The following is a 205,458-nucleotide window of genomic DNA, read 5'->3' as shown; positions in this document are numbered from 1 at the left end:
AGAACCGGCCCCACGCCGCAAGCTGGAAACCATCCTCGTCCACCCCTTCCGGCCAGTCGGCGTTATAGTAATGCGCCGAACCGCCGAGCGTGAACACATCATCCAGATAGAACTCGCCAAACAGGCCGACCCGGAACACATCGATGTCCTTGCCGAAGATATCCTGCGAAATCCACGACGCCTGAAGGCCGCCAGCCCAGCTGGACGGATCGCGGTAGAACAGCGCGCCGCCAATATGCGAATTGGTCTGGTCGAGGTCGGCATCCTTGCTCGATATATCATCCAAATCGCCGGAATGGGCGTAATAGGCGACATCCGCCTGGGCGTTGAAGCCGCCGCAGGTCACAAGGCCCGCACCCTCGCCAAACGGCGTCGACCAGTCGATGTCGAAATCCTCATTGCCGCCAAAATCCAGCGTCTGCCAGTCATAGAGGAAGCCGGCCGCCACCGAACCCGACAACATGCAGCCCGGATCCATCACGTCGGCGGCCTGCGCCGACGACACAGCGCCCCCCACAAGCAGCATCAGCGCAGCGGCGCTGGCGGAAAGCTTCAGTCTTTTGATCATCAGTGATCCCCCACAAAGGAATTAAATCGGCCCTCTCTATATTATTAGACAGATTCCCCCCAGGATACTCAATGCCAACGAGGCAATCCTCGCCAAGTAATTTCCTGCTGTTGCCCGAAAGTCACAGGAGAACGGGCCATGGCATGCCAGAGTCACGGCACTTCATGGCGACCCGAGTGCGCAAGGTGGAGCACCGTCAAAAATGACCAATGATATCAAAGGGGGAAAAGTGATGGTCGGAGCGACAGGATTCGAACCTGCGACCCCTTCCCCCCCAGAGAAGTGCGCTACCGGGCTGCGCTACGCTCCGACGGGCGCGGGTATAACACCACCATCAAACGAGGCAAAGCCCTATTCGCCATGGAAATCCCGGCGTCAGGGGCTATTCGCCCTGTTCGTCGGCCCCCAGCAGCTTGCGGGCGGCGCCCAATTCGGCGAGCGCGAGGCGGAGGGACTGGACCTGCGAGTCGCTCATGCGGGGCGGTGCCGGCTGGGCCGCCGGCGGCTCGCCGCCGCGAGCAAAAGGCGCCAGCCCCAGAGGCGGGGCCTGGCGCTTGATTCGCGGCGCCTGCAGCGCCCGGCCCGGGGCCGGAACGCCGTCGAGCTCAAGATCGCGGGCATCGCGCTTGCGGGCGGCGGTTTCGCCGCGCCCGATCGAGGCGACCTGCTGGACCCCCTCCTCGCGCAGGATGCGCTGGACGCCGCGGATCGTATAGCCCTCGCCATAGAGCAGGGCGCGGATGCCTTTGAGGAGATCGACATCGTTGGGACGGTAGAAGCGGCGACCGCCGCCGCGCTTCATGGGCTTGATCTGACCGAAGCGGGTTTCCCAGAAACGCAGCACGTGCTGGGGAACATCGAGTTCCTCAGCCACTTCGCTGATCGTTCGAAATGCCTCTGGCGCCTTGTCCAACATCGTCGTCCTAAGAATCCCTGCCCTCGGGCCGAATCACGTCCCAAGGACAGAAACCCAATTGCCTCTAGCTGGAGCGCTTCCGCGGCCAAGTTCCGCCAACCCGGCCGGGAAACGCCCTAGTTGCGTAGTCGGGCGCCCGCCTCGCTAGTCCTCTGAACCGCCTTCTACACCGTTAATCTGATTCTTCATAACCTGACTTGGACGGAAGACAAGGACGCGCCGCGGTGTAATCGGCACCTCCTCGCCCGTTTTGGGATTGCGGCCGATGCGCCCGGTCTTGCTGCGCACCATGAAGGTCCCGAAGGAGGACAGCTTCACGGTTTCCCCGGTGATCAGCGTATCGGTGATGATATCCAGAACTGATTTGACGAGATCGGCAGACTCAGTTCTCGACAGGCCAACATTGCGATGCACGGCTTCGCTCAGGTCGGCGCGCGTGAGTGTCTTACCAGCCATCTGTTTCCCCTGCTTGCCCAATTGCAAGGGTAAGATGGATGGCGACTCCGGTCAACAGGAAAGTTCTGTGAACTCAATAGCTTAGAGATTTAACCGAAAGTATCACCAGCGGACGAGGGCAGCGCCCCAGGTAAAGCCGCCGCCCATGGCCTCCATCAGCACCAGATCGCCGCGCTTGATGCGGCCATCCTTCACCGCGGTGTCGAGGGCGAGCGGAATGGACGCCGCCGATGTGTTGCCGTGCTTTTCCAGCGTCATCACGACCCGATCTTCCGTTACACCGAGCTTTCTGACAGTTCCCTCGAGAATGCGGCGATTGGCCTGATGCGGCACGAACCAGTCGATATCCTTTGGCTCGAGTCCTGCCTCCCTGATCGTCTCCGCCATGACGCTGGCGATGTTGACGACCGCATGCTTGAACACCTCGCGGCCTTCCATGCGCAAATGGCCGACCGTCATCGTCGACGACACGCCGCCATCGACATAGAGCTTGTCGCGGTAGCGTCCATCGGATCTCAGACGCGCGGCAAGGATGCCGCGATCGGCGATCGTGCCATCGCCCTCGGCGGTGCGCATCACGACGGCCGCGGCGCCATCGCCGAACAGCACGCAGGTGGTGCGATCGGTCCAATCGAGAATACGCGAAAAAGTCTCAGCACCGATGACCAGCGCACAGCTTCCCTGGCCCGCCTTCAGCAGGCTGTCGGCGACGGTGAGCGCATAGACGAAGCCCGAGCACACCGCCTGCACGTCGAAGGCCGACCCCTTTTCGATGCCGAGCGCTGCCTGCACTTTTACGGCGGTCGCAGGAAATGTGTCATCCGGCGTCGAGGTCGCGACGATGATCAGATCGACTTCCTGGGCATCGATGCCCGACTGGGCCAGCGCGTCACGCGCGGCGTTGATGGCGAGGTCGCCGGTCGTTTCCTTCTCGGCCGCAATGCGCCGCTCGCGGATGCCGGTGCGCTCGACGATCCATTCGTCGCTGGTGTCGACCATGCGCGCCAGATCCGCATTGCTCATGATGCGGGCCGGAAGATACGAGCCCACTCCTTCGATCACCGCACGACGCTGCACACCAGATCCCATTTTTCACAACTCATTTTCTTCGCGTTCCTCACGCATTGACCGCGGCTTGCGGCGCGAACGCGTCCATATGCCTGTTCATTTCCGCGACGTCGGCCGCGATCTTGGCGACGAGACCGTTGCGTATCATCTCGATGGCGACATCCACCGCCGTCGCAAATCCCAAGGCGTCGGTCCCGCCATGGCTCTTCACCACAATACCGTTAAGTCCGAGGAACACACCGCCATTGTGCTTGCGCGGGTCCATGCGCTCGCGCAGCGTCGCAAAAGCGCCACTCGCCAGAAAGGCACCGAGCCGCGACAACAAGGTGCGGTTGAGGGCGAGCCTGAGATAGGTCGAAAGCTGCTTGGCCGTGCCTTCGGCCGTCTTGAGCGCGATATTGCCGGTGAAGCCCTCCGTCACCACGACATCGACAGTGCCCTTGCCGATGTCATCGCCCTCGATGAAGCCCTTGTATTCGAGAGGCAGCCCCAGATCGCGCAACAGCCGGCCGGCCTCCTTCACCTCTTCCAGTCCCTTGACTTCCTCGACGCCGATATTGAGGAGGCCGACAGTGGGGCGGTCCAGCCCCATCAAGGAGCGCGCCATGGCCTCGCCCATGAGCGAGAATTCGACAAGCTGACGCGCATCGGCGCCGATCGTGGCCCCGACATCGAGAACCACGCTTTCGCCCCGCAAGGTCGGCCAGATGGCAGCGATCGCCGGCCGCTCGATACCGGGGATGGTCTTGAGCACAAAACGGGCCATGGCCATGAGCGCGCCGGTATTGCCGGCCGAGACGACGCCCTGGGCCTCACCGGTCCTGACCGACTCGATGGCGAGCCACATGCTGCTCTTGCCGCGGCCCCGCCTGAGCGCCTGGCTGGGCTTGTCCTCCATCGCCACGGCGATCTCGCAATGTCGCACCTCGCTCCTGCCCTTGAGGCGGGGGTATTTTTCGAGAAGCGGCGCCAGCCGAGCGCTGTGGCCAAACAGCAGGAATCTCAGCTCCGGATGACGGATGCTGGCGAGCTGGGCCCCCGGGAGCACCATTTCAGGGCCTGCATCGCCACCCATGGCGTCAAGCGCAATCGTCATCTTGCCAGTCATGTATGCTCGGCGACCCCCGGTTCGCGAAATTTTGAACAACCTAGCACGGGCCGGCGGACAATAGCCGCTGGCAAGTGCGAAACAACCGAAAAGATAGTTTCAAGGGCCATCCCCGTTTCAGCCTTTCTTGAGGCTGCCGAGACGGGCAAAAGGATTCTCTTCCTTGGCAGGAGCGGGCTCGTCCACAATATCGGCAAAGGAAACTCCCGGCTTCTTCGGATAGGGGTCAAGAGCCAGCGCCACAGCCTCGGCCACGGCTTCGCCCATGTCGATCACGCCATTTTCGAAGGGTTCGGCGTCCCCCTCCTCGATGGCGGCATCGTTCTTCCCTGCCATCCGGCCCGCGGGCAGGAAATAGCTCTCGAACCTATCCGTTAGCGTCGCGCGAAAGACTTCGAGGCTGACGACGCAGATCTGGTCCAGATCGACGGAGAATCGGCCATCGATCTTGAGTCCCTCGCCTCGCCAGCGCGAGACCTTGAGCTCGGCCGAGAGACTGTGGATCGCCGGCAGCCCGAAGCGCACCGCCAGGCCCGCGCATTCGGCCGGCTCAGCCGAGATCCGTTCGGTCGACCCCTGGGCGGGAACGCGTGTGATATCGAGCGGGCGGGAAAATTCGATCGGGTGAGTCGGTGTCATTTCGAGGGATCCGGAAAACCTATCTGCCCCGCCAAAATGGGCGCTGTCGGGCGTTCTTGCAAATAGCGGCGCACCTCCAGCGCATAGGCGGCAATACGGCCGGCGCCGGCCTCAGGCCCCTCACCTGCATAAATGTTCCGGTAGATCGCCTGCGCCAGCGTTGGGGTGTCATCGGCCCGCAAAAGCGGCGTATAGGCCTGGGCTCGGCCATAGAAGACCTCGGCCATGCGGCGGACCTTCTTGCCCACCGACAGGTCGCCTACCCCCATTTCGCGCAGCGAGCGGTCCATATCGGCGAACACCTCATCAGTCAGCCCCTGGCTGAAGCTCCGGCCCGCCTCTCCGTCGCTGGCGAGCCGATCCAGCACCAGCACGGCATGAAGGATGATCATGTCATAGCGGCCATCCACGGTGTCGGGGACACCCCATTCGGCATAGAAGCGGGGATGCCGCGCCGCAGCCACAATTGCCCCGTAGACCGCTCGCAGGGAAATGCGGGACGCCTTGCGCTTGAAAAGAGACAAAATCATCGTTAACGGCTCCCACGTAATTCCCGGTATAGACTGGGAAATCTGTTAGTTGTTCAAACGCTGCCGGAAAGACATGCGCCGCCTCCTCAGCTTCTCAAGCCGCCTTCTGGTTCCCGCCGCAATGGCCCTTGCCGTCGCAGCCTGCTCTTCCAATATCGCCCATCGCGGCTATCTCGCCAAACCGGGCGCCTTCGCCCAAGTGCGTGAGGGCATGGCCAAGTCCGAAGTCGAAGGCATATTGGGGTCGCCCTCGACGACGGCCAGCGTCAACTACCAGGGCGACAGCTACTACTACATCTCCAGCACGACCGAGCAGAGGGCGTTCCTCAACCCCAAGGAAGTCGAGCGCCAGGTGATCGCCATCCGGTTCGACCAGAACGACCAGGTCGCCAATCTCGGCCAATACGGCCTCGAGGACGGCAAGGTCATCGATATCAATTCCCGCACCACGCCCAGCAAGGGCCGCGAGCTGACGATCATCCAGCAACTGTTCGGCAATATCGGCAAGCCCGGCCCCGGCGGCACCATCGTTCCCGGCCGCACGCCGGGCAGCACCGGCCCAGGCAAGAATCCGGGTACGCCCAATTGATCAAGGCCTAGGCTAGCGTTTCGCCGAGGTGAAGCGACGTTCGAGCTTGCGCACGAAATGCGCCGCGACGAGGCTTACCGTGAGCAGGATCACCGCAACCGCCGTATAGGGCTCGTTGTAGCGATAGGTGAGACCGGCGACATTGTTGGCGGCGCCGAAGACATCAACGACTGTGATCGCCGCGAGCAGCGGCGTCTCCTTGAACAGGCCGATGAGGAAATTGCCGAGCGGCGGAATCATCGGCGGCAAGGCCTGCGGCAGGACGACCCGTGTCCACAGCGGATAGGATTTGAGCCCGAGCGCGCGCGCCGCTTCCCACTGTCCCTCCGGCACGCCCTCGATGCCGGCCCGATAGACCTCGGCGATATAAGCTCCAATATGCAGCCCGAGGCATAATATGCCCGTCGCCAGCGCCGGAAACCGGATGCCATAGGACGGCAGCACGTAGAAGACGAAATAGAGCTGGACCAGCAGCGGCGTGCAGCGCATCAGCGCGATATAGCCGTCGCAGAACAGCCTGAGCGGCTTTACCCCGCAGCGCCGGCCCAGCGCCAGCAGCAAACCGACGACGAGCGCCAGCGCGAAGCCGCCAAAGGTCGCTTCGATCGTGACGATAAGGCCGCGCATGAGGTCGGGCAGGATGCGGATCAGGAATTCGAAACTGAACATCACGCCTCCTGCCGATAGCGCGCCGCATAGCGCTCGGCGCCGCGCACCATCCAGGTGAGCGGATAGGCCATGGCGAAATAGAGGATCATCACCCAGGTCCACACCTCGACCGTGTGCCCGGTGGTGACGACCATCTGGCGGCCGGAGAAGGTAAGCTCGGTGATGGTGATGAGCGAGACGAGCGAGGTTGCCTTGACGAGATCGATCAGCAGATTGCCGAAGGAGGGCAGCATCGCCACCATCGCCTGCGGCAGAATCACGAGCCGGTAAGTCTGCATCCGATTGAGCCCGAGGGCTGCCGCCCCTTCATGCTGGCCCTGCCCGATCGCCAGAATGCCGGCGCGGACGATTTCCGAGCCATAGGCGGAGAGGTTGAGGCCAAGACCGATGACGGCGGTGGTGGTGGGCGGCAGCGAGATGCCGAAGGCCGGCAGGATGAAGAACAGATAGAAAAGCTGCACGATGGCCGAGGTGCCGCGCAATATCTCGACATAGGCGGTGGTGAGGCGGCGCACCCAGAGATTGGGCACGAGGCGCAGGAAGCCCACGACAAAGGAAAGAACGAAGGCGACGACCGCCGTGATCAGCGTGATCTTGAGCGTGACCGCAGCTCCTTTCAGGAGCTGCGGCAGCACATCGAGCGCCAGAAGTTGATTAAGGTCCAAATCAGGCCTTGCAGATCTGCTCGGCCGTCATCACGCCATCCGGCAATTCATCCTTGCCGTAGCCATATTGCGAGATGATATCGAGCAGCTTGCCGGAGCTCAGCAGCTTGGCGAGCTCGGCATCGAGCGCTTCCTTGAGATCGGTATCGGCCTTGCGCAGGCCAAGCCCCGCATAGCCATATTCGGGCTCGCCATTGGCGCCCATGATCTGCTTGAAGCCCTCGACGCGCTCGACGCCCGGGTCATTCGCGGTCTTCAGCAGCTCGTTGAGCTCGAGGGCAGGGAAATAGATGACATCGCAGCGCCCCGCCTTGAGGCCGGCCAGCGCTTCGGTCGCATTGGCGAAGAGCACGACACGATCGGTCGGCACACCGGCCTTGGCGAGTTCTTCCACCTGGGCGGCGCCATTCTGCGTGCCGACAATGGCATCGGCATGGGCGGCGAGATCGGCGACGCTCTTCACACCCTTGGGATTGCCCTTGGCCGCTGCGAAACCGGCGCCGGTGCGGGTCACCGGGTTGGAGAACAGCACCGCCTCGCAGCGCGCCGGGCGGATATACATGCCGGCGCCGATGACATCGAAGCGATCGGCATTGATGCCGGGAATGAGGGCGTTGAACTCGACGATCTCGGCCTTGAGTTCCTTCACGCCATGAGGCGCCAGCACCGCGGCAATGACATCGGGTATGGCACCCTTCACCTTGCCGTCGGTATCGACGAAGCCATAAGGCTTCTCATTGGCGATGCCGACGCGCACGACACCATCCTTCATGATGCGCGCCATGGTGCTTTCGGCACGTGCGAGCGAGGGGAGAACGAGAGAGCCCGAGACAGCGGCGGCGCCTGCCATCAGACGGCGGCGCGTGAGAGTGTGGCGCAGAGCAGACATGACCGAAACCTCCTTGGTTTTGTATCGTTCTTGGTGTTGCATCGGACTTACCCGAAAGCCGCATTACACTTTTCGGTCCGATGCAATAACTCATGAAATTCGCTCGCGATATTCGGTTCAGCAGCCACGGGTGTCAATGTGACGGCGGTTGAATATTGCGCAACCGGGAAAGAAATACTTCTCATGGAAGCAGGCCTCCACAAGCACGATATAGGCTTCGACTATCCCGCCCTCGCCGGCTGGCGCTGGCCCGCGGTCGAGATCGTCGGCCAGAAGCCAGGTCCCAGGCTTGCCATCATCGCCGGCATCCACGTGAATGAGACTTCGAGCATCGAGGCGGTGATCCGGCTGCAGCGAATGATCGATACCGCCAAACTCAAGGGGCGGATCTCGATCATTCCGATCGTCAATCTCCCGGCCATGCCGCTCAGGTCGCAATATGTCTGCCCGCTTGACGACAAGAACATCAATTTCAGCTTTCCGGGCCGGCCGGACGGGTCCTTCTCGGAGGCGATCGCCTATGCGCTGCTCAACGACTGGGCGCGCGATGCCGATTGCTTCGTCGATCTGCATGGCGGCGATCTGTGCGAAGAGGTGGCGCATTTCATGGTGGTGCAGCGCACCGGGGATCAGGCCTTCGATGCCCGCAATCTCGCGATCGCCCAATGTTTCGATGCCGAGATCATCGCATCGATCGATCCCTCGCATATGGACCAGCCGGCGCGAAGCGTCACCGGACGAGCCAGGCGGGGGCAGCACGCCGCCTTCGCCGAAGCCGGGCGCATCGGCCTCATCGAGGAACAAAACGTCGCCTTTCATCTCGAAGGGCTGCTGCGGCTCCTCAGGCATCTCGGCATGACCGACAAGGCGCCGGCCAAGTCGCGCGAGGCCACCATCATCACGCGTTATCACTGGATCCCGGCGCCGGTCGACGGCTTATTCCGCTATCATGTCGAGCCCGGCCAGAAGGTCGCCAGGGGCACGCTGATGGCGACCGCCGAGAATAGCTATGGCGAGGAGATCGCCAGAGTTACGGCACCCGAGGATGGCCATATATTGTGGCGCATCACGCATGCGCTTTCACCCCGGGACAGCTTCATCATCGGGCTGGGGACGACGTGATTGGATTTCCCGGTGCCACCGCATTGTGAACAAAAAGTAAGCCCAGAAGTGAGCAGTTTCCTGCCACAGTCCGGCCGGACAAACGAGGTGGCCCATGCTGCTGCTCGCCAAGATCAAGCCCCTTCTGGTCGCCCTTGTCATCGGCTACGCCGCCAGTCATGGCCTTCCCGCGGCAGCGCAACAGGTCGATTTGCGCATTCGCGCTACCATTGCGAAAATTGATGGCAAATCGCTTGTCTTCCGTGGTGAAGCCGGTGGGATATCGTCGGTCTCTCTGGATTCGGAGACAGCGGTTTTCATAAGCCAGCCGTCGAGCCTCAGCGCGATCAAGGCCGGCGACTATGTGGCTTCCGCCGCGGTCAAGGAAACTGATGGAAAGCTTCACTCGAAGGAGCTGCGCATACTTCCCGAAGCCCTGCGGGGCCTCGGCGAAGGACAGCGGCCCATGGGAGCTCCCGATACCGTCATGACCAATGCGTCAGTGTCCGAGGTTGTGGCGGCGCCGGAAGGCCGGGTCGTGAAGGTCAAATACAAGAACGGAACGGCCGAGCTCGTCGTAGGCCCACAAGTCCCCATTACGGCGGTGGTGGCTTCCGATGTGAGCGCTCTGAAACCCGGCATGAGGGTGTTCGTGTTTGCCGACAAGACGGCGGACGGGACTGTCAAGGCCATGAGGATCATGGCGATCAACTGATCGCGGGCAGCGTGGATATCGGGACGATGCCCGGGCGTGCGATGGCGATGGCCATGTCTTGCGCTATTCCCCCTGGAGCACGGCGGCAATGATGGCTTCCGGCGCATCATCCTGAACCAGATGCCCGGCGCCGGGAACCCGCACCAGGCGCCCTCCCGTCAGCAGCGCGGCAAGACGTTCGCCGGTCGCGATCGGAATCCAGCGGTCTTCCTCGCCCCACAGAAGCTGGGCGGGAAAGGCGGGGGCGCCGTAAAGCGGCTCGATCTCGTCCGTATATTTACGGTCCATTTGCGCGATCTGGCGGTAGAAGGCGGCCTGGCCCTCAGCGCCGCGCCAGGGCCGCGCATAGATATCGATCGCCTCGCCCGACAGGCCGCGATGCGAGGCGCCCTGCAGATAGGCCGTGAGCAAGGCCTCATGTGCATAGTCCGGCAGCCCCGAAAACGCCGCTTCATGCCGGCGCACATGCTGAACGAAGGGTGAGCCCCAGGGCGACAGCGACACGGGATCGATCAATGTGAGACGCTTGTAGCGAAGCCCCTGCAAATAGTGGCCGCGCAACACGGTGGCGCCGCCGAAATCATGCGCAACGATCTCAGGTCTGGCGAGCGACCAATGCCGCAGCATTTCAGCGAGAACGAGATTCTGCACGCCGAGCGAGACATCCTGTCCGGCTCGCTTCTCCGACTCGCCATAACCCAGGAGATCGAAGAAATACACAGCCCGGCGGCGGGCCAGCCAGGGAGCGATGCGTCGCCAGACTTGCGAGGAGAAGGGCGTGCCGTGCACAAGGACAAGGGGCTCGCCCGCGCCGATCATTCCCCAGGCGATGCGTTGCCCCTGAAATTCGTGACGGCGATCAAGATCAAGACGCTCGGAAATCATAGCCGGATGACGTAGCCCATCAGGCGCCCGCTGAAAAGAACTCCCCGTATCCGGCAATCTATGACAAATAACGCCGCTTCAGATGCGCGACGAAATATTTGGCCTGCAGCCTCTCGCCCGTGGCCCGCTCGAGAAGTTCCGGCGTCGGCCACAGCGAAGCCTGCGACCAGACATGCTCGCGACGCCAGTCATTGAGTCCGACGAAGCGGCCGTTGCGGATGTCGTCACGCAGCGAGGGCTGCGTTCTCTCGATTGCGGCGCGCAATTGCGCCGCGATCAGGGCGCCTTGCGTGTAGCTCGGGAAATATCCGAAAGCGCCCGACGGCCAATGAACATCCTGCATCGGCCCGTTCTTCGCATCGTCGATCGTCGAGAGTCCCAGATATTCCGTCATCTTGGCGTCCCAGACTTCCGGAATGTCCTTGGGCGCGAGTTTCCCCGAGACGAGATCCTGCTCCATCTCGAAGCGCAGGACGATGTGCAAGGGATAGGTCGCCTCATCCGCATCGACGCGAATGAGACCCGGCCGGATCCGGTGGATATGGGCCAGCAGATCCTCGATGTCCCAGCCGGCGAGCGCTTCCGGACCCAGATGCTGTCCGACAATAGGCATCGCCCATTCCCAGAATTCCGGACTCCTGGCGACCTGCATCTCGACGAACAGGCTCTGGCTCTCATGCATGGCCATGCCGCGCGCCTTGCCGACCGGCATATGAGACCATTGCTTGGGCAGGCCCTGCTCGTAAAGACCGTGCCCCGTCTCATGCAGGATGCCCATGAGCGACGAAAGAAACTCCGCCGTGACATAGCGGGTCGTCATGCGCACATCGCTCGGCACGCCGCCGCAGAAGGGATGATGCGAGATGTCGAGCCGGCCATGGTCGAAATCGAAGCCGAGTGCCTCCATCATCGCATGGCCGAGCGCCTTCTGTCGCTCGACGGGGAAAGGCGCGTTGAACGGCTTCAAGGGCCGCTTCGCCAGCTTTTCCGACTGATGCGCGATGGCTTCCGGGATGAAGCCCTTGAGGAAGGCCTTGAGCTCGGCAAAGACCGGCCCCACATCCGCTGCCCGGTAGCCCGGGTCGAACTGTTCCATCAGCGCGTCATAGGGCGCGAGCCCCGAGGCGGCCGCACGCAGGCCCGCCTCCTCGCGCGTCAGGGCGACAACGCCTTCCAGGGCCGGAAGAAATGCCGGCCAGTTGCCGGAGGGTCGCAACTCCCGCCACAGCTGCTCGCAGCGCACCCGGGCATTGACCTTGCGGCGCACGAAATCGGCGGAGAGGCAGGTCAGGTTCTCATAGACCCGCTTGAATTCGCGCAGGGAGGCTTGTTGTGTCGCATCACGCGCCTCGCCTTCGGCGGCCACAATCCAGTCGGCGATCTCCGGCGCCGCGGCGAGCTCATGATAAAGACCAGCCAGCATGGCCATGGCCTCGGCGCGCTTCTCGCCGCCGCCCACCGGCATCTGCACGGCCTCATCGACTCCCAGCATCGCCTGTGCATGGTCGAGCGCTTCGAGCTTGCGGCCGAGGTCTTCAATTCGTGTGAATGACATGGGAGGTTCCAGGAAAGGACTGAGACCTCCGCTTCATGTCACAAACAAAGTGAGACCGGAAGGTTAAACATATGCAGGCGCTTTGTACTCGACCCTTCCCAAACTGGCGTATCATCCCGGGCGAGATCACCCGTGAGGCCTTGCCATGGCGATACCCTTGGAGTGGATACCAGACGTTCCCATGCAACGGGTCATTTGCCACTGGACGGCGGGCACGCATCGCGCCGGCGAGAGCGACAGGCAGGCCTATCATTTCCTGATCGAGGGAGACGGACGCCTTGTCAGGGGCGTGCCGTCGGTCGCGGCCAATTCGGGCCGGCGGCTGGCGGCGGGCTATGCCGCGCACACGCTCAACTGCAACAATGGCTCGATCGGCGTCTCGCTATGCTGCATGGAGGGTGCGCAGCAGCAGCCATTCCGTGCCGGCGGCTATCCGATGACGCGGGCGCAGTGGGAGACGATGGTCGTCGTGGTCGCCGAGCTGTGCAAGCGCTACCGCATCAAGGTGACGCCGCGGACGGTGCTTTCCCACGCGGAAGTGGAGCGCGTGCTCCATATCGAGCAGAAGGGCAAATGGGACATCTCCCGGCTGGCCTTTGATCCTTCCATTTCCGGGGCCGCCCCGTGCGGCGACAGGCTCAGGCGCGAGGTGACGGCGGCCATGGCCAGCACCCGCCTGCCCGACATCCGGCCGGTGAGCCGGGATGCCCGGATCGAGGTCGAGCAATTGCTGGAAAGGATCGGCGAGATGATCGGGCGCGCGATCGCCGACGGCATCATCATCCTCATCCGCGCGATCGGCAAGCGGTTCAAATAGACAAAAGAAAACGGCCGGGCTCATCACCCGGCCGTTCCCATCCCGGATTTGCGTTCAGATCAGTGCGCGAGCACCGCCAACAGCAGCAGCGCCACGATGTTGGTGATCTTGATCATCGGGTTGACCGCGGGGCCGGCCGTGTCCTTGTAGGGGTCGCCGACAGTGTCGCCGGTGACGGAAGCCTTGTGGGCTTCCGAGCCCTTGAAGTGCTTCTGGCCCTTCGAGTCCGTGAAGCCGTCCTCGAAGGACTTCTTGGCATTGTCCCAGGCGCCGCCGCCCGCCGTCATCGAGATGGCGACGAACAGGCCGGTGACGATGACGCCCATGAGCATGGCGCCCAGAGCCGCGAAGCCCGCCGCCTTGCCGGCGATCGCCCAGATCGCGACGAAGACGACGATGGGCGAGAGAACCGGCAGCAGCGAAGGAACGATCATTTCCTTGATCGCCGCCTTGGTCAGCATGTCGACGGCGCGGCCATAATCGGGCTTGTCCTTGCCCTGCATGATGCCCGGCTTCTCCTTGAACTGGCGGCGCACCTCGACCACCACGGCCTGCGCCGCGCGGCCGACCGCCGTCATCGAGATGCCGCCGAACAGGTAAGGCAGGAGGCCGCCGAAGATGAGCCCGACCACGACATAGGGGTTGGACAGATCGAAGGTGACATTGACGCCCTCGAAGAAGCTGCCCGGTGTCGCGCTTGCGGCGAAGAACTTCAGGTCCTGCGTATAGGCGGCGAAGAGCACCAGAGCCCCAAGGCCCGCCGAGCCGATGGCATAGCCCTTGGTGACGGCCTTGGTCGTGTTGCCGACCGCGTCGAGCGCGTCGGTGTTGTGGCGCACCTCCTTGGGCAGTCCCGCCATTTCGGCAATGCCGCCGGCATTGTCGGTGACGGGGCCGAAGGCGTCGAGCGCCACGACCACGCCGGCCAGCGCCAGCATGGTGGTCACCGCGACCGCGATGCCGAACAGCCCCGCGAGATTGAAGGTGACGATGATGCCGCCGATGATGACGAGCGCCGGGAGGGCCGTCGATTCGAGCGACACGGCAAGGCCCTGGATGACATTCGTGCCGTGGCCCGTGATCGAGGCCTCGGCGATCGAATTCACCGGCCGAAGCCCGGTGCCGGTATAGTATTCGGTGATCCAGATGATGAGGCCGGTGATGACGAGGCCGGTCAGGCCGCACCAGAACAGGCTCATCGGCGTAAAGCCGCCGAGATCGACGCTCATGTCGCCGAACACATAGCTCATGACCGGATAGAGAGCCGCGAGCGACAGGATGGCGGTGGCAATGAAGCCCTTGTAGAGCGCGCCCATGATGTTGTTGGAGCTGCCCAGCTTCACGAAGAAGGTGCCGATGATCGAGGTGACGACGCAGGCGCCGCCAATGGCGAGCGGCAGCACCATGCCGGCAAGCTTGTAGGCATCGGGCAGTACGATGGCCGAGAGCACCATGGTGGCGACCGCGGTCACCACATAGGTCTCGAACAGGTCGGCGGCCATGCCGGCGCAGTCGCCGACATTGTCGCCTACGTTGTCGGCGATGGTGGCCGGGTTGCGCGGATCATCCTCAGGGATGCCGGCTTCGACCTTGCCGACCATGTCGCCGCCGACATCGGCACCCTTGGTGAAGATGCCGCCGCCGAGACGGGCGAAGATCGAGATCAGCGAGGCGCCGAAGGACAGTGCCACCAGCGAGTCGATGACCGTGCGGCTCGTCGGCGCCAGCGCCAACGGACCGGTGAGGAAGATGAAATAGAGCGTCACACCGAGGAGACCGAGGCCGGCGACGAGAAGGCCCGTCACCGCGCCCGACTTGAAGGCGAGGTCGAGGCCGCCGGCCAGCGACTTGGTGGCGGCCTGGGCGACGCGCACATTGGCCCTGACCGACACATTCATGCCGATGAAGCCCGCGGCACCCGAAAGGATGGCGCCGATGGCGAAGCCGATGGCCGAATGCCAGCCCAGGAGGAAGAAGGCGATGATGAAGATCGCGACGCCGACGATGCCGATGGTCGTGTATTGGCGCTTGAGATAGGCCTGCGCGCCTTCACGCACGGCCGCCGAGATTTCCTGCATGCGGGCAGTGCCGGCATCCGCGGCCAGGAGGCTGCGGGTGGTGAAAATGCCGTAGACGATGGACAAAGCACCGCCAAGCACGATCAGCCAGAGGGTGGAGCTCATGGTTGTTCCTTGTGTTTTATGTTTGCCCGAGGGCGGGCGTCAGGAGTCCCCCCTTCTCCCGCATCCCGGAACGATGGCCGGATATGCCAAAATGACGGCATTATGGCAATAACGCGTTTCCGGGCGAGGTGGAACACTTCGCCCGGAGGACTTGCGCACCATTTTCTGGAGCAAATCCTGTCACCAAAGATCGTGGTCATCGTGACGCCGGGTCCGGGTACGGCGATGACGATTCGCGCCGTCCTACCGGGCGGATGCCAAGGCGGCCAGGTCGTCTGGGCGCTGGCGGCGGCCGGCCTTGTCGCGGTCCTGCTGGCTTCCGAGCCCGTGTTCCAGGCCATCAAATGGTTGGGGCCGGCTATCTCATCTATTTGGGCGTGCAGATGCTGTGGAGCGCCTTGCGAAGGCATGTTCTCAAGCCTGGCCCTGCCCGGCGTCGTCTTTGCCGGTCCAAGCTCGTGGCCGAGCAGCGAAGCCAACGGCGGAGTTCACCGATCAGCATCCTCGGGTGTTTACAAGAACTACCGCAGCGGAAATACCAGCCCAGCCCTGCCGCCAATATCGAAGCGATCATCAAAACCGGCCCTGGTCCTATCAAGAGTCGTGCCATCAATATGGTCGATCGTTGCCACGTCGGTAAGATAATCGGCGGTCGCGACAAGTGTGAAGCTTGCGCCTGAGTAGAATAGCGGCACCTTTACCCCGAGCGCCCCGCCAAAGCGACCGCCAATGGCATCGGCGCCATCTTCGACCGTGAAGCTGTCGGGCGGGTCTTGATTCACCAGCACCTCATGCCTCGACCTGATATCTGAATCCACATAGTAGATGCCGGCCGATGCGCGCCCGACCAGGCTCATCGTTTCCGACATCGGGCGTTCAAACTCCGCAGCTGCCTGAATCCCAAAATACGAGGCTTCGACGTCATCCTGGCGCGCATGTGTGGCAACCACGAGATCAGGAATGTCGATGTGAGCCTCGACGTCACTGCTGGTGTCCTGATACCTGAAGAATGGCTCCAGACTTCCGACGATGGTATGTGACGCCTCCTCAACCAGCGTGCGCTTGAAAGCCACGCGCGTCTCGACGTCGAATCCATCCTCATCGGCGGTAACGTCCACCGCCCCGGGGTCACTCACCGATGAAAACCTCCCGGAGGTGCCATCGCTCATTGCAAGTCCCACTGAATTCAATCCCGTTTCGCTTTCTCCGCGAGACAAGGTTGACAAATCAAGATTGAGCTCGACGCGATCAAACAACGCCGGGTCTCGAAGCGAGTAGCCGAGCTCAACACCGCCGCCAAACACAAAGCCATCGTCGAAATCGACCGGGTTCGGATCAGACTGGGTCACTTCCAGATATGCCTGGTGTTCCGGCCCCCAGGTCGCGGCTGCGCCAATATTGAAGCCGAGCCACCATTCGCCCGGAGCAGCGCTTGCCTTGCCGATTTCCGCTGCGGCCTGCTGGGCCTGAACAGCTGCCAGGACCAGACCCGCTACCACTCCCAGAGCTATCCGCATTTGCGCCCCCTGCAACCAAGCGAGATACGGCCACGATGCCTTGACATTTTCGCCAGGTCAACCCGGGAAGTGACCGGCTCAACTACACCTTGTCCACCAGCGCCAGCGTGAAGCCGTCATAGCCCTTGACCCCGACCGTCTGGATCGAGGTGGCGCTGACACGCTTCTCGTCCTTCAGCATCTCGTTGAACCGGCGCACACCCCTGACGCTCGGGTCCTTGCTCCTGGCATTGATGACCTCGCCGTCACGAATGACATTGTCGACGATGATCATGCTGCCCGGGCGCGCCAGCTTCAGCGACCAGGTGAAGTAGTCCGGGATATTCTCCTTGTCCGCATCGATGAAGATGAAATCGAAGGGATCGGGCTTCTCGGCGGCGAGCCTGGGCAAGGTGTCGAGCGCCTTGCCGAGCCTGACATCGATCACATCGGCGAGGCCGGCGCGCTTGAAATTGGCGCGCGCCACCTCGGCATGGCGCGCCACCGCCTCCAGCGTCACCACGCGGCCACCCTCGGGCAGCGCGCGGGCGAGCCAGATGGTGCTGTAGCCGCCGAGCGTGCCGATCTCGAGGATATTGCGGGCATTGATCGAACGCGCCAGCAGCATCAGGAACTTGCCCTGATTGGGCGCCACCGCGATCTCGGGCAGGCCCGCATCGCTGCTCGCTTCCAGCGCCGCATCCAGCGCCTTGTCGGGGGAGACGAGCATCTCGCTCACATAATTGTCGACGGTGGTCCAAATGTCCTGAGTCACGGCGCCCTCCTTGTCATATCCCGATCTGCGGACGCCATATGACCGGAAGATGTCGATCAGGCAAACTGACCCTTCGTAACCGCGCGCAGCTGCTGACGTAGCGCATCCGGGTCATAGGCCGGCACGAGGGTGAGACCGTCCATGGTGCCAAGGCCACATTCTTCCGTCGCGATGACCGGCAGGCCATGGGCCAGCGCCTTAAGCAGCGCTCGGGGTTCATGCTCCACGATCGCCGGCAGGACGACGGCCGCAATCTCGTCCGGCCAATCAGCGCCCTCGAGCCCGCGGGCTCTGATGTCGCCCCAGAAATCGCTGTCCTGCTCCTGCGCCTTGCCGGCGACGACCATCTCGAGATCGAGACCGCGCACAGCGTCGCGCAAGGCGTAAGCTCCCTTGCGCGCCAAAGCGGATGCCGGAAACAGGATGGCCTTGCCGCCGCTGGCGATGTGCCCGCGGGCCGCCGGCATGATCCAGTCGAGCCGTCTGGTGCGGGAAGGATCGGCCGCGGCAACGCCACTATGCGGCGTCAGGAGCGTGCGGGCGACGGCAAGCGCTTCCGCCTCGGCCGCAACGACCACATCGGGCGCGCGGAAATCCGCAAGCGTGGGGCTCTGCGGGTAGTGAAGCTTGGCCCGATCGAGCTTGGCCTCGAGCTCCGCCATCGGGTGGCGGACCATCAGCACATCGAAGCTGCGCCCCGCCAGTTCGCCCGTGCGCCAAAGATGCGGCAGGAGATTCTGCGAGATCACCAGGTGGGTGTGAAGATGAGAAAGCTTGCGCGCATAGCGGCCGGCCAGCATCTCGTCATAGCGCAACAGCATGTCCTGCAGCGCCCTGCCCTGCCGCGGCGCGTGGCGCAGGCCCAGAGCCCGGCGCAGCGCTACGAGCGTGGCGCAGGTCTCCTCGGCCACGACATGCTGCGGCCAGGCATGTCGCGGCGACTGGCGCAGGCGCTGGGGCACGAACAGCGTGTCCTCGGTGCGCGCGGTCGCGGCGAAGAAAATCGAAAATTCGGGCCAGCAGGCATCGACCAGCCAGGCGGTCGGGCCTTCATCGCCGAGCCGCTCGGGCTTGTCCGGATCGTTGCGGCGGCATTCCGTCTCGCCGCAGCTGTTGCAATCATTGGCGGCGAGGCGCTCCTCCTCACGCAGATCCGTCTCCTTGCGCAGACCGGACGCCGCCTCGCCGCGCAGGACGATCTCGAGCATGCCCTGTCGCATCACCGCTTCGATGCGGAATGCCCTGGCTGAGCGGAAGCGCAGATCGACATAATTCCAGAACACCGTCGCATCACGCCCAGCGACGGCACGCGATCCCGACACAATGCGGCTATGGGCGTGGCGCTCGACGATCTCGAAGCCGGCGCCGACGGCAGCCTCATAAAGGGCATTGGAAAGCTGGCAGAGACCGCCACCGACATTGGCGATGAGGCAACCCTCGCGCAATTCGCGGCCTCTGACGAAGCCCCTTGCCCGGGTCGCGCGCCCGATCTGGCGCCAGAAGCTGAACAGGCTGCCCGCCTCGACCTCGATGCCATCGAGATGACGCAGCGCACAGCGCAAATTGTGGATCTTGCCGGCGGTGAGCGCGCGCTCCTTCGCACCCTGCAAGGGCGGCCAAAGCGGCGATGAAACCCGCGCCAGCACTCCGGCGCCGGCCAGTGTTCCAGCCTTGCCATGGCGCCTCACGCCTTGCGACACGCACGCTTCGTACACGGAACGTTTCAGCCTGAAAGCTGAAGCCTTCAGTTCGAACAGGGCCATATCCCACCGGGTTGGCACCCTGCCCAGCACATGTTCGGTCATGGGAATCTCGCAAGCTCAGGCGGGATCATGCTCCGGGCAAGCTGAATGGCAGATGAACCGACCGCGGCGGACGGAACTGCGCCTATCGGCTGAATTTGTAGCTGATCCGCGCCAGCCGTCTCACATTCGGCAGGCTACACGCTTCGCCGCCGCAGCATAACCCAGAGGATCAGGCTCAGCGCCAAGGCGACGGTCGGGAAGATCGCGATGTTGACGCTCGCCCAGCCGAACCAGTCGAGCAGCTTGCCCGAGGTCAGCGATGCCAGCGCAACGGTGCCGAAGACGGCGAAGTCATTGAGGCCCTGAACCTTCTCGCGCTCGGCGGGGCGATAGCATTCGGTCAGAAGCGTGGTGCCGCCGATGAAACCGAAGTTCCAGCCGAGGCCGAGCAGGATGAGGGTAACCGCGAAGTGACCGAAGCTGATCCCATGAAGCCCGACAAGCGCCGCGCAGCCCAGAAGCAGCAGGCCGGTGGCGCAGACTTTCTCGGCGCCGAAACGGGAAATGATCTGGCCGGTGAAGAAGCTCGGCACGAACATCGCAAAGACATGCCACTGAATCACCCAGGCGGCATTCGCCGTGGTGAAACCACAATCGAGCATGGCGATGGGCGCCGCCGTCATCACCAGGTTCATCATGCCATAGCTCAAGGTGGCGGCAATCACCGCCACGATCAGGCGCGGCTGCTTGAGAATCTCCGCCAAGGGGCGCGTCACGCCCAAGGCGGCGGTTTCCTCCTTGTGTGGAATATCGACGAAACCCATGACGCCGATCGCCAGGGTGCAGATGACGATCATCGCCGCATAGCAGCCGGCGAAGGTCACGGGCGCCAGAAGATCGGTGGTGAACATCACCAGCGACGTGCCGATGAGGCCGGCCGCCACGCCTCCGGTCATCACCCAGGAAATCGCCTTGGGCCGGAAGGACGGGCTCGCCATGTCGGCGGCGGCGAAACGCGAATGCTGGGCGAAGGCCTGGTAGACGCCCTGCAGCACCGTCGCCAGGATGAAGAGCGGAAACTCACGCGCATAAATGGCGTAGAGGCCGATCAGCGCGCCGATGGTTCCGGCAAGCGCCCCCAGCATGAAGCCCGGCCTGCGGCCGATGCGCTTCATCAGCATGGCGGCGGGAATGGTCGAGAGCGCGGTGCCGATGACGAAGGCCGATATCGGCAATGTCGCCCAGGCCTTCGACGGCGCGATCTGCACGCCGATCAGGCCGGCGGTCGTGAACATGATGACAGTGGCCGAGCCATAGAGCGCCTGGCCGATCGCCAGCACAATGGCATTGCGCCTGGCGCGCAGGTCGTCAAACCCGACGGTTATCTCGGCTGTGCTCATGGGCCCTCGCCCCTGCCTGTGGCACGAACCAGAGGCCGCGACAAGGATGCGTCGTCGAAATAGACCATGCACAATATACAAGTCAGGCATGATCGATGCCCGATCGGAATTGTCACCCTGACAATCACGGATCAGAATTCATCGGGGCGGCGCTGGCGTGCCAATGTGTTGAGCACGCCGTTCAGCAGCTTCGGCTCCTGCTCGTCGAAGAAGGCATGGGCCACGTCGAGATATTCCGTGATGGCGACGCGGGACGGCACATTCTCCATGAACATGATCTCGTAGGCCGCGGCGCGCAGGATGGCGCGCAAGGTGGCATCGAGCCTCGCCAGAGGCCAGCCCGTATCAAGCAGCCGGTTGAGAACCGGATCGATGGTGCGCTGCTCGCGCACCACGCCGTCGACGACTTCCTTCAGGAACGGAAAATCGGCCGGGCCGCATTGCCCATCCTCGAAGGCATCGCCGGAAGCGCGCGAGGAGAATTGCGCCAGCACCTCGCCGACATCGGTTCCCGCCAGATCCATCTGGTAGAGGGCCTGGACGGCGCCGAGACGCGCGGCGGAACGCGCAACAGGCGGCTTGCGGCGCGGCGTGCTCAAGATCTGCCTCGCCGCTTTTTGACGATGTCGCGCTTGAAGCGGATCATGGCGAGCGCCGCATCGGCAGCTCCCGCACCCTTGTCCATCTCCGACACCCGCGCCCTGGCCCAGGCCTGCGCCTCGTTCTCGCAGGTCAGGATGCCATTGCCGATGGCGAAGCCCGTCATGGTCAGGTCCATGATGCCGCGGGCCGATTCATTGGCGACGATGTCATAGTGGGTCGTCTCGCCGCGCAGCACGCAGCCCAGCGCCACATAGCCGTCGAAGCGTTTCACCTTGCCGGCGGCAGCGATCGCACCCGGAATCTCGAGCGCGCCCGGCACCGCCTGGCGCTCCCATGTGGCCCCTGCCCGCTCGATCGCGGCAATAGCGCCCCTGGCAAGCTCATCGCACAACTCGGCATAGAAGCGCGCCTCGAGGATGAGGATATGCGCCCTGGTCTTGATCGCCGCTGACGCGGCCTTGTCGATCTTCACAATCTGGTCTCCGCAAGACGGGCGACATAGCGCGCCAGCATGTCGATTTCAACATTGACCCGGTCGCCCGACTTTGCCTTGCCCCAGGTGGTCACGGCCTGCGTATGGGGAATGATGTTGACGCCGAATTCGCGGCCTTCGACCTCGTTGACGGTGAGTGAGGTACCATCGAGCGCGACCGAGCCCTTGGGCGCGATGAGGCGCGATATTTCGGACGACACCCGGAAACGGAAACGCAGGGAATCGCCTTCCGGCTCGACGGCGACAATCTCGCCCACATCATCGACATGGCCTGACACGACATGGCCGCCGAGCTCATCGCCCATTTTGAGCGGGCGCTCGAGATTGATCCGCGTGCCAACTTTCCAGCCGCCGAGCGTGGTGCGGGCCAGCGTTTCGGCGGAAGCATCGACCGCGAAGAAGCCGCGCCCGTCCTGCAGCCGGCCGGTTTCGACGGCCGTCAGGCAGCAGCCGGAACAGGCGATCGAGGCGCCAATGGCGATGCCGTCGGGATCATAGGCGGTGGCGATGGTGAGGCGGGTGTCGCCACGCTTCTCGACGGCGATGACCTCGCCGATATCGGTGACAATTCCGGTGAACATCGGGCTTTCTCAGGCAACAGGGGTCAGGCGCGTACATAGACGCTCAGGACGTCATCCCCAAGCCCTTCCTCCCCTGCCTTCCGGAAGCCTGCCATGACGTCCGCGAGGGGCAATCCGGCGAAACCGTCAATTCCCTGGGGTCCAATGGCGCGGGGCGCCCGGAAGAGCGCCAGTTCGTCCACAAGGCCCGCCGTGATCAGGCTGCGGGCCAGATGCGCCCCCCCTTCGACCAGGACCCGGTTGATTCCCCGGCCGGCAAGCCGGCCCAGCGCATCGGCGAGGTCGACCTGACCACGGGGATTGGCTTTGCACTGCAAAACCTCGACACCGGGGCCGACTGCGCCGTCCGCCACCGACAGCAGCCACACCGGCACTTTCCCAGCCGTCCGGACGAGGTTCGAGGTCCGGGGAATGCCGAGCTTCGAATCGGCCACCACGCGGACCGGCGAGCGGCTTTCCAGGCCCGGCAGACGGCAGGTCAGATCAGGATCGTCGGCAAGCACGGTCCCGAGGCCCACCAAAATCGCATCCGCCTGGGCACGCATCAGATGGGTCCGCGCCTTGACCTGAGGTCCGGTGATCGCGGTCTCCCGGCCGGGCGCCTCGGCGATCTTGCCGTCGGCGGAAAGCGCAATCTTTAGAATGACATAGGGGCGTTTCCTGGCAATCCGAGTCAGGAAGCCGGCCAAGTCCGGCCACGCCTCATCCCGGCCGAGGCCGACCTCGACAGGAATTCCAGCCCGCTTCAGGATGGCAAAACCGCCACCCGAGACACGCGGATCCGGATCCTCCACCGCCGCGACTACCCGGGCAATACCGACAGCGACCAGCGCCTCGGCGCAAGGCGGAGTACGGCCGTGATGGGCGCAGGGCTCGAGCGTCACATAGGCGGTGGCCCCCCTGGCGGCGTCTCCCGCCATCTTCAGCGCCTCGGTTTCCGCATGGGGGCGGCCACCCGCCCGGGTCCAGCCGAGGCCGACAATGACGCCTTGCCTCACGATGACGCAGCCGACGGGAGGGTTCTCCGCCGTCGTGCCCAAAGCACGATGGCCAAGCCGTGCGGCGAGCGTCATGAAGGCAATGTCGCCGGTCATCCTAGCGATTTGCGGAAGTATACGGTCGTGCCGCCCTTGAACGGCTCCTCACGCTCGACCTCGTAGCCCTGGCTTTCATAGAATCCGAGATTGGCGGCAAAGGCCTTGTTTGTATAGAGCCGGACCATCCCATATCCGCGCTTGCGGGTCTCTTCCTCGGCATGGGCGACGAGCATCCGGCCGAGGCCACCGCCCTGCCGGTCCGGATCGACGCAGACATTCTCGATCAGAAGATCGTTATCGCGCGGGATCATCTCGATGAGACCGACAAGCTCGCCACCGACAAAGGCCAGATCGATCACATGATGGCGCACGGCGTGGTCGTAATCGGCGGTCATCGGCAGGGGCTCGCGGCCGATGACGGCGCACCATTTCATATAGGCCTTGCGGGTCAGGTCACGCACGCGCGCCGCATCAGCGGCGCCGGCACGGCGAAACTCGACTGGCCGCGACATGATCAGTCGCGCTTCGGGCTTGGCTCGCCCTCCTCGCCGGTCAGCTCGCCCAGCAGCTCCTCGAAATCCTTGGCCTCGCGGAAGTTCTTGTAGACCGAAGCGAAGCGCACATAGGCGACATCGTCGAGGACCTTGAGCGCCTCCATGATGAGCTTGCCGACGGTCTCCGACTTGATGTCGCTTTCGCCCAGGCTTTCGAGCCGGCGCACTATTCCCGACACCATGCGTTCGACACGCTCGGGGTCCACCGGCCGCTTGCGCAGCGCGATCTGCACCGAGCGCATCAGCTTGTCGCGGTCGAAAGGCACCCTGCGGCCGGAACGCTTGACGACGGTGAGCTCGCGCAACTGCACGCGCTCGAAAGTGGTGAACCGGCCGCCGCAATCGGGACAATAGCGGCGGCGTCGGATGGCGGTCCCGTCCTCGCTCGGACGGCTGTCCTTCACCTGCGTTTCTTCATTGTTGCAAAAAGGACAGCGCATGGAGCCTTGGGATCAGGAATAGATGGGGAAACTATCGGTCAGCCTGGCGACCTTCTTGCGGACCGCCGTTTCGACCTTAGCATTGCCCTCTTCGCCGTGCTTCGCAAGCCCGTCCAGGACCTCGGTGATCAGCCCCCCGATCTCCTTGAATTCCTTGCCCCCGAAGCCGCGGGTGGTGCCGGCGGGTGTGCCGAGGCGTATCCCTGAGGTCACCATCGGCTTTTCCGGATCAAAGGGGATGCCGTTCTTGTTGCAGGTGATCCAGGCACGGCCAAGGGCCGTCTCCGCCACCTTGCCGGTGAGCCGCTTCTTGCGCAGGTCGACCAGCATCAGATGGGTGTCGGTGCCGCCCGACACGATATCGCAGCCGCCGTCGATCATCGCCTGGCTCAGCGTCTTGGCATTGGCGACCACCCGGGCCGCATATTTCTTGAAGGAGGGCTGCAGCGCCTCGCCGAAGGCCACCGCCTTGGCGGCGATGACATGCATCAAGGGCCCGCCCTGCAGGCCCGGGAAGACCGAAGAATTGATCTTCTTGGCCATGTCTTCGTCATTGGTGAGCACCATGCCGCCGCGCGGGCCCCTCAGTGTCTTGTGGGTCGTCGTCGTCACGACATGGGCATGCTCCAAGGGATTGGGATGCACGCCGCCGGCAACAAGGCCCGCAATATGGGCCATGTCGACCATGAAGACGGCGCCGACGGAATCTGCGATCTGACGGAATCTGGCGAAGTCGATGAAGCGCGGATAGGCGGAGCCCCCGGCGAGGATAAGCTTCGGCCTGTTCTGCTCCGCCAGCTCGGCGACGAAATCATAGTCGATGCGCTGGTCGTCCTGACGCACGCGATAGGGCACCACGTTGAACCACTTGCCCGACTGGTTGACCGGGGCGCCGTGGGTCAGATGGCCGCCGGCCCGGAGATCCAGGCCCATATAGGTATCGCCCGGCTGCATGCAGGCGAAGAAGACCGCCTGGTTGGCCTGGGCGCCCGAATGCGGCTGCACATTGGCGAAACCGCAATTGAACAGCTTCTTGGCGCGCTCGATGGCGAGGGTCTCGACCTCATCGACATACTGGCAGCCGCCATAATAGCGCCGCCCCGGATAGCCCTCGGCATATTTGTTGGTGTTGACCGATCCTTGCGCTTCGAGGACGGCGCGCGAGACGATGTTCTCCGAGGCAATGAGCTCGATCTCGTGCTGCTGGCGGCCAAGCTCGCGCTTGATCGAGGCGGCGACGGCAGGGTCGGCCTTGGCGAGATTGGCCTTGAAGAAACCGCTACCAGCCGCCTTCGGCTTCGCGGCCTTCCTGGCGGCCTTGCGGGGTGCCTTTGCCTTCGACGCCTTCGCCTTTTTCGCAACTTTACGGGCCATGATCCCCTCCGTGCTGATCCGCGCAGACGAGCGACATAAGCGGAATCATCATCGGGGTCCAGAGTTAGACCGGCATGCGACAATAGGTTTGCGTCAGAGGGAGCAATCTTCTTCAAACGACCGGATAGGGCCCGTCAGCGAAGACCCGGTCGTGATAGCCCTTGGCCCCGACAGCCAGAGCCAGCGGGCTGCGGAAATCCGTCCCGGTCCCGAGGCAATCGAGCACATGCCGGAAGTCGTATTTCGGCTGCCAACCGAGCTCCCTCACGGCGCGGTGGTTCACATAGACACGGTCGATCACAGGGAACAGCCGCCATTGCCGCCCCGCAAAGAGCGATCTTGCCTCCGGAAACAGACGATGGACAACGGCCGGCGCGTCCTGGCGAAGGGCGATGAGATCGTCCTGCGCGAAGGGCGTGGTCGCCGAAATGACATAGCGGCCAAAGCCGAGTTCCCGCGCCCGCTCGGCCGCCAGCAGGTGGGCACTGACAACATCCTCTATGTCGACACGGCGATTGAGAAACTCATTGGCCTGGGCATTGCGGACATCATAGGCATTCCTGATCGCCCCATCGTCGTCGGCTTCCGGAAAGAACCGCGAGGTGCGCAGGATGATCACCGGCAAACAATGCCGGCGGGCGAAAAGCTCGCACAGGCTTTCGGCAGCCAGCTTGCTCGTGCCGTAGATGTTCCTGGGGACGGGCGTCACGTCTTCGGTGACCCAGGTCGCCGGCTCACCTGCCGCGGGCGTCAGGGCAGATCCAAAGGCGCTTGTCGTGCTGGTGAAGGTAAACGCCTCGACGCCGGCATTCACCGCTTCCTCGAGCAGGACCAGCGTCGCGGCCACGTTGGTGGCGAGGAAATCGCTGTAGCTATGGGTCGCCATATGCGGCTTGTGCAAGGTGGCCGCGTGGATGACGGCGCGGACCCCTTTCATGCAGCGCTTCACAAGCGCCCGGTCGGCGATGGAGCCGACGTGATCGGTGAAGGGTGACGGCTTGATGTCGAGGCCCTTCTTTGGCTCACGCGCTGCGCCCAGGCTCCGGATCAGGGCCTCGCCCAAATGCCCGGCGCTGCCCGTCACCAGGATCGTCATCGTGCTTCCTTAAGTCTAGGCTGCCCGCTTCAACGTCATCGCCGTCCACAACTGGTCGAGGGCCGAAACCAGGCGCGCGATCTCGAGCTCGCCATGCAGGGGCCCCGGCGTCAGGCGGATGCGCTCGGTGCCTTTGGGCACGGTCGGATAGTTGATCGGCTGGACATAGATCTGGAATTCGGCGAGCAGCCGGTCGGTGAGGCGCTTGCACAGCACCGGATCGCCGACAATGACCGGCACGACATGGCTCGCCGACAGCGTGACCGGCAGGCCGAGGCGGGCCAGCTCGCGCTTGAGCAGTGCGGCATGCTTCTGCTGCAGCGTGCGTTCCTCGCCGCTCTCCTTCAGATGGCGGACGCTGGCGACGGCGCCGGCGGCCAATACCGGTGCCAGCGAGGTGGTGAAGATGAAGCCCGAGGCGGTGGAGCGGATCGCATCGATGAGCGCGGCGGACGCTGCAACATAGCCGCCCATGACGCCGAAGGCCTTGGCGAGCGTGCCTTCAATGATGTCGACACGCGCGAGGACACCATCGCGCTCGGCGATGCCGCCGCCACGGGCGCCATACATGCCGACGGCATGAACCTCATCGAGATAGGTCAACGCGCCGTAGCGCTGCGCCAGGTCGCAGATCCGGGCGATCGGCGCGATGTCGCCATCCATCGAATAGATCGACTCGAAGGCGATGATCTTCGGGCGCCCCAGGTCGAGCGACTTCAGCCTGGCCTCGAGATCGGCGAGATCGTTGTGGCGCCAGATGACCTTGTCGCAGCGGCCATGCTTGATGCCTTCGATCATCGAGGCATGATTGAGCTCATCGGACAGGATGACGCAACCGGGCAGCAGGCGCCCCAATGTCGAGAGCGCCGCTTCGTTGGCCATGTAGCCCGAATTGAACAGAAGCGCTGCCTCCTTGCCGTGCAGGTCGGCGAGCTCGGCCTCCAGCAGGACATGATGGTGGTTGGTGCCTGAGATATTGCGGGTGCCCCCTGACCCTGCCCCGATCTCGTCCAGCGCCTCATGCATGGCGGCAAGCACCTTGGGATGCTGCCCCATGCCGAGATAGTCGTTGGAGCACCACACCGTGACTTCGCGCTCGCCTTCAGGCCCGCGATAAAGCGCGCGCGGGAACCGCCCCCTGATGCGACAAAGATCGGCGAATTCGCGATAGCGGCCCTCGGCGCGCACCTTGCCAAGGGCGGCTTCGAAGGCTCCAGGGTAGTCAAATGTCTTGGTCATGGTCACAAGCAAACTGTCAGTTCGATCTGGGCATTACGCCCGAAAGACGGCGCTTAAGCCATTGACGAATAGCCGCATGCGCAGATGCGCCGCAGGCCCAAGCGCCTTGACGTCCCGACGCCTCTTATTGCTTCTGCTGGCCGAATTCCGGACCGCTGGCCGAAGCGGAAGCCTCCTCGACCTTCTTTTTCTTCTTGATCACAACGGGCTCCGGCTGCGGCTTTTTGGCGGCAGCGACACCAGCCTGCTCGATCTTCTTCTTGGCGGTTACCGTCTTGAGCGGCTTCTTCTTCCCCGCCTGCGTGGACTGCGCCGCCTTCTTCTTGCCGTCGGTTTTCTTGACCGCGGCCTTCTTCTTCACCTTGGACGTGCTCGGCCGGTTGAAGTTGAACAGCACGTCGCCATCATCATCGCTGTCGGTCAGTATCTTCCTGGCCTTGGCCTTATTGGTGGTGAAGAAACTGCTGGTCGACTTGCTGCCGGTCGTCGTCTTGCGACGCGAATTGTTGAAGAAACTGAACGGCTCGTCGTTGCCACCGGATGCCGCCTTCACGGATTTGGACTTGTTGCGGCGCGAATTGAAGAACCCGAAATATTCCGGCTGATCGGGCACTTCCTCGACCTTGTAGACCTGCGCCTTCAGCACATAACGCTGGCCATCATCGCTCACATCGCCGGGCGCCAAAGGTTGGCCGACAACGAAACCAGTACCGTCCATGTCATAGACGTCAGGGCGGAAATTCACCTGCCCGGCGCCATTGATCCAAGACGTCAAATAGACGGTGCGGACCTGCGGCGGGTTGAGGACTTTCACATCGATCCGCTCCTCGCTCTGCTTGACCTGCTCGATGCGGCCCGGATTCCAACCTTCCTGGCCGCTGAGAATCCAGTTGATCAAGGTCGAGACCTGCTCCACGCGCACACAGCCCGAACTCAGATAGCGGGCTGCCGTCGTGAACAGGCTCTTGGTCGGCGTGTCGTGCAGATAGATGCCGAACGGGCTCACGAAGTTGATCTTGACCGACGCCATGGAATTCTCCTCGCCCGGATCCTGGCGGAAGAAATAGCGATCGGCCGACACATAATCCCAGTCGACCCGCCTGGGATCTACTTCCGGACCGTTCCAGCCGTCATAGATGCGCATCTTCATGTCGCGGAAGACGCTCGTGCCGCTGCGGCGGATGCGCGGCAGGAGGTCGCGCTCGACGATCGACACCGGCACGTTCCAATAGGGATTGAAATTGATGTCAGACACTTGCGACAGGGTCACCGGCGTCGGCCGCTTTGGGCTGCCGGCGATGACATTGTGGCGCGAGAAGACCGTGTTGTTGCTCACCGCCTCGAGCTGGAGAGCCGGGACATTCACGATGATGTAGCGGGCAGCGAGATCCTTGGAATATTCCTGCAGGCGCGGAAGATTCGCGCGCATGGTGGCGAGTCGGCTTGCCACCGACACATTCAGCGCATTGATGGTCGCCTTGTCGAGCCTGCCGGTGACCGCGAGACCGTTATTGGCCTGCACCTGGCCGACTGCCTTCTCGACCGCCGCAGTGAACCATATAGCGGTGTCGCCGCTCAGGGCGTCGCTCGACAGATAGCCCTCAGCGATCAAGCGGCGCTTGAGGGCCACCACCGCATCGCCGTCATCACCCTTTGCCAGGCCCTTGCTCGGAACGCTGCCCCAGCCGCCCTGCGCGGCAATGGCTTCATAGCGAGAGATCGCGTTGGCCATGGCGCCGGCGCTGGTGACGGACACCATGGGCGTCACGCTGCGTTCGGCGAAAACTTCCGTCTTGGTGACGGCCTTGCCTGCTTTGCTGCCGGCAATGTTGCTGGTGGTGGAGGGCGTCAACATGCTGTTGCTGCTGCCGGACGAAGAGCTGCCGCCGTCTTGCTTCTTGCGCGCCCACCAGGAATTGCCTTCTCCGCGCTCGGCATAGGCCGCGAGCGGCGTCACGACCGTGAAGGATGTCAGGAGGAGGAGCGTAAATGCCGTCTTGCCGAAGCCTGTCCTGGGCATAGTGTTCTTCATTTTTCCGTTCAATCCAAAGCGCACGCGCAATATCTCACACCAGCGGGCCGGAACCAAGACCAAAGCTCGCCCGGCGCGTGGCTAAACCACGGAACCGCAAGTCGAATCAAGGGGAGTGATGCCGGCCCGGAGCCTTCTCTAGCGGCCAAATGGGGCACGACTGGGAAATGGCGCAAATTCTCCGCCACTATGGCAAAAAAGCCACACCGATCGGAGATCGGCATGGCTTTGTTGGCTGATTATGAAACGGCTGTTACAGCCGGTAGAGAATCTGATCGGTCCAGAAGCGCTCGAGGCGGGTGAGCGCCTTGTTGATGCGCTCGAATTCCTCAACCGAGAGTCCGACGACTTCCTCTACCGAGTGCAGCTGGCGGTTATAGAGCTGGTCGACCCGCTCGCGGATCGCCTGGCCCCGGGGCGTCAGCCGGACCCGGACCGAGCGCTTGTCCGAATTGGAGCGCTCGTGATTGACATAGCCCGCCTCGACAAGCTTCTTCAGATTGTACGAGACGTTCGAGCCCTGATAATGGCCGCGCGTCTTGAGCTCGCCCGCCGTCAGCTCGGAATCGCCGATATTGAACAGAAGCAGGGCCTGGACCGGATTCACCTCCGGCGCGCCGGCGCGTTCAAAATCGTCCTTGATGACGTCGAGCAACCGGCGATGCAGCCGTTCGATCAGGGTCAGGGCTTCCAGATAGCGATGCTTGATCTGCTCTCGCCCAGCTTCAACCCCAGCAGGGCGCACGCCCCCCACAGTTTGAGTACGCATTTTACCACCTCAGCCTTGTTAGCGGAGACAGCTTCTTTTGGCCGTTCTCCTTATGGCGCGAGACTAGGCTTCGGCTCTTAAAAACGGATCAAAAAGGTGGGTAAATTTGTTCTTATATTTCGGCGGATTTGCCGCTTTGTCGATTAGAGTTGACGGAGTCTTGTTAAAGACTTTCGCCAGACTTAACAGGCATTTCCAACCAATCCGCTATATCAGCTATTGGGTAAGGTAAACAGTCTGGTCCTTGCGCTGGCGATTGCAGTTCCCGTAGGCCGCGCCAACAGGCTGGCTCATAGCTTCTTGCGCCTTGATTTCTGACGCTGGGTTAGACTGCGCGGCCGGCTCGATCACAACGACCGGCGGCGGTGCCGCTTCCACGGTCTTCAAGCCGGCGTGGCTCTGGTGCTGCTCGCAGGCCATGGCCGGAACCGCGAAGGAAGCGACAGCGGCAAGAGCGAGGGTGGGAAGGACATGTTTCATCGGCTGAACTCCTTTCCGTTGATCGAGATTAACCCAGAATGGCGGCGATGGCTTCAGGTGTTGGGCTCACGTGTCCGTGATCATGCGCGTCACCGGGCCCGGGTAATCGCGACGCTTTCGTCTTCTTGCGCATCGGCTTGCCCGAAAAGTCTGCAACCTTTCGGGCCGATGCGTCAGTCAACCTTCACCGCCGCCTGCATATTGGGATGGCGCTTGCAGAAATAGGTGAAGCGGCCCGCGGCATCGAAAGTGTGGCTGAAGCTGCCGCCCTTGGTGAAGAAGCCCGAATCGAAGTCCTGAGCGGCCTTGCCGGGCTTGCCTGCGGTGACCGAATGCTCGATCGCATCGTCATTGGTCCAGGTCACGGTCGTGCCTTTCTTCACTTCAAGCTCCTTTGGCTTGAACTGGAAAAGCTTGATGTCGATTTTGGCCGTCTCGCCGGCAAGAACGGGCGAAGCGGTCAGATAAGCCACGGCGAGAAGTGCGGTGGCGATCAGTCTGGCGCGCATGTTCCACTCCATTCGACCGGGGCGGCAGCCGCCCCGGTCCTCGGGCTTTTGGGATCAGTTGGAAGCGAACTTGTCGGGGAACTGCGCGGCGATCGCGTCCGCCAGCGGATCGGCGATCATCTGCATGTGATGGGACGCTGCGCGGATCTTCTCGAAAGCAAGCTTGTAGTCGCGGCTGGCCTGCGCATCGACCACTTCCTTGAGCGACACGATATGCGTCTTCACCAGTTCGGCCACAGCCTCCTTCGGCAGAGCGGGCGTCGCCGAATTCAGGAAGGCGCCGAAGTCGTCGGCATATTGCAGCAGGTCCTGCACCGCCTTGTCCTGCTTCTTCTTCGAGCCTGCAGCCTTGGCCAGCGTGTAGTCCACGAAGAAGCCGATATGCTTGCGCCACAGCGGCAGGAACGCATCGCCGGCATCCTTGCCATAGACCGAGCCGATGGCGCCGGCGAGGTCTTGCGAATTCTTGTCGAGCGCGCCGGCGGCGGCATCGAATTCGGATTTGCGTCCGCGCAATGCGGCCTGGGTCGCGGCGGCAGCCAGCGTCGCATGCTCGCCCAGAAGCTGGTTGAGCGCCACGCGCAGATTGGCAGCGGCCATGCCGTGCATCTCGGCGGCAACGGCAGAGGGCGTACCGGCCACATCCATGCCAATTACGCCGGTGACGGCGACCGCGGTGCCGAGCGCCAGCGCCGCAAGCGTTGATTTGAAGCTCTTCATGATCGTCTCCTGATGTCTCGGTGATGTGAGGTTTCGTCCCGCACATCGCCGATAACGGATCGATCGGCGGCCAGGATGCTGATAGGCCGTTCACAAAGATTTGCAGGTGATGATCGCAACCCGAATGGGATTCATCCCGTATCAGGTCCTCCGGAAGCGCGGCGCGGAGCTCGTCCCCTCAGACAAGCCCCGCATAGATAACGCTCAGGTCAGATCATATCGATCTGACCTGAGCGTTATCGAAAATCAAAGAAGTGGCGTGCGATCGGACGGAAAACCGGTATCCACTTTTCCTGATCGCGCGCCTCCCCCGCTCTCCCCTTGGAGCGTGTCAGTTCCTGGCGATATTGAAGTATTCGGCGCGCACCAGCTGGCGGCTGCTGGCGTCGCAACTCCTCGCCTCAGCCTGGTTGCGGGCACGGCGCAGCGTGTTGGCAACGGCAGGTCCGCCAAAGGCGGCAAGCGCCGCCTTGTGCCGGCGCACGATCGCCACCCAGAAAGCGCGGATATCGCGGCGCGAGAGATACTCGCAGCGCCGTTCGACATAATAGGCAAAGGCCTGGCGGCCATAGCCCGCAAGGCTGACCCGGCGAGGCGGCGGCTCGGGCTGGCGGATATTGCGGCGCTCGACCGGCTGCGGGACGTCGTCGTCGGCAACGACATTCGTTCTCGTTTGCCGAACGGCGGCCATGGCCTGGCGCGCCGCGGCCAGCGTGGCGCCGATCTCGCTTGCGGTCGCCGGCGAGCAGGTCGAGCTGCTGCCAAGCGTCCTTCCCACCGAGATCGTCGACTGGATCTCCGACACAGAATGACGGGCGGCAGCGGCCACTTCGGCGCGCGCCAGATAGGAATTCAGCTCGTCGGCATCGCTTGCCGGCAGGACCTTGCATTTGCTGTCGGCGGCACGGCTCTTGGCCAAAAGGCGCAAGGCGTCCATCTGGCCCATGACCTCGCCGGCGTGCGGCCCGGACGAAACTGTCCAGAGCGGCAGGCTGAGCAAAGGCAGCGTGATGAAGAACTTCGTAAGCCGCAGCATTCCACCGACCCCTGTCCTGCAGAGCCTTCCGGGCCCGCTTTCGCCCTTGAAAGGCCCTATTCCACTGCGACGGAGAGGGTAGAAGGCTCGTTAATTCGATTCAAAGGCCGGGGGTAAATTCCACGTTTGGTTAACGAAATACACGCGCAGCCCAACCGTGCCGCCGGGCTATTTGGCCTGGCGCTGGCGTTCCTCGCATCGTGCACCTCGCTGGCCCTGGCAAGCGCGCCCATCCCCCGCGCCAAGCCGGCTTTGCCGCTCGAGGCCTCGGCGGGCCTGGAGCCCACAACCATCCCCCTGCCGCGGGCAAAGCCAGCCAGGCCGCCCGCCGGCGATGTGGGCAATGCCCCTCCTGCGCCGCAGCGGAGCTGGCCCAAGAGCGCCGGAGCGTGGCCCAAGGCCGAGGTCCTCGCCGCCCGGACCGCCTGCGAGAGGATGCTCAAGGGCCTCGACATCATCTGGCGGCCGGACCAGCCCATCGGGGAACCGGGCGGTTGCGGCACGCCGGCCCCCATCGCCATCGCCGAAGTCGCCCAGATCCGCATCGACCCGCCGGCAACGGTCAACTGCCCCTTCGCCGCGGCGCTGCATGACTGGCTCTCCCAATCGGTGCAGCCCCTGGCGCGCAAGCAAATGGGTGCCGGGGTCATCGGCATCCGCAATGCCTCATCCTATGCGTGCCGCAGGCGCAACAATGCCTCGCGCGGCAAGCTCTCCGAACATGCGCGCGCCAATGCGCTCGACATCGCCGCTTTCGATTTCAGCAGGAAGGCGCAGATCACCGTGGCCGGCGGTGCGAGCGGCCTGCTGCAGAAAATCGGGCTGTCGGGCAAGGGCAATTTCATGAAGGCGGTGCGCAAAAGCGCCTGCACCTATTTCAACACGGTGCTGGGGCCCGGCACCGACCGCTATCATGGCGATCATTTCCACGTCGACCTGATGAAGCTGCGGCCCGGCCGCTTCAAGATGTGCCGGTGAGGCCGGGGGCAATCCCTCTTTTTTGTCGCATTGCTGCCTCGAAAAACCGGTTCCCACTTTTTCCCGCAATGCTTTAGATTGCGCGCCACCATGACCAATGCCCGCTTTCCCACCACCCGCATGCGGCGCAACCGGCGGACCCCCTGGTCGCGCCGGCTCGTCGCCGAGAACGTCCTGACACCAGCCGATTTCATCTGGCCGATCTTCATCGTCGAGGGCACCAGGCAGCGCGTGGCCGTTCCTTCGATGCCTAAGGTCGAAAGGTTGTCCGTCGATCTCGCCGTCAAGGCGGCCGAAGACGCCGCCAGGCTCGGCATTCCGGTGATCGCCCTCTTCCCCTATACCGACCCGTCGCTGCGCAGCGAAAACGGCGATGAGGCTCTCAACCCCGACAATCTCGTCTGCAAGGCGGTGCGGGCGATCAAGAAGCACGTGCCCGAGATCGGCGTGCTCTGCGATGTGGCGCTCGACCCCTATACCAGCCACGGCCATGACGGCCTGCTGCGCGGCGGCGAGATCGTCAATGACGAGACACTCGACGTGCTCGTCAGACAATCCCTGGTGCAGGCGGAAGCCGGCTGCGACATCATCGCACCTTCCGACATGATGGACGGGCGGGTCGGCGCCATCAGGCAGGCCCTCGACGCCAAGACGCTCACCCATGTGCAGATCATGGCCTACAGCGCCAAATATGCGTCCGGCTTCTATGGCCCCTTCCGCGACGCGGTCGGCTCGACCGGGGCGCTGACGGGCGACAAGCGCACCTATCAGATGGATCCCGCCAATGGCGATGAGGCCCTGCGTGAGGCCGAGCTCGACATCGCCGAGGGTGCCGACATGATCATGGTCAAGCCGGGCCTGCCCTATCTCGACATCGTCACGCGCATCAAGCAGGCATTCCGTGTGCCGACTTTCGCCTATCAGGTGTCGGGCGAGTATTCGATGATCATGGCAGCCTGCGAGAACGGCTGGCTCGATCCCGACAAGGTCATCCTGGAGAGCCTGATGGCCTTCAAGCGCGCCGGCGCGGACGGCATTCTCACCTATTTCGCCATGGATGCGGCCAGGCGGTTGAAAGACATATAGCCCGCTCGCCATTGTTGACCTCGCAGCCGCGCGAGAGGATACTTGCGCCTACGATGATGCAGCAACCCGCCGTGCAGCGCCGCTTGATGGCCATCGTTTCCGCCGACATGGTCGGCTACAGCCGCCTCATGGAACTCGACGAAGCCGGAACTTTGGCGAGACTCAAGACCCACCGGCTCGAGCTCATCGACCCCGCCATCGCCAAGAATCATGGCCGCATCGTCAAGACGACCGGCGACGGCATGCTGGTCGAGTTCGTCTCGGCGGTGGACGCGGCCGAATGCGCGGTCGAGGTCCAGCGCCGCATGGCACGGCGCAATGCCGATATCGAACCCGAGCGGCAGATCCGGTTCCGCATCGGCATCAATATCGGCGACGTCATCATCGAGGAAGACGATGTGCTCGGCGACGGCGTCAATATCGCGGCCCGGCTGCAGACCCTCGCCGAGCCGGGCGGCATCAGCGTCAGCCAATCGGTCAGGGACGAACTCGCCCACAAGCTCGATATACGTTTCGAGGATCAGGGCGAGCAGCCGATGAAGAACATCTCGCGCCCGCTCAAGGTTTTCCGCGTCGTGCTCGACGAGCTTGCCGCCTCGCCCCTCCCCCAGCCTCCGCCATCGGTGAGTGACGGAGGCCAGAATTCGATCGCCGTCCTGCCCTTCGTGAATATGAGCGGCGATCCCGACCAGGAATTCTTCGCCGACGGATTGACCGAGGACATCATCACCGCCTTGTCGCGCTTCCATGACCTCCTCGTCATCTCGCGCAACTCGACCTTCGTCTACAAGGGCAAGGCGGTCAATGTGCAGGACGTGGCCAAGGCCTTCGGTGTCCACTATGTGGTTGAAGGCAGCGTGCGCAAGGTCGGCAACCGGGTGCGCATCACAGTCCAGCTCATCGACGCCCGGACCGACAGGCACATATGGGCCGAACGCTATGACCGCGAGCTTGCCGACATTTTCGCCATGCAGGATGAGGTCACCTCATCGATCGTCGCAACCGTGTCGGGCCGGGTTGAAGCGGCCGTGGTCGAACGCGTGCAACGCAATCCCACCGACAACATGCGTGCCTATGAGTGCCTTCTGACGGCAAAGGTGCTGCATCACCGCTCCACCGCCGATGCCAATGCCGAGGCGCAGAAAATGATCGAGAGAGCGATCGAGCTCGATCCCAAATACGCGCATGCGCATGCCTGGCGCGGCTGCATCGTCGGGCAATCCTGGGTCTATAGCTGGTGCGGGGACCGCGAGAAGGCCTGGAACACCATCGTCGAGGAACTGGGCATCGCTCTCAATCTCGACGACGATGACAGTGACGTGCATCGCATCCTGGCGGCAATCAATCTCAACCGCGGCGACCATGATATGGCGCGCCATCATCAGGAGCGCGCCCTGGCGCTCAACCCCAACAACGACCTCATCGTCGTGCAGCAGGGCGAATACCTGACCTGGATCGGCAAACCTGAGGAAGGCATCGACTGGATCAGGAAAGCGATGCGGCTCAATCCGCATCATCCCGAAAGATTCTGGAACCATCTGGGCCGCGCCTACTTCGTCGCGCGGAAATATCCGGAGGCCGTCGAAGCGTTCCGCCATATCAGCACACCCGACAAATTCCATCATGCCTTTCTCGCCGCCGCATTGGCCATGGCAGGCGACCCGGCCGCAGCGGAGCAGCATCGAAAGCAGGTGCTGGCCCTAGACCAGACTTTCACCATCGAGGGTTATCTGGCGACACTTCACTACAAGCGTCCGGAAGACGCCGCGCATCACCGCGAGGCGCTGCTGCGCGCCGGGCTGCCGCAATAAATCCTCCGGCGCCCGGGCCACGGCGCTCACGCCGATGTGCTAGGCTTGTGCCATGACCGCGTCGTAAATCAGCTTGAGCGAGACGAGGAACAAGGCGCCGATCACCAGCCGGTAGAAGAGTTCCTGCGGGATGACGCGGGTGAGCCTGACGCCGGCGAAGGTCGCAGCGATGGCAAAGGGAAACAACGCCGCGACCGTCTTGAGATTGGCGAGCGAAAGCTGGCCCAGCGCCCAATAGGGAACGAGCTTCACCGCATTGACGATGGCGAAGAGGATAGTGGTGGTGCCGGCATAGATCATCTTGTCGAGGCGCTGCGGCAGCACATACATCTGATAGGGCGGCGCCCCGGCATGGCTGACGAAGCTGGTGAAGCCCGACACCGTGCCCCAGAAGACACCGCGCGGAATATCGGCCTGGTGCGGCGCCACCGCGTGCCGGCCACGCAGCCAGTAGTTGAGGCTGAAGGCGAGGCCGATAAGGCCGACGAAAAGCGTCACCAGCCATTCGGGCACGATGGACGCCGTGGCCCAGCCGATGGCAACGCCCAGTGTCGTCGCCGGCACCAGGATCATGAGGTTGCGGCGATCGAACTCCCGCCGGTAGGCCCATAGGCCAAACATGTCGGTTACGACGAAGATGGGCAGAAGCAGGCCTGCGGCATGGACCGGCGATGTCGCCAGTGCCAGCACCGGCACACCCAGCATGCCCACCATCGGAAGGCCGCCTTTCGAAGCCCCCACCAGGACAGCGGCAATGAGCGCCACCGCGTAGAAGAACAGGCCTCCGTCCATTCCGGCCCGGTCCTATTTCCGCAGCCTCGCGATCAGGCTCGACGTGTCCCAGCGCCTGCCGCCCATCTTCTGCACATCGGCATAGAACTGGTCGATGAGAGCCGTGACCGGCAGCGAGGCGCCATTGTTGTTGGCCTCGGCCAGGCAGATGCCGAGATCCTTGCGCATCCAGTCGACGGCAAAGCCGAAATCGAACTTGTCGGCGATCATCGTCTTGTGGCGGTTATCCATCTGCCAGGAGCCTGCGGCGCCTTTCGAGATCACCTCGATCACCGCCTCCATGTCGAGGCCGGCCTTCATGCCGAAATTGATCCCTTCCGAAAGGCCCTGGACGAGGCCCGCGATGCAGATCTGGTTGACCATCTTGGCGAGCTGGCCCGAGCCCGGGCCGCCCAGGAGCCGGCACATGCGGGAATAATGCGCGATGAGGGGCGCAGCCTTGGTGAAATCGCCTTCCTCGCCGCCGCACATGACCGTCAGCACGCCATTCTCGGCCCCGGCCTGACCGCCCGAGACCGGGGCATCGACGAAGCCCAGACCCTTGGCCGCGGCTACCGCATGCAGCTCACGCGCCACATCGGCGGAAGCCGTCGTATGATCGATGAACACCGCCCCCTTCTTCATCGCCTGGAAAGCACCGTCCTTGCCGATCGTGACCTGGCGCAGATCGTCGTCATTGCCGACGCAGGCGAAGACGAAATCAGCGCCTTTGGCCGCCTCGGCAGGCGTCGGCGCCGCCTTGTCCTTGAACTGGCCGGCCCATCTGGCAGCCTTCTCGGCTGTCCGGTTGAAGACCGTGACCGGAACGCCGCCCTTGCTCTTGAGGTGGCCGGCCATCGGATAGCCCATGACACCGAGACCGATCCAGGCTGCTGTGGGACTCATTCTTCACTCCATGTCGCGGGTTGACGCCGGAACGGCGGATAGAGGTGGTGGAAGGAGCCGATAGATATTAGAAACTGGCTGCAAATACAATTCGTCGGGGATGGGAATGACGGTCACTTTCAAGGACATCGAGACGGCGCGCGCTACGCTCAAGGGCAATGTCGTGCGCACCCCCCTGATCCGGGCGCCGAAGCTATCCGAGATCACCGGCGCCGACATCCATGTGAAATTCGAGAACCTGCAGGTCACCAGCTCGTTCAAGGACCGCGGCGCCTACAACAAGATGTCGAGCCTCACCGAGGCCGAGAAGGCGCGGGGCGTCATCGCCATGTCGGCCGGCAACCACGCCCAGGCGGTCGCCTATCATGCCAGGCGTCTCGGCATTCCGGCTACCATCGTGATGCCGCAGACCACGCCTTCGACCAAGGTCGAGCGGACGCGCGCGCATGGCGCCGCTGTCATCCTGTCGGGCGAGACGCTGGCCGACAGCCAGGTGACCGCCGAGGCCCTGGTCAAGGAAAAAGGCTATCTCCTGATCCATCCTTACGATGACGATAAGGTTATCGCCGGACAAGGCACGATCGCGATCGAGATGCTGGAAGACGAGCCGGACCTCGACTGCATCGTCGTGCCGATCGGCGGCGGCGGCGTCATAGGCGGCATAGCGATCGCCGCCAAGCATGTCCGGCCCGGCATCGAGATATTGGGGGTCGAGGTCAAGCTCTATCCCTCGATGTATCATGCCTTGCGCGGCCAGCCTGCCCGGTGCGGCGGCTCGACCCTTGCCGAAGGCATCGCGGTCAAGAACGTGACCGAGCGGACCATCGCCATAGCCAAGCAATATGTGGACGATGTGCGGCTCGTCGGCGAAAGCGACATCGAGCGCGCCGTCATGGCTTATCTCACGCATCAGAAGACACTGGCCGAGGGTGCCGGAGCTGCCGGGCTTGCGGCAGTGCTTGCCGATCCGGCCCATTTCCGCGGCCGCAAAGTGGGGCTCGTTCTGTGCGGCGGCAATATCGATCCCCGCATCCTCGCCTCCGTCATCCTGCGCGAGCTTGAACGCGAGCACAGAATCGTCAATCTGCGGATCCAGATCGACGATCGTCCGGGCGTGCTCGGCCGGATTGCCACTCTCCTCGGAGAGCTCGGCGCCAATATCCTCGAAGTCTCGCACCGGCGGATGTTTCTCGACGTACCAGCCAAGGGCGCCGAGCTCGAGATCATGCTCGAAACCCGCGACGGACCGCATGCCGACGAGATCGTGGCGCGGATCGAGGCGGAAGGATTCCCCACCCGTGTCCTCGATGCGCCGGGCGGGCGCGAAACAGGCCGGCGGAACTGATCCACCCGGCCCCGCGGTTGAATCTTGTGCAGTCCCCAAAGGAAGGGCAGACTACGCGGGCAGTCCGCTTTTGATTCACATTTCGACTAGAGGGGAAGTGCCATGGAAGGTTTTGGCTGGATCATGACCATCATCCTCGGCGCCATCGCCGGATGGATCGCTGAGAAGGTGATGAAGTTCGAGACGGGCCTCTTGATGAATATCGTGCTCGGCATCGTCGGCGCGATCCTCGGCAATTTCCTGCTGGGGCTGCTGGGTTTGAGCTTCGGCGGCATCGTCGGCCAGCTGATCGTTGCCGTGGTCGGCGCCTGCATCCTGATCTATGTCTACCGGCTCATAAAATCGAACCAGGCCTGACTGCCCGGGCCGGATGACGAGGGAACTGCCGGCTGCCCGGCAGTCGCGACTGAAGCTCGCCGGTAGCCATGCCGGCGAATTTTCAAGCATGCGCTCCAGGACCAGCAGTTGTAACATGTCAAGCCTTGCATCTGCCACAAGCGGCGGCAAAATAGGCCCCATGAGCAACAGCGCAGGACTGCCCCGGTGACGATCGAACGGCGAAACTTTCCGCAGTTCTTCATCACGGCGCCCGCACCCTGCCCCTATCTGCCGGGCCGTATCGAACGCAAGGTCTTCACCCATCTGATCGGCACCGAGGCCCGCCAGCTCAATACCCAGCTGTCGCAAGCCGGTTTCCGGCGCAGCCAGAACATCGCCTACCGGCCGGCCTGCGACGGCTGCTCGGCCTGCGTGTCGGTACGCGTCTGCGTCAAGGAATTCTCGCCGTCGCCCTCCTTCCGCAAGATCGTCAAGGCCAATGCCGATCTCAAAGGCACGGTCAGGCCCGCCAAGGCCACGGCCGAACAATATTCCCTGTTCCGCGGCTATATCGACGAGCGCCATGCCGATGGCGGCATGGCCGACATGACGGCGCTCGACTTCGCCGCCATGGTCGACGACAGCTTCGTCGATACCCGCATCGTCGAATACCGCTCATCCAATGATATCGGGGAGAATGCGCTGGTGGCCTGCGTCATCACCGATGTGCTCACCGACGGGTTGTCGATGATCTACAGCTTCTATGAGCCGGACCTCGCCCATCGCAGTCTTGGCACATATATGATCCTCGACCACATCGAGCGTGCCGCCAAGCTCGGCCTGCCCTTTCTCTATCTCGGATACTGGGTGCAGGGCTCGCGCAAGATGAGCTACAAGTCACGTTTCCTGCCACAGGAAAGACTGACGATCGACGGCTGGATCCGTCACCTTTAATCGCTGAATACAATTTTAAGAGAACTCGCCGCGTAACACCATTTTAACGTGCAACATATAACGCTGAGTTATCCAGACCGGGGTTTGTATGGGACTTACTTTCCAATCGGCCGGCGACGACCATCGCCGCGGGCTCCTGCTTACCGCGATCGGCGCGGTTCTGTTCACGTTCGATGTTCCGCTGATCCGCCTCGCGGCGTCCGACAAGTGGACATTGATGTTCGCCCGTGGCTTGCTGTTGTTCCTCGCGATGACGGTGCTGTGGCTCATCTTCCAGCGCGGCTGGCGTGGCGGCGTCACCTATATCAGCGGTATCGGCGGGATCATCGCTGCCATCAGCAGCACGCTCGCCAATCTCATGTTCCTCGCCGCGGTAACCGAGACCACGGCCGCCAATCTCGTTTTCATCATCGCGCTCAATCCGGTGATCTGCGCGCTGCTCGCCTGGATGGTGCTGCGGGAACGCGTCGCCTGGCAGACCTGGATCGCCATCGTCCTGGCGCTCACGGGCGTCGGCATCATCGTATGGAACGGCCTGACCGTCGGCACCTTCGAGGGAGATCTGCTCGCCTTCGGCGTGGCGACCTGCATGGCGATCACGCTCACCGCCGCGCGCTGGAGCGGCAAGAACATCATGACGAGCCTCGCCATCGGGGCGCTCGTCTCGGCCTGCATCTCGGCTTTCTGGGCGCAGCCCGCCGCTCTTCCGGCGGTGAGCTGGGGCTGGCTCGCCGTCAACGCCCTCCTCATCGTGCCTGTTGCAATGGCGCTCCTCGCCCTCGGGCCGCGCTACCTGCCCGCCCCGGAAGTCGCTATGTTTTTCCTGCTCGAGCTGATCCTGACGCCATTCTGGATGTGGCTCGCCTTCGGTGAGCTTCCGACCCGGGAGGCCCTCGTCGGCGGCATCATCGTCTTCCTCACCCTGCTCGGCCACAGTATCTGGCGGCTGTCGACGGCCGCCCGCCCCGGCACGCGGCCGGTCCAGATGACCGCCATGTGAGGAGTCTGTTCGAATTTTACCAAAATCTTCATGACTCCTTGCGGGCATTGCTTAATCGGCCCGATATAGCTGCTTCCTAAAAGGGGAATCATGACAAGCTCGTTGACCGATCCGCTAGGAGCCGCCCGCGTCGTCGTCCATATGCTGGAAAAGGCGGCCGAATTCGGTCTCACGATCACCTGCTCGTCGGATTTCGACGAGTTCATCGAGGTCAGGCATGGCCGGCGCGGCGGTGCCGTATCGCCGATGTTCGATCCTGCCATCACCCAGCTCGACAATTCGCGCGCCTTCTGGATGCAGGCCCTGCTGAACGGAACTGACGTCGTGTCGCTGCAGGCCTTCCGGCTCGATATCGTCCACACCAATCTGGCGGAGTGGGCGCTGGGCTGGATGGCCGGGCTCTATATCAAGCGCCAGGAGCTGGTGATGCCCTCTTCGATCGAGCCGCCCGAGCATTCGCGCTCGCGCCTGCTCAAGGGCGGCCTTGTCTATCATGGCGAAGCCTGGATCGACAACAAGGCGATGAAGAAGCGCGAATGGTTCGACCATTTCCTCAAGCTCGGCATGCTCATCTCGCTGATCAAGTGGCATCCCGACGCCGTGTGGGCACTGACAAGCAAGGCCTTCGTCACCCATGGTCTCGTGGCGCGCGCCGGCTATGGCCTGCAGGAGCGCGGCTTCCTGAAATGGCATGAGGAATGGCAGCCGTCGGGCGCCGAGCCGACCGAATGGCTGATGGTGGCGGAGCGCAACCACCTCGAATTCCTCATCGCCGAGGAAGCGTCTAAATTACCTTGATATCGACAGGGCCGACCTTGGAGACAACCACGACGCCCTTGCGGTTGTCCTCAAAACGATGCGGCAGGATCACGCGCTGATAGGGGCACCAGAAGACGGTGGCGTCCGGCGCCGACATGGCCGCCATGATGTGGTCGTAGTGCGGCCTGTCGGTCATGACGACCTTGCGATAGGCGGCGCTCACCACCTGATGATAAGAGTGGCCGTTGAGACAGGGGAACGACACGGGGTTCATGCCCCAGAGGCGCGCGATCTCGGACTTCTGCCCGACCCGCTCGACACTGAACATTCCCGATGCTTCATCGAGAACGACATCAACACCGAATTTCGGATTGATGACGCCTTCATCGAGCGCCGTCTTCAACAGATCCGGAATATTGGCGCGATGCGGATCGGCTTCGGTCACGAAAGTGTGGCGCGTCAGATGGATGTCGCTCTTGCCGATGATGATGTCGATGCGGTTACGCGCGGCATTCACATCGTTGTATTTCTCTTCAAACCAGCCCGACAGATAGTAGCGCAGATTGTAGGGGCCGGGAAAAGTGTGCAGCCATTCCATGGCGAAATAGAGCGACGCCCAGTTGGGCGCGAAGACCGACCACTCGATCTGGGTGCCGCGCTGCGAGCTCTTGATCTTGACGAAGCCCTGGCGGTCTAGCAGCTCAAACTCGGGCGCGCCGCCATGCGCGAGCGCTTCCTGTGGCGCCAGCGGCTGGCCCCGGTAGATCCAGGAAACTTCAGGCTCTGTCGTAGCGCCTGGGCTGCGCATAATGAGGGTACTCCAAATCCTTTCCGCGCCTTTTCCACTATGCCTTATAGCTGTAGTAAACAGCCAAGTTTTTCAAGGAACGGATTGAATATTCCATTAATGCGAAGATGTTTAGGATATCTTAACCAAACTTGTTGGACTTCGGAAAGCCCTTAGGCGGCAGCCTTCCGGCCTGCGCCCGCTCCCCGACCCACTCCTTGAGATCGGTCACGTTGAATGTACGTCCGGAAGCGTCGGTCCATTTCAGCCCTTCCTTGAGGTTGAATCCGACCGCATCGGACAGACCACCGTCCTTGAACTTCTGCAGCCTGACGCCTTTTCCGCGTGTCATTTCAGGTACTTCCGAGCGTTTGAAGAGCAAAAGCTTGCGGTTCTCGCCGATCGCGGCGATGTGATCATCCGCATCCCCCAGAACAGCACAGACCTGCGCTTCAACCGGTAGTTTTACATTCAAAACCTGCTTGCCCTTACGGGTATTGGCCAGGCATTCGTCCTCATTCACGATAAAGCCCGCGCCATCGCTCGCCGCCACCAGGAGCTTGCGCCCGGCGCGGTGGACGAACAAGGCGACGATCTGGTCGGTGGCCTCGAGATCGGCCATCAGGCGGACCGGCTCGCCGTGACCGCGCCCACCGGGCAATTTTGCCGCGTCCAGAGTGAAGAACTTGCCCGATGAGGCGAACAGCATGATGCTGTCGGTGGTCTCCGCCTTCACAACGAACTTGCCGCTGTCGCCATCCTTGTAGACGAGGCTCGACATATCCTCGAGATGACCCTTCATGGCGCGGATCCAGCCCTTCTCGGAGCAGACGACGGTGACCGGCTCCTTCTCGATCATCGCCTGCTCGAGGTCGAGATCGATCTCCGGCGCCTGCGCGAATTCGGTGCGCCTCCTGCCGATGTCGGTCTTCTTGCCGAACTTCTCCTTGGTCTCCTTGATCTCGCCCGCGATCTTCTCCCATTGGGCATCGTCGGACTTGACGAGTTTCTTGAGGCCCGCCTCCTCCTTCTTCAGCGCGTCATGCTCGCGGCGGATCTCCATTTCCTCGAGCTTGCGCAAAGCCCTGAGGCGCATATTGAGAATGGCTTCGGCCTGGGTATCGGTGAGCTTGAAGCGCTTCATCAAGACGGGCTTCGGCTCATCCTCGGTGCGGATGATGCGGATCACCTCATCGAGATTGAGATAGGCGATGAGATAGCCGCCGAGGATATCGAGCCTGCGGGCGATCTCGGCCAGGCGGAAATTCGAGCGGCGGACGAGCACGACCTTGCGGTGGTCCAGCCATTCGCGCAGCACGTCGCGCAGCGACATGACCTTGGGCACGCGGCCTTCCGAAAGCACGTTCATGTTGAGCGGAATGCGCGCCTCGAGCTCGGTATTGCGGAACAGCTGCTCCATCAGGAGCTGCGGGTCGACGGTGCGACTCTTCGGCTCGAAGACGATGCGGATGTCTTCGGCCGATTCATCGCGCAGGTCGGCAAGCAGCGGCAGCTTCTTCGCGGTGATGAGCTCGGCGATCCGCTCGATCAGCCGGCCTTTCTGCACCTGATAGGGAATCTCGGTGACGACGATCTGCCAGGTGCCGCGGCCCAGATCTTCCTGGCTCCAGCGGGCACGCACCCGGAAGGCGCCGCGTCCGGTCTTGTAGGCATCGAGGATGGTGGCCGCGTCATCGACAATGATGCCGCCGGTCGGGAAATCCGGGCCCGGCACCAGCTTCACCAGCTTGTCGACCGTGGCATTGGGGAACTTGATCAGATGCAAGGCGGCGTCGCAGAGCTCGGCCGCATTGTGCGGCGGGATCGAGGTCGCCATGCCGACGGCGATGCCGGACGAGCCATTGGCGAGGAGATTGGGAAAGGCGCCCGGCAGCACAACCGGCTCGCGGTCCTCGCCATTATAGGTGTCGCGGAAATCGACCGTGTCTTCATCGATGCCCTCGAGCAGCGCCATGGCGACATCGGTGAGGCGTGCCTCGGTGTAACGATAGGCGGCGGCATTGTCGCCGTCGATATTGCCGAAATTGCCCTGACCTTCGATCAGCGGATAGCGCACCGCGAAATCCTGGGCGAGGCGCACCAGCGCGTCATAGACGGCCTGGTCGCCATGCGGATGGTATTTGCCGATGACGTCGCCCACCACGCGGGCGCATTTCTTGAAGCCCGAGGCCGGGTCGAGCTTGAGGAGCCGCATGGCATAGAGCAGGCGCCGGTGCACCGGCTTGAGGCCATCGCGCACATCCGGCAGCGCCCGGTGCATGATGGTCGAGAGCGCATAGGCCAGATAGCGCTCTTCCAGCGCATCGCGCAGATTGATGGATTCGATGTCTTTCGGCCCTTGCGGGGGCGGTGCGTGCTTGCTCATGATTCGCTCAGTATAGCAGAGGGGGGAATGCGAGAATCAGCGTGGAATTGCGGGCAGAAATGAATATGTGCTAGGATGTGTACATACTAGCACAAGGCTTTCAATATGACAGCAAGCACTACCATGACCATTCGGGTCAGTCCTGAAGTCAAACGAAAGCTCGACCGACTGGCGAGCAATACCCGGCGGAGCAAATCCTATCTCGCAGCGGAAGCCGTTTCCGCCTATGTCGACCGGGAACTTGAAATCATCGAAGGCATCAAGCGCGGACTGGCCGATGTTGAGGCTGGGCGGGTTGTTCCACATGATGAAGCGATGACAGAAGTATATGACGTCATCAAAGCCGCAAAGGTCGGCAAGAAGTGAAGCGGCCTGTTCAGTGGTCGCGCGCGGCCCTGGATGATCTCAAGGAGCAAATTGCCTATATCGCAGCCGATAATCCGGCAGCGGCCCTCCGTGTAGCTGATCGTATCCGCGACACTGGTACGGCGCTTGGCAAAATGGCTGTCGGCCGACCGGGGCGCATGACGGGTACCTATGAAAAACTGGTCACCCGCCTGCCCTATGTCGTTGCCTATGCGATAACAATGCATGGCGGTAGTGAAGTCATTCCGATCCTGCGTGTAATTCATACATCTCGCGACTGGCCTGCTAACGAATGGCCGGATAGGAGCCGTTAACTCACAAACGGTGCAGGAGCACCCGGCAGACGGGCTTCTTGCCCCATTCGGCATCGCAGGCGCGGCGGACCGCGATGCGGATGGTCTCGATCACCGTCTCGTCATTCTGGCGGCGCGGCCGCGGCATGGAGTCGAAGGCCTCCTCCGCCACATCCTTGAGCTTTTCGCCGAGTCCGGCCGGCAGGCCATCCGTGACGAGACCGATCTCGGTGAAGAGGCCCAGCTTGCGGTCGATCACCAGGCTCGCCACCACGATGCCGACGAAAGACAGCTTGCGGCGATGCCGCGCCGGCCCCTCGACCGCCGGCACGATCAGCTTGCCATCGACATGGAGCCGGCCGGCCGGCGCCTCATCGACGATGTGAACCGGACCCGGGCAAAGGCGGATGAGATCACCATTCTCCGCCATCACGGTTTCTTCGATGCCGGCCTCCTCGGCAAGCTCCATGTGGCGCAGCAGATGGCGCGGCTCGCCATGCATGGGAACGACAGCGCGGGGCTTCAGCCATTGATAGAGAAGCTTCAGCTCGTCCTGGCGCGGATGACCCGATGTGTGGACGAGCGCATCGTCGGAGGTGACCACATCGACGCCGAGGCGGGCGAGGTTGTTATGGACGGCGCTCACCGCCTTCTCATTGCCGGGGATGGTCTTGGAGGAAAAGATCACCAGATCGCCGTCATCGAGGGCGATCGCTGGATGGTTGTCATCGGCGATGCGGGCAATGGCGGCGCGCGGTTCTCCCTGGCTGCCGGTGCAGAGCAGCATGACCTTGTCGCGCGGCAGATAGCCGAAGGCTTCCTCCTCGAGAAAGCTGCCGGCGTCGCGCAGATAACCACAGGCCCGCGCCGCCTCGATCGTCTGGCGCATGGCGCGCCCGGCAATGACGACCTCGCGGCCGGCCCGGCGGGCGGCGGCGACGGCTGCCGAGATGCGCTCGACATGGGAGGCGAAAGTGGTGATGGCGATGCGGCCCGTGGCTTCGCCGACGATGCTCTCCAGCGTCGCCGACACCTCGGCCTCCGAGACGGAGAAGCCCTCACGGAACACATTGGTCGAGTCGCAGATGAGCGCGTCGACGCCCTCCTCCCCGATCGCCCGGAAGCGCGCTTCATCGAAGGGGCCGCCCATCACCGGCGTACGGTCGATCTTCCAGTCGCCCGAATGCAGCACCCTGCCCTGCTTCGTCTCGATGAGGAGCGCGGCGGGCTCGGGTATGGAATGGGTGACGCTCACATATTCGAGGTCGAACGAACCCACCTTGAAGCGCGAGCCCACCGGCTTGATGCGCACCGTCACATCTTCATCGAGACCGCGTTCTTTCAGCTTGCCGGCCAGGATCTGGGCGGCGAAGGGCGTGCAATAGACCGGGCAGTTGAGCTGCGGCCACAGCCAGGCGACGGCGCCCAGATGGTCCTCATGGGCATGGGTGAGCACCAGGCCGGACAGCCGGCGGCGCTCGCCGATGATATGGCCGAGATCGGGCAGCACGATGTCGATGCCGGGCTCGGTCTCGTCGCCGAATTTGACGCCGAGATCAACCATCAGCCATTCGCGGTCATCGGCCGGACCGATGCCGTAGCAATAGCAGTTCATGCCGATCTCGCCGACCCCGCCCAAGGGCAAAAGGACGAAGTCGTTGCTATGGTCGAATTTCTTCTTGGCGTTCATGACCGGCGCACCTGAACCTCGCCGGAATGGATCGGCCTCAGGCTGCCATCGGGCAAAGCGAGAATCATCGCACCATCATCGCCCAGATCGGCAAAAGTGCCACGCACATCCGTCTGGTTGATGGTGGCCTGGAATTCCTGGCCAAGGCCCGCCGCATGGGCAAGCCAGGCCTTGCGGATCTCAGCGAAGCCCTTGCCCTCCCGCCAGACCGACAGCCAGTGCGTGAGAAAGCGGTCGAGCTGGTCCAGGCCTTCGCGGGGCGTGACCCTGGCGCCATGCCGCACCAGCGCGGTCACCGGATAGGGCGTCCCTTCCGGGGCATGGACGATATTGAGGCCCATGCCGAGCGCCACCGTGATGCGCCCGTCCGCCGATTGGGCCACGGTCTCGGGCAGGATGCCAGAGAATTTGGCGCCGGCCAATTGCACGTCATTCGGCCATTTGATGCCAATGGATGGCGCGCCCCGCGGCAGAACCGCAAGAGCCGTGTCGCGGATCGCGAGCGCCGCCACGAAGCCGATCTGGCTGGCGGTCAGCGCCGTGCCGGTGAGCGTGAAGATGAAAGTCGCGTAGAGATTGCCGGGTTCCGACACCCAGTGGCGGCCGAGCCGGCCGCGGCCCTGCGACTGCAGATCGGCGATGATCCACAAGGGACCGCGCTCACCCTCCTTCGCCAGGCGATGGGCTTCGGCATTGGTCGAGTCGATGGCCTCGAAATGGAGGAGTCTGCCCGCCAATCCCATCAGAACAAGGATGCTGCCGCAGCTTCGGCCAGGCTGTTCAGCGGCTGCGGGAAGAGTGCAAAGAGCAGGACGAAGAGCCCGGCCAGCACCACCACCGCCTTGACCTCGGTGACCATGGGCTCGAAGCGCTCGGCCGGCTCATCGAAATACATGAGCTTGACGATGCGGATGTAATAGACCGCGCCCACGACGCTGGCCAGCACGCCGATGACGGCAAGCGTCACCAGGTTGGCTTTGATCGCCGCCATGAAGATGAAGTACTTGGCGAAGAAGCCTGCCAGCGGCGGGATGCCGGCGAGCGAGAACATGAACACCGCCAGGAAGAAGGCGTGCAGCCCGTTGGTGCGGGCGAGCCCGGCGAGATCGCTGATCGTCTCGACCTGCCCGTCCTTGCGGCGCATCGCCAGGATGCAGGCGAAGGTGCCGAGCGTCATGATCAGATAGATCGTCATGTAGATGACGACGCTGCGCACGCCTTCGGGGCTGCCGGCGGCGAGGCCGATCAGCGCATAGCCCATATGGCCGATCGAGGAATAGGCGACGAGCCGCTTGATGTTGGTCTGGCCGATGGCGGCGAAGGCGCCGAGCACCATGGAGGCGATCGAGATGAAGACCAGGATCTGCTGCCAGTCGGGCAGCACGCCTGAGAACGGCGCCAGCATGGCGCGCACGAAAAGCGCCATGGCGGCGATCTTGGGGGCGGCGGCGAAGAAGGCGGCAACCGGCGTGGGTGCCCCCTCATAGACATCGGGCGTCCACATATGGAAGGGCACGGCCGAGACCTTGAAGGCAAGGCCGGCAATGAGGAAGACAAGACCGAAAATGAGGCCGAGGCCCGGCTCGCCTGCAGCCAGCGCCCTGGCGATCTCGGGAAATGCCACGTGGCCGGTGAAGCCATAGATGAGGGATGCGCCATAGAGCAGCATGCCCGAAGAGAGCGCGCCCAGGACGAAATATTTGAGACCGGCTTCAGAGGACTTCGCCTTGTCGCGATCGATGGCGGCGACCACGTAGAGCGCCAGCGACTGCAATTCGAGGCCCATATAGAGCGCCACGAGGTCATTGGCCGAGATCATGATCATCATGCCGGCGGTGGCGAGGAGCACGAGTATGGGATATTCGAAGCGCTCGATCTTCTCGGTCTTCATGAAATTGACCGAGAGCACGATGGCGACAGCCGAGCCGAACAGCGTCAGCACCTTCATGAAGCGGGCGAAGGTGTCGATGACGAGCGAGCCGCCAAAGGCCTCCTGCCGTCCTTCGCCGCCCCAGATCACCATCGCCACGGCGATGCCCAGCACGACGATGGCGGCGATATTGACGATATCGGCCGATTTCTCGCGGAAGACGCCGAACATGAGCAGCGCCATTGCCGCCACGACCAGGAAAATCTCCGGCAGCGCCGCGGTACCCTGGATATGATCGAGAAGTGACATCATCTTAGAGCCCTGCCGCCGTGATTGCGCCCGCCGCGGCAAGCGATTTCTGGACGCCCGCCATCAGGCTCTCGACCGACGATCCGAAGACATCGAGGATGGGCGATGGATAGACGCCGAAGAAGATGGTGAGCAGGATCAGCGGCACCAGAGCCGCGGCCTCGCGCGGCGTCATGTCCGTGATATGCCTCAGACTCGCCTTCTCCAGATTGCCGAACACGACCCGGCGATAGAGCCACAGCGCATAGCCCGCCGACAGGATGACGCCGGTCGCGGCGAAGAAGGCCACCCAGCTGTTGTTCTGGAAGGCGCCCAGGATGGTGAGGAATTCGCCGATGAAGCCCGACGTGCCGGGCAAGCCGACATTGGCCATGGTGAAGAGCATGAAGGTCAAGGCATAGAGCGGCATGCGGTTGACGAGACCGCCATAGGCAGCGATCTCGCGCGTATGCATGCGGTCATAGACGACGCCGACGCACAGGAACAAGGCGCCCGAAACGAGCCCGTGCGAGATCATCTGGAACAAGGCGCCATCGATGCCCTGGCGCGTCATGGTGAAGATGCCCATGGTCACGAAGCCCATATGGGCGACCGACGAATAGGCGATCAGCTTCTTCATGTCCTCCTGCATCATGGCGACGAGCGAGGTATAGATGATGGCGACGATCGACAGCGCGAAGACCAGCGGTGCGAACTGGTCGGAGGCTATCGGGAACATCGGCAGCGAGAAGCGCAGGAAGCCATAGCCGCCCATCTTCAGGAGGATCGCCGCCAGGATGACGGAACCGGCCGTCGGCGCCTCGACATGGGCGTCGGGAAGCCAGGTATGGACCGGCCACATCGGCATCTTCACCGCGAAGGAGGCGAAGAAGGCAAGCCACAGCCAGGTCTGCATCCCGGCCGGGAAATTCGCGTTCTTGTAGAGGACGGCGATGTCGGTGGTGCCCGAGAACCAGTACATGGCGATGATGGCGAGCAGCATCAGCACCGAGCCGAGCAGCGTGTAGAGGAAGAACTTGAAGCTCGCATAGACGCGCCGCGGCCCGCCCCACACGCCGATGATCAGGAACATCGGGATGAGGCCGCCTTCGAAGAACAGATAGAACAGCACCAGATCGAGCGCGCAGAACACGCCGATCATCAGGGTTTCCAGCACCAGGAAGGCGATCAGATATTCACGCAGGCGCGTCGAAACCTGCCAGCTCGCCAGGATGCAGATCGGCATCAGCAAAGTGGTGAGGATGACGAACAGCATCGATATGCCGTCAACACCCATATGGTAGGAGGCGGTATCACCGAGCCAGCCGACCTTCTCGACGAACTGGAAATCAGGATTGCGGACGTCGAAATAGTGCCAGATCAGCAGCGACAGGACGAAGGTGACGACCGTCGTCCACAGCGCCGCCCAGCGCATGTTGCGCAAGGCGACCTCGTCATTGCCGCGGATCGCCAGCACGAAGGCGGCGCCGATCAGCGGCAGGAAGGTGACGACCGATAGAATAGGCCAGCCGGACATCAGTGCGCGCTCCCAAACATGAACCATGTCACGAGGGCGGCGACACCAATCAGCATGGCGAAGGCATAGTGGAACAGATAGCCGCTTTGCAGCTTGACGACCCGCTGGGTCACATCGACAACCCGGGCCGAGACGCCGTCAGGCCCGAAACCGTCGATCAGCCAGCCATCGCCGCGCTTCCACAGGAAACGGCCCAGCCATTTGGCCGGATTGACGAAGATGAAGTCGTAGAGCTCATCGAAATACCACTTGTTGAGCAGGAACTGGTAGAGCGGCCAATGCTGCTCGGCGAGCTTGCCCGGTATGTCGGTGCGGCGGATGTAGAACTGGTAGGCGAGCGCGAAGCCCAGCACCATCGCGACGAAGGGCGACCATTTCACCCAGGCCGGGACATGATGCATCTCCTCGATGATCTTGTTCTCCGGGCCCCGGAATATCCCCTGGGCCCAGAAATGCACTTCATCATGGCCGATGAAATAGGGCGCGAAGACGATGCCGGCGAGGAGCGCGCCCGCCGCCAGGATATAGAGCGGCGCCATCATCACCTGGGGCGATTCATGCACATGGCTCATCACCTCGGACGTCGCCCGCGACTTGCCATGGAAGGTCAGGAACATCAGGCGCCAGGAATAGAAGGAGGTGCAGAAGGCGGCGACCACGAGGAGCACGAAAGCAAAGCCCGCCGCGGCCGCATGGGAGGTGAAGGCGCCCTCGATGATCGCGTCCTTGGAGAAGTAGCCTGCCGTGTAAGGAAAGCCGGTCAGCGACAGGGTGCCGATCAGCATCATTGCCCAGGTGACGCGGATATGCGGGGCGAGGCCGCCCATCTTGCGGATGTCCTGCTCGTTCGACATCGCATGGATGACCGAGCCTGAGCCCAGGAACAGCAGCGCCTTGAAGAAGGCATGGGTGAACAGATGGAACATGCCCACGCCATAGGCCCCTACCCCCATGGCGACGAACATGTAGCCGAGCTGCGAGCAGGTCGAATAGGCGATGACGCGCTTGATGTCGTTCTGGACCAGGCCGACAGTCGCGGCGAAGAAGGCGGTGATGGCGCCGACGACGATCACCACATCGCGCGCATGCGGCGCCAGCTCATAAAGGGGCGACATGCGGGCGACCAGGAAGACGCCCGCCGTCACCATGGTTGCGGCATGGATCAAGGCGGAGACCGGGGTCGGGCCTTCCATGGCATCGGGTAGCCAGGTGTGCAGGAGGAATTGCGCCGACTTGCCCATGGCCCCCATGAACAGGAGGAGGCATATGGCGGTCAGCACGTCGAACTGCCAGGACAGGAATGTCATGGTCTTGCCGACCTGCTCGGCGGCACTCGAAAAGATCGTATCGAACTCGATCGAGCCGAAGATGAGGAACACGGCGGCGATGCCGAGCAGGAAGCCGAAGTCGCCGACCCGGTTCACGATGAAGGCCTTGATCGCCGCGGCATTGGCGGAGGGCTTATGATACCAGAAGCCGATCAGCAGATAGGAGGCAAGACCGACGCCCTCCCAGCCGAAGAACATCTGCAGCAGGTTGTCGGAGGTCACCAGCATCAGCATCGCGAAGGTGAACAGCGACAGATAGGCGAAGAAGCGCGGCTGATGCGGATCGTGGCTCATATAGCCGATCGAATAGATATGCACAAGCGAGGAGACGGTGTTGACCACGACCAGCATCACCGCCGTCAGCGTGTCGATCCGGAAGGCCCAGTTGGCGTTGAGGGCGCCGGAATTCACCCAGCGCAGAACCTCGACCTTCATGGGCTCTGCTTCATGCATGTACTGCCAGAAGGCCACCCAGGAGAGGATGGCCGAGATGACGAGCAGGCCCGAGGTCAGATAGGCGGCCCAGGGCGTGGGATAGGCATGATGGGCGTGGTCGTCATGGCCATGATCGTCATGAGCATGAGCGTGGCCCGCATGCGCATCGTCATGGCCATGCGAATCGACAGTGCTCCCCATCATGCGGAAGGCTTGCGTGCCGAGAAGGCCCGCGATGATGGCGCCGATAAGGGGGAGGAAGACGATGAGCTGATACATGATGCGGCGTCAGCCCTTCATGAGATTGATGTCTTCAACCGCGATCGAGCCGCGGTTGCGGAAATAGACGACGAGGATGGCAAGGCCGATCGCCGCCTCGGCGGCGGCAACGGTGAGCACGAAGAGCGCGAAGACCTGGCCCATCAGGTCGCCCAGATAGGCGGAAAAGGCGACGAAGTTGATATTGACCGCGAGCAGCATGAGCTCGACCGACATCAGGATGATGATGACGTTCTTGCGGTTGAGGAAGATGCCGAACACGCCGATGGTGAAGAGGATGGCGGCGACGGTGAGGAAATGTCCGAGCGTGATGGTCATGTTCAGATCCCCTGCCCCGGCTTGACCTGGCGCACTTCGATGGCGGTGGCCGGGTTGCGGGCCACCTGGTCGGCGATGTTCTGGCGCTTGACGCCCGCCTTGTGGCGCAAGGTGAGCACGATGGCGCCGATCATGGCGACGAGCAGCACCAGCCCCGCCACCTGGAAGTAGAAGAAGTATTTCGTATAGAGGATCAGGCCCAGGGCTTCGGTATTGGTGACGCCGCCGGGCGCAATGGGCTCGGCGATCTTGCCGGCCTCGGAAGAGAAGTTCCAGGTGCCGAGCACCAGGATGAGCTCGACCAGAAGGATCAGGCCGATAGCGCCGCCGATCGGCAGATAGCTCAGCATGCCGCGGCGCAATTCGGTGAAATCGACGTCGAGCATCATGACGACGAACAGGAACAGCACCGCCACCGCGCCGACATAGACGACGACCAGGATGAGCGCCAGGAACTCGGCACCCGCCAGGATGAAGAGCCCCGCCGCGTTGAAGAAGACGAGGATCAGGAACAGCACCGAATGGACCGGGTTGCGCGATGAAATGACCATCACCGCGGCGGCGCAGGCCACCACGGAGAACAGATAGAAGAACAAGCTCGCGACCGTCATAGTCCCCTCAATCCTCGTCGGCGCTTACCGGTAAGGCGCGTCGAGCGCAATATTCCTGGCGATCTCGCGTTCCCAGCGATCGCCATTGGCGAGCAGCTTGTCCTTGTTGAACAGGAGCTCCTCGCGGGTTTCCGTGGCAAATTCGAAATTCGGCCCCTCGACGATGGCATCGACCGGGCAGGCTTCCTGGCAGAAGCCGCAATAGATGCATTTCACCATGTCGATGTCATAGCGGGTGGTGCGCCTGGTGCCGTCATTGCGGCGCGGTCCGGCCTCGATGGTGATGGCCTGGGCCGGGCAGATCGCCTCGCACAGTTTGCAGGCGATGCAGCGCTCCTCGCCATTGGGATAGCGCCGGAGCGCATGCTCGCCGCGGAAGCGCGGCGACACCGGCCCCTTCTCGAAGGGATAGTTCACCGTCGCCTTGGGCGCGAAGAAATAGCGCAGCGCCATGAAGGTGGCGGAAACGAATTCGCGCAGGAACAGCGCGCGGCCTGCCTGAGCCATTCTCATGACATCACCAATTCAACATCCCGCCGAGCAGAAAGCCCAGTACCGGAAAGACCAGCAGCCCGATCACGTAAATGACCCTTGTCACCTTCGCCGGGTCGCGCTTCTGCGTGAGCGTCACCTTCGCCCTTTCGTGACGCGCGCTCAGGACCGGATAGATGAAGCGCCGGAAGACTGCGAGGCACAATATCCCCAGCGCCAGGAAAACCAGCGCCGAGAGCACATTGGTGAACGAAAAGACCATGATCGAGGTTCCTCATGGCAGCCATCCGAAAGTCACGAGCACGCCGGCGGTGAGCGCCACCCAGAACAGCGAGATGGGCAGGAACACCTTCCAGCCGAGGCGCATCAGCTGGTCATAGCGGTAGCGCGGCACGATCGCCTTCACCATGGCGAACATGAAGAAGACGAAGCAGAGCTTGGCCAGGAACCAGATGACGCCCGGCACCAGATTGAGCGGCCAGATGTCGATCGGCGGCAGCCAGCCGCCGAGGAACAGAATGGTCGTCATCGCGCACATCAGGATGATGGCGATGTACTCACCCAGCATGAAGAGGAGGTAAGGCGTCGAGGAATACTCGACCATGAAGCCGGCGACGAGTTCCGATTCCGCTTCGCCCAGGTCGAAGGGGGGACGGTTGGTTTCCGCCAGCGCCGAGACGAAGAAGATGATGAACATCGGCAGAAGCGGCAGCCAGTACCAGTTGAGGAAAGCGAGCCATGGCAGCCCGATCAGGGTCGCGAGCCCGGTCTCCTGCGACTTCACGATGGCCGTCAAATTGAGCGAGCCGACGCAGAGCAGAACGGTGATGATGACGAAGCCGATCGAGACCTCGTAGGACACCATTTGCGCCGCGGCGCGCAGCGCCGACAGGAAGGGATATTTCGAGTTGGACGCCCAGCCGCCCATGATGACGCCATAGACGCCAAGGGAGGAGATGGCGAGCAGATAGAGAATGCCGACATTGAGGTCGGCTATCGCCCAGCCTTCGTCGAGCGGGATCACCGCCCAGGCGGCGAGCGACAGAAGCGCCGTGACCAGGGGGGCGATGATGAACACACCCTTGTTGGCGCCATCGGGAATGATGACTTCCTTGAACACGAATTTGAGCAGGTCGGCGAAGGACTGCAGCAATCCCCAGGGTCCGACGACATTGGGGCCGCGGCGCATCTGCACCGCCGCCCACACCTTGCGGTCGGCATAGAGCAGGAAAGCGGTCACGATCAGGAGCGCGACGAGCAGCGCCACGCTCTGGATGACGATGAGGCCAACGGTGAAGATAATCTCGTTCATGTCACTCCGCCGCCTCGAGCCTGGCCCCGTTCCTGAGCGCCGAACATTCACCCATGATGCGCGATGCGCGCGCGATCGGGTTGGTGAGATAGAAATCCCCGATCGGCGAAGCGAAGGCGTCGCCCGACATCTGTCCGCCCTGCCCGGCCAGCGCCGCCAGGTCGGCGGCATCGGCCCTGGCCACCTGGTCGAGGCGGGCCAGATGCGGGGCCTTCTCGTACATGGCCTTGCGCAATTCGGCGAGCGAGTTCCAGGGCTGCGTGGCGCCCAATGCTTCCGACAGAGCGCGCAAAATCGCCCAGTCCTCGCGAGCTTCGCCCGGTGGGAAGGTGGCGCGCCGCGTCATCTGCGGGCGGCCTTCGGTATTCACATAGGTCACCGACTTCTCGGTATAGGCGGCACCCGGCAGGATGACGTCGGCGCGATGCGCGCCCACATCGCCATGGCTGCCCTGATAGACGACGAAGCATGTGCCCTGCGGCGGCAGCTCCACCTCATCGGCGCCGAGCAGGAACAGGATGTCGAGGTCGCCCGCCTTGGCGGCGCTCAGAATATCGCGCGTCGACCTGCCTCCCGCGCCCGGCAGAGCGCCGGCATCGAGCGCGCCGACACGGCCCGCGGCGGTGTGGAGGATGTTGAAGCCGTTCCAGCCATCCTTGACGCCCCCCAGAGACTGGGCGGCCGCGAGCACGGCAGCACCATCGGGACGCGCCAGGGCGCCCTGCCCGATGATGACCATCGGCTTCTGCTTCTGGCTGAGATCGAAGTCCTTGAGACGGGCCAGGCTGTCCGGGCCGGCGCCCAGATACTTGTAAGAATAAGTGAGATCGGCTTTCTCGCCGACGAGGCCCACGGGGAGATTGCCCTTGAGCCAGCGTTTGCGGATGCGGGCATTGAGCACCGGCGCCTCGAGGCGCGGATTGGTGCCGATGAGCAGGATCGCGTCGGCCTCTTCGATGCCGGTGATGGTCGAGTTGAACAGATAGCCGGCGCGGCCGCCGGCATTGCCAAGCGGCGTCCCATCCTGGCGGCAGTCGATGCTGGCGATGCCGAGCGCATCGGCGAGCTGCTTGATCGAGAAAGCCTCCTCGGCGCCGACGAGATCCCCCAGGATGATCCCGACGCGCTCAGGTGCTGTGCCCTTCAGCTTCTGGGCGACGCGCAGGAACGCCTCTTTCCAGTTGGCGGCGCGCAGTTTGCCGATCTCGCGGATATAGGGCCGGTCGAGGCGCTGGGTGCGAAGCCCATCCCACACGAAGCGGGTCTTGTCGGAAATCCACTCCTCGTTCACGTCCTCATGGGTGCGCGGCAGGATGCGCATCACTTCGCGGCCGCGCGAATCGACGCGGATATTGGAGCCCACCGCATCCATGGCATCGATGGTCTCGGTCTTGGTCAGCTCCCAGGGCCGCGCCTTGAACTCATAAGGTTGCGAGGTGAGCGCGCCGACGGGACAGAGATCGATGATATTGGCCTGGAGCTCGGAGGTCATGGCGCGTTCGAGATAGCTCGTGATCTCCATGTCCTCGCCGCGGCCGATGGCGCCCAGTTCCTCGACACCGCCTACTTCCGTCGTGAAGCGCACGCAGCGCGTGCACTGGATGCAGCGGTTCATCGAGGTCTTGACCAGGGGGCCGATATATTTGTCCTCGACGGCCCGCTTGTTCTCGGCAAAGCGGTTCTTGTCGATGCCATAGGCCATCGCCTGGTCCTGCAGGTCGCATTCGCCGCCCTGGTCGCAGATCGGGCAATCGAGCGGGTGGTTGATGAGCAGGAATTCCATCACCCCTTCGCGCGCCTTCTTGACCAGCGGCGTGCGGGTGTTCACTTCCGGCGCCTCGCCATTGGGCCCGGGGCGCAGATCATTGACCGACATGGCGCAGGAGGCCTGCGGCTTCGGCATGCCCTTCACCTCGACCAGGCACATGCGGCAATTGCCGGCGATCGACAGGCGCTCGTGATAGCAGAAGCGCGGCACTTCGGCGCCCGCCGCCTCGCAGGCCTGCAGCAGCGTCGTGCCGTTCTCGACTTCAATCTCGGTGCCGTCGACTTTCAGTTTCGGCATCTTGTCCTCACTCAGCGGCCTGCAGGCGCACCGCGCCCGCATGATCCGGATTGGCCGCATATTGATCGATGCGCTCTTCGATCACATGGCGGAAATGGCGGATGAGGCCCTGGACCGGCCAGGCCGCCGCATCGCCGAGCGCGCAGATCGTGTGGCCCTCGATCTGGTAGGTGACGTCGAGCAGCATGTCGATCTCGCGCTTCTCGGCACGGCCTTCGGCCATGCGCATGAGCACGCGCCACATCCAGCCCGTCCCTTCGCGGCAGGGCGTGCACTGGCCGCAGCTCTCATGCTTGTAGAAATAGGCCAGCCGGGCGATGGCGCGGATCATGTCGGTCGACTTGTCCATGACGATGACCGCCGCGGTGCCGAGGCCCGATTTCAGGTTGCGCAATGAATCGAAGTCCATCGGGCAATCCATGATCTGTTCCGCCGGCACGCAGGGCACCGAGGCGCCGCCCGGAATGACGGCAAGCAGGTTGTCCCAGCCGCCGCGCATGCCGCCGCAATGCTTCTCGATCAGCTCGCGGAAGGGAATGCCCATGGCCTCTTCGACATTGCACGGCTTGTTCACATGGCCCGAGATGCAGAAGAGCTTGGTGCCGACATTGTTGGGCCGGCCGATGCCGGAGAACCAGGCGGCGCCGCGGCGCATGATGGTGCCGGCGACGGCGATCGATTCGACGTTGTTGATGGTGGTGGGCGCGCCATAGAGACCGACATTGGCCGGGAATGGCGGCTTCATGCGGGGCTGGCCCTTCTTGCCCTCGAGGCTTTCGAGGAGTGCGGTTTCCTCGCCGCAGATATAGGCGCCGGCGCCATGGTGGACATAGAGGTCGAAGTCCCAGCCATGGACGTTGTTCCGGCCTATGAGGCGCGCCTCATAGGCCTGGTCGATGGCGGCCTGGAGACGCTCGCGCTCGCGGATGAACTCGCCGCGCACATAGATATAGCCGACATGGGCGGCCATCGCGGCGCCGGCGATCAGGCAGCCCTCGATGAGGAGATGCGGATCATGGCGCATGATCTCGCGGTCCTTGCAGGTGCCGGGCTCGGATTCATCCGCATTGACGACGAGATAGTGCGGCCGCTCGCCGACCTGCTTGGGCATGAAGGACCATTTGAGGCCGGTCGGGAAGCCGGCGCCGCCGCGACCCCTGAGGCCCGACGCCTTCATCTCGTTGATCATCCAGTCGCGGCCCTTGTCGATGAACGACTTCACATCCACCCAGCAGCCGCGCCGGCGCGCCCCGTCGAGGCCCCAGTCATGGAGGCCATAGAGATTGGTGAAGATGCGGTCCTTATCTGCGAGCATTAGATGCAATCCTCATGCTGAGGTGCGAGCGAAGCGAGCCTCGAAGCATCCACCAGGATAGAGCGAGCCTGCCGATGCAGACCCTTCGAGGCACCGCCTGCGGCGGTGCACCTCAGGGTGAGGGTTGAGAGTGTTGTGATCATTTCCTCCCTCCTCACTTCGGTTTCTCGCCGACGGCATTGTCGGGCCGCCAGCCCTTGGCAAGCTTCTTGGCCTGCTTCACCCATTCATCGCGCTCAGCCCGGCCCTTGAAGCCTTCGAGGCGCTCGTCGACCCATTTGATCTCGGCTTTGCCCCATGAGGCGATCTGGTCGAAATGCCAGACGCCCATGGTGTTGAGCATGCTTTCGAGCTTGGGGCCAACACCCCAGATGAGCTTGAGATCATCGCCCCTGCCGCTGCGCGGCTTCTTGAGAAGCTCGGGCTTGCCATCCGGGCTCTTCGCGACCGGTGCCTTGGCAGCGACCGGCTTTTCTTCCGGCTTGGAAGCGGCGACGCGCGACGGCGCTTTCTCCGGCGTCGCCGTTGCTTCGGCCTTCTGCTCGGCCTTGGCCAGCGCCATCTGCGCCTCGGCGGTCTTGACGGGCGACGGCGACTTCACCGCGGGCGCCGTTTCGGGCGCGGCCGTCACCGGCTTTGCCGCATTGGATGGCGGCGCTGCCGCAGCCGGCGCCTTGGGCGGCGCCACAGGCGGCGGGGCCGCGGCTGCCGGCGGCGCGGCGGCGGCCGGAGGAGCCGGCGGCGGCATCTCGATGCGCTGGAAGGTGCGGTCCTTGCTGTAGAGCGACTTGTCGGTGAGGCTGGTCAGCTCGCCTTCGGGGGCCGAGAACTGGCGGCCATTCTGCGGCCCGGGCTTCACCGGCCGGTCGTTAGCAAAGCCATCGAGCACCTTCTCGAAGCTCTCAGGGGTGAGATCCTCATAGGTGTCGCTCCAGATCAGCACCATCGGCGCATTCACGCAGGCGCCGAGGCACTCGACCTCTTCCCAGGAGAAATTGCCGTCGGCCGAAACGTGATGCGGCTCAGGATGGATGCGGCGCTGGCAGACCTTCTTCAGATCCTCAGCGCCCCGCAGCATGCAGGGCGTCGTGCCGCAGAGCTGCACATGCGCTTTCTTGCCGACCGGCGAAAGCTGGAACATCGTGTAGAAGGTCGCGACCTCATAGACGCGGATGAAGCTCATGCCGAGCATGTCGGCGACATATTCCATCGCCGGCTTCGACACCCAGCCGTCATTCTGCTCCTGCACGCGCCACAGGATCGGGATCACGGCGGAGGCCTGCTTGCCTTCGGGATATTTCTGGATCGTCTCCTTGGCCCAGGCGAGATTGGCCTTGGTGAAGGCGAAGCTCTCCGGCTGGACGGGATCGAGACGGCGTACGCTCATCTATCAACCTCACCAAACACGATATCGAGGGAGCCCAGCACCGCGCTCACATCGGCCAGCATGTGCCCGCGGCACATGAAGTCCATCGCCTGGAGATGGGCGAAGCCCGGCGCCCTGATCTTGCAGCGATAGGGCTTGTTGGTCCCGTCGGATACGAGATAGACGCCGAATTCGCCCTTGGGCGCCTCGACGGCGGCATAGACCTCGCCCGCCGGCACCTTGTAGCCTTCGGTGTAAAGCTTGAAATGATGAATGAGCGCTTCCATCGAGCGCTTCATCTCAGGCCGCTTCGGCGGCACGACCTTCCCGTCCATCGACGAGATCAGTGTCTTGCCTTCCGCCGAGTTCAGCTTCTCGATGCACTGCTTCATGATGCGCACCGATTGGCGCATCTCTTCCATGCGGATCAGGTAACGGTCGTAGCAATCGCCGTTCTTGCCGATCGGGATGTCGAAATCGAGCTCGTCATAGCATTCATAGGGCTGCGCCTTGCGCAGGTCCCAGGCAGCGCCTGAGCCCCTGACCATCACGCCGGAGAAGCCCCAGGCGAAGCAGTCCTCGAGCTTGACCACGCCGATATCGACATTGCGCTGCTTGAAGATGCGATTGTCGGTGAGAAGCCCCTCGATGTCGTCGAGCACCTTGTTGTGATGCTCGCAGAAGGTCCAGATGTCGTCGATGAGCGCCTGCGGCAGGTCCTGATGGACACCGCCCGGGCGCACATAGGCCGCATGCATGCGCGAGCCCGAGGCCCGCTCATAGAAGACCATGAGCTTCTCGCGCTCCTCGAAGCCCCAGAGCGGTGGCGTGAGAGCGCCCACATCCATGGCCTGGGTCGTGACATTGAGGAGATGCGACAGGAGCCGGCCGATCTCGGAATAGAGCACGCGGATGAGCTGGCCGCGCTTCGGCACCGTGATGCCGAGCAGGCGCTCGGTGGCGAGCGCGAAAGCGTGCTCCTGATTCATCGGCGCCACGTAGTCGAGCCGGTCGAAATAGGGCACCGCCTGCAGATAGGTCTTGTGCTCGATGAGCTTCTCGGTGCCACGGTGCAGCAGCCCGATATGCGGATCGACGCGGGTCACCACCTCGCCGTCGAGCTCGAGCACGAGGCGCAACACGCCATGGGCTGCCGGATGCTGCGGCCCGAAATTGATGGTGAAGTTGCGGATGTCGGCTTCGGCGGTCATCGTCATTGCCGCACCGCCTTTTCCGCCACGCGCGCCTTGAATTTCTGCCACACGACGACAGCGCGTTCATGGCTGCCTTCGCCGATCTTGTCGATGCCGTCACTGGCGCTGATCTTGAACCACACGCGCCGGCCATCGACCTTGGTGACCTCGGTGTCGACCGTCACCTCGAAACCGGGGGGCGTCGCCGCCAGATGGCTCACATCTATATGCGTGCCGAGGCTGCCCTCGCCCTCATCCAGATGAGGCTTGAGCAATTCGATCGAGGCCCATTCCATCAGGCCCACCATGTAACCGGTGGCGAAGACCTCGGGCATGGCCTGGAAGGATGGCGCTTCGGGATAGAGGAAAGGCACCGTCTTCTCGCGCGGCACGCGATAGACGAAGCGGTGGGTGACGCCCGGCTTGAGGCTGTCCTTCATGATTTGGTGGCCTTCTCGTCGCCGGGAAGGATGTAGTCGGTGCCCTCCCAGGGCGACAGATAGTCGAATTTGCGGAACTCCTGGACGAGCTTCACCGGCTCGTAGACGACGCGCTTCTGCTCGTCGTCATAGCGCACCTCGACATGGCCGGTGAGCGGGAAGTCCTTGCGCAAGGGATGGCCGGCAAAGCCATAGTCGGTGAGGATGCGGCGCAGATCCGGGTGGCCCGAGAACAACACGCCATAGAGATCGAAAGCCTCGCGCTCGAACCAGTCGGCGGCGGGGAAGACGTCGATGACGCTCGGCACCGGCGTCTCGTCGTCGGCCTTGACCTTCACGCGGATGCGGGCGTTCTTGTAGGGGCTGAGCAGATGATAGACGACATCGAAGCGTTTCTCGCGCTCGGGATAGTCGGCGCCGCAGATATCGATGAAGCAGACGAAGCGGCATTCCGCGTCATCGCGCAGGAAGCGCAGCACCTCGATGATCCGCGCCGGATCGGCCTCCAGGGTAAGTTCGCCATAGGCGATGGTGCTTGCGAGAACAGCCGGCCCCAGCCGGTCCGAAATATGAGCGCTCAGCGACTTCAGCAATTCCGACATCAGGACTAGCGCTCCAATGTGCCGACGCGGCGGATTTTCTTCTGCAGCTGCAGGATGCCATAGAGCAGCGCCTCGGCGGTCGGCGGGCAGCCCGGCACGTAGATGTCGATCGGCACGATGCGATCGCAGCCCCTCACCACCGAATAGGAATAGTGGTAATAGCCGCCGCCATTGGCGCAGGAGCCCATGGAGATCACGTAGCGCGGCTCCGGCATCTGGTCATAGACCTTGCGCAGCGCCGGAGCCATCTTGTTGGTGAGCGTGCCGGCGACGATCATCACGTCCGACTGGCGGGGTGACGCGCGTGGCGCGAAGCCGAAGCGCTCCACGTCGTAGCGCGGCATGGAGACCTGCATCATCTCGACCGCGCAGCAGGCGAGACCGAAGGTCATCCACATCAGCGAGCCGGTGCGGGCCCAGTTGATCAGGTCATCGGTCGAGGTGACGAGAAAGCCCTTGTCGGCGAGCTCGGCGTTGATGGTGGTGAAATATTCCTGCTGGGACGGGGTGATGAGGCCCTGCCCCGTTTTGGGGGTCTCGATCAATCCCATTCGAGCGCTCCTTTGCGCCACTCATAGATGAAGCCGATGGTCAGCACGACGAGGAAGATCATCATCGACCAGAAGCCATAGATCCCGATCTCGCCGAGCGACACCGCCCAGGGGAACAGGAAGGCCACTTCGAGGTCGAAGATGATGAAGAGGATGGAGACGAGGTAGAATCGCACGTCGAATTTCATGCGGGCGTCGTCGAAGGCCTTGAAGCCGCATTCATAGGCCGAAAGCTTCTCCGGATCGGGCTTCCTGACCGCAATGATGATCGCCGAAGCCATGAGCGCCAGAGCGATCGCGCCGGCAACGGCCATGAAGATGACGACGGGCAAGTAGTCTCTGAACAGTTCGGGCATGTCCCTGTGCCTCTTTTGCCCACTGCGAAGCGGGCTTATTTTCGTTGCCGTGGTAGCGCACCATATGCTGCACTGCAAGCCAATTAGACCAATTCCAAAAGTGGCGTCGGGAAAGGCCCCTTGTGACACTTTGTCATCGCCAGACAACGGTTTGGTGAAAGGGGATTCTGCCGCCGCTCCCTAACCGGAACTGGCGAAGGGGATCACAGGAAGTTAGAGCATCGGGCCTGGAGTTCGACCAATACAGGACTTCGCTCTAACGCCCCCTAGAGGAGCGAGAGAACGACCATAAACGACCGGGAAAGCCGCTGCCGGTCGTCAAAATTCCCGCCCAGTCGGATAAGGCGGCGCACGTCAGAAATGGAAGATCACGCTACCGCGGATGAGATGGATTTCGGGATCAAGCTCCCCGACACTACCGAAGCTGTTCGTGGAGGTCTTGGTCTCGAAATTCCCATAGAGGTAATCGGCGCGCACCGAGATGTTTTCGGTTGCCCCCCATTCGAGACCGCCCCCCAGAACGTAGCCGAAATGATCGTTCTCAGTATCTGTCGGGTTTGCCTCATTGTTGAGTTGTAGGTCGGTTCCCAGCAGACCCACACCACCGGTTGCAAAGATCAGGATATTGTCCATCGCCCAGCCGATCCTAGCGCGCAATGTTGCCAGGTAGTCGATATCGTCATCTGATGCGAGCGGTTCAAATCCAACAAGGTCGGTCTTATCATTTGCATCGGTCCAGCCGATGTCGGCCTCAAGGCCCAGCACCAGATTGTCCATCTGATAGTTGAAGCCGACAAGACCGCCCAGATAGATTCCATCCGGTTCATCTTCCCAAGTCGGCCCGCCAAAGGGTGTGGCGTCCACATCAAAATTGCCCTGGATGTAGCCGATGGAACCACCAATATAGGGGCCGGACCAGTCATACACAGCCACCGGTTCCTCAACCACGTCCGCAGCATGTGCGCCGCCGAGCGCCAGCACCATTGAAGCACTCGCCAGTAGCAGTCGTCTCAGCATGCCCCGATTCCCCGAAATAGATTTAAAAAAAGTCTCGCATGCGGGGAATCGAGACGCAACAACGTCAAATTGTTTTCTTTCAAGTGTGCTCTTTGGGCAACATCAGCCAGCCGAAGACGGAGAAGCCACTCGCCCAGCGCGTATGGGAGAGCTATGAGAAAGCGCCTATCCTATTGAAAAGACTGGCGCGAGTGACGGGGCTCGAACCCGCGACCTTCGGCGTGACAGGCCGACGCTCTAACCAACTGAGCTACACCCGCTTTTGGCGTGGGCGGGGTGATAGGGCAGCGCCCCGCAGGTGTCAAGCAAGGTAAGTTCTTATTTTGCCGGCACGAGAAACAGCCGTCCGAGCCGGAAAGATGCAGCCCCTAGACCCACCTTCATCAGGTCAGAAGCGAGAGCCTGACATTGCCAGCCTCGAGCGAGATCGAATTGAGATACTGGGTGACGCACCAGCCAGAAAGCCTGCCGTCCCTTCCACCGCCTGCACGGCGATGACCAGAATCAGGACGGCAAGGATCGGAAACAGCAGATCACGGCAGCTACCGCGCCTGGTCGATTGTCCTATTCTTAGAACGGTTCCAAATGTCTGATCAAACAAGGTTTTTTTCTTGACGACCCGGGACTTTTCCCCCAGAAAAATTCCGACCATGGCAGTCGGATTTACTGGACTGCATGACGCCAAGTCAGCCACTAAACCCAGGGGAAGCAACCATATGAAATCCTTCAAAAAACTCCTGAAACTCTCGATCGCGGCACCGTTCGCCGCCACCCTTCTCGCCACGAGCGCCATGGCGGATGGCGTCGTCAATATCTATTCCTATCGGCAGCCTGAGCTCATCAAGCCGCTGCTCGATGCCTTCACGGCGGATTCGGGGATCAAGACCAATGTGCTGTTCCTCGACAAGGGCCTCGAGGAGAAGATCGCCGAGGAAGGCGCCAATTCCCCGGCCGATGTCATCCTCACCGTCGATATCGGCCGCATCCAGGCGGCGGAGGACAAGGGCGTCACCCAGGCGCTCGCCAACGAGGCCATCAACAAGGACATCCCTTCGCAATATCGCGACCCGGAGGGCAACTGGTTCGGCGTCACGACGCGCGCCCGCGTCATCTATGCCTCCAAGGAGCGCGTGACGCAGGACGCGATCACTTATGAAGAGCTCGCCGATCCCAAGTGGAAGGGCAAGATCTGCACCCGCTCGGGCCAGCATGTCTACACGATCGGCCTCATCGCCTCGATGATCGCCCATCACGGCCCGGAGAAGACCGAGGAATGGCTCAAGGGGGTGAAGAACAACCTCGCCCGCAAGCCCGATGGTGGCGACCGCGAGCAGGCCAAGGCGATCTTCGCGGGTGAATGCGATATTGCGCTCGGCAACACCTATTATGTCGGCCAGATGCAGACCAATGAGAAGAATCCCGAGCAGAAGGACTGGGCGGCGGCCATCAAGGTGCTGTTCCCCAATGCCGATGACCGCGGCACGCATGTGAACATCTCCGGCATGGCGCTGGCGAAGAACTCTCCCAACAAGGAGAATGCGGTGAAGCTCATGGAATTCCTGGCCAGCGACAAGGGCCAGATGCTCTATGGCGAGCAGGTCTTCGAATATCCGGTCGAGCCCGGCATCAAGCCGTCAGACATCGTTCAGGCCTGGGGCACGCTGAAGCCCGATCCGCTGCCGCTCGCCGACATCGCCAAGAACCGCAAGACGGCGTCTGAGCTCGTCGACAAGGTCGCTTTCGACGAAGGTCCGGCCACCTGATTTCCCACGCCATATGAAACTGGCAACACTCGAAGAGGGGCGTCCGCGCCCCTTTTTTCCGTTGGACGACCACCCGCTGTTGCGCTTCGGCGCCCTTGCCGCCGGGCTTGCGGTACTCCTTCCCCTCCTCGCCCTCATCGCGTTGTCGCTGTCGGGCGGCGGAGCGGACTGGGCGCATCTCGCCCGCAATGTGCTGCCCATCGCGGTCCGCACCACCGCGCTCGTCATGGCAGGCGTTGCCCTTCTCACCGCCAGCATGGGCATCATCCCGGCCTGGCTCACCGCCTACTATGAGTTTCCCGGCCGGCGCACCCTGGCCTGGGCGCTGGTGCTGCCGCTCGCGGTCCCGACCTATCTCGCGGCCTATGCCTATGGCGAGTTCTTCACCTTCACCGGCCCGGCGCAGACGCTGCTGCGCGCCCTCTTCGGCTTCCACAGCGCCCGCGACTACTGGTTCCCGGATGTGCGCTCGCTGTGGGGCGCGGTGATGGTCCTCTCCTTCGTCCTTTACCCTTATGTCTATCTCACCACCCGTTCGGCCTTCCTGATGCAGGGACGCAACGCCACCGATGTGGCGCGCACGCTCGGTGCCTCGCCGTTGAGGGCGTTCCTCCAGGTGCTGCTGCCGATGGCGCGGCCGGCCATCATCATCGGCGTGACGCTGGCGCTCATGGAGACGCTCAACGATATCGGCGCCGTCGAATTCTTAGGGGTAAGGACGCTCACCTCGACCGTCTACACGACCTGGCTGAACCAGGGCAGCCTGTCGGGCGCCGCCCAGATCGCCTGCATGATGCTCATCGTGGTGCTGTGCGTGATCCTCGCCGAGCGCTGGGCCAGGCGCAAGCAGAGCTTCCATCTCGGCCGCAGCTCCAGCATGGCGCAGCGCTCGAGCCCGATCCGCCTGCGCGGTGCCAGGGCCGCTCTGGCCTTCACCGCCTGCCTGCTGCCGATCATCGCGGGCTTCGCGCTCCCCTTCTATGTGCTCGGCTCCTCTGCGCTGAAGCGGTTCGACCAGCTTCTCGATCCCGTCCTGCAGGAAGCGATCCTGACCAGCGTCGGTGTCGCCGGCGCAGCCGCGGTCGTCACCGTCGGCCTCGCTTTTCTCCTCACCTATACGGTGCGGGTGACGCGGAGTCGCAACATGCTGCTCGTCAACCGCTTCGCGGCATTGGGCTATGCGATTCCGGGGACCGTGCTGGCGCTCGGCATCCTCATCCCGCTGGCGCGCTTCGACAATCTTCTCGATCAGTGGATGCAAAGCGCCTTCGGCATCAAGACGGGCCTCCTGCTCACCGGCTCGGCGCTCTGCATCGTCTATGCGATGAGCGTGCGCTTTCTTGCCATGGCGGAAGGCGCCGTCGAGGCGGGCTTCCACAAGGTGCCGACCCATATCGACATGGCGGCGCGCACCCTCGGGCGCAATGCGCGCGAGACTTTGTTCCAGGTGCTGCTGCCCATCCTCAAGCCCGCCTTCCTCACCGCCGGGCTGCTCGTCTTCATCGACGGCATCAAGGAATTGTCGGCGACAATCCTGCTCAGGCCCTTCAACTACAATTCGCTGTCGACTTATGTCTATGAGCGTGCTTCGCGCGCCGCGGTCGAGGATGCCTCGGTGGCCGCCCTTCTCATCATGCTGGCCGGGATCGTGCCGGTGATCGTGCTGACGCGCACCATCAATGCGGGCGTGGCGCGGACGGAGGGATAGAGCCCGCGATTGCTTGCGTTTTCGCGGAATTTTCCTGATATCCTCTTCTGATCCCGCCATGGAGGAAGTTCGGTGATCCTTGACGCGACTGAAATGAATAGGCGCCTGCTCAAACTCGCAGAGAATCCACACTCCCGTCTTTGGCGCCTCGACTATGATCACTTGTCGCCACCGGAGCGTGTTTTCCGGGCCGTCTGGGAACTCGAAGCCGAAGTGAATAATGGTGGATTCCATCAGTATTTCTTCAACAGTGCGGGAAACCTTGCCCATCATGTCGTCGAGGCTTTGCGCGCCATCGGAGCGACCGCCATGGCCGGCATTGCGCAACGCGCCATCAAAGCCGCTGGCTATGACGCCTCAGAATCTCACCAGGTACGCCGGGAAAGGGTGGCTGCGTTGGCGCCAGAGCCCCTCGAAATGCTGGATGCGCTTGATCAGGAATTCTATGCCTACCCGGACAATCTCACCGCGCTGCTCTACGAATACGTTACAGAGCATTCGCAGGAGATGGGTCTCACTGATGCGTTTTTCGAGCGCCGGCAGCCTTCGCGCAGGCCCGATGCAAAATGGCGACTGGCCGACCTCTTTTGGAATCCGTATTTTCTGCTTGCCATCATCATAGCGATTGCTCTGCTGAGCAAGCTATGGTCGTCGCTATCCTAGACGCGACTTCAATGTCGCGTGAGATGAAGGATCACGCTGAGCAGCGACAGGCCGAAGGCCACGGCGGCGACCGGCAGCAGAATCTCGATCGCCGCATTGCGGCCGCTCACATGATCCTGCCAGATGCGGAACTCGCTCTGTGCCCAGGCGCGGAAAGACCTGTCCGGCAGGTCCTCATGCGGATGGCTGCGCCAGATGCGCCACAGGGCGGCGGGTATTGCAACGGTAATGGCGATCAGGCCGCTGGCAACGACGAGCAAGTAATCCGTATAGGCGTCGCCGCCGAAGCTCCAGGCTGCAAAAACATACCAGAGGGCGAGCAAGGCAAGAGCCAGATAAACACCGGAATGGAGCTGATCGCTGCGGCGGCGTTCCGGCCGATAGTTCTTCGGGCGCATGGCGTCCTCCTGGAACAAGGAGAGTCGACCAGTTCCAGAGCAACGTGGGAATTCCACCGAGGTTTCTGCGCTGCGGCGGGATGCCGCGAGTTCCCCACCGTTACAGAAGCCTGCTGCGCTCCAATGTCTGGCGCCGTGCTTCCTCGGCCGCCTTGAGCTGCGCCTTCGTGTACATCAAGGCATGGGCGGCCAGATCATGGCCGTCGTCCCACAGATTGCGCCAGATGCCCAATATGCCTTCGAGCGGCTGGCCGACGACGCGCGATGAGAAGGATTCGAAGGTGATCGGCCCCTTGTAGCCCGCATTGACCACCGCCCGGAACACGCCGGCAAGATCGATCGTGCCTGAGCCCATATAGCCGCGATGCGAATCGCCCGTATGCAGATAGCCCAGATGCTCGCCCGTCTGGATGATCGCCGAGGCGATGTCCGACTCCTCGATATTCATGTGATAGACATCGAGATGCACTTTCACATTGGGTGCCGCGATGCGCTTCACCATCTCGACGCCCTGTGCCGCGGTATTGAGGACATTCGACTCGTAGCGGTTCACCACTTCGAGGACGAGCGTGATGTCGCTCCTGGCCGCGGTCGCCGCGACCTCGCGCAATATGTCGACCGATTGGGCGATGCCGGCCTTGGTCGGCGGCACGGTATATTTGCCGAAGGCCGAATAGAGGATGCCGCCGATATATTTGCCGCCGCAGTCGCGGCACACCGCGATCGCCTCCTCGAGCTTCGTCTTGCCGCGCCGGCCCTTCTCCCTGTCGCCGCTGGAAATGTCGCTGTCGAAGTCGAGGCCGAGCGAGAAATTGATGCCGATGCCGTTCTTCTCGAGCTGCTTCACGGTGAAAGCGGGATCGATCAGGCTCGGATCGAGGGCCGGCGCCTCGATGAAATCATAGCCGACCTCGGCGGTCTTCGCGATCGCGCGCGCGCATTCGTCATGGCTCCAGCCCGCTTCCCAGACCAGTGCGTGCAAACCCAGCTTGTTCATCGATCATCCTCCCCTTTGCGCAGCGGGCCTTTTGGCCCGACGAGGCGCGCCGGCCTGGACGCCGGAACCTTGTTGACACTTGCCAGGACAATCGATACCGTACAATAAAACGTTTTATCAAGGCCTTTTACGCGCATTTCGTCAGGGAGGGCGAGCGTGTCGCGAAATCATGCCCCGTCTATCCGAATGGTTGCGGCCCGCGCCGGCGTCTCGGTCGCAACCGTTTCCAATGCGCTCAACGGCAAGCCCACCGTGTCGCCCGCCATCGTCGAGCGGGTGAATGCGGCGGTGCGCGAGCTTGGCTATGTCGTCGATATCGCCGCCTCGCGGCTCCGCTCGCGCAAGGCACTGCTCGCCGGCGTCGTCGTTCCCGATCTCACCAACCCGATGTTCGCCACTTTCGTCTCGACCCTCGAGCACGCGGCGCGTGGCGATGGCTACGACCTCGTCGTCGTCTCGGCCCGCAATAGTGCCGCCGAGGAAGCCGACCGGCTGGCCAATATCCGCGCCTGGCGGCCGGCGGGCCTGATCGTCATCCCTTGCGACGGCGCATTCGCCGAGCGCCTGCCGACCGGCTTCGCCATACCGACCGTGCTTGCCGACCGTATCCCCGACCAGGCCGGTTTTGATCTGATCGCGGTCGATAACGGTCCCTCAGCCGGCGCCGTCGCCCGGCATCTCGACGAACAGGGCTATCGCGATTGCCTGGTGATCGTAAGCAAGCTTTCGATCACCAATGTGCGCGAGCGTTGGGAAGGCGTCCAGGCAGCCGCACGCCATATGAAGCTCGACGTCGTGGAAGTGGGCATCGATGACCCTGACGGGCTGGTTTCCGTGCACAAGCGGCTCAGTTCCAAGCCACGCCCCCAGTCGATCTTCTGTCTTGATCACGGCACCGCTCTTCTCGTCTATCGGCTGCTCGCCGAGATGAACATCTCGGTGCCTAACGACCTGGCCTTCGCCAGTTTCGACGAAATGGAATGGATGCGCCTGACGTCGCCCGGCGTCACCGCGGTGCGCCAACCCGTCGAAGTCATGGCCGAACAGGCCTGGTCGCTCTTGTCGCGTCGCCTGAAGGGCGACGCCGGCGACGCCGTCACCCGGCGCCTCAAATGCGCCGTCGAGATCCGCGGTTCGACGCCGCGGTGCCCGGAACCGCAACAGCGCGGAACGGGCCAAACCGAAATGGGAGGAGTCACATGAACATTACCAGACGCACTGCGCTCGCCGGCATCGGCGGCACGCTCGCCGCCGCGACTTTCGGGGCGCCCGCCATGGCGGCTGACCCGCAATGCGGCATCGTCGTCAAGATCGGCGGCATTCCGTGGTTCAACGCCATGGAGGTGGGCATCAAGAAGGCCGCCCCCGAATTCAAGATGGAAGCCTGGATGGTCGGACCGACGCAGGCCGACGCCGCCCAGCAGGTGCGCGCCATCGAAGACCTGATCGCCCGCAAGGTGGCCGTCATCGGCATCGTGCCGAATGATTCAGCCGCCCTCGACCCGGTGCTGGGGCGGGCGCGTGCCGCCGGCATCAAGGTGCTGGCGCATGAAGGCCCCGACCAGAAGGAGATGGACTGGGACTTCGAGCTCACCACGACCGAGGGCTATGGCCACGCCCATATGGATCTGCTCGCCAAGAACATGGGCGAGGAAGGCAAATACATCGTCTATGTCGGCTCGCTCACCGTGCCGCTGCACAATGCCTGGGCGGATGCGGCGATCGCCTATCAGAAAGAGAAGTATCCGAAGATGCAGATGCTCGGCGACCGCTTCGGTGTCGCCGAAAGCGTCGATGAGAGCCTCAAGACCACGCAGGATCAGATGCGGGCCAATCCGGACCTGAAAGGCATCCTCACCTTCGGATCGCAAGGCCCGATCGGGGCGGCGCGCGCGCTCGAAGACCGCGGCAAGGCCGAGTCCATCGTGCTGGTCGGCGGCTTCTCGCCGGGCCAGGGCCAGAAATATGTCAAGTCGGGCACCATCCGCGGCGGCTTCATCTGGAATCCGATGACGGCGGGCGAGATCTTCGTGCAGGTCGCTTCCATGCTGGCGGCCGGCAAGGAACCGACCGACAACATGGAACTGGCCGGCGTCGGGCCGGTGCGCGTCTATCCGGACAAGAAGCTGATCCAGGCGCAGAAGCTCGAGTCGCTCGACAAGGAGAATATCGATCGCCTGGTGGAGCTGGGACTCTAGACATCTGAAGAGCCCCTCCTCGATTTTCCCCTTCTCCCGTGCGCAGCATGGGAGAAGGTGGCCGAAGGCCGGATGAGGGCTCTTTTGCGAGAGTGGTAATGATCTCTGCGGAGTATCCCTCGCTGAAACAAAGAGCCCTCACCCGCCCTTCGGGCACCCTCTCCCATTGCTGCGCAACGGGAGAGGGGAAATGGGGGATAGGACAATGTATTTGAGGTTTCCATCATGGCGGATGAAACGCCATTCCTGCGGCTGACCGGCATTTCCAAGCGTTTCGGCGGCGTCAAGGCGCTGGACGGCATCGACTGGGACGTCAAACGCGGCGAGATCCACTGCCTGGTGGGCGAGAATGGCTGCGGCAAGTCGACCCTGATCAAGGCGGTTGTCGGCGTCCATGCGCCGAGCTCGGGCACCATCGAGATCGACGGGGCGGACGTGCCGGTGCTCGATCCGGCGCGCGCCAAGGCACTCGGCATCCAGGTCATCTTCCAGGATCTCTCTTTGTTTCCCAACCTGTCGGTCGCCGAGAATATCGCGATCGAGAATCACCTCGAGCACGCGCTGAAGCCGGTGCGCAAGGAGCGCCTGCGCGGCGTCGCGCGCGATGTGCTCAGGCGGCTCAATTTCGATCTCGACCTTTCCACCATCGTTTCGGACCTCTCCGTCGCCGAACGCCAGATCGTCGCCATTGCGCGCGGGCTCGCGGCGCAGGCGCGCCTCATCTTCATGGACGAGCCGACGGCCTCCCTCACCCGCGCCGAGGTCAACCGCCTGCTGGCGATCGTGTCCAGGCTCAAGGCGGACGGCATCGCGGTCGTCTTCGTGTCGCACCGCCTCGATGAGGTGGTCGAGATCGCCGAGCGCGTGACCGTCATGCGCGACGGCAGGAAGGTCGGCACCTGGCCCGTGGCCGAGGTCGACCAGAAACGCATCGCCCATCTGATGACCGGGCTCGACATCGATCATTCCATCGTGGCGCGCGACATGGGCGATGCCCCCGAGCTGCTGCACGTCGAGAAGCTCTCGCGGCGGGGCGAGTTCGCCGATATCGACTTCACTTTGCACCAGGGCGAGGTGCTGGGCATCATCGGGCTTCTGGGCTCGGGGCGCACCGAGCTCGCGCTCACTCTGTTCGGCATGCACCGCGCCGATGCCGGCGCCATCACCCTCGACGGCAAGCCCTTGCGCCTCAGCTCCAATCGCGACGCGGTCGAGGCGGGCATCGCCTATGTCTCCGAGGACCGGCTCGGCCTCGGCGTGATCCTGCCGCAATCGATCGGCGACAACATCATCCTCGCCGTGATGAAGCAGCTTGCCGGCCGCTTCGGCCTGATCGCGACGAAGAGCCGGCAGAAGCTGGCCGATGACTGGGTCAAGCGGCTTTCGATCAAGGTCGCCGGCACCGACCGGCCGGTGCAGACGCTGTCCGGCGGCAACCAGCAGCGCGTGGTGCTGGCCAAGTGGCTGGCGACGCGGCCCAAGGTGCTGATCCTCGATTCGCCCACCGTCGGCGTCGACATCAAGAACAAGCAGGGCATCTATGAAGTGGTGGCGGAGCTCGCGCGCCAGGGCGTCGGCGTCATCCTGATCTCCGACGAGGTCTCGGAAGTCTTTGCCACCTGCGACCGGGTCCTGCACATGCGCAGCGGGCGCATCATCGGCGCCGAGGTGCCGGGCCAGGTGAGCGAGCATGAGATGGAGGAGCGCATCTATGCCTGACGACAGATCGGCCTTCAGCCTGAAAGCGCTGCGCCGGCGCCCGGAAATGTGGCTGCTGGCCGTGATCCTCGTGGTCGGCACGGTCTTCGCCTTGGCCGCGCGCGATTTCCTGTCGCTGCCCAACATCATCGACCTGCTCGAGACCTATTCGGTCCAGTCGATCATGGCCATGGGCCTGTTCGTCGTGCTGGTGTCGGGCGGCATCGACATCTCCTTCGCCGCCACCGCCTCGGTCGCGCAATATTGCGCCGCTCTCATCGCCACGCAATTGGGCCTTCCCGCCCCGCTCGTCATTGTGGCGGGGCTGCTGATCGGCACCGCGCTCGGCTGCGTCAATGCCGCCCTCATTCACAAGATGCGCATCACCTCGATCATCGCGACCATCGCCATGATGAGCATCTCCTTCTCGCTGCTCATGTATTTCTCGAGTGGCAAGTCGATCTACACCTTGCCGGACTGGTGGACCGACCGGATCGTCTTCTACCAGACCGAGACCGCGGTGGGCGATCTGGTGCGCATCACCTTGCCGATCGTGACGATGATGGTGGTGGCGCTGTTCACCTGGGCGTGGATGACCCGCTCCTCGATCGGCCGGCAGCTCTATGCGATGGGCGGCAATCCGGAAGCCGCGCGGCGCATCGGCATCGGCATCGGCAAGCTCCACTTCGTCGCCTATGGCTATCTGGGCTTCATGGCAGCGCTCGCCGGCCTCGTTCAGGCGCATCGGGTGGGCGAGAGCGTTCCCAATGCCATGTACAATACCGAGCTTGCCGTGCTCTCGGCCGCCGTCCTTGGCGGCGCCAGCCTCACCGGCGGCATCGGCACCGTGCCCGGCGTGCTGCTCGGCATCGTGCTCCTCGCCATGCTGCAGAACGGCCTCAACCTGCTCGGCGTCTCCTCCTATTTCTTCCAGATCGTCATCGGCATCACCATCCTGATCTCGACCTCGATCACCGTGCTCAGCTCCAGGCGCGGCCGGCGCCATCGCATCATCGCGGAAGCCCCCGGCAATGGCTGAACCGTCAACGACCGGTCTCGACGGCGCCAATCGCGGGCTTGCCGATCTCATGACGAGGCTCAGGACCGGCCTGCCCGGCGGCCATGCCGGCCTCGCCGTCCTGCTCCTTGCCCTGATCCTCGGCTTCTCCGCCTTCGTGCCCAATTTCCTCAGCGCCGGCACGCTGCAATCCTTCATGTACCAGCTGCCGCTACTGGGCCTCCTGTCGCTCGCCATGATCGTGCCCCTGATGACCGGCGGGCTCAATCTCGCCATCATCGCCACCACCAACCAGTGCGCGCTGCTCATGGTATGGATCATGCGGACCATGATCGCCCCCGATGCCGGCGCCGGCACCGTCTTCGCCATCATCCTCCTGGCGCTGCTGGCCGGCCTCGCCCTATGCCTGGTGATCGGTCTCATCACCGGCTTCCTCGTCGCCTATACGGGCGTCCACCCCATTCTGGTGACGCTCGGCACCAAGTCGCTGATCGACGGCATCAGCATCTATCTGACGCGCGGCATGGCGCTGTCAGGGATACCCGATGCCTTCGCCAAAGCCGGCAATGCCACCCTCCTGGGCGTGCCTTTGATCTTCGTCATCCTCATCGTCACCGCCGTCATCGTCGGCGTCATCCTCAAGCGCACCGCCTTCGGTATTTCCTGCGCCATGATCGGATCGAACATCCAGGCGACGCGCTATTCGACCATCGACACGCGCCGCGTGCTGGTCGGCGTCTATGTGATGTCGAGCGTCACCTGCTTCGTCGCGGCGCTGGTGATGCTCGTCACCTTCAATTCGGCCAGCGCCGACTATGCCCAGTCCTATCTCCTGGTGACTATCCTGGCCGCCGTCCTGGGCGGCGTCGATCCGTTCGGCGGCTTCGGCACCGTGGGCGGCCTGATGCTCGCTTTGGCGATCCTGCAGATCATCTCTTCCGGCTTCAACCAGTTCGGCCTCAGCAACTATCTCACCGTCGCCATCTGGGGCGCCATCCTCATCCTCGTCGTCATGGTGCAGACCTTGCGGCCCCATTTCCGGCAGCTGCTCTCCAAATGACTCCGATCGCCGTCTTCGATATCGGCAAGACCAATGTGAAACTCTCGTCGGTGACGGCCGACGGCGAATTGCTGGAAACCCTGTCGGCGCCGAATCTCGTCCAAGACGGCCCACCCTACCGGCATCATGATCTGGCGCGGCTCGAGGCCTGGCTGATCGGAGGCTTGAGCGAGCTTGCCGCCCGCCATGAGATCGGGGCGATCGTGACCTGCGCCCATGGGTCGGGCGGCGTGCTCGTCGGACCGGACGGCCCCGTCCTGCCGATGATGGACTATGAGCAATCGCTGCCGAGCGACATCGTCGACGCCTATCGCGCCGCCGCCGGCCCCTATCGCGAGCGCGGCAGCCCGATCATGCTGGGCGCCTCGCATCTGGCGCGCCAGATGCTGTGGCAGGAAACGCGCTGGCCCCGGGATTTCGCCCGCGCCACCCATTTCCTGACGACGCCGCAATATTGGGCCTGGCGGCTCAGCGGCGTCGCGGCTTGCGAAGTTACGAGCCTTGCGGCGCAATCGCATCTGTGGGCCGCGGTCGATAACCGGCCCGCCAGGATCGTCGCCGAGCGCCGGTGGCAGAAGCTCCTGCCGCCGCTCAGGCCGGCCTGGACGGCGCTTGGTTCCCTGAAGCCGTCGCTCGCCCAGGTCACGAAGCTTTCACCCGCGACCCGCGTGCTCAACGGCATCCATGATTCCTCGGCCAATTTCTACCGCTATCAGGCTGCCGGCCTGTCCGACTTCACCGTCGTCTCGACCGGAACCTGGATCGTGCTGCTCACCGACCGCACCGGCGTCGATTTCGATGACGAAAGACCGGGGCATACGGTGAATGCCGATATCCGCGGCCGGCCGCTGCCCGGCATGCTGTCCATGGGCGGGCGTGAATTCTCCGCCGTCGCCAAGGACAGCGCCGGGCCCGCATCCGCGCATGAGCTCGAGCGCCTCCTCGCCTCGCGGACCCTGGCATTGCCCTCCTTCGGTTCCGATGACGGCCTCTTTCCCGGCAGCGCCCGGCAGGGCCGGATCGAAGGTCCGCTCGCCAATGACATGTCGGCGCGCTTCACCCTCGCGGTGCTCTATGCGGCACTCCTCACGGCGGAATGCATCGAGCGCCTGCCCGCTTCAGCAAGCATCGTGCTCGACGGCAATTTCGTCAGCGACCCGCTCTATGGCGCCCTGGTGGCGCGCCTCCTGCCGCGCAAACATGTCCTCGTCAGCCGCAGCACCAGCGGCACCGCCAGCGGGGCCGCCCTTCTCGCCGGCCACGAGACGCGGCAGGCGCCAGCCCCCCTTTCCGCCGAGGTTCCGGATATCTCGGCGCTTCCCGATCTCTCACCCTACCGGGCGCGGTGGCGCGCCCTGACCACAAGAATGGAGCATGTGCCTTGACGACCTATGACGAGACCACCCTGCGCAACGAGATGGTGGCGACCTGCCGCCGCATGAACGAGACCGGCATCAACCAGGGCACCGCCGGCAACCTGTCGGTGCGCAACCCGAAGGGTTTCCTCATCACGCCGACCTCGCTGCCCTATGACCGCATGCAGCCCGACAATCTCGTGCAGATGTATTTCGACGGCAGCTTCGAGGGCGAGCTGCGCCCGTCCTCGGAATGGCGCTTCCATCGCGATATCCTGCAGAAGCGCACCGATATCGATTGCGTGCTGCACTGCCATTCGGTCTATGCGACGACGCTCGCCGTCCATCACAAGACCATTCCGAGCTTCCACTACATGACGGGCGTCGCCGGCGGCACCACCATCCGCTGCGCCCGCTATGCCACTTTCGGGACGCAGGCTCTGTCCGACGCCGCCCTCGAAGCGCTGGAAGGCCGGCTCGCCTGCCTGCTCGGCCAGCACGGCCAGATCTCGCTCGGCAAGACTCCCGCCAAGGCGCTGGCGCTGGCGGTCGAAGTCGAGACGCTGTCGCGCCTTTACGTGCAGGCGCTCACTTTGGGCGAGCCGCCCATTTTGTCGGACGAGGAGATGGCCCGCGTCATCACGCAGATGAAGAATATGAGCTACGGCCAGGCGCCCGATCTCGAAGGCGTCAACGACACGGCCCGCAAGCGCGCCTGAGAGCAAATCCCGCCAAAGTTGAAGACTTTGGCGAGAAGGATTTGCTCCAACATATTGATCTGGCGCGAATCCTTTTCGGCGAGGTGATCCCACCTCGCCGGGATGCGCGCTAGGCCAATATTGCGGTATCCGTGCCGGCCTGTATGGTGGATGATCCCTGACGAGGAGCCCTGTCATGACAGCGAGACCGGCATGGATTTTGTCCTTGATCCTGATCGCGGGCTTTCCGTGCTCATCCCTCGCTTTGGCTGAGGATGGGGCTTTCGTCGATCATGCGGCGCGCCAGATCGCCTGCGCCTATCCTCCCGATCCGACCGCGACGCTGCTCTTCCTCAACAAGACGCGGCGCATCGACCTCAAGAAGGGCGCGCGCCAGGACAGCGAGACCTGCTGGAATATCCACCCGCCCCTCACGCTCGAGGGGCTCGGTTTCACGCATGTCTGCGCTTCGGCCGAGGATCCGCTGCTGATCAGCCTGTTCCCGCTCCTCTACTACCGAGGCCCCGGAACATCGCCCGGCACCGGCATCAGGCTCGTCACCGATGCCGATCGCTCCGCCGTCGATGACTGGGGCAAACGCATCAAGGAACGGGTCGCGGTCGCAGGCGACACGAAACTCGCGATCGGCGCGCCAACCTTCGCCGACGGCAAGACCGAAGTCTCATGCAACAGCTCGGGTTTCCTCGGCGAGTGAAGGACGCTGCGGCCGGCGCAGGATCGTCAGCCAGTTGATGCGCCGCCGCTGCAGCACCGCCATCAGGCTCCCGATGCAGCTGCCGATCCGGTAATTGCGGCGAATGGCCGAGGGTGCGGCATGTGACGGAACGGGCTCAAAGCCCCAACGCGCATAATGATCGGCATGACGTTTGCGGGTGATCGCGTGAATGACACTGGGCTCATCGGCAAGAAGCCGGTCGATAAGCTTGACGGACAGCCCACGGCCCCGCCAGGGGCGTGCGACGACCACCGAGCCCAGCTCGCGCGAACCATCGCGATGCCGGCGGATCTGGCAGGCGCCGATCAGGTCATTGCCCGCCACCGCCACCACGAAATTGCGGAAATAGAGATGGTGCGGGTTGAGCCTTTCGCTGCGCACCAAGGCTTGAATGGCGGGCTCGTCCGCGGCAACGGCGCGACGGATCACATAGGTCGGATTGGTGACGGTCATGAGCACTGCGCCCTCAAAAAATTCAAGGCGCACGCATACGTCTGACCAGGCCGAACTATGCCAATGCCAGCCAGATGAACAGGTAATTATAAAATAATGGCCTGCCGAGCCGTAGCTCGCGGATCAGAGGCCCGCCTTCGCCCTGCGGGCTACGGCGTGGCAGCCTTCTCTCGCTTCGCGAGCGAAGGCTCTGTACGCTCTGCACGGCAGCTCTTGGTGGATCAACAGTGGATGGCTTGCCGAGCCGTAGCTCGCGGATCAGAGGCCCGCCTTCGCCCTGCGGGCTACGGCGTGGCAGCCTTCTCTCGCTTCGCGAGCGAAGGCTGGTGGGCGATGAGAGACTCGAACTCCCGACATCTTCGGTGTAAACGAAGCGCTCTACCAACTGAGCTAATCGCCCGCCTTGAGCCCGGCTCCTTAGCCGCCGGAGCCCGGTAAAGCAAGCTGTCAGGTCTCGCGGCGCCTGGCCGTGATCAGCCGGAACATATTGCGCAGGCGCACCGTGCCATCCTTGCCCTTGAAGGGAGTGAGTGCTTTCTCCGCCTTCTCGCGCACGAGGCGTTCGCCGACCTGCCGTATCGAGCTTTCGGAGGCGGACAGGATGGCCTTTACCGCGGTTGCGTGATCGGGATAGGTCAAGGTCGCCGTGATATCACCGCTGATTTCAGGCTCGAGGCCCACTTCACGCATCAGTTCGTCGGCCCTGGCAGCCAAAGGCAGCGACGGGATGGGCGGTCGGGGCGGCAGCAAGGCCACAATATGCGACATGACCTCGCCCAGGAGGTCGCATTTGTCGCGCGGGCCCCAGACCAGCAGCGTCACCGAGCCGCCGGGGCGCGTCACCCGCGCCGCTTCGGCGAGCGCCTGGCGCTGGTCGCCGGCGAACTGGAAGGAATTGATGCCCGTAACGGCATCGAAACTCTGGTCGATGAAGGGCAGATCCTCCATGTCGCCGACCAGGATCTTGGCACCCGGCAGGCGTTCGCGGGCAAGGATCGCCAGAGCTTCGGCCGCATCGAAACCGGTGACATGAGCGCCACGCTCGCGCGCCAACACCAGAGTGCCGCCGGCACCGCAGCCGATATCGAGATGACGGATGCCCTTGCCGATCTTCGCCTGGTCGAGAACGGCGGTGAATACGTCATGCCAGGCGGGCTCGCTGCTGCGGGCCCATTCCTGCGCCCGCGCGCCCCACAGATCCCCTTCTTCCTTGGCCGTGACCATGACCACCTTACAGGCTCCCCAACTGGCGCAGCTAAACAGACAGACCCCTCATCGCACAAGGAGAAATCCCTGTCCCCGAGGGCTCCGGAATATGTCCCGGTTTCGGGCTTTTTTGCGGTCCCCGCTCTTTGAGACCGAGGTTAAGGTGGTGAAATCGTTAATGCCCCGGGGCGGAAACAAAAACCCCGCGTGTGACTGAAGGGCACGCGGGGCTGATGTGATTTGAGCAGCCTGACTGGTCTTGGCTAGCCGTTCACCACCTTCTTCAGCATCTTGCCGGCACGGAACCGCGGCCGCTTGGAGGCCGGCAGCTTGATCATCTCGCCGGTCTGCGGGTTGCGCGCCTGGCCCGCCTTGCGGCGCGTCACCGAGAATGTGCCGAAGCCGACGAGCCTGACGTCGTCGCCGCCGCGCAATGCCTTCATGATATTGCCGAGCGTGGCAACGACGGCCTCGCCCGCTTCGCCCTTGGTCAGCTTGGTATCCTTGGCCACTTTGGCGATGAGTTCGTTCTTGTTCATGACCCCATTTCCTCATTGGAGATTTGAGTGAGCTCACGCAATCACGCCACACGTGTCATGACCATGGTCGCCCAAAAGCCCTGATTTGCAAGGGCTTTTCTGACACCCCGGAATTCGCGATTCAATTCAAGCAGTTATTGGGTGTTATCAACAGAAAGCGGCGCCTCCCGAAGGAGACGCCGCGCATTTTCCTGTCCAGACTGATTCGCCGAAACCCTTGATTCCGCTTAGGTTTGGCGCGTGACCTTGCCGGAAAACCGGCTTCCACTTTTCCGGGTCACGCGCGTTCGTTTCAGTGGGCGGTCATGGCCTCGCCGGCATCGTCGGGCTTGCGCCCGGCGGCCCGCGCGGCGGCTTCTTCCGCCTCCTCGTCCCAGGTGATCGCCTCGGGATGGCGCGCCAGAGCGTGACGCAGCACCTCGTCCATGCGGGCGACCGGAATGATCTCCATCTCGGACTTCACATTGTCCGGGATGTCGGCCAGATCCTTGGCGTTTTCTTCCGGGATCATCACCTTCTTGATGCCCGCGCGCAGCGCCGCAAGCAGCTTCTCCTTCAAGCCGCCGATCGGCAGCACGCGGCCGCGCAAGGTGATCTCGCCCGTCATCGCCACGTCCTTGCGGACCGGGATGCCGGTCATCACCGAGACGATCGCCGTCACCATCGCGATGCCGGCCGAGGGACCATCCTTGGGCGTCGCACCTTCCGGCACATGCACATGGATGTCCTTCTTGTCGAAGAGCGGCGGCTTGATGCCGAAATCGGTAGCCCTTGAGCGCACATAGGACGATGCGGCCGAGATCGATTCCTTCATCACGTCGCGCAAGTTGCCGGTGACGGTCATCTTGCCCTTGCCCGCCATCATCAAGGCTTCGATGGTGAGTATCTCACCACCGACCTCAGTCCAGGCAAGGCCGGTCACGACGCCGACCTGATCCTCACGCTCGATCTCGCCATGGCGGAACTTCGGCACGCCGAGATATTTCTCGACGACGTCGGGGGTCGCCTTGATCTTCTTCTTGGCGGTCTTGGACAGCATGATGTCCTTGATCGCCTTGCGGGCGAGCGAGTTGATCTCGCGCTCGAGATTGCGCACGCCGGCCTCACGCGTATAGCGGCGGATCACTTCCATGATGCCGGCATCGGTCAGCTCGAACTCCTTCTTCTCGAGACCGTGGTTCTCCATGGCCTTGGGCAGAAGATGGCGCTTGGCGATCTCGAGCTTCTCCTGCTCGGTATAGCCGGCGATGCGGATGATCTCCATGCGGTCCATGAGGGCCGGCGGGATGTTGAGCGTATTCGCGGTGGTCACGAACATCACATTCGAGAGGTCGTATTCGACCTCGAGATAGTGGTCCATGAAGGACGAATTCTGCTCGGGATCCAGCACCTCCAGCAGCGCCGACGACGGATCGCCGCGGAAATCCATGCCCATCTTGTCGATCTCGTCGAGCAGGAAGAGCGGATTGGCCTTCTTGGCCTTGCGCATCGACTGGATGACCTTGCCGGGCATCGAGCCGATATAGGTGCGCCGGTGGCCCCTGATCTCGGCCTCGTCGCGAACGCCGCCCAGCGACATGCGGATGAATTCGCGCCCCGTCGCCTTGGCGATCGACTTGCCGAGCGAGGTCTTGCCGACGCCCGGAGGACCGACGAGGCACAGGATGGGTCCGCGCAGCTTGTTGGTGCGGCTCTGCACGGCCAGGTACTCGACGATGCGCTCCTTCACCTTCTCCAGGCCGAAATGATCGGCATTGAGCGTGTCGTCGGCGAATTTCAGGTCGCGCTTGATCTTGCTCTTCTGGCCCCACGGTATGTTGAGGAGCCAGTCGAGGTAGTTGCGCACCACCGTCGCTTCGGCCGACATCGGGCTCATCTGGCGGAGCTTCTTCAGTTCCGCCTCGGCGCGCTCACGCGCTTCCTTTGAGAGCTTGGTGTTCTTGATCTTCTGGTCGAGCTCGTTCAGCTCGTCGCGCTCGTCGCCATCGCCCAGCTCCTTCTGGATGGCCTTCATCTGCTCGTTCAGATAGTACTCGCGCTGGGTCTTCTCCATCTGGCGCTTGACGCGCGAGCGGATGCGCTTCTCGACCTGAAGGACCGAGATCTCGCTTTCCATGAGCGCATAGACCTTCTCGAGCCGCTTCGAAACGGAAGTGAGCTCGAGCAGCTCCTGCTTTTCCGGGATCTTGATGGCGAGGTGGGCGGCAATCGTGTCGGCGAGCTTGGCGTAGTCGCTGATCTGCGACAGCGTCGCCATCACTTCCTGCGGCACCTTCTTGTTGAGCTTCACATAGCTCTCGAACTGCGACATGGCGGTGCGCGACAGGGCCTCGGTCTCGGCCTGCTCGTCGGTGTCATTGGGCAGTATATTGACCTTGGCCTCGAAGAACTCGGCGCGGTCGGTGAAGGTCTCGATCTTGGCACGCTCCAGGCCCTCGACCAGGACCTTGACGGTGCCGTCGGGCAGCTTCAGGAGCTGCAGCACCTGGGCCAGCGTGCCGACCTCGTAGATGGCGTTGGCCTGCGGATCATCATCCGCCGGGTTCTTCTGCGCCACCAGCAGGATGCGCTTCTCCTCGCGCATCACGTCCTCGAGCGCGCGGATGGATTTCTCGCGGCCGACGAAGAGCGGCACGATCATATGCGGGAAAACGACGATATCGCGAAGCGGCAGAACAGGGAGAGTTTCTGGTCCGGCGGAAGAAGCTGGCCGGGAGGGAGTCGAGGTCATTTTGTTTTCCTTTCGCGGGTTAGGCCACGCGTGAAGTCCGTACTCTGGATACACCTCCCGAAGGGGCCGGCGCATCAACTTTCAAGCTACGGACTTTCGGTGCCGGGATTTCGGCCAAACCATCCGCAAGTACCCTATTTTACGCGGAACTCACGGGCAGGACAGCTGAAATCCGCTCCTCAGATGGAGGCAGCGTTAACGATTTTCAATCCCTTGACAAGCGCTCCAACCGGGCTTCCGGGGCCTACTTTAGGCCGACACAGGGGCTGCCTTGGCCGCCGGCTTCTCGCGGTCGGCATAGATCAGCAAGGGCCGGGCATCGCCTTCGACGACATCCCTCGAGATCACCACTTCCTGGACCCCGTCCATGGCCGGCAGATCGAACATCGTATCGAGGAGGATGGCTTCCATGATCGAGCGCAGGCCGCGGGCGCCGGTCTTGCGTTCGATGGCCCGGCGGGCGATCGAGCGCAACGCTTCCTCGGCCACCGTCAGCTTGACGCCTTCGAGCTCGAACAGGCGCTGATACTGCTTGATGAGCGCGTTCTTGGGCTCGCTCAGGATCTGGATGAGCGCCGGCTCGTCGAGATCCTCGAGCGTGGCGACGACCGGCAGACGGCCGACGAATTCCGGGATGAGGCCGAATTTGAGCAGGTCCTCAGGCTCGAGCGAGCGCAGCACCTCGCCGGTGCGGCGATCCTCGGGCGACTTGACCTCGGCGCCGAAGCCGATGCCGGAGCCCTTGCCGCGCTGCGCGATGATGCGCTCGAGGCCAGCGAAGGCGCCGCCGCAGACGAAGAGGATGTTGGTGGTGTCGACCTGCAGGAACTCCTGCTGGGGATGCTTGCGGCCGCCCTGCGGAGGAACCGAGGCGACGGTTCCCTCCATGATCTTGAGGAGCGCCTGCTGCACGCCCTCGCCCGACACGTCGCGGGTGATCGAGGGGTTGTCGGACTTGCGCGAAATCTTGTCGACCTCGTCGATATAGACGATGCCGCGCTGGGCGCGCTCGACATTGTAGTCGGCCGACTGCAGCAGCTTCAGGATGATGTTCTCGACGTCCTCGCCGACATAGCCCGCTTCGGTGAGCGTCGTCGCATCAGCCATGGTGAAGGGCACATCGAGGATGCGCGCCAGCGTCTGGGCGAGCAGCGTCTTGCCGCAGCCGGTCGGACCGACGAGCAGGATGTTCGACTTCGCCAGCTCGACATCGTTGTTCTTCTGCGCGTGATTGAGGCGCTTGTAATGATTGTGGACCGCGACCGAGAGGACCTTCTTGGCGTGATCCTGGCCGATGACATAGTCGTCCAGCACTTTGCGGATCTCATGCGGGGTCGGCACCCCGTCCTTGGTCTTCACCAGCGAGGATTTGTTCTCCTCGCGGATGATGTCCATGCACAATTCGACGCATTCATCGCAGATGAAAACAGTCGGCCCGGCAATGAGCTTGCGGACCTCGTGCTGGCTCTTTCCGCAGAAGGAGCAGTACAGAGTGTTCTTGCTGTCGCCGCCGGATTTGGTCATCGTAAGTGTTCCTTGCACTCTGACTTGGCCGTGCCGGAATGGCTGTCATCATCCTGACACGACCGACTCAATTTGAGCATGCGCCCCGTTGGTTAATCAAGGATTGATTCAACCGGCATGCCAGTTGCCGACAGGGCAGTTCCCAACAACACAAATAATAGGCGGTAAAAGCAGAATCCGCCAATTATTTGGCTTCCGCCGGAACAGGGCGCTTGTCGATCACCTTGTCGATCAGCCCGAATTCCTTGGCGGCCTCGGCGGTGAGGAAATTGTCGCGCTCCAGCGCCTGCTCCACCGCCTTCAGCGACTGGCCGGTATGCTTCTCGTAGATCTCGTTCAGCCGGCGCTTCAGGCTCTCCACTTCCCTGGCGTGGATGAGGATGTCGGTCACCTGACCCTGGTAGCCGCCCGAGGGCTGGTGGACCATGATACGGGCATTGGGAAGCGCGAAGCGCATGCCCTTGTCGCCGGCGCACAGCAGCAGCGAGCCCATGGACGCCGCCTGGCCCATGACGGTCGTCGAGATCGGCGGGCGGATGAACTGCATCGTGTCGTAAATCGACAGGCCCGACGTCACCACGCCGCCCGGCGAGTTGATATACATCGAAATCTCTTTTTTCGGATTTTCCGCCTCGAGGAACAGCAGCTGCATCGAGACCGACGCCGCGACTGCATCGTCGATCGGGCCGGTGATGAAGATGATGCGTTCGCGCAGAAGCCTGGACGGCAGGTCGTAGACGCGCTCGCCGCGCGATTCCTGAACGATGACCTGAGGCCAGAAAGAATTATAGGTTTCAATAGGATCGCGCATATAGGTCCTGGAAATTGCGATTCGGGATGAGCTCAGCCCCGCTTAGATAGGTGATCGCCGGGCGGATCGGAAGAGGTGCAGCATTTCCGCAGGGCTCCGTCAAGGGATTTGCAAGGCGGCCCCCCGTGCCCCATTATCGTTGAATCATGCCTCTCCTAGACATTATCGTCGTCCTTGTCCTCATTCTCATCAATGGCCTTTTTGCGATGTCGGAGCTGGCGGTCGTCTCGGCCCGCCGGCCCCGCCTCAAGACGCTGGCTGACCGTGGCGTCAAGGGCGCCAGGCGGGCGCTGGTGCTGGCCGCCAATCCGGGCCGCTTCCTGTCGGCGGTGCAGATCGGCATCACCCTGGTCGGTATCCTGGCCGGCGCCTATTCGGGGGCCTCGCTCGGCGACCACGTCTCGGCCTGGTTCCAGAGCTTCGGCATGAGCATGGGCTGGGCCGAGCCCCTGGGCCTCGGTCTGGTGGTCGCGCTCATCACCTATCTGTCCCTCATCATCGGCGAGCTGGTGCCCAAGCAGCTGGCGCTGCGCAATGCCGAGCGGGTCGCCTGTGTCGTCGCTCCCTTCATGACGGTGCTGTCCAGGGTGATGAGCCCCATCGTCTCCCTGCTCGATGCCTCCGGCCGCCTCGTCCTCTTCATCCTGAGGCGCAAGGCTTCGCCCGAATCGCAGGTAACTGAAGAGGAAATCCGTACCCTCGTGGCCGAGGCCGAGACCGCGGGCGTGCTCGGGCGCGACGAAAGGCAGATGATCTCGGGCGTCATGCAGCTCGGCGACCGTCCGGTACGCGCCGTAATGACGCCGCGCCATGATGTCGACGTCATCGACCTGAAGGATACGCCGGCCAGGATCCGCAAGATCATCACCGACAGCGTCCATTCCCGCCTGCCGGTCTCGGACGGCGATCCGGACGTCATCATCGGCATCATCCAGGCCAAGGACATGCTCAACGCCTATCTCAGGGGCCGCAAGCCCGACCCCCGCAAGTTCGTACGCCAGGCGCCGGTCATCCCCGATACAATGGATGCCCTCGATGTGGTGGCCAAGCTCAAGGACAGCCCCGTCCATGTCGGTCTCGTCCATGACGAATTCGGCCATTTCGAGGGCGTCGTGACCTCGGCCGACATCCTCGAGGCGATCGTCGGCAGCTTCCACACCGAGGAAGGCCCGCCCGAACCCCATGCGACCGAGCGCGACGACGGCTCGTGGCTCCTCGCCGGCAGCATGCCGATCGACGAGCTGATGGAGCTGCTCAGCATCCCGCTGCCGGAGAGGCGCGTCTATCACACGGTGGCGGGGCTCATGCTCGAACGCTTCGGGCGCCTGCCGAAGGCCGGCGAGCATATCGAATTCGCCGGCTGGCGCTTCGAGATCGTCGATCTCGACGGACGGCGCATCGACAAGGTGGTGGCCTCACGCCCGACCGTCATCAGGCGGAAGGTTCCGGCGTGAGAGAACCGCATTCAGAACGCCTGTCCGACATCCTCAAGCGGCTGGGCAAGAACCATAATCCCGATCTGACGCTCGGCGATATCGTGCGGGAGCTGGGCGAACGCGGCTTCGGCGCGCTCATCCTGCTGCTGGCTGCTCCCAACCTCATTCCGCTGCCGCCCGGCTCCTCCTTCGTCTTCGGCGTGCCGCTCGTCTTCATCACCGCCCAGTTGATGATCAAGCAGGACAAGGTGTGGCTGCCGCGACGGCTGGTCGAGATGAAGGTCGGCGGCGGGCGACTGCCTTATCTGCTCGAGCGCCTGGTGCCCTATGTGGTCAAAGTCGAGAAACTGCTCAAGCCGCGCGGCACGCTGCTCACCTCGTCCTATGGCGAGCGCCTCGCCGGACTGGCGGGCCTCTTCTGCGCGATCGTTCTCTTGCTGCCGATCCCCGGCGCCAATATGGCGCCGGCTTTCGCGCTGTGCTGCTTCGCGCTCGGCCTCATCGAGCAGGATGAGGTCGCGATGGCCGGCGGCTGGCTCGGCACCGCCGCCACAGTCGCCATCCTGATCCTGCTCTATGTGTTCGGCACCGCCATCTTCTTCTTCCTGAGAAGCTGGATCAGCCCCTGACCTGCGCCAGACCGTGCGATAAAAAAGGCGGCCGGACGGCCGCCTTTTCCGATTCCGATCAGGCCGGGATCACTCCGCCTTCTTGGCTTTCTTGGCCGGAGCCTTCTTCTTGGCCGGGGCCTTTTCAGCCTCATGGGCGTGGTCATGATCATGCGCGTGGTCATGATCATGATGCGCGTGGTCATGGTCGTGATCATGATGGTGATGATCATGATCGTGGTCATGGTCATGGTGGTGATGGTCATGATCGTGGTCATGATCGTGATGAACATGATCCTCCTCATCCTGCACCAAAGCCTGCAATTCCTCGCGGCTCACCTTCTTTTCCGAGACATTCGCCTTGGCGACGATGTGATCAACGACCTTCTGCTCGAAGATCGGGCCGCGCAGCTCGAGCAGCGCATTGGCGTTCTTGCGATAGTAATCGAACACCTTGCGCTCCTGGCCGGGGAACTGGCGGGCGCGGTCGATCAGAGCGCGCTGCAACTCGTCGTCGGTGACGGTGACGCCCTCCTTCTCGCCCAGCGTGCCGAGCACCAGCCCCAGGCGCACGCGGCGCTCGGCGATGGCGCGGTATTCCTTGCGCGCGTCTTCCTCGGTGGTGTTCTCATCAGCGAAGCTCTTGCCCGAGCGCTTCATCTCTTGATCGAGCGCATTCCAGATGCCGTTGAACTCGGCATCGACGAGCTTTTCCGGCAGCTCGAAGCTGTAGGCCGCATCGAGCGCATCGAGCACGTCGCGCTTGAGCTTGAGCGTGGTCATCTGGCCGAATTCCTGGCCCATGCGGTCGCGCACCGTCTCCTTGAGCTTGTCGAGGCTTTCGAGCCCGAGTTTCTTGGCGAACTCGTCGTCGATCACGGTTTCCTTCGGCGCCTCAACGCCCGAAACCTTCACGTCGAATTCCGCCGGCTTGCCGGCGAGCGTCGCCACGCCATAGGTTTCCGGGAAGGTGACCTTGACGGTGAGCTCGTCGCCGGCTTTCACGCCGACGAGCTGATCCTCGAAGCCTGGAATGAACTGGCCCGAGCCGATCTCGAGCGGCACATTCTCGGCCGAGCCGCCGTCGAAGGCGACACCGTCGATCTTGCCGACAAAGGACATGGTGACCCGGTCGCCCTTCGCCGCCTTGCCATCCTTGCTCTGCCAGTCCTTGTACTGGCCGGCGAGACGGCCGAGCGCCTCATCGAGATGGGAATCGGTGACGTCGATCACATGACGCTCGAGGGTGAGCCCCGTCGTGTCCTTGAGCTCGAAGGTCGGCACCACTTCGAGCGACATGGTGTAAGCGAGATCACCCTGGCCGTCGAAGATGCGCGCCACTTCCGCCTCATCCTCGGGAAGCTTCACTTCCGGCTGATAAGCGGGCTTCAGGTTGCGTTCGGCCAGGACCTGCTTGCTCGCATCGTCGAGCTGCTTCTGCACCACCTCGGCCATGACCGACTTGCCATAGACGCGCTTCAGATGCGGCACCGGCACCTTGCCAGGACGGAAACCCTTGATATTGGCCTTGCCGGCCAGCTCGACCAGCCGCCGGTTGAGTTCCTTGTCGAGTTCCTGGGCGGCGACGACGACCTTGAATTCGCGCTTCAGACCGGAGCTCAGCGTTTCGGTGACCTGCATGTTCCCTGCTCAATCCTATTGGTGTTCTAATCTCTATCGCATGTTGTGCGAAAACCGGCTTGCTTCGGGCGCTGAGCCTTGGTGCGGGCGGAGGGACTTGAACCCCCACGGGTTGCCCCACAGGAACCTAAATCCTGCGTGTCTGCCAATTTCACCACGCCCGCGCGCCGAGGCTCGGGCCCGTTGCAATGGGCGGGGTCTATAGCAGAGGGTTTTCGGGGATGCCACTAGAAATGACGCGGGCGACAAGACCGGGCAGGTCCTCCGCGATCAGGCCGGAATCGCCGAATTTCCGGGCCGCCTCGCCATGGAGCCACATGGCCGCCGCAGCCGCATCGAGCGGCTCCATGCCCTGGGCCAGAAGCCCGGTCACCAGCCCTGCCAGGACATCGCCCGACCCCGCCGTGGCGAGGCTCGGCGGCGCGTTGGTGTTGACCACCGCTTTGCCCGCGGGGCTCGTGGCCACGCTGTCCGGCCCTTTCACCAGGAGAAAGGCGCCCGAGCGCTGCGCCGCCTTCAGCGCCTTCTCACATTTGGAGTCTGTCGACGCCGACAAATCGCTGAAAAGACGTGAGAATTCTCCTTCGTGAGGGGTCATCACGCAGGCCCGCCCGGGATATTCGGCTATGGCCGAAAAGAGCTCGTCCGGGGCCTCGGCGAAGGATGTCAGGGCATCGGCGTCGAGCACCACGGCGGCACCGCTCGCCAGCGCCGCCCGCACCTTCGCCCGGGTCGGCGAGCCCGGGCCGGCCGCCGGCCCGATGCAGATGGCATTCTTGCGCCGGTCCGCCAGGAGACGGCCCAAGGCCAGGGCATCATCAGCCTCGGCCAGCATGATAGCGGTCAGATGAGCCGCATTGGCGGCCATGGCTTCTTTTGGAGATGCGATCGTGACGAGCCCTGCTCCGACGCGCAGGGCGGCCATCGCGGCAAGGCGGGCAGCTCCCGTCTGGTGCGCAGCGCCGGAGACGACCACGGCGTGGCCCCGCTGGTATTTGTGCTGGCGCGGCGCCGCCGCCGGCAAGACCGGAGCTGAATTCTCGGCAAGCAAGGGGGCGATCTCGTCCAGGACCCGGTCGGGAATGCCGATATCGGCGACGACCACCTTGCCGCAACAGTGCCGTCCCGGCATCAGCACATGGCCCGGCTTCTTGCGGAAGAAAGTGACGGTCAGGTCAGCATCGAAGGCAACAGGCCGCGCTGCGCCGGTTGCTCCATCGATGCCGGAGGGTATGTCGATCGCCACCACCGGGACCTTCACCGCCCCGATCAGCTTCACGAGCTGGTCGGGCAATGGCTTCGACAGGCCGGCGCCGAACAGCGCGTCGATGATGAGGTCGCAGCCCTCAGAGGTCGTCACCGCCTCGAAAGGCCCTCCCCAGCGCTTGGCCATGACCGCCGCATCGCCCTTGAGCCTCGCGCCATCGCCGAACAAGGCCACCCGCACGGGCCAGCCCCAGTCCCGCAAATATCGTGCGACGACGAAACCATCGCCGCCATTGTTGCCCGGCCCGCACAGAACGAGAGTGCGGCGCGCGCCGAAGCGGCGCAGGATTTCCTCCGCCACCGCACGGCCGGCATTCTCCATGAGCGTCAATGACGAAATGCCCGCCGCCACGGCGAGCGCGTCGGCGCGGTACATCTGCTCGGGCGTCAGAAGTGCCGGGGCATGCATGCGCCCATGTTTGCCGGGCACCGGCGGTTATCGCAAGCCGTTACTTCCTCGATGGCGCGGGATTCAATCCGGCGTCTGCCCGATATCGCGCAACAGGCCCGCGAACCATGGGGTTTTGGCGTCGAACGGCTTGCCGCCCCGGATGCGCGGGAACTCGATGGCGCGCAAGGCGCCGCCCTGCTCCTCATCATGACCGACGACACCGCTCTCGCCCTTGAGGCCGGAAACGGCCGCGAGTTCGACCATATTGCGGATCAAGGCCAGGTCCTCGGCATTGGCGGCGGCCGAGCGGGCGAAATAGCCCGATTTCTGCACCAGCGTGCGCTCTGCGCCGATGAGCTTGGCGAAGCGCCTGGAGAACCAGTCGCCGACATTGATCTTGTCGATCTTCACATGGCCGAAGGCGTCGCGTTCGATGGCCTCACCCCGCGCTTCCATCTCGCGCACCAGATCGGCAACGCCCGCCCCCTCGCTGAGGAAGATCGCGACCGAGCCCTTGCGCTCCATCACGGCCTTGAGCCTTCCGGCTTCCGCCTCGATGTCGACCGGCAGTTCCGGCACATAAAGCGCGTCGATGTCGTTCTGGACCACGGCGAAGGCCGGCAGCGGCGTCGCCTTTCGCAGGCGCTCGCGGTAGCTGCGCGCCGTGGCCGCGGCAAGCCAGCCCGAATGACGGCCCATGATCTCATGGATCACCAGCGTGCGCGGCGCCGTGGTGCGCTCATTGGTGGCGTTCTCGAAGAAGATGGCGCCCTGCTCCGCCGCGGTCAGCGCGCCCAGCGACTGGCGGATCGGGAAAATATCGTTGTCGATCGTCTTGGGCAGGCCCACCACCGTCAGCCCGTGGCCGTTCCCGGCCAGAAACGCCGCCAGGTCGGCGGCCGTGGTGTTGGTGTCGTCGCCGCCGATCGTGTGGAGGATGGTGACCTTGTCCTTCACGAGTTGCGCTGCCGCAACCGCGAGCGGATCCTCGCCGTCCTTGATCAGGCCACGCTTGGCGAGGTCCTTCGCGTTGGTGAGCTTGACCCGGCTGTTGCCGATCGGGCTGCCGCCATGCGCATGCAGAAGATGCGCGCTCTTGCGGGCTTCAGGCATGATGGCAAGGCTGTCACCGGTCAGGACGCCCTGATAGCCATAGCGATAGCCGATGATCTCGGCCTCGGGCGCCAAAGCGCTGTAGCGCTCGATCAATCCGCCGATCGCGGAGGACAGGCACGGCGCCAGACCGCCGGCAGTGAGCATCGCAATCTTGACCATGGCACCACGTCCCCAGATTTAAGGTGTTTAGTGGTGACAGTTCAGCGCGTCAGGATCAAGCCCGTCCTTGCGACTCAGGACACTCCTTTCACATAGCCCTGCGCCTCGACGATCCGGCCGTCGCGGACTCGCATCAGATTGACGCCGCGTACCGAGCTGGCGGCGTCGGGCCCCCAGACCAGCCGCCAGCGGATCTCGCCCCGATCGCCCCGCGCGATGATGCTCTCCGTCTCGAAATGGGTGCCCGTCATGGTGGCGATCCTTGTCCACAAGGCGATGCAGGCCTGCCGGCCTTCATGGCGGGCGCCGTCTGGTGCCGGATGGGTGTTCTCGATCACGCAATCCTCGGCCACAAGCTCTGCGAGAGCTGCCGGATCATGGTCGAGGAAAACCTGGTTGAAGCGCCGGAGAACGGCATCGGTCGCGACGCTGTCAGGATCGGTGAAGCTACCCATGGTCATATGCTCCCCTCACGCTGCAAGTGCGGGGGCGAAGAAGACGCCCTCGGCCCTGGGGGCCAGGCCTTCCGCCTCGAGAGCCAACCGGACTGCCGGGCGCCGGCTGACGCGCTGCATGAAGGCTTCGAGCTTCGGCCAGCGCGACAGATCGATGCCATTCCACTGCGACCAGTTCAGGCAGACGAAAAGATAAGCGTCGGCCACGCTGAATTTTCCATCCAGCACATAGTCGCCTGTGAGCCGGCCCGCGATCCAGGCCAGCCTGGGCGCCACATGCTTGTAGAGCGCCTGCTTCACCGGCGCATAATCGGGAATCATCATCTGCGCCATCGGCTTGTGGAGTTCCGTCGCGATGAAATTGAGCAGCGACTGGACATGCCGCATGCCCTCGCCGTCTTCGGGCACCAGGCCGGCTTGCGGATTGAGACGGGCCAGATACTGGAGGATGGCGGTCCCTTCCAGGAGGATCTCGCCATCGTCGAGGACCAGGGCCGGCACATAGCCGTTGGGATTGATGGCGAGAAAATCCTCACCGTCGCTGGTGCGATGGGTGGCGCGGTCGACCCGCACGATCTCCACATCGAGCCCGAGCTCATAGACGATGATGTGGGAGGCGAGAGAACAGGCTGCGCGCTGGGTATAGAGCTTCATTTTTACCTCCTGCATTGATTTTGTACTGCTTCGCATATATATTTGGATCGGTCAATGATTTTATGCGGAGAGGTACATAATTATGCGGAAACGTGGCCGCCCCATAGAATATGACGCGCAAACAGCGCTCGCCGCGGCGCGCGATGTCTTCTGGGCGACGGGATTTTCAGCAAGCTCGCTCGATGCGCTGAGCGAGGCCACGGGCATGAACCGGCCCAGCCTCGCCGGCGCCTTCGGCGACAAGGAAGCGCTCTATATCGCGACCCTCGAGCAGTACCGCGACCAGGGTGCGGCCGCCATGAAGGAGACGCTGAGTGGTGCCAGACCGCTTGCCCGCGAGCTTGCCCTTCTCTATGCGTCGGCCATCGATCTCTATCTCGCGTCGAAGGATGCGGCCCGTGGCTGCCTCATGATCGGCACGGCCTCGGTGGAGGCGGTCAGCCGCCCTGCCGTCCGGAACGTCCTCTCTCAGGGGCTTGCGGAATTCAACGCCATCATCGAAGAGCGCCTGCGCAAGGCGGTTCGTGACGGCGAGATCGGCAAGGACACCGACCCCGCGGCCCTGGCGCAGATCGCCTCCGCCGTCCTGCATTCGCTGGCGGTAAGGGCGCGCGCCGGTGACCCGCGCAAGAGTCTCGAAAGACTGGCGCGGACCGCTGTCGGCCTCATTTGTCCGTGAAGGAAAGCCGCATCAACGGACGCCTCGGCGAGCGCCGGGCGATCTCCTTGAAGCCCAGGGCGCGAAACACCGACTCGATGCCGACAAAGCCCTCGCCCCACATCAAGGGCTTCTCGGTGTCGATGGGGCAGACATCGAGCGCCGTCGCCTTCTTCTTTTTCGCATAGTCGATGGCGGCCTTGGCGAGATCAGTCATGAGCCCACGCTTCCGGTGACCGGTACGAACATAGAAGCAGGTGATCGCATAATGCTTCGCCGGATCGAGCTCGGGCTCGCGCTGCGAGGTCTTGGCCATTTCGAAGCGGATGACATCGCGGCGCGGCGACACCGCGACCCAGCCGATCGGCACACCCTTCTCATAAAGAAGAAGGCCCGGCACCGGCCCCTTGGCCACACAGGACCGGAAAGCGCGCTTGCGCCCTTCCTTGCTCATGGTCCGGAAGTCGGTCGAAGTGAGCCTCGGCCACATGCACCAGCAGCCTGAATTAGCTCCTTTCTCCGGCCCGAACAGATCCGCGACATCGGCCCAGCGCGACGGCGTCAAGGGATGGACGGTGAATTTCGAGGCCTGCGATGGGGTTGCCCTGCTCATCGCCCGATTGATAATCTGTTTCCGCAAATTTGTCTGGTGCCGGATTTTGCATGCCTAACCTTTGGGCTAATGCCCTATAATTAGGCACAGGAATCAGGCGGGCCGAGCCCTGCTCCAAGCCAGTCTGTTGATTCCGTTCAAAAATTACTCCGAAAGCCAACTGGCACGCGCCCTGCAAACAGGGTGCCTGATCACAACAGGGGTGTGCATGAAAAAGATCGAGGCCATCATCAAGCCATTCAAGCTCGACGAAGTGAAGGAAGCCCTGCAGGAGGTCGGCCTGCAAGGCATCACGGTCACCGAGGCCAAGGGATTTGGCCGCCAGAAGGGGCATACCGAGCTCTATCGCGGCGCTGAATATGTCGTCGACTTCCTGCCCAAAGTGAAGATCGAGATCGTGCTGGCGGACGAGCTCGTCGACAAGGCCGTCGAGGCCATCCAGAACGCGGCGCGCACCGGGCGCATCGGTGACGGCAAGATCTTCATTTCGACCATCGACCAGGCGATCCGCATCCGCACGGGTGAATCCGGCACGGACGCGCTCTGATCCATTCAACCAAGACCAAGTCAACCAGAGGGATAACAGAAAATGGCCAAGGCAAAAGACGCCGATGCGGTGATGAAGCTGATCAAGGAGAAGGATGTGAAATACGTCGATCTCCGCTTCACCGATCCGCGCGGCAAGATGCAGCATCTGACGATGGACGTGTCGCAGATGACCGAGGACGCGTTCGCCGACGGGCTGATGTTCGACGGCTCCTCGATCGCCGGCTGGAAGGCGATCAACGAGTCCGACATGGTGCTGATGCCGGACCCCGCCACCGCCCATATGGACCCCTTCTATGCGCAGACGACGCTCGCCGTGTTCTGCGACATTCTCGAACCCTCGACGGGCGAAGGCTATTCGCGCGATCCGCGCATGATCGCCAAGCGCACCGAGGCCTATCTCAAGCAGACCAAGCTCGGCGACACGGTCTATGTCGGTCCCGAGGCCGAGTTCTTCATCTTCGATGACGTGCGCTTCGCCACCTCGCCCTACAATACCGGCTTCAAGCTCGACTCGGTGGAGCTGCCGATCAACGGCGACCGGGAATACGAGACCGGCAATCTCGGCCACCGCATGCGCACCAAGGGCGGCTATTTCCCGGTGAACCCGCAGGATTCAGCACAGGACATGCGCTCGGAAATGCTGTCGGTGATGGGCCAGATGGGCCTCTCGGTCGAGAAGCACCATCACGAAGTGGCTTCCGCCCAGCACGAGCTCGGCACCAAGTTCCAGCCGCTGGTCACCGCCGCCGACCATATGCAGATCTACAAATATGTGATCCACAATGTGGCGCATGCCTATGGCAAGACCGCCACCTTCATGCCGAAGCCGGTCTTCGGCGACAACGGCTCGGGCATGCACTGCCACTTCTCGATCTGGAAGGACGGCAAGACGCAGATGGCCGGCAACCAGTATGCCGATCTCTCCGAGCTCTGCCTCTACTTCATCGGCGGCGTCATCAAGCATGCCAAGGCGATCAACGCCTTCACCAACCCGTCGACCAACTCCTACAAGCGTCTGGTGCCGGGCTATGAGGCGCCGGTGCTACTCGCCTATTCGTCGCGCAACCGCTCGGCCTCCTGCCGTATCCCGCACACCTCGAACCCGAAGGCGAAGCGCGTCGAAGTGCGCTTCCCCGATCCGACGGCCAATCCCTATCTCGGCTTCTCGGCCATCATCATGGCGGGCCTCGACGGCGTGGTGAACAAGATCCATCCGGGCGATGCCATGGACAAGAACCTCTATGATCTGCCGCCGGCCGAGCTCAAGGGCATCCCGACGGTGTGCGGATCGCTGCGCGAAGCGCTCGCCTCGCTCGACAAGGACCGCGAGTTCCTCAAGAAGGGCGGCGTGTTCTCCGACGACCAGATCGACAGCTTCATCGAGCTCAAGATGGAAGAGAACATGAAGTACGAGATGATGCCGCATCCGGTCGAGTTCGACATGTATTACAGCTGCTGACGAACGACAGTGTAATAACCCCCTGGGAACTCAAGGCCGGATGGAAACATCCGGCCTTTTTCTGTCTCAGAATTACTACGATGCTAAGCCGTCATCCCGGCGAAAGCCGGGACCCATTGACTAGAATCAACAGGGCGGCGCTACTCGAGTGTCGGTAGCTGTTACCCACCAAATTCTTCATGCCGGTAGACCTCGCGGCCGCCGAGCAGGGTCAGCATCACTTGCGTGTCGGCAATGTCATAGGGGTCGATGGCGAGGAGATCGCGGTCGAGGATGATGAGATCGGCATATTTGCCCTGCTCCAGCGAGCCCGTATCGGCCGAGCGCCAGGCAGCGGCCGCGGCGTTGACCGTATAGCCCTTGATGCATTCATCGAGCGTCATGCGTTCCTCGGGCAGGAAGGGCGGATAGTCCTTCGGCTTGCCGGGCGGCTGGCGGGTGATCGCGGTCTGCATGATGTGGAACGGGTTGAGCGTCGAAACGCCCCAGTCGCTCGACAGGGCACAGCTCGCGCCAGCATCGATCAGCGAGCGGAAGGGATAGATCCAGCGCGCCATGCGCGGACCCGCGATCGGCACGGCGACATCGGTGACCGAGGGCTCGTTCCTGGCCCACAGGGCCTGGATATTCGGCATGATGCCGAGCTTCGCGAAACGCGGAATGTCGTCGGGATCGATGCATTGCACATGGGCGAGCTGATGCAGGCTGGGCCAGGCGCCATTCACTTCGCGCGCCGCCTCGAGCCCGTCGAGCGCCACCCGCACCGCCTTGTCGCCGATCACATGGCAATGGATCTGGAAGCGTGCCGCATCGAAGGCGATGAAGAGCTCGCGCAAATGATTCTCGCCGAACATCACCGGCGCGTTGCCGCCCTCGGCGTCGTGATAGTCCTCGATCATCGCCGCGGTGCGGTTCTCGAGCACGCCATCGAGGAAGAATTTCGCCGAATGTACTTTCAGCATGGGGGATGAGCAGTCGCGGCGGAAGCCTTCGATGCGGGCGAGCGCGCCCTCGACCGTATCGGTAGGCTCGACCAGGGCGGTCGAGGCGACGCGCACCGTGAGGCCGGTGCTTTTTTCAACCGCGCGATAGATGCGCAAATGCCTCTCGGTGACGAGCGCGTCGAGCACGCCGGTGAAACCGTTGCGGTTGCACAGAGCCTGGCCGAAACGCACCCCCGCTTCCCAGTCAGAATCGGGTGTCTCGGGCATGCGCTCGCGCGCCCATTCGATGGCAAGCTCATGCAGCATGCCGGTCGGCACGCCGGTCTTGTCGCGGGCGAAACGGCCATTCTCCGGGTCCTGCACAGAGCGGTCGAGACCGATCCGCTCGCAGGCTTTCGTGTTCATCGCGGCGCTGTGATAGTCCGACGAATAAAGCAGCACGGGACGATCGGGCACCACCGCATCGAGCACCTGGCGGGTGAGGTTGTGCTCGCCGAAAATGCCCGAATACCAGCCATGGCCCTTCACCCAGTCGCGCTTCGGATTGGCCTCGGCGAAGTCCTTCAGCTTCGCCTGCAGCTCCTCGATCTTGCGAACGCCGGCAAGGTCGACATCGAGCGCGTGGCGTGTGCCTGAATCCTGCATATGGATATGGGTGTCCTGGAAGCCCGGCAGAACGAGCCTGCCGCCGGCGTCGACGACCCTGGCCCCTTTACCGGCCAGCGCCCTGATCTCCGCGGTCGATCCCAGCGCCAGGACGCGGCCTTGATGCGAGGCCAGCGCTTCGACCCTGGGCTTCAGCGGGTCCATGGTCCTTATGTCGGCATTGATGACGATCATCTCAGGTTTCATCGATAGTCCCCTCATTCGAGGCGCGCCGGAAAGCCCGGCGCGCGCAGATCCGTTTCGAGTTCGTCTTCGAGCAGTTTGACGATCATGGTCGACTGCGCCGCCCCGCCATAGGCCTCCCTGCCCTTCATAAAGGCCTCGCGGGTGCGGGTAGCGAGATCGAGCGGCACGCCGAACTCCTCGCCGAATTTCATGGCAAAGCCCAGGTCCTTCAGCGCCAGATCCATGGTGAAGGCGATGTCATAGCTGCCATTGAGGATGAGCTGGCCTTCCGTCTCATGCACGAAGCTGGTGCCGGAGCTTGCCGCGATCGCCTTCCAGGCCTGCGCCAGATCGAGGCCGCCGCGCTTGGCCAGCATCAGCGCCTCGCCATCGGCGATGAGATGAATGAAGGCCAGCATGTTGGTGATGACCTTGATCACCGCGGCAGAGCCCAGAGGCCCCATGTGGAAGAGCCTGCCGCCCATCGCTTCGAGCGCCGGGCGATGTTCGGCCAGGAGATCGGCATCGCCGCCCGCGAGCACCGTGATCTCGCCACGGGCCGCCAGATGGACGCCGCCGGTCACCGGACATTCGAGGAGGCGGATGCCGTGATCGCCCGCCCGCGCGGCAAGCTTCAGGATCTCGTCGCGCCCCAGGGTCGACATCTCGATCCAGGTGCCGGCGAAGCCCGCCGTCAGCAATTCGCCAAGCACCGCTTCCGATGCCGTGGGCGATGGCAGGCAGGTGATGATGGCATCGCATGACGCGGCCAGCTCGCCGGGCTTGCCGGCCCAGCGGGCGCCGGCCTCGATATGCCTGGCGGCGCGCGCGCTGTCCCGGTCGCAGACAGCAACGTCGAAACCGCCGCGGATGAGACTCAGCGCAAGATGTCCGCCCAGATTGCCGAGACCGATGAAGCCGTAGCGCATGATCACTCGATCGGCCGCTCGGTCATTTCGAGATGGACATTCGTGCCCGTATAGGGATGCGCCAGCGCCACCTTCTCATCGAGCTCGATGCCGAGGCCTGGCTCGGTCGGCAGCAGCACGCGGCCCTCCTCCCAGCGGATCGGCTTCTTCAGGATCCTGGAATGGAAGCCGCCCCAGGTCTCGATGCTTTCGAGGATCAGGAAATTCGGCAGCGAGGCGGCGAAGTGGATATTGGCCGCACCTTCCACCGGCCCGGCATAGAGATGAGGCGCTATCTGCGCATAATGCGTCTCGGCCATGGCGGCGACCTTCTTCGCCTCCATGATGCCGCCGACCCGGCCCAGCGCCATTTGCAGGATCGAGGCGGCGCCGGTTTCGAGCACACGGGCGAACTCATATTTGGTGACGAGCCGCTCGCCGGTCGCAATGGGAATGGACGTGCCGCGCGCCACTTTCGCCATCTCCTCCGGCATTTCAGGCGGTGTCGGCTCCTCGAACCACAGCGGTTCATAAGGCTCGAGCCGTTTGGCGAGACGGATGGCGCCGGATGCCGTGAACTGGCCATGCGTGCCGAACAGAAGGTCGGCCTTGCTGCCGACCGCCTCGCGGATCAGCCGGCAGAATTTCTCACACAGCTCGAGCGAGACCAGCGAAGGCTGGCGCGGATCGAAGACCGAATAGGGTGCGGCCGGATCGAACTTGATGGCGGTGAAGCCCTGCTTCACATAATGCGCGGCACGCTCGGCCGAGGCTTCGGCATTCCAGTAGATCGAACTGTCCTGGCCTTTGGCCGTGTCGGGATAGATATAAGTGTATGACCTGAGGCTTTCATGCACGCGTCCGCCCAGCAGCTCATAGACGGGCTTGCCGGTCGCCTTGCCCTTGATGTCCCAGAGCGCGATCTCGATGCCGGACAGCACGCCCATCAGCGAGGCATCGGGGCGCAAGGTGTAGCCTGTGCCATAGGCCTTGCGCCACAGCGCCTCGATGTGGAACGGGTCCATGCCTTCGACATGACGGGCGAAGACATCCTCGATCATGGCGGTCATCGCCTTGGGCCCGAATGTATCGCAATAGACTTCGCCGATGCCGCTGACATTGTCGTCGGTGGTCAGCTTGACGAAGATGAAGTAGCGCCCGCCAAAGCCCGGCGGCGGATTGCCGACAATGAAAACCTTGAGATCCCTGACCTTCACGCCGCCACTCCCCGCGCTGTTTCAGTCACCATCGCCCGGGACGACGACATGATGCAAGAGCCAGCCCGCCTCACCATTTTGGGTCAGCCGAGGCTGCGCAAGGCCTTCGGCAGCGCCTCGGCGAAGAGATCAAGCTCATCGTCGGGCGCGGCACTCACCCTCATGCAGCGGTTGAGCGGCGCGACACCTGGCATGCGCACGAAGATGCCAAGGCCGATCAGCGCGTCCAGCAGGCGCTTCGCATGGGCGCCGTCGCGGCCGCAATCGATGGTCACGAAATTCGTGGCCGAGGGCAAAGGCCGCAAGCCCTCAGCACCGGCAATGGCACCGATGCGCTGGCGCGCGCGGCCCACCTTGGCCACCACCTCGCGCAGATAGGCCTCATCGGCAAGAGCCGCCAGCGCAGCCGCCTGGGCCAGGCGGTTGACGCCGAAATGATTGCGCACCTTGTCGAAGCATTTGATGAGCTCCGCCTCGCCGATCACATAGCCGATGCGGGCCCCCGCCAGGCCATAGGCCTTGGAGAAGGTGCGGAAGCGCAGAAGCTTCGGGTTGCCGGTGTCGAGGGGCGGCAAAGTGCCCGGGGGAGCGAATTCGCCATAGGCCTCATCGAGGATGAGGAGCGCATGGTCGGGGATGTCGCGGATCAGCGCCTCGACCGCAGGCGCAGGCCACCACGATCCCATCGGGTTGTCGGGGTTGGCGAAGAAGATGAGCCGCGCCTTCTCGCGCTTCGCCAGATCGAGCAGAGCTTGCGGATCCTCGCGGTCCGCGCGATAGGGCGTCGTCACCAGCCTTCCGCCATAGCCATTGACGTGGAAGTTGAAGGTCGGATAGGCGCCCTGCGACGTGGCGACGGTGACGCCCGGCTCGACGAAAAGGCGCACCGCATAGCCGAAGAGCGCGTCGATCCCCTCGCCCACCGCGATGTTCTCCGGGCGCACGCCATGATGGCGCGCCAGGGCCTGCTTGAGATCGTGGTTCTCGGGATCGCAATATTTCCAAACGTCATGCGCTGCCCTCTCGAGGGCGGCGATCGCCCGTGGCGAGGGTCCGAAGCCGCTCTCATTGGCGCCGAGCCGCGCCTTGAAGGCGACGCCTCGCTGGCGCTCCAGCGCCTCGGGGCCGACAAAGGGGACGGTGGAAGGCAGCGCCTCGACCACAGGGGTCAGCGGTATGCTTGTCACGAAAGGCTCCATTACCCGGAACGGGGAGCTATGGCATGCAGGGCGAAGGCTGGCAAATCCGACTGTGACCTCGGCGCAACAGTCGCGAATTAAGCGTGTCGATTCACAAGCTCGTGAGCTTGGCCTGCGGGTCAAAAAGAGTAGAAGACGGCTGAGATGAGTCGCGTTCCCGATATCTGCCTGCGCCGTGCCACAGTTTCCGTGATGTTCCTGTGCATGCTGGCGCTTACCCTGTGTCAGGTTCTGGGTCCCACGGCGCGGCTGCACAATTCCTTGGCGCCGGCCGACTTCACCGAACGGGCTCTTGCCGGCCGAAGCCTGCAGGCCTTCGGCGGCCATATCCCGCTGCCGAGCCGCTGCGCCAGCATCAAGCTTGCCCCCGTCGAGATCACGGCGATCGACCTCGCGCCCGAGAGCGGCGCTTGCAGCTTCGCTCGGGTCGGCAGCCTGCCGCCACCGCCAAGCACCGAGCTTGGCGTGCCGACGCCGCCACCGCGCGCCGCCTGATCCCCGGACAGATCGTTCATTGCCGCAGCGAAGGCCTGCGGTTCTCTTTCAATTGACACTCAAGGACACTTACCCATGCCGATCACCCGGCGCTTTTTCCTCCTCGGCGGCGCTGGCCTCGCGCTCAGCGCCTGCGTCAGGGACGGAAGCGAGGAAGGCATCATGGCCGAGCCCACTTCTTCCGGCCCTTCGCCCTTTGCGCGCAACTATGGCGCCCTGCCCGACGAGCCCTTTCCGATACCGGCCGCCGATCTGAAGAAGCTCAAGCCGAAATACCGCCGGCGGATCGTCGATTTTCCGACCGCCGAAATACCCGGTACCATCATCGTCGATACGCCGAACCGCTTCCTCTATCTGGTAATGGAGAACGGCACGGCGATGCGCTATGGCGTCGGCATCGGGCGCGACGGCTTCAGCTGGGGCGGGCGCGGGCGCATCCAGTACAAGCGCGCCTGGCCGCGCTGGACGCCGCCCAGCGAAATGATCGCCCGCCAGCCGGAGCTGGAGAAATACCGCAATGGCATGGAGCCGGCGCTCGACAATCCGCTCGGCGCGCGCGCGATGTATATATTCCAGGACGGCCAGGACACTTTGTACCGCCTGCACGGCACGCAGGATGCCGCCAGCATCGGCAAGGCGGTGTCGTCAGGATGCGTGCGCCTCATCAATCAGGATGTGATCGATCTCTTCAACCGGGTGCGGCCGGGTGCTGCGATCATCGTGCGCCAGCACGAAGACGAAGCGGTCTGAGACTTTCGCTGCAAGCAAAAGGGCCGGAGAAAATCTCCGGCCCTTTTCGTTTGTTCAGAGAGAAGCTACAGGCGGCAGGGCCGCCACTTGCCCGATGCGCTCTTGTACTTGCCGGTCTGCGGATCGAAGGAGCGGTATTTGCGGGCACAGGCCTTGGACCATGAACGGCCGCCGGTATCATCGGCCGCCTGATAGCGCACGCGCTGGCCTTCATAATTGTCCATGCAGCGCGCGAAGGCATTGTCATAAGCGCGGCGGTAGCGATCGCTGGTGACGCCGGCGCCCAGCAGCGTGCCGCCGACGCCGCCGATGATGGCGCCCTTGCCCGCCCCTTCGCCGCGGTCGATGAGGCCGCCGATCAGCGCACCGCCCAAAGCGCCGCCGATGGTGCCGACCAGCACATCAGCGCCGCCATTGGTCTTGCGGTGCGCGACATCGCGGGCATAGGAATCACAATAGCCTCTGGGGCCTGCCGACGCCGTGCCGGCGAAGCCCGCCGTCATGGCGAGCGCCATCGCGACGCCCATGAATTTCGCGAGGACAATCCGTTTCATGCCGTACCACTCCCAATCCAAAACCTGACCTTCACTTAGAAAGGGATTGTGGCCGGTCCGGGGCAGTTTGTAACGCTTCCAGACAGGCCTTTGCGGCCGCCACGGCGGTCGAAAAGCAGGCCTGCAGCAGATAGCCGCCGGTCGGCGCCTCCCAGTCCAGCATTTCGCCCACCGCATGGACGCCGGGCCAGGCCTTGAGCGCGAAGCCGGAATCGACCGCATCCAACGCTACGCCGCCGGCGGATGAAATGGCACGTGCCAGCAGATCGGTGCCGGTCATGGTCAGCTCGACCGCCTTGATGGTGTGCGCCGTCGCCGGCGCGCCCGCCTCGCGCAACAGCGCGATGGCCGCCGGGCTGAGATTTGCCGCCTTGCGCAGCCGGTTGCTCCGGGAGTCCTTGCCCCGCGGACGGGCCAGGCGCTCTTCCAGTGCCGCGATCGAGAGATCCGGCCGCAGATCGAGCGTGAGCTTGCCCGTCTGGCGCAATTCGCGCGACAGCGCATAGATGGCGCCGCCTTCCAGGCCACGCGCGGTGATCATCGCCTCGCCGCGCACGCCGCGCACGCCGCTCGTAACCCTGATGCGCTTCAGCGGCTCTCCCGCGAAGCGCTCGCGGAAGTAAGGCGACCAGGCAATGCCGATGCCGCAATTGGCGGGCACGAAATCATTCACCGGCACGCCGCGGCGGCGCAGCGCGTCCACCCAATGCGCGTCGGACCCGAGACGCGGCCAGCTGGCGCCGCCCAGCGCCAGGATCATCGCATCGGAGCGCTTCTCTCCCATCCATTCGGTCTTCAGCTCGAGCTTCACGCCCAGCGCATCGAGCCGCCGCAACCAGGCGCGCAGCAGCGGCGAGGCCTTCATCGTCGTCGGGAACACCCGGCCCGATGATCCGACAAAGGTTTCGATGCCGAGACCATTGCACCAGCCGATCAGCGCCTCCGGCGGGAAGGCGCGGATGGCGGGCTCAAGAAAGGACCGCGCCGCGCCATAGCGATCGAGAAATTGATCCAGGGGCTCCGAATGGGTGAGGTTGAGGCCGCCACGCCCGGCCATCAGGAATTTCCGCGCCGGCGATGCCATGTGATCGACGACGCGCACCCGTGCCCCTGCCGTCGCCAACACTTCGGCGGCCATGAGACCGGAAGGACCGGCGCCGATGATTTCGACTGCGAAACTCATGCCGCGGCATTGCCAGAAAACATGACGACACTAAGATACGAATATGCAGAACAGAAATTCATCGATGCTCTTCACAGCCGGCGTGTTTGCCGCGATTGCCCTTGCTTCCTCCCCTGTCCTAGCAAAGCAATCCCTGCCGCCGCAAATCACCCAGGCGATCAAGTCCTGGCAGCAATGTGCGGCAGCCGCCTACAAGGCTGAAAAGCAGCTTCGGGCAAGCAGGAGCGAGGCCGCGGAGGCGAGCTTCGCGTCCTGCCAGCCGCAATATGACATGATCGTCGCGCGTGCCGGGGAGAACGGCCTCAAGGCCGATGATGTGCGCCGGGCGCTCGACAAGAGCAAGATCGCGCTCCAAAAGCAAATGACCGCCCGATAGGCTGGGCGGTCATCAGTTCGGGCGTCGGCCTCAGCCGCCGAAGCGCCAGGTGGCCGATATCTTGGCGTTGAAGCCGGGCTCCAGATAGGGATCGCCGCCGGCCCCCAGAACGGCGCTCAGATAGTTCACATGCTTTTCGTCGAAGATGTTCTCGAGCCGCGCATCGACGCGGAAGTCGGGCGTGACCTCATAGCCGGCGAACAGATTGACCAGCGTATAATCCTCGGAGACCCGCTTCGTATCCGTTGGACTGGGCGTCGAAAGATCGGGAACGCTATATTTGTAACTGAAGGCGTGCTGCACCTCGCCGCCGACAGTCAGGCGCTGGTCGAAGAAGCGGAAACCCAGGAAGCCGAGAAGTTGATCGGGCGGAACGGTGTCGAGCTCCTTGCCATCTTCCTTGTTCTTGCTGTCGACGAAGGAGCCTGACAGCCCGGTGAAGAAAGTGCCGCGATCATAGACAGCCTCGAATTCGATGCCTTTCAGGACGACCTCGTCGAAGTTCTGATACTGCACACAGAACGGGGCCGTTCCCGGCTGCATCGACCATGTGCAATTGGGATCGAAGTTCGGCCCCGGGAATGGCGAAAGACTGTCATTGAGGCCGATATAGTCATTGACCGTGTTGTGATAGACGGCCGCCTTGACGCGGACACCATCGTCATCGGTGAATATGCCGTCGCGCTTGTAGTTCACGCCCACTTCGAACATATGCGCGGTTTCAGGCGTCAGATTGGGATTGGGCAGGAACGGGAAGGCCACGCCCGCCGGGTGCATGCCGGTAATGAGCGTTTCAATGACGCTGGGCGAGCGATAGCCTTCGGCATAGGTGCCATAGACTTGGAGGCCGCGCAGGCCGGTCGATTCGAATGGCTTGATGCCGGCCGTGATGCGCGGCGACAGCCGGTCGCCATCATTGCTGATCTCGCCATCGGTGCTTTCGAAATTGTATGAATCGTAGCGCAGCCCGCCGATGATCTCGAGCCAGTCGGAGAATTCAAGCTTGTCCTGGATGAATGCGCCCCATACTTCGCGCTTGCCCGAAGGGTTGTAGACGAATGCGCCGCCCAAGGGGTCCTCGACGGTCACATCGTCCTCGAACCAGTCGCCGCCGTAAGTCAGCGTGTGCCGGACGGCCGCCGTATCGAAACGCGACGTGTTGTTGACGTCGAAGCCATTGGTGACAAGGTCGAAGCTGCGCACCGAACCGGCCGGGACATTCACGAAGCCGCCATTTTCCTGATCCCAGCGCAGCCCGTCGGCCAGCGATGTCTGGTCCATCTTCGTGTCGTTGACATAACCGCTCAGCGTGAAATCGATCCAGCCATTGCCGGGCGTGTAGTGATATTTGCCGGTGAAGATGTCCTCGCGCAGATCCGTATCCTGCGGGATCGATCCGGGCTCGCGCCAGTCATTGCTGTTGCCGAGCCAGCCCAGGGTTACCTCATGGCCGTCAGCCGGACGGATGACGGTCTTGGCCAGTCCACCCATGACTTCATAGTTGGTGTCGTCGACCTTGTGTCCATCGCCGCCCTTATAATCATCACGCTCGCGATAGGTGAAATTGCCGATGAGATCGAAGGCCTCGACCGGCTTGATGGCGCCCGTCACGCTGGTGAGATAGCCCTCACCATTGGTTTCATAGCCGCCCTTGATCGAGCCGCCATATTGCTCGCCATCGCGCAGGAAATCGCTGGCCGACTTGGTCTCGAACACCACGACGCCGCCGATGGCACCCGACCCGTAGATATTCGCCACCGGCCCGCGCACGACGGTGACCTGCTTGAGCATTTCAGGCTCTATCCACATGGAGCTGGCGCTGCCGTGATCGGCGCGGGAGAAATTGTTGCGGGCACCATCGGTTATCATCGCGACGCGGCCGAAATCCTGCAACCCGCGGATATTGATGCTCGTCCCGAGGCCGGTCCGGTCCTGCGACCCTGCCGTCGAGACACCAGGTATGCCATTGAGGACCTGGCCGATATTGGTCGGCTGCTTCTGCTGCAGCTTGTCCTTGCCGACGACGCTGGTCGAGGTCAGCGACTGGATCACTTCCTCGTCGAACTTGGAGGCGACGATGGTGATCTGATCGAGCAGACCGCCATTGTCCGTGGCGGTCTCCTGCTCGGCCTGCTGCTGCGGCTCTTCCTGGCCTGATGCCGGAATGGCGAAAACAAACGTGGCAACTGTCGCCAAGAGCGACAGCCGCAAACAAGTGGTGCGTCCCATGAGACCCCTCTCCCCTGAACCATCGAAAGGCTGGCTACCGGACTGGAGGAGTCTTTTGCTGGCGCGCGGCCAGGCGCGTTTTCTTGCCTGGCCCCGCGTTAACTAATGATATCCGACCAAAACAGTCAAGAATTATCTAACTTATGGCCAGATAACCCGAAATTGCCCTGGAACGCCTATGCAGCTTCCCGGCGCAGAGGCTGGCACATGCAGTGCACGCCGCCGCCGGCCTGGGTGAACATGGTCATGTCCGGGTCATAGACCTTGAAGCCCGCGGCGCGCATCTTGCCGTTGAGATCATGGGCGCCCGCCGTCGACAGCACCCGGTCATTGCCCAGCGCCACCACATTGCAGCCCAAGGCCATGGTTTCCTTGAAACTCGCCGGAATGATCTCGATCTTCTTCGACTTGAGCCACTGGACGATGTCGTCCTCGGTCGTCTCGAGGCAGACCGCGGCGCAATGCTCGTTGAGCATGCACACCATCAGGTCGATATGGACATAGAACTGGTCGATCGGGGCATATTTGATCTCCCAGCCCTCCTTGATGAACCATTCCGACACCTGGCGGGCCGCCACTTCCTCGGAACGATGATCGGTATAGCCGACGAGCGCCACGCCCGGCCTGATGATGTTGAAATCGCCGCCCTCGAAATTGCCCGCGCTGATCATGTCATAGATCGGGATACCGCGCTCGAGATAGAAGCGCAGGACGGCCGCATATTCGCCGCGCCGGCGCGGATTGGCGAGCTGGCAGACGACCGCGCCATAGGGCGACATGAAGGATGAGTCGCGGGCATAGACCTGATAGGGATTGGTCATGTCGACGGGAAGGAAGTGGCAGGTGACGCCGGCATCCCGATAGGCATCGATCATCTCGCGATGCTGGCGCATGGCGAGCTGCTTGTCGAACTTATGGCCCTTGCGCAAGGTATCGCGTACCAGCGACGACCAGTTGGCGTTCTCAAGCCCCATCCAGCGGAAGCTTTCGGCCGGGCCGAGGAGAACGTCCTTGAGCGGGCCTGTCTCGGATTTGAGATACCAGTCGCTCATCAGGGGCGTGCCGCCGCCTTCCTTGCGGGCGCGCAACGGTGTCTTGTCCTGGGCCATTGTGTCTCTCCATGGGTGGCTTTTGGCTCGGCGCAAAATCCGTCACCGCCCGCGGCAAGGCAAGCGACTAATGCTCGACCCGTCGGTGACAATTCCTCACCGAGAGGATCAGTTCACGGAGGTCGTGGACGCGAAGCTCACCATTTCCGCTTCGAGCCAGTCGGCGAACAGGCGCGCCGCGGGCGAGGCAAGCTGCGGCGTGATCACGAAATAAGCGCCCAGATCCTCGACCGATTGCTCGAAGGGACGCACCAGATGGCCGTCCGCGAGATCGGCGCCGGTGGTGATCATATCGCCCAGGCACACGCCGAGCCCGGCGCGCGCGGCAGAGAGAATGTGGCTGAAGTCCTGGAGATAGATGACGCCGCGCGGCTCGACATCGCGCAGGCCCGCATGCTCGAGCCAGCGCCGCCAGTTCTCTCCTTCCGGATCATCGAAGAGCAGCGGATGGCGGGTGAGATCGGCAAGCGAGGAGAGGCCGGGCGGCCCGGCCAGCAATGCGGGGCTGCAGACCGGGAAATAGCGCACATGGCCCAGGAGCCTGACGGCACAGTTCTTCCATACCGGTTTGCCGAAACGCACCGAGAGATCGGTATCGTCGTCGAGCACGTCGCCGACCCGGTTGGACGATAGCACATGGAGCTTGAGCGCCGGGGCGTGTTTCTTGAAATCCGCCAGACGCGGGATCAGCCAGTTGGCGGCAAAGGCCGGCGGCACCGACAGGCGCAACTCGCCCTCGACCGCGCCGCCATCGAGCCTCGCTATCGCATAGCCGAGCTGGTCGAGGGCGGCGTTGGAGGCGGCCAGCAGCTTCAGCCCGCGCTCGGTCAGCGACAGGCGGTTGCCGGCGCGGTCGAACAGGGTGAAGCCCAGATGCCCTTCGAGATTGGCGATCTGCTTGGAAATCGCGCCATGGGTCACCGACAGCTCGTCCGCCGCCTTGCCGAGATGGAGATGGCGGGCCGCCGCCTCGAAGGCGCGGATCGAATTGAGCGGCGGGAGCTGGCGTTTGCGGATTTTCATTTCGGTGAGCTTTTCTCACTGATGGTGCATGGAAAGGTCGTTTGTGTCCAGAGGGAGGCTGGGTTGTAATTCACCCACTCCGCCAAAAGCGGACAATGAAAACAATGGGGAGACGACATGACTGATCTCGATCAGAAGCTCAAACTTGCCGAGAAAATGGCGGCGCGGGGCAAGGTTTCGCGCCGCGATTTCATCCAGCTGGCGCTCGCCGCCGGCATGACGGTCGCGGCGGCCGACAAGCTCTTCGTCACGGCGGCGCGCGCCGAACCGAAAAAGGGCGGCACCTTGCGGCTCGGTATCGGCCATGGCGCCACGACGGATTCGCTCGATCCCGGCACCTATCCCGACCAGTTCACCGGCACGCTCGGCTGGGGCTCGCTCGGCAATGCGCTGACCGAGGTCGATGCCAAGGGCAATATCATGCCCGATCTCGCCGAGAGCTTCGAGCCGATGGACGGTGCCAAGAGCTGGGCGTTCAAGATCCGCAAGGGCGTCACCTTCCACAATGGCAAGAGCGTCAGCCCGGCCGATGTGGTCGAATCGATCCGCCATCACATGGGCAAGGATTCGAAATCGGCCGCCAAGTCGGCCCTTGCCGGCGTCACCGACGTCAAGGCCGATGGCGACAACGTCATCTTCACGCTCACCGGCGGCAATGCCGACTTCCCCTATCTCGTCTCCGACTATCACCTGCCGATCATGCCGGCCAAGGATAGCGGCGGCGTCGATTGGGAATCGGGTGCGCGCACCGGCCCCTATGTGCTCGAGAAGTTCGAGCCGGGCATCAGGGCCAAGCTGAAGCGCAATCCCAATTACTATCGCGACACCTGGTTCGACGAGGTGGAGATGCTGGTGCTGGCCGACGTGACGGCGCGCACCAATGCGCTCACCACCGGCGACATCCATGTGATGGACCGCTGCGACCTCAAGACCCTCGATCTCCTCAAGCGCAACAGCGACATCGAGATCGACGAGGTGACGGGCTATGGCCACTATTATTTCGTGATGAACACGACGGTGGCGCCGTTCGACAATCGCGATGTCCGCAATGCGCTCAAATACGCGATCGACCGCGACGAGATCGTCAAGAAGGTTCTGTTCGGCCATGGCAAAGTGGCGAACGACAACCCGATCGCGCCCGGCATCAAATTCGCCATCGATGCGCAGCCGGCCCATAATTACGATCCCGACAAGGCGCGCGAGCTCCTCAAGAAGGCCGGTCTCGACAGCCTGAAGATCGATCTCTCGGTGTCGGACGCGGCCTTCGGCGGTGCCGCCGATGCGGGCGCCCTGTTCAAGGAAAGTGCCGCCAAGGCCGGCATCGAGATCAATGTGATCGCCGAGCCTGCCGACAGCTATTGGGACAATGTGTGGCTCAAAAAGCCGTTCCTGGCGACCTACACCAATGGCCGCCCGACCGTCGACTGGATGATGACGACCTTCTATGCGGCGGATGCCGCCTGGAACGACACCTTCTGGAAGCCGGCACGCTTCAACGAGCTCCTGGTCGCGGGCCGCTCCGAGACCGACGATGCCAAGCGCGCAGGGATGTATGCGGAGATGCAGCAGCTGCTGCAGGACGACGGCGGCATGCTCAACATCATGTTCAACAACTATGTCGGCGCCCATTCCAAGAAGGTCGCGCATGGCGATGTGGGCAATAACTGGGACCTCGACGGCATGAAGATCACCTCGCGCTGGTGGTTCGCGTAAGGTTAATGGCCGCTCCGGATGATCCCGTCCGGGGCGGCGTCCCTTCCAGATCAACGGTTTGCCTGCACTGGTCTGGCGCTAGCGCGCATCCCGGCGAAGTGGAATCACTTCGCCGAAAAGGATTCGCGCCAAATCAATATGTTGGAGCAAATCCTTATCGCCAAAGTCTTCAACTTTGGCGGGATTTGCTCTAACGCCGCGTCAGCGTAAGCGATGAACGCCAGCTAACAGCGCCATTCAGCCTTCCTTCGGCAAGGCTTGTCTATTCTCAGCCCAAGTTCGATGCTTTGCCTTGCTGGGAGACAACCATGTTGAACGCCGTCGTCATTCCGTTCCCGAAGCGCGCCGCCGGTGATCTGCCGGCCAATCTGAACGTCAATGGCCCCGCTCAGGTCATCATCTTCCCGGGCGTGCGCTATATGCGCCTGCCGGAGGAAACCGAGGATCTCTTCGAAATCGCCACCGCTCCGCGCAAGGCGCCGTCCAAGCGGAAATAATCAGCTTATTTTTGGCGCGCGACCGGACGGAAAACCGGTATCCACTTTTCCTGGTCGCGCTTTAGCCGGCCTTCCACTTGATGGAGCAGCCCATCGAGGAAATCTGCTCCTTCGGGCCCTTGCCGGTGCGGGCCACCTCCATCATCGCCTCATAGAGATCACGTCTTGCGCCCGCGACCGGCGAGGTGCGCGAGGCATCGAGGCGGCCGCGATATTGCAGCTCGTCCTTGGCATTGAAGCCGAAGAAATCGGGCGTGCAAATGGCGCCATAGGCCTTGGCCACCTCCTGGCTCTCATCATGCAGATAGGGAAACGCAAAGCCGCTGGCTTTGGCGAAGATCTTCATATTGGCGAAGGAATCTTCCGGATGGGACACGGCGTCGTTGGCGCAGATCGCTGCGACGCCAATGCCCGATTTCGCCAGATCCGCCGCATCCCGTACCAGCAGGCCGGTGATCGCCTTCACATAGGGACAGTGATTGCAGATGAAGACGATGAGCGTGCCCTTGGGACCACGCAGATCGGCCAGGCCGTAGCTCTTGCCATCGGTCGCCGGCAGGCGGAAATCCCTGGCCTTCCAGCCGAAATCGCAAATGGGCGGGGTCGAAGCCATCGCTGTGTCTCTTGGCTTGATGGCCGGGTCGAGCCCGGCCATGAACTTTTCGGGCCGATGCGATCCTCAATAGGCGCCGTCGAAATAATCCTCGGACGTCATGGCGAAGAATTCAACCGCCTCGAATCGGCCCTGGCCCGCGGGATAATCGGGATGCGAGCGCTCATGCTTGAGGCCGATGCGGCGGGCCAGCCGCAGGGAAGCGGCGTTCGACGCCATGACCTTGCACCACACCCTGACCGCGCCGACACGCTCGAATGCAAGCCCCACCAGCGCGCGGCCGATCTCAGTGCCGAAGCCCCTGCCCCATAGATCGGGCGCCACGCCCCAGCCAACCTCGGCCAGGCCGCCTCGCCCTAAGATGATGAAGCCGTCGCCGACCGCAAAGCTGCGCTCCTTGCCCTCCGCCGCCAGATGGAAGATGTGGCGGCGCTCATCGCCCTGGCGCGCCACCTGGCGGGTGACGAAGTTCTTGACGTCTTCCTCGTTGCGCAGCCGCATGGCGATATGGCGCTGGTAATTGGCCTGCGTCATGAAATGCGAAAAGGCCTTCCAGTCGCGCGCCTCGATCTCACGCATGAGAAGTGAGGGCGTCTCCACCGCAGGAAGTATGGTGACAATCGTCATTCGGCCGCCTCGTATCTGATCTGCCGTCCGCTTATCCAGCCCTCGAGGAACGTGTTGAACCAGTCGCCCAGGGCCTTGTCGTAAACGAGATTGTCCGCCAGCTGACGATCGGCCGGATGGGCGCCCGTCATCGTCTGCTTGTGCGGCGGGCGGCGTGAGATCCAGCGGGTAAGCCCTTTGCGGCTGGTCTCGGGATGGAACTGGAAGCCATAGGCATTGGCGCCATAGCGGAAGGCCTGCTCGGGAAAATCGGCCGTGCCGGCAAGCTTCACCGCCCCCTTGGGCGTGCCAAACCAGCCATGCCAGTGCGATTGCAGAACCTTCATGGGCGCGCCGAAGAGCTCGCGGCCCTCGCCCGACGGCAGGAGATCGTAATAGCCATATTCGGCGCGGCCGTCGGGATGGCCCGATACCCTCTCGCCCAGCGTGTGGGCGAGGAGCTGGGCGCCGAGGCACAGGCCCAGCACCGGTGTCTCGCGCTTGAGCGCCTGGTCGAGAAAACGCATCTCGTCCTTGAGATAGGTATGGCGGTCCTGCTGGTCCACATCCTGGGCGCCGCCATAGACGATGACGCCCGCCACCTGGCCGTCGAGCGCCGGCAGGCTATCGCCCTCAGCCGGGCAGACCCAGTCCAGCGCATAGCCCTGGCGCCGCGCCCAGGCGGAGGCCCGGTCGTCCATCTCATCGCGGTCGTGCACGACGAGAACCATTTTCTGCGAATCTGCCATGGCCTCAGTCTAAACCACCGCGCACGGCTGCGAAAAGCCTCGTTCGCTTTTCATCCCCATTCTAAACGGCGGATGAACGGCCCATTCAGCCTGGATTGGGCGGGGCTTCGCTAGAAGGACGGCCATTCGGGGCGCACCCACATTCCCCCTGGAGATGAAAATGAACATGATCGCCGCCCGCGGCATCATTCTTGCTCCGCCCAGCCTGTTGACGCGCATGCGTATGAAATTGGCTCAAGCGGCCGACCAATGGCAGACGAGCAACCTCGATGACCGGTTGCTGCGCGATATTGGCGTGACGCGGGCGGACATCGAAATCCGTGGGTTTCTGGAATAATCCGGAGCTAACGGACGGCGAGACGGGGGCGGTCTGACGGCGGACCGCCCTCGTTCGTTTTGGAGACCTGCCATGCGGTCGCGCCAGTTTATGACAACTGCTCTGATCGGCGCCTTCCTCGCAATACCCTCGGGCGAATCTGCCAAGGCCGGCGCCGAGCAAATTTTGCCGGTCAAACTCGTGAAACCCAAGCCGACCCTCGATTCGGAATACGGGCTCGACGGCGACGGTGCGTTTCCCCTGCCCCGCAGGACCGGTGTGGTCCGGCGCATTGTGGTCGACGAACGCACCGGTTCAGTGCGCGAAGCGAAGTAATTCGATCAACTGGGCAGCATGGCGGTCGTCATCCGTGGATGCGGGCCGGTACATCACAATAGCGGTAGAGCTCGCCTGATTCCCGAAACCAGACATTGAGCACCTGCGCTTCGTGCTCGTAGAGGATCCGGCTGATCGCGGTCGAGGGCATGGCCCCTCACATGGGCCGCTTCTTCTTCGGCTTCGGTGCGGCTGTCTTGCGCCTGGCAACCGCCGGCCGGCGTTTCTTCGGGATCTGCTGCTCACCCTGGTCGGTCAGCGTCGGGACCTCGCCCTGGTTCTCCAGGGTGGCGGCTTCCTCCACCGGTTCATCCCAGGGACCAGTGTTGTTGGCCCCCTCGGCAATGCCCTCTTTGCCTTCCTTGGGATCGGCTTCGAGCGCCAGGAGTTCGCGCGCCTTCTGCCAATGCTCGGCGTCCTTGCCCTGCGGCTGGCCTTCCTCGATCCACAGGCGATAGGCGCGCTCGCGGATGCGGTCTTCGGAAATATGAGGTGATCTGGTCATGGGCAGCTCCATCACCGGCAGGGTTTCTGCCGATACCTGATAAGCGCGGAAACCTCATTGAGGTTCCCGCAGGGCTCCCATCTGTTGTCTGAATAACCGGATTCGCCTGGCCTTGCAGCCGATTAAACGTCCAGCGCCTCTTCGCTGACGAATTCGGCGCGGTTGGAGATGAATTTGAACCGCTCCTCGGGCTTGTTGCCCATCAGCTGCTCGACCACCTTGGCGGTGGTCGTCTTCTCATCGCCCAGGAGATTGACGCGCAGCAATGCCCGCTTGGCCGGGTCCATCGTCGTCTCCTTCAACTGGCCGGGCAGCATCTCGCCCAGGCCCTTGAAGCGCGAGATCTCGACCTTGCCCCTTCCGGAGAAGTCGCCCTTGAGCAATTCATCCTTGTGCTGATCATTGCGGGCATAGGCCGTCTTCGACCCTTGCGCCAGCTTGTAGAGCGGCGGCACCGCCAGATAGAGATGCCCCTCCTCGATCAGCTGCTGCATCTGGCGGTAGAAGAAAGTGATCAGGAGCGAAGCGATATGGGCGCCGTCGACATCGGCGTCGGTCATGATGATGACCTTGTCATAGCGCAGATCGGCTTCGCGATAGGTCGCTCCCGTGCCGCAGCCGAGCGCCTGGAGCAGATCGGAGAGCTGCTGGTTCTGGGCGAGCTTGTCCTTGCCGGCGCTTGCCACATTGAGGATCTTGCCGCGCAAAGGCAGCACCGCCTGAGTGGCGCGGTTCCTTGCCTGCTTGGCGGAGCCGCCGGCCGAATCGCCTTCGACGATGAAGAGCTCGGAGCCATCCGCCGCCGTCGATGAGCAATCGGCGAGCTTGCCCGGCAGGCGCAGCTTGCGCAGCGCCGTCTTGCGGCCGACTTCCTTCTCCTGCCTGCGGCGCAGGCGCTCCTCGGCGCGATCGGCGATCCAGTTGAGCAGCTTGTCGGCCTGGGCCGGATGGCCGGTGAGCCAATGGTCGAAATGATCGCGGATCGCCGTCTCGACGATGCGCACCGCTTCGAGCGTGGCGAGGCGGTCCTTGGTCTGGCCCTGGAACTCGGGCTCGCGGATGAAGACCGAGAGAAGTGCGCCCGATGACGCCATCACGTCATCGCCCGTCACGATGCCGGCGCGCTTGTTGTTGGTGAGATCGGCATAGTTCTTGAGCGAGCGCAGCAGCGCCGAGCGCAGGCCCTGCTCATGCGTGCCGCCATCGGGCGTCGGGATGGTGTTGCAATAGGACGAGATGAAGCCGTCTTCACCGCCGAACCAGGCGATCGCCCATTCGACCGAGCCGTGGCCGCCGGGCTTCGTCACCTTGCCGGAGAAAATGTCATCCACCACGCGCGCATTGCCTTCGAGGCGCTCCTCGAGAAAGTCCTTGAGGCCGCCGGGGAAATGCAGCACCGCCTTTTCCGGAGTCTCCTTGTCCTTGATATGGGAGGGATCGCAGGACCAGCGAATCTCGACGCCGCCGAAGAGATAGGCCTTGGAGCGCGCCATGCGGAACAGGCGGGCGCCGGAGAACTCCGTCGTCTTGCCGAAGATCTGCGGGTCGGGCCGGAAGCGCACCGTGGTGCCACGCCGGTTGTTGACCTTGCCGAGCTTCTCGATCTTGCCCGTCGGCTTGCCGCGCTTGTAGCTCTGGCGGAAAAGCTGCTGGCCGCGCGCCACCTCGACGGTGAGGTCTTCCGAGAGCGCATTCACCACCGAGACGCCGACGCCATGCAGGCCGCCCGAGGTCTCATAGACCTTGGAATCGAATTTGCCGCCGGCATGCAGCGTCGTCATGATCACTTCGAGGGCGGATTTGTCCTTGAATTTGGGATGCGGGTCGACCGGGATGCCGCGGCCATTGTCGGTGACGGTGAGCCAGCCATCCTTGTCGTAATCGACCTCGATCCAGGAGGCATGGCCCGCCACCGCCTCGTCCATGGCGTTGTCGATGACTTCGGCGAAGAGGTGATGCAGCGCCTTCTCGTCGGTGCCGCCAATATACATGCCGGGTCGCCGACGCACCGGCTCCAGCCCCTCCAGCACCTCGATGTCGGCGGCCGTATAGCTCTCGTCGCCGTTCTTCGGCTTCATGGCGCGCGCCTTGGCGGCCTGGGGCGCCATCTCGGCTTCCAGCTTGTCAAAGAGGTCCTTCACCTTGTTCTTGGCCATCAGAATTCCAGTCGAATCAGTCGTTTCGGCAATTCAGCCCTAACTACCGCAGTTCTCTGTCAGTGTCCCGGGCCGGGCGGTCATCTAATATAGGGAGCGTTCCTGATCCAATCTTAAACTTCAGTAATCTTGAACTATTGTAGTTATGGACTATGTTAAGGCTATGGCACGCCCCTTCACCCACCCTGCCGCGCCCGACATCTCGCTCGACAATGTGCTCCATGCCTTGTCCGATCCGGTCCGGCGCGAGATCGTGCGGAAGCTCATGGGCAGCGACCGCATGAGCTGCATCCAGGCCTGTGCCGCGCACCCGCCCTCGACTGTTTCCTTCCACCACAAGATCCTGCGCGAAGCAGGCCTGATCCGTTCCGAGAAGAAAGGCGTCGAAGTGATCAACACGCTTCGCCGTACCGAGATCGACCAGCGTTTCCCCGGCCTTCTCGATGCGGTTTTCCGTGCCCCCGGAACCTCCCACCCCTGAAACCTGCCAGAGATCTCCCATGCCAACACTCTTCGATCCCCTGAAGCTTGGTCCCTATACGCTGCCCAACCGTATCCTGATGGCGCCCCTGACGCGCAGCCGCGCCGGGGCGGAGCGCGTGCCCAATGCGCTGATGGCCGAATATTATGCGCAGCGCGCCACGGCTGGGCTCATCTTCACCGAAGCCACCAGTGTCACGCCGATGGGCGTCGGCTATGCCGATACGCCCGGCATCTGGTCGGCCGAGCAGACCGAGGGCTGGCGCAAGGTCACCCATGCCGTGCATCAGGCGGGCGGGCGAATCTTCCTGCAGCTCTGGCATGTCGGGCGCATCTCCGATCCGGTCTTCCTCAATGGCGAGCTGCCGGTGGCACCGAGCGCGGTGCAGCCTGCGGGCACGGTGAGCTTGGTCAGGCCCAAGCGCGCTTATGTGACGCCGCGCGCGCTCGGGCGCCACGAGATACCGGACATCGTCGATGCCTATCGCAAGGGCGCCGTGAACGCGATCAAAGCCGGCTTCGACGGCGTCGAGCTCCATGGCGCCAATGGCTATCTGCTGGACCAGTTCCTGCAGGACAAGACCAACCGGCGCACCGACGATTATGGCGGCTCGATCGAGAACCGGGCGCGGTTGATGCTGGAAGCGACCGATGCGGCGATCTCGGTCTGGGGACCGGAGCGCGTCGGCATGCATCTCAATCTCCGGCGCAACTCGCATGACATCGATGATTCAACCCCGGAAGCGACCTTCTCTCATGTGGCGCGCGAGCTCGGGCGAAGGAAGATCGCCTTCATCGTCGGGCGCGAGTCGCTCGAAGCGCCGCGCCTCGGGCCAACCGTGAGACGAGAATTCGGCGGCCTCTATATCGCCAACCAGGAATTCACCCAGGCGAGCGCGGAACAGGTGCTGGCCAGCGGCGAGGCGGACGCCGTCGCCTTCGGCAAGCTCTTCATCGCCAATCCCGACCTGCCGGCGCGCTTCGCCGCGGATGCTCCCCTCAACAAGCCTGATGACACGACCTTCTACACGCCGGGCCGTGCCGGTTATACGGACTATCCGTTCCTGGAAACGGCGGATCGGCTTGCCGCCGGTTGAGCGAGCGCGAAACGCGTCGCCAGGCGCTCGATCCCGCCGAGGCGAACAGCGTCAAGGCTGATCCCATCGCGCAGGGCTTCGACCTTGCGCGCAAGTGCTGCCTGCCCCGGCAGGCGCACTCTGGGCCTGCCTTGCGGGACGGCTGAATTCTCACAAGCCTCCACCAGCCAATCCGTCTGGCGCAGAAATTCGTCGCGCCCGCCAAAGGCTTCCGGCGCAAAAGCGAGAACGAGGACGGACGCACCCCACTCCTTAGGTCTATCGGCGCGGCCAAAGCCGCCGAGGCCTTGCGTCAGAGCCTCGACCATAAGCCCGAGACCATAGCCCTTATGGCCGTGATCGACACCGCCAATGGGGAGGATCGATCCGCCCTGCTTCATCACCTGGGCGTCATCGGTCACCTTGCCGGCGCTGTCCAAAAGCCACTTGCCGGGCAAAGGCGTTCCGGCATTGCGCATGCGCGCGCACATGGCGGCGGTGGTGATCGAGGTGCTGACATCGATGAGGATCGGGTCGGGCGATGCCGGAATGCCGACGGCGATCGGGTTCGGCGTCATCACCGGCGTCACGCCGCCAAAAGGCGCCACGAAGGCATCGCTCGGATCGGAGGACAGGATGATGATGGCGATTCCCTCACGCGCCGGTGCTTCGAGGAAGGCGGCAAGGCAGGCGATATGGTGACTGCGCCGCAAGGTGATGGCGCCGACGCCGAAGGACCGGGCGCGCTTCGCCGCCTCGGCAACAGCGAGGTCGGTCGTCCAGACACCGGGAAGACGCCTGGCATCCCACAAGGCCGCCGCGCCGAAATCGCTCAGCGCCTCGGGCCGGCCGTTCTTCGCCATTGCGCCGCTTTCGATCTCGTCGACATAGTCCGGCAACAGTGCCAGGCCATGGGTCGAATGGCCGTAGAGATCGGCCTCGACCAGCCCGCGTGCGACCGAGCGCGCCGGTTCCTCCGGCAGACCTGCCTTCAAGAGCACGGCGCGCGCAAATTCGCGCAAAGATTCGACATCGTATTTCTGGGCCATGAGCTCGTCCGTGTTTAATGAGTCCGCCGCTGTGAGATATGCCAGGGGATGACCCAGCGCTCGACCAGCGTCACTGCGCCGAAAAGCGCCAGTCCCAGCAGCGTCAGCAGGAAGATGCCGGCAAAGGCGAGATCGGGTCGCATATTGCCGGTAACGATCTGGATATAGAAGCCGAGTCCCTGGTCGCTGCCGATGAATTCGGCAATGGTGGCGCCGACCGTCGCATTGATCGCGGCATATTTGAAGCCGACGAAACATTGCGGCAGCGCCGCCGGCAAGCGCACCTTGAAGAAAGCCCGCCAGGGACTGGCGCCAGTTGCACGGATGAAGCGTGTCAGCTCCTCGTTCAACGAGCCGAAGGCCAGGATCGCATTCAGCACGACCGGGAAGAAGCACACCAGGAAGACGATGATCACCTTGGGCAACAGGCCGAAACCCAGCCAGGAGATGAACAGCGGCGCGAAAGCGATCTTGGGCGTCATCTCGAGCGAGACGAAGAAGGGATAGATCGTCCGGCGCAGGAAAGACGAGAAGGCGATTGCCAAGCCCAGGGGCACGGCGATCGCGATCGCCACCAGATAGCCGAGCAGGCTCTCCACCGCGGTCACATAGGTATAGTAGAGAAGACGATCGATATCGGCCCAGCCGCGGGTGACGATCTCCGATGGCCGCGGCAGGATATAGGCCGGGATGCTGAAAATATCGATCGCATATTCCCAGAACAGGAAGAAGCCGACAAAGAACAGGATAAAGGCCCAGGACCGTCCGAGCGCGCGCAGCACAGCCGAAAGCCAGGACGCGCCCGCCGGCGCCGCTTTCTCAGAGGACGCCATAGCCATGGAATATCTCCTCAATCTCGGCCGCATAGGCGCTGAATTTCTCGCTGCGCTTGGCGGCAAGATCGCGCGGCCAGGGCAGATCGATATCGATCACCTTCTCGATCCGGCCGGGCCTCGGCGAGATCACGCAGACCCGGGTCGACAGCTGGATCGCCTCCTCGATACTGTGGGTGACGAAGACGACGGTCGGGCGATCCTCGAGCCACAGACTCTGCAGATCACGCCTGATGCTTTCACGCGTCATGGCATCGAGCTTGCCCAGCGGCTCGTCGAGCAGAAGAACGTCCGGGCGGTGGACAAGCGTCTGACAGAAGGCGGCACGCTGCTGCATGCCGCCCGACAATTCGTAAGGGTAACGGTCGGCGAAATCATCAAGCTTGACGGTGCTGATCAGGCGATCGACCGTTGCGCGGTAGTCGGCAGAAGGCAATCCGCGCAATTCGATCTGCAGCTCTATGTTTCCACGTACGGTGCGCCAGGGCACCAGCGTGTTGTCCTGGAACATGATGCCTATGCTGGTCTGCGGCTCCTTCACCACATGACCGCCAAGCTCGATCTCGCCCGATGTGCAGTCGAGAAGCCCGGCGATCATCAGCATCAAGGTGGACTTGCCGCAGCCCGAAGGGCCCAGAAGGGAAATGAACTCACCCGGCGCGATGGTGAGACTCGAGGGCCCGAAGGCGTGAACGGCTTCGGTGCCTGAGGCATAGGTCTTGGTCGCCGATCTGATGTCTATGGCGGCAGCCGTCATGTCATCTCACAACTCTCCCCTCCTCCCGCGCGTTAGCGCCGGAGAAGGGGCGCAGCATACACGGTCAGGGTACGAAGTCGTTGGTGTAGAAAGCCGAGGCGGGCTTGTCGGTCTGAAGATCATTGTACTTCTTCATCAGGGCCAGCATGTCGTCCCAGTCGGCCGGCACGTTCATGCCGAGCTTCTTGTCCTTGTTGGCCTTGGAATAGAGCACGCTCAGCGTCACGTCGAGCACGGCTCGGGCCTGCGCCTTGCCCTGCTCCTCGGCCATGGAGCCGCCGACGATGTCGGCCATCGAGGCGACCGCCGCATCCGGATTGGCTTCCGTCTCCTTATAGGCCTTGACGGTCGCCGCCACGAAGCTCTTCACCAGATCGGGCTTGCTCTTCACCGTATCGATGTTGGCGACGATGCAATAGCCGACCTGGTTCACGCCAAAATCCGAATAGGGAAAGGTCACCGGCGTCGCCCCGCCATTGGCCTTGATCTCGGCCGGCTTGTCGTCGAGCCCACCCAGCATGGCAACGGCGCCGCCCGCCCCTTGCAGATAGCTCGACACCAGCGCGCCATCCGGCACATTGGTGATGGTGACATCGCCCTCCTTCAGGCCCGCCGCCTGCAGCACCAGCGGGAAGAAGGTGTTCACGCCGGCATTGGCGGTGGTGAGGATGGTCTTGCCCTTGAGATCGCCGATCGCCTTGACGCCGGCATCGGGGCGCACGATGACCGCTTCCGTGCCCATGGCATCGATCACCCCCACCGAAATGAGGGGCGCGCCCTTGGCGGCCAGATTGAGCATCGAGGCGCAGGAGCCGTAAGCGAAAGTACTGTCATTATTGGCGACGAGGCGATGCGCCGAGCCCGAGCCATTGCCAGAGCGGATATCGAGATCGATACCCGCATCCTTGTAATAGCCCTTGTCCTTGCCATAGGCGAAGCCCGCATGCGAGCCGTAATACATCCAGTTGAGGCGCAAGCGGACATCGTCCGCCGCTTTGGCGATGCCCATCGAGGCGATGAGCGTCGCAGCAAACATAGACGTCAGAATGACATGCTTCCTATTCATCGGTTTCCTCCGTGGCGCTTTATGTTTCAAACCGGCAGGCAGGCCGGACCTGCCGGTTCGTAGGTTTTGTAGGAAAGAGCGAATTCCTGATGCCCGAGAGATTCCGACTTGCTCGGATGCCCGGATGCGAGACTCACGACTTCGGCGATGATGCGCTCACCGACATCGTCGATGGTCTCGACGCCGTCGGCGATGGTGCCGCCATTGACGTCGATATCGTCGGCCAGCCGCTGATAGACGCGCGAATTGGAGACGCCCTTGATGACGGGCGCGACCGCCTGCCCCACCACTGAGCCGGCTCCCGTCGTGAAGACGATCATGTGGCAGCCGCTTGCCACCATCTCGGTGATGGTCTGGGTGTCGTTGATATTGGGGATGCCATGGCGTACCGGCCCGTCATTCACAGTATCCATCAGATAGAGACCGCCATGCGGCGGGCGGGTGCCGGGCTTGATCAGGCCGGCAATCGGCCGGGTGCCGCTCTTGGCATAGGCGCCGAGCGACTTCTCCTCGAGCGTCGAAAGACCATGCTTGATATTGCCGCCGCCGAAGCTGCCATGGCCCAGTTCGCGGTAATAGCGATCGGCCTTCTCGACCGCCGCCTTCAATTCGCGGCCGAGCTCGGGCGTCACCGCGCGCTGCTGCATGTGATCCTGACAACCGATGAGCTCGCAGGTCTCCTCGAACATGAGGGTGGCGCCAAGATCGCCCAGGCGATCGAAAGCGCGGCCGACCGCCGGGTTGATGGTGATGCCGCTCAGTCCGTCGGAGCCGCCGCATTTGGTGCCGATGACGAGATCGGAGAAATCCAGAGGCACCGTTTCGACGGCATGGGCGGCTGCAAGGGCCTGCGTTACCCAATGACGTCCTTCCCCGATCGCAGCGCGCGTCCCCCCGCATTCCTGGATGACGAGCAGCTTGGCTGCCCGTCCCGAAGCCTCGACGGCATCAAGCAAGGCGCTGCGGCGGAACTCCTCGCATCCGAGCGATACGAGGAGGACGGCGCCGACATTAGGATGCGTGCACATCGCCTCCATCACACGATGCGCATAGTCGCTCGGATAGCAGCCCGGAAAGCCGATGAGCTGCCCGCCCTCGGTCTGATGGGCTTGAGCGATCTGGCGCGCTACGTGATGGGCGCATTCCACCAGATAGGCGATGACGACGAAATTGCGGATGCCCTTGCGGCCATCGGCGCGCAAATAGCCCCGCATGCCCTGATGTGACGAAGTCCTACTCATAGTGGTCCTCATCATTGTTGAGATACTGGCTCTTAACATTGTGAATATGAACGAGATGCCCGCGGGGGATTGACGCGGTGGCGATACCCACGGCGACACCGAAGCGGATGATCTTCTCGGCCTCGGCAATATTGCGCAGCGCAACCTTGTGACCCTGGACGATGCGCTCGGCCGCCGGAAGCTGCAGACCATTGGCGCTCCTCGCCTGCTCGCCGGCCGCGATGTCGCGCAGGGCAACACCGACATTGTCACCTTCATCCAGAATGATCATGTTCACCAGCTGGGTCATGACATCATCTTGCGACCAGGCGCGGCACCTTCTTCTGCTTCATCATGCGGTAAGTTTCGTCGCGATAGCGCTCGCGCACATCGCGCGTCGGCGGGCGGCAGCGCGACGACGGCAGGCCGACAAGCTCCATGCAGAGCTTGTCGAGATAGCCGTCGCCGCTCGTATACTCCTTCTCGATCTTCACCCACAATTTGTAGAAGGGCATCGCCTCCTTGATCATCATGCGCGAGATCTCGGTATAGTTCCTGGCCTTCACCTCATCGACGAGCTTGATGCCCCATTCCGGCCAGTAATTGCACAGATGCACTTCGAAGGCTTTCGCGCCCAGTGCCGGCATCGCCGAATAGGGAAAGAACAGGTTGTTGTCGATGATGGTGAAGCGCTCGGAGAAATGCGAGGTGACATCCTCGAATTCCATCGCATCGGTGCGCGGGGTCGCCCATTTGAGGCCGACGATATTGGGAATGCGCGCCAGGCGCTCGATCATGGCGAAAGACATCCCGGTCGCCGTCCAGAAGGTATTATAGACGATGATGCCGAGATCAGGTGCGGCCTTTGCCGCGGCGGTGACGAATTCCTCGAAATCGCCTTCCGTGTGGGTGAAGTAGAATGGGCACGAGACCTGCATGAAGTCGAAGCCCATGGATTGCGCAGCTGTGGCGAGGCGCACGAGTTCCAGCGTCGAGGTCGACTGGCCGCCAAAAGCGAGCGGTACCCTGCCCTTCGCTTCATCGGCGACGGTCTCGGCGACGCGGATGCGCTCCTCGAAAGTCATGGTCGAAAAGTCGCCCGCGGCGCCGCCCGAAAGAAGCGTCGCATAGTCGGTATTGAGACCGCTCGACACGAGGAAGCGTACGTAGCTGCGCAAGGCCGCATGGTTTACGGGAAAGCCGTCACTATCCTCGAAGGGAGTCGGGATGGTCACATAGCAGCCCGCAAGCCGGGATTTCAGCAGTTCAGGATTCACTTAAGCTCTCCCGTTTGAGTTCGATGGCCTGGCCGCCAGCGGCGAAGAGATGAACCTCAGGCCAGTCGACGCCGATGGTCACAGGCATTGCATCAGGCTTCACCGGAACGGCGTCGCTCTGTCGAATGATGAGGCCGCCGGCCGGATGATCGGGCGCATGCAAATAGCTGTCGCCGCCCAGCCGTTCGACAAAATCGATCCGCGCCTGGAGACGGGGGCCCTGCCCGCCCTTCATGCGGAAATGCTCGGGCCGGATGCCGAGTGTCACCTGATCCGCCAGCCTCTCCGCCTTGCGCAGCTCGATGTCGACGGTTGCGGGCGACATGCCCTCCACCGCCAGGGTGACTTCGCGGCCAGATGTCCTGACCACCTTCGCCGCGAGGAAGCTCATCTTGGGCGAGCCCATGAAGCCCGCCACGAAACGGTTGCGCGGAGCCGCATAGATCTCGAGCGGCGTGCCGATCTGCTCGATGACGCCGGAGCGCAGCACCACGATCCTGTCGGCGAGCGTCATCGCCTCGGTCTGGTCATGCGTCACATAGATCATGGTGGCGCCGAGCTTGCGGTGCAGCTTGGCGAGCTCGAGACGCATCTGGACGCGCAATTCGGCATCGAGATTGGACAAGGGCTCGTCGAACAGGAATACTTGCGGGTCGCGCACGATGGCGCGGCCGATGGCGACGCGCTGGCGCTGGCCGCCCGACAGTTCCTTGGGTCTGCGCCCAAGCAATTCACCGAGTTGCAGGGTCTCGGCGGCGCGCTTCACCCGTGCCTCGCGCTCCTTCCTGGGCACACGTTCCATCAGCAGCGAGAAGCCCATATTCTCGGCCACCGTCATATGCGGATAGAGCGCATAATTCTGGAACACCATCGCCACGCCGCGTTTGGCGGGAGCCACCCCTTGCATCGGCTTGCCGCCGATCGACAGCGCGCCCGAGGTGATCGGCTCGAGCCCGCAGATCATGCGCAGCAGCGTTGACTTGCCGCAGCCGGAAGGCCCGACAAAGACGATGAACTCGCCATGCTCGACGCTGAGGTCGACACCCTGAATCACCGCGACATTGCCGAAAGACTTGGCGACGTTCTTGAGCTCAATAGCGGCCATCGATGACCTCCTTCTTGAGCAGGCTCGCCTGGATGCCGGTCACGCCACTCACATCCTGGGCATAATAGGCAATGAAGAGATCGCCATCCGGGCGCAGCGCCATGGTGGGATAGCCCAGATCGCGATTGGGGAGACCTGAGCGCACCATGATCGGACGATCGGCCGGCCAGGTCTCGCCTTCATCTTCCGATATATGGAGAGTGATTCCGAATGGCGGCGCGCGCCGACCGGTGACGCAGGCGATCCGCCCATCCGGCAGTTCGAGCAGATGCGCCGGATAATCGATGATGCCGGTCGCGCATGCCGCACTCCAGCTTCGCCCGCCATCATCCGAATGCACAAGATGCAGGATGCGGGTGAGGTTGTCGCGCAGCAGCATGATCAGGCGTCCGGAGCGCAGGAGCAATGGTGCCGGTTCCTCGAATTCATGGCCCTCACCGCCGGCCACCAGCTCAGCCTGCGACCAGCTCTCGCCGCTATCGAGCGAGCGGACGATGAACACATTGCGATACTGCGGCACGTCGCAGAGCGGCAGGATGACCTCGCCATCAGGCAGCTCGACACCGCCGCGCATGCCATAGCCGCCACTGAAAGGCGCCGTGTCGATCCTGACCGACCGGGCGAAGCTGCGCCCGCCGTCATCGGAAGTATGGATCCAGGTCTCGCCGCCCCCGCGCGCCCAGGGGAAACGTTCGGCGATGGTCTGAGACTCCGGTGCCCAGTCGGAAAGCTCGGCCGCCATCGCCTCGGGCCCCATCAGGTGCTCGGATGAGACATAGTCTTCAGGCTTCAGATGTGCGCGCGCGTGATCGAGCGGGTACCAGTCGAAACGCCACTGATTGAGCAGGATCTTGCCCGAGCGAAGTGCCGTCAGGCCTGCGCATTCGACACCCTGCCAGCGGAAGCCCGGTATAATCGACGGCGTCGTCCAGCTCCGCCCCTGATCCTCCGACCGCATCAGCATATTGCAGTAGAAGGGATCCTGCGGCGGATGGAGGACGATGTCGCGCCGCCGGCTCTGGGTGAAGACCATGAGCCAGTTGTCGGGCCGTGCCGCGATCAGATGTGGATGGGCGCAATAGGCGAAGGGATCGCGATGGAGCAGCCTGTGCGCCATCGCCTGATCCCCGCTGGTGTCGAGCACGTTCACCCTTTGCTCCTCAGACGCGGAACCGCGTGCAGCGGACATATTGCAGGGGCTTCGGATCGTCACTCCATTCATGGAAGGAGCACACGACCGTGCCGTCCTTCATCTGGGCCACGCTCGGATAGCCGATGTGCTGGTAGATGCCGGGATGGTTCCAGTCGACACCGCCACCGGCGATCTTGCCCGAAGCCGGGGTCATGCGGCTCGAACCCGGAGTCTCGGTCGCCGTGGCACCCGGTACGCCGCCTTCGCGAATGACGAATTCGTTCTTCCGATCCCAGGTGACTCCGTCCTCGGAAATGATGGCGCGCACGCCATAGGGCGGGCGGCGATAGCCATAGACCATGAGGTAGCGGCCGTCCTGCAGCGCGATCAGCTCGGGCGGATAGCCCCAGATATTCGTCCATTTGGGCGGCGTCCAGCTGAAGCCGTCATCTTCCGAGATGGTCATCACCATGTTCTTGGCGTCACCCGACGGATTGACATGGGTGCGCATGAAGCAGACGAGGCGCCCATCCTTCAGGCGCAACAGGCCCGGCTCCTCATAGTCGATGATGTTGGCCGGATCATAGGCCAGCGTCGAATAATATTCCCAGTTCTCGCCACCATCGTCGGAGCGCATCAGGGCCGAGCGCGTGCTTTCGCCCTCGCCTTCCTCCTCATAGCCATGGATGCGGCCATAGAGTCCCATCAGCAGCGAGCCGTTGGGCAAGAGCCATGAGCCGAGGCGGCAGCCGCCATGCTTCAGGGGGCGGACATTGACCGGGATCGGATCGGTCCAGCTCTTGCCGCCATCCTTCGACTTGACGACAAAGGTGCCGAGCCAGGCTTGCGTCTTGTAAGCCCAGGTCCAGTCGCCCCACTCCCTCGTATGGGGATGGGTGCTCCACGAGGGTTGCTCCGGCTTGACTCCGCGCTTGAAGAAGCCGGTGATCGTCATGTTGACGAGGAGCGTGCCGTCATCAAGCTCGCATATGCCGCAATCCCAGTTGCCCTGCGTCGCCGTCCACGGCAGCACGACGGTCGGCTCGCTCCAGCTCTTGCCACCATCCGTCGAGCGCGTCAGCAGTGTCTGGCCACTGTCATGATGATAAGGAAAGCGCTCCTCGTTGAAGACGGCAACGAGATCGCCATTCTTCAGCACACGGGTCGCGATCTGGTTTACGCAATGCTCCTTGTGCTTGAAGATCGTATAGTGCTCGACATTCTTGATAGGACTCATTCTGCTTTCCTCATAAGGCATGATCGAAACTCTCCTGTCAGAGCCGGATTCCGACATTCTTGATGCTGAGATAATTGCGGATTCCGGGCAGGCCGCGTTCACGGCCGATACCGCTGTCCTTGATTCCCCCGGTCGGCGCCTGGACCCCGCCAATGAACCAGCCATTGATCCAGACCGAGCCTGCTTCGAGATCGCGCGCGAGCTTGAAAGCACGCGAGATGTCCCGGCTGTAGACGCCGGAGACCAGGCCGTAGCCAAGTCCATTGGCAAGCTCGACCGCCTCTTCCACCTTGTCGAAGACCTGCGCCACCGCGACGGGCCCGAATATCTCTTCGCGCGCCAGGGCACTGCCGGCATCGACATGATCGATGATGGTGGGCTCGATGAAATAGCCGCGCGCCAATGCGGCTGGCCGGCCGCCGCCGTGCCTCATCCGGGCGCCCGCGGCGCGGCCACTGGCGAGATAGGACTGCACCTTGTCATACTGCTCTTTCGAGACCAGCGGCCCGAGATCGAGATTGTCGAGGCCCGGTCCGACGCCGAGCTTCCTCGCATTCTCCGCGAGCCGTTCAAGGAACTCCTCGGCGATGTTGTGCTGCAGCAGCAGTCGCGATGACGATGAACACACCTGGCCGCTATTGCCGAAGGCGCCATCGATGGCATCAAAGGCGGCACGCTCCAGATCGGCATCATCGAGCACGATCATCGGATTCTTGCCGCCGAGCTCCAGCACCGCCGGCTTCAGGCCTTGCGCGGCATTCATATAGATCTTGCGGCCGGTGGCGACCGAGCCGGTAAAGGTGATGCCGCGCACCTTGGGATGGGCGACAAGCGCCGCCCCCGCCTCCTCGCCATAGCCTGCCACGACATTGACGACGCCCTTCGGGAAGCCGACCTTGTGACACAATTCGGCGAAAGCGAGCGCCGTCAGCGGCGATTGCTCCGCCGGCTTGACGACGGCCGTGCAGCCGGCGGCCAGAGCGGGCGCCACCGAGCGCGCCACCATGCCGAGCGGATAATTCCAGGGCACGATATGGGCGGTGACGCCGACGGGCTCCAGCATCGTGAAGTCGATGAAGCTCGGACCCAGAGGAATGGTCGTGCCTTCCATCTTGTCGGCAGCACCCGCATTGTAGCGGATAGTGGCGCATACCCCCCTGACATCGCCGAGTGACTCCTTAACCGGCTTGCCGACATCGAGCGTCTCCATGAGTGCGAAGCGCTCGGCATCGGCCTCGAGCGCATCGGCAAGCTTGAACATCAATCTCCCGCGCTCAGCCGGCGTGATCTGGCGCCAATCACCGCGCTGGGCCCCGTGTGCGGCCTCGACAGCAAGGTCGATGTCGGCAGCGCGACCACGCGCGACGGAGGTGAGCGTCTCCTCGGTGCTGGGATCGACCGTCGCGAAGGTCTCGCGCGCCGCCGCATGGCGATAGGCGCCGTAGATGAAATGCGCGTCGGGAAGCGGGCCTTTGAGATCGGCGCGGCTGTAGCGTCTGTCGCTCATTGCTTGATGCTGCCTTGTGAGATGCCCTGGATGAAATAACGCTGCAGGAAGCAGAACAGCAGCAGGCTCGGTATGCTGAGGATGGTGACCGCCGCCATGGCGACGCTATAGCCCTCGATCTGGGTGCGGGTGCCGACCACCGGGGTGAAGGCGGCGACCCCCACCGGCAGGGTCTTCATGCTCTCATCGAAGGTGACGAGAAGCGGCCACAGGAAGCTGTTCCAGTTCAAGGTGAAGATGATGACCGAGGCCGCAATGGCAGGTGCGCGCGCCAGGGGCAAAGCGATGCGGAAGAAGAGATTGAACGGACCGGCGCCGTCCATCTTGGCCGCGTCTTCGAGTTCGGCCGGGAAGGTCAGGAAGAACTGGCGGAAGATATAGACGCTGAACACATTGCCGATCGCCGGCAGGATCAGTGCCTGATAGGAGCTGGCCCAGCCGACCTTCACGAAAGCCAGCAGCAGCGGGATCACCGATACCTCGACCGGGATCATCAGGGAGGCGAGGAAGATGACGAACAGCAGATTGCGGCCGGGGAAATGCATGCGCGCCAGCGCGTAGCCCGCCATGGCGCCGAACAGCACGCAGAAGAAAGTCGCCAAAGTCGCCTGGATCAGGCTGTTGATGCCCCAGCGCACGACCGGATATTCGAAGACCTTGATGTAGTTGTCGAAGGTTACCCGGCTCGGCAGCCATTCGATGTCCTGCGTCATCACGTCGGCCGGGAACTTGAACGAGGTCGAAACCATCCAGACGAAAGGCAAGGCCCACAGGGTCGCGACCGCGAGGCCCACCGGCCAGATCAGGAGGTCGAGCCGGTTGAGACGGCGTTCCTCCAATTCGCGTTCGAGCCATTGCGGCATCACACGCGCTCCTTGAGCAGGAAGCGCTGCGCGAAAGTGATGGCGAGGATCAGCGCGAAAAGCAGGATGGCGATGGCGGAGGCATAGCCGAACAGATTCCGAACGATCGCCATGCTGTAGATGTAGTGGATCGGTGAAGACGAGGAACTCGCCGGGCCGCCATTGGTCATGACATAGACCTGGCTGAAGATGCGCAAGGTGGAGATCAGCTGCAAGGTGACGACCATGCTGATCACCGGGCGCAGATGCGGCAGGATCACGTAACGGAAACGCTGCCAGCGATTGGCGCCATCGACGATGGCCGCATCGTTGATCTCGCCGGGAATGTCCTGCAGCGCCGCCAGGAACAGCACGAAGGCAAGGCCCAGGTCCCACCACACAGACGCGATGCTGACCCCTACCAGCGACCAGCGGGTCGAGGTCAGCCATGGTATATTGTCGATGCCGAAGAAGGACAGATAGTGATTGACAAGGCCGAACTGGGTGTCGAGCAGCCACACCCAGACAAGGCCGATCACCGTGGCGGAGACGACAGTCGGCGCGAAGAACAGCGTGCGCGCGAGCCCCGACAGAGGATAGCGCTTGTTGACGAAGAGCGCGAAGAGCAGTCCCAGCACCGTCACGCAGGGCACGATGATGAGGCCATAGAGCAGGATATTCTTGAAGGCGACGGCCACCCACTGGTCGTTGAAGGCGCGGGTGAAGTTCCTGAGGCCTTCCCATTTCGGCGAGCCGACGATGCTCCAGCGCGTGAAGGCGACATAGAAGCCGAACAGCACCGGCATGATGTTGAACAGGAAGAACGGAATGGCGAAGAACGCGACAAGGACATAACCGGCCTTGTCGATCTCGCGCGGTGTTCGACCGCGTGCGTCATCCACGCTATGGGCGGCAGCGCTCATGCCTGTTCCGTTCACTTCCCCTGGTTTGCAGGAAAGGGCGCCTTGGACTTAGCCCACGGCGCCCGCCATCATCACTCAGCCCTCATCGAGATCGGCCTGCCACTGGGTCTGGATCTGGGTCATGGCGGCATCGATCGAGGTCTGGCCCGACCACACACCTTCCAGAGTCTTGGCAAGGAAATTGCCGCCGGAATAGATGGTGAAGTTGGGTCCGTTGACGACGGGGATCTCGCCGACCGAGGCAAAGTCCATGCCGTCGACGAAGGCGCCGCGCACATCCCAGCTATTCCCGGTCGTCTTGTAGTCCGGCCGCTCGAGGATCGATTTGCGCGGGGATGCGCCACGGCCCACGGTCGTCCATAGGAAGCTGTTGTCGGACAGCCATTTGACCGCCTGCATCGTCGCCTCATAACGACCCGTGTCGGATTGCTGATAGAGCTCGAGGCCCCCACCCTCGAAATAGGTGACATGCTTGTCGCCGATCTTGGGGAAGAGAGCCGTCTTGAAGGGAAGCTTCTGGCCGACATAGCCATTGAGCGTCCACGGTCCCGTCCAGAAGATCGAGCCCTGCCCCGTGCCGAAGGCCTTGTAGCGATCGGTGACGTCGCGGGTCGAGACCTTGTGCTTGTCGAAGAGATCGAGCACCCATTGCATCGCCTGCTTGCCGGCCTCGGGATTGACGCAGGCCGTCTTCAAATCATCGCTGGCGCGCTTGAAGCCCATCTGCTCGGCGACGATGCCCCAGGTCACGGTGGGCTGGACGCCAGATCCCGTCATCATGATGCCGGAGCGCGTGACCTTGTCGCCGTCGCGCTTGGTCATTGCCTTGGCCCATTCAAGCAGCGTCGCGCCATCGGCAGGCGGATTCGCCGCATCGAGACCCGCTTCCTTCACATGATCGAGATTGATCTCGGGCTGCAGGCTCATGAGATCCATCGGGATCATGAACATCTTGTTGTCGTATTTGGGGTAGCGCGAGGCTGCGATCGAGGACGCGCTGAAGTCGGCGATGTCGAGGCCTGCTTTCGCCACCAGGTCATCGAGCGGGATCACCACCTCATCGCGCGCCAGCTGCGCGCCCTTGCCGGCCGTGCCCCAGCCGAAGTCGGGCGCCTTGCCGGTCGCGACCGCCGCCAGTACCTTGGTGACATATTGCTCCTCGGGCACCACCTCCATCTTGATCTGGACGCCCTTGTCCTTATGCGCTTCGTTGAAGTCGGCAATCATCCTGGCCCAGATCTCGCCATCGGACGCGGCCAGCCAGCTCCAATGGACAATCTCGATCGGGTTGCCGGCACTGGCACGGCGCGTGGCAAGTCGCGGTGCGGCCAGAAGGGCCGCGGCGGCGCCGGCGGTTTTCAGAAGCCCGCGCCGGTTCAGGGCCGATGTTCCATTCAGTGTGGTTCTCACAGACATGCAAACCTCCCAAGGGCACGCACCAAACCGCATGCCTCGCTTTGTTATCGAGCCATTTTCCTGAGCTTTTTGACCGGTTTAGCCGCGTGGCGGCGGGCCGGCCCAGGTTTGAGTTTTTGACAGAAGGCTGAATTTCAGCTGATACTCAGCGTCAGAAACTTTGCACTGAACGACAGCCCCATGATTGACCCACGCCGAAGCGCACTTCCCGAGACGCGGCCGCGCTTCGCCTTCATTCTGCAGCCGGAATTTCCGCTCAACGCCTTCATCCTGGCGACAGAGGCGCTGCGCATTGCCAACCAGAACAGCGGCCAGGACCTTTTCGACTGGCTGTTCGTCTCCGAAACCGGCCAGCCGGTGCGCGCCAGCAACGGCATGCGCATCGAGGTGCACAATGATCTCGCCACCCTGCCGCACTGCGATTACCTGATCCTGCTCGAAGGCAACCTGCCGACCCAGAACACCTCGCCACAGCTCCTGTCGGCGCTGCGCGCCGCCTATCGGCACGGATCGACGGTCATCGGCGTCGACACCGGCGCCTTCGCGCTCGCCATGGCGGGCCTCACCGGCGAACGCAAGCTCGTCATCCATTGGGAAGCGATGCCCGCTTATCTCGAGCATTTCCCCGAAGCTTCGATCGAGAACCGGCTCTATCTTCTCGACCGGCAGCTCGGCTTCTGCGCCGGCGGTGTCGGCATGCTCGATCTGATGCTCGATCTCATCGGACGCCTGCGAGGTGCGGCGCTGGCGCGTGAAGTCGCCAATGCGCTCATCCACACGCCGCGCAATGCCACCCAGGCGCAGCGTGTCGAAGGAACGACAATCAATGCCGAACCGTCGCTCTCGCGCCAGCTCGTCGCCCTCATGGAACGGCATCTTGATTTTCCCTTGAGCCCGCGCCGCTTGGCGGAAGAGCTCGGCATCTCGGTCCGGACGCTCGAGCGCTATTGCGGGCGCGAATTCGGCCAGACGCCGACACAACTCTATCTGCTGATCCGGCTCCAGGCGGCGCGCAACCTGCTCTTTTATGAGGAAGGCGACATCAAGGACATCGCGGTCGCCTGCGGCTTCTCCTATCCGGCGGTTTTTACCCGCGCCTTCAAGGCGCAGTTCGGACAGTCGCCGCGCGCCTTCCGGAACTCCTTCCGCGACATCCAGGGCCGACTGGTGCGCCCCGAGATCGCCCGCCTGTCGGCGGCGAACAAACGAAATTGAGTACTATTGCCGGATCGGCCGTGGTTGCCGCGATCCCGGCATTCCTCGCTTGTCGCGCGCCGCCGGCCTCGGCCTTGCGGGCCTAGCCCAGCTTCACGCTGATGCCGGCAAGCAGGCGCGAGGCCATGCCGCCCGATTGCGGCACGCGCGCCGGATCGAAAGGCTCAGGAACAGTGTGGCCAAGGACGGTCGCGATGGTCCCCGCTTCATGCGGAAGGCTCGACTGCATTTCGGCGAAGACCTTCTCCGTGCGCGTCGCCGCAATGCCGAGCGCCACGGCAAGGCCGAGGACGATCTGAAGAAACTTGCGGGACTGAAGGCGAAGCATGACACGGGTCCTCAAGGCGAGATGTGATGATCGCCGGAGGATGCGCCTTGGCGGCTGTATGAAGCCTGAGAGAGGCATTTAGCTGGCGTTCAGACTGATTGTCCCCTGCTCGACTCGCCCTCCGAAATCGCCTGATTTCCCATAACACCCTGTAATTGCTTGATTTATTCCAGTCCAAAAGGGTCTCGGGTCTGATGACTCCGGTGGGAAACCGCCTGTCTCATCTTGACTTTGGCCAAGAGGCGTATTTTCCTGTGGGAAAATAAATTTGCCCCGCAAGCAACGAATCATGGAAGTCTTTCCGAGGGGGCAAAATGCAGACTTCCGGAGGGGACCGAAGATGGGCGACAATCTGAGCGCAGTCACGACTGTGTTCACCGAGTTTTACTACTGGGTGACAGTCGTCATCATGTTTCTCATACATGTCGGCTTCTGCATGTATGAAGTCGGCGCGTCGCGCCGGCGCAATCATCTCCACACGCTGATGAAGAACACGATGGCAATCCCGCTTGTCACCGTCACCTTCTTCTTTTTCGGCTGGTACATCTACTTTGCCTTTCCCAACGGACCAGGCTTCACCGGCGGGCTCACTGCGGCGCCGCAGGCGGTTCCCTGGAGTCCGCTCATGGGGACACATCTTTCGGGACCGACGCCTGACGGCGGCATCGATGCCGCAACTGCCGCCCTGTGGCATCGCCTGAACGGCGTGTTCTGGGCCGCCTTCCTGCTCTTCTCGATCACGACGGCATCGATTGTGTCGGGCTCGATCATCGAGCGCGTGCGCTCAGGTGCCTTCTGGATCATAGCGGTGCTGGTGGGCTCGGTCCTGTGGATCATCGATGCGGCATGGGGCTGGCATTTTGGCGGCTGGATGGTGAAGCTGCTCGGTTATCATGACGCCTATGCCTCCGGCGTCGTTCATGCGATCGCCGGCGGAGCCGCACTGGCAACGCTCATCGTGCTTGGACCGCGGATCGGAAAGTTCCGAGCCGATGGAACGGCGCGCGATATTCCGCCGCACAATCCGTGGCTCGTCACGATCGGCCTGTTCCTGATCTATACGGGCTTCTGGGGCTTCTATGCCGCCTGCAACATTCCCGTCATAAGCCCCGCAGCCATTGCGGGCCAGATAACCGGCGAGACGTGGACGGCGACCAACATCTATCTGGCGCCAACCACGCTGTCGGCGATCACATTCAACTTCCTGATGTCGTTGTCGGGCGGCCTGATGGCGGGCTACATCATCTCAAAAGGAAATGCCTTCTGGACCTATTCGTGCGGATTATGCGGTGTCATCGGCGCCTCGGCTGGTAACGACCTCTATCATCCGATCCAGGCCATGCTGATCGGCGCCATCGTGCCGGTCATCTGCTACAAGCTCCACTACTGGGTCGAGAACCGCTTCAAGGTCGACGATGCGGTGGGTGCGGTGGCGGTACATGGCTATGGCGGCTTCCTTGGCGTCGTGGTCGCGGGCTTCATGCTGTGGGGACAACCCTCCTCGCCATATGAAGGCTATGCCGCCATCACGCCATGGGGCAACTTCATCGGTGCCGTGATCATGTTCGCGCTGGGCTTCATCCCGATCTACATCGTGGCCAAGATCCTCAACGGCATGAATCTGTTGCGGGTACCGGCCAAGGTCGAGCTCGAAGGCCTCGATTTCAGCAACAACCAGGCTTACGAAGCCGCCATTCGTGAAGTCGCGGCGGCCGAGAGGGCCATGGTCAAGTAATCACGAAGGGAACAACGTCATGTCAACCAATGGAATGACCAGCTGGGCGGTCGATCTCAAGGATGTCGGCGCCATCTACCCCTTCCAGGGATCGGAAGTTCTCCTGGTGATCCTCGGCCTCGCATTCTGGATCGGATGGCACATCCTGCAAATGCGCAACGAAGCCGCCGAGATCTCCAGCGAACTCAATTCCGATCCACGCGGGGAAGACACGAAGAAAGCGATCGATCGCTACTGACCGGTCGCGACGTGCCCGTCCCCACTGGCACGCAGTGTGGCCCGTCCACGCCATAAGGCCGGCCTTTTTTCTTTGCGGGTTCCGGCTCGGTGCACACCGGCAAGAGTCGGCACAGCAGGCGGAGCGACTGTTCCGGCGCGTGATCGGGAAAAGCGAGTACCGGCTTTCCGTCCGATCACACGCTGACCCCAAGACTTCGATCACGTCTATCAGGTCGGGTCGTAGCAACCTGACCTGATTGCGATTTAGGCTGTGTCGCTGATGACGCTGTCGCCGGCAAGAGAAGGCCAGCCGCGCCACAAATGCGGATAAGCATTCACATAGGGAGCCAGGCGCTGAACGAAGTCGCTGGTGGCTTGAAGAAGGGCTGTGTCGCGATCGGTGGCGCTCATCGACAGAGGTTTGCCAATAGTCACGACGAAATTGGGTGCCCTCGGCGACGGCAGCGCAAATACCGGCAGGATCGGGCATCGCATCTTGAAGGCGAGAGCCGGAGCACCTGCCGCCAGCGCAAGCCGCCCGCGCAGAAATGGGCAATAGACGAGCTTGCGTCCCTCATAGGCGCAGGCCAGAATTGAGATGAGGCCGTTCTCGGCCAGACACTGTTCCAGTCGGTGACGCGCTTTCTGGGGATCGTTTCGATCGAAGACGATGCGTTCGCGCAGATAAGGCATCTCGACCCTCGCATGAATGGGGTTGAGATATCGGAGGCCGAAGCGAGTGGAAGACAGGCCATGCTCCGGGCGGATCATGTGCGTAAGAGGATGTCCCACTGAATGGAATGCCTGGCGGGTAATTTCGCTGGCGAACACGAAATCGGCGATCCAGATTACGGCACCTCGACCGTGGGCGAGCGCTTCCGCAACATTCTCCTGTCCTTCCACGGTCGCTTTGTAAGCGGGCCTGCCGCCGAGCTGCTTCAGAAAGAAGACGAGAGAGGTCAGCCGCTGTTCGAGTTGCCGGTCGCGAAGGGTTACAGCCTCGTCCCGGGACATCCCACCAAGCTTAACAAAGGTATCGAGCTTCGCCTCCTGCCGAAAGCCGGGAGGAAGAAACCGGGTGAGATTGCTCGCCAACGCGCCAAGCTGCTTGTCGGAGAGGATCGAAGCAATCGGCGTCCCGACAGCGAGCGCGCCCAAGGCCAATAGGTCAGCCATGTCGATCAATGAGCGCGGACGATCAGGCAGGGTGCGCGTCACTATGCACGCATCGCCGCCGCCGGCGCCCGGGGTCGACCATTGCGCTGTATCCAACGGATGTTGTTCGATATTCGTCACCAACCTACATCCCTTAACCATTTCGGCACAGTCTGCGTCCCGGCGGACCATTAACAGCGTTGTGCGCATCTATTCTGCAAGCGGAATGCCAAAGTGACCGTTCACACCTCGGTTACCTGTCATGGCCTTGCAGTGGTTAGGAAATCCTCAACAAGCAGGCCCCGCCGGTGGCGTACCGGACGGGGCCTTCTTGCTCGTGCTTTCGCACCAAGGTCTTTGTCGGCAAAGACCTTCGTCGGCACGACTCGATCAAGAGGTTCTGGCGGCACATAGGGCTGTTGATCGCGTCGCGCGGCCACCGATCCCTCCCTGGATCGGCGCGGCGTCTTTGGGCAGCTTATTGACGTTGGGGAACTCCGCCCCCGGGGCGCACGGCGGTCAAATCACGAAATAGGTCAGCTTCACTTAGCCTTTTGTCCGTCTACGGAGAGATCGGGATTTGCCTGAAGCTGCTCGAGGGGAACGCTGGCGCCCTCTCGCATCAAGATGAAGCACGGCGCCTTCTGCGCCGCTTCATTGCGGTTGCAGCTGTCGAGCGCCTCTTTCTCGGCCTCCTCGGCGGTGGCGCCTTCCCAAGAGCGTGCCCAGGGTCCTTTGAGGCTGATGGCGAAAGCCTTGTGCTCGGCCTTCTCGATATAGCCTTCCCGGGCGCGCCAGGCATCCACGTCGAGAACCAGATCGGGAACCTTCATCGGCTTCTCGAACAGGCCGGGATCGACGCGGAGCATCTGTACCATTTGCATGGCATTGGACAGGCGCGCACCGTTGAGGTCGATAAGAATGCAGCGTTTGGTCGCCTCCGATACCCCTTCATCGCAGGCCTTGAGCGCCTCGCGCGCCGCAATGGTCGCGCTGGTGAAGCCGGTCTGCGCGGAAAACTGGCCTTCCGGCCCAGCGGCGAAGGCCTTCTCGGTCTTCGCCACGGCATATTCCTCGAGCGCCTTGAGCTGTGCGTCGTTAAGCGGGAAGGCCGGCGGCTCGAAGGCCTGGGCCTGGCAAAAGGTCAGGACTGTCAGACAGATAGACAGCATTATCGGGCGGTAGGGCATGCGCGTGGTCATAGGTTGCTGTGGTCGTTGGGAGGCAAATTCGCCGCTGATTTCGACCTTAGCAAGGCACGGTGGAACGATACAGTTTGTACGTGCCCAAAACCAAAGAATCAGGCATACTGGACCTATTGGTAAAGTTAATCTGGTGTCTGTAACCTCCCTGGCGTACAAACCTTGGGCAGCCTTGCGAGACTGCCCATTTTTCTGTCCCGGCGGCCGTTAATTTGCCGCAGCCCCGCGTCATTTGACTTTTGCGAGATTCTCCCTATTTTTCAGGCACATTTCGTGCATCCGACTTTGTGGCGAGTCCGACCGGATGCTTTTGACACACAATCAACAATAATCTCGCCAGATCGGTTTTTTGATTTTCCATGCAGTTTTCAGAATTGGGTCTAAGCCCTAAGGTCCTCGGCGCCGTCGAGAAAGCGGGCTTCGTCACCCCGACCCCCATCCAGGCCGGCGCCATACCGCCCGCACTTGCCCGTAAGGACGTGCTGGGCCTCGCCCAGACAGGCTCCGGCAAGACCGCCGCCTTCGTGCTGCCGATGCTGTCGCTGCTCGAAACCGGACGCGCCCGGGCCCGCATCCCGCGCACGCTCATTCTCGAGCCGACGCGCGAGCTCGCCGCCCAGGTCCAGGAAGCCTTCGAGCGTATCGGCCAGGCGCATCGCCTCAACGTCGCCCTTCTCATCGGCGGTGTTTCCTTCGACGACCAGGCGGCCAAGATCGACCGCGGCGCCGATGTCGTCATCGCCACGCCGGGCCGCCTGCTCGATCATTTCGAGCGCGGCAGGCTGCTCCTGACCGGCGTCGAGATGCTGGTGATCGATGAGGCCGACCGCATGCTCGACATGGGCTTCATCCCCGACATCGAGCGCATCTGCAAGCTCCTGCCCTTCACGCGCCAGACCCTGTTCTTCTCGGCGACGATGCCGCCGGAGATCCAGCGCATCACCAATCAGTTCCTGCACGCGCCGGTCAGGGTGGAAGTCTCGCCGCCGTCGAGCACGGCCGCGACGATCGAGCAGAAGCTGGTCAAGGCGCCGAGCGATGCCAAGCTGAAGCGCGAGGCGCTGCGCCGCCTGCTCAAATCGCAGACGAATGTGAAGAACGCCATCGTCTTCGCCAACCGCAAGACGACGGTCGGTGTCCTCGAAGCCTCCCTCAAGCGCCACGGCTTCAATGCCGCGGCCCTCCATGGCGATATGGACCAGCGGGCCCGCTTGCGCACCCTCGACTCCTTCCGTGCCGGCGAGATCACCTTCCTCATCGCCTCCGATGTGGCGGCACGCGGCCTCGACATTCCGGAAGTGAGCCATGTGTTCAACTACGACGTGCCGATCCACGCGGAAGACTATGTCCACCGCGTCGGACGCACGGGCCGAGCCGGTCGCGAAGGTCACGCCTTCATGCTGGCGACGAACGCCGAGAGCAAATATGTCAAGGCGATCGAGCAGCTGATCCGCAAGACCATCGCCGTGGACGGAAGCCCGGCTCCCGCCGAGACCGAAACCTCTGGCGATGAGGCGGAACAGCCGCGCCGACGCCGTGGCAAGCCGGCCGGTGGTGAACGCCACAAGCCCGCCGCGGCCGCCAGGCCGCCGCGGGAGGAGAGGCAACCCCGCGAAGAGAAGCAGCTGCGCGACGACAAGCCGCCGCGTGAGGAGAGACAGCCCCGCGCGGAGAAGCCGCACGGCGGCGCGCAGCAGCGCCGCGAGAAGCCCGCGCGCGATCGCAGGCCCTCGCCGTCCGGCGATGTCCCCGATTCCGACGGCTTCCATTCCGGCAACATGCCGGCCTTCCTGTCACGTCCGGTGCGCAGCGCCTGATCACGCGCTATGGCGTCGGATCGGAAAGCGCTGGCGGTTTCCGGATAATCCGATACGCAAACAAAAGTATAGAGCGCCGAGGCGATCCCAGTTGAACGCTCGGCGCTCTAATGCGGCAGCCAGTTCTTCAACCGGCGCTGCAAGGCGAGCTTGGCATGAAAGGGCATGAACGCCACCAAAGCGGCGGCCGCGAGGCCCTTCAGGCACTCGATTTCCCCATGCCGCACTTCACGCATGAGCACGCGCGCTTTGCTGAGAAGCTGCCGGCGCCGGTTCCGGGCTGACACCTGGTTGGGCGATACCCTATAGTTCAGCAGAAAATCGGGAAGATTGGCCATCCCCACCTTGCGCATGCAGCGCCACGTCCAGTCGAAATCCTCAGCATGCAAATAGCGCGGATCGTAGAGACCGACTTTCTCGAAAGTCGGCGCCCGGATGATGAGGGTCGGATGCGAGAAGCCGACCGACCAATGCATCCGTCGCCGGATGTCCGGCTGTTCAAGCGGGAAACGGCGCTCGTCCAGATCCTCCGGCACATGTCTGAATCTCTTGGTCTGCGATCCCGCGACATCGATCTGTGGATGAGCGTTCATGAAATCGATCTGCCTGTCGACCCGTTGCGACCGAGCAAGATCATCACCATCCATGCGGATGATATACTGGTATTTGCGCTCAAGCGCCCATTCGATTCCACGATTGAGCGTCGCGATCAGCCCTCTATTCGGTTCATGGCGAAGTATGTGAATCCGCTTCAGGTAAGGTTCGAGCGCCGAACTGCCTTTGACAACGCTCTCGGCCGGCAAGCGGCTGCCGTCATCGACAATGAGCACGTCGAAGTCGTGCTTGGCCGGGAACAGCGAGAGCACCGCGTCCGCCAAGGTCGCTTCCGCATTGTAGGCGGGGATGAGGACAACCGCTTCCGCCGCCATCAATCGAACTCCGCCGTGAGCCGGGCCGTCTTGCCAGCCAGATGATCACGCAAGCGGCGCCAGCGCAGCGATGATACGATAGCGCTCGTCAGAGCCACCGCCAGAGAAGCGCCGATCAAGCCGAAAGCCCAGGTCCCGAGCGCAACGGCCACAAGCGCGAAAGGCACGGTCAGCAAAGCGGTCTTCGCCAACTCGCGCTCGCCGTGAGCGGCATAGACGGCATACCACAGATAGTCGGCGACAGATCCGGAGACGGCGACGAGCATCGCGCAGAAGGTCAGCGGATAGTACAGGCTGGCCTCGATCGTCGTCTTCAACACCAGTTCGGCCAAGGGCTTCAGCGCAAAGAGCGGCGCCATGATGATGACCGGCAGGACGAGGGTGCGCTTGAGGCCAACACGAACGATATGGTCGAATTCGGCCCAAGCCTGGTTCGCCGAAGCCTTCATCATCTGCGGCAGGTCGGTCTGGCCGAATGTGGCGTTACAGATCATCACCGTCATATTGGCGCCCAACGCGAAGAAATTATAGATGCCGGCGAGATAAAAGCCGGCGAAGAGCGGCACCACGATCCGATCGCAATACACCCGTGCCACATCGACGATCTGGTTGAGGTAGATGTTTCGCGATGAGGCTACGGCGACGGCATAGCGGCGCTTGAGCGCCTCCCATCTCACCCGCGCCTGCGGTGCCCGACGGAAATCCCCGGTAACCACGGTGAGCGCAATGGCTGTCGACACGATATTGGTGACGATCCAGCAGGCGATGACGATGGCGAGGTTGATCCTGTTCTGGAAGAACAGAAATCCCGCCACCACGGCAAGGCTTGGTCCGGTGACGCTCAGAACATAGGCGATATTGGCGCGGATAATGCTCGACCGCGCAATCGATAGCGAATAGGCGGCCGCCCTGATGACTTCAATGCCGGCGACCATGGCTACGAGCAGGCCGGTCAGGCCATCCACATCGGGATAGATCCGGATCCAGATGGCGGAGATGACCATGACCGCGACGCAGCCGGTCATCGTATGAAGGGCCAGAACACGGAATGAGGGTGCGTGCGTGGTGGTGGCGAGGCGTCTGATCACGTGCTGGGACACGCCGAGACCGATGAGCATCGGCAAGGTCGCCACCAGGGCCGAGAACGTCCCGAACTGCCCAAGGGCGGCAGGTCCCAGAACGAACGGCAAGCCTAGAACGACAGCTAGCCGCATCAGCACATAGATGCCGCGCGCGGCCAATACGAAGACGTAGGTCGCGAATTTGGCGGGAAGCCGGATGCGAAACATGCCCATCACAGATGTCGCGGGTCGGAAAGTCCTGCCAGCTCTTGACCGACAAAAGCTAATTTTCCAACAATCTGTCCGACTATGGTTTTCGTCGGCGGTTGCGGGGCTTCGCCGCCGTGACGAGTTTTTGGGCGCGTAAAGCCGCCCCGAACGCTTTCCTGGCCCATTGCGCCATCTCCTCCGGGTCGTCGAGACAGGCTTCGGGCGCGCGCCAGTAGGACATGATCACCCTCTTCTGGCCCTTCGCCGCATAGGTGAAAGGCGGCAGGCTCAGCGCCTCGAACTCGCCCTGCGAGGCAGCATCGGCCTTGAAATAGAGCGTGTCCCGGGCGATCAGCGCGAACATCAGGCCGTCGCGATAGACGCCGGCGCCGCTGAACATCCGGCGCAGCGTCACCGGGCCGAAACCGGCCAATTGCTCCTTGATGAAATCGAGATACTGGGCGCTCGTCGCCATGCCGCTACTGGGCGGCCGGGACGGCCTGGGCGGGCTTGAGCATCACCGATTCACCGCAGCCGCAGGCGGCGGTCTGGTTCGGATTGTTGAAGACAAAGCCCGATTTCAGCATCGATTCCCTGTAGTCCATCTCGGTGCCGAGCAGGAACATGATCGCCTTGGGATCGATGAATACCGTGACGTCCCTGTCCTCCACGACCTCGTCATATGGGCGCTTATGCTCTGCCCATTCCATCGTGTATTCCATGCCGGCGCAGCCGCCGTTCTTGACGCCAAGGCGCAGGCCGAGGACCGGCTTTTTCGCCTTGCTCATGATCGCCTTCACGCGCTCGGCCGCGGCTTCGGTCAGCGTCATCACCTTGGGGCGGGGTCTGGTCATCGTCATGCTTCTTCTTACCACATATTGAGTGCGACGCGCGCCTCATCCGACATGCGGGAATGGTCCCATGGCGGATCGAAGACCAAATTGACCTTCACCCCCGAAACACCCGGAACCGCGCCCACTGCATTCTCGACCCAGCCCGGCATGTCGCCGGCGACCGGGCAGCCGGGGGCGGTCAGGGTCATGTCGATCTTGACCTGCCGGTCATCCTCGATGTCGACCTTGTAGACCAAGCCCAACTCGTAAATATCGACAGGGATTTCAGGATCATAGACGGTCTTGAGGGCGGCCGTGATGTCGTCCGTCAGGCGCGCGATCTCATCCGGCGGGATGGCGGAGGCCGGGGGAACTTGGGCTGCCGTTTGGGCAGCGCTATGGTCCTGGACGTCGGTCACAGAAAGATCCTCTGGGCAGAGATAAGCGCTTCCGCCAGTTTATCAACTTCGGCCCTTGTGTTGTACATGCCGAAGGACGCCCGGCAGGTGGCCGTCACGCCGAAGCGGGCGAGCAGCGGCTGGGTGCAATGGGTCCCTGCCCTGACCGCGACGCCGGCGCGGTCGATCACCGTCGAGATGTCATGGGCATGCGCCCCTTCCATGTTGAAGGAGACGATCGCCCCCTTCTCGCGGGCGCGGCCGAATATCCTCAGCGAATTGATCTCGGAGAGTCGCGCCATCGCATAGTTGCGCAAGTCCGCCTCATGCGCCGCGATCGCTTCGAGGCCGATGCCCTTCATGTAGTCGAGGGCGGCGCCAAGGCCGATGGCCTCGACAATGGCCGGCGTCCCCGCTTCGAAGCGGTGCGGCGGCTCAGCATAGGTGATCGTGTCGAGCGACACCTCGCCGATCATCTCGCCACCGCCCTGATAGGGCGGCATGCGCTTAAGATGCTCCATCTTGCCATAGAGCACGCCGATGCCCGAAGGCCCATAGGTCTTGTGGCCGGTGAAGGCATAGAAGTCGGCGTCGAGGTCCTGGACGTCGATGGGCAGATGCACCGCCGCCTGGCTGCCATCGACCAGCACCGGAATGCCCCTGGCATGGGCGAGGCGGATGACCTCCTTGATCGGGACAATGGTGCCGAGCGCATTCGACATCTGGGTGATGGCGACGATCCTGGTGCGGGGATTGAGGAGCTTCTCGAACTCCTCCAACAGGAAATTGCCGTCGTCATCGATCGGCGCCCATCTGATCACCGCGCCACGGCGCTCGCGATGGAAGTGCCAGGGCACGATATTGGAGTGGTGCTCGAGGATCGACAGCACGATCTCGTCGCCCTCGCCCAATACCATGCCGCCGAAGGACTGCGCCACCAGGTTGATCGCCTCGGTGGCATTGCGGGTGAAGATGATCTGGTCCTTGGACGGCGCGTTGAGGAAGCGCCGCACACTTTCGCGCGCGTCCTCGAAGGCCTGGGTCGAGGTATTGGAGAGATAGTGCAGGCCGCGATGGACATTGGCGTAGTCCTCGGACATCGCCTGCATCATGCGGTCGAGCACCGCCTTGGGTTTCTGGGCGGAGGCCGCATTATCGAGATAGACGAGCGGCTTGCCATAGACCTCGCGCGACAGGATCGGGAAGTCGCGGCGGATGGCCTCGACATCGAAAGCGGGGCGGATCTTTGCTTGCGCCGTCACCGGACCGTTTCCTTGTGATCGACGAGCCAGGTCTCGGCGAAGCGGGTCAATTGCTCGCGCACGTCGTCATGGCTGATCGTGTCGAAGGCCTCGCCGACGAAGGCGGCAATCAGCATCGATTTGGCCTCGGGCTCCGGAATGCCGCGCGAGCGCAGATAGAAGAGATGATTGTGGTCGATATCGCCGCTGGTGGCGCCATGGCCGCAGACCACGTCATCGGCATAGATCTCGAGCTCGGGCTTGGCGTCGAATTCAGCCGTCTCCGACAGCAGGAGCCCGTGCGAGGACTGCTTGCCGTCGGTCTTCTGGGCGTCGCGCTGGACGATCACCTTGCCCTGGAAAATTCCGCGTGCTTTCTCGTCCATCACGCATTTGAAGATCTCTCGGCTCGTGCATTTCGGCACCTGGTGGTCGATGACCAGACGGGTATCGGCATGCTGCTTGCCGGACAGAAGATAGGAGCCGGCAATCTTGGCATCCGCCTTCTCGCCGGCGAAATTGACCGTGGCGTTCTGGCGGTTGACGCGGGCGCCGGAGGTCAGCGTGAAATCGCGCAGAACCGCATCGCGGCCGAGCGTGATCCGGGCATGCGCCAGATGGATGGCGTCGCGCGATTCGATCTCGAGCTTGACGCGGTCGAGCTTCGCCCCGGCTCCCAGAGCGACGTCGATCACGCTGTTGGTCAGATAATCGCCCTCACCCAGATGGATCTCGAGCACGGTCGCCGAGGCGCCATCGGCAATGGTGATCCGGTGGCGCGTGGCGATGGTGCGCGCCTCGGCGTCGGTCGCGACATGGACGATCTCGACCGGCGCGTCGATGTTGGAGGTGATCTCGATATGCACACCTTCGCCGGCGAAAGCCCTGTTCATCTCGAGCACCGGCTCGTCCGTATTGTCGAGCGGCGCCAGCTGCTGGGTCACCTTGACGGCGCCGCCGGCCGGCAATGCCGATGCCGCCTTGTCGAAGAGGCCATTGACGAAGACGATGCGGGCATGGGCGATCATCGCCAGGGGATCGCGCTTCAGCAGCCGCTCGACGTCCCTGGGCAGCGCCGTGACGGCGATGCGCGGCGGATAAGGCCGGTCGATCAGGGTCCTGAGATTGGTCCATTTCCAGTCTTCGAGACGCGGATGCGGCAGCAGCATGCCGTCATAGGCAAGCTCCGCCGGCGTCTTGTTCACGGCGACATTCATGCGGCTTCCCTGGTGAACTCGGCATAGCCCTTGGCTTCGAGTTCGAGCGCCAGCTCCTTGCCGCCCGACTTGACGATGCGGCCCTGCGAGAGGACATGCACGAAATCGGGCACGATATAATCGAGCAACCGCTGGTAATGGGTGATGACGACCATGGCGCGCTCGGGCGAGCGCAGCGCGTTCACGCCGTCGGCGACGACGCGCAGCGCGTCGATGTCGAGGCCGGAATCGGTCTCGTCCAGGATGCAGAGCGAGGGCTCCAGCACCGCCATCTGCAGGATCTCGGCGCGCTTCTTCTCGCCGCCCGAGAAGCCGACATTGACGGCGCGTTTCAGCATGTCCTGCGAGATGCCGAGCCTGGCGGCGCGCTCCTTGACGATCCGCATGAATTCGGGCGTCGTCAGCTCCTTCTCGCCACGCGCCTTGCGCTGCGAATTGAGCGCCACTTTGAGGAATTGCATGGTGGCGACGCCCGGTATCTCGATCGGATACTGGAAGGCCAGGAACAGGCCCTTGGCGGCGCGCTGGTCCGGCGCCATGTCGAGCAGGTCCTCGCCCTTGAACCTGGCTTCACCGCCGGTGACCTCATAGCCTTCGCGGCCGGCGAGCACATAGGACAACGTCGACTTGCCGGAGCCGTTCGGCCCCATGATGGCATGCACCTCGCCCGCCTTCACCTTGAGGGTGAGGCCGTTCAGTATGGTGCGGTCTTCGTCCGCCAGTTTGACATAGAGATCTTTAACTTCGAGCATCACACATTTCCAAATCTAGAACACGTATTTTAGCGCGGCGTACACGATGGCAGCGCCGATACCAGCTATCAGTGCGAATTTAAGCGCCGTTTCCGGATGCGTCTTGCGTAGTTGCCTGAACAAAACGTAACCGGCTATTGCGCCGACTACCGGTGTCTGAATCATGTCGAATAGTGTTTCCACCGTCATTGTGCCACCGTTGATCAGGCATTCTTCTTGTCTTTCACATACTCATTGTAAGTCTTCGAATAGTCCGTATGGGCGCGCGCCGTCATGATGAACCAGAACGCCGCTATCGCCATGCCGAGCGCCGTGAACCCCGCCCACATGACGGTCGGCATGGCCTGCGCCAGCACGAAACCCATGATCGCCGAAGCAACGATGCCGGCCACGAACACCCAGACCACGCGCCAGCCCTCCGGCGTCACGGGATAGGAGCCCTGCCCGCCATTGGAACGCACGAACCAGATATCGCCCCGACGTTTGGACATCAGCCAACGCTTCCTTCGAGCGAGATGCCGATCAGCTTCTGCGTCTCGGCCATGAATTCCATCGGCAGCTGCTGCAGCACGTCGCGCACGAAGCCGTTGACGATGAGCGTCACCGCCTCTTCCTGCGACAGGCCGCGCGACTGGCAATAGAACATCTGGTCGTCGGAGATCTTGGACGTCGTCGCCTCATGCTCGAAATGGGCCGAGAGCGTCTTCGCCTCGATATAGGGCACGGTATGGGCGCCGCATTTGTCGCCGATCAAAAGCGAGTCGCACTGCGTGAAGTTCCGGGCATTGATCGCCTTGCGGTGCGCCGAGACGAGGCCGCGATAGGTGTTGTCGCTGCGCCCTGCGGCGATGCCCTTCGACACGATGCGGCTCGAGGTGTTCTTGCCGAGATGGATCATCTTGGTGCCGGAATCGACCTGCTGGCGGCCATTCGAGATGGCGATCGAGTAGAACTCGCCGCGCGAATTGTCGCCGCGCAGGATGCAGCTCGGATATTTCCAGGTGATGGCGGAGCCGGTCTCGACCTGGGTCCAGGAGATCTTGGCGTTGCGGCCGCGGCAGTCGCCGCGCTTGGTGACGAAATTATATACGCCGCCCTTGCCTTCCTTGTCGCCCGGATACCAGTTCTGCACCGTCGAGTACTTGATCTCGGCATCCTCGAGGGCGATGAGCTCGACCACCGCGGCATGGAGCTGGTTCTCGTCGCGGGTCGGCGCCGTGCAGCCTTCGAGATAGGACACGTAAGCGCCCTTATCGGCAATGATGAGCGTGCGCTCGAACTGGCCGGTCTTCTTCTCGTTGATGCGGAAATAGGTCGAAAGCTCCATCGGGCAGCGCGTATTGGGCGGCACATAGACGAAGGAGCCGTCGGAGAAGACCGCCGAATTGAGCGCGGCATAGAAATTGTCGCCCTGGGGGACGACCGAGCCCAGATATTTCTTCACGAGCTCGGGGTGCTCGCGGATCGCTTCCGAGATCGAGCAGAAGATGACACCGGCCTTGGCCAGCTCTTCCTTGAAGGTGGTGACGACCGAGATCGAATCGAACACCGCATCGACCGCGACCTTGCTGCCCTGGACGCCCGCCAGCACTTCGCGCTCGCGCAAGGGGATGCCGAGCTTCTCATAGGTCTTGAGCAATTCGGGATCGACCTCATCGAGGCTCTTCGGTCCCGACATGCTCTTGGGCGCTGCATAATAATGCAGATCCTGGAAATCGATCTTGGGATGCTTGACCTTGGCCCAGGTCGGCTCATCGACCTGAAGCCAGCGGCGATAGGCCTCGAGGCGCCATTCGAGCATCCATTCGGGCTCCCCCTTCTTCTTCGAGATGAAGGCGACGATGTCCTTGTTCAGGCCCTTGGGGGCGAGCTCGGATTCGATCTCGGTGGTGAACCCGTATTTGTACTTGTCGACGTCAATATCCTTGACGAGTTCGATCGTGTCGATATCGGCCATTTTCTTCAGTCCTATGCCGCTTTCCGCCGGGCCTTGAGCTTCGCCCAGGCGGAGATGAATTTTTCGATGTCGTCGGCCGTCGTGGTCCAGCCGAGGCTGACGCGCAAAGCCGCACCCGCCAGATCGGGGGCAACCCCCATCGCCTGCAGCACATGCGATTTCGCCACCTTGCCAGATGAGCAGGCAGAGCCCGAGGAAACCGCAAAACCGGCAAGATCGAGCGCCATCAGCGCTGTTTCGGCGGAAAGGCCGGGTGCCGCGAAACAGCTGGTGTTCGGCAGGCGCTCCGCCTCGGCGGCGAAGATCACCGCATCTTCAAGCCTCGATTCAAGATGGTCGCGCAGCGCCTTGATTTCGAGTCCTTTTTCGGCGATCGCGGCGGCGAAACCGACGATCGCGGCAATGTTCTCGGTGCCGGCCCTGCGGCGCAATTCCTGGCCGCCGCCATGGATCAAGGGTTCCAGCGCCAGCCCATCGCGAATGATGAGGGCGCCTGCCCCTTGCGGGCCGCCCAGCTTGTGCGCCGAGAGCGTCAGGAGATCGACGCCCAGCAGGCCGAAATTGACGGGCATCTTGCCAACGGCCTGGACCGCGTCGCTGTGAACGAGGGCGCCATGCCGGTGCGCCAGGGCTACCACATCGCGTATGGGCTCGATGACGCCGGTCTCGTTATTGGCGAGCATCACGCTGACCAGCGCCTTGGGCCCAGCCCCGAGCAGCCGGTCGAGCGCTTCGAGATCGACGATGCCCCGAGCATCGACAGGAAGGATGGCGACGGGCTTGCCCGTGGCCTTCGCCGCCTCGAGGACCGAGGGATGTTCGATTGCGGAAACGATCAGACGTTCGACCGCGACGCCCTTCAGCGCCAGGTTGTTCGCTTCGCTGCCGCCCGAGGTGAAGACGACCATGGGCGCCAGGACACCAAGGGCGCGCGCCACGGTCTCGCGCGCCTCATCGAGCAGCGCATGGGCGCGCCTGCCCTCGCCATGGATGGACGACGCATTGCCATGAAGCTCAAGCGCCGCCAGCATCGCCTTGCGGGCGTTCTCGCGCAGCGGGCTCGTGGCATTATGGTCAAGATATATGCGCATCGATCTCGTTCTGCTGCGGCTTTCGCACATAACGCGCCTTGGCCTGGCGGATCGAGGCCGCCAACGCCAGGTTGCGCTTGTTGACCACATCGTCGAGCGTGACATTGGCCAGGAAGGTGTTCACCTGCCTTCCGATCGAGGACCACAGATCATGGGTGCAGCAGCGCTCGCCCCTGACGCAGCCATCGACCGCGTCGCCCTCGCAGCGCGTCACCTTCATCGGCTCGTCGACCGCAGCGATGACGTCATAGATGACGATATCATCGGCGGGATGCGCCAGCCGGTAACCGCCGCCCGGTCCCCTGGCGCTCTGCACCAGGCCCGCCTTGCGGAGCTTCACGAAAAGCTGCTCGAGATATTCCTGGCTGATGTCCTGGCGCGCGGCGATCTCGGCCAGCGACACGGTGCGGCCCTCGCCATTCTGGCCGATATCGACCATGGCCATCACCGCATATCTGCCTTTGGTAGAGAGTTTCATGGTTGCTTTTCCGCTGCCGGCTCTTTGAGAAAACTTGCCATTTCACCCCGGAGCCGTGCTAAGAGCCGGTCTCGCCCGGCGTCCCGTGGGATTCTATATTTCTTTGAACAATTCTAAACAAGGAAATAGAATATCCGACTACGGGAGTCAACTATTTCGCCGGAATTTGCCCTTTTTCAATAACCGCCAGACGCAGAACAGGATCGACACTCGCTCATGCCTGAAGTGATTTTCAATGGGCCGGCCGGCCGTATCGAAGCGCGCTATCATCATTCCAAGGCCCAGGGCTCCCCGATCGCGATCCTCCTGCATCCCCATCCGAGCTTCGGCGGCACGATGAACAACCCTATCGTGCATTCCCTCTATTATATGTTCGCCCAACGCGGTTTCTCGGTGCTGCGCTTCAATTTCCGGGGTGTGGGCAGGAGCCAGGGCCTGTTCGAGAACGGCGCCGGGGAACTTTCCGATGCTGCTTCCGCCCTCGACTGGTTGCAGTCGCATAACCGGGAAGCCAAGATCTGCTGGATCGCCGGCATCTCCTTCGGAGCCTGGATCTCCATGCAGCTCCTGATGCGCCGGCCGGAAATCTCGGGCTTCATCTCGGTGGCGCCGCTCGCCAAGCATTACGACTTCTCGTTCCTCGCCCCCTGCCCGGCCTCCGGCCTGTTCGTCAATGGCGACAAGGACACGGTGACCCCGCCCGAGGCCGTCAACACGCTGGTGACCAAGCTCAAGACCCAGAAGGGCATCGTCATCGAGCACAAGGTGATGCCGGGCGCCAACCACTTCTTCCAGGACAAGATCGACGACCTGACCAAGATCTGCGCCACCTATCTCGACAAGCGGCTGGCGCGCGAGGCGTAACGACATGAGACGGCCAGAGCCGCCTCATGTCAGGTTAGCGAATTCATCCGAGGGTTTCGACGCTGACAAGTCGAATTTTGCCGTCGAACAGTTCGGCGATGTATGTCGAAATGTTGTCTGAAAACTCGTCCATCAGGTTAAGTCCTTCAGGATCGTAGTCATTTTCAGCAACAAGCCTCAGCTTGCCGTCCTCGAAGGTGCACGTGACGTTGTTTTCGCGTGGATAGTGAAGCCTGAACTCCTCTGTGATGTCGCGCGCCGCTTCCTCGCCTGCCGTTGCTGGTACACCGTGACATTCCAAGGTGATGCGATACATATGACTACCTCATGAAATGAGCGTCTGGGCGAGGAAGTTCACATCGAGGTCAGAAAGCCCAAGAGAACGACCTTAAGAGCCGTAACTCTTCTTCATGAAGAATAAAGGGGGGACGCAGCTAAACGCGAGGAGGCGCCGAATAGGTCCGGCGCTCCCCCATTTTGTGCGAAGGAACTACTTCTCCTCGCTGAGCAGCGCCTTGTAAACGAGGCCGCCCAGCGCGCCACCGATCAGCGGAGCGACCCAGAACAGCCAGAGCTGCTGCAGCGCCAAGCCGCCGGCGAAGAGCGCAGGTCCCGTCGAGCGCGCCGGATTGACCGATGTATTGGTCACCGGGATCGAGATCAGGTGGATGAGCGTCAGCCCAAGACCGATCGCGATCGGCGCAAAGCCCACCGGTACCGATTTGCCCGTGGCGCCCAGGATGATGATCAGGAAGAAGGCGGTCAGCACGATTTCGCAAATCAGCGCAGCCATGAGCGAATAGCCGCCCGGCGAATGCTCGGCAAAGCCGTTCGTGGCAAAGGCCCCGGGCGCCGCGGGATCGATCGCGAAGCCCGCCTTGCCGGAGGCAATGAGATAAAGCACGCCCGCCGCGACAACGGCGCCGATCACCTGGGCAATGATGTAGGGAATGACCGAGCCCCAGGAAAAGCGACCCGCGGCTGCAAGGCCGACCGAAACGGCCGGGTTGAAGTGACCGCCGGAAATGCCCCCCACCGCATAGGCCATGGTCAGCACCGTCAGTCCGAACGCGAAGGATACGCCAAGCAGGCCAATGCCGACGTTAGGGAAGGCAGCGGCCAGAACCGCACTTCCGCAACCGCCGAGCACCAGCCAGAATGTACCAAACAACTCTGCCGCAAGCTTCTTCTGCATGTGAATCCCCATCCGACTCAGTTGAGCGAGTCTGAGCTTTTGTATTCTTTCCTGTCGAAAGTTCAAACCGGATCGTGCTGCGCGCGCAACGTCTCGGCCGACTGGCGGACAACTTCGGAAATCTGCTTGAGCTGCTTGCCGAGCGGGCTTGTCTTGCGCCAGACCATGCCGATCGTGCGTGCGGGCTGCGGGTTCTTGAAGCGCGCGATGGACACGGAGGCCGAGCGTGTCTCCACCGCAACGGCCATTTCCGGGATCAAGGTGACGCCGATGCCGGCGCTGACCATCTGGACCAGCGTCGACAAGGAACTCCCGTCCAGCAGCTCCCGTGGCCGCACCGAATGCATGTTGCAGAACGACAGGGCCTGATCGCGGAAGCAATGCCCCTCCTCCAGCAGAAGCAGCCGCATTTCGCGCAACGCCTTGCTGTTGGGCACCGGCTTTCCCGCATCCTCGCCAGGCCGGACCAGCACGAAATTCTCGGTGAACAGCGCCACCTCGGTCAACGACGGCTCCGACACCGGCAAGGCGACGATAGCCGTGTCGAGCCGGCCTTCCGCCAGCTCCTCGATCAGCTTGCGCGTCAGCGTCTCGCGCACGTGAATGACAAGACCGTCATGCGAGCGGGTCAGGCTGCCGATGATGGTGGGCAGAAGATAAGGGGCGACGGTCGGGATCACGCCTATGCGCAGCCGCCCCGCCAGCCGGTCCTGAGAGGTGCGCGCCAGGTCGCCCAGCTCGTCCACCGAACGCAATATGTCGCGCACCCGCAGGGCAAATTCCTCTCCGAAGCTGGTCAGCCGCACTTGCCGCGCGCCCCTCTCGAAGAGCTCCGTGCCGAGTTCCTCTTCCAGCTCCCGGATCTGCACCGACATAGCGGGTTGGGAAATCGCGCAAGAATCCGCCGCGCGTCCGAAGTGGCCATGCCGCACCAACGCCTCGAAATAGCGAAGCTGCTTGAGCGTCAGGTTTGTCATAACGTCATCTTATCGCTCCAATGAAAAAATCCAACTTAAATTAATTGTGCAAGTCTGGTACGAAGTGGTGATGAAGAGGAACCGGATGTCACAATTTTCTCGCATCGTAGCCGCCGACCATGCACGGGCGGTGGCTCGCAGAGATCATCCGGGCAGCTAGCCAGCGCCACCCGGAGCTCAGGGTGGGCCTCATTCCCAGCACTCAACTCAGCCAGGATCGGAGATAAAAATGGACACAAAAACCAAAGAGAGCACGGGCAAGTGCCCGGTCATCCATACGAGCGTCGTCAGGAAGAATCGCGACTGGTGGCCGAACCAGCTGAACCTTCAGGTTCTCCACCAGCATTCGAGCTTGTCCGATCCGATGGGCGAGGCGTTCGACTACGCCAAGGAATTCAAGAGCCTCAACCTGAATGACGTGATCAAGGACCTGCATGCGCTGATGACGGATTCGCAGGACTGGTGGCCGGCCGATTTCGGCCATTACGGGCCGTTGTTCATCCGCATGGCGTGGCATAGCGCCGGCACCTACCGCATCGGCGACGGCCGCGGCGGCGCCGGGGCCGGCCAGCAGCGTTTTGCGCCGCTCAACAGCTGGCCGGACAATGTGAATCTCGACAAGGCACGCCGGCTGCTGTGGCCGATCAAGCAGAAATACGGCCGCAAGATCTCCTGGGCCGACCTCATGATTCTCACGGGCAACGTTGCCCTCGAATCGATGGGCTTCAAGACATTCGGTTTCGCCGGCGGACGCGAGGATGTCTGGGAGCCGGAAGAGGATATCTACTGGGGTCCGGAAGGCAAGTGGCTGGCGGACGAGCGCTATAGCGGCGACCGCGATCTCCAGGATCCGCTCGCCGCCGTGCAGATGGGCCTGATCTACGTCAATCCGGAAGGCCCGAACGGCAACCCTGACCCGCTCGCCGCGGCGCGCGACATTCGCGAGACGTTCAAGCGCATGGCGATGAATGACGAGGAAACCGTCGCGCTGATCGCCGGCGGCCACACTTTCGGAAAGACCCACGGCGCCGGCGATGCGGCCTTGGTGGGGGTGGATCCGGAAGGCGCCGATATCGAGGAGCAAGGCCTTGGCTGGAAGAGCAAGTTCGGTACCGGCAAGGGCGGCGACGCGATCGGCAGCGGCCTGGAAGTCATCTGGACCACGACGCCGACGAAGTGGAGCAACAACTTCTTCTGGAATCTGTTCGGCTACGAATGGGAGCTGACCAAGAGCCCGGCCGGCGCCCATCAGTGGAAGCCGAAACATGGCGCAGGCGCCAATACCGTTCCCGACGCGCATGACAAGTCGAAGCGGCATGCCCCTTCCATGCTCACCACCGACCTGGCTTTGCGATTCGACCCCGAATATGAAAAGATCTCGCGGCGCTTCTACGAGAATCCGGATCAGTTCGCAGACGCATTCGCCCGGGCGTGGTTCAAGCTCACTCACCGCGACATGGGTCCGATCGTGCGGTATCTCGGCCCCCTCGTCCCGAAGGAAGAACTGTCCTGGCAAGACCCTGTCCCCGCGGTCGATCATGAGTTGATCGGGGATAAGGACATTGCGGCTCTCAAGGCGAAGATCCTCGCCTCCGGCCTCACGGTCTCCCAGCTGGTCTCGACCGCCTGGGGGTCGGCGTCGACATTCCGCGGCTCCGACAAGCGCGGCGGTGCCAATGGCGCGCGCATCCGGCTTGCGCCGCAGAAGGATTGGGACGTCAACCAGCCGGCTCAGCTGGCCGAGGTGTTGCGGAAGCTCGAGGCGATCCAGAAGGAATTCAACGCCTCGGCTGGGACCAGGAAAGTCTCGCTTGCTGACCTGATCGTTCTCGGCGGCAGCGCCGCCATCGAGCGGGCCGCGAAGGCCGGCGGGCACGATGTGAAGGTGCCCTTCACGCCGGGCCGCATGGACGCCTCGCAGGAGCAGACCGACATCGACTCCTTCGCTCCCCTTGAACCGACAGCCGATGGTTTCCGCAACTATCTGCGCGGCAGGCAGCGCCTTTCGGCCGAGGAATTGCTGGTGGATCGCGCGCAGTTGCTGACGCTGACGGCGCCTGAGCTGACGGTCCTCGTCGGCGGCCTGCGCGTCCTCGGCGCCAATGCCGGGAAGTCACAGCACGGTGTCTTGACGAAACGCGCCGAGATGCTGACCAACGACTTCTTCCTCAATCTGCTCGACATGGACACGGAGTGGAAAGCGACGTCGGACGCGAGAGACGTGTTCGAAGGACGCGAGCGGGCGACGGGCGAGCTCAAATGGACCGGCACGCGCGCCGATCTCATCTTCGGCTCGCACTCGCAGCTGAGAGCGCTGGCCGAAGTCTATGCCTGCACCGACTCTAAGGAGAAGTTCGTCAAGGACTTCGTGGCGGCGTGGACCAAGGTGATGAACCTGGACCGCTTCGATCTGGTCTGATCCTGGTGAACTGCCCCCGCATTTCTCCAAGAGGGCCGCATGGTCGCGAGACCGTGCGGCCTTCTTAGTGCGGAGCCTTGCTGTTCTCGTTCCGAGAACTCAGACTAAAAGTCAGCCTCCCCTCACCCACTTAGCCGTCACATGCCTGAGCTTGTCGGGATTGCGCATCACATAGATGGCGGTGATCCTGCCATCCTCGATCTCGAAAGATGTGGTCTGCGGCAGGCCGTCGACCTCGATGGTCGCAAAACCCGGCATGTGGTTGATATGGGCAAAGCGCACTGGCGGCAGGCCGGCATATTCGAAGCCCTTCCGGCCGTAACCGGCAATGAACTGGGCCACCTGGTCGATGCCTTCGAGGATCTTGGGGGCCGCCGACCGCTTGCCGCCGCCATCGGAACGGAACACCACATTGTCGGCGAGAAGCTTGGTAAGCCCGATGAGGTCGCCGGTGCGCGAGGCGGTGTAGAATGCCTTGGTGATGGCGCCCTCCTCTTCGGCGCCGACCTTGTAGCGCGGCCGGCTGCTGCGCAAATTCCTGCGGGCCCTGGCCGCCAGCTGGCGGGCGCTTTCCTCGCTGCGACCGATCGCTTCGGCCACCGCCGGAAAGCCCATCTCGAATATGTCATGCAGCAGGAAGGCCGCGCGCTCGACCGGCGACAGTCTTTCGAGCGCCAGCATCATCGCCACCGAAAGATCGCCGGCAAGCTCCTCCTCGGGCGAGCCTGGATCGGCCAGTCCTTCGACCAGCGGCTCCGGCAGCCAGGGACCGACATAGGTCTCGCGCCGCATGCGCGCCGATTTGAGCACGTCGAGACAGAGCCGTGTCGTGATCCGGGCGAGAAAGGCCCTCGCGTCGACCACGGCGCTCGTGTCCGCCCGGTGCCAGCGCAAATAGACGTCCTGGACGATATCTTCCGCCTCGGCATAGGAGCCGAGCATACGATAGGCGATGCCGGTCAGATATTTGCGATGCGGTTCGAAGGCCTTCTCGTCCATGGCTGGCTCCATCAGGCACCCGGCCTGGTGCCGGGAACGGTACGGAACGCGACCGAAAGCCGGTTCCATATGTTGATGGTTCCAATGGCGAAGGTCAGCTTGGCCACCTCCTCTTCGCTGTATTCCTCGCGCACCGCCTCCCATTCACTGTCGGGAATATGGGTATCGGCGAGAAGGGTCACCGTCTCGGTCCAGGCCAGGGCGGCCCTTTCCCTGGCGTTGAATTGCGGGGCCTCACGCCAGGCGCTCAGGAGATAGAGCCGGTCCTCGCTTTCGCCATCGGCACGCGCTTCCTTCATATGCATATCGATGCAGTAGGCGCAGCCATTGATCTGCGAAGCCCGCGCTTTGATGAGATGCAGCAGCTTCTTGTCGACGCCGCTGGCCCTGACCTTCATCTCGAGATTCAAGGTAGCCTGCAGGAGGTCGGAATTGATGGATTTCGACAGTCTCATGGGATGATCCTTTCGTGTTTCCCATAAGACGAGGCAGGCCGGGCGCGTGTGACATGCGCAACCATTTTCTTTCAGGCTTCCGTCACGCCAGTCAGTAGCGCAGATAGGGTTGCCGTTCGGCCAACCATGCCTGCTCGTCGGGTCTGGTGAGCGCCTCGAGGTCGTGCGGCGTTGCCGCCCTGTCGTCGACCCACTCCTTCAGGAGCGGGCCGCCATTTATGACATCGATGGCGAGCCGGCTTTCATACTCATAGGGAAAATCGCGCCACAGAGGATAGTCCGGATGCAGGCGTCGGACAGCCTTGAAGGCGAGCGTCTGGATGCGCCACGGCTTGAACGCCTGGTGATCGTAGCCCGGACCTTCGGTGTGGATCTGCACGCCGTTGCAGAGCTTGCCGACATGCTTGTGGAAGGTCGGCTCGAACCAGCAATCACGGAGCACGCAACCGTTGAGCCATTGCGGCATCAGTTCGCGCATCTCGGCGATCAGACGGCGCGCGTCGATGTCGGGCGCGCCGAACAGCTCGAGCGGCCGCGTCGTGCCACGCCCCTCGGACAGGGTCGTGCCCTCGAGCATCACGGTGCCCGGATAGGCGCGCGCCATCCACAGATTGGGCGCGTTGGGACTGGGATTGACCCAGCTGCGCTCGCCGATCTCCCAGCCGAAACCGGGCGCCGCATCGGGCCTCCAGCCTTCCATCTCGATGATCTGGTAGTCGACATCGAGCTTGAAGTGCTTCACGAACCACAGGCCGAGCTCGCCGAGTGTCAGCCCGTGGCGCATCGGCATCGGGCCCGCGCCGACAAAGCTCTCCCAGCCCGCGCGGAGCGTCAGACCTTCGACGGGCCGTCCGACCGGGTTTGGGCGATCGAGCACCCACACCGATTTTCGGTGCTTCGCCGCCATCTCCAGGCAATTCCGGAGTGTGGTGATGAAGGTGTAGATGCGGGTCCCCAGATCCTGCAGATCGACAAGCAACACGTCGAACGTGTCCATTGACGCATCCGTGGGCTTCCGCACGGCGCCATAGAGGCTGAAGACCGGGATGTCGTGGACCGGGTCGCGGTGGTCGGGCGATTCGACCATGTTGTCCTGCTTGTCGCCGCGCAGCCCATGCTGCGGGCCGAAGGCGGCGGTGAGCCTCACATCGCCGCATGCGCCGAGCGCATCGAGCGAATGCGTCAGGTCGCGCGTGACGGAGGCCGGGTGCGCAAGCAGCGCCACGCGGCGGTCCTTGAGCGGCGCCCGCAATTTTGGTTCGGCGACCAGCCGATCGATTCCGAATTTCATGATCGGGCACGCTGGGGCAAGCTCAAGCGCAAAGCAATAGGAATAGTGAAGTCCACCCGGCCCGGCCTACGCTTCGCCGCCCAGGGCGGTGTAGAGTTTGACACTTTCTTTTCCCGTGGTAAGAGCCCCGTTTTATTAGATTCAGGCCTGTTCATGAGCAAGTTTTCGTCCGAATTCCTCAACACGCTTTCCACCCGCGGCTACATCCATCAATGTTCCGATTTCGACGGGCTGGACCAGCTCGCGCGCAAGAACGAGGTCAACACCTACATAGGCTTCGACTGCACGGCGCGCTCACTGCATGTGGGCTCGCTCGTCCAGATCATGCTGCTCTACTGGGCGCAACAGACCGGCCAGAAGGCGATCGCCCTTATGGGCGGCGGTACCACCAGGGTCGGCGATCCGAGCGGGCGCGATGAAGGCCGCAAGCTTCTCACCATCGAGGAGATCGAAGAGAACAAGCGCGGCATCCAGAGCGTCTTCGCCAAGTTCCTGAAATTCGGGAACGGGCCGAAGGACGCCATCATGGTCGACAATGCCGAATGGCTGACCCGGCTCAATTACATCGACATGCTGCGCGATATCGGCCGGCATTTCTCGATCAACCGCATGCTGACCATGGACTCGGTGAAGCTCCGGCTCGAACGCGAGCAGGAAATGTCGTTCATCGAGTTCAACTACATGATCCTGCAGGCCTATGATTTCACCGAGCTGGCGCGCCGCTACGGCACCAACCTGCAAATGGGCGGCTCCGACCAGTGGGGCAATATCGTCACCGGCGTCGATCTCGGCAGGCGCATGGGCACGCATCAGCTCTATGCGCTGACGACGCCGCTGATCACGCTCAGCTCCGGCGCCAAGATGGGCAAGACCGCCGCGGGGGCCGTGTGGCTCAATGCCGACATGCGCTCGCCTTACGAATACTGGCAGTTCTGGCGCAACAGCGAGGATGCCGACGTGGCGCGCTTCCTCAGGCTCTTCACCACCTTGCCGCTCGGCGAGATCGAGCGGCTGGCGGCGCTGGGCGGGGCGGAGATCAACGACGCCAAGAAGACCCTGGCGACGGAAGCGACCGCCCTGCTCCACGGCAAGGACGCCGCGGCGGAGGCGGCCGAGACGGCGCGCCGAACCTTCGAGGAGGGCCAGGCCGCCGAGGGCCTGCCGACCATCGATGTGCCGGCGGCCAGCTTCCGCGATGGCGGTGTCGGGCTTCTCAATGCCCTGGTCATGGCCGGCCTTGCCTCATCCAACGGCGATGCGCGCCGGCAGATCCAGGGGGGTGCCGTGCGCGTGAACGATGCCGCGGTCAGCGACGACAAGCTCAAGCTCACCGAAGGCTCCTTCAACCAGGAAGGGGTCATCAAGCTGTCGATGGGCCGCAAGAAGCACGTCCTGCTCAAGGCGGCATCGTAAGGTTGCGCTGGCGAAGGCGGGCAGGATCAACCCGCTCCTAATTCGTCCGCTCGCGCCGTTTCATCGGCGGGCCGCTGCCATATTCGAAGAACTTGCGCAGGATGCCGGGCGCTATGGCCGAAACCGGGTTCACCTGGAAGCGCGGGCGCGCCATCGTCCCGCCCACCGCATAGGTCAGGCCGAAGATCCCTTCGCCCTTGCCGCCGGTGAGGATGTCGCCCAGGATCGGGATCTCGCCCACCGCCGCATTGAGCGCATAGGCCGGTATGATCGTGCCGTCGATGTCGATGGCGCCGTCGGTCTTGCGGATGAGGCCTTGCGCGGTGGCGCCGAGCTCCGGCCCCTTGATCAGCGTGTCGCCGATGCGGATGAATCGCGTATCGCTGGTGAACGGCAGAGTCAGGCGCGAGAACACCACCCCGTCGTTCTTGCGCGGACCTGCCTTCTTCGGCCTGCCCTTCTGGTCGAGCTCGGCAAGGGCGGCCTCGTCGCGCACCTCGAAGTCGCGCAGGGTCAGGCGGCCATTGCGCACCGATGAATCGCCGCCGCCGCCGAGCCGTGCCGAAAAGTCGATCTGGCCCCCGGCGACCTTCGAGTAGAGATTGGCGGCCCTCAGTGCCGCCCCCGCATCGCGCCCGGCGATGCGCAGGTCGCGCCCACCGTCATCGGCGGGCGTGATGCGGATGGTGATCGGCTGACCGCTGATGAACGAGCCGTTGAGCGTGCCGCGTTCCACATAGCCGTTGCGCAGGTTAAAGCTTCCGGCCACGCCGGTGACGACTTCTCCCCTGTGGGCATAGACCTTGTCGACGACGGCATCGACGATCAGCACGCCCTGCCTCTTGCGCGCAGCGGCATCATCACCGGATGGCCGGCTGGCGAACAGCGAGCGGATGAGCGGGCGGGCATCGAAGCTCTTGCCATTGATCGACACGTTCGTGGCATCATCGCTTTGCGAAACGGAGACGCCGAAGCGGTTGTCTTCATTCAGCACCACGGTCGGGAACCTGGCGTCCGACACATTGCCGCTGCCGTTTATGGCGATCTGCCCCTTGAGCAGGAAGCCTTCGCCCTTGATGGTGAGATTGTCGATCCGGCCGGCCTTGCCCTCCCCCGGCACATAATCGAAGCTCGCGCTGGTCCTGGGCGCCGGCGGACGCCACCAGTCGATCGCGGCAAGCCGCAGCGAGGCCTTCGACAGGTCGGCATCGACCTTCACCTTGCCGACCCGGTCGCGGAAGTCCTGCACCGTCACCTTGACCTTCACGGGCCCCGTCAAATAGTCATTGACCTTGGCGCCGAGCACCTCGCGCTTCTTGGCGTCGAGCTCGGTCTCGATGATGGCATTCTGCGGGCTCTCCGGGCCGCCGTCGCGCCACCAGGTGATCTTGGCGGCGATGTCGTTGAGCTTCGCGGTGCCCTGCGCTCTGATGGCATCCTCGGTGATCTTGAGATCGATCACACCGGCGCTCAGATCGATGCCGTCGAGCGCCTGCTTGAGGCCGGCATCGCGGATCTTCGCCTCGGCCGAAACCTTGACATCGTCGCGGCTGAATATCTTCTTCAACGGCAGATGCAGCTCGAGCGCGACGGTGGCGTCGCCCGTCATGGCCCGCGTCTTGCCGCCGCTCTTGCTGACGAGATTCAAGGGGTCGAGATCGAGATATTCGATGAAGGCGGGGACATCGCCCTTGCCCTCGAGATGTATGTCCGCCGGCGTCATCGGGGCCAGCAGCGCCTTCATCTTGAGGGTGCCCTTGCTGAGATCGACCGTCTTGCCTGACGGCACTTGAACCACGCCCCTGTCCAGCCGCAACGAGAATGTGTCGCCGCCCAGCGTGCCCTCGCCGGAGGCTTTGCTGATCGGCGGCAGGCCGCCGAAATAAGTCGTCGTCACGCCATCGAGCCCGAAGCGTGCCGAAATGGCGTCATTGGGTATGAGCCTGTTCCTGAGCCCGTCGGCCAGCGCATCCACCGGCAGGTTGATGGCGAACTCGCCATCGGTGATGCGGCCGGCGAGAATATTGGTGTTGACCCATTTGCGGGTATTGGGGGCGATGACGGGCGGCCACAGGCGCTTCAGGATCGGAGCCGGCACGTCCCTTATGCGCCCGGCGAGCCTGATGCCGACCGAGCGGTCGCCGCCGGTGAAGGTGCCGCGCAACCTGACCCCGGCATTGCCGGCCATGATCACCGCATCCTCGACATCGAAGCGGGGCTCGCGCACCGACGCCACGCCGGAGAAATCAACCCGGTCGATGGCGATCTGATCCTTGACGACAGTATTGGGGTCAAGGCTGAGATTGCGGGCGCTGATCTCGATCTTCAGCGCCTTGAGGCGCTTGTCGGCCTCACGCTCGGGCGTGAGGCGGCCCGAAATCTGCGCCGGCGTGCCGCCGATGAGCAAGGTCGAATCGCTGATGACCATGCCGCCGGTCTTGGGATCGAAGTCGAGGCGCAGCAGGCCTTCATCGACCGCGATCGGCTCGGCGATGAAGCCCGGCAATCCCACTTCGCCCGCCGATGCGGTGAACTCGGCGGAGGCGTTGCGGATGTCGGCATTCTCGCCGACTTCCATCTCGACATGACCGGACAGCGGCAGCTTCACCTGAGCCAGTTTCGACAAGGCAAAAATGTCGTCGGCGATGTTGGCGGGCACGAGGTCGCTGATCCGCGCCGACACGGCGAAGGACTTGCGCTCGAGGCGATAGCTCGCCGAGATCTCGGCGCGCCAGGGCTCGCCGCCGCTGGCGATCGATGCTTCCGAGAAGAGCGTGAAGCCATAGGGCATCCGCTTGAAAGCCAGGCTCGCCTTGGGGATGGCGAAGCTCGTGCCGTTGATCTCATCGACGAGCTGGATGACCGCTTCGCTGACCAGGATGCTGTCGAGGCTGGCGATCGTCGCATTCGCCTTCTCGGCGCCGGGCATGGCGCCGCTCAGGAAGTCGATGACGGTTGCCCCCTGGGTCTCGGGCGGTATCTGCTGGAGATTGGCTTCCTGGTTGGCCTTGCCGCCGGCATTGTTGGGCCCGTCGGCGGCCTTGTGCTCATCGAAGCCGAGCTTGAAGCCGCCATCGAGCGTGCGCCTGACGACGATGCGCGGGCCAATCAGCTCGATCTGCTTGGGCACCACCGTGCCCGCCATCAATTCGCTGCCGTCGACGCCGATGGCAGCCTTGGGGGCGCGCGCGATCACCTCGCCCTGAGGGCCGGCGAGCTCGACATTGCGCAGCCGGAAATGCGGCATGCCGGTGCCGGCGTCGCGCTCGATCTGCACGCCTTCCAGCCTTACGCGAAGGCCGCCGAGATTGGAGTTGACCCGGCTCTGGATGTAGTCGCGCATGAAATCCAGCGACACCGGTCCGGTCATCAGCCTGATGAAAAACACCACGCCCACGACGAGGGCAATCGCCGTGAGACTTGCAAGAACCAGCGCCGTCGTTTTCCAAATTCGCCGCAAACTGCGCAGCCCCGAGTAAAGAAATTCGCCTATCTACCGCCACGCGTCGACGGCTCGCACCGCCATACAGACCGTCAGACCCAAGAATTCGCAAACCGTCCGGAAACGCCTGAATGCCGTCCGACTGCCACCCCCTCGCCCCAGCACACAACCCTGACGACAGCCACCGGCGAGATAAGCCCATCAATGACGGCCAAACAATGGCGGACGCCTTTGCCGGTCCTAGCTCGCCTCCGTTGTCAGTTTCGAGGATTCTCTCGGCAAATCAAGGTCCTCTTTAGCCGATTCCCGGCCACTGCCATCACGGAACGGAGGGGCCGAGGCTCGAGCGGATGCGCTCCTGGAAATAAGCGACACCGGCCTCATGACGGGGCGACAAGGGCCCCGGCGAATAAGCGCCCGACGCGTAGTTCTTATGGGTCTCAAGGCAGATCTCGAAGTCCTCGCGCACAATGGCGAGGTTGCGGGCGATGAGGTCGTCGCGTTCCTTGGCCTTGGCATCCGACGTGTCGGCGAAATAAAAATTGTAGATGAGCTCCGTGCGACCGGGGCCAAGCGGGTTGATCCGCGAGGTGTTCATGCCGCCGTCGAACAGCGACAGGGTCCAGTTCGGCCACATCCACAGCCATTTGCCGCGGTAGAACAGGCCGTCGCGCGGCGGCGCCGTCATGCGGATGAGCCCGTCATGCGCGGTGGTCTTGAACTGCTCGAAATCGATGGCGGCAAAGAACTGCGGATGGATGCCCGGTATGTGATAGCCTTCGACGAAATTGTCGGTATAGATCTTCCAGTTGGCATCGAACACCATGCGCTCGGTGCGCATCGGGGTGTAGCTTTCGATCGGCTCATCGGCGAGCTCACCCACCACGTCGGCAAGCTGCCGTTCGAGGGACATGGCCGGATCGATGGCGATGAACAGCAGGCCGCGCCATTCGGCGACCGGAATCTCGGCCAGCCGCCAGTCCTCCAGCCGGAAATCGGGATCCTCGCCGAACCACGGCACATTCATGAGCCGCCCGTCATCGGCCCACACCCATTGGTGATAGGGGCAGCGGATGGTCGGACAGCGGCCATTGCCTTCCTCGAGGAGACGGGCGCCGCGATGGCGGCAGAGATTGCGGAAGCCGCGCAGCTTGCCGTCCCTGCCTCTTATCGCGAAAACCTTGTGGCCGGCGATCTCGACGGCGCAATACTCGCCGCGCTGGGCGACCTGGGAAACCGGCCCCAGCAACTGCCACGTTCTGGCGAAAAGCTCGGTTCGCTCGCGGTCGTAGATCGAAGGGTCGACATAATAGCGCGGATCGAGATTGAGCATGACACCTGCCTTGCTGCCTATGAGTGAGGCTAACCCATCAGCTTCGCAAAGCTCAAGCCCGCATCAGTCGATATCTTCCACCTGCGATGGTCCGCCGCCATGCACGCGCTGGGCGAGCGATGCGGCCATGAACTCGTCGAGCTCCCCGCCCAGCACGGCCTGCGGGTTGGTGCTGGTGGTGCCGGTGCGCAGATCCTTCACCAGCTGATAGGGCTGGAGCACATAGGACCTGATCTGATGGCCCCAGCCGATATCGGTCTTCTTGGCATTGGCGGCGTCGATCTTCTCCTGCTGCTTCTGCAGCTCCAGCTCGTAAAGCCTGGCCTTCAGCATCTTCCAGGCGGTGGCCCGGTTCTTGTGCTGTGAGCGCTCGCCCTGGCAGGCAACGATGATGCCGGTCGGGATGTGGGTGATGCGCACGGCCGAGTCGGTCGTGTTCACATGCTGGCCGCCCGCGCCCGAAGCGCGATAGGTGTCGATACGGCAGTCGCTTTCATTGACCTGGATATCGATCGTGTCGTCGATGACCGGATAGACCCAGATCGAGGCGAAGGATGTGTGGCGCCGGGCATTCGAATCGTAGGGCGATATGCGCACCAGCCGGTGCACGCCCGATTCCGTCTTGAGCCAGCCATAGGCATTGTGGCCCTTGACCTGGATGGTGGCCGATTTGATGCCCGCCTCTTCGCCCACATGCTCGTCGAGGACCTCGACCTTGTAGCCATGCTGCTCGCCCCAGCGCACATACATGCGCAGCAGCATATTGGCCCAGTCCTGGCTTTCGGTGCCGCCGGCGCCGGCATTCACCTGCAGGAAGGCGTCGTTCTGATCGGCTTCACCCGAGAGCAGCGTCTCGATCTCATGCTTGCCGACCTCTTCCTTGAGGCCGGCCAGCGCCTTCTCGGCATCCCTGACGATCGCCTCGTCGCCTTCCGCCTCGCCGAGCTCGATCAGGCCGGTATTGTCCTCGATCGTCTGCTCGAGGCGCTTGACCAGCCTGATGCGGCTTTCGAGATCCTGGCGCTTGCGCATGACATCCTGCGCCACCTGCGGATCGCTCCACAGGGCCGGGTCTTCCGAGCGGGCGTTCAGCTCGGCAAGCTTCTTCTGGGCATTGTCCCAGTCAAAGATGCCTCCTCAGCAGTCCTATGGACTGCTTCATCTCGTCGACGAGATTGATGATTTCGGCGCGCATTGTTCCGGCTTCGAATTGAGTTACCCGTGAAGCGGGCTCAATAAAGGCCGCCGGTGCCGGTCGTCAACCCACCTTCGATCACGGCCTCGCTCTCCGGCGGGCTGGCGGCCGCGCCATTGAGCGGCACGCCCGAGGCTGCGACCTGATCGTCGCCAATGACCTTGGTCCTGGATGGCGGCTCCTCGCCCGGCTTGAAGGCCTCGAGAATGACGCCCGAATCGCCGAACAGGTCGCGCTGGCCGCTCTTCACGTTGATCGGGATGAGCTCGATGCCCTTGGGAACCCGGAACGGCGTGGCCGGCTTGTCCTTGAGCGCCATGCGCATGAAATCGGTAACCACCGGGGCGGCAAGCTCGCCGCCGGTGCGCCCCTTGCCCATCGGCTTCGGATTGTCATAGCCGATATAGACGCCCACCGTCAGATCGGGAGTGAAGCCGATGAACCAGGCATCACGCTCGTCATTGGACGTGCCGGTCTTGCCGGCAACCGGCTTGCCGACCATCCTGAGCTTCTTGCCGGTGCCGCGCTCGACGGCGCCCTCCATCATCGAGGTGATCTGATAGGCGGTATAGGGGTTCATCACCTCGGGGCGGACATCGAACAACTCGGGCTCCGCCTGTCCGTGCCAGTCCTGTTTGCCGCATTGGTCGCATTCGCGCTTGTCGTGCCGAAAGATGGTCTTGCCGTAGCGATCCTGCACGCGGTCAATGAGCGTCGGCTCGATCTTCTTGCCGCCATTGGCAATGATGCTGTAGGCGGTCGTCATCTTGAGCAGCGTGGTTTCGCCGGCCCCCAGCGCGTAGGCCAACCGGTTCGGCACCTTGTCGTAGATGCCGACACGCTGCGCCAGCTCGCCGATCCTGCTCATGCCGAGATCGTTGGCCAAGCGCACCGTCATCACATTGCGCGACTGCTCGATGCCACGCCGCAAGGTCGAGGGGCCGTAATACCTGTCCGTGTAATTCTTCGGCTTCCAGGTTTCGCCGTTCGACATCTTGAACTCGATCGGCGCATCGAGGATCACCGAGGACGGCGTGTAGCCATTGTCGAGCGCTGCCGCGTAGACAAAGGGCTTGAAGGACGAGCCCGGCTGGCGCAGCGCCTGCACGGCGCGGTTGAACTGGCTCTTGCCATAGGAGAAGCCGCCGACCAGCGCCAGGACACGGCCGGTATGCGGGTCCATGGCCACCATGGCACCCTCGACATCGGGAAGCTGGGCCAGATGATAGAGCCCCTGCGTCTTGTCGGGGGCGACATAGATGATGTCGCCCACCGCCAGAACATCGGCCGCCTTCTTGATCTCGGGGCCGAGCTTGCTGCCGTCGACATATTTGCGCGCCCAGGTCAGCAGCGCCAGCGGGATGGTCCCGGTTTCGCGCTTGTTGTCGATGGCGCCCGAGATCAGGGTCGCGGGCTGCAGGCCGATCTTCGCCCCCGTATCATCGACCGCGAGCACGATAGCGAGCCGCCAGGGATCGAGATCGCCCGGCACCTTGATCTTGCCGATCGCCTCACCCCAGTCGCCCTCGGCCGGGACATTCTTGACCGCGCCACGATAGCCGCGCTTGCGATCGAAAGTGATGAGGCCGCGCGCCACCGCCTGGCGGGCATAGATCTGCAGCTTGGGGTCGAGCGTGGTGCGCACCGACAGGCCGCCCTTCATCAGCTTGTCCTCGCCGTAGATCTGCACCAGCTCGCGGCGCGCTTCCTCGGCGAAGGATTCGGCGGCGAAGAGCTGGGCGCCGAACGGACGCGGATTCACCTCGAGCGGCTTGCCCTGGGCCGCATCACGCTCCGCGGCCGTGATGTAGCCGTTGTTGTACATCTCACCCAGCACCCAGTTGCGCCGCTCGATGGCGCGCTTGGTCTGGCGGAAAGGGTGATAGTTATTGGGGCCCTTGGGCAGGGCGGCGAGATAGGCGATCTCCTCGAGCGAAAGCTCGTTCAGCGATTTGCCGAAATAATTGAGCGACGCAGCCGCGACGCCATAAGAGTTGAGGCCGAGGAAAATCTCGTTGAGATAGAGCTCGAGGATCTGGTCCTTGTTGAAGGCCTGCTCGATGCGATGCGCGATGATCGCTTCCTTGACCTTGCGTTCGACTGAACGCTCGTTGGTGAGCAGGAAGTTCTTGGTCACCTGCTGGGTGATGGTCGAAGCGCCGACGATCTGTCCCTTGCCCGTCGCCTTCACTTCGATATAGCGCAACGCCGCCGCCGCGAGGCCCGGCCAATCGAGGCCCTGATGCTGGTAGAACGTCTTGTCCTCGGCCGAGATGAAAGCCTGGATGAGCCTCTTCGGGATATCGTTGACGGGCACGAAGAGCCGGCGCTGCTCGGCATATTCGGCCACCAGCGTACCATCGGCGGCGTGCATGCGGGTCATCACCGGAGGCTCGTACTGGGCAAGCTGCTTGTAGTCGGGCAGTCCTTGCGACATGTCCCAGATCACATAGCCGACCCCCCCGGCTATCCCCAGGAATGCAATAAATCCGACCGTGAACAACCAACCTAAAAATCTAAGCATCTTGCCCCTGAGACAGCTCCCGAAGGTCCGGCGCGCATCCCGGCGAAGTGGCTTCACTTCGCCGAAAGGGATTCGCGCCAAATCAATATCTTGGAGCAAATCCTTACCGCCAGAGTCGCCAACTTTGGCGGGATTTGCTCCGATAACTCCTGCCGATCAGCGCTTAGCACGCTTTCCGCCGCATGCCCAATCACCGATTGAGCAGCGGTAGGAGGCAAATGTGGCGGGCTGGTGTCGCCCGCCCCGGCTTCGCGCGGCGCTATTGGCGGGCGGCGAGCTCGGTTGCGAAATAGGCATCGATGGCCTTGGCCATCGCCTGCGTCACGTCGCTCTGCCATTTGGGCGACACCAGCAGGGCCTCATCGGACCGGTTCGAGAGGTAGCCGAGCTCGAGCAGCACGGAGGGCACATCCGGCGCCTTCAACACCACGAAGCCTGCCGAGCGGGTCGGCTTGCCGGTCATGTGGGTGACGAGCTGCAGCTGCGTGGCGGCTTTTCTGGCAAAGAACATCGAGTGGTTCTTCGTCTCGCGCTGGGCGAGCTCGATCAGAATGTCGGTGACTTCCTGATTCTCGGTGGCGAGATCCATGCCGCCGATGATGTCGGCGCGGTTTTCCTTTTGCGCCAGCGCTTCGGCCTCCGCGTCGGAAGCCTTCTCCGACAGCGTGTAGAGCGTCGCTCCCCTGACCGACCTGCCGCGCACGGTGTCGGCGTGGACGGCGATGAACAGGTCGGCCTGATTCTCGCGCGCAACAGCAACGCGCTGCTTGAGCGACAGGAACGTGTCGGTGTCGCGCGTCAGCACCACCTCATAATTCTTGTTGCCTTTCAGGCGGTCGCGCAAGGCGCGGCTGAAGGCCAGCACGACGTCCTTTTCCTTGGTGCGGCGGACACCGACGGCGCCCGGATCGATGCCGCCATGTCCCGGATCGATGACGATCACCCGCCGGCCATCGGCGCGCTTGGCCGGCATGGGACGCTCGATCGCGGCCGGCTCGGTGCCGGGCTTGGGCAACGGCAACGGCGCGGAGGTCGCGGTCTCCACATTGTCCCCGCCGGATGCGTCGTCTGCCTGGGCCGCGGGATTGAGGGGCGCCGGACGTGTCGCCTGGTCGGCAGCATGGGCCATCAGGAAGGTCTTTTCATCCGTTTTGACGAGATCGACGACCAGGCGGGCTGGCTGCCCGTCCTCCGGCCTGACCAGGAAGGATTTGCCGATCAGCACCGGCCCCGTGGCCTCGATCACGATGCGCGAGCGGCCCTTCCCCAGCGGCCCGAAGCGGTAGGCGCTGACAAGGCCAAGGCCCTGCTCGCCGGCGTCAGAGGCCAGGTCGAAACTGACATCCGGGAGATCGATCATCACCCTGTAGGGGTCAGGGAGGACATAGACGCTGTAGCTGACGGGTCGGCTCAGATCGGCGACAAAGCGGGTCTTGCTGTCATCGCCCGCCACGCGGGCGGCCAAAGCGGTGACGGGCTCGGCATGCGCCCCTGCGGCCGCGACCATCGCGGCCAGCGTCAGGATCACGCCAAGAAATACGCCTAAGCCCCAATTTTTATGCAGGAAACCCGACATGGTCCGTGGAACCCAAATCATCGGGGCGAGCCTAGCGGCGCGGTGGTTAACCTAAAGTTTCCAACGCGCCCGAAAAAATTCCCTTAGGTTATCCTCCTAAGCTTGCAAAAGGCGCGCCGTCTGCCTAAACAGGCTCGTAACCCTCCGAGCCGGCAGAGCGGGACACAAAGTCCAGAGCGAAGCCGCCGGAGCGTCGAATTCCGCTACGGACGGGCTCCGGGATCTTAAAACGATAGCCCCTTCGGATGCGTTTCAGTACGGGCCCGCAATGGGGCGGACCCACTGCCCTTTTGGGGTGGCACCCAGATACCCGGGCAGATGCGTTGAACCGTTCCGGCACGGCCGGGACATGTGGATAACTACAGGCATGAACCATCCCGCGCTGACACTTTTACCGGAAGGGCCGCATCCAGCCGCCGCTCCGGGCAGTGCGCGGTTGCGCTTAGCGCTCAGCATGCCTCTTACGCGCGAGCCGGCGCGTGGGCCTTCGCAACGTCTCCTACCCGGAACCGAGACAGAAGCCGCCCCGCCTCCGGCCGACGCAGAGGATAAGGAAATATGGGCAGCAAGATGCTCATCGACGCCACCCATGCGGAAGAGACCCGCGTGGTGGTGGTTCGCGGCACCCGCATCGAAGAATTCGATTTCGAAAGCGCCGCGCGCAAGCAACTGAAGGGTAATATCTACCTCGCCAAGGTCACCCGTGTCGAACCGTCGCTGCAGGCGGCATTCGTCGATTACGGCGGCAACCGGCATGGCTTCCTGGCCTTCTCGGAAATCCACCCGGATTACTACCAGATCCCGGTCGCCGATCGTCAGGCGCTGCTGCGCGAGGAAGAAGAGGAAGCCCGCCATCAGGCCGATGATGACGTGCATCCGCCCCGCGCGGAGCGGGCCGGAAAGCGCGAACAGCATCATGACGACGATGGCGATCACGGCGAAGCCAATGGCGAGAACGGCCACGACGCCGCCGAGGGAGCATCGCCCGAGACCCAGGAGGCCGAGCCCTTTGCCGCCCCCAAGGTCGAGCATGGCCTGCCCGCCGAGATCGGCGACGGCATCGAGACCGTCGAAGAGGACGCGGAAGCCCAGAAAGTCGATTCGGTCGGCGCCGAGGACGCGCTCGAGGAAGTTCCGCAGCGCCGCCGCCGTCCGCAGCGGCGCGTCTACAAGATCCAGGAAGTCATCAAGCGCCGCCAGGTCATCCTGGTGCAGGTGGTCAAGGAAGAGCGTGGCAACAAGGGCGCGGCGCTGACGACATATCTTTCGCTCGCCGGGCGCTATTGCGTGCTCATGCCCAACACCGCGCGCGGCGGCGGCATCTCGCGCAAGATCACCGACTCGACCGACCGGCGCCGGCTCAAGGAGGTTACGCGCGACATCGAAGTCCCGGCCGGCATGGGGCTCATCGTGCGCACCGCCGGTGCCCAGCGCACCAAGACCGAGATCAAGCGCGATTTCGACTATCTGATGCGGCTGTGGGAGAATGTTCGCGATCTGACGCTGTCGTCGACGGCCCCTGCCCTCGTCTATGAGGAAGGCAGCCTGATCAAGCGCTCGATCCGCGATCTCTACAGCAAGGATGTCGACGAGGTTCAGGTCGAAGGCGATGACGCCTATCGCGAGGCCAAGGACTTCATGAAGATGCTCATGCCGAGCCATGCGCGCAACGTGAAGCTCTACAAGGACACGCGGCCGCTGTTCTCGCGCTTCCAGGTGGAAACCCAGCTCGACAGCCTGTTCTCGCAGACAGTCACGCTGCAGTCCGGCGGCTACATGGTCATCAACCAGACCGAAGCCCTGGTGTCGATAGACATCAACTCGGGCAAGGCGACACGCGAGCACAATATCGAGGATACCGCGCTCAAGACCAATCTCGAGGCTTCCGATGAGATCGCCCGGCAATTGCGCCTGCGCGACCTTGCCGGTCTCGTGGTCATCGACTTCATCGACATGGAGGAGAAGCGCAACAACCGTTCGGTGGAGCGGCGCCTCAAGGAAGCGCTGAAGAACGACCGCGCCCGCATCCAGGTCGGCCGCATCAGCCATTTCGGCCTGCTCGAAATGTCGCGCCAGCGCCTGCGCCCGAGCCTTCTGGAAGGCTCGACCCGCGTCTGCCCGCATTGCGAAGGCCGTGGCATCGTGCGCTCGGTATCGTCCTGCGCGCTGTCCGTCATGCGCGCCATCGAGGAGCATCTCATCACCCGCAAGGCCGAGAACCTCACGGTCAAGTGCCATCGCGACGTGGCGGCCTATGTGCTGAACGAGAAGCGCAACCACCTTCTCGATCTCGAGGCCTCCTACGGCATCTCGATCTTCATCGTGCCGAGCGATGACGTGAAGGGCTCGCAAGTGCAGGTCGAGCGCGCCGGCGAGCGTGCCGTGCCGCAGCGCAAGACGGCCGTCGCGCCGGTCAAGATCGATACGGCCTTCCAGGACCGGGAAGAAGTGCCGGAAGCCGAGGCTGTGGCCGAAGACGAGGGCGAAGAGGATGCCGAGGCGCCGCAGCAGGCCGAGAGAGCCGAAGGCGAGCCGCATGGCGGTGGCGACAGTTCGCGCCGGCGCCGGCGCCGGCGTGGCCGGCGCGGCGGGCGCCGTGGCCAGGAGCGCGACCAGGGCTTTGCCGGAAATGGCGGCGAGCGCGACGATGTTCCAGGTATGGGCGACCAGCCCGGACTCGAGTCCGCCCCGGAAGCGGAGGCGGAAGCCGATGAACCGGCATCTGCGGAAGAACCCGCCGAGCACGAGGCCGGCGAGCGCCGCGAGGGCCATGGCGAACAGGAAGACCGTGGCGAACGCAATCGCGGCCGGCGCGACAGATGGGGCCGCAACCGCCGCAACCGCAATCGTCAGGACCGCAATGGCGGCGGCGAAACGGCGCCGGAGGCTGCGGCAAGCGAGGTTGATGCCGAACGCAGGGAGCCCCGGCACGAGGAAACGCCGGTGCCGAAGCCTGTCGAGCGCCCCAAGGTCGAGCCTGTGCCCGTACCGGAGGAAGCCTATCAGCCGCCCAAATGGCAGCCGCCCGCCCCGACGGTCAGCGAGCGCCCGGCCCAGGCCAAGTCAGGCTGGTGGAGCAAACGAGGGTAAGCGTTGCCACATTGCCGTGAAGTGTCGCCCGGGCCTCAAACTCGCCTCATTTGGCCCTGAGACATTGCGGCTGTCCGAGCGATCCGGAGGAGTGATGGCGGCGCGCCGTATCTTGGCAGTGGTGTGTGCGGTGAGCCTCGCTTTCGCGTCGGTCATCGGGCCGGCCCTTGCGCAGAAGAAAAGCAGGGGCCCGGCGCTTATTCGCGATGCCGAGATCGAAAGCCTGATGCGGCTCTACACCAAGCCGATCTTCCAGGCGGCGGGCCTCAATCCCGGCGCGGTGCATGTCTATATCATCAACGATCCGCGCATCAACGCCTTCGTCGCCGGCGGCCAGCGCATCTTCATCCATACCGGCCTCCTCACCCAGGCGAAGACGCCCAATGAAGTGATCGGCGTTCTCGCCCATGAAACGGGTCATATCGCCGGCGGGCATCTCGCGCGCATGCAGAACGAGATCGACCGCAAGAGCACGGCCGCCATCATCGGCATGCTGCTGGGAGCAGCGGCCGTTGCCGGCGGCGCCGTGGCCGGCCAAGGCGAAGTCGCCCAGGCGGGTGGCGGCATCATGATGGGCACGCAGGGCATGGCGCAGCGCCTGGTGCTGAGCTATGCGCGCGCCATGGAGGCCTCGGCCGACCAGGCGGCGATCAAGTTCCTGACCGCCACCGGCCAGTCCGGCAAGGGCATGCTCACGCTGTTCCAGAAGCTCGCCAGCCAGTCGATGGCTTCGCTGCGGAATGTCGACCCTTATTTGCTGTCGCATCCGATGCCGCTCGACCGCATCCGCAATCTCGAAATATCCGCCAGGGCGAGCAAGTATTTCGGCATGCCGGACAAACCCGAAATCGTGCTGCGGCACAAGCTCATGCAGGCGAAGCTGGTCGGCTTCCTGCAGCCGATGCAGACGGTGTATCAGCGCTATCCGACATCCGATGACAGCCTGCCGGCGCGCTATGCCCGCGCCATCGCAATGTTCCGCAGCGGCGACACGCGCAATGCGGTGACGGTGATCGATACGCTCATCCGCGACTTGCCGAGCGACCCCTATTTCCTGGAGTTGAAAGGCCAGGCGCTGCTCGAAGGCGGAGAGCCGGCCAAAGCCGTGGCGCCCTTGCGCCAGACCGTCAAGATGCTCCCCAATAACGGCCTCATCCGCATCATGCTGGCCCAGGCGCTGCTCGGCACTGAGAACAAGGCGAATGCGAAAGCCGCCCTGACCGAGCTCAAGCTGGCGCGCAAGACGGAAGACGACACCGCAAGCCTCTATCAGTTCATGGCCATGGCCTACGGCCAGCTGGGCGACATACCGCGCGCCGACCTCGCCACGGCGGAGGCCGCCTTTTACCGCGGCGACAAGCAACTCGCCGAGGAGAAAGCCAAGGTCGCGATGGCGACCCTGAAGCGCGGATCGTCCGACTGGCTGCGCGCTAACGATATCTTGAATTTCGTCAACCGGAGCGACAAGTAGACCGGCGCCCGGAATAGGCGCATTGTGCCGGCACTCCCCTCTACTGCCCAAGGAAACCCGATGCTCAAACTTATCCGCATGCTCCTGGTCGCCATGGCGGCTCTATTCGTGCTCCCGGTGCAGGCGGCGGAATTCACGCCCGAGCAGAAGGCGGAATTCGGCGATCTCATCCGTCAGTATCTGATGGAGAATCCGGAAGTCGTGCGCGATGCGCTGCAGGAGCTCGAGCGCAAGCAGCAGGTGGCTGAAGATGCGGCGCGCACGGATTCGCTGCAATCCCTGTCGGCGGAGATATTCCGCAGCCAGGACGACCTGGTGGGCGGCAATCCCGACGGCAAGGTCACCATGGTCGAGTTCTTCGATTACAATTGCGGCTACTGCAAGCGGGCCTTTCCCGATGTCATGAAGATGGTCGAGAACGACAAGGACCTCAAGCTGGTGATGAAGGAGTTCCCCATTCTGGGCCCGGGCTCGGTCTATGCCGCCCGCGCCGCGCTCGCTTCGCGCAAGCAAGGCAAGTACTGGGACTATCACCTCGCTTTGATGGCCCATGAGGGGCGGATCGACGAGGCGGTGGCGGACCAGATTGCCGAGGCTCAGGGCCTCGACCTGAAAAAGCTCAAGGCCGACATGGACTCGGATGAGGTCAACCAGGTCATCAACCGCAACATGCAGCTGGCCGATTCGCTCAAGATCCAGGGCACCCCGGCGTTCATCATTGACCAGACCGTCATCCCGGGGGCGGTCGGCTATGAGGCGCTGGTCGCCACCGTCAGGCAGGTGCGCGACAATGGCGGGTGCAAGCTCTGTTGAGGACAGATCCCCGGCTCCGGTGTGATCCGCCTTCACGAAGCACATCCGACCGCCTATAAGCGCATCCATGAAACCAGTTTTCATCATAAACGGGCCCAATCTGAATATGTTGGGCCTGCGCGAACCTGACGTTTACGGCCGGGAGACGCTGGCGGGGCTCGAGGAGCGCTGCCAGGCCAAGGCCCGGAAGCTCGGGCTCGACATCTCTTTCCGGCAGAGCAACATCGAAGGCGAGCTGGTTTCCTGGATCCAGGAGGCCCGCTCCAAGGCCAGCGGCCTCATTCTCAACGCCGCCGCCTATACCCATACCTCGATCGCCATTCACGATGCGCTGAAGGCGGCGCAAATCCCGATCATCGAAGTCCACCTCACCAATATCTACAGGCGTGAGCCGTTCCGCCACCACAGCTATGTTTCGCCCGTCGCCGACGGCGTGCTGTGCGGCTTCGGCGGACAGGGCTATGAGCTTGCCCTCGACGCGCTTCATCAGATCCTGACAGCCAAGAAAGGGTAATTCCGATCATGCCCGCGAAGAAGAAATCGCCACCGCCCAGGCCACAGCCGGACAAAGCGGAACTTGGGCTGATCCGGAACCTTGCCGATCTCCTGAACGAGACCGGCCTTACGGAAATCGAGCTTGAGCAGAAGGGTGTGCGGGTGCGCGTGTCGCGCGGGGGCACGGCCGTCTACACCGCCGCAGCGCCGACCCCGGCTCCGCATGTTGCGCCAGCAAGCGCTCCGGCCGCCGTGGCTGCCGCACAATCGCCAGTCACCGCCGTCCCGGCCGATGCGGTCAAGTCCCCCATGGTCGGCACCGTCTATCGGGCATCGCAGCCGGGCGCTCCCAACTTCGTCGAGGTCGGAACCGAGGTCAAAGCCGGCCAGACGCTCCTCATCATCGAAGCGATGAAGACGATGAACCAGATCCCGGCGCCGCGCGCCGGCAAGGTCACCCAGATCTACGTCCAGAACGGCAGCCCGGTCGAATATGGCGAAGCCCTCGTGCTGATCGAGTAGAGCGATGTTCGACAAGATCCTTATCGCCAATCGCGGCGAGATCGCCCTTCGCGTCATGCGCGCCTGCCGCGAGCTCGGCATACATACCGTCGCCGTCCATTCGACCGCCGATGAAGAGGCCATGCATGTGCGGCTGGCGGACGAGAGCGTCTGCATCGGCCCGCCGCCGGCGCGCGACAGCTATCTCAATATCCCCGCCATCGTGGCGGCCTGCGAGATCACCGGCGCCGAGGCGGTGCATCCGGGTTATGGCTTCCTCTCCGAGAACGCCCGCTTCGCCGAGATCCTCGAAGAGCACAAGATCAAGTTCATCGGCCCCTCTTCCGCCCATATCCGCATCATGGGCGACAAGATCGAGGCCAAGCGCACCGCCAAGGAACTCGGCATCCCGGTGGTGCCGGGATCGGACGGCGGCATCAACGACCTGGGCGAGGCCCGGCGCGTCGCCAAGGACATCGGCTATCCGGTGCTGATCAAGGCGACGGCAGGCGGCGGCGGGCGCGGCATGAAAGTGGCGCGCAACGAGTCCGAGCTCGAAAACGCCATCCAGACCGCACAGGCCGAGGCCAAGGCCGCCTTCGGCAATGGCGATGTCTATCTCGAGAAATATCTCGAAAGGCCGCGCCATATCGAGATACAGGTCCTGGGCGACGGCCAGGGCCGCGCGGTGCATCTGGGCGAGCGCGACTGCTCGCTGCAGCGGCGCCATCAGAAAGTGTGGGAGGAAGCCCATTCACCGGCCCTCAATGCGGCGCAGCGCGAAGCCATCGGCGGGCGCGTGGCGCGCGCCATGCAGAAGCTCGGCTATGAAGGCGTCGGCACCGTCGAGTTCCTCTACGAGAACGGCGAGTTCTATTTCATCGAGATGAATACGCGGCTCCAGGTCGAGCATCCGGTGACCGAGATGCTCACCGGTCTCGATCTGGTGCAGGAGCAGATCCGTGTCGCCGCCGGCGCCCAGCTCAAATATGAGCAGAGCGACATCACCTTCTCGGGCCACGCCATCGAATGCCGCATCAATGCCGAGAACCCGACGACTTTTGCTCCCTCGCCCGGACGCGTCGAGAATGTGCATGTGCCGGGGGGCCTTGGGGTGCGCATCGATTCGGCCCTTTATGCGGGCTACCGCATCCCGCCCTACTACGACAGCCTCATCGGCAAGCTGATCGTGTTCGGCAAGTCGCGCACCGAATGCCTGATGCGGCTGCGCCGGGCGCTCGGCGAATATGTCATCGAAGGCGTCGAGACGACGATCCCGCTGTTCCAGCGCCTGGTCACCGAACCCGACATCATCGACGGCCACTATGACATTCACTGGCTCGAGAAGTATCTGATCGAAAACACCTGAGGCGCGCGTAGTGTCGACCATCACGCCGCAGATCCTGCTCAAGGCCTATGCCGCGGGGATTTTCCCGATGGCGGAGAGTGCCGAGGACAACGCGCTCTACTGGGTGGAGCCGGAGGAGCGCGGCATCTTCCCGCTCGACGGGCTGCATATCTCGCATTCGCTGCGCAAGCGCATCCGCCAGCGCCGCTTCGATGTCCGTATCGACACCGCCTTCGATGACGTCATCGCGGCCTGCGCCGAGAAGGCGCCCGACCGCAGGACGACGTGGATCAACCAGCGCATCAAGGCGCTCTATGGCCAGCTTTACAAGATGGGCTGCTGCCACTCGGTCGAATGCTGGCGGCAGAACCGGCTGGTCGGCGGTCTCTATGGGGTCAGGATCGGCGGCGCCTTCTTCGGCGAGAGCATGTTCTCGCGCGAGACCGACGCCAGCAAGGTGGCGCTCGTGCATCTGGTGGCGCGGCTCAAGGCCGGCGGCTTCCGCCTGCTCGACGCGCAGTTCACGACGCCGCATCTCGAGAGCCTGGGGGCCCGCTCCATCAGCCGCACCGACTACCACACGCTGCTCGAGCGCGCGATCGAGGACGACGCCGAATTCTTCAGGTTCCGCGAGGACCGCGATCCCGAGGCGGTGCTGCGGCTGGTGAAGGCTTCTTAGATACCGCCCGTGACGGCAAAAGCGCCGGCGCTGCGCCCGTCCGCCAGCCGGATCACGGCGGTGACGATCGATCCATAAGGCTTGCGCCACACGCTGTGCATCATCCTGTGTTCGACCGACGGCACTTCCCTGCGCGCCGTGAAGTCCGGCCCATCGCCGGTGACTTCGGCCGGCTCGCCATTGACATGAACCATGATCCGCGCCGCACGCAGGTCGATCGGTCCGGCCGATGTCAATTCAACCCGCGCCGTCACTTCGTTCCAGGCAGCATCCATGGCGCGTGTCCGGGCGGCGATCTCGACCTTCAAGCCTGATTCCACCTCATGATACGGCATGGACCGCGCGCCGAAGACATCATCGGGCAGTTCCGAAGTGCGCGGTGGCGGTGTGCGCCGCTTCGAGGCCCGCTCATAATCGGCGGCGAAGCGCAGAAGCTTCACATCGTCATAGGCCCTCCCGGCGATCGTGAGGCCGACTGGCATGCCGATATCGGCCATGGTGCCCATCGGCACCGTGACGGTCGGAATGCCGAAATGACGCCAGACAAGATTGCCATTGGCGACCCAGGTGCCGTTGCGCCAGGCGAGCCTGGCCGATTCCTCGTTCACATCGGCATCGGCCGGTCCGACATCAGCGACCGCGGGAAAGACAACCGCGTCAATCCCCTGCGCATCCATCCATTCTTCGAAGTCGGCCCGCCTGACCGTCTCGAGCCCATAGATACCTTCGGCAATGTCCGGAATATCCACAAGGGCGGGAAGGCCCCGCTTCGCCAGATCGACATAGTGGGCGAGGCTCGCATCCTCGCCGTAGCGGTCGGGGAGCGCGCCGGGCGGCTGGGGAAATATCTTGGCGCCATCGACCGAGGCGAGATCGGGAATGGCCGCATCGCCATTCGCGCGCAGGAAATCGTCAAACGCCCAGGCGCTGAGCAGTCCCAGCTCGTGCTCGGCGAAACCCTTGGGTACCAGGCCGCGATCGATCATCGACCGCGCGCCGGGACGGTCGCGCTCATAGTTGGAGACGAGCGGAAAGTCGGTTTCGATCACCTCCGCCCCGAGCGCCCTCAAGTCGCGCGCCGCGGCCTCCCATAGAGCCAGGACAGAAGCGCGCGTCTCGATCGGGGCATCGGCGCCCGTGTCCCGGCCAACATACATGCGCGGCACGCCAAGGCGCTTGCCGCGCAAGGAGCCTCCGAAATCGAGCTTCGCATAGCTCTCCGGCCGCAGTGCCGAACTCGGCGGGATGCTCAGCCAGGGCTGCATCCGCCAGAAATCGCCGCGCTTCGTGTGATCATCGGCAACGATCACATCGAGCAGCTCCAGCAGATCAGCGACACTTCTCGTATGCGGCACCACGACATCCATCGTCGGCACCAGCGGCCAGTTGCCGCGCACCGAGATCACGCCGCGCGACGGCGTATAAGCGACGAGACCATTATTCGAGGCCGGTGCGCGGCCCGAAGACCAGGTTTCCTCGCCGAGGCCGAAGGCGGCGAAGCTCGCTGCGGTGGCGGTGCCCGACCCATTGGATGAGCCTGACGCGAAAGCGGCCGTCAGATAGTCGCCATTGTAGGGGCTCTCGGCCCTTCCATAGACGCCGCGCTGCATGCCGCCATTGGCCATCGGCGGCATGTTGGTGAGCCCGATCAGAACCGCGCCGGCGCCGCGCAATCTCTCGATGGTGAAGGCATCATCGCCGGCGACCAGACGCTCGAAGGCGGGTGATCCTGCGGCGACGGTGAGACCGTTGGCGCGATAGCTGTCCTTGGCCGTGTAGGGAATCCCATCCAGCGGTCCCCGCACTTTACCCCGGCGGCGGCGCAGATCGGAGGCCGCGGCCGCTTCGAACATCGATGGATCAAGCACCGGAACGGCATTGAGCGCGATGCCATGGCGATCATAATAAGCGATGCGGCGCAGATAGGCGCCGACCAGCTCCACGCTGGTGACGGTGCCTGCTTCGAGCGCAGCGCGCAGCTCGGCGATCGAGGCTTCGACAATGTGCAGATCGCTCAAGGCCATTCGGCTTCAGTCTTCCGGCTGCTCGTCCTCGCCCGTGTCGTCGGGCTGGGTGTCCGGCACCTGCTCGATCACCGGCGGCGGCGCATTGGGATCGCGGCAACCGGTCAGCCAGACATCATAGATCGGATGCTCGACGGCGCTGAGACCTGGGCTCTCGGCGAACATCCAGCCGGAGAAGATCTTCTTGCGCGAATCATCTGACTCGAGCTCCTCGACCTCGACGAAGGAGGCCGTCTTCGGCTCTTCGGTGATATCGCGGGTATAGCAGGCATCGGCCTTCACGATCAGCCCGCCGAAACGCTTCTCCTCGCCGATCTTGCTCTCGAAGGTCGTGGTGAGGCCGGTGATCTTGTCGAGGCCGGCGAAGACGGCGATCGGATTGGAGATGCGCTCCGCCTGCGCCGGCACCGCCAGGGCAATGACCACAGGCAATGCGAGTGAAAATCTCATGACTTCACGGCCTCGACACGCAAACGCACATAATCCGCCGTCCAGTTGCCATGGGCGTCGCACAGGGCAAATCGGAGCAGCTCCTCGGTCTCCTTCACCGCGGCATCGAAGCCATCGCCGAACTGCTCGAAGAACGGCGTGTTGAAGAGCCTGAGCCAGGAAGCCATGCCGGTCTTGAGCGGCGTCGGGCGCGGGATGAGCGCGATGCGCTTCACATCGAACCCCGCTTGCCCAAGCATGGAACCGTAGATCTCGGGTGTGGGAAAGAACCAGGGATGCGCCGGCGCCGAATCGACGCCATGGCGACGCGCGGTCGCCGTGAGCGCGGTCACGATCGCCGCCACGTTGCCGTGACCGCCGAACTCGGCGACAAAGCGGCCTTTGGGCTTCAGCGCCCGCTTGACCCCGGCAATGACGCGTTCGGGCCGTGTCATCCAATGGAGAGCCGCGTTCGAGAAGACGGCATCGAATTCACCGTCGAAGGTCAGTGCCTCGCCATCCATCAGGCGCACATCGAGGCCACGGTCAAGGCAGGTCCGGACGAAACTCTCGCTCGCATCGACGCCGACCACCTGCGCGCCGCCTTGCGCGAGTTGCGCCGTCAGGACGCCATCGCCGCAGCCGAGATCGAGGATGCGTTCGCCGGGCCGCGGCGCCAGCCAGTCGAGCACGCCGCCGGCCAGGTCGGAGACGAAACGCGCATGCTCATCATAGGACGACGCCGACCAGGTCTGGCGGCGCGAGGCCTCTTTTGTCATTGCGGCTGGGCTTCCGGCACCGGCTCGTTCTCCGGCGCGGGCTGAGGCTGCGTGCTCTCGGCCGGCTTGTCGCCGCCCCCCTTGCCTCTGCCGCTGTCGAACATCGCGGTCGAGATCAGCGTCCAGATATCGACAGCACCTTGCGTGTTGGTGATCTGGCCGCCATCAGCCAGGAGGGTTTCCGAGCCGCCGGGATCGAGGGCTATGAAATTCGAGCCGAGAAGCCCCTCGGAGGTCACCTTCGCCGTCGTGTCGTCGGTCAGCTTCACCTTGGGATCGATCGCCATGGTGACTTGCGCCTGGTAATTTTCCGGATTCAACGACTGGGCGACGACGGTTCCGATCTTGATGCCGGCGAGGCGGACATCGGTGCCGGTATTGACGCCCGCGACATTGTCGAACTCGGCCTTGAGCGTATAGCCGCTCGCGGTGCCGCCCTTGCCCGATGTCGTATAGGCAAAAGCGAAGAAGCCGGCGGCGATCAGGATGACCAGCGCGCCAATGGCGGTCTCAACGGTGGTGTTTTTCATCAATGAATCCCTTGCGATCCGCCCTTCTAGCGATCTTTAGGGAGTCGAGACAACCCGCAAATTGTGGCAGCAGCGGGCCGGAAAGAATGAACTATTCCGGCTGCCAGGCTTCGTAGTCGGCCTTGGGCGGCTTGGGCCTGGCGCTGCCGACGATGCTGCCGGGCGGCCGATAGGCCTGGGCCGTCCCGGTCAGGTTTGGCTGGTGCGGCTTTTCCCATTCGCGCGGCCTGTAGCTGTCCCCCGACGGCGGATTGGCGTCACGGTGATGCATCCAGCCGTGCCAGCCCGGCGGGATCGCAGAAGCCTCGGCATAGCCATTATAGACGACCCAGCGGCGCTCGGCGATCGAACGGGGCAAAGCCGAGGGCGCCCGGTAATAGCGGTTGCCGAATTCATCCTGGCCGACGAACTCGCCCTTACGCCACGTATAGAAGCGCAGACCAAGCGTCTGGCCGCTCCACCAGGAGAAAAACTGCTTGAGGAAGGTGATCACGCTTTCCGTCCGTTCATGCACCAGAATTCCCGCCCTGAATGGCGGAAATGGGCGGTTTTGTCCAGTCTCCCGCGACTCTCACTTCATCGCATCCACCAGCGTCAGGCCGTCCTTCGCCTCGAGGCCCTTGGCGGGCACGATCCTCACATCCGGTATCGATCCGGCGAGCGCGGCCAGGCCTTCGAGCTCGGCCGACTGAGCGTCGAGTGGCGAGGGCACGGCATAGAGATTGAGCCCGCGCCGCAAGCGCTCGCGCATGAGGCTCACCGCATAGACCGGATAGGTCTTGTCGGCCTTGCCGATCATCACATCCGTTTTCCATGCGCGCAGGACCAGGCGGTGGTCCGGCTTGTCGGCAATCGCCTTGGCCCAGGTGATGTCGGCCAGACGGCCGCGATGCAGAGCCGGGCGCGGCGGCAGCCCGTTGAGGTCCCGATTGGGATCGAGATAGCCGAGGCCCAGGGTCCATGACCATTTGCCTTCCTCGGTCCAGCCATCGCTGGCCAGAGCCGCGTCGAGCGGCGACAGGCCGCCCGCCCATTGCAGGCTGAACTGCTCTTCGCTGCGTCCGGCCAGATCGATGCGCCGGCGCGGCAGGCTGGCCCAGGCGCCCTGCTCCCATTGCTCCGGGTCATAGAGGACAATGGCCTCGCGCGGCGCGTAAATCTCGGCATTGGCCGCATAGTCGCGCGATATGTGGACCGCGCCCGCCAGTGCGAAAACGGCAAGCGCCGCAATGCTGAGGCCCATCGGCATGATACGGCGCGGCGGCACGGCTTCGATGGCGATGCCGAAGGCGGCGATCATCACGGCGCCGAACAGGAAGCCGCCCAGGACGTCGGACATCCAGTGGGCGCCCAGATAGATGCGCGAATAGGCGATGGCGACCATCGCGATGCCGGCGCCGGCGAAGACCACCGCCTTGCCCCAGCTGCGCAGTCCATGGGTCGCCAGCACCGCGAAGACGCCGAGCGTCACGGTGGCGAAGGTCGTATGGCCGGAGGGGAAGCTGAAGATTTCGGGCAGGCCGGCCAATTCGACCGGACGTGGCCGCTGCAGCCACAGTTTCATCAAAGGCACAAACAGCCGTGCCGCCAGGATGGTGAGGAAAGCCGCGGCGGCGACACGCCATTCGCGCCGCCACAGGAGCCAGGCGACCATGGCGAGCGCCATGGCGATCATGACCGCGCCATCACCCAGCATGGTGATCATGGTCATGATCTCGTCGGCGGGCGCGTTGCGCAGCCCTTGCATCATATTGTGCAAGGACAGGTCGGCATCGATCATGGTCGACTGGCCGAAGACGCTGCTCATGATGTGCAGGAAGGCGATGAGCGCGGTCACGGCCAGGGCGGCAAAGAGAATGATCGCCAGCGATCCCGGATGGGCCGGCGATATGACTGAGCCGAGCCGCGGCCAGAAGCGGCCGGACTGCTGGCTCGCCCAGGCGGCGAAGCGATCCTGTCCGCTTTCGAGGATCGGCCCGAGCCCGCCAATGAACAGCCGGATCAACCAGCCGGCGATCGCCAGCACCACCAGCAACACCAGGAGCACGATGAGGAGGCGCTCGCTGAGCTCGCCCGCCATCGCCAGCACCTGGCCGAACAGCATGCCCGGCAGCACGTGGGTTGCAGTCCATACAAGGCCCGATGTCACATTGATCGTGGCGAAATAGGCCTGCCCCATGCCGAACATGCCGACAATGCCGGGCACCACCGCCTTGACGCCCGGAACGAAGCGGCCGATGGCAATAGACTTGCCGCCATGCTTGCGCACGAAATCCTCGCCGCGCCCGACCAGCACCGGGTAGCGGTTGAGCGGCCACATGAGCTTGAGCCGGTCACCGAACAGCCGGCCGGCCCAATAGGACAGCTGATCGCCCAGAATGGCGCCAAAGGCGGTTGCCGCGAAGACCGGCCAGAATTCGAGATGCCCGGTGCCGACCAGCATGCCGGCCCCCACCAGCACCGCAGTCGAGGGCACGAACAAGCCGATGATGAGCAGCGCCTCGCCGAACGCGATCAGAAAGATGATGGCGATCGCCCAGCCCGGATGCTGCGTGAAGAAGTCGAGATAAGGCTGAATATACTCCATGCGGCCGGCGTTCGTTACGTCAGAGGGTCAATGGAAAAGGGAAAGGGAGAGAGCAGTCATTCCATGGAAATCCGGCTGTAGCATATGAAAATCGATCCTTTTCATGACGTTGAGTTGAAGAAGGGCTCCAGGAATGTGACCATGGATATAGGGTGCCCATGGGGCCGGAAGCAAGGCGGGCGCAAGTGCGATGTCACCATCAACAAGCCCAAGAGCAACCCGATGAGGAGAATTTGGGGCGAATCGTGCTTCCCTGTCCTCCTCGAATGCCGCCCGTCCCTCTGCTATTGATGCATGCCCACTTCATGACCTCGCAATGACACCATTCTCCGCCGACAAGCCGCTGGCCAATCTCGCAACCTGGGCAGGCTTCGCCGCCATGTGCCTCGGCATGTTCATGGCCATCCTCGACATCCAGGTCGTGGTGACCTCGCTCGCCGTCATCCAGGAGGCGCTCGGCATCGGCGCCGACCGGATGAGCTGGATCCAGACCGCCTATCTCATCGCCGAGATCATCGCCATTCCGCTCACCGGCCTGTTCATCCGCACGCTGGGGATCAAACGCAGCTTCATCATCGCCCTTGCCGTGTTCACGCTGGCTTCGATCGCCTGCGCCGTCAGCTTCGATTTCGCTTCGCTGATCGCCGCTCGGGTGGTCCAGGGTTTCGCCGGCGGCGTCCTCATCCCCCTTGTCTTCGCCGCGGTCTTCCTGCTGTTCCCGCGCGAAAGCCAGCCGCTCGCCACGACGATCGCCGGCATGGTGGCGGTGCTCGCCCCCACGCTTGGCCCGATTGTCGGCGGCTGGATCACCGAAACGACATCCTGGCACTGGCTGTTCCTCATCAATGTGCTGCCGGGGCTCATCGCGATCGCCGTCGCCGCCTTGAGCTTCGCAAGCGAACCCCGCGACCTGGGGCGCCTGCGCCATCTCGACTGGCTGGCGCTGATCTGCCTCGCCTTGGCGCTGGCGGCTTTCGAGATCGCGCTCAAGCAGGCGCCCGATGACGGCTGGCTGTCGGGCACCGTGCTCGGCCTCCTCGCCGCGACCGCGATCCTCGCCGGGTTCTTCATCCGGCGCACGCTCTTAGGCAGCGCTCCCGTCGTCGACATAAGGCTGCTCGGCCGGCGCAATTTCGCCGCAGGCTGCATCCTGAGCTTCGCGCTGGGCGCCGCCCTCTTCGGCATGGTCTATCTCATGCCGGTATTCCTCTCCTTCGTGCGCGGCCACGGGCCGTTGCGGATCGGCGAGATCATGCTGGTGACGGGCGCCGCACAGCTTTTGATGGCGCCGCTCGCGGTGCAGCTCGAAAAATATGTCGATGCGCGGTTTCTCACCGTCATCGGCTTCACGGTTTTCGCCATCGGCCTCGCTCTGAGCATGGGGCAGAGCGCCGACACCGACTACAATGAGATGTTCTGGCCGCAGGTCATCCGCGGCGCCTCGGTGATGCTGTGCCTGCTGGCGCCCACCCATATCGCGCTGGTCGGCCTTGCTTCGCATGAGATCGGCGACGGCAGCAGCCTGTTCAACATGATGCGCAACCTCGGCGGCGCCATCGGCATATCGCTCATCGACACGGTCATGTTCTCGCGCGGGCCCCAATATGCCGAAATTCTGACCGACAAGCTCAAGGCCGGCGACCCCGCGACCCTCGATCTCTTCGGCCTGACGCCTCAGGATATCGAGGGCGGGCTCGATTCCATGCGCCTTCTCGACCTCGTGCCCGATCTCGAGAAGCAGTCGCTGGTCATGTCGATCAACGACGCCTGGATGATCCTGGCGGCAATCGTCATCGTGGCGCTTGCCGCCCTGCTCTTCGTGCGCAAGGCGGATTCGCCTTCTCCCGGCATCGCCCCCTTGCACTAGCGCGCATCCCGGCGAAGTGGAGTCACTTCGCCGCAAAGGGTTCGCGCCAAATCAACGTGCTGGAGCAAATCCTCATCGCCAGGGTCGCGCAAACGTGACTTTGCGCCGGGACGCGCGATGCTAGCCTTGTGCCATGCGCAAATTGCGATCCTTGTTTCTTGCATCCCTCATCGTCAGCGCTTTCGCCACGCCGATGGCCGTCCCCTCGGCGTTCGCCGAAACCAGAAGCGGCGCGCAGGCCAAGGATCAGGAAATCGCCAGGGCCAATCTGAACGCCTTCAACGAGGCGTGGCAAACCGTGCGCGACAACTTCTACGACGCAAAAATGGAGGGGCTCGACTGGGACCTGGTCGGCCGGCGATATCGCATCTTCGCGGACTGGCCCAATGCCGATATCGCCGACATCATCAAGCGGATGCTGGCGGAGCTTCGCGCCTCGCATACCGGCTATTACACGCCGGACGAGATCGCCTATTACGATCTCGCCGATATCTTTTCCCGCGGCCTCAGTCGCGAGCTCGCGCAACGCTTTCCCAAAGGCGAGGTCGCTTATGACGGGATCGGCATGGCCACCCGCGTCATCGACGGGCGGCACTTCATCAGCGGCGTTTACGACGGCTTTCCGGCGGCGCAGGCCAAGCTGCTGGTGGGCGATGAGATCATTTCCGCCGACGGCTCCGCCTTCGCGCCGGTCAGGTCCTTTGCCGGCAAGGTGGGCAAGACGGTTCGCCTCACGATCAGGCGCGAGGCGCAGGGCCCGCCCATCACCGTCGAAGTCACTCCACAGCTCCTCCATCCCAATGACACCTATCTCGCCGCGATGAAGAACGGCGCGCGCGTCATCGAGAAGGACGGGCGCAAGCTCGCCTATGTGCATGTCTGGTCCTATGCGAGGCGGGAATATCAGGACCTCCTCGAAGAGCTCGTCGAGGATCGGTTCAAGGATGCCGATGGCCTCATCTGGGACCTGCGCGATGGCTGGGGCGGTGGCCAGCCTTATTATCTCGACATCTTCAATGCCCGCGCCCCCACCGTGACTTTCAAGGATCGCCGGAGCAGCGGCACGCAGAATGCGCGCTGGCGCAAGCCCGTCGTGCTCATCATCAATGGCGGGTCACGCAGCGCCAAGGAAATCCTGGCCTATGGCTTCAAGAAATATGGCTATGGCGAAGTCGTGGGAACGCGGACTACCGGCGCGGTCCTGGCCGGACGTGCCTATATCCAGTCGAATGGAAGCCTGCTTCTGGTCGCTGTCTCCGACGTCGCGGTCGACGATGAGCGGCTGGAAGGGGTGGGCGTTGCGCCCGATCATGAGGTGCCCTTCGACATCCGCTATGCCAAGGGTGCTGATCCGCAACTGGCAGCCGCCCTCGATGTCCTCTTGCGAAAACTGACATCGCCCTGATTATACCGCAATTCCACCGCCGGTTCGCCGCCCCGCCGTCTGCTCGCCTCACTGCCCCCGCCGCCATCCGAGCCGACGCCTCGCCGCTGGCGAGCGCCGTAAAGTAATGGCGGTCGAGAATCGGCCCTTTTCCCGCGTTTTCGAGGTCAAGCCCAAGGTTTGCTTGCGAGGCCCCGCCGAATCGTGGCGCACTCTCACTTATCCACAAGGGGTCGTCAAGCTGTGGACACTACATGTTGTGTTAAGGATTTGGCAATACACTACCTGTTGACGTTCCCATGACGATGTAATAGATTGAGTCCTGAGGCTGAGGGGTAGCGGGAACCGGGGCAAAAGCCGGCTCTCAGACAACCAAAAACCCAAAATAATGCTGCTTGAACCGCGGGCGTTTTTCCGCGGTTGGGGAGTTCTGCGTCGTCAAACACGGGTGAATAGAAGCCGGTGGGTGGATTCTCGCGCGTCCACTCTTGGCCAACACTGAAAAAGAATGAGGGAAGCTATGAAGATCGAGCGCCGCTACACAAAATCTGGTCAGGACGCCTATCACGGGCTGGATTTCCGAAAGGCGGTGAGCGAGATCAAAAACCCCGATGGCTCCATCGTGTTCCGCCTCGAGGGCATCGAGGTGCCGGCGAGTTGGAGCCAGGTCGCGTCCGACATCCTGGCGCAGAAATATTTCCGCAAGGCCGGCGTGCCCGTGGCCTTGAAGCGCGTCGAGGAAGAGACCGTCCCCTCCTGGCTGTGGCGTTCGGCGCCTGATGACGCCGCCTTGGGCGCCCTCCCCGTCAAGGAGCGGACCCGCGGCGAGATCAGTTCCAAGGAAGTCTTCAACCGGCTGGCCGGCACCTGGACCTATTGGGGCTGGAAGGGCGGTTATTTCGACACCGAAGAGGACGCCCGCGCCTTCTATGACGAGCTCTGCTACATGCTCGCCACCCAGAAATGCGCGCCCAATTCTCCGCAATGGTTCAATACCGGCCTGCATTGGGCCTATGGCATCGATGGTCCCGGCCAAGGCCACTACTATGTCGATTTCGAAACGGCCAAGCTCGTCAAGTCGAAGTCGGCCTATGAGCATCCCCAGCCGCATGCCTGCTTCATCCAGTCGATCGAGGACGACCTCGTCAATGAAGGCGGCATCATGGACCTGTGGGTGCGCGAGGCCCGCCTGTTCAAATATGGCTCGGGCACCGGGTCCAACTTCTCCAGGCTGCGCGGCGAGAATGAGCGGCTGTCGGGCGGCGGCAAGTCCTCCGGCCTGATGAGCTTCCTCAAGATCGGCGATCGTGCCGCCGGCGCCATCAAATCGGGCGGCACCACGCGCCGCGCCGCCAAGATGGTCGTCGTCGACATCGATCACCCCGATGTCGAGGACTATATCGACTGGAAGGTCAAGGAAGAGCAGAAGGTCGCGGCCCTCGTCACCGGCTCCAAGGTGGTGCGCAAGGCGCTGACCCAGATCATGAAGGCCTGCGTCAATTGCGAAGGCTCCGGCACCGACTGCTTCGAGATCGAAAAGAACCCCGCCCTCAAGCGCGCCGTCAAGGATGCGCGCCGCAACATGGTGCCCGACAACTACATCAAGCGGGTGATCCAGTTCGCGCGCCAGGGCTATAAGGATATCTCCTTCGACACCTATGATACCGACTGGGACGGCGAGGCCTATCGCACCGTTTCCGGCCAGAATTCCAACAATTCGGTGCGCGTCACCGACGACTTCCTCAATGCGGTCGAGAGCGACCGCAACTGGGAGCTGACGTCGCGCCTCACCGGCAAGACCACCAGGACGATCTCGGCGCGCACCCTGTGGGACAAGGTCGGCTATGCCGCCTGGGCCTCGGCCGATCCCGGCATCCAGTTCCACACCACGATCAATGACTGGCACACCTGCCCGGCCTCGGGCGAGATCCGCGCCTCCAACCCGTGCTCGGAATATATGTTCCTCGACGACACGGCCTGCAATCTCGCTTCCCTGAACCTGCTGCAGTTCCGCCAGGACGATGCCTCGTTCGACATCTCCTCCTTCGAGCATGGCGTGCGCCTGTGGACCATCGTGCTCGAAATCTCGGTGCTGATGGCGCAGTTCCCGTCCAGGGAGATCGCCAGGCTCTCCTACGAGTTCCGCACGCTCGGCCTCGGCTTCGCCAATATCGGCGGCCTGCTGATGACCGCCGGCATTCCCTATGACAGCCATGAGGGCCGCGCCATCTGCGGCGCCATCTCGGCCATCATGACCGGCATCTCCTATGCGACCTCGGCCGAAATGGCCAAGGAGCTCGGCCCCTTCCCCGGCTATGAGAAGAACCGCGACCACATGCTGCGCGTCATGCGCAACCATCGCCGCGCCGCCTATGGCGCAGCCGTCGGCTACGAGTCCGTGAAGACCGCGCCGGTGCCGCTCGATGAGCTGAGCTGCCCCGACAAGGCCCTCATCGTCCATGCCCGCCAGGCCTGGGACAAGGCCGTCAATCTCGGCGAGGCGCATGGCTATCGCAATGCGCAGTCGACCGTCATCGCGCCGACCGGCACGATCGGCCTCGTCATGGATTGCGACACCACCGGCATCGAGCCCGATTTCGCGCTCGTCAAGTTCAAGAAGCTCGCCGGCGGCGGCTATTTCAAGATCATCAACCAGGCGGTGCCGGAGGCGCTGCGCACCCTCGGCTACAGCGTCGAGGAGATCGAGAACATCGTCTCCTATGCGGTGGGCCATGGCTCGCTCGCCGACAGCCCGGCGATCGACCACCAGGCCCTCAAGGCCAAGGGCTTCGGCGACGCCGAGATCGCCAAGGTCGAGGCGGGCCTCGCTTCCGCCTTCGACATCAAGTTCGTATTCAACAAGTTCACGCTGGGCGAAGCCTTCTGCAAGTCGACGCTCAATCTCGGCGATGAGCAGCTGAACGACTTCGGCTTCGATCTCCTGGGGTCTCTCGGCTTCTCCAGGGCCGACATCGAGCGCGCCAATATCCATGTCTGCGGCGCCATGACGCTCGAAGGGGCGCCCGGCCTCAAGGACGAGCACCTGCCGGTCTTCGACTGCGCCAATCCGTGCGGCCGGCTCGGCAAGCGCTATCTCTCGGTCGACAGCCATATCCGCATGATGGCGGCCGCCCAGCCCTTCATCTCGGGCGCCATCTCCAAGACCATCAACATGCCGAACGACGCCTCGGTCGAGGAATGCAACGCGGCCTATCTTCTGTCCTGGAAGCTGGCGCTCAAGGCCAACGCCCTCTATCGCGACGGTTCCAAGCTCTCCCAGCCGCTCTCGGCCCAGCTCATCGAGGATGACGAGGTCGAGGACGACCTGGCCGAGACGCTGACCGGCAAGCCGCAGGTGCAGAAGGTCGAGAAGGTGATCGAGAAGATCGTCGAGGTGATGGTCAAGCGCGAGCGCGAGGTCATGCCGCAGCGCCGCAAGGGCTATACCCAGAAGGCGATCGTCGGCGGCCACAAGGTCTATCTCCATACCGGCGAATATGAGGATGGGCGCCTCGGCGAGATCTTCATCGACATGCACAAGGAGGGCACGGCGCTCCGGGCGATGATGAACAATTTCGCCATCGCCGTATCGACCGGCCTGCAATATGGCGTGCCGCTCGACAAGTTCGTGGAGGCCTTCACCTTCACGCGCTTCGAGCCGGCGGGCCTCGTGCAGGGCAACCAGTCGATCAAGAACGCCACCTCGATCCTCGACTATGTGTTCCGCGAGCTGGCGGTCTCCTATCTCGGCCGCCACGACCTCGCCCATGTCGAGCCCTCCGATATCGGCTTCGACGCGCTGGGCAAGGGTGTGGAGGACGGCAGCGCCCCGCCGCCGGCTCCGGTGCCGGTGCCGGCCGCCAAGGTGCTGTCGTCGGGCTTCGTGCGCAAGAACCTGAATACGCGCAATGTCGTCATGATGCCGACAGGCGCCACGGCATCGCCGGCCCATGCGCTGCAGATGCGGGCCGCCGAGAGCTATGGCACGTCGGCACTCGCCGTCACCGCGGAAGTCCATGTGCATGAGCATCACGAAGACCATGTGCATGTCCATGCCGCGCCTCAGGTGATGGAGCTCGACCGGCGCACCGAGGCGCGCATGAAGGGCTATGAGGGCGACAGCTGCAACGAATGCGGCAACTACACGATGGTGCGCAACGGCACCTGCCTCAAATGCGACACCTGCGGCTCGACGAGCGGGTGCTCATAAGAGCGAACAACGACAGTTCGATGAGAAATGGCCGGGCCAAGCCCGGCCATTTGCATTTTCAGCCGCCACCCTGCGCCGCCTCACGCCAGTAGCGTAGCGAGTCCTGGTTCACCGGGCCGCCGGCCGCCTCGACCAGCGCCAGGATGCGCCGATGGAAGCTTTCGGCCTCTTCGATGCCCCGGCACAGTGCCAGGCAGCGGATGATACGGGTGATGCGCAGGTGATTATGGTCGAAGGGCACGAGCCAATGGTCGTTCTCGCTGTAGAAAGCCAGCATCCGATCGCGGGCGCGCTGGAGATTCGCTCCCGCTTTGCCGTCCGCCCGTATCAAGGCGATGTCATCGGAGCGCAAGACCGGCGCGCTGGCATTGAAACGGCTCGCCTCGGGCAACGGAAACAGCCATTGGATATAATCATGGCTTCGTTCGAGAGCGGAATCATCGAGAGCGAGCACGTCGGCGAGCCTGCGCCCGCGATGATCGTGTCCTTCACCAGTCAGAAACATGGCGGCGGCGGAGTTGGCGGCCATATCTTCCATCCTTCACTCTCCCGGTTTTTCGATTTTACGCCTCCCGCAAACGCGCTTCCATGCGTTCGAGCATCCGCCAATCGCCCTTGAGAGAGCCCTGGCGGAGCAGATTCATGCTCAAAACGTCCTTTCCCGCAAAAAAATCTTTGGGGGCGTGACTTCGCCGCCACAGTGGAAAAGCATGGCCGGGGAAGCGAAAATCCACCGATTCCGGACGCTGCTCCGTATACGGAGCACACTAAAAAACACTTGATTCCGGCCTGAATCTCGCGAGTCCCGCGTGATTCCGTCAGTATACGGACGGAAATCCCGATTTCCCAATGTTTACCGGTTGTTAGCTGATTTCTGATGACATACCAGATGTGGTCGGCATATTGCCGAATCACACAAACAGGTAGACAACACGTTGCGATGACGGCCTGACAAATGTTGATTCCTCATGGGTCTTCTGTTCGTGCCGTTTGATGTGAGGCTTACCTGCGTTATTGGGGCTCTAATTTAACCAGGAGAAACGAATATGGCTGCTAAGAAAGCTGCTAAGAAGAAAGCTGCTAAGAAGGCGACGAAGAAGAAGGCCGCCAAGAAGAAGAAGTAATCTTCTTTAGCGATACTTCAGGACTGGGCCCCGGACGGCATGCGCCTCCGGGGCCAGTTCTTTTTCAGGGGGACCTTTTGGCTTTTTCAGCCGGCCCCTTTGCCCGCCGGGCGCCGTAGCGGATCGCCGCTTCCAGATAGAGCGCCAGCACCAGGCCATTCAGCATGTGCCAGATGAAATGCGTGCCGATCGGCACGGCTGAGCACAGGATCTGATCGGCGGTGCGGAAGATCAGCGACAGGAAAAGGGTGGTCGACGCGAGGCTGACATTGAGCTGGGCCGGATGGCCATGGCGCAGCAGCTCGAGCGACACGATCACGCTGGCGACGAGGGCCGGCAAATAGGCGCCGGAGCCGTTCAGGAAGCCCGGCGGCATGATCCGCTCGGCGGCAAAGGTGGCCGCGAACAACGCCAGCATGCCGGCCGCCACCTTCCACCAGCCGAGAGCGAGGAAGCGGCGCAACGCGAAGGCAAGATAGCCATAGATGAAGAGCGTGATCGGCAGGACATCGGCCAGCGCCGACCAGCGGTTGGCGAAAGTGTGGAAGGCGAGGCTGCCGAGCCCGATGACGAAGACCAGCGCGATCAGGAGCCAGATGACGGGCTCCACACCCCGGCGCATGGCGGCGCGCGCCGCCCAGAGGGCGGCAACGAAGAAAGCCGCATTGCTCAACGCATTGAGCGGCTCGGCCATGAGGCCGGGGCCCAGACGCTCGCAATAGGCATCGATCGGCGCAAACCAGTCCATTGAACAGCCCCAAACAAAAAAGCCGCGGTCTCGAGACCGCGGCTTTGTTTAGCAGAATTCGCGCGATCTATTGATAGACATAGACCCGTGAGCCGACGGCGACGCGCTCATAGAGATCGATCACGTCGGAATTCATCATGCGGATGCAGCCAGACGACACCGCACCGCCGATCGAGGCAGCATTGTTGGTGCCGTGGATGCGGAACATGGTGCCCGAGATATACATGGCGCGGGCGCCCAGCGGGTTGTTCGGGCCCCCTTCCATATAGGTCGGGATCTTGTTGCCCTTGGCCGCCTCGCGGGCGATCATGACTGCGGGCGGGCGCCAATCCGGCCATTCCCGCTTCATGCCGATCTTGGAATTGCCGCTCCACTGGAAGCCTTCCTTGCCGACGCCCACCTTGTAGCGCAGCGCCTTGCCGCCGGGCAGCACATAATAAAGAGCGCGCTCAGGGGTGCGGACGATGATCGAGCCCGGCGTATACTGTCCAGCGCCGAAAGACACGGTCGAACGGGTGGTGCGGTCGCTGACGCCGCGCGAAGAGCGGAAGGACGAGCGGGTGGAACGCCTGGTGTTGAACAGGCATTCGAAGAAGCTGTCGCATTGCCGTGCATAGACCAGACGCTGCTTCTTCCGGACCTCAGGCTTCTTGGCGGTGACCTTGACGACCTTCTTCTTCTTGGGCGCCGGCTTCTCGTCGACGACCGTGATATTGGATTTCACATTGGGCGTGGAGGCCTGCGCGTCCCCTGCCGCAAGCCCCGCCACAGCCAGCAAAGCCGCGGCGCCGATCCAGAATTTCCGCATTTTAACCCCTTGTTAAGAGACAGCCCCGTCTCGAATAGAATCCGACGGCGCGGACAATAATCCGGACTTTGCGTCGTTTCAACTGGTTACCCACCCCCCATAATCTCACCCTTGTGTGAAAACTTGGCTACCCTTCCCGGCCGGCCAAATCTCAACTTTGCCGCGAGATCGCCATTGGTTTTTCCCATGCCTTGACCTAATGTCTGCCGCCTTGGGGTGGGTAGAGTTCATTTTTCAAGAGGTTAGGACATGACTGTGGTCAAGCGCTCGGCGCTCGCGTTGATTCTTTTTACATCACTGGCCGGCATCTCGCCCGCCTTCGCCGCCGAAGAGCCCCCGATCGTCATGGTCTTGCTGAAGAACTGGGAGAGCCAGCTCAAGGTCAAGCCGACCTACCAGGCGCTGAGCACCGAAAGCGACGGGTCCGTGGTCATTGACGGGCTCACCGTCAATATGCCGGTCCAGGGCGATGCCGCCGGCAAAATGACGCTGACGATCGGCAAGACCAGGCTCAGCGGCGTCACCGATCAGGGCAATGGCCTCTTCGAGGTCGCCAAAGCCGAATTCACCGATACCAAGATGGATATGGGCAGCACCGACGTGGCGTTCACCATCTCCATGCCGCAAAGCTCGGCCGAGAACTGGTATGTCAAGGCGCTGGGCGATAATCCGGCGCCCGGCGACTTCATGCGCGCCAATATGAATGTCGCCAGGAAGATGTCGTCCGGCCCCATCACGATGGCCGCCGCCGGGCAGACCTTCTCGGCCGACAGCTATGAGATGAACTGGGATGGCGATCCCGCCACCGGTGCCGGCAAGACCGACTTCAAGATCAGCAATATCGCTATACCGGAAGCGGCCATCGCGACGCTCGATCCCTCAGGCACGCTGAAGCAGCTCGGCTATTCCACGCTCTCCTTCGATATCGGCGGCAATGGCAATATCGATATCGCCACGGAGAAGATGGGCTTCGATTTCGACGTGTACTATGCCGGCAAGGACATCGGCACCCTCAAGATCGGCGCCGGCGCCGGCGAGATCCCGATGGCGCTGATCGCCGAACTGCAGAAGCTCGAAGGCCAGGCGCAGCCCGATCCCAACAAGTTCATGCCGCTGGTGCAGGGCATCCAGGTGAGCCGGGTCACGCTGCGCTTCGAGGACAAGTCGATCACCAAGAAGGTCCTGCCGATGCTGGCGGCCATGCAGGGCAAGGATGAGGCGACCATGGTGGCCAATGCCGGCGCCATGCTGCAGCTGGGCCTGGCGGAGCTGAAGAACCCGGCCTTCACGCAGAAGGCCGTCGAGGCGGTCAATGCCTATCTCAAGGATCCGCAGTCGCTGACCATCCTGGCCAAGCCCGCCCAACCGGTCACCGTCCAGCAGCTGATGGCGCTCGATCCGGCCAATCCGGGGGCGGCTATCGACCAGCTGGGCGTCACGATCTCGGCCAATGACTGATTAGACACTTGCTCAGACGGCGATGGCCGGGATCCCTTCCCGGCCATTTCTATTTCTGCCAGTCGATCGTCTGCATGACGCGATAGCGTATGAGACTCTTGGGTCCGCGATAGCGTCGCGAGTTGGGGTGGAAGAACTCGACCTGGGGCATTTCGGACACCCGCTCATTGATCAGCTTGTAGGATCGCGATCCATGCGCGTGCTGGCCCTCGCGCTCATAGCGGGCACTGCGCTCGAGGAAGTCATCCATCAGCTTGAGATGCAGGAAAGCGCTCTGCGGCTCGCGCATCCGCCAGTCCATGGGCCATATCCAGTGATGGTTGACGATCGCCCGGCTCCCCTCCATGCGGAAGAAGGGGTGCTTGGATATCCAGTGCCTGTAGGGCACGGCGCGGTCGCGATTGAACACCCGATGGCGCGGGCCGCCGGTTATCAGCCACCCGCCATCCGATGCCTCGAGCGAATAGCCTTCGCTGTCAAACCAGCAATCCTCCACCAGAACATCCGCCAGCGAGCGCTGCTCGACGCCGACGGCACCGGAAGGATATACGTCCAGCATGATGGTGAAGAGCCGGTCACGGCCATGGGCTTCCAGCCATCCCGCGAGATCGGGCAGGCCTTTCTTCTCCATGCCGTCATAGACCAAGAGCTCGTCGGCATCGGCTGTCAGGATCCAGTTCCCCTGGCAATATTTGCGGGCAAGCCCGTTGCTCCAATAGAGGCCGAAATGCCCTTCGACAAACGGGGCATGAGCGATGAAGACATCGGCCATGGGCTCGGCAAGCAGGAGCTCGTGGCTGCCGTCGTCCGAGCCGTTATCGACCATGAAAAAGCGGTTGACGCCCAATTGCCTGTAATGGTCGAAAAACAGCGGCAGACGCTTCGCCTCGTTGCGCAGAACGCAAATGACGGCGATTTCTCCCGGCGCCAGCGGGCCGGCGCAGCGAATGACCTCGAGATGCGTCTCGACGGCCCTGTCCGATCGCATGTTGTATTCATCGAAACGGTCCCACACCAATCCGCTTGGCGGCAAGACCTTGACCCAGTCGCGCGGGGCCGCCTGCTCACCAGTCGCGCGCCGCTCGGTTGCCGGACGATCTTTCACGCCACCGTCACCCCAGTCGACAGGCAGCAACAGCCCGTTGTCGATGAGGCTTTGCGGTCCCGTATATCTCCGAGAATCCTCATTGACTGCGATCAGCTCGGGCAACTGGGCCAGCCGATGGTTTATGGTGCGGTAGGCTGCCGAGTTCAGGGCATGCTCGTTTTCCTGCTCACTGACCGCACTGCGTTCCCTGAAATCATCGAATATCTTGAGATGAAGAAAGGCGGCATCGGGTCCGCGATACTTCCGATCCCATGGCCACAGGAAGTGATTGTCGAACAGCACTGTCTTGTCGGTCACCTGGAAGAACGGATACTTGGAAATCCAATGGACATGCGAGCGTTCCTCGGTATTGAAAAGCCGTTCGCGCGGGCCGCCGATGAGGCGCCACCCGGAAGGATAGCGCTCCAGCCTGTAGCCCTTGGTATCGAACCAGGAATCCTCCGCCAGCATTTCCGCGATCGACCGCCGGCGATGGCTAATCGTGCCCGACGTATAGAGATCGATCATGGGAACGAAGGCTCGGTCGACGCCCTGATGCTCAAGCCATTTGCCGAAGTCCCTGAGGCCGTGGTTTTCCATGCCGTCATAGACGAGCAACTCGTCGGCGTCGGCCACCACGATCCAGTGGCCGCGACAGTAAGCCTGGGAGATGCCGTTCCACCAGTAGTTCCCGAAATAGCTCTCGAAGAACGAGGATTCGGCAAGGAAGATGTCGGCTTTCGGCTCGACCAGCAGCAAATCCATCGAGCCGTCGGTGGACGCGTTGTCAACCATGAAGAAGCGGTCGACGCCGAGCTTCTTATAGTGCTCGAAGAACAACGGTATCCGGGCGGCTTCATTGCGCAGCACGCAGATCACCGCAACTTCACCCGGCTCGAGCGCGCCGCGCCCCCGGATGGGCCTGAGATCCCGCTCGAAGGCGCGCATGGACGCCTCCATGAGAGCCTCTCGCGTCCTGTACTGTGTCTGCGGGTTGTGCAGCAGTTCGCGGTATTCCGGCCTGGTCTTTACTTGAATCTTCATTCGAGCCCGGTCCCTGATTGGTCAGGCACGCCCTGCTCCTGACCCTCGTGCTGATCGGTGAAAGCCGATATTTCCCCACTATCCCAGGCGATCGGTATCATCATGCCGTGCCGGACAAGGCTTCTGGGCCCGCGATAGCGCTTCGATCCCTCATAGAAGGCATTGGGCTGCGGATCCTCGTCAAGATGGCGGTTGATGGCGCGATAGGCGTTCGAATTGTTCCAGTGCTGCCCCTCCTGCTCAAACCGGCGGGACCGATTGATAAAATCGTGCATCAGCTTGAGGTGGACGACAGCTCCCAGGGCCCCTGTGGTCACCTGATCATGCGGCCAAAGCCAATGCTCATTGTAGATGATCGTGTCGGCGCGCATCTGGAAGAACGGATATTTCCACATCAGGCTGCGATGCGAATCGTCCTGATGGAAAAGACGATAGCGCGGGCCGCCGAGCAGGCGCCAGCCCTGCGGCCACCTGGTCAGGGAATAGCCGTCATTGTCGAACCAGCTGTCGGACTTGATCATCTCGTCGATCGTATTGGTCGTGTCGCTCAAGGGTGATGACGGATAGAGATCGATCATCGGCGCATAGACCCGATCCATGCCATGCTGCTCGAGCCAGCGCGCGAATGCGGCAAGATCATGCTCTTCCATTCCGTCATAGACGAAGAGCTCGTCGGCATCCGGCCGGACGAGCCAGTTGCCCTCGCCAAACTGCCGCGCCACCGCATGAGCCCAGTACAGGCCACCCTGGCCTTCCGTGAACAGCGCACGGGCATGGAAGATGTCGGCCAGCGGTTCGGCCAGGAGGGCTTCGCGCGAGCCGTCATCCGAATTGTTGTCGATCATGAAGAAGCGTGCAACGCCCTGGCGCCTATAGTGGTCGAAGAAGCGCGGCAGAAGCGCCACTTCGTTGCGCAGGACACAGATGAGGCCGATCTCGCCCTGCGCCAGGCGCCCGCGGCTGCGGACCGGTGTCAGATGCTCATCGAAGGCCCGGCGGGAAAAGTCCTCGAACTCGTCGCGCTCATGGGAAGGAATAGACAAAGGCCGCCCCGCCCCGGTCCAGTAGCGATAGTCTATCCCCCCGACGGAGCGCAGGCTGGGCAAGGATGAACCATCCGAAGCCTCCCAATCGACCGGCAGCAGAATCCGGCTTTCAATCAGGCTGACGGGCCCGCGATACTCACGCGACTTTGCATGGAGAGCGACCTGGCGCGGCTGCCCGGCGAGCTTTTCGTTGATGTCGCGATATTTCCGGGATCGGTCGTGATGCTGCCCCTCGCGCTCGCTGCGGGCACTGCGCTCGGCAAAATCATCCAGGAACTTGAGATGCAGGAAGGCGGCAAAAATGCGCGCCGGCGCGCGGTCACGCGGCCAGATGAAATGCGCGTTGACGATGACCGTATCGGCCTGCATCCGGAACAGCGCATATTTGGATATCCATTCGCTGTTGGGAAGCGCCTGCCTGCCGAACAGACGGTGGCGAGCCCCTCCCGTAACCAGCCAGCCGGCGGCACGGCGCTGCAGCGTATAGCCGGTCGTGTCAAACCAGCCACCGCCGCGCAGGATCTCCGCATCGGCAGCCAGTCCCGATTCGCCGATGACACCCGGAGGATAGATGTCGACCATCGCCACAAGAACGCGATCCTGGGCGGTGCGGTCCAACCATCCGCAGAACTGTGCTAGGTCGTGCTTGTCCATTCCGTCAAAGACGAGGAGCTCATCGGCGTCGGCCATCAAGGCCCAATGGCCGATGCAAAAAGCGCGCGCCAGGCCGTTCAGCCAATAGATGCCGCTGCGCGCCTCGCGGTAGGACGCCGTCGTGTGGAAAATATCGGCGCTGGGCTCGGCCAGCAGGAGACCAGGCGTCGCATCCTCGGAGTCATTGTCCACCATCAGGAAGCGCGTGATGCCGAGCTTCTTGTAATGCTCGAAGAAGAGCGGCAAGCGGGCCGCTTCATTGCGCACGACGCTGAGCAGCACAATGTCGTCAGGCCGCAGTGGCCCTGCCTGCCGCACCGGCCGCAGCTCCTCGGTGAGTGCCCGATCGGAAATGGCATTGAACTCGTCGCGCTCACGCCACTCTTCACCATTGGCTGGCAGGTTACCGACCCAATCGCGAAGGCCCGAGCCGACGGTCACCGGGAGAGCTCCTATTTTTCCGGCAGATTGAGCCTTATATGCAATTCGCGCAACTGCTTGGGGGTCGGATCGGATGGCGCGTTCATCAGGAGGTCATCGGCCTGCTGGTTCATCGGGAACATCGTCACCTCGCGCAGGTTCTTCGCCCCCACCAGCAGCATGACGATGCGGTCGATGCCCGCAGCCATGCCGCCATGCGGCGGCGCCCCATACTGGAAGGCGCGATAGAGGCCGCCGAAACGCTCCTCGACCGTGGCGCGATCCAGTCCCACCAGTTCGAAGGCCTTGACCATGGTCTCCGGCAGATGGTTGCGGATGCCGCCCGAGGCGATCTCGAAGCCGTTGCACACCATGTCATACTGGAAGGCCTTGATGGTCAGCGGATCCTGAGACGTCAGAGCCTCGATGCCGCCCTGCGGCATGGAGAAGGGGTTGTGGCCGAAATCGACCTTCTTCTCTTCCTCGCTCCACTCATAAAACGGGAAATCGACGATCCAGCATAATTCGAAGCGGTTGCGGTCGACAAGGTTCAGCTCCTCGCCGGCGCGGCTGCGGGCGGCGCCGGCGAAGCTCGCGAATTTCTTCGGATCGCCGGCAACGAAGAAGGCCGCATCGCCGTCGGCAAGGCCCAGCTGCTGGCGGATCGCCTCGGTGCGCTCGCCGATATTCTTGGCGATGGGACCGGCGCCTTCGAGCTTGTCGCCTTCCTTACGCCAGAAGATGTAGCCCAGGCCCGGCTGGCCCTCGCCCTGCGCCCAGGCATTCATGCGATCGCAGAAAGCGCGCGAGCCCCCCGTCTTTGCCGGAATGGCCCAGACCTGGTGCCTGGGATCGCTGGCGAGGATATTGGCGAAGACCTTGAAGCCTGATCCCCGGAAATGCTCGGACACGTCCTGCATCACGATCGGGTTGCGCAGATCGGGCTTGTCGGAGCCATATTTGCGCATCGCCTCGTCATAAGGAATGCGCGGGAATTTCTGCGTCACCGGCTTGCCATCGGCGAAGGCCTCGAACACGCCGCGAAGCACCGGCTCCATGGTCGAGAGCACGTCGTCCTGCTCGACGAAGCTCATTTCGAGATCGAGCTGATAGAACTCGCCGGGCAAGCGGTCGGCGCGCGGATCCTCGTCGCGGAAACAGGGCGCGATCTGGAAATAGCGGTCGAAGCCCGACACCATGATGAGCTGCTTGTATTGCTGCGGCGCCTGCGGCAGCGCGTAGAACTTGCCGGGATGGATGCGCGACGGGACAAGGAAGTCGCGGGCCCCCTCGGGCGATGAGGCGGTGAGTATGGGGGTGGAGAACTCGGTGAAACCCACCTCGTCCATGCGTTTGCGCATCTCGGCGATGATCTTCGTGCGCGCCACGATGTTCTTGTGCAGCGACTCGCGGCGCAGGTCGAGGAAGCGGTACTTCAGGCGGACATCTTCCGGATATTCGACATCGCCGAAGACCGGCAAGGGCAGTTCCTTCGCCTCCGACAGGACCTCGATGCCGGTGGCGAAGACCTCGATCAGGCCGGTGGGAAGCTCGCGGTTCTCGGTGCCGGGCGGGCGCAACCTCACCTTGCCGTCGACCTTCACCACCCATTCCGAGCGCAAGGTTTCGGCGACCTTGAAGGCCGGGCTGTCGGGATCGGCCACAACCTGGGTCAGGCCATAATGGTCCCGCAAGTCGATGAACAGCACGCCGCCATGATCGCGCACGCGGTGCACCCAGCCCGACAGGCGCGTCTCGGCGCTCTGGTGCGTCTCGCGCAGATCACCGCATTTATGGCTTCTATAGGCGTGCATAATCCCTCGCAAATCGGGTTCGGAAAATCGGAAAGAGCGCGGAAAAGCGCATGCGCGGCCCCGATTGTCAAGGTGGGATGAGCCCGATGCCGCATGGACGCGCCGAGGCCGCGCAGGCATAGTCCGGGGCCATCGCCATGCATGTCTCCTTCCCCCGCACGCACAATAACGGCCCTCCGC

General features: G+C 63.0%; 194 protein-coding genes and 4 tRNA genes (1 of these 198 only partly in view). 58 read left to right on the top strand and 140 right to left on the bottom strand.

What is annotated here, in order from left to right; genetic code table 11:
- The 8 genes from DT068_RS19755 to DT068_RS19720 all read right to left on the bottom strand — a co-directional run.
- Window positions 1-568, bottom strand: a 568-nt coding sequence (locus DT068_RS19755) for a hypothetical protein (protein WP_162914322.1), incomplete at its 3' end; no start/stop codon positions are given.
- A 233-nt stretch (window positions 569-801) separates the two neighbouring features.
- Window positions 802-878: transfer RNA gene (locus DT068_RS19750), tRNA-Pro, on the bottom strand.
- 72 nt (window positions 879-950) lie between these two features.
- Window positions 951-1,481 (bottom strand): MerR family transcriptional regulator, encoded by a 531-nt coding sequence (locus DT068_RS19745; protein ID WP_119391616.1) that lies wholly within the window; start codon window positions 1,479-1,481, stop codon window positions 951-953.
- A 147-nt stretch (window positions 1,482-1,628) separates the two neighbouring features.
- Window positions 1,629-1,940 carry an integration host factor subunit alpha gene (locus tag DT068_RS19740; RefSeq protein WP_119391590.1) on the bottom strand — a complete coding sequence of 104 codons (312 nt, stop codon included), beginning with the start codon at window positions 1,938-1,940 and terminating at the stop codon, window positions 1,629-1,631.
- A gap of 102 nt (window positions 1,941-2,042) precedes the next feature.
- A complete protein-coding gene (locus DT068_RS19735; RefSeq protein ID WP_119391589.1) occupies window positions 2,043-3,029 on the bottom strand; it encodes a beta-ketoacyl-ACP synthase III in 987 nt (328 codons plus the stop codon).
- 28 nt (window positions 3,030-3,057) lie between these two features.
- Window positions 3,058-4,116: a phosphate acyltransferase PlsX gene (gene plsX, locus DT068_RS19730; RefSeq protein ID WP_119391588.1), complete on the bottom strand. Its 1,059-nt coding sequence runs from the start codon at window positions 4,114-4,116 to the stop codon at window positions 3,058-3,060.
- Window positions 4,117-4,233: 117 nt separating this feature from the next.
- On the bottom strand, window positions 4,234-4,755 hold the full coding sequence (locus DT068_RS19725) for a YceD family protein (protein WP_119391587.1): 522 nt from the start codon (window positions 4,753-4,755) through the stop codon (window positions 4,234-4,236).
- A complete protein-coding gene (locus DT068_RS19720) occupies window positions 4,752-5,285 on the bottom strand; it encodes a ubiquinol-cytochrome C chaperone family protein (RefSeq protein ID WP_119391586.1) in 534 nt (177 codons plus the stop codon). The genes DT068_RS19725 and DT068_RS19720 overlap by 4 nt, the downstream gene beginning before the upstream one ends.
- 73 nt (window positions 5,286-5,358) lie before the next feature.
- On the opposite strand from DT068_RS19720, the gene DT068_RS19715 reads away from it, so the two are divergent.
- On the top strand, window positions 5,359-5,874 hold the full coding sequence (locus tag DT068_RS19715) for an outer membrane protein assembly factor BamE (RefSeq protein ID WP_119391585.1): 516 nt from the start codon (window positions 5,359-5,361) through the stop codon (window positions 5,872-5,874).
- 12 nt (window positions 5,875-5,886) lie between these two features.
- Here DT068_RS19715 and ehuD read toward each other — a convergent pair whose 3' ends face one another.
- The 3 genes from ehuD to ehuB are packed head-to-tail and all read right to left on the bottom strand — an operon-like array spanning window position 5,887 to window position 8,097.
- Window positions 5,887-6,546 (bottom strand): ectoine/hydroxyectoine ABC transporter permease subunit EhuD, encoded by a 660-nt coding sequence (gene ehuD, locus DT068_RS19710; RefSeq protein ID WP_368904839.1) that lies wholly within the window; start codon window positions 6,544-6,546, stop codon window positions 5,887-5,889.
- On the bottom strand, window positions 6,543-7,208 hold the full coding sequence (gene ehuC, locus DT068_RS19705) for an ectoine/hydroxyectoine ABC transporter permease subunit EhuC (protein ID WP_119391583.1): 666 nt from the start codon (window positions 7,206-7,208) through the stop codon (window positions 6,543-6,545). The genes ehuD and ehuC overlap by 4 nt, the downstream gene beginning before the upstream one ends.
- Before the next feature lies 1 nt (window position 7,209).
- A complete protein-coding gene (gene ehuB, locus DT068_RS19700) occupies window positions 7,210-8,097 on the bottom strand; it encodes an ectoine/hydroxyectoine ABC transporter substrate-binding protein EhuB (RefSeq protein ID WP_162914321.1) in 888 nt (295 codons plus the stop codon).
- Between the two features lie 183 nt (window positions 8,098-8,280).
- On the opposite strand from ehuB, the gene DT068_RS19695 reads away from it, so the two are divergent.
- Window positions 8,281-9,219 (top strand): M14 family metallopeptidase, encoded by a 939-nt coding sequence (locus tag DT068_RS19695; RefSeq protein WP_119391581.1) that lies wholly within the window; start codon window positions 8,281-8,283, stop codon window positions 9,217-9,219.
- Between the two features lie 94 nt (window positions 9,220-9,313).
- Entirely contained in the window at window positions 9,314-9,913 is a 600-nt protein-coding gene (locus tag DT068_RS19690) for a hypothetical protein (RefSeq protein WP_119391580.1), read from the top strand.
- A gap of 63 nt (window positions 9,914-9,976) precedes the next feature.
- On the opposite strand, the gene DT068_RS19685 is transcribed toward DT068_RS19690, so the two are convergent.
- Window positions 9,977-10,732, bottom strand: coding sequence for an alpha/beta fold hydrolase (locus DT068_RS19685; protein WP_368904838.1), 756 nt, complete (start codon window positions 10,730-10,732; stop codon window positions 9,977-9,979).
- A 124-nt stretch (window positions 10,733-10,856) separates the two neighbouring features.
- A complete protein-coding gene (locus DT068_RS19680) occupies window positions 10,857-12,353 on the bottom strand; it encodes a carboxypeptidase M32 (RefSeq protein ID WP_119391578.1) in 1,497 nt (498 codons plus the stop codon).
- Window positions 12,354-12,534: 181 nt separating this feature from the next.
- Between DT068_RS19680 and DT068_RS19675 the strand changes: the two genes are divergently transcribed.
- Window positions 12,535-13,170, top strand: coding sequence for a peptidoglycan recognition protein family protein (locus DT068_RS19675; protein ID WP_368904837.1), 636 nt, complete (start codon window positions 12,535-12,537; stop codon window positions 13,168-13,170).
- 59 nt (window positions 13,171-13,229) lie between these two features.
- Here DT068_RS19675 and DT068_RS19670 read toward each other — a convergent pair whose 3' ends face one another.
- The 20 genes from DT068_RS19670 to DT068_RS19575 form a co-directional block, all read right to left on the bottom strand.
- Window positions 13,230-15,353: a sodium-translocating pyrophosphatase gene (locus DT068_RS19670; protein ID WP_119391576.1), complete on the bottom strand. Its 2,124-nt coding sequence runs from the start codon at window positions 15,351-15,353 to the stop codon at window positions 13,230-13,232.
- A gap of 521 nt (window positions 15,354-15,874) precedes the next feature.
- Entirely contained in the window at window positions 15,875-16,870 is a 996-nt protein-coding gene (locus DT068_RS19665) for a hypothetical protein (protein WP_119391575.1), read from the bottom strand.
- 82 nt (window positions 16,871-16,952) lie between these two features.
- Complete coding sequence (locus DT068_RS19660; RefSeq protein WP_119391574.1) at window positions 16,953-17,624, bottom strand: O-methyltransferase; 672 nt, start codon at window positions 17,622-17,624, stop codon at window positions 16,953-16,955.
- Window positions 17,625-17,680: 56 nt separating this feature from the next.
- On the bottom strand, window positions 17,681-19,324 hold the full coding sequence (locus DT068_RS19655; protein WP_162914320.1) for a VanW family protein: 1,644 nt from the start codon (window positions 19,322-19,324) through the stop codon (window positions 17,681-17,683).
- A gap of 239 nt (window positions 19,325-19,563) precedes the next feature.
- On the bottom strand, window positions 19,564-20,769 hold the full coding sequence (locus tag DT068_RS19650; RefSeq protein WP_119391572.1) for an MFS transporter: 1,206 nt from the start codon (window positions 20,767-20,769) through the stop codon (window positions 19,564-19,566).
- 131 nt (window positions 20,770-20,900) lie between these two features.
- A complete protein-coding gene (gene nusB, locus DT068_RS19645) occupies window positions 20,901-21,368 on the bottom strand; it encodes a transcription antitermination factor NusB (protein ID WP_368904836.1) in 468 nt (155 codons plus the stop codon).
- Window positions 21,365-21,847: a 6,7-dimethyl-8-ribityllumazine synthase gene (gene ribH / locus DT068_RS19640; protein ID WP_438816447.1), complete on the bottom strand. Its 483-nt coding sequence runs from the start codon at window positions 21,845-21,847 to the stop codon at window positions 21,365-21,367. Before ribH ends, nusB begins: the two co-directional genes overlap by 4 nt.
- A complete protein-coding gene (locus tag DT068_RS19635) occupies window positions 21,841-22,446 on the bottom strand; it encodes a riboflavin synthase (protein ID WP_119391571.1) in 606 nt (201 codons plus the stop codon). The genes ribH and DT068_RS19635 overlap by 7 nt, the downstream gene beginning before the upstream one ends.
- A 23-nt stretch (window positions 22,447-22,469) precedes the next feature.
- A complete protein-coding gene (gene ribD, locus DT068_RS19630) occupies window positions 22,470-23,540 on the bottom strand; it encodes a bifunctional diaminohydroxyphosphoribosylaminopyrimidine deaminase/5-amino-6-(5-phosphoribosylamino)uracil reductase RibD (protein WP_119391570.1) in 1,071 nt (356 codons plus the stop codon).
- A complete protein-coding gene (locus DT068_RS19625; RefSeq protein WP_119391569.1) occupies window positions 23,537-23,995 on the bottom strand; it encodes a GNAT family N-acetyltransferase in 459 nt (152 codons plus the stop codon). Before DT068_RS19625 ends, ribD begins: the two co-directional genes overlap by 4 nt.
- 2 nt (window positions 23,996-23,997) lie before the next feature.
- Complete coding sequence (gene nrdR, locus DT068_RS19620) at window positions 23,998-24,477, bottom strand: transcriptional regulator NrdR (protein WP_119391568.1); 480 nt, start codon at window positions 24,475-24,477, stop codon at window positions 23,998-24,000.
- 12 nt (window positions 24,478-24,489) lie between these two features.
- Window positions 24,490-25,851: a serine hydroxymethyltransferase gene (gene glyA / locus DT068_RS19615; protein ID WP_119391567.1), complete on the bottom strand. Its 1,362-nt coding sequence runs from the start codon at window positions 25,849-25,851 to the stop codon at window positions 24,490-24,492.
- A 112-nt stretch (window positions 25,852-25,963) separates the two neighbouring features.
- Window positions 25,964-26,947: an NAD-dependent epimerase/dehydratase family protein gene (locus DT068_RS19610; protein ID WP_119391566.1), complete on the bottom strand. Its 984-nt coding sequence runs from the start codon at window positions 26,945-26,947 to the stop codon at window positions 25,964-25,966.
- A 15-nt stretch (window positions 26,948-26,962) separates the two neighbouring features.
- The gene (hemA, locus tag DT068_RS19605) at window positions 26,963-28,186 is read right to left on the bottom strand and encodes a 5-aminolevulinate synthase (protein WP_119391565.1); all 1,224 of its coding nucleotides are present in this window, start codon (window positions 28,184-28,186) and stop codon (window positions 26,963-26,965) included.
- A 124-nt stretch (window positions 28,187-28,310) separates the two neighbouring features.
- Window positions 28,311-30,218: a L,D-transpeptidase family protein gene (locus tag DT068_RS19600; protein ID WP_119391564.1), complete on the bottom strand. Its 1,908-nt coding sequence runs from the start codon at window positions 30,216-30,218 to the stop codon at window positions 28,311-28,313.
- A 253-nt stretch (window positions 30,219-30,471) separates the two neighbouring features.
- Window positions 30,472-30,987: a transcriptional regulator LdtR gene (ldtR, locus tag DT068_RS19595; protein WP_119391563.1), complete on the bottom strand. Its 516-nt coding sequence runs from the start codon at window positions 30,985-30,987 to the stop codon at window positions 30,472-30,474.
- A gap of 216 nt (window positions 30,988-31,203) precedes the next feature.
- Complete coding sequence (locus DT068_RS19590; protein ID WP_119391562.1) at window positions 31,204-31,467, bottom strand: hypothetical protein; 264 nt, start codon at window positions 31,465-31,467, stop codon at window positions 31,204-31,206.
- Window positions 31,468-31,640: 173 nt separating this feature from the next.
- Window positions 31,641-31,976 (bottom strand): cupredoxin domain-containing protein, encoded by a 336-nt coding sequence (locus tag DT068_RS19585; RefSeq protein ID WP_119391613.1) that lies wholly within the window; start codon window positions 31,974-31,976, stop codon window positions 31,641-31,643.
- Window positions 31,977-32,030: 54 nt separating this feature from the next.
- Window positions 32,031-32,696, bottom strand: coding sequence for a hypothetical protein (locus tag DT068_RS19580; RefSeq protein WP_119391561.1), 666 nt, complete (start codon window positions 32,694-32,696; stop codon window positions 32,031-32,033).
- A 331-nt stretch (window positions 32,697-33,027) separates the two neighbouring features.
- Window positions 33,028-33,732 (bottom strand): hypothetical protein, encoded by a 705-nt coding sequence (locus DT068_RS19575; RefSeq protein WP_119391560.1) that lies wholly within the window; start codon window positions 33,730-33,732, stop codon window positions 33,028-33,030.
- A 126-nt stretch (window positions 33,733-33,858) separates the two neighbouring features.
- Here DT068_RS19575 and DT068_RS19570 point away from each other — a divergent pair, with 126 nt between their 5' ends.
- The 3 genes from DT068_RS19570 (at window position 33,859) to DT068_RS19560 (ending at window position 37,607) form a co-directional block, all read left to right on the top strand.
- Complete coding sequence (locus DT068_RS19570; RefSeq protein ID WP_162914319.1) at window positions 33,859-34,710, top strand: extensin-like domain-containing protein; 852 nt, start codon at window positions 33,859-33,861, stop codon at window positions 34,708-34,710.
- Window positions 34,711-34,800: 90 nt separating this feature from the next.
- A complete protein-coding gene (hemB, locus tag DT068_RS19565; RefSeq protein WP_119391612.1) occupies window positions 34,801-35,796 on the top strand; it encodes a porphobilinogen synthase in 996 nt (331 codons plus the stop codon).
- A gap of 56 nt (window positions 35,797-35,852) precedes the next feature.
- Window positions 35,853-37,607, top strand: coding sequence for an adenylate/guanylate cyclase domain-containing protein (locus DT068_RS19560; protein ID WP_438816446.1), 1,755 nt, complete (start codon window positions 35,853-35,855; stop codon window positions 37,605-37,607).
- 39 nt (window positions 37,608-37,646) lie between these two features.
- Here the strand turns inward: DT068_RS19560 and DT068_RS19555 are convergent, their stop codons facing one another.
- Together DT068_RS19555 and DT068_RS19550 are read right to left on the bottom strand one after the other, a co-directional pair.
- The gene (locus DT068_RS19555) at window positions 37,647-38,399 is read right to left on the bottom strand and encodes a sulfite exporter TauE/SafE family protein (protein WP_119391558.1); all 753 of its coding nucleotides are present in this window, start codon (window positions 38,397-38,399) and stop codon (window positions 37,647-37,649) included.
- Window positions 38,400-38,411: 12 nt separating this feature from the next.
- Window positions 38,412-39,284: an NAD(P)-dependent oxidoreductase gene (locus tag DT068_RS19550; RefSeq protein ID WP_119391557.1), complete on the bottom strand. Its 873-nt coding sequence runs from the start codon at window positions 39,282-39,284 to the stop codon at window positions 38,412-38,414.
- A 100-nt stretch (window positions 39,285-39,384) separates the two neighbouring features.
- Here DT068_RS19550 and DT068_RS19545 point away from each other — a divergent pair, with 100 nt between their 5' ends.
- From DT068_RS19545 to DT068_RS19525, 5 genes are all read left to right on the top strand, one after another.
- Complete coding sequence (locus DT068_RS19545) at window positions 39,385-40,629, top strand: threonine ammonia-lyase (RefSeq protein ID WP_368904833.1); 1,245 nt, start codon at window positions 39,385-39,387, stop codon at window positions 40,627-40,629.
- A gap of 102 nt (window positions 40,630-40,731) precedes the next feature.
- Window positions 40,732-40,986 (top strand): GlsB/YeaQ/YmgE family stress response membrane protein, encoded by a 255-nt coding sequence (locus DT068_RS19540; protein WP_119391555.1) that lies wholly within the window; start codon window positions 40,732-40,734, stop codon window positions 40,984-40,986.
- Window positions 40,987-41,172: 186 nt separating this feature from the next.
- Window positions 41,173-41,901: an arginyltransferase gene (locus DT068_RS19535; RefSeq protein ID WP_119391554.1), complete on the top strand. Its 729-nt coding sequence runs from the start codon at window positions 41,173-41,175 to the stop codon at window positions 41,899-41,901.
- A gap of 88 nt (window positions 41,902-41,989) precedes the next feature.
- Entirely contained in the window at window positions 41,990-42,901 is a 912-nt protein-coding gene (locus tag DT068_RS19530) for a DMT family transporter (protein WP_119391553.1), read from the top strand.
- 90 nt (window positions 42,902-42,991) lie between these two features.
- Window positions 42,992-43,699, top strand: a complete 708-nt coding sequence (locus tag DT068_RS19525) for a hypothetical protein (RefSeq protein ID WP_162914318.1) — start codon at window positions 42,992-42,994, stop codon at window positions 43,697-43,699.
- On the opposite strand, the gene DT068_RS19520 is transcribed toward DT068_RS19525, so the two are convergent.
- Both DT068_RS19520 and parC read right to left on the bottom strand, forming a co-directional pair.
- Complete coding sequence (locus DT068_RS19520; protein ID WP_119391551.1) at window positions 43,686-44,468, bottom strand: hypothetical protein; 783 nt, start codon at window positions 44,466-44,468, stop codon at window positions 43,686-43,688. The genes DT068_RS19525 and DT068_RS19520 overlap by 14 nt on opposite strands.
- 121 nt (window positions 44,469-44,589) lie before the next feature.
- Window positions 44,590-46,833, bottom strand: a complete 2,244-nt coding sequence (gene parC, locus DT068_RS19515; RefSeq protein WP_119391550.1) for a DNA topoisomerase IV subunit A — start codon at window positions 46,831-46,833, stop codon at window positions 44,590-44,592.
- 105 nt (window positions 46,834-46,938) lie between these two features.
- On the opposite strand from parC, the gene DT068_RS19510 reads away from it, so the two are divergent.
- Window positions 46,939-47,199, top strand: a complete 261-nt coding sequence (locus DT068_RS19510; protein WP_119391549.1) for a CopG family ribbon-helix-helix protein — start codon at window positions 46,939-46,941, stop codon at window positions 47,197-47,199.
- Window positions 47,196-47,513, top strand: coding sequence for a type II toxin-antitoxin system RelE/ParE family toxin (locus DT068_RS19505; protein WP_119391548.1), 318 nt, complete (start codon window positions 47,196-47,198; stop codon window positions 47,511-47,513). Before DT068_RS19510 ends, DT068_RS19505 begins: the two co-directional genes overlap by 4 nt.
- A gap of 1 nt (window position 47,514) precedes the next feature.
- On the opposite strand, the gene DT068_RS19500 is transcribed toward DT068_RS19505, so the two are convergent.
- The 20 genes from DT068_RS19500 to DT068_RS19405 all read right to left on the bottom strand — a co-directional run bounded on the left by DT068_RS19500 (window position 47,515) and on the right by DT068_RS19405 (window position 66,817).
- A complete protein-coding gene (locus tag DT068_RS19500; protein ID WP_119391547.1) occupies window positions 47,515-49,182 on the bottom strand; it encodes a ribonuclease J in 1,668 nt (555 codons plus the stop codon).
- Window positions 49,179-49,919: a biotin--[acetyl-CoA-carboxylase] ligase gene (locus tag DT068_RS19495; protein WP_162914317.1), complete on the bottom strand. Its 741-nt coding sequence runs from the start codon at window positions 49,917-49,919 to the stop codon at window positions 49,179-49,181. The genes DT068_RS19500 and DT068_RS19495 overlap by 4 nt, the downstream gene beginning before the upstream one ends.
- 5 nt (window positions 49,920-49,924) lie before the next feature.
- On the bottom strand, window positions 49,925-51,361 hold the full coding sequence (gene nuoN, locus DT068_RS19490) for an NADH-quinone oxidoreductase subunit NuoN (RefSeq protein ID WP_119391610.1): 1,437 nt from the start codon (window positions 51,359-51,361) through the stop codon (window positions 49,925-49,927).
- A gap of 4 nt (window positions 51,362-51,365) precedes the next feature.
- Window positions 51,366-52,877, bottom strand: a complete 1,512-nt coding sequence (locus tag DT068_RS19485) for an NADH-quinone oxidoreductase subunit M (RefSeq protein ID WP_119391545.1) — start codon at window positions 52,875-52,877, stop codon at window positions 51,366-51,368.
- A complete protein-coding gene (gene nuoL / locus DT068_RS19480; RefSeq protein ID WP_119391544.1) occupies window positions 52,877-54,919 on the bottom strand; it encodes an NADH-quinone oxidoreductase subunit L in 2,043 nt (680 codons plus the stop codon). The genes DT068_RS19485 and nuoL overlap by 1 nt, the downstream gene beginning before the upstream one ends.
- A 9-nt stretch (window positions 54,920-54,928) precedes the next feature.
- Entirely contained in the window at window positions 54,929-55,237 is a 309-nt protein-coding gene (gene nuoK, locus DT068_RS19475; RefSeq protein WP_119391543.1) for an NADH-quinone oxidoreductase subunit NuoK, read from the bottom strand.
- A 2-nt stretch (window positions 55,238-55,239) separates the two neighbouring features.
- Window positions 55,240-55,848 (bottom strand): NADH-quinone oxidoreductase subunit J, encoded by a 609-nt coding sequence (locus DT068_RS19470; protein ID WP_119391542.1) that lies wholly within the window; start codon window positions 55,846-55,848, stop codon window positions 55,240-55,242.
- Window positions 55,849-55,872: 24 nt separating this feature from the next.
- Window positions 55,873-56,361, bottom strand: a complete 489-nt coding sequence (gene nuoI, locus DT068_RS19465) for an NADH-quinone oxidoreductase subunit NuoI (RefSeq protein ID WP_119391541.1) — start codon at window positions 56,359-56,361, stop codon at window positions 55,873-55,875.
- A gap of 4 nt (window positions 56,362-56,365) precedes the next feature.
- Window positions 56,366-56,602, bottom strand: a complete 237-nt coding sequence (locus tag DT068_RS19460; RefSeq protein WP_119391540.1) for a hypothetical protein — start codon at window positions 56,600-56,602, stop codon at window positions 56,366-56,368.
- A 12-nt stretch (window positions 56,603-56,614) separates the two neighbouring features.
- Complete coding sequence (gene nuoH / locus DT068_RS19455) at window positions 56,615-57,652, bottom strand: NADH-quinone oxidoreductase subunit NuoH (RefSeq protein ID WP_119391539.1); 1,038 nt, start codon at window positions 57,650-57,652, stop codon at window positions 56,615-56,617.
- Between the two features lies 1 nt (window position 57,653).
- Window positions 57,654-59,717 (bottom strand): NADH-quinone oxidoreductase subunit NuoG, encoded by a 2,064-nt coding sequence (gene nuoG, locus DT068_RS19450; RefSeq protein WP_119391538.1) that lies wholly within the window; start codon window positions 59,715-59,717, stop codon window positions 57,654-57,656.
- Window positions 59,718-59,724: 7 nt separating this feature from the next.
- The gene (gene nuoF / locus DT068_RS19445; protein ID WP_119391537.1) at window positions 59,725-61,032 is read right to left on the bottom strand and encodes an NADH-quinone oxidoreductase subunit NuoF; all 1,308 of its coding nucleotides are present in this window, start codon (window positions 61,030-61,032) and stop codon (window positions 59,725-59,727) included.
- A 154-nt stretch (window positions 61,033-61,186) separates the two neighbouring features.
- Window positions 61,187-62,419 carry an NADH-quinone oxidoreductase subunit E gene (locus DT068_RS19440; protein ID WP_119391536.1) on the bottom strand — a complete coding sequence of 411 codons (1,233 nt, stop codon included), beginning with the start codon at window positions 62,417-62,419 and terminating at the stop codon, window positions 61,187-61,189.
- Entirely contained in the window at window positions 62,416-63,609 is a 1,194-nt protein-coding gene (locus tag DT068_RS19435) for an NADH-quinone oxidoreductase subunit D (protein ID WP_119391609.1), read from the bottom strand. The genes DT068_RS19440 and DT068_RS19435 overlap by 4 nt, the downstream gene beginning before the upstream one ends.
- A 2-nt stretch (window positions 63,610-63,611) precedes the next feature.
- Window positions 63,612-64,031 carry a thioesterase family protein gene (locus tag DT068_RS19430; RefSeq protein WP_119391535.1) on the bottom strand — a complete coding sequence of 140 codons (420 nt, stop codon included), beginning with the start codon at window positions 64,029-64,031 and terminating at the stop codon, window positions 63,612-63,614.
- On the bottom strand, window positions 64,028-64,633 hold the full coding sequence (locus tag DT068_RS19425) for an NADH-quinone oxidoreductase subunit C (protein WP_119391534.1): 606 nt from the start codon (window positions 64,631-64,633) through the stop codon (window positions 64,028-64,030). The genes DT068_RS19430 and DT068_RS19425 overlap by 4 nt, the downstream gene beginning before the upstream one ends.
- A gap of 5 nt (window positions 64,634-64,638) precedes the next feature.
- Window positions 64,639-65,184 carry a NuoB/complex I 20 kDa subunit family protein gene (locus tag DT068_RS19420; protein WP_119391533.1) on the bottom strand — a complete coding sequence of 182 codons (546 nt, stop codon included), beginning with the start codon at window positions 65,182-65,184 and terminating at the stop codon, window positions 64,639-64,641.
- Window positions 65,175-65,540, bottom strand: a complete 366-nt coding sequence (locus tag DT068_RS19415; RefSeq protein WP_119391532.1) for an NADH-quinone oxidoreductase subunit A — start codon at window positions 65,538-65,540, stop codon at window positions 65,175-65,177. Before DT068_RS19415 ends, DT068_RS19420 begins: the two co-directional genes overlap by 10 nt.
- A gap of 354 nt (window positions 65,541-65,894) precedes the next feature.
- A complete protein-coding gene (locus tag DT068_RS19410; RefSeq protein ID WP_119391531.1) occupies window positions 65,895-66,557 on the bottom strand; it encodes an outer membrane protein in 663 nt (220 codons plus the stop codon).
- Between the two features lie 183 nt (window positions 66,558-66,740).
- Window positions 66,741-66,817, bottom strand: a tRNA-Asp gene (locus DT068_RS19405).
- Between the two features lie 456 nt (window positions 66,818-67,273).
- On the opposite strand from DT068_RS19405, the gene DT068_RS19400 reads away from it, so the two are divergent.
- The 3 genes from DT068_RS19400 (at window position 67,274) to DT068_RS19390 (ending at window position 70,691) form a co-directional block, all read left to right on the top strand.
- Entirely contained in the window at window positions 67,274-68,320 is a 1,047-nt protein-coding gene (locus DT068_RS19400; protein WP_119391530.1) for a Fe(3+) ABC transporter substrate-binding protein, read from the top strand.
- A gap of 13 nt (window positions 68,321-68,333) precedes the next feature.
- Complete coding sequence (locus tag DT068_RS19395; RefSeq protein ID WP_119391529.1) at window positions 68,334-70,028, top strand: ABC transporter permease; 1,695 nt, start codon at window positions 68,334-68,336, stop codon at window positions 70,026-70,028.
- A 72-nt stretch (window positions 70,029-70,100) separates the two neighbouring features.
- A complete protein-coding gene (locus tag DT068_RS19390) occupies window positions 70,101-70,691 on the top strand; it encodes a DMP19 family protein (RefSeq protein WP_162914316.1) in 591 nt (196 codons plus the stop codon).
- Between the two features lie 8 nt (window positions 70,692-70,699).
- Here DT068_RS19390 and DT068_RS19385 read toward each other — a convergent pair whose 3' ends face one another.
- On the bottom strand, window positions 70,700-71,089 hold the full coding sequence (locus tag DT068_RS19385; protein ID WP_119391527.1) for a hypothetical protein: 390 nt from the start codon (window positions 71,087-71,089) through the stop codon (window positions 70,700-70,702).
- Between the two features lie 100 nt (window positions 71,090-71,189).
- The gene (locus DT068_RS19380; RefSeq protein ID WP_119391526.1) at window positions 71,190-72,086 is read right to left on the bottom strand and encodes a sugar phosphate isomerase/epimerase family protein; all 897 of its coding nucleotides are present in this window, start codon (window positions 72,084-72,086) and stop codon (window positions 71,190-71,192) included.
- Window positions 72,087-72,272: 186 nt separating this feature from the next.
- Here DT068_RS19380 and DT068_RS19375 point away from each other — a divergent pair, with 186 nt between their 5' ends.
- The 8 genes from DT068_RS19375 to DT068_RS19340 all read left to right on the top strand — a co-directional run bounded on the left by DT068_RS19375 (window position 72,273) and on the right by DT068_RS19340 (window position 80,828).
- The gene (locus DT068_RS19375; RefSeq protein ID WP_119391525.1) at window positions 72,273-73,289 is read left to right on the top strand and encodes a LacI family DNA-binding transcriptional regulator; all 1,017 of its coding nucleotides are present in this window, start codon (window positions 72,273-72,275) and stop codon (window positions 73,287-73,289) included.
- Window positions 73,286-74,284 (top strand): substrate-binding domain-containing protein, encoded by a 999-nt coding sequence (locus DT068_RS19370; RefSeq protein WP_119391524.1) that lies wholly within the window; start codon window positions 73,286-73,288, stop codon window positions 74,282-74,284. The genes DT068_RS19375 and DT068_RS19370 overlap by 4 nt, the downstream gene beginning before the upstream one ends.
- Before the next feature lie 225 nt (window positions 74,285-74,509).
- Window positions 74,510-76,003, top strand: a complete 1,494-nt coding sequence (locus DT068_RS19365) for a sugar ABC transporter ATP-binding protein (RefSeq protein WP_119391523.1) — start codon at window positions 74,510-74,512, stop codon at window positions 76,001-76,003.
- Entirely contained in the window at window positions 75,996-77,021 is a 1,026-nt protein-coding gene (locus DT068_RS19360) for an ABC transporter permease (RefSeq protein ID WP_119391522.1), read from the top strand. The genes DT068_RS19365 and DT068_RS19360 overlap by 8 nt, the downstream gene beginning before the upstream one ends.
- A complete protein-coding gene (locus DT068_RS19355) occupies window positions 77,014-78,060 on the top strand; it encodes an ABC transporter permease (RefSeq protein ID WP_119391521.1) in 1,047 nt (348 codons plus the stop codon). The genes DT068_RS19360 and DT068_RS19355 overlap by 8 nt, the downstream gene beginning before the upstream one ends.
- Complete coding sequence (locus DT068_RS19350) at window positions 78,057-79,445, top strand: FGGY-family carbohydrate kinase (RefSeq protein WP_119391520.1); 1,389 nt, start codon at window positions 78,057-78,059, stop codon at window positions 79,443-79,445. The genes DT068_RS19355 and DT068_RS19350 overlap by 4 nt, the downstream gene beginning before the upstream one ends.
- A gap of 32 nt (window positions 79,446-79,477) precedes the next feature.
- Window positions 79,478-80,134 (top strand): class II aldolase/adducin family protein, encoded by a 657-nt coding sequence (locus DT068_RS19345; protein WP_119391608.1) that lies wholly within the window; start codon window positions 79,478-79,480, stop codon window positions 80,132-80,134.
- 175 nt (window positions 80,135-80,309) lie between these two features.
- Entirely contained in the window at window positions 80,310-80,828 is a 519-nt protein-coding gene (locus DT068_RS19340) for a hypothetical protein (RefSeq protein WP_162914315.1), read from the top strand.
- Here the strand turns inward: DT068_RS19340 and DT068_RS19335 are convergent.
- The 7 genes from DT068_RS19335 to DT068_RS19305 all read right to left on the bottom strand — a co-directional run bounded on the left by DT068_RS19335 (window position 80,796) and on the right by DT068_RS19305 (window position 88,113).
- Entirely contained in the window at window positions 80,796-81,302 is a 507-nt protein-coding gene (locus DT068_RS19335; protein WP_119391518.1) for a GNAT family N-acetyltransferase, read from the bottom strand. The genes DT068_RS19340 and DT068_RS19335 overlap by 33 nt on opposite strands.
- Before the next feature lie 324 nt (window positions 81,303-81,626).
- Window positions 81,627-81,702, bottom strand: a tRNA-Val gene (locus tag DT068_RS19330).
- Between the two features lie 47 nt (window positions 81,703-81,749).
- On the bottom strand, window positions 81,750-82,526 hold the full coding sequence (locus DT068_RS19325) for a class I SAM-dependent methyltransferase (protein ID WP_119391517.1): 777 nt from the start codon (window positions 82,524-82,526) through the stop codon (window positions 81,750-81,752).
- A 245-nt stretch (window positions 82,527-82,771) separates the two neighbouring features.
- The gene (locus DT068_RS19320) at window positions 82,772-83,047 is read right to left on the bottom strand and encodes an HU family DNA-binding protein (protein WP_119391516.1); all 276 of its coding nucleotides are present in this window, start codon (window positions 83,045-83,047) and stop codon (window positions 82,772-82,774) included.
- 292 nt (window positions 83,048-83,339) lie between these two features.
- On the bottom strand, window positions 83,340-85,778 hold the full coding sequence (lon, locus tag DT068_RS19315; RefSeq protein WP_119391515.1) for an endopeptidase La: 2,439 nt from the start codon (window positions 85,776-85,778) through the stop codon (window positions 83,340-83,342).
- Window positions 85,779-86,027: 249 nt separating this feature from the next.
- Window positions 86,028-87,302, bottom strand: a complete 1,275-nt coding sequence (gene clpX / locus DT068_RS19310; protein WP_119391514.1) for an ATP-dependent Clp protease ATP-binding subunit ClpX — start codon at window positions 87,300-87,302, stop codon at window positions 86,028-86,030.
- Between the two features lie 184 nt (window positions 87,303-87,486).
- Complete coding sequence (locus DT068_RS19305) at window positions 87,487-88,113, bottom strand: ATP-dependent Clp protease proteolytic subunit (RefSeq protein WP_119391513.1); 627 nt, start codon at window positions 88,111-88,113, stop codon at window positions 87,487-87,489.
- 146 nt (window positions 88,114-88,259) lie between these two features.
- Here DT068_RS19305 and DT068_RS19300 point away from each other — a divergent pair, with 146 nt between their 5' ends.
- Together DT068_RS19300 and DT068_RS19295 are read left to right on the top strand one after the other, a co-directional pair.
- A complete protein-coding gene (locus DT068_RS19300) occupies window positions 88,260-89,567 on the top strand; it encodes a hemolysin family protein (protein WP_119391512.1) in 1,308 nt (435 codons plus the stop codon).
- Window positions 89,564-90,178 carry an exopolysaccharide biosynthesis protein gene (locus tag DT068_RS19295; RefSeq protein WP_162914313.1) on the top strand — a complete coding sequence of 205 codons (615 nt, stop codon included), beginning with the start codon at window positions 89,564-89,566 and terminating at the stop codon, window positions 90,176-90,178. Before DT068_RS19300 ends, DT068_RS19295 begins: the two co-directional genes overlap by 4 nt.
- Before the next feature lie 69 nt (window positions 90,179-90,247).
- On the opposite strand, the gene tig is transcribed toward DT068_RS19295, so the two are convergent.
- The 6 genes from tig to DT068_RS19265 all read right to left on the bottom strand — a co-directional run bounded on the left by tig (window position 90,248) and on the right by DT068_RS19265 (window position 95,839).
- Window positions 90,248-91,798 carry a trigger factor gene (tig, locus tag DT068_RS19290; RefSeq protein ID WP_119391510.1) on the bottom strand — a complete coding sequence of 517 codons (1,551 nt, stop codon included), beginning with the start codon at window positions 91,796-91,798 and terminating at the stop codon, window positions 90,248-90,250.
- Between the two features lie 79 nt (window positions 91,799-91,877).
- Window positions 91,878-91,962: transfer RNA gene (locus DT068_RS19285), tRNA-Leu, on the bottom strand.
- 35 nt (window positions 91,963-91,997) lie between these two features.
- The gene (locus DT068_RS19280) at window positions 91,998-93,494 is read right to left on the bottom strand and encodes an NAD(P)H-hydrate dehydratase (RefSeq protein WP_368904832.1); all 1,497 of its coding nucleotides are present in this window, start codon (window positions 93,492-93,494) and stop codon (window positions 91,998-92,000) included.
- Between the two features lie 42 nt (window positions 93,495-93,536).
- A complete protein-coding gene (locus DT068_RS19275) occupies window positions 93,537-94,730 on the bottom strand; it encodes a pyrophosphate--fructose-6-phosphate 1-phosphotransferase (RefSeq protein WP_119391508.1) in 1,194 nt (397 codons plus the stop codon).
- 74 nt (window positions 94,731-94,804) lie between these two features.
- Window positions 94,805-95,191 carry a nuclear transport factor 2 family protein gene (locus tag DT068_RS19270; RefSeq protein WP_119391507.1) on the bottom strand — a complete coding sequence of 129 codons (387 nt, stop codon included), beginning with the start codon at window positions 95,189-95,191 and terminating at the stop codon, window positions 94,805-94,807.
- 9 nt (window positions 95,192-95,200) lie between these two features.
- The gene (locus DT068_RS19265) at window positions 95,201-95,839 is read right to left on the bottom strand and encodes a glutathione S-transferase N-terminal domain-containing protein (RefSeq protein WP_119391506.1); all 639 of its coding nucleotides are present in this window, start codon (window positions 95,837-95,839) and stop codon (window positions 95,201-95,203) included.
- A gap of 82 nt (window positions 95,840-95,921) precedes the next feature.
- Between DT068_RS19265 and DT068_RS19260 the strand changes: the two genes are divergently transcribed.
- Window positions 95,922-96,518 carry a TetR/AcrR family transcriptional regulator gene (locus DT068_RS19260; protein ID WP_119391505.1) on the top strand — a complete coding sequence of 199 codons (597 nt, stop codon included), beginning with the start codon at window positions 95,922-95,924 and terminating at the stop codon, window positions 96,516-96,518.
- On the opposite strand, the gene DT068_RS19255 is transcribed toward DT068_RS19260, so the two are convergent.
- On the bottom strand, window positions 96,505-97,110 hold the full coding sequence (locus DT068_RS19255) for a GNAT family N-acetyltransferase (RefSeq protein ID WP_119391504.1): 606 nt from the start codon (window positions 97,108-97,110) through the stop codon (window positions 96,505-96,507). The genes DT068_RS19260 and DT068_RS19255 overlap by 14 nt on opposite strands.
- Before the next feature lie 208 nt (window positions 97,111-97,318).
- Here DT068_RS19255 and DT068_RS19250 point away from each other — a divergent pair, with 208 nt between their 5' ends.
- Window positions 97,319-97,657 carry a P-II family nitrogen regulator gene (locus DT068_RS19250; protein ID WP_119269018.1) on the top strand — a complete coding sequence of 113 codons (339 nt, stop codon included), beginning with the start codon at window positions 97,319-97,321 and terminating at the stop codon, window positions 97,655-97,657.
- A gap of 42 nt (window positions 97,658-97,699) precedes the next feature.
- Window positions 97,700-99,118, top strand: a complete 1,419-nt coding sequence (glnA, locus tag DT068_RS19245) for a type I glutamate--ammonia ligase (RefSeq protein ID WP_119391503.1) — start codon at window positions 97,700-97,702, stop codon at window positions 99,116-99,118.
- A 161-nt stretch (window positions 99,119-99,279) separates the two neighbouring features.
- Here glnA and DT068_RS19240 read toward each other — a convergent pair whose 3' ends face one another.
- The 4 genes from DT068_RS19240 to DT068_RS19225 all read right to left on the bottom strand — a co-directional run bounded on the left by DT068_RS19240 (window position 99,280) and on the right by DT068_RS19225 (window position 104,205).
- Window positions 99,280-100,914 carry an amidohydrolase gene (locus tag DT068_RS19240; protein ID WP_162914312.1) on the bottom strand — a complete coding sequence of 545 codons (1,635 nt, stop codon included), beginning with the start codon at window positions 100,912-100,914 and terminating at the stop codon, window positions 99,280-99,282.
- 11 nt (window positions 100,915-100,925) lie between these two features.
- The gene (locus DT068_RS19235; protein ID WP_119391501.1) at window positions 100,926-101,822 is read right to left on the bottom strand and encodes an NAD(P)-dependent oxidoreductase; all 897 of its coding nucleotides are present in this window, start codon (window positions 101,820-101,822) and stop codon (window positions 100,926-100,928) included.
- A gap of 2 nt (window positions 101,823-101,824) precedes the next feature.
- Window positions 101,825-103,018, bottom strand: a complete 1,194-nt coding sequence (locus DT068_RS19230) for a mandelate racemase/muconate lactonizing enzyme family protein (RefSeq protein WP_119391500.1) — start codon at window positions 103,016-103,018, stop codon at window positions 101,825-101,827.
- Between the two features lie 83 nt (window positions 103,019-103,101).
- The gene (locus DT068_RS19225; protein ID WP_368904830.1) at window positions 103,102-104,205 is read right to left on the bottom strand and encodes a pyridoxal phosphate-dependent aminotransferase; all 1,104 of its coding nucleotides are present in this window, start codon (window positions 104,203-104,205) and stop codon (window positions 103,102-103,104) included.
- A 156-nt stretch (window positions 104,206-104,361) separates the two neighbouring features.
- Here DT068_RS19225 and DT068_RS19220 point away from each other — a divergent pair, with 156 nt between their 5' ends.
- Window positions 104,362-104,712, top strand: a complete 351-nt coding sequence (locus tag DT068_RS19220) for a hypothetical protein (RefSeq protein ID WP_119391498.1) — start codon at window positions 104,362-104,364, stop codon at window positions 104,710-104,712.
- Between the two features lie 75 nt (window positions 104,713-104,787).
- On the top strand, window positions 104,788-105,462 hold the full coding sequence (locus DT068_RS19215; protein ID WP_119391497.1) for a L,D-transpeptidase: 675 nt from the start codon (window positions 104,788-104,790) through the stop codon (window positions 105,460-105,462).
- Between the two features lie 65 nt (window positions 105,463-105,527).
- On the opposite strand, the gene DT068_RS19210 is transcribed toward DT068_RS19215, so the two are convergent.
- Entirely contained in the window at window positions 105,528-106,016 is a 489-nt protein-coding gene (locus DT068_RS19210) for a BA14K family protein (RefSeq protein ID WP_119391496.1), read from the bottom strand.
- Between the two features lie 31 nt (window positions 106,017-106,047).
- Window positions 106,048-107,199 (bottom strand): BaiN/RdsA family NAD(P)/FAD-dependent oxidoreductase, encoded by a 1,152-nt coding sequence (locus DT068_RS19205; protein WP_119391495.1) that lies wholly within the window; start codon window positions 107,197-107,199, stop codon window positions 106,048-106,050.
- A 43-nt stretch (window positions 107,200-107,242) separates the two neighbouring features.
- Between DT068_RS19205 and DT068_RS19200 the strand changes: the two genes are divergently transcribed.
- Window positions 107,243-107,575, top strand: coding sequence for a hypothetical protein (locus DT068_RS19200; protein ID WP_368904829.1), 333 nt, complete (start codon window positions 107,243-107,245; stop codon window positions 107,573-107,575).
- Window positions 107,576-107,605: 30 nt separating this feature from the next.
- On the opposite strand, the gene DT068_RS19195 is transcribed toward DT068_RS19200, so the two are convergent.
- The 3 genes from DT068_RS19195 to DT068_RS19185 form a co-directional block, all read right to left on the bottom strand.
- The gene (locus DT068_RS19195) at window positions 107,606-109,804 is read right to left on the bottom strand and encodes a TonB-dependent hemoglobin/transferrin/lactoferrin family receptor (RefSeq protein ID WP_119391493.1); all 2,199 of its coding nucleotides are present in this window, start codon (window positions 109,802-109,804) and stop codon (window positions 107,606-107,608) included.
- Between the two features lie 176 nt (window positions 109,805-109,980).
- On the bottom strand, window positions 109,981-110,913 hold the full coding sequence (locus DT068_RS19190) for a dimethylarginine dimethylaminohydrolase family protein (protein WP_119391492.1): 933 nt from the start codon (window positions 110,911-110,913) through the stop codon (window positions 109,981-109,983).
- A 108-nt stretch (window positions 110,914-111,021) separates the two neighbouring features.
- Complete coding sequence (locus tag DT068_RS19185; RefSeq protein ID WP_119391491.1) at window positions 111,022-111,936, bottom strand: LysR substrate-binding domain-containing protein; 915 nt, start codon at window positions 111,934-111,936, stop codon at window positions 111,022-111,024.
- A gap of 117 nt (window positions 111,937-112,053) precedes the next feature.
- Here DT068_RS19185 and DT068_RS19180 point away from each other — a divergent pair, with 117 nt between their 5' ends.
- Window positions 112,054-113,649, top strand: coding sequence for an ABC transporter substrate-binding protein (locus DT068_RS19180; RefSeq protein WP_119391490.1), 1,596 nt, complete (start codon window positions 112,054-112,056; stop codon window positions 113,647-113,649).
- Between the two features lie 308 nt (window positions 113,650-113,957).
- On the top strand, window positions 113,958-114,146 hold the full coding sequence (locus DT068_RS19170; protein WP_119391488.1) for a hypothetical protein: 189 nt from the start codon (window positions 113,958-113,960) through the stop codon (window positions 114,144-114,146).
- Between the two features lie 61 nt (window positions 114,147-114,207).
- Here DT068_RS19170 and DT068_RS19165 read toward each other — a convergent pair whose 3' ends face one another.
- The 3 genes from DT068_RS19165 to DT068_RS19155 all read right to left on the bottom strand — a co-directional run bounded on the left by DT068_RS19165 (window position 114,208) and on the right by DT068_RS19155 (window position 116,096).
- On the bottom strand, window positions 114,208-114,759 hold the full coding sequence (locus DT068_RS19165; protein WP_119391607.1) for a thioredoxin family protein: 552 nt from the start codon (window positions 114,757-114,759) through the stop codon (window positions 114,208-114,210).
- A gap of 66 nt (window positions 114,760-114,825) precedes the next feature.
- Window positions 114,826-115,386: a GNAT family N-acetyltransferase gene (locus tag DT068_RS19160; RefSeq protein WP_119391487.1), complete on the bottom strand. Its 561-nt coding sequence runs from the start codon at window positions 115,384-115,386 to the stop codon at window positions 114,826-114,828.
- Complete coding sequence (locus tag DT068_RS19155) at window positions 115,383-116,096, bottom strand: glutamine amidotransferase-related protein (protein WP_162914311.1); 714 nt, start codon at window positions 116,094-116,096, stop codon at window positions 115,383-115,385. The genes DT068_RS19160 and DT068_RS19155 overlap by 4 nt, the downstream gene beginning before the upstream one ends.
- Before the next feature lie 178 nt (window positions 116,097-116,274).
- Between DT068_RS19155 and DT068_RS19150 the strand changes: the two genes are divergently transcribed.
- Window positions 116,275-116,451, top strand: a complete 177-nt coding sequence (locus DT068_RS19150; protein WP_162914310.1) for a YjiS-like domain-containing protein — start codon at window positions 116,275-116,277, stop codon at window positions 116,449-116,451.
- A 72-nt stretch (window positions 116,452-116,523) separates the two neighbouring features.
- Entirely contained in the window at window positions 116,524-116,766 is a 243-nt protein-coding gene (locus DT068_RS19145; protein ID WP_162914309.1) for a hypothetical protein, read from the top strand.
- Window positions 116,767-116,794: 28 nt separating this feature from the next.
- On the opposite strand, the gene DT068_RS19140 is transcribed toward DT068_RS19145, so the two are convergent.
- The 3 genes from DT068_RS19140 to parE form a co-directional block, all read right to left on the bottom strand.
- Entirely contained in the window at window positions 116,795-116,917 is a 123-nt protein-coding gene (locus tag DT068_RS19140; protein ID WP_119391483.1) for a KTSC domain-containing protein, read from the bottom strand.
- Between the two features lie 6 nt (window positions 116,918-116,923).
- The gene (locus tag DT068_RS19135) at window positions 116,924-117,271 is read right to left on the bottom strand and encodes a DUF2934 domain-containing protein (RefSeq protein WP_368904828.1); all 348 of its coding nucleotides are present in this window, start codon (window positions 117,269-117,271) and stop codon (window positions 116,924-116,926) included.
- A 122-nt stretch (window positions 117,272-117,393) separates the two neighbouring features.
- Window positions 117,394-119,427 (bottom strand): DNA topoisomerase IV subunit B, encoded by a 2,034-nt coding sequence (gene parE / locus DT068_RS19130; protein WP_119391482.1) that lies wholly within the window; start codon window positions 119,425-119,427, stop codon window positions 117,394-117,396.
- Between the two features lie 163 nt (window positions 119,428-119,590).
- On the opposite strand from parE, the gene DT068_RS19125 reads away from it, so the two are divergent.
- Both DT068_RS19125 and DT068_RS19120 read left to right on the top strand, forming a co-directional pair.
- Window positions 119,591-119,908, top strand: a complete 318-nt coding sequence (locus DT068_RS19125) for an ArsR/SmtB family transcription factor (RefSeq protein ID WP_119391481.1) — start codon at window positions 119,591-119,593, stop codon at window positions 119,906-119,908.
- Window positions 119,909-119,927: 19 nt separating this feature from the next.
- Window positions 119,928-121,004 carry an alkene reductase gene (locus DT068_RS19120; protein ID WP_119391480.1) on the top strand — a complete coding sequence of 359 codons (1,077 nt, stop codon included), beginning with the start codon at window positions 119,928-119,930 and terminating at the stop codon, window positions 121,002-121,004.
- Here the strand turns inward: DT068_RS19120 and DT068_RS19115 are convergent.
- The 14 genes from DT068_RS19115 to DT068_RS19050 all read right to left on the bottom strand — a co-directional run bounded on the left by DT068_RS19115 (window position 120,962) and on the right by DT068_RS19050 (window position 135,347).
- The gene (locus DT068_RS19115) at window positions 120,962-122,032 is read right to left on the bottom strand and encodes an Ldh family oxidoreductase (RefSeq protein ID WP_119391479.1); all 1,071 of its coding nucleotides are present in this window, start codon (window positions 122,030-122,032) and stop codon (window positions 120,962-120,964) included. The genes DT068_RS19120 and DT068_RS19115 overlap by 43 nt on opposite strands.
- A 14-nt stretch (window positions 122,033-122,046) precedes the next feature.
- Window positions 122,047-122,871 carry an ABC transporter permease gene (locus DT068_RS19110; RefSeq protein ID WP_368904827.1) on the bottom strand — a complete coding sequence of 275 codons (825 nt, stop codon included), beginning with the start codon at window positions 122,869-122,871 and terminating at the stop codon, window positions 122,047-122,049.
- Window positions 122,852-123,622, bottom strand: coding sequence for an ABC transporter ATP-binding protein (locus DT068_RS19105; RefSeq protein WP_119391477.1), 771 nt, complete (start codon window positions 123,620-123,622; stop codon window positions 122,852-122,854). Before DT068_RS19105 ends, DT068_RS19110 begins: the two co-directional genes overlap by 20 nt.
- 64 nt (window positions 123,623-123,686) lie before the next feature.
- Window positions 123,687-124,688: an ABC transporter substrate-binding protein gene (locus DT068_RS19100; protein ID WP_119391476.1), complete on the bottom strand. Its 1,002-nt coding sequence runs from the start codon at window positions 124,686-124,688 to the stop codon at window positions 123,687-123,689.
- A 26-nt stretch (window positions 124,689-124,714) separates the two neighbouring features.
- On the bottom strand, window positions 124,715-125,929 hold the full coding sequence (locus tag DT068_RS19095; protein WP_368904826.1) for a UxaA family hydrolase: 1,215 nt from the start codon (window positions 125,927-125,929) through the stop codon (window positions 124,715-124,717).
- A complete protein-coding gene (locus DT068_RS19090; protein ID WP_119391474.1) occupies window positions 125,922-126,218 on the bottom strand; it encodes a UxaA family hydrolase in 297 nt (98 codons plus the stop codon). Before DT068_RS19090 ends, DT068_RS19095 begins: the two co-directional genes overlap by 8 nt.
- A gap of 4 nt (window positions 126,219-126,222) precedes the next feature.
- Window positions 126,223-127,185, bottom strand: coding sequence for a dihydrodipicolinate synthase family protein (locus tag DT068_RS19085; protein WP_119391473.1), 963 nt, complete (start codon window positions 127,183-127,185; stop codon window positions 126,223-126,225).
- A complete protein-coding gene (locus DT068_RS19080) occupies window positions 127,175-128,290 on the bottom strand; it encodes an ABC transporter ATP-binding protein (protein ID WP_119391472.1) in 1,116 nt (371 codons plus the stop codon). Before DT068_RS19080 ends, DT068_RS19085 begins: the two co-directional genes overlap by 11 nt.
- Entirely contained in the window at window positions 128,277-129,440 is a 1,164-nt protein-coding gene (locus DT068_RS19075; protein ID WP_162914308.1) for an exo-alpha-sialidase, read from the bottom strand. The genes DT068_RS19080 and DT068_RS19075 overlap by 14 nt, the downstream gene beginning before the upstream one ends.
- Window positions 129,441-129,450: 10 nt before the next feature.
- On the bottom strand, window positions 129,451-130,659 hold the full coding sequence (locus tag DT068_RS19070) for a sialidase family protein (protein WP_162914307.1): 1,209 nt from the start codon (window positions 130,657-130,659) through the stop codon (window positions 129,451-129,453).
- 37 nt (window positions 130,660-130,696) lie between these two features.
- Window positions 130,697-132,166 (bottom strand): aldehyde dehydrogenase family protein, encoded by a 1,470-nt coding sequence (locus DT068_RS19065; protein ID WP_119391469.1) that lies wholly within the window; start codon window positions 132,164-132,166, stop codon window positions 130,697-130,699.
- Window positions 132,163-133,029: a carbohydrate ABC transporter permease gene (locus DT068_RS19060; RefSeq protein ID WP_119391468.1), complete on the bottom strand. Its 867-nt coding sequence runs from the start codon at window positions 133,027-133,029 to the stop codon at window positions 132,163-132,165. The genes DT068_RS19065 and DT068_RS19060 overlap by 4 nt, the downstream gene beginning before the upstream one ends.
- Entirely contained in the window at window positions 133,029-133,931 is a 903-nt protein-coding gene (locus DT068_RS19055; RefSeq protein WP_119391467.1) for a carbohydrate ABC transporter permease, read from the bottom strand. Before DT068_RS19055 ends, DT068_RS19060 begins: the two co-directional genes overlap by 1 nt.
- A gap of 75 nt (window positions 133,932-134,006) precedes the next feature.
- Window positions 134,007-135,347 carry an extracellular solute-binding protein gene (locus DT068_RS19050; RefSeq protein ID WP_162914306.1) on the bottom strand — a complete coding sequence of 447 codons (1,341 nt, stop codon included), beginning with the start codon at window positions 135,345-135,347 and terminating at the stop codon, window positions 134,007-134,009.
- A 180-nt stretch (window positions 135,348-135,527) separates the two neighbouring features.
- Between DT068_RS19050 and DT068_RS19045 the strand changes: the two genes are divergently transcribed.
- On the top strand, window positions 135,528-136,562 hold the full coding sequence (locus tag DT068_RS19045) for a GlxA family transcriptional regulator (RefSeq protein ID WP_119391465.1): 1,035 nt from the start codon (window positions 135,528-135,530) through the stop codon (window positions 136,560-136,562).
- Between the two features lie 82 nt (window positions 136,563-136,644).
- Here DT068_RS19045 and DT068_RS19040 read toward each other — a convergent pair whose 3' ends face one another.
- Complete coding sequence (locus DT068_RS19040) at window positions 136,645-136,890, bottom strand: hypothetical protein (RefSeq protein ID WP_119391464.1); 246 nt, start codon at window positions 136,888-136,890, stop codon at window positions 136,645-136,647.
- A gap of 340 nt (window positions 136,891-137,230) precedes the next feature.
- Here DT068_RS19040 and DT068_RS19035 point away from each other — a divergent pair, with 340 nt between their 5' ends.
- Both DT068_RS19035 and DT068_RS19030 read left to right on the top strand, forming a co-directional pair.
- Window positions 137,231-138,625 carry an ammonium transporter gene (locus tag DT068_RS19035; RefSeq protein WP_119391463.1) on the top strand — a complete coding sequence of 465 codons (1,395 nt, stop codon included), beginning with the start codon at window positions 137,231-137,233 and terminating at the stop codon, window positions 138,623-138,625.
- 19 nt (window positions 138,626-138,644) lie between these two features.
- The gene (locus tag DT068_RS19030; RefSeq protein WP_119391462.1) at window positions 138,645-138,863 is read left to right on the top strand and encodes a hypothetical protein; all 219 of its coding nucleotides are present in this window, start codon (window positions 138,645-138,647) and stop codon (window positions 138,861-138,863) included.
- Between the two features lie 245 nt (window positions 138,864-139,108).
- Here the strand turns inward: DT068_RS19030 and DT068_RS28100 are convergent, their stop codons facing one another.
- Together DT068_RS28100 and DT068_RS19015 are read right to left on the bottom strand one after the other, a co-directional pair.
- The gene (locus DT068_RS28100) at window positions 139,109-140,140 is read right to left on the bottom strand and encodes a lysophospholipid acyltransferase family protein (RefSeq protein ID WP_162914305.1); all 1,032 of its coding nucleotides are present in this window, start codon (window positions 140,138-140,140) and stop codon (window positions 139,109-139,111) included.
- 401 nt (window positions 140,141-140,541) lie between these two features.
- On the bottom strand, window positions 140,542-141,171 hold the full coding sequence (locus tag DT068_RS19015; protein ID WP_368904825.1) for a hypothetical protein: 630 nt from the start codon (window positions 141,169-141,171) through the stop codon (window positions 140,542-140,544).
- Window positions 141,172-141,560: 389 nt separating this feature from the next.
- On the opposite strand from DT068_RS19015, the gene DT068_RS19010 reads away from it, so the two are divergent.
- Window positions 141,561-143,018, top strand: a complete 1,458-nt coding sequence (locus DT068_RS19010; RefSeq protein ID WP_119391458.1) for a DEAD/DEAH box helicase — start codon at window positions 141,561-141,563, stop codon at window positions 143,016-143,018.
- A gap of 107 nt (window positions 143,019-143,125) precedes the next feature.
- Here the strand turns inward: DT068_RS19010 and DT068_RS19005 are convergent, their stop codons facing one another.
- From DT068_RS19005 to DT068_RS18950, 12 genes are all read right to left on the bottom strand, one after another.
- The gene (locus tag DT068_RS19005; RefSeq protein WP_119391457.1) at window positions 143,126-143,947 is read right to left on the bottom strand and encodes a glycosyltransferase family 2 protein; all 822 of its coding nucleotides are present in this window, start codon (window positions 143,945-143,947) and stop codon (window positions 143,126-143,128) included.
- A complete protein-coding gene (locus tag DT068_RS19000; protein WP_162914304.1) occupies window positions 143,947-145,236 on the bottom strand; it encodes a lipopolysaccharide biosynthesis protein in 1,290 nt (429 codons plus the stop codon). Before DT068_RS19000 ends, DT068_RS19005 begins: the two co-directional genes overlap by 1 nt.
- Before the next feature lie 79 nt (window positions 145,237-145,315).
- Window positions 145,316-145,693 carry a TfoX/Sxy family protein gene (locus DT068_RS18995; protein ID WP_119391455.1) on the bottom strand — a complete coding sequence of 126 codons (378 nt, stop codon included), beginning with the start codon at window positions 145,691-145,693 and terminating at the stop codon, window positions 145,316-145,318.
- A gap of 4 nt (window positions 145,694-145,697) precedes the next feature.
- Complete coding sequence (locus DT068_RS18990) at window positions 145,698-146,072, bottom strand: HesB/IscA family protein (protein WP_119391605.1); 375 nt, start codon at window positions 146,070-146,072, stop codon at window positions 145,698-145,700.
- 14 nt (window positions 146,073-146,086) lie between these two features.
- A complete protein-coding gene (locus DT068_RS18985) occupies window positions 146,087-146,470 on the bottom strand; it encodes an SUF system Fe-S cluster assembly protein (RefSeq protein ID WP_119391454.1) in 384 nt (127 codons plus the stop codon).
- Window positions 146,467-147,711 carry a cysteine desulfurase gene (locus tag DT068_RS18980; RefSeq protein WP_119391453.1) on the bottom strand — a complete coding sequence of 415 codons (1,245 nt, stop codon included), beginning with the start codon at window positions 147,709-147,711 and terminating at the stop codon, window positions 146,467-146,469. The genes DT068_RS18985 and DT068_RS18980 overlap by 4 nt, the downstream gene beginning before the upstream one ends.
- Window positions 147,708-148,907, bottom strand: coding sequence for a Fe-S cluster assembly protein SufD (gene sufD / locus DT068_RS18975; protein ID WP_119391452.1), 1,200 nt, complete (start codon window positions 148,905-148,907; stop codon window positions 147,708-147,710). Before sufD ends, DT068_RS18980 begins: the two co-directional genes overlap by 4 nt.
- A complete protein-coding gene (sufC, locus tag DT068_RS18970) occupies window positions 148,904-149,659 on the bottom strand; it encodes a Fe-S cluster assembly ATPase SufC (protein WP_119391451.1) in 756 nt (251 codons plus the stop codon). Before sufC ends, sufD begins: the two co-directional genes overlap by 4 nt.
- Before the next feature lie 203 nt (window positions 149,660-149,862).
- Window positions 149,863-150,150: a hypothetical protein gene (locus DT068_RS18965; RefSeq protein WP_119391450.1), complete on the bottom strand. Its 288-nt coding sequence runs from the start codon at window positions 150,148-150,150 to the stop codon at window positions 149,863-149,865.
- Complete coding sequence (sufB, locus tag DT068_RS18960) at window positions 150,150-151,616, bottom strand: Fe-S cluster assembly protein SufB (protein WP_119391449.1); 1,467 nt, start codon at window positions 151,614-151,616, stop codon at window positions 150,150-150,152. The genes DT068_RS18965 and sufB overlap by 1 nt, the downstream gene beginning before the upstream one ends.
- Before the next feature lie 11 nt (window positions 151,617-151,627).
- A complete protein-coding gene (locus DT068_RS18955) occupies window positions 151,628-152,707 on the bottom strand; it encodes a cysteine desulfurase family protein (RefSeq protein ID WP_119391448.1) in 1,080 nt (359 codons plus the stop codon).
- Window positions 152,691-153,185: an Rrf2 family transcriptional regulator gene (locus DT068_RS18950; protein ID WP_119391447.1), complete on the bottom strand. Its 495-nt coding sequence runs from the start codon at window positions 153,183-153,185 to the stop codon at window positions 152,691-152,693. Before DT068_RS18950 ends, DT068_RS18955 begins: the two co-directional genes overlap by 17 nt.
- 216 nt (window positions 153,186-153,401) lie before the next feature.
- On the opposite strand from DT068_RS18950, the gene DT068_RS18945 reads away from it, so the two are divergent.
- Entirely contained in the window at window positions 153,402-154,049 is a 648-nt protein-coding gene (locus DT068_RS18945) for an alpha/beta hydrolase (RefSeq protein ID WP_119391446.1), read from the top strand.
- A gap of 43 nt (window positions 154,050-154,092) precedes the next feature.
- On the opposite strand, the gene DT068_RS18940 is transcribed toward DT068_RS18945, so the two are convergent.
- The 3 genes from DT068_RS18940 to DT068_RS18930 all read right to left on the bottom strand — a co-directional run bounded on the left by DT068_RS18940 (window position 154,093) and on the right by DT068_RS18930 (window position 156,221).
- Entirely contained in the window at window positions 154,093-154,365 is a 273-nt protein-coding gene (locus DT068_RS18940) for a hypothetical protein (RefSeq protein WP_119391445.1), read from the bottom strand.
- A 174-nt stretch (window positions 154,366-154,539) separates the two neighbouring features.
- Window positions 154,540-155,244 (bottom strand): aquaporin Z, encoded by a 705-nt coding sequence (gene aqpZ, locus DT068_RS18935; protein WP_119391604.1) that lies wholly within the window; start codon window positions 155,242-155,244, stop codon window positions 154,540-154,542.
- A gap of 62 nt (window positions 155,245-155,306) precedes the next feature.
- Entirely contained in the window at window positions 155,307-156,221 is a 915-nt protein-coding gene (locus DT068_RS18930; RefSeq protein ID WP_119391444.1) for a hydrogen peroxide-inducible genes activator, read from the bottom strand.
- A 229-nt stretch (window positions 156,222-156,450) separates the two neighbouring features.
- Here DT068_RS18930 and katG point away from each other — a divergent pair, with 229 nt between their 5' ends.
- On the top strand, window positions 156,451-158,640 hold the full coding sequence (katG, locus tag DT068_RS18925; RefSeq protein ID WP_119391443.1) for a catalase/peroxidase HPI: 2,190 nt from the start codon (window positions 156,451-156,453) through the stop codon (window positions 158,638-158,640).
- Window positions 158,641-158,751: 111 nt separating this feature from the next.
- Here the strand turns inward: katG and DT068_RS18920 are convergent, their stop codons facing one another.
- The 3 genes from DT068_RS18920 to DT068_RS18910 form a co-directional block, all read right to left on the bottom strand.
- The gene (locus DT068_RS18920; protein WP_119391442.1) at window positions 158,752-159,639 is read right to left on the bottom strand and encodes a sigma-70 family RNA polymerase sigma factor; all 888 of its coding nucleotides are present in this window, start codon (window positions 159,637-159,639) and stop codon (window positions 158,752-158,754) included.
- A gap of 11 nt (window positions 159,640-159,650) precedes the next feature.
- Entirely contained in the window at window positions 159,651-160,094 is a 444-nt protein-coding gene (locus DT068_RS18915) for a carboxymuconolactone decarboxylase family protein (protein ID WP_119391441.1), read from the bottom strand.
- A gap of 91 nt (window positions 160,095-160,185) precedes the next feature.
- Window positions 160,186-161,385 (bottom strand): exo-beta-N-acetylmuramidase NamZ family protein, encoded by a 1,200-nt coding sequence (locus DT068_RS18910; protein WP_119391440.1) that lies wholly within the window; start codon window positions 161,383-161,385, stop codon window positions 160,186-160,188.
- 153 nt (window positions 161,386-161,538) lie between these two features.
- Between DT068_RS18910 and tyrS the strand changes: the two genes are divergently transcribed.
- Complete coding sequence (gene tyrS / locus DT068_RS18905) at window positions 161,539-162,798, top strand: tyrosine--tRNA ligase (RefSeq protein WP_119391439.1); 1,260 nt, start codon at window positions 161,539-161,541, stop codon at window positions 162,796-162,798.
- Between the two features lie 37 nt (window positions 162,799-162,835).
- Here the strand turns inward: tyrS and DT068_RS18900 are convergent, their stop codons facing one another.
- The 5 genes from DT068_RS18900 to DT068_RS18880 all read right to left on the bottom strand — a co-directional run bounded on the left by DT068_RS18900 (window position 162,836) and on the right by DT068_RS18880 (window position 172,820).
- Window positions 162,836-166,258, bottom strand: a complete 3,423-nt coding sequence (locus DT068_RS18900; RefSeq protein ID WP_162914303.1) for a YhdP family protein — start codon at window positions 166,256-166,258, stop codon at window positions 162,836-162,838.
- Between the two features lie 301 nt (window positions 166,259-166,559).
- The gene (locus DT068_RS18895; RefSeq protein ID WP_119391437.1) at window positions 166,560-167,573 is read right to left on the bottom strand and encodes an aromatic ring-hydroxylating oxygenase subunit alpha; all 1,014 of its coding nucleotides are present in this window, start codon (window positions 167,571-167,573) and stop codon (window positions 166,560-166,562) included.
- 63 nt (window positions 167,574-167,636) lie between these two features.
- Window positions 167,637-168,768 (bottom strand): peptide chain release factor 2 gene (gene prfB, locus DT068_RS18890; RefSeq protein WP_119391436.1). Its coding sequence is split into 2 segments (ribosomal slippage): window positions 167,637-168,698 and window positions 168,700-168,768, totalling 1,131 coding nucleotides; the frame shifts between segments, so codons are not numbered across the junction.
- 37 nt (window positions 168,769-168,805) lie between these two features.
- Window positions 168,806-171,292, bottom strand: a complete 2,487-nt coding sequence (locus tag DT068_RS18885) for a penicillin-binding protein 1A (RefSeq protein ID WP_119391435.1) — start codon at window positions 171,290-171,292, stop codon at window positions 168,806-168,808.
- Window positions 171,293-171,551: 259 nt separating this feature from the next.
- Window positions 171,552-172,820: an N-acetylmuramoyl-L-alanine amidase gene (locus DT068_RS18880; protein WP_368904823.1), complete on the bottom strand. Its 1,269-nt coding sequence runs from the start codon at window positions 172,818-172,820 to the stop codon at window positions 171,552-171,554.
- A 606-nt stretch (window positions 172,821-173,426) separates the two neighbouring features.
- On the opposite strand from DT068_RS18880, the gene DT068_RS18875 reads away from it, so the two are divergent.
- The 7 genes from DT068_RS18875 to aat all read left to right on the top strand — a co-directional run bounded on the left by DT068_RS18875 (window position 173,427) and on the right by aat (window position 181,265).
- A complete protein-coding gene (locus tag DT068_RS18875; RefSeq protein WP_119391434.1) occupies window positions 173,427-175,958 on the top strand; it encodes an Rne/Rng family ribonuclease in 2,532 nt (843 codons plus the stop codon).
- A gap of 94 nt (window positions 175,959-176,052) precedes the next feature.
- Window positions 176,053-177,429 carry a M48 family metalloprotease gene (locus tag DT068_RS18870; RefSeq protein ID WP_119391433.1) on the top strand — a complete coding sequence of 459 codons (1,377 nt, stop codon included), beginning with the start codon at window positions 176,053-176,055 and terminating at the stop codon, window positions 177,427-177,429.
- A 60-nt stretch (window positions 177,430-177,489) separates the two neighbouring features.
- A complete protein-coding gene (locus DT068_RS18865; protein WP_119391432.1) occupies window positions 177,490-178,242 on the top strand; it encodes a DsbA family protein in 753 nt (250 codons plus the stop codon).
- 67 nt (window positions 178,243-178,309) lie between these two features.
- Complete coding sequence (aroQ, locus tag DT068_RS18860) at window positions 178,310-178,756, top strand: type II 3-dehydroquinate dehydratase (RefSeq protein WP_119391431.1); 447 nt, start codon at window positions 178,310-178,312, stop codon at window positions 178,754-178,756.
- Between the two features lie 8 nt (window positions 178,757-178,764).
- Window positions 178,765-179,259 carry an acetyl-CoA carboxylase biotin carboxyl carrier protein gene (gene accB, locus DT068_RS18855; protein WP_119391430.1) on the top strand — a complete coding sequence of 165 codons (495 nt, stop codon included), beginning with the start codon at window positions 178,765-178,767 and terminating at the stop codon, window positions 179,257-179,259.
- Between the two features lie 4 nt (window positions 179,260-179,263).
- On the top strand, window positions 179,264-180,607 hold the full coding sequence (gene accC / locus DT068_RS18850; protein WP_119391429.1) for an acetyl-CoA carboxylase biotin carboxylase subunit: 1,344 nt from the start codon (window positions 179,264-179,266) through the stop codon (window positions 180,605-180,607).
- A gap of 10 nt (window positions 180,608-180,617) precedes the next feature.
- Window positions 180,618-181,265, top strand: a complete 648-nt coding sequence (aat, locus tag DT068_RS18845) for a leucyl/phenylalanyl-tRNA--protein transferase (RefSeq protein ID WP_119391428.1) — start codon at window positions 180,618-180,620, stop codon at window positions 181,263-181,265.
- On the opposite strand, the gene DT068_RS18840 is transcribed toward aat, so the two are convergent.
- The 6 genes from DT068_RS18840 to DT068_RS18815 all read right to left on the bottom strand — a co-directional run bounded on the left by DT068_RS18840 (window position 181,262) and on the right by DT068_RS18815 (window position 187,614).
- Window positions 181,262-183,289 (bottom strand): amidase, encoded by a 2,028-nt coding sequence (locus DT068_RS18840; protein WP_162914302.1) that lies wholly within the window; start codon window positions 183,287-183,289, stop codon window positions 181,262-181,264. The genes aat and DT068_RS18840 overlap by 4 nt on opposite strands.
- Before the next feature lie 6 nt (window positions 183,290-183,295).
- Window positions 183,296-183,739, bottom strand: coding sequence for a DUF2155 domain-containing protein (locus DT068_RS18835; RefSeq protein WP_119391427.1), 444 nt, complete (start codon window positions 183,737-183,739; stop codon window positions 183,296-183,298).
- Window positions 183,736-184,497, bottom strand: coding sequence for a class I SAM-dependent methyltransferase (locus tag DT068_RS18830; RefSeq protein WP_119391426.1), 762 nt, complete (start codon window positions 184,495-184,497; stop codon window positions 183,736-183,738). The genes DT068_RS18835 and DT068_RS18830 overlap by 4 nt, the downstream gene beginning before the upstream one ends.
- Window positions 184,494-185,027 carry an outer membrane lipid asymmetry maintenance protein MlaD gene (gene mlaD / locus DT068_RS18825; protein ID WP_119391425.1) on the bottom strand — a complete coding sequence of 178 codons (534 nt, stop codon included), beginning with the start codon at window positions 185,025-185,027 and terminating at the stop codon, window positions 184,494-184,496. Before mlaD ends, DT068_RS18830 begins: the two co-directional genes overlap by 4 nt.
- A 91-nt stretch (window positions 185,028-185,118) precedes the next feature.
- The gene (locus tag DT068_RS18820; protein ID WP_119391424.1) at window positions 185,119-185,520 is read right to left on the bottom strand and encodes an NADH:ubiquinone oxidoreductase subunit NDUFA12; all 402 of its coding nucleotides are present in this window, start codon (window positions 185,518-185,520) and stop codon (window positions 185,119-185,121) included.
- A 78-nt stretch (window positions 185,521-185,598) separates the two neighbouring features.
- On the bottom strand, window positions 185,599-187,614 hold the full coding sequence (locus DT068_RS18815; protein ID WP_119391423.1) for a bifunctional DedA family/phosphatase PAP2 family protein: 2,016 nt from the start codon (window positions 187,612-187,614) through the stop codon (window positions 185,599-185,601).
- A 316-nt stretch (window positions 187,615-187,930) separates the two neighbouring features.
- Here DT068_RS18815 and DT068_RS18805 point away from each other — a divergent pair, with 316 nt between their 5' ends.
- The 3 genes from DT068_RS18805 to DT068_RS18795 all read left to right on the top strand — a co-directional run bounded on the left by DT068_RS18805 (window position 187,931) and on the right by DT068_RS18795 (window position 195,075).
- Window positions 187,931-189,481 carry a DHA2 family efflux MFS transporter permease subunit gene (locus DT068_RS18805; protein ID WP_119391421.1) on the top strand — a complete coding sequence of 517 codons (1,551 nt, stop codon included), beginning with the start codon at window positions 187,931-187,933 and terminating at the stop codon, window positions 189,479-189,481.
- A 133-nt stretch (window positions 189,482-189,614) separates the two neighbouring features.
- Entirely contained in the window at window positions 189,615-190,886 is a 1,272-nt protein-coding gene (locus DT068_RS18800) for a S41 family peptidase (RefSeq protein ID WP_119391420.1), read from the top strand.
- 499 nt (window positions 190,887-191,385) lie between these two features.
- A complete protein-coding gene (locus DT068_RS18795) occupies window positions 191,386-195,075 on the top strand; it encodes a vitamin B12-dependent ribonucleotide reductase (RefSeq protein ID WP_119391419.1) in 3,690 nt (1,229 codons plus the stop codon).
- A 58-nt stretch (window positions 195,076-195,133) separates the two neighbouring features.
- Here the strand turns inward: DT068_RS18795 and DT068_RS18790 are convergent, their stop codons facing one another.
- The 3 genes from DT068_RS18790 to DT068_RS18780 all read right to left on the bottom strand — a co-directional run bounded on the left by DT068_RS18790 (window position 195,134) and on the right by DT068_RS18780 (window position 197,755).
- Complete coding sequence (locus tag DT068_RS18790) at window positions 195,134-195,604, bottom strand: opioid growth factor receptor-related protein (protein WP_119391601.1); 471 nt, start codon at window positions 195,602-195,604, stop codon at window positions 195,134-195,136.
- A gap of 659 nt (window positions 195,605-196,263) precedes the next feature.
- Window positions 196,264-196,947, bottom strand: a complete 684-nt coding sequence (locus tag DT068_RS18785) for a ceramidase domain-containing protein (protein WP_119391418.1) — start codon at window positions 196,945-196,947, stop codon at window positions 196,264-196,266.
- A gap of 67 nt (window positions 196,948-197,014) precedes the next feature.
- Complete coding sequence (locus DT068_RS18780) at window positions 197,015-197,755, bottom strand: L,D-transpeptidase (RefSeq protein WP_119391417.1); 741 nt, start codon at window positions 197,753-197,755, stop codon at window positions 197,015-197,017.
- A gap of 249 nt (window positions 197,756-198,004) precedes the next feature.
- Between DT068_RS18780 and DT068_RS18775 the strand changes: the two genes are divergently transcribed.
- Entirely contained in the window at window positions 198,005-199,213 is a 1,209-nt protein-coding gene (locus tag DT068_RS18775) for an aq_1923 C-terminal domain (protein WP_119391416.1), read from the top strand.
- 49 nt (window positions 199,214-199,262) lie between these two features.
- Here the strand turns inward: DT068_RS18775 and DT068_RS18770 are convergent, their stop codons facing one another.
- Genes DT068_RS18770 through aspS form a run of 3 tightly spaced genes read right to left on the bottom strand, consistent with a single transcriptional unit; the run spans window position 199,263 to window position 205,278 of the window.
- Window positions 199,263-201,344, bottom strand: a complete 2,082-nt coding sequence (locus tag DT068_RS18770; RefSeq protein WP_119391415.1) for a glycosyltransferase family 2 protein — start codon at window positions 201,342-201,344, stop codon at window positions 199,263-199,265.
- Window positions 201,341-203,485, bottom strand: a complete 2,145-nt coding sequence (locus tag DT068_RS18765; RefSeq protein ID WP_119391414.1) for a glycosyltransferase family 2 protein — start codon at window positions 203,483-203,485, stop codon at window positions 201,341-201,343. Before DT068_RS18765 ends, DT068_RS18770 begins: the two co-directional genes overlap by 4 nt.
- A gap of 11 nt (window positions 203,486-203,496) precedes the next feature.
- Entirely contained in the window at window positions 203,497-205,278 is a 1,782-nt protein-coding gene (gene aspS, locus DT068_RS18760; protein ID WP_119391413.1) for an aspartate--tRNA ligase, read from the bottom strand.
- A gap of 137 nt (window positions 205,279-205,415) precedes the next feature.
- On the opposite strand from aspS, the gene DT068_RS18755 reads away from it, so the two are divergent.
- A protein-coding gene (locus tag DT068_RS18755) for a hypothetical protein (RefSeq protein WP_119391412.1) crosses the window boundary here: on the top strand, window positions 205,416-205,458 show its 5' end (the start). Its footprint extends 242 nt past the window's final position; only the first 43 of its 285 coding nucleotides appear in the window; it begins with the start codon at window positions 205,416-205,418; the stop codon falls past the right edge of the window.

It is taken from the genome of Taklimakanibacter lacteus (genome assembly GCA_003576695.1).
In the GTDB taxonomy this organism is placed as follows: Bacteria; Pseudomonadota; Alphaproteobacteria; order Rhizobiales; family Aestuariivirgaceae; genus Taklimakanibacter; species Taklimakanibacter lacteus.
The sequence above is the reverse complement of the archived record's forward strand: the minus strand, read 5'-3'. Positions and strand labels throughout refer to the sequence as shown.

What these genes read in the sequence shown, in the direction of transcription:
- DT068_RS19740 (WP_119391590.1), bottom strand. Translation starts at nt 1,940, where the DNA reads ATGGCTGGTAAGACACTCACGCGCGCCGACCTGAGCGAAGCCGTGCAT.
- DT068_RS19735 (WP_119391589.1), bottom strand. Translation starts at nt 3,029, where the DNA reads ATGGGATCTGGTGTGCAGCGTCGTGCGGTGATCGAAGGAGTGGGCTCG.
- plsX (WP_119391588.1), bottom strand. Translation starts at nt 4,116, where the DNA reads ATGACTGGCAAGATGACGATTGCGCTTGACGCCATGGGTGGCGATGCA.
- DT068_RS19725 (WP_119391587.1), bottom strand. Translation starts at nt 4,755, where the DNA reads ATGACACCGACTCACCCGATCGAATTTTCCCGCCCGCTCGATATCACA.
- DT068_RS19720 (WP_119391586.1), bottom strand. Translation starts at nt 5,285, where the DNA reads ATGATTTTGTCTCTTTTCAAGCGCAAGGCGTCCCGCATTTCCCTGCGA.
- DT068_RS19715 (WP_119391585.1), top strand. Translation starts at nt 5,359, where the DNA reads ATGCGCCGCCTCCTCAGCTTCTCAAGCCGCCTTCTGGTTCCCGCCGCA.
- ehuB (WP_162914321.1), bottom strand. Translation starts at nt 8,097, where the DNA reads ATGTCTGCTCTGCGCCACACTCTCACGCGCCGCCGTCTGATGGCAGGC.
- DT068_RS19695 (WP_119391581.1), top strand. Translation starts at nt 8,281, where the DNA reads ATGGAAGCAGGCCTCCACAAGCACGATATAGGCTTCGACTATCCCGCC.
- DT068_RS19690 (WP_119391580.1), top strand. Translation starts at nt 9,314, where the DNA reads ATGCTGCTGCTCGCCAAGATCAAGCCCCTTCTGGTCGCCCTTGTCATC.
- DT068_RS19685 (WP_368904838.1), bottom strand. Translation starts at nt 10,732, where the DNA reads ATGATCGGCGCGGGCGAGCCCCTTGTCCTTGTGCACGGCACGCCCTTC.
- DT068_RS19680 (WP_119391578.1), bottom strand. Translation starts at nt 12,353, where the DNA reads ATGTCATTCACACGAATTGAAGACCTCGGCCGCAAGCTCGAAGCGCTC.
- DT068_RS19675 (WP_368904837.1), top strand. Translation starts at nt 12,535, where the DNA reads ATGCAACGGGTCATTTGCCACTGGACGGCGGGCACGCATCGCGCCGGC.
- DT068_RS19670 (WP_119391576.1), bottom strand. Translation starts at nt 15,353, where the DNA reads ATGAGCTCCACCCTCTGGCTGATCGTGCTTGGCGGTGCTTTGTCCATC.
- DT068_RS19665 (WP_119391575.1), bottom strand. Translation starts at nt 16,870, where the DNA reads ATGCGGATAGCTCTGGGAGTGGTAGCGGGTCTGGTCCTGGCAGCTGTT.
- DT068_RS19650 (WP_119391572.1), bottom strand. Translation starts at nt 20,769, where the DNA reads ATGAGCACAGCCGAGATAACCGTCGGGTTTGACGACCTGCGCGCCAGG.
- DT068_RS19635 (WP_119391571.1), bottom strand. Translation starts at nt 22,446, where the DNA reads ATGTTCACCGGAATTGTCACCGATATCGGCGAGGTCATCGCCGTCGAG.
- ribD (WP_119391570.1), bottom strand. Translation starts at nt 23,540, where the DNA reads ATGACCGGCGACATTGCCTTCATGACGCTCGCCGCACGGCTTGGCCAT.
- DT068_RS19625 (WP_119391569.1), bottom strand. Translation starts at nt 23,995, where the DNA reads ATGTCGCGGCCAGTCGAGTTTCGCCGTGCCGGCGCCGCTGATGCGGCG.
- nrdR (WP_119391568.1), bottom strand. Translation starts at nt 24,477, where the DNA reads ATGCGCTGTCCTTTTTGCAACAATGAAGAAACGCAGGTGAAGGACAGC.
- glyA (WP_119391567.1), bottom strand. Translation starts at nt 25,851, where the DNA reads ATGGCCCGTAAAGTTGCGAAAAAGGCGAAGGCGTCGAAGGCAAAGGCA.
- DT068_RS19610 (WP_119391566.1), bottom strand. Translation starts at nt 26,947, where the DNA reads ATGACGATCCTGGTGACGGGCAGCGCCGGGCATTTGGGCGAGGCCCTG.
- hemA (WP_119391565.1), bottom strand. Translation starts at nt 28,186, where the DNA reads ATGACCAAGACATTTGACTACCCTGGAGCCTTCGAAGCCGCCCTTGGC.
- DT068_RS19600 (WP_119391564.1), bottom strand. Translation starts at nt 30,218, where the DNA reads ATGAAGAACACTATGCCCAGGACAGGCTTCGGCAAGACGGCATTTACG.
- ldtR (WP_119391563.1), bottom strand. Translation starts at nt 30,987, where the DNA reads ATGCGTACTCAAACTGTGGGGGGCGTGCGCCCTGCTGGGGTTGAAGCT.
- DT068_RS19590 (WP_119391562.1), bottom strand. Translation starts at nt 31,467, where the DNA reads ATGAAACATGTCCTTCCCACCCTCGCTCTTGCCGCTGTCGCTTCCTTC.
- DT068_RS19585 (WP_119391613.1), bottom strand. Translation starts at nt 31,976, where the DNA reads ATGCGCGCCAGACTGATCGCCACCGCACTTCTCGCCGTGGCTTATCTG.
- DT068_RS19580 (WP_119391561.1), bottom strand. Translation starts at nt 32,696, where the DNA reads ATGAAGAGCTTCAAATCAACGCTTGCGGCGCTGGCGCTCGGCACCGCG.
- DT068_RS19575 (WP_119391560.1), bottom strand. Translation starts at nt 33,732, where the DNA reads ATGCTGCGGCTTACGAAGTTCTTCATCACGCTGCCTTTGCTCAGCCTG.
- hemB (WP_119391612.1), top strand. Translation starts at nt 34,801, where the DNA reads ATGACCAATGCCCGCTTTCCCACCACCCGCATGCGGCGCAACCGGCGG.
- DT068_RS19560 (WP_438816446.1), top strand. Translation starts at nt 35,853, where the DNA reads ATGCAGCAACCCGCCGTGCAGCGCCGCTTGATGGCCATCGTTTCCGCC.
- DT068_RS19555 (WP_119391558.1), bottom strand. Translation starts at nt 38,399, where the DNA reads ATGGACGGAGGCCTGTTCTTCTACGCGGTGGCGCTCATTGCCGCTGTC.
- DT068_RS19550 (WP_119391557.1), bottom strand. Translation starts at nt 39,284, where the DNA reads ATGAGTCCCACAGCAGCCTGGATCGGTCTCGGTGTCATGGGCTATCCG.
- DT068_RS19545 (WP_368904833.1), top strand. Translation starts at nt 39,385, where the DNA reads ATGGGAATGACGGTCACTTTCAAGGACATCGAGACGGCGCGCGCTACG.
- DT068_RS19540 (WP_119391555.1), top strand. Translation starts at nt 40,732, where the DNA reads ATGGAAGGTTTTGGCTGGATCATGACCATCATCCTCGGCGCCATCGCC.
- DT068_RS19530 (WP_119391553.1), top strand. Translation starts at nt 41,990, where the DNA reads ATGGGACTTACTTTCCAATCGGCCGGCGACGACCATCGCCGCGGGCTC.
- DT068_RS19525 (WP_162914318.1), top strand. Translation starts at nt 42,992, where the DNA reads ATGACAAGCTCGTTGACCGATCCGCTAGGAGCCGCCCGCGTCGTCGTC.
- DT068_RS19520 (WP_119391551.1), bottom strand. Translation starts at nt 44,468, where the DNA reads ATGCGCAGCCCAGGCGCTACGACAGAGCCTGAAGTTTCCTGGATCTAC.
- parC (WP_119391550.1), bottom strand. Translation starts at nt 46,833, where the DNA reads ATGAGCAAGCACGCACCGCCCCCGCAAGGGCCGAAAGACATCGAATCC.
- DT068_RS19510 (WP_119391549.1), top strand. Translation starts at nt 46,939, where the DNA reads ATGACAGCAAGCACTACCATGACCATTCGGGTCAGTCCTGAAGTCAAA.
- DT068_RS19500 (WP_119391547.1), bottom strand. Translation starts at nt 49,182, where the DNA reads ATGAACGCCAAGAAGAAATTCGACCATAGCAACGACTTCGTCCTTTTG.
- nuoN (WP_119391610.1), bottom strand. Translation starts at nt 51,361, where the DNA reads ATGTCACTTCTCGATCATATCCAGGGTACCGCGGCGCTGCCGGAGATT.
- DT068_RS19485 (WP_119391545.1), bottom strand. Translation starts at nt 52,877, where the DNA reads ATGTCCGGCTGGCCTATTCTATCGGTCGTCACCTTCCTGCCGCTGATC.
- nuoL (WP_119391544.1), bottom strand. Translation starts at nt 54,919, where the DNA reads ATGTATCAGCTCATCGTCTTCCTCCCCCTTATCGGCGCCATCATCGCG.
- nuoK (WP_119391543.1), bottom strand. Translation starts at nt 55,237, where the DNA reads ATGACCATCACGCTCGGACATTTCCTCACCGTCGCCGCCATCCTCTTC.
- DT068_RS19470 (WP_119391542.1), bottom strand. Translation starts at nt 55,848, where the DNA reads ATGACGGTCGCGAGCTTGTTCTTCTATCTGTTCTCCGTGGTGGCCTGC.
- nuoI (WP_119391541.1), bottom strand. Translation starts at nt 56,361, where the DNA reads ATGAGAATGGCTCAGGCAGGCCGCGCGCTGTTCCTGCGCGAATTCGTT.
- DT068_RS19460 (WP_119391540.1), bottom strand. Translation starts at nt 56,602, where the DNA reads ATGGTCTTTTCGTTCACCAATGTGCTCTCGGCGCTGGTTTTCCTGGCG.
- nuoH (WP_119391539.1), bottom strand. Translation starts at nt 57,652, where the DNA reads ATGAACGAGATTATCTTCACCGTTGGCCTCATCGTCATCCAGAGCGTG.
- nuoG (WP_119391538.1), bottom strand. Translation starts at nt 59,717, where the DNA reads ATGCCGAAACTGAAAGTCGACGGCACCGAGATTGAAGTCGAGAACGGC.
- nuoF (WP_119391537.1), bottom strand. Translation starts at nt 61,032, where the DNA reads ATGCTCGCAGATAAGGACCGCATCTTCACCAATCTCTATGGCCTCCAT.
- DT068_RS19440 (WP_119391536.1), bottom strand. Translation starts at nt 62,419, where the DNA reads ATGAGCGTACGCCGTCTCGATCCCGTCCAGCCGGAGAGCTTCGCCTTC.
- DT068_RS19435 (WP_119391609.1), bottom strand. Translation starts at nt 63,609, where the DNA reads ATGACCGCCGAAGCCGACATCCGCAACTTCACCATCAATTTCGGGCCG.
- DT068_RS19430 (WP_119391535.1), bottom strand. Translation starts at nt 64,031, where the DNA reads ATGAAGGACAGCCTCAAGCCGGGCGTCACCCACCGCTTCGTCTATCGC.
- DT068_RS19425 (WP_119391534.1), bottom strand. Translation starts at nt 64,633, where the DNA reads ATGTCGGAATTGCTGAAGTCGCTGAGCGCTCATATTTCGGACCGGCTG.
- DT068_RS19420 (WP_119391533.1), bottom strand. Translation starts at nt 65,184, where the DNA reads ATGGGATTGATCGAGACCCCCAAAACGGGGCAGGGCCTCATCACCCCG.
- DT068_RS19415 (WP_119391532.1), bottom strand. Translation starts at nt 65,540, where the DNA reads ATGCCCGAACTGTTCAGAGACTACTTGCCCGTCGTCATCTTCATGGCC.
- DT068_RS19410 (WP_119391531.1), bottom strand. Translation starts at nt 66,557, where the DNA reads ATGCTGAGACGACTGCTACTGGCGAGTGCTTCAATGGTGCTGGCGCTC.
- DT068_RS19400 (WP_119391530.1), top strand. Translation starts at nt 67,274, where the DNA reads ATGAAATCCTTCAAAAAACTCCTGAAACTCTCGATCGCGGCACCGTTC.
- DT068_RS19395 (WP_119391529.1), top strand. Translation starts at nt 68,334, where the DNA reads ATGAAACTGGCAACACTCGAAGAGGGGCGTCCGCGCCCCTTTTTTCCG.
- DT068_RS19385 (WP_119391527.1), bottom strand. Translation starts at nt 71,089, where the DNA reads ATGCGCCCGAAGAACTATCGGCCGGAACGCCGCCGCAGCGATCAGCTC.
- DT068_RS19380 (WP_119391526.1), bottom strand. Translation starts at nt 72,086, where the DNA reads ATGAACAAGCTGGGTTTGCACGCACTGGTCTGGGAAGCGGGCTGGAGC.
- DT068_RS19375 (WP_119391525.1), top strand. Translation starts at nt 72,273, where the DNA reads ATGGTTGCGGCCCGCGCCGGCGTCTCGGTCGCAACCGTTTCCAATGCG.
- DT068_RS19370 (WP_119391524.1), top strand. Translation starts at nt 73,286, where the DNA reads ATGAACATTACCAGACGCACTGCGCTCGCCGGCATCGGCGGCACGCTC.
- DT068_RS19365 (WP_119391523.1), top strand. Translation starts at nt 74,510, where the DNA reads ATGGCGGATGAAACGCCATTCCTGCGGCTGACCGGCATTTCCAAGCGT.
- DT068_RS19360 (WP_119391522.1), top strand. Translation starts at nt 75,996, where the DNA reads ATGCCTGACGACAGATCGGCCTTCAGCCTGAAAGCGCTGCGCCGGCGC.
- DT068_RS19355 (WP_119391521.1), top strand. Translation starts at nt 77,014, where the DNA reads ATGGCTGAACCGTCAACGACCGGTCTCGACGGCGCCAATCGCGGGCTT.
- DT068_RS19350 (WP_119391520.1), top strand. Translation starts at nt 78,057, where the DNA reads ATGACTCCGATCGCCGTCTTCGATATCGGCAAGACCAATGTGAAACTC.
- DT068_RS19345 (WP_119391608.1), top strand. Translation starts at nt 79,478, where the DNA reads ATGGTGGCGACCTGCCGCCGCATGAACGAGACCGGCATCAACCAGGGC.
- DT068_RS19340 (WP_162914315.1), top strand. Translation starts at nt 80,310, where the DNA reads ATGACAGCGAGACCGGCATGGATTTTGTCCTTGATCCTGATCGCGGGC.
- DT068_RS19335 (WP_119391518.1), bottom strand. Translation starts at nt 81,302, where the DNA reads ATGACCGTCACCAATCCGACCTATGTGATCCGTCGCGCCGTTGCCGCG.
- DT068_RS19325 (WP_119391517.1), bottom strand. Translation starts at nt 82,526, where the DNA reads ATGGTCACGGCCAAGGAAGAAGGGGATCTGTGGGGCGCGCGGGCGCAG.
- DT068_RS19320 (WP_119391516.1), bottom strand. Translation starts at nt 83,047, where the DNA reads ATGAACAAGAACGAACTCATCGCCAAAGTGGCCAAGGATACCAAGCTG.
- lon (WP_119391515.1), bottom strand. Translation starts at nt 85,778, where the DNA reads ATGACCTCGACTCCCTCCCGGCCAGCTTCTTCCGCCGGACCAGAAACT.
- clpX (WP_119391514.1), bottom strand. Translation starts at nt 87,302, where the DNA reads ATGACCAAATCCGGCGGCGACAGCAAGAACACTCTGTACTGCTCCTTC.
- DT068_RS19305 (WP_119391513.1), bottom strand. Translation starts at nt 88,113, where the DNA reads ATGCGCGATCCTATTGAAACCTATAATTCTTTCTGGCCTCAGGTCATC.
- DT068_RS19300 (WP_119391512.1), top strand. Translation starts at nt 88,260, where the DNA reads ATGCCTCTCCTAGACATTATCGTCGTCCTTGTCCTCATTCTCATCAAT.
- tig (WP_119391510.1), bottom strand. Translation starts at nt 91,798, where the DNA reads ATGCAGGTCACCGAAACGCTGAGCTCCGGTCTGAAGCGCGAATTCAAG.
- DT068_RS19275 (WP_119391508.1), bottom strand. Translation starts at nt 94,730, where the DNA reads ATGGTCAAGATTGCGATGCTCACTGCCGGCGGTCTGGCGCCGTGCCTG.
- DT068_RS19270 (WP_119391507.1), bottom strand. Translation starts at nt 95,191, where the DNA reads ATGACCATGGGTAGCTTCACCGATCCTGACAGCGTCGCGACCGATGCC.
- DT068_RS19265 (WP_119391506.1), bottom strand. Translation starts at nt 95,839, where the DNA reads ATGAAGCTCTATACCCAGCGCGCAGCCTGTTCTCTCGCCTCCCACATC.
- DT068_RS19260 (WP_119391505.1), top strand. Translation starts at nt 95,922, where the DNA reads ATGCGGAAACGTGGCCGCCCCATAGAATATGACGCGCAAACAGCGCTC.
- DT068_RS19255 (WP_119391504.1), bottom strand. Translation starts at nt 97,110, where the DNA reads ATGAGCAGGGCAACCCCATCGCAGGCCTCGAAATTCACCGTCCATCCC.
- DT068_RS19250 (WP_119269018.1), top strand. Translation starts at nt 97,319, where the DNA reads ATGAAAAAGATCGAGGCCATCATCAAGCCATTCAAGCTCGACGAAGTG.
- glnA (WP_119391503.1), top strand. Translation starts at nt 97,700, where the DNA reads ATGGCCAAGGCAAAAGACGCCGATGCGGTGATGAAGCTGATCAAGGAG.
- DT068_RS19240 (WP_162914312.1), bottom strand. Translation starts at nt 100,914, where the DNA reads ATGAAACCTGAGATGATCGTCATCAATGCCGACATAAGGACCATGGAC.
- DT068_RS19235 (WP_119391501.1), bottom strand. Translation starts at nt 101,822, where the DNA reads ATGCGCTACGGCTTCATCGGTCTCGGCAATCTGGGCGGACATCTTGCG.
- DT068_RS19220 (WP_119391498.1), top strand. Translation starts at nt 104,362, where the DNA reads ATGAGTCGCGTTCCCGATATCTGCCTGCGCCGTGCCACAGTTTCCGTG.
- DT068_RS19215 (WP_119391497.1), top strand. Translation starts at nt 104,788, where the DNA reads ATGCCGATCACCCGGCGCTTTTTCCTCCTCGGCGGCGCTGGCCTCGCG.
- DT068_RS19210 (WP_119391496.1), bottom strand. Translation starts at nt 106,016, where the DNA reads ATGAAACGGATTGTCCTCGCGAAATTCATGGGCGTCGCGATGGCGCTC.
- DT068_RS19205 (WP_119391495.1), bottom strand. Translation starts at nt 107,199, where the DNA reads ATGAGTTTCGCAGTCGAAATCATCGGCGCCGGTCCTTCCGGTCTCATG.
- DT068_RS19200 (WP_368904829.1), top strand. Translation starts at nt 107,243, where the DNA reads ATGCAGAACAGAAATTCATCGATGCTCTTCACAGCCGGCGTGTTTGCC.
- DT068_RS19195 (WP_119391493.1), bottom strand. Translation starts at nt 109,804, where the DNA reads ATGGGACGCACCACTTGTTTGCGGCTGTCGCTCTTGGCGACAGTTGCC.
- DT068_RS19190 (WP_119391492.1), bottom strand. Translation starts at nt 110,913, where the DNA reads ATGGCCCAGGACAAGACACCGTTGCGCGCCCGCAAGGAAGGCGGCGGC.
- DT068_RS19185 (WP_119391491.1), bottom strand. Translation starts at nt 111,936, where the DNA reads ATGAAAATCCGCAAACGCCAGCTCCCGCCGCTCAATTCGATCCGCGCC.
- DT068_RS19180 (WP_119391490.1), top strand. Translation starts at nt 112,054, where the DNA reads ATGACTGATCTCGATCAGAAGCTCAAACTTGCCGAGAAAATGGCGGCG.
- DT068_RS19170 (WP_119391488.1), top strand. Translation starts at nt 113,958, where the DNA reads ATGTTGAACGCCGTCGTCATTCCGTTCCCGAAGCGCGCCGCCGGTGAT.
- DT068_RS19165 (WP_119391607.1), bottom strand. Translation starts at nt 114,759, where the DNA reads ATGGCTTCGACCCCGCCCATTTGCGATTTCGGCTGGAAGGCCAGGGAT.
- DT068_RS19160 (WP_119391487.1), bottom strand. Translation starts at nt 115,386, where the DNA reads ATGACGATTGTCACCATACTTCCTGCGGTGGAGACGCCCTCACTTCTC.
- DT068_RS19155 (WP_162914311.1), bottom strand. Translation starts at nt 116,096, where the DNA reads ATGGTTCTCGTCGTGCACGACCGCGATGAGATGGACGACCGGGCCTCC.
- DT068_RS19150 (WP_162914310.1), top strand. Translation starts at nt 116,275, where the DNA reads ATGAACATGATCGCCGCCCGCGGCATCATTCTTGCTCCGCCCAGCCTG.
- DT068_RS19145 (WP_162914309.1), top strand. Translation starts at nt 116,524, where the DNA reads ATGCGGTCGCGCCAGTTTATGACAACTGCTCTGATCGGCGCCTTCCTC.
- DT068_RS19140 (WP_119391483.1), bottom strand. Translation starts at nt 116,917, where the DNA reads ATGCCCTCGACCGCGATCAGCCGGATCCTCTACGAGCACGAAGCGCAG.
- DT068_RS19135 (WP_368904828.1), bottom strand. Translation starts at nt 117,271, where the DNA reads ATGACCAGATCACCTCATATTTCCGAAGACCGCATCCGCGAGCGCGCC.
- parE (WP_119391482.1), bottom strand. Translation starts at nt 119,427, where the DNA reads ATGGCCAAGAACAAGGTGAAGGACCTCTTTGACAAGCTGGAAGCCGAG.
- DT068_RS19125 (WP_119391481.1), top strand. Translation starts at nt 119,591, where the DNA reads ATGGCACGCCCCTTCACCCACCCTGCCGCGCCCGACATCTCGCTCGAC.
- DT068_RS19120 (WP_119391480.1), top strand. Translation starts at nt 119,928, where the DNA reads ATGCCAACACTCTTCGATCCCCTGAAGCTTGGTCCCTATACGCTGCCC.
- DT068_RS19115 (WP_119391479.1), bottom strand. Translation starts at nt 122,032, where the DNA reads ATGGCCCAGAAATACGATGTCGAATCTTTGCGCGAATTTGCGCGCGCC.
- DT068_RS19110 (WP_368904827.1), bottom strand. Translation starts at nt 122,871, where the DNA reads ATGGCTATGGCGTCCTCTGAGAAAGCGGCGCCGGCGGGCGCGTCCTGG.
- DT068_RS19105 (WP_119391477.1), bottom strand. Translation starts at nt 123,622, where the DNA reads ATGACGGCTGCCGCCATAGACATCAGATCGGCGACCAAGACCTATGCC.
- DT068_RS19100 (WP_119391476.1), bottom strand. Translation starts at nt 124,688, where the DNA reads ATGAATAGGAAGCATGTCATTCTGACGTCTATGTTTGCTGCGACGCTC.
- DT068_RS19095 (WP_368904826.1), bottom strand. Translation starts at nt 125,929, where the DNA reads ATGAGTAGGACTTCGTCACATCAGGGCATGCGGGGCTATTTGCGCGCC.
- DT068_RS19090 (WP_119391474.1), bottom strand. Translation starts at nt 126,218, where the DNA reads ATGACCCAGCTGGTGAACATGATCATTCTGGATGAAGGTGACAATGTC.
- DT068_RS19080 (WP_119391472.1), bottom strand. Translation starts at nt 128,290, where the DNA reads ATGGCCGCTATTGAGCTCAAGAACGTCGCCAAGTCTTTCGGCAATGTC.
- DT068_RS19070 (WP_162914307.1), bottom strand. Translation starts at nt 130,659, where the DNA reads ATGAGTCCTATCAAGAATGTCGAGCACTATACGATCTTCAAGCACAAG.
- DT068_RS19065 (WP_119391469.1), bottom strand. Translation starts at nt 132,166, where the DNA reads ATGAGCGACAGACGCTACAGCCGCGCCGATCTCAAAGGCCCGCTTCCC.
- DT068_RS19060 (WP_119391468.1), bottom strand. Translation starts at nt 133,029, where the DNA reads ATGCCGCAATGGCTCGAACGCGAATTGGAGGAACGCCGTCTCAACCGG.
- DT068_RS19055 (WP_119391467.1), bottom strand. Translation starts at nt 133,931, where the DNA reads ATGAGCGCTGCCGCCCATAGCGTGGATGACGCACGCGGTCGAACACCG.
- DT068_RS19050 (WP_162914306.1), bottom strand. Translation starts at nt 135,347, where the DNA reads ATGTCTGTGAGAACCACACTGAATGGAACATCGGCCCTGAACCGGCGC.
- DT068_RS19045 (WP_119391465.1), top strand. Translation starts at nt 135,528, where the DNA reads ATGATTGACCCACGCCGAAGCGCACTTCCCGAGACGCGGCCGCGCTTC.
- DT068_RS19040 (WP_119391464.1), bottom strand. Translation starts at nt 136,890, where the DNA reads ATGCTTCGCCTTCAGTCCCGCAAGTTTCTTCAGATCGTCCTCGGCCTT.
- DT068_RS19035 (WP_119391463.1), top strand. Translation starts at nt 137,231, where the DNA reads ATGGGCGACAATCTGAGCGCAGTCACGACTGTGTTCACCGAGTTTTAC.
- DT068_RS19030 (WP_119391462.1), top strand. Translation starts at nt 138,645, where the DNA reads ATGTCAACCAATGGAATGACCAGCTGGGCGGTCGATCTCAAGGATGTC.
- DT068_RS19015 (WP_368904825.1), bottom strand. Translation starts at nt 141,171, where the DNA reads ATGCTGTCTATCTGTCTGACAGTCCTGACCTTTTGCCAGGCCCAGGCC.
- DT068_RS19010 (WP_119391458.1), top strand. Translation starts at nt 141,561, where the DNA reads ATGCAGTTTTCAGAATTGGGTCTAAGCCCTAAGGTCCTCGGCGCCGTC.
- DT068_RS19005 (WP_119391457.1), bottom strand. Translation starts at nt 143,947, where the DNA reads ATGGCGGCGGAAGCGGTTGTCCTCATCCCCGCCTACAATGCGGAAGCG.
- DT068_RS19000 (WP_162914304.1), bottom strand. Translation starts at nt 145,236, where the DNA reads ATGTTTCGCATCCGGCTTCCCGCCAAATTCGCGACCTACGTCTTCGTA.
- DT068_RS18995 (WP_119391455.1), bottom strand. Translation starts at nt 145,693, where the DNA reads ATGGCGACGAGCGCCCAGTATCTCGATTTCATCAAGGAGCAATTGGCC.
- DT068_RS18990 (WP_119391605.1), bottom strand. Translation starts at nt 146,072, where the DNA reads ATGACCAGACCCCGCCCCAAGGTGATGACGCTGACCGAAGCCGCGGCC.
- sufD (WP_119391452.1), bottom strand. Translation starts at nt 148,907, where the DNA reads ATGAATGTCGCCGTGAACAAGACGCCGGCGGAGCTTGCCTATGACGGC.
- sufC (WP_119391451.1), bottom strand. Translation starts at nt 149,659, where the DNA reads ATGCTCGAAGTTAAAGATCTCTATGTCAAACTGGCGGACGAAGACCGC.
- DT068_RS18965 (WP_119391450.1), bottom strand. Translation starts at nt 150,150, where the DNA reads ATGTCCAAACGTCGGGGCGATATCTGGTTCGTGCGTTCCAATGGCGGG.
- sufB (WP_119391449.1), bottom strand. Translation starts at nt 151,616, where the DNA reads ATGGCCGATATCGACACGATCGAACTCGTCAAGGATATTGACGTCGAC.
- DT068_RS18955 (WP_119391448.1), bottom strand. Translation starts at nt 152,707, where the DNA reads ATGCGCATATATCTTGACCATAATGCCACGAGCCCGCTGCGCGAGAAC.
- DT068_RS18950 (WP_119391447.1), bottom strand. Translation starts at nt 153,185, where the DNA reads ATGAAACTCTCTACCAAAGGCAGATATGCGGTGATGGCCATGGTCGAT.
- DT068_RS18945 (WP_119391446.1), top strand. Translation starts at nt 153,402, where the DNA reads ATGCCTGAAGTGATTTTCAATGGGCCGGCCGGCCGTATCGAAGCGCGC.
- DT068_RS18940 (WP_119391445.1), bottom strand. Translation starts at nt 154,365, where the DNA reads ATGTATCGCATCACCTTGGAATGTCACGGTGTACCAGCAACGGCAGGC.
- aqpZ (WP_119391604.1), bottom strand. Translation starts at nt 155,244, where the DNA reads ATGCAGAAGAAGCTTGCGGCAGAGTTGTTTGGTACATTCTGGCTGGTG.
- DT068_RS18930 (WP_119391444.1), bottom strand. Translation starts at nt 156,221, where the DNA reads ATGACAAACCTGACGCTCAAGCAGCTTCGCTATTTCGAGGCGTTGGTG.
- katG (WP_119391443.1), top strand. Translation starts at nt 156,451, where the DNA reads ATGGACACAAAAACCAAAGAGAGCACGGGCAAGTGCCCGGTCATCCAT.
- DT068_RS18920 (WP_119391442.1), bottom strand. Translation starts at nt 159,639, where the DNA reads ATGGACGAGAAGGCCTTCGAACCGCATCGCAAATATCTGACCGGCATC.
- DT068_RS18915 (WP_119391441.1), bottom strand. Translation starts at nt 160,094, where the DNA reads ATGAGACTGTCGAAATCCATCAATTCCGACCTCCTGCAGGCTACCTTG.
- DT068_RS18910 (WP_119391440.1), bottom strand. Translation starts at nt 161,385, where the DNA reads ATGAAATTCGGAATCGATCGGCTGGTCGCCGAACCAAAATTGCGGGCG.
- tyrS (WP_119391439.1), top strand. Translation starts at nt 161,539, where the DNA reads ATGAGCAAGTTTTCGTCCGAATTCCTCAACACGCTTTCCACCCGCGGC.
- DT068_RS18895 (WP_119391437.1), bottom strand. Translation starts at nt 167,573, where the DNA reads ATGCTCAATCTCGATCCGCGCTATTATGTCGACCCTTCGATCTACGAC.
- DT068_RS18885 (WP_119391435.1), bottom strand. Translation starts at nt 171,292, where the DNA reads ATGCTTAGATTTTTAGGTTGGTTGTTCACGGTCGGATTTATTGCATTC.
- DT068_RS18875 (WP_119391434.1), top strand. Translation starts at nt 173,427, where the DNA reads ATGGGCAGCAAGATGCTCATCGACGCCACCCATGCGGAAGAGACCCGC.
- DT068_RS18870 (WP_119391433.1), top strand. Translation starts at nt 176,053, where the DNA reads ATGGCGGCGCGCCGTATCTTGGCAGTGGTGTGTGCGGTGAGCCTCGCT.
- DT068_RS18865 (WP_119391432.1), top strand. Translation starts at nt 177,490, where the DNA reads ATGCTCAAACTTATCCGCATGCTCCTGGTCGCCATGGCGGCTCTATTC.
- aroQ (WP_119391431.1), top strand. Translation starts at nt 178,310, where the DNA reads ATGAAACCAGTTTTCATCATAAACGGGCCCAATCTGAATATGTTGGGC.
- accB (WP_119391430.1), top strand. Translation starts at nt 178,765, where the DNA reads ATGCCCGCGAAGAAGAAATCGCCACCGCCCAGGCCACAGCCGGACAAA.
- accC (WP_119391429.1), top strand. Translation starts at nt 179,264, where the DNA reads ATGTTCGACAAGATCCTTATCGCCAATCGCGGCGAGATCGCCCTTCGC.
- DT068_RS18840 (WP_162914302.1), bottom strand. Translation starts at nt 183,289, where the DNA reads ATGGCCTTGAGCGATCTGCACATTGTCGAAGCCTCGATCGCCGAGCTG.
- DT068_RS18835 (WP_119391427.1), bottom strand. Translation starts at nt 183,739, where the DNA reads ATGAGATTTTCACTCGCATTGCCTGTGGTCATTGCCCTGGCGGTGCCG.
- DT068_RS18830 (WP_119391426.1), bottom strand. Translation starts at nt 184,497, where the DNA reads ATGACAAAAGAGGCCTCGCGCCGCCAGACCTGGTCGGCGTCGTCCTAT.
- mlaD (WP_119391425.1), bottom strand. Translation starts at nt 185,027, where the DNA reads ATGAAAAACACCACCGTTGAGACCGCCATTGGCGCGCTGGTCATCCTG.
- DT068_RS18815 (WP_119391423.1), bottom strand. Translation starts at nt 187,614, where the DNA reads ATGGAGTATATTCAGCCTTATCTCGACTTCTTCACGCAGCATCCGGGC.
- DT068_RS18805 (WP_119391421.1), top strand. Translation starts at nt 187,931, where the DNA reads ATGACACCATTCTCCGCCGACAAGCCGCTGGCCAATCTCGCAACCTGG.
- DT068_RS18800 (WP_119391420.1), top strand. Translation starts at nt 189,615, where the DNA reads ATGCGCAAATTGCGATCCTTGTTTCTTGCATCCCTCATCGTCAGCGCT.
- DT068_RS18795 (WP_119391419.1), top strand. Translation starts at nt 191,386, where the DNA reads ATGAAGATCGAGCGCCGCTACACAAAATCTGGTCAGGACGCCTATCAC.
- DT068_RS18790 (WP_119391601.1), bottom strand. Translation starts at nt 195,604, where the DNA reads ATGGCCGCCAACTCCGCCGCCGCCATGTTTCTGACTGGTGAAGGACAC.
- DT068_RS18785 (WP_119391418.1), bottom strand. Translation starts at nt 196,947, where the DNA reads ATGGACTGGTTTGCGCCGATCGATGCCTATTGCGAGCGTCTGGGCCCC.
- DT068_RS18780 (WP_119391417.1), bottom strand. Translation starts at nt 197,755, where the DNA reads ATGCGGAAATTCTGGATCGGCGCCGCGGCTTTGCTGGCTGTGGCGGGG.
- DT068_RS18775 (WP_119391416.1), top strand. Translation starts at nt 198,005, where the DNA reads ATGACTGTGGTCAAGCGCTCGGCGCTCGCGTTGATTCTTTTTACATCA.
- DT068_RS18770 (WP_119391415.1), bottom strand. Translation starts at nt 201,344, where the DNA reads ATGAAGATTCAAGTAAAGACCAGGCCGGAATACCGCGAACTGCTGCAC.
- aspS (WP_119391413.1), bottom strand. Translation starts at nt 205,278, where the DNA reads ATGCACGCCTATAGAAGCCATAAATGCGGTGATCTGCGCGAGACGCAC.